At 67.2% G+C, this 230,686-nt stretch carries 199 protein-coding genes, 2 tRNA genes, 2 pseudogenes and 1 riboswitch (2 of these 204 running past the window's edge); of the genes and pseudogenes, 89 read left to right on the plus strand and 114 right to left on the minus strand.

Features of this window, described 5'->3' with window-relative positions; all coding sequences use genetic code 11:
• The 4 genes from ABZX86_RS01075 to ABZX86_RS01090 all read right to left on the minus strand — a co-directional run.
• Positions 1–95, minus strand: the beginning of a protein-coding gene (locus ABZX86_RS01075; RefSeq protein ID WP_355118787.1) for a Uma2 family endonuclease. Its footprint begins 397 nt before the window's first position; the window shows 95 of its 492 coding nt (coding positions 1–95); it begins with the start codon at positions 93–95; the stop codon falls past the left edge of the window.
• Between the two features lie 119 nt (positions 96–214).
• Positions 215–288: transfer RNA gene (locus ABZX86_RS01080), tRNA-Met, on the minus strand.
• Between the two features lie 63 nt (positions 289–351).
• The gene (locus tag ABZX86_RS01085; protein ID WP_355118789.1) at positions 352–822 is read right to left on the minus strand and encodes a nuclear transport factor 2 family protein; all 471 of its coding nucleotides are present in this window, start codon (positions 820–822) and stop codon (positions 352–354) included.
• Between the two features lie 21 nt (positions 823–843).
• On the minus strand, positions 844–1,236 hold the full coding sequence (locus ABZX86_RS01090; protein WP_327141744.1) for a carboxymuconolactone decarboxylase family protein: 393 nt from the start codon (positions 1,234–1,236) through the stop codon (positions 844–846).
• Between the two features lie 98 nt (positions 1,237–1,334).
• Here ABZX86_RS01090 and ABZX86_RS01095 point away from each other — a divergent pair, with 98 nt between their 5' ends.
• Positions 1,335–2,183, plus strand: a complete 849-nt coding sequence (locus ABZX86_RS01095) for a helix-turn-helix transcriptional regulator (RefSeq protein ID WP_355118791.1) — start codon at positions 1,335–1,337, stop codon at positions 2,181–2,183.
• On the opposite strand, the gene ABZX86_RS01100 is transcribed toward ABZX86_RS01095, so the two are convergent.
• The 3 genes from ABZX86_RS01100 to ABZX86_RS01110 form a co-directional block, all read right to left on the minus strand.
• Positions 2,168–2,965 (minus strand): serine/threonine protein phosphatase, encoded by a 798-nt coding sequence (locus ABZX86_RS01100; RefSeq protein WP_355118793.1) that lies wholly within the window; start codon positions 2,963–2,965, stop codon positions 2,168–2,170. The two genes, ABZX86_RS01095 and ABZX86_RS01100, sit on opposite strands and share 16 nt — an antisense overlap.
• Before the next feature lie 128 nt (positions 2,966–3,093).
• On the minus strand, positions 3,094–3,882 hold the full coding sequence (locus ABZX86_RS01105; RefSeq protein WP_355118795.1) for a trans-aconitate 2-methyltransferase: 789 nt from the start codon (positions 3,880–3,882) through the stop codon (positions 3,094–3,096).
• Positions 3,883–3,980: 98 nt separating this feature from the next.
• Positions 3,981–4,054: transfer RNA gene (locus ABZX86_RS01110), tRNA-Met, on the minus strand.
• Positions 4,055–4,598: 544 nt separating this feature from the next.
• Here ABZX86_RS01110 and ABZX86_RS01115 point away from each other — a divergent pair.
• On the plus strand, positions 4,599–5,132 hold the full coding sequence (locus ABZX86_RS01115) for a transglycosylase family protein (RefSeq protein WP_355118797.1): 534 nt from the start codon (positions 4,599–4,601) through the stop codon (positions 5,130–5,132).
• Between the two features lie 125 nt (positions 5,133–5,257).
• On the opposite strand, the gene ABZX86_RS01120 is transcribed toward ABZX86_RS01115, so the two are convergent.
• Both ABZX86_RS01120 and ABZX86_RS01125 read right to left on the minus strand, forming a co-directional pair.
• Positions 5,258–6,112, minus strand: a complete 855-nt coding sequence (locus ABZX86_RS01120; RefSeq protein ID WP_355118799.1) for an SDR family oxidoreductase — start codon at positions 6,110–6,112, stop codon at positions 5,258–5,260.
• Between the two features lie 14 nt (positions 6,113–6,126).
• Positions 6,127–6,252 carry a hypothetical protein gene (locus ABZX86_RS01125; protein ID WP_355118801.1) on the minus strand — a complete coding sequence of 42 codons (126 nt, stop codon included), beginning with the start codon at positions 6,250–6,252 and terminating at the stop codon, positions 6,127–6,129.
• Between ABZX86_RS01125 and ABZX86_RS01130 the strand changes: the two genes are divergently transcribed.
• Positions 6,251–7,222, plus strand: coding sequence for an AsnC family transcriptional regulator (locus tag ABZX86_RS01130; RefSeq protein ID WP_355118802.1), 972 nt, complete (start codon positions 6,251–6,253; stop codon positions 7,220–7,222). The two genes, ABZX86_RS01125 and ABZX86_RS01130, sit on opposite strands and share 2 nt — an antisense overlap.
• Positions 7,223–7,308: 86 nt before the next feature.
• On the opposite strand, the gene ABZX86_RS01135 is transcribed toward ABZX86_RS01130, so the two are convergent.
• Positions 7,309–10,308, minus strand: coding sequence for a UPF0182 family protein (locus ABZX86_RS01135; RefSeq protein WP_355118804.1), 3,000 nt, complete (start codon positions 10,306–10,308; stop codon positions 7,309–7,311).
• A 177-nt stretch (positions 10,309–10,485) separates the two neighbouring features.
• Here ABZX86_RS01135 and ABZX86_RS01140 point away from each other — a divergent pair, with 177 nt between their 5' ends.
• On the plus strand, positions 10,486–11,088 hold the full coding sequence (locus tag ABZX86_RS01140; protein WP_327141752.1) for a PPA1309 family protein: 603 nt from the start codon (positions 10,486–10,488) through the stop codon (positions 11,086–11,088).
• A 109-nt stretch (positions 11,089–11,197) separates the two neighbouring features.
• On the opposite strand, the gene ABZX86_RS01145 is transcribed toward ABZX86_RS01140, so the two are convergent.
• The gene (locus ABZX86_RS01145; RefSeq protein WP_355118806.1) at positions 11,198–12,223 is read right to left on the minus strand and encodes a PDZ domain-containing protein; all 1,026 of its coding nucleotides are present in this window, start codon (positions 12,221–12,223) and stop codon (positions 11,198–11,200) included.
• An 85-nt stretch (positions 12,224–12,308) separates the two neighbouring features.
• Here ABZX86_RS01145 and ABZX86_RS01150 point away from each other — a divergent pair, with 85 nt between their 5' ends.
• The 3 genes from ABZX86_RS01150 (at position 12,309) to ABZX86_RS01160 (ending at position 16,364) form a co-directional block, all read left to right on the plus strand.
• Positions 12,309–13,742 (plus strand): zinc-dependent metalloprotease, encoded by a 1,434-nt coding sequence (locus ABZX86_RS01150; protein WP_355118808.1) that lies wholly within the window; start codon positions 12,309–12,311, stop codon positions 13,740–13,742.
• 259 nt (positions 13,743–14,001) lie between these two features.
• Positions 14,002–14,934, plus strand: coding sequence for a TOMM precursor leader peptide-binding protein (locus tag ABZX86_RS01155; RefSeq protein WP_355118810.1), 933 nt, complete (start codon positions 14,002–14,004; stop codon positions 14,932–14,934).
• Positions 14,935–14,978: 44 nt separating this feature from the next.
• Complete coding sequence (locus tag ABZX86_RS01160; protein ID WP_355119780.1) at positions 14,979–16,364, plus strand: AarF/UbiB family protein; 1,386 nt, start codon at positions 14,979–14,981, stop codon at positions 16,362–16,364.
• A 134-nt stretch (positions 16,365–16,498) separates the two neighbouring features.
• Here ABZX86_RS01160 and ABZX86_RS01165 read toward each other — a convergent pair whose 3' ends face one another.
• The 3 genes from ABZX86_RS01165 to ABZX86_RS01175 form a co-directional block, all read right to left on the minus strand.
• On the minus strand, positions 16,499–16,786 hold the full coding sequence (locus ABZX86_RS01165; RefSeq protein WP_297612622.1) for a WhiB family transcriptional regulator: 288 nt from the start codon (positions 16,784–16,786) through the stop codon (positions 16,499–16,501).
• Between the two features lie 177 nt (positions 16,787–16,963).
• Positions 16,964–17,371 carry a hypothetical protein gene (locus ABZX86_RS01170; protein ID WP_355118812.1) on the minus strand — a complete coding sequence of 136 codons (408 nt, stop codon included), beginning with the start codon at positions 17,369–17,371 and terminating at the stop codon, positions 16,964–16,966.
• A 162-nt stretch (positions 17,372–17,533) separates the two neighbouring features.
• Positions 17,534–19,684, minus strand: coding sequence for an ATP-dependent DNA helicase UvrD2 (locus ABZX86_RS01175; RefSeq protein ID WP_355119782.1), 2,151 nt, complete (start codon positions 19,682–19,684; stop codon positions 17,534–17,536).
• 105 nt (positions 19,685–19,789) lie between these two features.
• Between ABZX86_RS01175 and ABZX86_RS01180 the strand changes: the two genes are divergently transcribed.
• Entirely contained in the window at positions 19,790–21,043 is a 1,254-nt protein-coding gene (locus ABZX86_RS01180) for a low temperature requirement protein A (RefSeq protein WP_355118813.1), read from the plus strand.
• A gap of 34 nt (positions 21,044–21,077) precedes the next feature.
• On the opposite strand, the gene ABZX86_RS01185 is transcribed toward ABZX86_RS01180, so the two are convergent.
• The 3 genes from ABZX86_RS01185 to ABZX86_RS01195 are packed head-to-tail and all read right to left on the minus strand — an operon-like array spanning position 21,078 to position 22,395.
• Complete coding sequence (locus tag ABZX86_RS01185; RefSeq protein ID WP_355118815.1) at positions 21,078–21,560, minus strand: MarR family winged helix-turn-helix transcriptional regulator; 483 nt, start codon at positions 21,558–21,560, stop codon at positions 21,078–21,080.
• Positions 21,557–21,979, minus strand: coding sequence for an EVE domain-containing protein (locus ABZX86_RS01190; RefSeq protein ID WP_355118817.1), 423 nt, complete (start codon positions 21,977–21,979; stop codon positions 21,557–21,559). The genes ABZX86_RS01185 and ABZX86_RS01190 overlap by 4 nt, the downstream gene beginning before the upstream one ends.
• Positions 21,976–22,395 (minus strand): hypothetical protein, encoded by a 420-nt coding sequence (locus ABZX86_RS01195; RefSeq protein ID WP_355118819.1) that lies wholly within the window; start codon positions 22,393–22,395, stop codon positions 21,976–21,978. Before ABZX86_RS01195 ends, ABZX86_RS01190 begins: the two co-directional genes overlap by 4 nt.
• Positions 22,396–22,494: 99 nt before the next feature.
• On the opposite strand from ABZX86_RS01195, the gene ABZX86_RS01200 reads away from it, so the two are divergent.
• Complete coding sequence (locus tag ABZX86_RS01200; RefSeq protein ID WP_355118821.1) at positions 22,495–22,746, plus strand: mycoredoxin; 252 nt, start codon at positions 22,495–22,497, stop codon at positions 22,744–22,746.
• 57 nt (positions 22,747–22,803) lie between these two features.
• Here ABZX86_RS01200 and nudC read toward each other — a convergent pair whose 3' ends face one another.
• The 4 genes from nudC to ABZX86_RS01220 all read right to left on the minus strand — a co-directional run bounded on the left by nudC (position 22,804) and on the right by ABZX86_RS01220 (position 32,563).
• Complete coding sequence (nudC, locus tag ABZX86_RS01205) at positions 22,804–23,712, minus strand: NAD(+) diphosphatase (protein ID WP_355118823.1); 909 nt, start codon at positions 23,710–23,712, stop codon at positions 22,804–22,806.
• A 46-nt stretch (positions 23,713–23,758) separates the two neighbouring features.
• On the minus strand, positions 23,759–24,826 hold the full coding sequence (locus tag ABZX86_RS01210) for a potassium channel family protein (protein ID WP_355118825.1): 1,068 nt from the start codon (positions 24,824–24,826) through the stop codon (positions 23,759–23,761).
• Positions 24,827–24,917: 91 nt separating this feature from the next.
• A complete protein-coding gene (locus tag ABZX86_RS01215) occupies positions 24,918–28,775 on the minus strand; it encodes an ATP-dependent DNA helicase (protein ID WP_355118827.1) in 3,858 nt (1,285 codons plus the stop codon).
• Positions 28,772–32,563 carry an ATP-dependent DNA helicase gene (locus ABZX86_RS01220; protein WP_355119784.1) on the minus strand — a complete coding sequence of 1,264 codons (3,792 nt, stop codon included), beginning with the start codon at positions 32,561–32,563 and terminating at the stop codon, positions 28,772–28,774. Before ABZX86_RS01220 ends, ABZX86_RS01215 begins: the two co-directional genes overlap by 4 nt.
• A 143-nt stretch (positions 32,564–32,706) precedes the next feature.
• Between ABZX86_RS01220 and ABZX86_RS01225 the strand changes: the two genes are divergently transcribed.
• The 3 genes from ABZX86_RS01225 to ABZX86_RS01235 all read left to right on the plus strand — a co-directional run bounded on the left by ABZX86_RS01225 (position 32,707) and on the right by ABZX86_RS01235 (position 34,645).
• Positions 32,707–33,492 carry an alpha/beta fold hydrolase gene (locus ABZX86_RS01225; RefSeq protein ID WP_355118829.1) on the plus strand — a complete coding sequence of 262 codons (786 nt, stop codon included), beginning with the start codon at positions 32,707–32,709 and terminating at the stop codon, positions 33,490–33,492.
• A 25-nt stretch (positions 33,493–33,517) separates the two neighbouring features.
• Positions 33,518–33,823: an MGMT family protein gene (locus tag ABZX86_RS01230; protein WP_355118831.1), complete on the plus strand. Its 306-nt coding sequence runs from the start codon at positions 33,518–33,520 to the stop codon at positions 33,821–33,823.
• 81 nt (positions 33,824–33,904) lie between these two features.
• Positions 33,905–34,645, plus strand: coding sequence for a VOC family protein (locus ABZX86_RS01235; protein WP_355118833.1), 741 nt, complete (start codon positions 33,905–33,907; stop codon positions 34,643–34,645).
• Positions 34,646–34,678: 33 nt separating this feature from the next.
• Here the strand turns inward: ABZX86_RS01235 and ABZX86_RS01240 are convergent, their stop codons facing one another.
• Together ABZX86_RS01240 and ABZX86_RS01245 are read right to left on the minus strand one after the other, a co-directional pair.
• Positions 34,679–34,933, minus strand: a complete 255-nt coding sequence (locus ABZX86_RS01240; RefSeq protein ID WP_327146693.1) for a WhiB family transcriptional regulator — start codon at positions 34,931–34,933, stop codon at positions 34,679–34,681.
• A 91-nt stretch (positions 34,934–35,024) separates the two neighbouring features.
• A complete protein-coding gene (locus ABZX86_RS01245) occupies positions 35,025–35,447 on the minus strand; it encodes a hypothetical protein (RefSeq protein WP_355118834.1) in 423 nt (140 codons plus the stop codon).
• Between the two features lie 222 nt (positions 35,448–35,669).
• Here ABZX86_RS01245 and ABZX86_RS01250 point away from each other — a divergent pair, with 222 nt between their 5' ends.
• Positions 35,670–36,551, plus strand: coding sequence for an alpha/beta hydrolase (locus ABZX86_RS01250; protein ID WP_355118836.1), 882 nt, complete (start codon positions 35,670–35,672; stop codon positions 36,549–36,551).
• 18 nt (positions 36,552–36,569) lie between these two features.
• Here the strand turns inward: ABZX86_RS01250 and ABZX86_RS01255 are convergent, their stop codons facing one another.
• Positions 36,570–37,400 carry a helix-turn-helix domain-containing protein gene (locus tag ABZX86_RS01255; RefSeq protein ID WP_355118838.1) on the minus strand — a complete coding sequence of 277 codons (831 nt, stop codon included), beginning with the start codon at positions 37,398–37,400 and terminating at the stop codon, positions 36,570–36,572.
• A gap of 350 nt (positions 37,401–37,750) precedes the next feature.
• On the opposite strand from ABZX86_RS01255, the gene ABZX86_RS01260 reads away from it, so the two are divergent.
• The gene (locus ABZX86_RS01260; protein ID WP_355119786.1) at positions 37,751–39,499 is read left to right on the plus strand and encodes an NTP transferase domain-containing protein; all 1,749 of its coding nucleotides are present in this window, start codon (positions 37,751–37,753) and stop codon (positions 39,497–39,499) included.
• Positions 39,500–39,759: 260 nt separating this feature from the next.
• Here the strand turns inward: ABZX86_RS01260 and ABZX86_RS01265 are convergent, their stop codons facing one another.
• The 5 genes from ABZX86_RS01265 to ABZX86_RS01285 form a co-directional block, all read right to left on the minus strand.
• Positions 39,760–40,545, minus strand: a complete 786-nt coding sequence (locus tag ABZX86_RS01265) for a helix-turn-helix transcriptional regulator (RefSeq protein ID WP_355118840.1) — start codon at positions 40,543–40,545, stop codon at positions 39,760–39,762.
• Positions 40,546–40,699: 154 nt separating this feature from the next.
• On the minus strand, positions 40,700–42,466 hold the full coding sequence (locus tag ABZX86_RS01270; protein ID WP_355118842.1) for an ABC transporter ATP-binding protein: 1,767 nt from the start codon (positions 42,464–42,466) through the stop codon (positions 40,700–40,702).
• Positions 42,463–43,368 carry an ABC transporter permease gene (locus tag ABZX86_RS01275; RefSeq protein WP_355118844.1) on the minus strand — a complete coding sequence of 302 codons (906 nt, stop codon included), beginning with the start codon at positions 43,366–43,368 and terminating at the stop codon, positions 42,463–42,465. Before ABZX86_RS01275 ends, ABZX86_RS01270 begins: the two co-directional genes overlap by 4 nt.
• Entirely contained in the window at positions 43,365–44,324 is a 960-nt protein-coding gene (locus ABZX86_RS01280) for an ABC transporter permease (protein ID WP_327141773.1), read from the minus strand. Before ABZX86_RS01280 ends, ABZX86_RS01275 begins: the two co-directional genes overlap by 4 nt.
• Positions 44,321–45,910 (minus strand): ABC transporter substrate-binding protein, encoded by a 1,590-nt coding sequence (locus ABZX86_RS01285; protein WP_355118846.1) that lies wholly within the window; start codon positions 45,908–45,910, stop codon positions 44,321–44,323. The genes ABZX86_RS01280 and ABZX86_RS01285 overlap by 4 nt, the downstream gene beginning before the upstream one ends.
• Before the next feature lie 279 nt (positions 45,911–46,189).
• Here ABZX86_RS01285 and ABZX86_RS01290 point away from each other — a divergent pair, with 279 nt between their 5' ends.
• Entirely contained in the window at positions 46,190–48,502 is a 2,313-nt protein-coding gene (locus tag ABZX86_RS01290) for an arylsulfatase (RefSeq protein ID WP_355118848.1), read from the plus strand.
• Positions 48,503–48,731: 229 nt separating this feature from the next.
• Here ABZX86_RS01290 and ABZX86_RS01295 read toward each other — a convergent pair whose 3' ends face one another.
• On the minus strand, positions 48,732–49,472 hold the full coding sequence (locus ABZX86_RS01295; RefSeq protein ID WP_355118850.1) for a TetR/AcrR family transcriptional regulator: 741 nt from the start codon (positions 49,470–49,472) through the stop codon (positions 48,732–48,734).
• 45 nt (positions 49,473–49,517) lie between these two features.
• Here ABZX86_RS01295 and ABZX86_RS01300 point away from each other — a divergent pair, with 45 nt between their 5' ends.
• Positions 49,518–51,104, plus strand: coding sequence for an FAD-dependent oxidoreductase (locus ABZX86_RS01300; RefSeq protein ID WP_355118852.1), 1,587 nt, complete (start codon positions 49,518–49,520; stop codon positions 51,102–51,104).
• On the opposite strand, the gene ABZX86_RS01305 is transcribed toward ABZX86_RS01300, so the two are convergent.
• Positions 51,025–51,471 carry a YdeI/OmpD-associated family protein gene (locus ABZX86_RS01305; protein ID WP_355118854.1) on the minus strand — a complete coding sequence of 149 codons (447 nt, stop codon included), beginning with the start codon at positions 51,469–51,471 and terminating at the stop codon, positions 51,025–51,027. The two genes, ABZX86_RS01300 and ABZX86_RS01305, sit on opposite strands and share 80 nt — an antisense overlap.
• A 211-nt stretch (positions 51,472–51,682) precedes the next feature.
• Between ABZX86_RS01305 and ABZX86_RS01310 the strand changes: the two genes are divergently transcribed.
• Positions 51,683–51,877: a hypothetical protein gene (locus ABZX86_RS01310; RefSeq protein ID WP_327141779.1), complete on the plus strand. Its 195-nt coding sequence runs from the start codon at positions 51,683–51,685 to the stop codon at positions 51,875–51,877.
• A 68-nt stretch (positions 51,878–51,945) separates the two neighbouring features.
• Here ABZX86_RS01310 and ABZX86_RS01315 read toward each other — a convergent pair whose 3' ends face one another.
• Genes ABZX86_RS01315 through ABZX86_RS01325 form a run of 3 tightly spaced genes read right to left on the minus strand, consistent with a single transcriptional unit; the run spans position 51,946 to position 56,149 of the window.
• A complete protein-coding gene (locus tag ABZX86_RS01315) occupies positions 51,946–52,725 on the minus strand; it encodes an SDR family NAD(P)-dependent oxidoreductase (protein WP_355118855.1) in 780 nt (259 codons plus the stop codon).
• A 14-nt stretch (positions 52,726–52,739) separates the two neighbouring features.
• A complete protein-coding gene (locus ABZX86_RS01320; protein WP_355118857.1) occupies positions 52,740–54,485 on the minus strand; it encodes a hypothetical protein in 1,746 nt (581 codons plus the stop codon).
• 5 nt (positions 54,486–54,490) lie between these two features.
• On the minus strand, positions 54,491–56,149 hold the full coding sequence (locus ABZX86_RS01325) for a class I adenylate-forming enzyme family protein (RefSeq protein ID WP_355118859.1): 1,659 nt from the start codon (positions 56,147–56,149) through the stop codon (positions 54,491–54,493).
• A gap of 90 nt (positions 56,150–56,239) precedes the next feature.
• Here ABZX86_RS01325 and ABZX86_RS01330 point away from each other — a divergent pair, with 90 nt between their 5' ends.
• Entirely contained in the window at positions 56,240–57,391 is a 1,152-nt protein-coding gene (locus tag ABZX86_RS01330) for a transposase (RefSeq protein WP_355118861.1), read from the plus strand.
• A 41-nt stretch (positions 57,392–57,432) separates the two neighbouring features.
• On the opposite strand, the gene ABZX86_RS01335 is transcribed toward ABZX86_RS01330, so the two are convergent.
• Both ABZX86_RS01335 and ABZX86_RS01340 read right to left on the minus strand, forming a co-directional pair.
• Positions 57,433–58,584 (minus strand): serine hydrolase domain-containing protein, encoded by a 1,152-nt coding sequence (locus tag ABZX86_RS01335; RefSeq protein WP_355118863.1) that lies wholly within the window; start codon positions 58,582–58,584, stop codon positions 57,433–57,435.
• Positions 58,585–58,600: 16 nt separating this feature from the next.
• Positions 58,601–59,968: an NAD(P)-binding domain-containing protein gene (locus ABZX86_RS01340; protein ID WP_355118865.1), complete on the minus strand. Its 1,368-nt coding sequence runs from the start codon at positions 59,966–59,968 to the stop codon at positions 58,601–58,603.
• Positions 59,969–60,173: 205 nt separating this feature from the next.
• Between ABZX86_RS01340 and ABZX86_RS01345 the strand changes: the two genes are divergently transcribed.
• A complete protein-coding gene (locus tag ABZX86_RS01345) occupies positions 60,174–60,827 on the plus strand; it encodes a TetR/AcrR family transcriptional regulator (protein WP_355118866.1) in 654 nt (217 codons plus the stop codon).
• A gap of 58 nt (positions 60,828–60,885) precedes the next feature.
• Here ABZX86_RS01345 and ABZX86_RS01350 read toward each other — a convergent pair whose 3' ends face one another.
• From ABZX86_RS01350 to ABZX86_RS01385, 8 genes and pseudogenes are all read right to left on the minus strand, one after another.
• A complete protein-coding gene (locus tag ABZX86_RS01350) occupies positions 60,886–61,296 on the minus strand; it encodes a nuclear transport factor 2 family protein (RefSeq protein WP_355118868.1) in 411 nt (136 codons plus the stop codon).
• Positions 61,297–61,380: 84 nt separating this feature from the next.
• Entirely contained in the window at positions 61,381–61,602 is a 222-nt protein-coding gene (locus ABZX86_RS01355) for a hypothetical protein (RefSeq protein WP_297612875.1), read from the minus strand.
• 91 nt (positions 61,603–61,693) lie between these two features.
• The gene (locus tag ABZX86_RS01360; RefSeq protein WP_355119788.1) at positions 61,694–62,578 is read right to left on the minus strand and encodes a CbiX/SirB N-terminal domain-containing protein; all 885 of its coding nucleotides are present in this window, start codon (positions 62,576–62,578) and stop codon (positions 61,694–61,696) included.
• A 380-nt stretch (positions 62,579–62,958) separates the two neighbouring features.
• Positions 62,959–64,104, minus strand: a pseudogene (locus ABZX86_RS01365) (uroporphyrinogen-III synthase); the annotation flags it as partial.
• Complete coding sequence (gene nirD, locus ABZX86_RS01370) at positions 64,101–64,535, minus strand: nitrite reductase small subunit NirD (protein WP_355118870.1); 435 nt, start codon at positions 64,533–64,535, stop codon at positions 64,101–64,103. The gene nirD and the pseudogene ABZX86_RS01365, both read right to left, overlap by 4 nt.
• Before the next feature lie 57 nt (positions 64,536–64,592).
• Positions 64,593–67,127, minus strand: a complete 2,535-nt coding sequence (gene nirB, locus ABZX86_RS01375) for a nitrite reductase large subunit NirB (RefSeq protein WP_355118872.1) — start codon at positions 67,125–67,127, stop codon at positions 64,593–64,595.
• 26 nt (positions 67,128–67,153) lie between these two features.
• Positions 67,154–68,611, minus strand: coding sequence for an MFS transporter (locus ABZX86_RS01380; RefSeq protein ID WP_355119790.1), 1,458 nt, complete (start codon positions 68,609–68,611; stop codon positions 67,154–67,156).
• A 162-nt stretch (positions 68,612–68,773) separates the two neighbouring features.
• Positions 68,774–69,925 carry an MFS transporter gene (locus ABZX86_RS01385; RefSeq protein WP_355119792.1) on the minus strand — a complete coding sequence of 384 codons (1,152 nt, stop codon included), beginning with the start codon at positions 69,923–69,925 and terminating at the stop codon, positions 68,774–68,776.
• Positions 69,926–70,143: 218 nt separating this feature from the next.
• Here ABZX86_RS01385 and ABZX86_RS01390 point away from each other — a divergent pair, with 218 nt between their 5' ends.
• On the plus strand, positions 70,144–70,815 hold the full coding sequence (locus ABZX86_RS01390) for an FCD domain-containing protein (RefSeq protein WP_355118874.1): 672 nt from the start codon (positions 70,144–70,146) through the stop codon (positions 70,813–70,815).
• A 191-nt stretch (positions 70,816–71,006) separates the two neighbouring features.
• A complete protein-coding gene (locus tag ABZX86_RS01395; protein WP_355118876.1) occupies positions 71,007–72,473 on the plus strand; it encodes an MFS transporter in 1,467 nt (488 codons plus the stop codon).
• A gap of 69 nt (positions 72,474–72,542) precedes the next feature.
• Here the strand turns inward: ABZX86_RS01395 and ABZX86_RS01400 are convergent, their stop codons facing one another.
• The 3 genes from ABZX86_RS01400 to ABZX86_RS01410 all read right to left on the minus strand — a co-directional run bounded on the left by ABZX86_RS01400 (position 72,543) and on the right by ABZX86_RS01410 (position 76,077).
• The gene (locus tag ABZX86_RS01400; RefSeq protein ID WP_327146696.1) at positions 72,543–73,397 is read right to left on the minus strand and encodes a TIGR02569 family protein; all 855 of its coding nucleotides are present in this window, start codon (positions 73,395–73,397) and stop codon (positions 72,543–72,545) included.
• Positions 73,398–73,555: 158 nt separating this feature from the next.
• Complete coding sequence (moeZ, locus tag ABZX86_RS01405; protein WP_327141794.1) at positions 73,556–74,743, minus strand: adenylyltransferase/sulfurtransferase MoeZ; 1,188 nt, start codon at positions 74,741–74,743, stop codon at positions 73,556–73,558.
• A gap of 143 nt (positions 74,744–74,886) precedes the next feature.
• A complete protein-coding gene (locus tag ABZX86_RS01410; RefSeq protein ID WP_355118879.1) occupies positions 74,887–76,077 on the minus strand; it encodes a DUF3152 domain-containing protein in 1,191 nt (396 codons plus the stop codon).
• 296 nt (positions 76,078–76,373) lie between these two features.
• On the opposite strand from ABZX86_RS01410, the gene ABZX86_RS01415 reads away from it, so the two are divergent.
• Both ABZX86_RS01415 and ABZX86_RS01420 read left to right on the plus strand, forming a co-directional pair.
• Positions 76,374–77,039 (plus strand): TetR/AcrR family transcriptional regulator, encoded by a 666-nt coding sequence (locus tag ABZX86_RS01415; protein ID WP_297612854.1) that lies wholly within the window; start codon positions 76,374–76,376, stop codon positions 77,037–77,039.
• Between the two features lie 147 nt (positions 77,040–77,186).
• The gene (locus tag ABZX86_RS01420; RefSeq protein ID WP_327141798.1) at positions 77,187–77,414 is read left to right on the plus strand and encodes a DUF3107 domain-containing protein; all 228 of its coding nucleotides are present in this window, start codon (positions 77,187–77,189) and stop codon (positions 77,412–77,414) included.
• Positions 77,415–77,477: 63 nt separating this feature from the next.
• Here the strand turns inward: ABZX86_RS01420 and ABZX86_RS01425 are convergent, their stop codons facing one another.
• Entirely contained in the window at positions 77,478–78,179 is a 702-nt protein-coding gene (locus ABZX86_RS01425) for a ferritin-like fold-containing protein (protein WP_355118882.1), read from the minus strand.
• Between the two features lie 178 nt (positions 78,180–78,357).
• Between ABZX86_RS01425 and ABZX86_RS01430 the strand changes: the two genes are divergently transcribed.
• Positions 78,358–79,503, plus strand: a complete 1,146-nt coding sequence (locus ABZX86_RS01430) for an SGNH/GDSL hydrolase family protein (protein ID WP_355118884.1) — start codon at positions 78,358–78,360, stop codon at positions 79,501–79,503.
• Positions 79,504–79,555: 52 nt separating this feature from the next.
• Here the strand turns inward: ABZX86_RS01430 and ABZX86_RS01435 are convergent, their stop codons facing one another.
• Positions 79,556–80,626 (minus strand): alpha/beta fold hydrolase, encoded by a 1,071-nt coding sequence (locus ABZX86_RS01435; protein ID WP_355118886.1) that lies wholly within the window; start codon positions 80,624–80,626, stop codon positions 79,556–79,558.
• Between the two features lie 513 nt (positions 80,627–81,139).
• On the opposite strand from ABZX86_RS01435, the pseudogene ABZX86_RS01440 reads away from it, so the two are divergent.
• The 4 genes and pseudogenes from ABZX86_RS01440 to ABZX86_RS01455 all read left to right on the plus strand — a co-directional run.
• A pseudogene (locus ABZX86_RS01440) lies at positions 81,140–82,621 on the plus strand (DEAD/DEAH box helicase); the annotation flags it as partial.
• A gap of 2,316 nt (positions 82,622–84,937) precedes the next feature.
• Positions 84,938–86,161 (plus strand): hypothetical protein, encoded by a 1,224-nt coding sequence (locus ABZX86_RS01445; RefSeq protein ID WP_355118888.1) that lies wholly within the window; start codon positions 84,938–84,940, stop codon positions 86,159–86,161.
• A gap of 96 nt (positions 86,162–86,257) precedes the next feature.
• A complete protein-coding gene (locus ABZX86_RS01450) occupies positions 86,258–86,866 on the plus strand; it encodes an acid phosphatase (RefSeq protein WP_355118890.1) in 609 nt (202 codons plus the stop codon).
• Entirely contained in the window at positions 86,863–87,348 is a 486-nt protein-coding gene (locus ABZX86_RS01455) for a GNAT family N-acetyltransferase (RefSeq protein WP_355118892.1), read from the plus strand. Before ABZX86_RS01450 ends, ABZX86_RS01455 begins: the two co-directional genes overlap by 4 nt.
• An 89-nt stretch (positions 87,349–87,437) precedes the next feature.
• On the opposite strand, the gene ABZX86_RS01460 is transcribed toward ABZX86_RS01455, so the two are convergent.
• Complete coding sequence (locus ABZX86_RS01460; protein ID WP_355118894.1) at positions 87,438–87,875, minus strand: hypothetical protein; 438 nt, start codon at positions 87,873–87,875, stop codon at positions 87,438–87,440.
• Between the two features lie 96 nt (positions 87,876–87,971).
• Here ABZX86_RS01460 and ABZX86_RS01465 point away from each other — a divergent pair, with 96 nt between their 5' ends.
• On the plus strand, positions 87,972–88,910 hold the full coding sequence (locus ABZX86_RS01465; protein ID WP_355118896.1) for a diacylglycerol kinase family protein: 939 nt from the start codon (positions 87,972–87,974) through the stop codon (positions 88,908–88,910).
• A gap of 259 nt (positions 88,911–89,169) precedes the next feature.
• Positions 89,170–89,424 carry a WhiB family transcriptional regulator gene (locus ABZX86_RS01470; RefSeq protein WP_067659745.1) on the plus strand — a complete coding sequence of 85 codons (255 nt, stop codon included), beginning with the start codon at positions 89,170–89,172 and terminating at the stop codon, positions 89,422–89,424.
• A gap of 209 nt (positions 89,425–89,633) precedes the next feature.
• Here ABZX86_RS01470 and ABZX86_RS01475 read toward each other — a convergent pair whose 3' ends face one another.
• From ABZX86_RS01475 to ABZX86_RS01490, 4 genes are all read right to left on the minus strand, one after another.
• Entirely contained in the window at positions 89,634–91,148 is a 1,515-nt protein-coding gene (locus ABZX86_RS01475; RefSeq protein ID WP_355118898.1) for a histidine kinase N-terminal domain-containing protein, read from the minus strand.
• A gap of 124 nt (positions 91,149–91,272) precedes the next feature.
• Positions 91,273–91,488, minus strand: a complete 216-nt coding sequence (locus ABZX86_RS01480) for a biotin/lipoyl-binding carrier protein (protein WP_355118900.1) — start codon at positions 91,486–91,488, stop codon at positions 91,273–91,275.
• Between the two features lie 243 nt (positions 91,489–91,731).
• The gene (rsrA, locus tag ABZX86_RS01485; RefSeq protein ID WP_327146697.1) at positions 91,732–91,995 is read right to left on the minus strand and encodes a mycothiol system anti-sigma-R factor; all 264 of its coding nucleotides are present in this window, start codon (positions 91,993–91,995) and stop codon (positions 91,732–91,734) included.
• A gap of 8 nt (positions 91,996–92,003) precedes the next feature.
• The gene (locus ABZX86_RS01490; RefSeq protein WP_355118902.1) at positions 92,004–92,828 is read right to left on the minus strand and encodes a sigma-70 family RNA polymerase sigma factor; all 825 of its coding nucleotides are present in this window, start codon (positions 92,826–92,828) and stop codon (positions 92,004–92,006) included.
• Between the two features lie 155 nt (positions 92,829–92,983).
• On the opposite strand from ABZX86_RS01490, the gene ybaK reads away from it, so the two are divergent.
• From ybaK to ABZX86_RS01510, 4 genes are all read left to right on the plus strand, one after another.
• Positions 92,984–93,475, plus strand: a complete 492-nt coding sequence (ybaK, locus tag ABZX86_RS01495) for a Cys-tRNA(Pro) deacylase (protein ID WP_355118904.1) — start codon at positions 92,984–92,986, stop codon at positions 93,473–93,475.
• Positions 93,476–93,584: 109 nt separating this feature from the next.
• Positions 93,585–94,136, plus strand: a complete 552-nt coding sequence (locus ABZX86_RS01500; protein ID WP_355118906.1) for a MarR family transcriptional regulator — start codon at positions 93,585–93,587, stop codon at positions 94,134–94,136.
• A 56-nt stretch (positions 94,137–94,192) separates the two neighbouring features.
• Entirely contained in the window at positions 94,193–95,821 is a 1,629-nt protein-coding gene (locus ABZX86_RS01505) for an MDR family MFS transporter (protein ID WP_327146698.1), read from the plus strand.
• Between the two features lie 160 nt (positions 95,822–95,981).
• A complete protein-coding gene (locus tag ABZX86_RS01510; protein ID WP_355118908.1) occupies positions 95,982–96,302 on the plus strand; it encodes a hypothetical protein in 321 nt (106 codons plus the stop codon).
• Between the two features lie 22 nt (positions 96,303–96,324).
• On the opposite strand, the gene ABZX86_RS01515 is transcribed toward ABZX86_RS01510, so the two are convergent.
• Positions 96,325–97,101, minus strand: a complete 777-nt coding sequence (locus ABZX86_RS01515) for an SOS response-associated peptidase (RefSeq protein ID WP_355119795.1) — start codon at positions 97,099–97,101, stop codon at positions 96,325–96,327.
• Between the two features lie 147 nt (positions 97,102–97,248).
• Between ABZX86_RS01515 and ABZX86_RS01520 the strand changes: the two genes are divergently transcribed.
• Positions 97,249–98,757, plus strand: coding sequence for an aldehyde dehydrogenase family protein (locus tag ABZX86_RS01520; RefSeq protein ID WP_355118910.1), 1,509 nt, complete (start codon positions 97,249–97,251; stop codon positions 98,755–98,757).
• Between the two features lie 177 nt (positions 98,758–98,934).
• Here the strand turns inward: ABZX86_RS01520 and ABZX86_RS01525 are convergent, their stop codons facing one another.
• A complete protein-coding gene (locus ABZX86_RS01525; protein ID WP_355118912.1) occupies positions 98,935–99,234 on the minus strand; it encodes a hypothetical protein in 300 nt (99 codons plus the stop codon).
• A 162-nt stretch (positions 99,235–99,396) separates the two neighbouring features.
• On the opposite strand from ABZX86_RS01525, the gene aroA reads away from it, so the two are divergent.
• The 5 genes from aroA (at position 99,397) to ABZX86_RS01550 (ending at position 103,134) form a co-directional block, all read left to right on the plus strand.
• Complete coding sequence (gene aroA, locus ABZX86_RS01530) at positions 99,397–100,680, plus strand: 3-phosphoshikimate 1-carboxyvinyltransferase (protein ID WP_355118914.1); 1,284 nt, start codon at positions 99,397–99,399, stop codon at positions 100,678–100,680.
• Positions 100,641–101,690 (plus strand): ribosome small subunit-dependent GTPase A, encoded by a 1,050-nt coding sequence (gene rsgA / locus ABZX86_RS01535; RefSeq protein ID WP_355118916.1) that lies wholly within the window; start codon positions 100,641–100,643, stop codon positions 101,688–101,690. The genes aroA and rsgA overlap by 40 nt, the downstream gene beginning before the upstream one ends.
• Before the next feature lie 75 nt (positions 101,691–101,765).
• Positions 101,766–102,227, plus strand: a complete 462-nt coding sequence (locus ABZX86_RS01540; RefSeq protein WP_355118918.1) for a YbaB/EbfC family nucleoid-associated protein — start codon at positions 101,766–101,768, stop codon at positions 102,225–102,227.
• A gap of 2 nt (positions 102,228–102,229) precedes the next feature.
• Positions 102,230–102,760, plus strand: a complete 531-nt coding sequence (locus ABZX86_RS01545; RefSeq protein ID WP_355118920.1) for a nitroreductase family deazaflavin-dependent oxidoreductase — start codon at positions 102,230–102,232, stop codon at positions 102,758–102,760.
• Positions 102,761–102,816: 56 nt separating this feature from the next.
• Positions 102,817–103,134 carry a hypothetical protein gene (locus ABZX86_RS01550; protein ID WP_355118922.1) on the plus strand — a complete coding sequence of 106 codons (318 nt, stop codon included), beginning with the start codon at positions 102,817–102,819 and terminating at the stop codon, positions 103,132–103,134.
• Between the two features lie 4 nt (positions 103,135–103,138).
• Here ABZX86_RS01550 and ABZX86_RS01555 read toward each other — a convergent pair whose 3' ends face one another.
• Positions 103,139–105,793 (minus strand): AAA family ATPase, encoded by a 2,655-nt coding sequence (locus ABZX86_RS01555; RefSeq protein ID WP_355118924.1) that lies wholly within the window; start codon positions 105,791–105,793, stop codon positions 103,139–103,141.
• A gap of 466 nt (positions 105,794–106,259) precedes the next feature.
• Here ABZX86_RS01555 and ABZX86_RS01560 point away from each other — a divergent pair, with 466 nt between their 5' ends.
• On the plus strand, positions 106,260–106,484 hold the full coding sequence (locus ABZX86_RS01560; protein ID WP_327141820.1) for a hypothetical protein: 225 nt from the start codon (positions 106,260–106,262) through the stop codon (positions 106,482–106,484).
• A gap of 264 nt (positions 106,485–106,748) precedes the next feature.
• On the opposite strand, the gene secA is transcribed toward ABZX86_RS01560, so the two are convergent.
• Entirely contained in the window at positions 106,749–109,574 is a 2,826-nt protein-coding gene (gene secA / locus ABZX86_RS01565; RefSeq protein WP_355118927.1) for a preprotein translocase subunit SecA, read from the minus strand.
• A 434-nt stretch (positions 109,575–110,008) separates the two neighbouring features.
• On the opposite strand from secA, the gene ABZX86_RS01570 reads away from it, so the two are divergent.
• The 6 genes from ABZX86_RS01570 (at position 110,009) to bluB (ending at position 117,071) form a co-directional block, all read left to right on the plus strand.
• Positions 110,009–111,424: a wax ester/triacylglycerol synthase family O-acyltransferase gene (locus tag ABZX86_RS01570; RefSeq protein ID WP_355118929.1), complete on the plus strand. Its 1,416-nt coding sequence runs from the start codon at positions 110,009–110,011 to the stop codon at positions 111,422–111,424.
• A 52-nt stretch (positions 111,425–111,476) separates the two neighbouring features.
• Positions 111,477–111,995, plus strand: a complete 519-nt coding sequence (locus tag ABZX86_RS01575) for a hypothetical protein (protein WP_355119797.1) — start codon at positions 111,477–111,479, stop codon at positions 111,993–111,995.
• A 235-nt stretch (positions 111,996–112,230) separates the two neighbouring features.
• On the plus strand, positions 112,231–113,391 hold the full coding sequence (locus ABZX86_RS01580) for a ferredoxin reductase (protein ID WP_355118930.1): 1,161 nt from the start codon (positions 112,231–112,233) through the stop codon (positions 113,389–113,391).
• Between the two features lie 144 nt (positions 113,392–113,535).
• A complete protein-coding gene (locus ABZX86_RS01585; RefSeq protein ID WP_355118932.1) occupies positions 113,536–114,945 on the plus strand; it encodes a fatty acid desaturase in 1,410 nt (469 codons plus the stop codon).
• A 95-nt stretch (positions 114,946–115,040) separates the two neighbouring features.
• Complete coding sequence (locus ABZX86_RS01590) at positions 115,041–116,288, plus strand: acyl-CoA desaturase (RefSeq protein ID WP_355118934.1); 1,248 nt, start codon at positions 115,041–115,043, stop codon at positions 116,286–116,288.
• Positions 116,289–116,444: 156 nt separating this feature from the next.
• Entirely contained in the window at positions 116,445–117,071 is a 627-nt protein-coding gene (gene bluB / locus ABZX86_RS01595) for a 5,6-dimethylbenzimidazole synthase (protein WP_355119799.1), read from the plus strand.
• Between the two features lie 79 nt (positions 117,072–117,150).
• On the opposite strand, the gene ABZX86_RS01600 is transcribed toward bluB, so the two are convergent.
• The 8 genes from ABZX86_RS01600 to ABZX86_RS01635 all read right to left on the minus strand — a co-directional run bounded on the left by ABZX86_RS01600 (position 117,151) and on the right by ABZX86_RS01635 (position 126,679).
• A complete protein-coding gene (locus ABZX86_RS01600; RefSeq protein ID WP_355118936.1) occupies positions 117,151–117,813 on the minus strand; it encodes a hypothetical protein in 663 nt (220 codons plus the stop codon).
• 274 nt (positions 117,814–118,087) lie between these two features.
• Entirely contained in the window at positions 118,088–119,380 is a 1,293-nt protein-coding gene (locus ABZX86_RS01605) for an acetyl-CoA C-acyltransferase (protein WP_355118938.1), read from the minus strand.
• Between the two features lie 245 nt (positions 119,381–119,625).
• Positions 119,626–120,309 (minus strand): ribosome-associated translation inhibitor RaiA, encoded by a 684-nt coding sequence (gene raiA / locus ABZX86_RS01610; RefSeq protein ID WP_355119801.1) that lies wholly within the window; start codon positions 120,307–120,309, stop codon positions 119,626–119,628.
• A 229-nt stretch (positions 120,310–120,538) separates the two neighbouring features.
• On the minus strand, positions 120,539–121,183 hold the full coding sequence (locus tag ABZX86_RS01615; protein ID WP_355118940.1) for a ComF family protein: 645 nt from the start codon (positions 121,181–121,183) through the stop codon (positions 120,539–120,541).
• Positions 121,184–121,198: 15 nt separating this feature from the next.
• A complete protein-coding gene (lpqB, locus tag ABZX86_RS01620) occupies positions 121,199–123,109 on the minus strand; it encodes an MtrAB system accessory lipoprotein LpqB (protein ID WP_355118942.1) in 1,911 nt (636 codons plus the stop codon).
• 161 nt (positions 123,110–123,270) lie between these two features.
• Complete coding sequence (mtrB, locus tag ABZX86_RS01625; protein ID WP_355118944.1) at positions 123,271–125,235, minus strand: MtrAB system histidine kinase MtrB; 1,965 nt, start codon at positions 125,233–125,235, stop codon at positions 123,271–123,273.
• Between the two features lie 41 nt (positions 125,236–125,276).
• Positions 125,277–125,954 (minus strand): MtrAB system response regulator MtrA, encoded by a 678-nt coding sequence (mtrA, locus tag ABZX86_RS01630; protein ID WP_029931579.1) that lies wholly within the window; start codon positions 125,952–125,954, stop codon positions 125,277–125,279.
• A gap of 77 nt (positions 125,955–126,031) precedes the next feature.
• Complete coding sequence (locus tag ABZX86_RS01635) at positions 126,032–126,679, minus strand: dTMP kinase (RefSeq protein WP_355118946.1); 648 nt, start codon at positions 126,677–126,679, stop codon at positions 126,032–126,034.
• A gap of 85 nt (positions 126,680–126,764) precedes the next feature.
• Between ABZX86_RS01635 and ABZX86_RS01640 the strand changes: the two genes are divergently transcribed.
• The 4 genes from ABZX86_RS01640 (at position 126,765) to ABZX86_RS01655 (ending at position 129,153) form a co-directional block, all read left to right on the plus strand.
• Complete coding sequence (locus tag ABZX86_RS01640) at positions 126,765–127,898, plus strand: glycerophosphodiester phosphodiesterase (RefSeq protein ID WP_355118948.1); 1,134 nt, start codon at positions 126,765–126,767, stop codon at positions 127,896–127,898.
• A gap of 61 nt (positions 127,899–127,959) precedes the next feature.
• A complete protein-coding gene (locus tag ABZX86_RS01645) occupies positions 127,960–128,232 on the plus strand; it encodes a hypothetical protein (RefSeq protein WP_355118950.1) in 273 nt (90 codons plus the stop codon).
• A gap of 211 nt (positions 128,233–128,443) precedes the next feature.
• The gene (locus tag ABZX86_RS01650; RefSeq protein ID WP_355118952.1) at positions 128,444–128,713 is read left to right on the plus strand and encodes a hypothetical protein; all 270 of its coding nucleotides are present in this window, start codon (positions 128,444–128,446) and stop codon (positions 128,711–128,713) included.
• Positions 128,714–128,826: 113 nt separating this feature from the next.
• Positions 128,827–129,153 (plus strand): hypothetical protein, encoded by a 327-nt coding sequence (locus ABZX86_RS01655; RefSeq protein WP_355118954.1) that lies wholly within the window; start codon positions 128,827–128,829, stop codon positions 129,151–129,153.
• 106 nt (positions 129,154–129,259) lie between these two features.
• Here ABZX86_RS01655 and ahcY read toward each other — a convergent pair whose 3' ends face one another.
• The 4 genes from ahcY to ABZX86_RS01675 all read right to left on the minus strand — a co-directional run bounded on the left by ahcY (position 129,260) and on the right by ABZX86_RS01675 (position 134,538).
• Positions 129,260–130,735: an adenosylhomocysteinase gene (gene ahcY / locus ABZX86_RS01660; RefSeq protein ID WP_355118956.1), complete on the minus strand. Its 1,476-nt coding sequence runs from the start codon at positions 130,733–130,735 to the stop codon at positions 129,260–129,262.
• A 123-nt stretch (positions 130,736–130,858) separates the two neighbouring features.
• The gene (locus ABZX86_RS01665; RefSeq protein WP_355118958.1) at positions 130,859–131,953 is read right to left on the minus strand and encodes an alkane 1-monooxygenase; all 1,095 of its coding nucleotides are present in this window, start codon (positions 131,951–131,953) and stop codon (positions 130,859–130,861) included.
• A gap of 260 nt (positions 131,954–132,213) precedes the next feature.
• Positions 132,214–132,906: a response regulator gene (locus tag ABZX86_RS01670; RefSeq protein WP_355118960.1), complete on the minus strand. Its 693-nt coding sequence runs from the start codon at positions 132,904–132,906 to the stop codon at positions 132,214–132,216.
• 6 nt (positions 132,907–132,912) lie between these two features.
• Positions 132,913–134,538 carry a sensor histidine kinase gene (locus ABZX86_RS01675; protein WP_355118962.1) on the minus strand — a complete coding sequence of 542 codons (1,626 nt, stop codon included), beginning with the start codon at positions 134,536–134,538 and terminating at the stop codon, positions 132,913–132,915.
• Between the two features lie 233 nt (positions 134,539–134,771).
• Here ABZX86_RS01675 and ABZX86_RS01680 point away from each other — a divergent pair, with 233 nt between their 5' ends.
• Positions 134,772–136,172, plus strand: a complete 1,401-nt coding sequence (locus ABZX86_RS01680; protein ID WP_355118964.1) for a cation:dicarboxylase symporter family transporter — start codon at positions 134,772–134,774, stop codon at positions 136,170–136,172.
• 87 nt (positions 136,173–136,259) lie between these two features.
• Here ABZX86_RS01680 and ABZX86_RS01685 read toward each other — a convergent pair whose 3' ends face one another.
• From ABZX86_RS01685 to cofD, 4 genes are all read right to left on the minus strand, one after another.
• On the minus strand, positions 136,260–136,715 hold the full coding sequence (locus ABZX86_RS01685) for a 6,7-dimethyl-8-ribityllumazine synthase (RefSeq protein WP_355118966.1): 456 nt from the start codon (positions 136,713–136,715) through the stop codon (positions 136,260–136,262).
• 79 nt (positions 136,716–136,794) lie between these two features.
• Positions 136,795–136,959: riboswitch (FMN riboswitch) on the minus strand.
• A 78-nt stretch (positions 136,960–137,037) separates the two neighbouring features.
• Positions 137,038–137,556: an NUDIX domain-containing protein gene (locus ABZX86_RS01690; protein ID WP_355118968.1), complete on the minus strand. Its 519-nt coding sequence runs from the start codon at positions 137,554–137,556 to the stop codon at positions 137,038–137,040.
• The gene (locus ABZX86_RS01695; protein ID WP_355118970.1) at positions 137,553–138,917 is read right to left on the minus strand and encodes a coenzyme F420-0:L-glutamate ligase; all 1,365 of its coding nucleotides are present in this window, start codon (positions 138,915–138,917) and stop codon (positions 137,553–137,555) included. Before ABZX86_RS01695 ends, ABZX86_RS01690 begins: the two co-directional genes overlap by 4 nt.
• Positions 138,918–138,934: 17 nt before the next feature.
• Positions 138,935–139,894 (minus strand): 2-phospho-L-lactate transferase, encoded by a 960-nt coding sequence (cofD, locus tag ABZX86_RS01700; RefSeq protein WP_327146704.1) that lies wholly within the window; start codon positions 139,892–139,894, stop codon positions 138,935–138,937.
• Positions 139,895–140,526: 632 nt separating this feature from the next.
• Between cofD and ABZX86_RS01705 the strand changes: the two genes are divergently transcribed.
• Positions 140,527–140,754: a WhiB family transcriptional regulator gene (locus ABZX86_RS01705; protein WP_297616836.1), complete on the plus strand. Its 228-nt coding sequence runs from the start codon at positions 140,527–140,529 to the stop codon at positions 140,752–140,754.
• A 31-nt stretch (positions 140,755–140,785) separates the two neighbouring features.
• On the opposite strand, the gene ABZX86_RS01710 is transcribed toward ABZX86_RS01705, so the two are convergent.
• Positions 140,786–141,268: a metallopeptidase family protein gene (locus tag ABZX86_RS01710; RefSeq protein ID WP_297616778.1), complete on the minus strand. Its 483-nt coding sequence runs from the start codon at positions 141,266–141,268 to the stop codon at positions 140,786–140,788.
• Between the two features lie 144 nt (positions 141,269–141,412).
• Between ABZX86_RS01710 and ABZX86_RS01715 the strand changes: the two genes are divergently transcribed.
• The 5 genes from ABZX86_RS01715 to ABZX86_RS01735 all read left to right on the plus strand — a co-directional run bounded on the left by ABZX86_RS01715 (position 141,413) and on the right by ABZX86_RS01735 (position 146,729).
• Positions 141,413–141,802, plus strand: coding sequence for a DUF3499 domain-containing protein (locus ABZX86_RS01715; RefSeq protein WP_297616775.1), 390 nt, complete (start codon positions 141,413–141,415; stop codon positions 141,800–141,802).
• 72 nt (positions 141,803–141,874) lie between these two features.
• A complete protein-coding gene (locus ABZX86_RS01720) occupies positions 141,875–143,251 on the plus strand; it encodes a phosphomannomutase/phosphoglucomutase (RefSeq protein ID WP_355118972.1) in 1,377 nt (458 codons plus the stop codon).
• Positions 143,252–143,324: 73 nt separating this feature from the next.
• Entirely contained in the window at positions 143,325–144,500 is a 1,176-nt protein-coding gene (locus ABZX86_RS01725; protein WP_355118974.1) for a tobH protein, read from the plus strand.
• Entirely contained in the window at positions 144,500–145,735 is a 1,236-nt protein-coding gene (manA, locus tag ABZX86_RS01730; RefSeq protein WP_355118976.1) for a mannose-6-phosphate isomerase, class I, read from the plus strand. The genes ABZX86_RS01725 and manA overlap by 1 nt, the downstream gene beginning before the upstream one ends.
• A gap of 73 nt (positions 145,736–145,808) precedes the next feature.
• Complete coding sequence (locus ABZX86_RS01735; RefSeq protein ID WP_355118978.1) at positions 145,809–146,729, plus strand: cation diffusion facilitator family transporter; 921 nt, start codon at positions 145,809–145,811, stop codon at positions 146,727–146,729.
• 15 nt (positions 146,730–146,744) lie between these two features.
• Here the strand turns inward: ABZX86_RS01735 and ABZX86_RS01740 are convergent, their stop codons facing one another.
• From ABZX86_RS01740 to ABZX86_RS01755, 4 genes are all read right to left on the minus strand, one after another.
• On the minus strand, positions 146,745–147,143 hold the full coding sequence (locus tag ABZX86_RS01740; RefSeq protein WP_355118980.1) for a type II toxin-antitoxin system VapC family toxin: 399 nt from the start codon (positions 147,141–147,143) through the stop codon (positions 146,745–146,747).
• Positions 147,115–147,360: a type II toxin-antitoxin system Phd/YefM family antitoxin gene (locus tag ABZX86_RS01745; protein WP_297616757.1), complete on the minus strand. Its 246-nt coding sequence runs from the start codon at positions 147,358–147,360 to the stop codon at positions 147,115–147,117. The genes ABZX86_RS01740 and ABZX86_RS01745 overlap by 29 nt, the downstream gene beginning before the upstream one ends.
• Positions 147,361–147,383: 23 nt before the next feature.
• Positions 147,384–148,859 carry an NAD(P)/FAD-dependent oxidoreductase gene (locus ABZX86_RS01750; protein ID WP_355118983.1) on the minus strand — a complete coding sequence of 492 codons (1,476 nt, stop codon included), beginning with the start codon at positions 148,857–148,859 and terminating at the stop codon, positions 147,384–147,386.
• 75 nt (positions 148,860–148,934) lie between these two features.
• Positions 148,935–149,507 carry a TetR/AcrR family transcriptional regulator gene (locus ABZX86_RS01755; RefSeq protein WP_355118985.1) on the minus strand — a complete coding sequence of 191 codons (573 nt, stop codon included), beginning with the start codon at positions 149,505–149,507 and terminating at the stop codon, positions 148,935–148,937.
• A 92-nt stretch (positions 149,508–149,599) separates the two neighbouring features.
• Between ABZX86_RS01755 and ABZX86_RS01760 the strand changes: the two genes are divergently transcribed.
• Positions 149,600–150,028, plus strand: coding sequence for a DUF4267 domain-containing protein (locus ABZX86_RS01760; protein ID WP_355118987.1), 429 nt, complete (start codon positions 149,600–149,602; stop codon positions 150,026–150,028).
• 54 nt (positions 150,029–150,082) lie between these two features.
• A complete protein-coding gene (locus ABZX86_RS01765; RefSeq protein WP_327141853.1) occupies positions 150,083–150,298 on the plus strand; it encodes a DUF4287 domain-containing protein in 216 nt (71 codons plus the stop codon).
• Positions 150,299–150,302: 4 nt separating this feature from the next.
• On the opposite strand, the gene ABZX86_RS01770 is transcribed toward ABZX86_RS01765, so the two are convergent.
• From ABZX86_RS01770 to rfbD, 4 genes are all read right to left on the minus strand, one after another.
• Positions 150,303–151,244, minus strand: a complete 942-nt coding sequence (locus tag ABZX86_RS01770) for an alpha/beta hydrolase (RefSeq protein WP_355118990.1) — start codon at positions 151,242–151,244, stop codon at positions 150,303–150,305.
• Between the two features lie 139 nt (positions 151,245–151,383).
• Positions 151,384–152,475: an NDP-sugar synthase gene (locus ABZX86_RS01775; protein WP_355118992.1), complete on the minus strand. Its 1,092-nt coding sequence runs from the start codon at positions 152,473–152,475 to the stop codon at positions 151,384–151,386.
• A 22-nt stretch (positions 152,476–152,497) separates the two neighbouring features.
• Entirely contained in the window at positions 152,498–153,415 is a 918-nt protein-coding gene (locus tag ABZX86_RS01780; RefSeq protein WP_355118993.1) for a glycosyltransferase family 2 protein, read from the minus strand.
• A gap of 11 nt (positions 153,416–153,426) precedes the next feature.
• Positions 153,427–154,335, minus strand: coding sequence for a dTDP-4-dehydrorhamnose reductase (gene rfbD / locus ABZX86_RS01785; protein ID WP_355118995.1), 909 nt, complete (start codon positions 154,333–154,335; stop codon positions 153,427–153,429).
• A 350-nt stretch (positions 154,336–154,685) separates the two neighbouring features.
• Between rfbD and ABZX86_RS01790 the strand changes: the two genes are divergently transcribed.
• From ABZX86_RS01790 to ABZX86_RS01800, 3 genes are all read left to right on the plus strand, one after another.
• On the plus strand, positions 154,686–156,053 hold the full coding sequence (locus ABZX86_RS01790; protein ID WP_355119804.1) for an LCP family protein: 1,368 nt from the start codon (positions 154,686–154,688) through the stop codon (positions 156,051–156,053).
• The gene (locus ABZX86_RS01795; RefSeq protein ID WP_355118997.1) at positions 156,041–156,757 is read left to right on the plus strand and encodes a TIGR03089 family protein; all 717 of its coding nucleotides are present in this window, start codon (positions 156,041–156,043) and stop codon (positions 156,755–156,757) included. Before ABZX86_RS01790 ends, ABZX86_RS01795 begins: the two co-directional genes overlap by 13 nt.
• A 98-nt stretch (positions 156,758–156,855) precedes the next feature.
• Positions 156,856–158,154: a cytochrome P450 gene (locus tag ABZX86_RS01800; protein WP_355118999.1), complete on the plus strand. Its 1,299-nt coding sequence runs from the start codon at positions 156,856–156,858 to the stop codon at positions 158,152–158,154.
• Positions 158,155–158,241: 87 nt separating this feature from the next.
• Here ABZX86_RS01800 and ABZX86_RS01805 read toward each other — a convergent pair whose 3' ends face one another.
• Entirely contained in the window at positions 158,242–159,753 is a 1,512-nt protein-coding gene (locus ABZX86_RS01805) for a carboxylesterase/lipase family protein (protein WP_355119806.1), read from the minus strand.
• A 184-nt stretch (positions 159,754–159,937) separates the two neighbouring features.
• On the opposite strand from ABZX86_RS01805, the gene ABZX86_RS01810 reads away from it, so the two are divergent.
• On the plus strand, positions 159,938–160,165 hold the full coding sequence (locus tag ABZX86_RS01810) for a zinc ribbon domain-containing protein (RefSeq protein ID WP_355119001.1): 228 nt from the start codon (positions 159,938–159,940) through the stop codon (positions 160,163–160,165).
• 25 nt (positions 160,166–160,190) lie between these two features.
• Here the strand turns inward: ABZX86_RS01810 and ABZX86_RS01815 are convergent, their stop codons facing one another.
• Positions 160,191–160,499 (minus strand): SelT/SelW/SelH family protein, encoded by a 309-nt coding sequence (locus tag ABZX86_RS01815; RefSeq protein ID WP_355119003.1) that lies wholly within the window; start codon positions 160,497–160,499, stop codon positions 160,191–160,193.
• Positions 160,500–160,699: 200 nt separating this feature from the next.
• On the opposite strand from ABZX86_RS01815, the gene ABZX86_RS01820 reads away from it, so the two are divergent.
• The 5 genes from ABZX86_RS01820 (at position 160,700) to ABZX86_RS01840 (ending at position 169,598) form a co-directional block, all read left to right on the plus strand.
• Entirely contained in the window at positions 160,700–163,585 is a 2,886-nt protein-coding gene (locus ABZX86_RS01820; RefSeq protein WP_355119005.1) for an SWIM zinc finger family protein, read from the plus strand.
• Positions 163,582–164,682 carry an AAA family ATPase gene (locus ABZX86_RS01825; protein ID WP_355119007.1) on the plus strand — a complete coding sequence of 367 codons (1,101 nt, stop codon included), beginning with the start codon at positions 163,582–163,584 and terminating at the stop codon, positions 164,680–164,682. The genes ABZX86_RS01820 and ABZX86_RS01825 overlap by 4 nt, the downstream gene beginning before the upstream one ends.
• The gene (locus ABZX86_RS01830; protein ID WP_355119009.1) at positions 164,682–166,880 is read left to right on the plus strand and encodes a DUF5682 family protein; all 2,199 of its coding nucleotides are present in this window, start codon (positions 164,682–164,684) and stop codon (positions 166,878–166,880) included. The genes ABZX86_RS01825 and ABZX86_RS01830 overlap by 1 nt, the downstream gene beginning before the upstream one ends.
• Before the next feature lie 178 nt (positions 166,881–167,058).
• Complete coding sequence (locus tag ABZX86_RS01835; protein ID WP_355119011.1) at positions 167,059–168,243, plus strand: VWA domain-containing protein; 1,185 nt, start codon at positions 167,059–167,061, stop codon at positions 168,241–168,243.
• A gap of 86 nt (positions 168,244–168,329) precedes the next feature.
• Positions 168,330–169,598, plus strand: a complete 1,269-nt coding sequence (locus ABZX86_RS01840) for a protein kinase (RefSeq protein WP_355119013.1) — start codon at positions 168,330–168,332, stop codon at positions 169,596–169,598.
• A gap of 80 nt (positions 169,599–169,678) precedes the next feature.
• Here the strand turns inward: ABZX86_RS01840 and ABZX86_RS01845 are convergent, their stop codons facing one another.
• The 4 genes from ABZX86_RS01845 to ABZX86_RS01860 form a co-directional block, all read right to left on the minus strand.
• Complete coding sequence (locus tag ABZX86_RS01845) at positions 169,679–172,204, minus strand: FtsX-like permease family protein (protein WP_355119015.1); 2,526 nt, start codon at positions 172,202–172,204, stop codon at positions 169,679–169,681.
• The gene (locus tag ABZX86_RS01850) at positions 172,204–172,977 is read right to left on the minus strand and encodes an ABC transporter ATP-binding protein (protein ID WP_355119017.1); all 774 of its coding nucleotides are present in this window, start codon (positions 172,975–172,977) and stop codon (positions 172,204–172,206) included. The genes ABZX86_RS01845 and ABZX86_RS01850 overlap by 1 nt, the downstream gene beginning before the upstream one ends.
• A gap of 98 nt (positions 172,978–173,075) precedes the next feature.
• Complete coding sequence (locus tag ABZX86_RS01855) at positions 173,076–174,611, minus strand: protein kinase (RefSeq protein WP_355119018.1); 1,536 nt, start codon at positions 174,609–174,611, stop codon at positions 173,076–173,078.
• Positions 174,612–174,677: 66 nt separating this feature from the next.
• Positions 174,678–176,645, minus strand: a complete 1,968-nt coding sequence (locus ABZX86_RS01860; RefSeq protein WP_355119020.1) for a protein kinase — start codon at positions 176,643–176,645, stop codon at positions 174,678–174,680.
• A gap of 206 nt (positions 176,646–176,851) precedes the next feature.
• Between ABZX86_RS01860 and ABZX86_RS01865 the strand changes: the two genes are divergently transcribed.
• From ABZX86_RS01865 to ABZX86_RS01880, 4 genes are all read left to right on the plus strand, one after another.
• The gene (locus ABZX86_RS01865; RefSeq protein WP_355119022.1) at positions 176,852–177,622 is read left to right on the plus strand and encodes a deoxyribonuclease IV; all 771 of its coding nucleotides are present in this window, start codon (positions 176,852–176,854) and stop codon (positions 177,620–177,622) included.
• 141 nt (positions 177,623–177,763) lie between these two features.
• Positions 177,764–178,696, plus strand: coding sequence for a TauD/TfdA family dioxygenase (locus ABZX86_RS01870; RefSeq protein ID WP_355119024.1), 933 nt, complete (start codon positions 177,764–177,766; stop codon positions 178,694–178,696).
• A gap of 338 nt (positions 178,697–179,034) precedes the next feature.
• The gene (locus tag ABZX86_RS01875) at positions 179,035–180,246 is read left to right on the plus strand and encodes a CoA transferase (protein WP_355119026.1); all 1,212 of its coding nucleotides are present in this window, start codon (positions 179,035–179,037) and stop codon (positions 180,244–180,246) included.
• Complete coding sequence (locus ABZX86_RS01880) at positions 180,246–181,178, plus strand: hydroxymethylglutaryl-CoA lyase (protein ID WP_355119028.1); 933 nt, start codon at positions 180,246–180,248, stop codon at positions 181,176–181,178. Before ABZX86_RS01875 ends, ABZX86_RS01880 begins: the two co-directional genes overlap by 1 nt.
• Positions 181,179–181,181: 3 nt before the next feature.
• On the opposite strand, the gene ABZX86_RS01885 is transcribed toward ABZX86_RS01880, so the two are convergent.
• Positions 181,182–181,436, minus strand: coding sequence for a hypothetical protein (locus tag ABZX86_RS01885; protein ID WP_355119030.1), 255 nt, complete (start codon positions 181,434–181,436; stop codon positions 181,182–181,184).
• Positions 181,437–181,737: 301 nt separating this feature from the next.
• Here ABZX86_RS01885 and ABZX86_RS01890 point away from each other — a divergent pair, with 301 nt between their 5' ends.
• Positions 181,738–182,256, plus strand: coding sequence for a hypothetical protein (locus ABZX86_RS01890; RefSeq protein ID WP_355119032.1), 519 nt, complete (start codon positions 181,738–181,740; stop codon positions 182,254–182,256).
• A 359-nt stretch (positions 182,257–182,615) separates the two neighbouring features.
• Here the strand turns inward: ABZX86_RS01890 and ABZX86_RS01895 are convergent, their stop codons facing one another.
• Together ABZX86_RS01895 and ABZX86_RS01900 are read right to left on the minus strand one after the other, a co-directional pair.
• Entirely contained in the window at positions 182,616–183,743 is a 1,128-nt protein-coding gene (locus ABZX86_RS01895; RefSeq protein WP_355119034.1) for an acyl-CoA dehydrogenase, read from the minus strand.
• 9 nt (positions 183,744–183,752) lie between these two features.
• Positions 183,753–184,922 carry an acyl-CoA dehydrogenase family protein gene (locus tag ABZX86_RS01900; protein ID WP_355119036.1) on the minus strand — a complete coding sequence of 390 codons (1,170 nt, stop codon included), beginning with the start codon at positions 184,920–184,922 and terminating at the stop codon, positions 183,753–183,755.
• Positions 184,923–185,142: 220 nt separating this feature from the next.
• Between ABZX86_RS01900 and ABZX86_RS01905 the strand changes: the two genes are divergently transcribed.
• The gene (locus ABZX86_RS01905) at positions 185,143–186,000 is read left to right on the plus strand and encodes a hypothetical protein (RefSeq protein ID WP_355119038.1); all 858 of its coding nucleotides are present in this window, start codon (positions 185,143–185,145) and stop codon (positions 185,998–186,000) included.
• 152 nt (positions 186,001–186,152) lie between these two features.
• Here ABZX86_RS01905 and ABZX86_RS01910 read toward each other — a convergent pair whose 3' ends face one another.
• On the minus strand, positions 186,153–187,964 hold the full coding sequence (locus ABZX86_RS01910; RefSeq protein WP_355119040.1) for a DEAD/DEAH box helicase: 1,812 nt from the start codon (positions 187,962–187,964) through the stop codon (positions 186,153–186,155).
• A 254-nt stretch (positions 187,965–188,218) separates the two neighbouring features.
• On the opposite strand from ABZX86_RS01910, the gene ABZX86_RS01915 reads away from it, so the two are divergent.
• Complete coding sequence (locus ABZX86_RS01915) at positions 188,219–189,040, plus strand: carbon-nitrogen hydrolase family protein (RefSeq protein ID WP_355119808.1); 822 nt, start codon at positions 188,219–188,221, stop codon at positions 189,038–189,040.
• Between the two features lie 229 nt (positions 189,041–189,269).
• Complete coding sequence (locus tag ABZX86_RS01920; RefSeq protein ID WP_355119042.1) at positions 189,270–189,911, plus strand: phosphoribosyltransferase family protein; 642 nt, start codon at positions 189,270–189,272, stop codon at positions 189,909–189,911.
• Positions 189,912–189,992: 81 nt separating this feature from the next.
• Here ABZX86_RS01920 and ABZX86_RS01925 read toward each other — a convergent pair whose 3' ends face one another.
• The gene (locus tag ABZX86_RS01925; protein ID WP_355119044.1) at positions 189,993–190,520 is read right to left on the minus strand and encodes a gamma carbonic anhydrase family protein; all 528 of its coding nucleotides are present in this window, start codon (positions 190,518–190,520) and stop codon (positions 189,993–189,995) included.
• A gap of 67 nt (positions 190,521–190,587) precedes the next feature.
• On the minus strand, positions 190,588–191,388 hold the full coding sequence (locus ABZX86_RS01930) for an alpha/beta hydrolase (protein ID WP_355119046.1): 801 nt from the start codon (positions 191,386–191,388) through the stop codon (positions 190,588–190,590).
• Between the two features lie 673 nt (positions 191,389–192,061).
• On the opposite strand from ABZX86_RS01930, the gene ABZX86_RS01935 reads away from it, so the two are divergent.
• Complete coding sequence (locus ABZX86_RS01935) at positions 192,062–195,463, plus strand: AAA domain-containing protein (protein ID WP_355119047.1); 3,402 nt, start codon at positions 192,062–192,064, stop codon at positions 195,461–195,463.
• Positions 195,464–195,575: 112 nt separating this feature from the next.
• Here the strand turns inward: ABZX86_RS01935 and ABZX86_RS01940 are convergent, their stop codons facing one another.
• On the minus strand, positions 195,576–196,751 hold the full coding sequence (locus ABZX86_RS01940) for an alanine racemase (protein ID WP_355119049.1): 1,176 nt from the start codon (positions 196,749–196,751) through the stop codon (positions 195,576–195,578).
• 91 nt (positions 196,752–196,842) lie between these two features.
• Positions 196,843–197,325, minus strand: coding sequence for a TetR family transcriptional regulator (locus ABZX86_RS01945; protein WP_355119051.1), 483 nt, complete (start codon positions 197,323–197,325; stop codon positions 196,843–196,845).
• Between the two features lie 431 nt (positions 197,326–197,756).
• Between ABZX86_RS01945 and ABZX86_RS01950 the strand changes: the two genes are divergently transcribed.
• Positions 197,757–198,491, plus strand: coding sequence for a tyrosine-protein phosphatase (locus ABZX86_RS01950; protein WP_355119053.1), 735 nt, complete (start codon positions 197,757–197,759; stop codon positions 198,489–198,491).
• A gap of 152 nt (positions 198,492–198,643) precedes the next feature.
• On the opposite strand, the gene ABZX86_RS01955 is transcribed toward ABZX86_RS01950, so the two are convergent.
• A complete protein-coding gene (locus tag ABZX86_RS01955) occupies positions 198,644–199,882 on the minus strand; it encodes an AMP-binding protein (RefSeq protein WP_355119055.1) in 1,239 nt (412 codons plus the stop codon).
• Between the two features lie 134 nt (positions 199,883–200,016).
• Positions 200,017–200,811: an enoyl-CoA hydratase/isomerase family protein gene (locus tag ABZX86_RS01960; protein WP_355119057.1), complete on the minus strand. Its 795-nt coding sequence runs from the start codon at positions 200,809–200,811 to the stop codon at positions 200,017–200,019.
• A gap of 105 nt (positions 200,812–200,916) precedes the next feature.
• Here ABZX86_RS01960 and ABZX86_RS01965 point away from each other — a divergent pair, with 105 nt between their 5' ends.
• Complete coding sequence (locus ABZX86_RS01965) at positions 200,917–201,942, plus strand: glutathione S-transferase C-terminal domain-containing protein (protein WP_355119059.1); 1,026 nt, start codon at positions 200,917–200,919, stop codon at positions 201,940–201,942.
• A 138-nt stretch (positions 201,943–202,080) separates the two neighbouring features.
• Here the strand turns inward: ABZX86_RS01965 and ABZX86_RS01970 are convergent, their stop codons facing one another.
• Positions 202,081–202,500: a VOC family protein gene (locus ABZX86_RS01970; RefSeq protein ID WP_355119061.1), complete on the minus strand. Its 420-nt coding sequence runs from the start codon at positions 202,498–202,500 to the stop codon at positions 202,081–202,083.
• 4 nt (positions 202,501–202,504) lie between these two features.
• The gene (locus ABZX86_RS01975; RefSeq protein ID WP_355119063.1) at positions 202,505–203,344 is read right to left on the minus strand and encodes a helix-turn-helix domain-containing protein; all 840 of its coding nucleotides are present in this window, start codon (positions 203,342–203,344) and stop codon (positions 202,505–202,507) included.
• Positions 203,345–203,609: 265 nt separating this feature from the next.
• On the opposite strand from ABZX86_RS01975, the gene ABZX86_RS01980 reads away from it, so the two are divergent.
• The 3 genes from ABZX86_RS01980 to ABZX86_RS01990 all read left to right on the plus strand — a co-directional run bounded on the left by ABZX86_RS01980 (position 203,610) and on the right by ABZX86_RS01990 (position 206,369).
• Positions 203,610–204,329 carry a hypothetical protein gene (locus tag ABZX86_RS01980; protein ID WP_355119065.1) on the plus strand — a complete coding sequence of 240 codons (720 nt, stop codon included), beginning with the start codon at positions 203,610–203,612 and terminating at the stop codon, positions 204,327–204,329.
• Entirely contained in the window at positions 204,326–205,270 is a 945-nt protein-coding gene (locus tag ABZX86_RS01985) for an ABC transporter ATP-binding protein (protein WP_355119067.1), read from the plus strand. Before ABZX86_RS01980 ends, ABZX86_RS01985 begins: the two co-directional genes overlap by 4 nt.
• A gap of 304 nt (positions 205,271–205,574) precedes the next feature.
• Positions 205,575–206,369 (plus strand): ABC transporter permease, encoded by a 795-nt coding sequence (locus ABZX86_RS01990; protein ID WP_355119069.1) that lies wholly within the window; start codon positions 205,575–205,577, stop codon positions 206,367–206,369.
• Positions 206,370–206,434: 65 nt separating this feature from the next.
• On the opposite strand, the gene ABZX86_RS01995 is transcribed toward ABZX86_RS01990, so the two are convergent.
• Positions 206,435–206,974, minus strand: a complete 540-nt coding sequence (locus ABZX86_RS01995) for a VOC family protein (RefSeq protein WP_355119071.1) — start codon at positions 206,972–206,974, stop codon at positions 206,435–206,437.
• Positions 206,975–207,136: 162 nt separating this feature from the next.
• Here ABZX86_RS01995 and ABZX86_RS02000 point away from each other — a divergent pair, with 162 nt between their 5' ends.
• The 3 genes from ABZX86_RS02000 (at position 207,137) to ABZX86_RS02010 (ending at position 215,845) form a co-directional block, all read left to right on the plus strand.
• On the plus strand, positions 207,137–211,132 hold the full coding sequence (locus ABZX86_RS02000; protein WP_355119073.1) for an ABC transporter ATP-binding protein: 3,996 nt from the start codon (positions 207,137–207,139) through the stop codon (positions 211,130–211,132).
• A gap of 114 nt (positions 211,133–211,246) precedes the next feature.
• Complete coding sequence (locus tag ABZX86_RS02005) at positions 211,247–215,020, plus strand: multifunctional oxoglutarate decarboxylase/oxoglutarate dehydrogenase thiamine pyrophosphate-binding subunit/dihydrolipoyllysine-residue succinyltransferase subunit (protein ID WP_355119075.1); 3,774 nt, start codon at positions 211,247–211,249, stop codon at positions 215,018–215,020.
• 270 nt (positions 215,021–215,290) lie between these two features.
• Positions 215,291–215,845, plus strand: coding sequence for a hypothetical protein (locus tag ABZX86_RS02010; RefSeq protein ID WP_355119077.1), 555 nt, complete (start codon positions 215,291–215,293; stop codon positions 215,843–215,845).
• A gap of 45 nt (positions 215,846–215,890) precedes the next feature.
• On the opposite strand, the gene ABZX86_RS02015 is transcribed toward ABZX86_RS02010, so the two are convergent.
• Positions 215,891–217,039 carry a serine hydrolase domain-containing protein gene (locus ABZX86_RS02015; protein ID WP_355119079.1) on the minus strand — a complete coding sequence of 383 codons (1,149 nt, stop codon included), beginning with the start codon at positions 217,037–217,039 and terminating at the stop codon, positions 215,891–215,893.
• Between the two features lie 258 nt (positions 217,040–217,297).
• Here ABZX86_RS02015 and ABZX86_RS02020 point away from each other — a divergent pair, with 258 nt between their 5' ends.
• Both ABZX86_RS02020 and ABZX86_RS02025 read left to right on the plus strand, forming a co-directional pair.
• A complete protein-coding gene (locus ABZX86_RS02020) occupies positions 217,298–217,990 on the plus strand; it encodes a PadR family transcriptional regulator (RefSeq protein WP_355119081.1) in 693 nt (230 codons plus the stop codon).
• 28 nt (positions 217,991–218,018) lie between these two features.
• Positions 218,019–219,494 (plus strand): DHA2 family efflux MFS transporter permease subunit, encoded by a 1,476-nt coding sequence (locus tag ABZX86_RS02025; protein ID WP_355119083.1) that lies wholly within the window; start codon positions 218,019–218,021, stop codon positions 219,492–219,494.
• 73 nt (positions 219,495–219,567) lie between these two features.
• Here the strand turns inward: ABZX86_RS02025 and ABZX86_RS02030 are convergent, their stop codons facing one another.
• The 7 genes from ABZX86_RS02030 to ABZX86_RS02060 form a co-directional block, all read right to left on the minus strand.
• Positions 219,568–220,188 (minus strand): Uma2 family endonuclease, encoded by a 621-nt coding sequence (locus ABZX86_RS02030; RefSeq protein WP_355119085.1) that lies wholly within the window; start codon positions 220,186–220,188, stop codon positions 219,568–219,570.
• A gap of 112 nt (positions 220,189–220,300) precedes the next feature.
• Positions 220,301–222,046 carry a molybdopterin-dependent oxidoreductase gene (locus ABZX86_RS02035; RefSeq protein ID WP_355119087.1) on the minus strand — a complete coding sequence of 582 codons (1,746 nt, stop codon included), beginning with the start codon at positions 222,044–222,046 and terminating at the stop codon, positions 220,301–220,303.
• 150 nt (positions 222,047–222,196) lie between these two features.
• Positions 222,197–222,358, minus strand: coding sequence for a hypothetical protein (locus tag ABZX86_RS02040; RefSeq protein WP_355119088.1), 162 nt, complete (start codon positions 222,356–222,358; stop codon positions 222,197–222,199).
• Between the two features lie 57 nt (positions 222,359–222,415).
• Positions 222,416–224,209 carry a long-chain fatty acid--CoA ligase gene (locus ABZX86_RS02045; RefSeq protein ID WP_355119090.1) on the minus strand — a complete coding sequence of 598 codons (1,794 nt, stop codon included), beginning with the start codon at positions 224,207–224,209 and terminating at the stop codon, positions 222,416–222,418.
• A gap of 125 nt (positions 224,210–224,334) precedes the next feature.
• Complete coding sequence (locus ABZX86_RS02050) at positions 224,335–225,249, minus strand: alpha/beta hydrolase (protein ID WP_355119092.1); 915 nt, start codon at positions 225,247–225,249, stop codon at positions 224,335–224,337.
• Positions 225,250–225,258: 9 nt separating this feature from the next.
• Positions 225,259–226,089, minus strand: a complete 831-nt coding sequence (locus ABZX86_RS02055) for an SDR family oxidoreductase (RefSeq protein ID WP_355119094.1) — start codon at positions 226,087–226,089, stop codon at positions 225,259–225,261.
• Between the two features lie 97 nt (positions 226,090–226,186).
• Positions 226,187–227,686, minus strand: a complete 1,500-nt coding sequence (locus ABZX86_RS02060; RefSeq protein WP_355119096.1) for an NAD(P)/FAD-dependent oxidoreductase — start codon at positions 227,684–227,686, stop codon at positions 226,187–226,189.
• A gap of 69 nt (positions 227,687–227,755) precedes the next feature.
• Here ABZX86_RS02060 and ABZX86_RS02065 point away from each other — a divergent pair, with 69 nt between their 5' ends.
• Positions 227,756–228,397: a TetR/AcrR family transcriptional regulator gene (locus ABZX86_RS02065; RefSeq protein WP_355119098.1), complete on the plus strand. Its 642-nt coding sequence runs from the start codon at positions 227,756–227,758 to the stop codon at positions 228,395–228,397.
• Here the strand turns inward: ABZX86_RS02065 and ABZX86_RS02070 are convergent.
• From ABZX86_RS02070 to ABZX86_RS02085, 4 genes are all read right to left on the minus strand, one after another.
• Positions 228,309–228,656 (minus strand): hypothetical protein, encoded by a 348-nt coding sequence (locus tag ABZX86_RS02070; protein ID WP_355119100.1) that lies wholly within the window; start codon positions 228,654–228,656, stop codon positions 228,309–228,311. The genes ABZX86_RS02065 and ABZX86_RS02070 overlap by 89 nt on opposite strands.
• Positions 228,605–228,772, minus strand: a complete 168-nt coding sequence (locus ABZX86_RS02075; RefSeq protein ID WP_355119880.1) for a hypothetical protein — start codon at positions 228,770–228,772, stop codon at positions 228,605–228,607. Before ABZX86_RS02075 ends, ABZX86_RS02070 begins: the two co-directional genes overlap by 52 nt.
• A 102-nt stretch (positions 228,773–228,874) precedes the next feature.
• Positions 228,875–229,642 (minus strand): Crp/Fnr family transcriptional regulator, encoded by a 768-nt coding sequence (locus tag ABZX86_RS02080; protein WP_355119102.1) that lies wholly within the window; start codon positions 229,640–229,642, stop codon positions 228,875–228,877.
• Positions 229,643–229,840: 198 nt separating this feature from the next.
• On the minus strand, positions 229,841–230,686 hold the 3' portion of the coding sequence (locus ABZX86_RS02085; RefSeq protein ID WP_355119104.1) for a glycine betaine ABC transporter substrate-binding protein. It continues 111 nt past the right edge of the window; only the last 846 of its 957 coding nucleotides appear in the window; the start codon falls outside the window, past its right edge — the gene reads right to left on this strand; its stop codon occupies positions 229,841–229,843.

Genomic DNA, 230,686 nt, shown 5'->3' on the forward strand with positions numbered 1-230,686 from the left:
GACACGACGATCACTTCGCCTTTCGCATCTGCACGAAATCCTTCCGGCACGTCCATACCAGCTGCCACTTCTACTAGCTGGTGATGCAGGCTCATCGACGCTCCTACTCTCCGTCCGTTACGACCATGGTAACGACCGAACCCTACTAACTACCGATATCACATCCAACGCAGAACGGCCTTGGAACCAGTGGTTCCAAGGCCGTTCTGCGTAGTAGCGGGGACAGGATTTGAACCTGCGACCTCTGGGTTATGAGCCCAGCGAGCTACCGAGCTGCTCCACCCCGCGTCGGTGTGAGGATGACGTTACCTCGGGGTAGGGGGAAACTCCAAAACGCGGGGCGGGAGGGGGTCAGGCGGCTTGGGGGCGGATGCCGCCGGAGGCCAGGGTGAGGACGTCTTTGTTGCCGTCGGACCAGGTGGGGGTCATGGCGATGTCGTTGATGCGCCAGGCGCTGTCGATGCGGGTCAGACCGAAGCGGTAGGTGCCGCCGAGGGTCCAGCGTGGGGAGCCGAGGGGGTTGGCCAGGATGTGGACGGCTTGGAAGACGGCGGTGAGGACGGCGGTGTCGCCGTCGACGGTCACCAGGTGGTTGCCGAGCAGGTGCTGGGTGGTGTCGAAGGCGCCGAGCAGGCGAGACCAGTCGGCGTGGATCTGGGCGGGGGTGGCGTGTGACGGATCGCCGCCCCAGATGGCGGTGTAGTCGAGGCGGACCTCCTCCGCGAAAACAGTCGTGAAGGCGTCCCAGTCGCGAATGTCGATGTACCACATCATGGCGGTGGCGGTATCGATCACGTCGGCGCGGTCCTGTGCGGAAGTCATTGTGTTCTCCTGTGATTCGGGTTAGGTGACGGGAAGCAGGTTGTGGTCGGCGAAGATTCGGCGGGCGACGCCCATGGCGGCGAGTACGCGCGGGAATCCGGCGTACGGCAGCGCCTGGATGACGGCCTCGACGAGTTCAGTGGAGGTCAGTCCGGTGTTGAGGGCGGTGGTGAAGTGGGCTTCCAATTGCGGTTCGGTGGCGCCGAGGCCGATGAGGACACCGAGGATGACCAGTTCCCGCCGTCCGGCGTCGAGTCCGGGACGCGCATTGATATCGCCGTAGGCGAATTCGACGGCGAACCGGTGCAGGTCTGGCGCTATATCGGCCAGTGCGTCGTACACCCGCTGCCGGGCGGCGGTCGGGCCGCCGAGCTCGGCCAGCCGGGCCGCGCCTCTGTCGTACCGTTCGTTCATGGGTATGAGATTGCCTGCCGTGCAACGGCCTACCCAGACCTCCGTTGTTCCAGGTACTCCCAGGGCCAGGCTCGCGATTCTCGGGCAAACTGGACGGCATGGCAGAACGCAATCCGCTGGGGGAATTCCTCCAATCCCGCCGGGCCCGGATCAGTCCCGAAGAGGTCGGACTGCGGGCCGGTGCGTCCGGGCGGACGCGGCGGCGGGTCGCTGGGCTGCGGCGTGAGGAGCTCGCTCAGCTGGCGGGGATCAGTGTCGAGTACTACCAGCGGCTCGAACAGGGCCGGGCCAATCACCCCTCCGACGAGGTGCTGGACTCCCTCGCCGAGGTGCTGCGCCTCGACGACACCGAGCGCGGGTATCTGCGCAGGCTCGCCAACCCGCCGCGGGTCCGGGACCGCCGCAGCGCGCCCACCGCCGTCCGGCCGCAATTGCGGCGCATGCTCGACCTCGTCGACAAGGTGCCCGCGGTGATCATTACCGATCGTTTCGATGTGCTCGCGGCCAATCTGCTGGCCGAGCGATTGTTCGCGCCGATCTCGAATGCCTTGCACGACAACGGAAATCTCGCCAGGGAACTTTTCCTCGACCCGGCCGCCCGCGAATTCTATGTGGAATGGGAGGACGTGGCCGCCGCCACCGTCGCCGCCTTGCGATTGACTGCGGGCAGCCACCCCGAAGACACGGAGTTGACCGCGCTAATCGATGAATTATCCACCGGCAGCACAGCATTCGCCGAACTCTGGGCCGAGGGCGATGTGGCCGTGCGCACATACGGCGCGAAGAACTTCCGGCATCCGGCCGTCGGCGTGCTGACGCTCAACTACGAGAATCTGGAACTGCCCGGCGATCTGCGGCAACGACTGGTCACCCTCAGCCCGGACGCCGCGACCGCGACCGAGGCGGCCCTGCAGGTGCTGGCTTCCGAGACCTACATCAGCCGCTGAATCACCGGCGGCACGCCGGGCAGCGGACGGGCATCCACGACCAGTGCCGTGGTGTTGTCGCGGCCACCGCCGTCGAGGGCGGTCTGCACCAGCGCCGTCGCGGCCTGGCTCGCCGAACCCTCCTCGGCGAGAAGGGATTTGATGTCCGCCATTTCGAGGCGCTTGCCCACGCCGTCGGAGCAGAGCAGCAGTCGCCCGGAGCTGGTGCCGGTGACCGCGTGGCCGATATCCTCCGGCCGCACGGTCCGCGCGGAAGTGGTGACCAGATGGCCCATTCCGGGCATCGGCACATGTCCGCGGGCCCGGAAGTATTCGGCCACAGTGTGATCGGTGGTGAGCAGATGCAGTACCCGGCCGTTCCACCGGTAGGCGCGACAATCACCCACCCAGGCGATATCGCACGGCCCGTCCGGCTGCCCGTCGGCAGGCAGCACTGCGACGACGAGCACGCTGTCGGCGGCCGCGTCCGGCAGTTCGCGCAGCAATTCCGCCTGCGCCGCAAGGATTCCGGCGCGCGCACCCTGTGTCACGGCCACCCGGGCCGCCACCCGCGCGACGATCCGCGCCGCCCGAGCGGCCGCGAGATGATCTCCCACCCCGTCCGCCACGACAAACGCGGCGCGCCCGGTCTGGCGGTCGGTAACGGTGGCAACCGCGTCCGCGTTGATATTACGTAGGCCGATCCGGCTCACCGCCGCTCCCGCGACGGTGACGAATCGAACCTCTTCGTCAGGATGGGCGGGCACTGCGGCAGATCCGATCTCGAGGGCTGCGGTGTGCATGGCCCGACCTCCTGGGACTCGGCCTAAGGGGGTGCTGCCAACCAGCACTCCTCTATTCAACGGCCGAAACCCGTGTACTACTCCTGAATCACCTGTGCGATTGCTGTGTTTACCTGCGTCGATAACGATCAGATCGCGGTCTGGGCGACCACGAAGATGCGGCGGAACGGCAGCCAGGTGCTGCCGTCGGCCTGCTCCGGGTAGGCGGTGCGCAACAGCGGGGCCAGCTCACTCCGGAATTCCTGCCACCCCGCATCGTCGAGGACGTCACGCACGGGGGTCAGCGCGGTCCCGGTGACCCACTCCAGAACCGGGTCCGCGCCGGTGAGTCGCTGCAGGTAGGTGGTCTCCCAGGCATCGACCGTGCAGCCCGCCGCGGCCAGCAGCCGGGCATAGCCCTCCGGATCGAGGACGGCGCGCGGCTCCAAAAGGTTTGCCGGAGCCAGCTTTTCGCGCCACCGCGGCCGCGCCGCGAGGGTGCGGATGGCGAGATGGGAAGGCGCGTCGAAGTTTCCGGGCACCTGGAAGGCCAGCCACGCCCCGGCGGGCAGGTCGCGCGCCCAGGCGGACAGCAGCTCCTGATGGCCGGGCACCCACTGCAGCACGGCATTCGACACCACCACATCGGTATCCGCTCCGGGCCGCCAGTCGCGTACATCGCCGAGCACGGCATCGATCCCCCGCGCCCGCGCGGCCGCCACCATCTCCGGGGACGAATCCGAGGCCTCCAGGGCGGCCTCCGGCCAGCGCTCCGCGAGCGACACGGTGAGATTGCCGGGCCCGCAGCCCAGATCCACCACGCGGCGCGGCTTCTCGGCGCGCACCCGGGTCACCAGATCGAAGAACGGCCGCGCCCGATGATCATCGAAGGCCAGATACTGCTGCGGATCCCACATGGCTGCTCCATCCCTGGTCACACCAACCGAGCCTGCATATCGCACTGCCAACGGTAATCGGGCGGCCACAGATACAGCGAAGGCCCTCGAAGAAGTTCTTCGAGGGCCTTCGCTGTTAGTAGCGGGGACAGGATTTGAACCTGCGACCTCTGGGTTATGAGCCCAGCGAGCTACCGAGCTGCTCCACCCCGCGTCGGTGAACACAACATTACACACGGCTCTGCGTGAGTGCCAAATCGGCTGGTCAGAAGCGGTTCGGCGGGTTACGAAGTCGATCATGGAGCGAGTCGCGGCGGAGGTGCCGACCGTCCGGACGGTGCGGAAGCGGAGGTTTGGGGGTGAAAATCCTCCGCCTCACAACCGTTTCTCCGCGCGTCCCCCGGTTTCGGGGCCCGAAAACGTGACCGACCCCACAATTTGTGCGTGACTTAAATCACATCACGGGCATATAACAGACCGATCGGGATATCGAAATGCAGCATAGCCAACCTGCATGAACGACGTTTTACCGGTTATTCGCTTCATGCAATTCCGAAGTTATCAAGAGTTACCAAGACGTGATCTGCCGAGATTTCCTCGTTACCGTCGTACTCGGCCCGGATCAAACCTGAGATGGGCACCGAACCGAACCGCTGCACGCCGGAGACCCTGTCCCGCGGTTAGGTACCCAGAGCCCCTGGGGACAGGGACACGGCACAGCAACTCGCCGGGTCGGTAGGCGCAGGGAGGGACAAACGATGAAACAGAACCGGAAGATCAACTCCCGCACCATCGGCCTGCTGGCCGTCACAGGCGCAATTGTTGCCGTCCCGTTCGGCTTCTCCGCAACCGCCTCCGCGGCCGGTCACGACTGGGACGGCGTTGCCCAGTGCGAGAGCGGCGGCAACTGGGGAATCGCCACCGGCAACGGCTACTACGGCGGCCTGCAGTTCACGCAGAGCACCTGGGCCGCCAATGGCGGCACCGGCTCGCCCAGCAGTGCCAGCAAGGCAGAGCAGGTCCGCGTGGCCGAGAACGTGCTCGCCACCCAGGGCGCCGGCGCCTGGCCGGTCTGCGGCAAGTACCTGCGCAGCGGCTACTCCGAGCCCGAGCCCGAGGCCGCCCCGGAGGCTATCGCTCCCGCCCCCGCGCCGCTCCCCAACGACCGCCAGGCCGCGATCGATCAGGCCAAGAGCGTCGCCGGTGGCCTCGCTCAGCAGTTCGGCGTTCAGGACCAGTTCAACCAGGTCCTGGATCAGAACTCCGCGCTGATCGAGTCCTGGGGTCGCTGAAATCCCTTCCCCATCTCGGAAGTAGCGAAATGCGCTGCCGTCCATGCTGACGGCAGCGCATTTCTCTGTAGACACAACCCGTTGGCATGATACGCCGACTGCCGCTGTGCGACACAGGTTTTCACCTATCCGGTGACAAACTCTGCCCGGTGCGCGGTCGCCCACTCCGCGAAGCTGCGCGGCGGACGGCCGGTGACCTCCTCGACCGAGGAGTGGACCACCGAGGTGAACGACTCCAAAGCCGTTGCGCGCAAAGACATTATGGCGTCGGCCATATCGGGAGCCACCCCGAAGCCGAGCAGCGCGGTATGCGCCTCGGCGGCCGAGATCTCCTCATAGCGCAGCGGACGGCCGAGCACCTGCGCGAGGATGCCGGTCTGCTCCCCCGGCGCCAGCGCCTGCGGGCCGCTGAGCGTGTAAACCTTTCCGGCATGGCCGGTTTCGGTCAGCGCCGCCACGGCGACGGCGGCAATGTCCTCGGGATCGACCACGGCGATGCGGCCCTGCCCGTACGGGGCGCGGACGGTATCGACGGCCCGGATGCCCGGGGCCCAGTGCAGCGCATTGGACATGAATCCCAACGGGCGCACCATGGTCCAGTCGATGCCGCTCGCGCGCACCGCCTGCTCACCGGCGCGGTGCCAGACCGGAATCGGGTCCGTGGCGGCAGCGTCACCGGCTCGCCCGGAGGAAAGCTTCACCAGGTGGCGGACGCCGGCGCGGGTCGCGGCGGTGGCGACATTGGCGTCGTGCACCGGGATTTCGGGTCCGGCCGACAGCAGGAAGACGCTGTCCACCCCGTCCAGCGCGGCGGCGAGACTCTCCGGCGCACCCAGATCACCGCGCACGACGTCGATATCGGCGGGCAGGTTCGCGGTCTCCGGCCGCCGCACGAGCGCGCGCACCGGCGTGCCCAGTACACGCAGCCGGTCGATGACGGCACGCCCGACGGTGCCGGTGGCTCCGGTTACGAGAATCATCGGATACTCCCAGTTCAGATTGGTCGCGGATCTGCACCGCGCTGGAACCAGCCTGTGCCGTGACGCGAGATGAATCCATCCACAGGCTTCGGATTGCGGCCATTTTCCATTTGCAGCACCCGTGCGATGATTTCTTCCATGCTGGACGAGGTGGACCGCGGCTTGATCCATGCCCTGCACATCGACGGGCGGGCGCCGTTCAATCGCATCGGCGAAGTGCTGGGCGTCTCCACCCAGACCGTCGCGCGCCGCTATCGCGGCCTGCGCGAGGAGTTCGGGCTGCGGGTGGTCGGGCGGCCCGATCCGGGACACACCGGCACCACCCAGTGGCTGGTCCGGCTCACCACCACGCCCTCGGCGAGCGGGCAGCTCGCCCGGGCGCTGGCGCAGCGCACCGACACCACCTGGGTCATGCTCACCTCCGGCGGCACGGAGGTCTTCCTGATTGTCGACGGCCCCGGATTCGACGCGCCCGCACTGCTTTTGCACGATCTGCCGCGTACATCGGCGATCACCGGTATCTCCGCGCACTATGTACTGCACACCTATCTCGGCGGGCCGACCGCGTGGCCCGGTCGCCTCGCCGTGCTCGATCCCGAACAGCAGCGAAAACTGCGGCCGCACGAGGAGCACACCACCCGGCGCGCTGAATCAGCCACGGATGACCTGCTTTTCGCTGCCCTGCGCACCGACGGGCGCGCCGGGCTGGCACAGCTGGCCGAGGCCACCGGATTGTCGCAATCCACTGTGGCGCGGCACATTTCGGGACTACGGGCCGAGGGTGCGCTCTACTTCGATGTGGATGTCGACGACCGGGTCTTCGGTGTCACCACCCGGGCCATGCTGTGGGCCTCGGTCGCGCCCGGCAAGCTCGACGGGGTCGCCGAAGCCCTTGCGCGGCATGAGGAACTGGCGTTCGTGGCCGCGACCACGGGCAGCACCAACCTCATCGCCGAGGCACTCTGCCCCGACCCGGCGAGTCTGCACACCTATCTCACGAAGAAGCTGGGCGCCTTCGACGCGATCCGCACGCTGGAGACCACCCCGGTCCTGGCGACGGTGAAATCCACATCGCAGCCGCCGCTGTTGCGATCCCGGCCGGCGCGATAGCACAGGGTCGCGACGGCAAAAGGCGCTGCCGTCCGGTGGACGGCAGCGCCTTTCATTGTGCAGCAGGGCTTTTCAAGCCCGGAGGATTACGGTCCCGCCGTCTGGTAGGCGTTCACGGCCGTCTGCAGATTCTCCAATGCCTTGCCCAGGGAGCCCAGGTCGCCCGACTTCTGGGCGTCCTGCACCGCCTTGAGCGCATCGTTGAGCTGCTTGACCGCGGCATCCTTACCCGTCGAGCCCGTCGGCGGCGCGACCGTGCCCTGGTTCGGTGGAGCGACCGTCTGATTCGGCGGCGCCACAGTCTGATTCGGCTGATCGGTGGCGGCACTGCCGGTGCCGGGCAGGACCTGCTCCAGCGCCTCCTTGACCGTCGAGCCGTAACCGACCTTGTCGCGATAACTCGCCAGCACCTTCACCAGCTGCGGGAAGGACGGTGCGTTGGTGCCGCCGGTATTTCGTTCCAGATACCACGGCTCCACATAGAGGATGCCGCCGTCACCGACCGGCAGGGTCAGCAGATTGCCGTATTTGATCTTGTTGACATTGCCACCGGTCAGCAGGTTCCGGTCGCGTGAGACTTGATCATTGGTCGTCATCGACGTCTGGGTCTGACCCGGGCCAGGCGTCTGTGAATCCGGGGGTAACTTCAGCACCGTCAACTTGCCGTAGTTGTCCGGATCCGAATGCGCCTGGATATAGGCGGACAGGAAGTTCCGTTTGTAGCCCACCATGACGCTGGTCAGACTGAACTCGGGTTTACCCGTCTTGGGGTCGCCCACCAGCACGTAGTACGGCGGTTGATGCGCACCGCTGGCCGCGCCCTCCTGCGTCGGATCATTGGGCACCGACCAGAAGGCGTTGTTGGTGAAGAACTCTCGCGGATCGTCCACGTGATACGTCGCGAGCATCTCGCGCTGCACCTTGAACAGATCCTCCGGATAGCGGAAGTGCGCCCGCAGTTCGGGACTGATGGCACTCTCCGGCTTCACGGTATTCGGGAACACACCGCTCCACGCCTTCAGCACCGGATCGGTCTTGTCGAACTGGTACAGCGTGACGGTGCCGTCGTAGGCATCGACGGTCGCCTTCACCGAATTACGGATGTAGGAGACCTCCTTACGCGGCAGCAGCCGGCCGGTGGTCTGGTCGATGCTGTCCTCCACCACGCCGTCCAGCGAGGTGCGCTGGGCGTACGGGTAGTTGTCCAGCGTGGTGTAACCGTCCACGATCCAGAGCATGCGGCCGTTGACCACGGCCGGGTACGCATCGCCGTCGGTGGTCAGCCACGGCGCCACCTGCTGGACGCGATCGCGCGGATTGCGATTGAAGATGATCTTCGAATCCGAGCCGATCGCACCCGAGAACAGAATGTTCCGCTCGGCGTACTTGGCCGCGAACGCGAATCGGTTGAACCAGTTGCCGATCGACACACCGCCCGCACCGGAGTAGGTGTACTGATCGGTGGGAGTGTCGTACTCCCGCGGCGCCTGGTTGTTGCCACCGACGATGGCGTAGTCCGCATCGGTCTTGGAGATCAGCTCGCCGTAGTAGATGCGCGGCTGGTCGAGCTTGATGGCTTCCTTGTCCTTCGGCGTGAACAGGTCGCTCACCGTCGACAGATCACCCAGATTGAAGGTCGGATAGCCGTAGCCGCCACCGGAATCACTGCCGGCCGCCGCCTGCGCCGCCGCGGTGTCCTTGGGCGGAGCCACATTCACCTGGTTGGCCGGCGACGCCACGAAACCATTACCGTGCGTGTAGACGGTGTGCTTGTTGATCCAGTCGGTCTGGTTGCCGGACAGGTTCTGCGGCTGCAGCTCTCGGGCCGCCACAATGTAATCGCCCATCTGACCATTGATGGTGTAGCGGTCGATATCGAGCGGATCCGGGAAGCCGTAGAAGTTCTGCAGCTGCTGATTACGCTGGATGAAGGTCTGCGTCAACAGGTTCGGATCCAGCAGCCGGATATTCTTGATCGTCGCCTGATCGGCGGGGACCATGAGCGGCTGCTTGGTCACCGGGTCGGTGGTGGCCTCGCCCTTGTAGTCCTGGTACTCCACCTTGTCCGGTGTGAGTCCGTACGCATCACGGGTGGCCGCGATATTGCGCTGGATATACGCGCTCTCCTTGGTGGCCGCGTTCGGGCGCACCGAGAACTGCTCCACCAGCAGCGGCCAGACCGCGCCGACCAGCACCGAGGACAGCACCAGCAGCGCCGCCGCCATGGCCGGAATCCGCAAGTCGCGCAACACCACTCCGGCGAAGAACGCGAGCGCGCAAATCACCGCGATGGACAGCAGGATCAGTTTGGCGGGCAGCACCGCATTGATATCGGTGTAGGAACCACCGCTGAAGGTCGGCTCCTTACGGGTGCTCGACAGCAGCGCGTACCGGTCGAACCAGTAGGCAATCGCCTTGAGCAGCACGAAGAGTCCCGCCAGCACCGCCAGCTGGATGCGCGCCGCCGAACTCAGCGTGCCTTCGCGACCGGCCAGCCGCAGACCGCCGAACACGTAGTGCGTCACCAGATTCGCGAAGAACGCGATCACCACGGCGACGAACAGCCAGTTCAGCACCATGCGATAGAACGGCAGATCGAAGGCATAGAAGCCGACGTCGATATGGAACTGCGGATCCTTGATACCGAACGAGCCGCCGTGCAGGAACAGCTGCACCGTCACCCAGCTCGACTGCGCCACCAGACCCGACAGCACACCGATCACCAGCGGAATCCCGATGCCGAACAGGCGGAGCCGGCCCATCACGGTGGTGCGATAGCGCGCGATCGGATCGCCGGGTCCGGACACCGGCACGAACACCGGACGCGACCGGTACGCCAGTAGTAGCGACACCCAGATGATCACGCCGACCACGAGGGCGACCACCAGGAAAAGAACAACTCGGGTCAACAGCACCCGAGTGAAAACACCACGGAAACCGACCTCTCCGAACCACAACCAGTTCGTATAGGCGTCGGTGAGCCGAGGCCCGACCAATAACAAGGCAGCCAATACCAGCGCTGTCACCAGCAGTATTCGGCTGCGGCGTGACAGCGAAGGTAAGCCTGTCGGGGGGCGCATGCCCACGATGCCACTCTCCCAGGGTCTGGCAGGCCCGCGCCGGAAATACCGGTCGGTACACCGCAGTCCGATGATGCGAGTTGGTCCCGGGGGACCGTTCGCGCCCCACTCTACGTAAATCGCCCCCGTTCCCGCCCAACACCCGCACTCGAGACTCTCGGAAGCCGATGCGAGGATTGTCTAGTGAACCCTGAGCAGTGGGCCGCATCCGCCCTGTACCGGTGCATCCGTGAAGTCGCCGAGTACGCCGACGGCGAAGGCTGGGACCGTCCGCCGCAGATGTTCGCGCTGGTACCGACCGTCGACCTGGTAGCCGCCGAACCTTCGCTACTGGATCAGGTCGACTCCGAGGACGCCCTGACTCCCATTGCGCAGGAGCCGTTCCCGGAGGACATCAACGGTGACCATCCGCGCGCGCTCGACGAATTTCTCGCCACCACCAGCTGGCCGTCGGCCGTCGAAGGCTGTGTTCTGGTGCAGCAGATCGTGGTGCTGCCGCCGGATGCCGAGCAGACCCTCGACGATGCCATCGCGCCGTTGCTCGCCGATCCCGACGCCGCCGACTCGGCCGGGCGCCAGGCCGCGGTGACACACCCGGAGCGTCGCGACGCGCGCCTGTTCGTCGGCGTGCTCCGCGACGGCACCTCGCTGTCGCTGCTGCAGGTGCGGCCCGCCGAACACGAGGAAGACCCGTTCGGCGACCTCGAGTTGCGCACCGCGCCGAACCTCGCGCCGAACCTGGTCGAGGCCGTGCGGCAGACGCTCGACAACGAGCCGGACGACTGACGGCACACGCGGAACGACATCGCGCCCGCTGCCATCAGGCAGCGGGCGCGACTCTTGTTTCCGGACGGCTGTGTCCGGCCGCAGCTGTATCTCGCTGCGGCCCGGACGTCTAGCTGCAGCTGGGGACGTCCTTGCCGGCATTGAGGTCGTCCAGGGATTGCACTGCGGCGGCGAGGTTTTCGACCTTGACCAGGCGCAGGCCGTCGGGGGTGCGCTGGGCGGCCTCACCGCAGTTGGCGGCGGGGACCAGGAAGGTCTGCGCGCCGGCCTCGCGGGCGGCGATCATCTTGTACTGGATGCCGCCGATCGGGCCGACCTTGCCGTCGGGGTCGATGGTGCCGGTGCCCGCGATGAACTTGCCGCCGCTCAACTCGCCGGGCGTGAGCTTGTCGATGAGGGCGAGGGTGAACATGAGTCCCGCGGACGGACCGCCGATCTCGGCGAGGTTGAAGTCGGCTTCGAGCGTGCCGGCGGCGTACTCGCCCGGCGTGATGCCGAGGTAGCCCTTGCTGGAATCGTCCGGACGCGCACCGAGGGTGATCTCGGCGGTCTGCTCGGCCCCGTCGCGGCGGAACACCACCGGAATCGCACTGCCGGGCTTGGCGCCCGATACCGCCGACACCACATCCTGGGAGTTCGCGATCGGCTTACCGGCGACACTCACCAATTCATCACCCTTGCGCAGGACATCCTTGGCCGGACCGTCCTCGGTGACCGCGCGCAAACGCACCACCGTCGGCATCTTCAAGAAATGCAATGCGGCCAATTCGGCATTGTCTTCGGAGTCCTTGAAGTCCTGCTGATTGCTTTTGTCTATCTCGTCACGCGACACCCCGGGCGGATACACCTCGGCACGCGGAACCAGACCGTGCTGACCATCCACCCAGAGGCCGAACGCCTCGAAGATATTCAGCTGGTCGCGAACGGAGACCGTCGTCATATTCAGATTGCCGGTGGTCGGGTCCAGGGGTGCGCCACGCACCTCTACCACCTCTTTTCCATTCACCTCGCCCAGCGTATTGAAGGTCGGACCAGGTCCGAGCGCCACAAACGGGACGGTGACAACGCTGCCTGCGATCCCGAGCGCCAGAATCGGGATCAAGGCAGCGAGCAGGGTGAATATCCGACGGTTCACGCGGCCAAGGGTACTGGTGATGCACTCGAATGCCGCGCTCCGCTCTGCGGTTCGCCCCATCCGCGGCTCCAGTACCGTAGTAGGTATGAGTGACATTCCGTTCGGATTCTCGAATCGTGACGACGACCCGGAGCGCAAGCCCGGTGACGAGTCCAGCGGTTCTGGTGCGAACAACCCGTTCGGATTCGGTGGTCCGGGCGGCGGCGGATTCGATCCCTCGCAACTGGGGCAGATGCTGAGTCAGCTGGGTCAGATGTTCACCAGCATGAGTCAGCCGGGCGGCCAATCGGGTCCGGTCAATTACGACCTCGCCAAGCGCCTGGCCCGGCAGCAGCTCGGTTCGAGCGTCACGCCCGTCACCGACGGCGCCCAGCGCGCCGTCACCGATGCCGCGCACCTCGCCGAACTGTGGCTCGATCCGGTGACCACGCTGCCCGCGGGCGCCACCAAGACCGTCGCCTGGACCGCCAACGACTGGATCGAGGAGACGCTGCCCACCTGGAAGCGGCTCTGCGATCCGGTGGCCGAACAGGTTTCCGGCATGTGGACCGCGACCCTGCCCGAGGAGGCCAAGGAATTCGCGGCGCCCATGATGGGCATGCTCGGCCAGATGGGCGGGCTCGCCTTCGGTTCGCAGCTGGGCTCGGCCCTGGGCCAGCTCGCCAAGGAGGTGCTGACCTCCACAGATATCGGCCTGCCGCTCGGTCCCGCGGGCACCGCGGCGCTGTTGCCCACGGCCATCGCCGAATTCAGCGCCGGGCTGGAGCAGCCGGAGAGCGAGATCCTGGTCTATCTCGCCGCGCGCGAGGCCGCGCATCAGCGGCTGTTCGCCCATGTGCCGTGGTTGCGGCAGCAGGTGCTGGGCGCGGTCGAGGACTACGCACGCGGTATCAAGATGGACTTCTCGGCCATCGAGCAGGCCGCGGCGGGGCTCGATCCCATGACGCTGGCACAGGATCCGTCGAAGCTGGAGGAGCTGCTGGCGCAGGGCACCTTCGAACCGCAGACCACGCCCGAACAGCAGGCCGCGCTCGATCGCCTGGAGACCCTGCTCGCGCTCATCGAGGGCTGGGTGGAGACCGTGGTGACCGATGCGGTCGGCGATCGGCTGCCCGGTGCGGGCGCGCTCGCCGAAACGCTGCGCCGCCGACGGGCGACCGGTGGACCGGCGGAGCAGACCTTCGCGACCCTGGTCGGGCTGGAATTGCGGCCGCGCAAGGTGCGCGAGGCGGCCACGCTGTGGCGGCGACTGACCACCGATGCCGGGGTCGAGAAGCGCGACGGGATCTGGGCGCATCCGGATCTGCTGCCGGACTCCTCCGATCTGGACGCGCCGGCCGGGTTCATCGATACCGTGCTGGGCGGCGGGACAACGGCTTTCGACGATCCGATGGCGCAGCTGGCCGAGACCGAGGCGCGCGAGCGCGCGGCCAAGGAGTCGATGGACAAGGCCGACAGCGATCGGGCCGAATCGGGCGATAAGCCGGATGAGGACGAGGGCGACAAACCCGCCTCCTGAGCACCTTCGTCATTCCGGCGTGCTTGTGACCGGAATCCACTGAGGCCGTTCAAGTACTGCCGGCGTGGTCCCGGCCAAGAGCGTGCCGGGATGACGGGCGACGTGATCACGCACTGTGCGCACCGCGTGTGCAATCCCGGTTAAGCGACTTGTGGATAACCCGTGAAAGCGCTGGTGGTTAAGCGTTTTCACGGGTTGTTTCGTTTTCGGGGGCGCGCAGACTGCTGTTATGACGACGCTGCCACGTACACACGGGCCGATGCTGCATCCGCGAATCGCGGTGCTGCGGCGGTGTAATGGGCTGGTGCAGCTGGGCTGGGATCCCGGGCGTGCCGTGGTGCTGCGGCCGCCGGGCCCCGCGGAGGCCGTGCCCGCGCTGCTGCGGCTGCTGGACGGGGTGCGCACCCGGTCCGAGATCCTTTCGCACGCCGGGGAATTGGGGTTCGACGCCGGGACCACCCGGACCCTGCTGGACGAGATGGCCACCGCCGGGCTGTTGGCCCGGGAGGGCACCGGCTCGCGCTTGCGCACTGTGCGGGTGCACGGCCGCGGGCCACTGTCGGACGCGCTGATCGACGGTCTGCGGCGAATCGGCTTGCGGCCCAGTCATTCCGCTCCCGGCCACGCCGCCACGCAGCGCACCGTGGCCGCCACACAGCGCGCCGCGCATCCCGATCTGGTGGTGCTCGCCGATGCGCTGGTGCCCGATCCGGCGCTGGTCGCCGAGCTCATGCGACGCCGCATTCCGCATCTGCAGGTGCGCATTCGGGACGGGCGCGGTGTGATCGGCCCGCTGGTGCTGCCCGGCGCCACCAGCTGCCTGCGCTGCGCCGATCTGCACCGCTGTGATCATGATCCGGACTGGCCGCACCTGTGTGCCCAGCTGCTGGGCCGCGTGGGTCACCTCTCCCCCGCCGGCATCGCGGCTACGGCGGCCTTGGCCCTCGGCGAGGTCGAGACCATTGCGTACGGCCGCGACGATCAGGCGCCCGCCACCCTGAACTCGACGCTGGAAGTGGATCTGGACTCACACCACCTCGAGTTCCGGCCCTGGTCGGTACATCCGCACTGCGGTTGCACCGATGCCGCCGACGATGGCCAGGAAGCTGCCGGTACACCTCTCGCAACCGAAATACCCTCCGCCGACGCTGATCCCGTGGCGCCGGGCAATAGCCGGGAGGAGTTGCTGTGACGGATCCCACTCACGCCCTGGACCCGCGATTACAGCTGATTCCCATGGCGAACCGTCTGGGACATCGGCATGATGGGAGCGTGTCAGAGATTGTGAGCAAGCGCTCTTCCCGCAATGCCAAGTTGGCGAAGATTCCACTCGGCATCGCAGGGCGGGCAGCCGTGGGATTCGGCCGCAAACTGGCCGGGGGCGATAAGCAGGAAATCAATGCGGAACTCAACCAGAAGGCCGCCGAACAACTGTTCGCGGTCCTGGGTGAGCTCAAGGGTGGGGCGATGAAATTCGGGCAGGCGCTGTCCGTGTTCGAAGCGGCCGTGCCCGAAGAGTTCGGCGAGCATTACCGCGAAGCCCTCACCAAGTTGCAGTCAGCGGCCCCGCCCATGCCGACCGCCGCCGTCCACCGACAACTCGACCAGCAGCTCGGAACCGGCTGGCGGCAACGCTTCCGGGAATTCGACGACAATCCCACCGCCTCGGCCAGTATCGGACAGGTGCACAAGGCCGAATGGTCCGACGGCCGCATTGTGGCGGTGAAGGTGCAGTACCCGGGCGCCGACGAGGCCCTGCGCGCCGACCTCAAGACGCTCAATCGCATGGCCGGCATGATGGGCGCGATCATTCCCGGCGCCGATGTGAAGCCGATCCTGGCCGAAATCAGCGAGCGCACCGAGGAAGAACTCGACTATCGCATCGAGGGCGGGCATCAGCGCCAGTTCGCCAAGGCCTTCGAGGGCCATCCGCGCTTCCTGGTGCCGAAGGTGGTGGCCAGCGCCCCCAAGGTGATCGTCACCGAGTGGCTCGAGAATGCCACCCCGGTCTCCAAGGTCATCTCGCACGGTATGGAGGATCCGGCGGGCACGCTGGAGCAGCGCAATAGCGTCGCCGCACTGATGGGTGAATTCCATTTCTCCTCACCGGCGATCGCGGGGCTGCTGCATGCCGATCCGCACCCCGGCAATTTCATGGTGATGCCGGACGGCCGCCTCGCCGTCATCGACTACGGCGCCTGCGCACCGCTGCCCAATGGTTTCCCGCCCATTCTGGGTCAGATGGTGGCGCTGGCCGTCGAGGAGCGCTTCGACGAACTGACCGAGCTGATGACCACCAATGGCTGGGTCATTCCGGGAAAGACGGTGAGCCATCAGGAGATCCAGGATTACCTGCGCCCCTTCACCGACCCCATCAAGACCGAGACCTTCCACTTCACCCGCAAGTGGATGCAGCGCGTGGCCGGCAAGGCCACCGATCTCACCAATCAAGACATGATGAAAACCGCTCGCGCCCTGCAACTTCCGGCCGAGTACGTGATGATCTTCCGGGTGCTCGGCGGGTCCATCGGCATCTGCGCCCAGCTCGATGCCGAACTGCCCTTCATGAAGCTCATGCAGGATTGGGTCCCCGGCTACAAGGAATACCGCACCGCAAGCTGAAATACCGCGCCGCACAGCGGCTTCCAGCTGCACCCGCACCTAGATGCCGCGTGCTCCCCAGACGCAAAACGACCCGCTTACAAAGAAGTAAGCGGGTCGTATGCGTTCTTTTTCACCCCCGGCCGTCAGGCCTGTCATGCCACCGCGACCTTGCGCGGGCGACCACGCGGGCGCTTGCGGGCAATGACCGCACCCTGGTCGAAGATCTCGCCGCCCCACACTCCCCAGGGCTCGGCGCGATCGATGGCGGCGGACAGGCAGCCCTGCCGGATCGGGCAGCTGGCGCAGAGCACCTTCGCCTCTTCCAGCTGGGCGGGGTTCTCGGCGAACCAGAGATCGGGATTACCGTCTCGACAAGGCAGGGTCATGGTGACGCCCCGGCGGATACGGGGGGTCGAGGCCACGTTGTTGCGGCATGTCACGCGGTCACGGATAACCGTGGTGGACACGTCGTTCTCCTTCAGCTCGTGCAGCGGTCGTCTTGTGGAAGACGTTGCGTTGTATTTCGCGAAACCGGTGCCGTGGCTGGTGCCGATAAAACTATGGCCACGGTTTCGCTCTGAGGCGATCCGTGGCCAGAAGGTCCGGGGAGTGGTCCCCTACCCGAGTCGACTTCGGTGTCGACTCCTGATCACGGTCGCTGGGTGGATATCGCGGAGGCGGGCTGCCCGCAGATCGGCCGGGTTGATTCCCGATTCGACCGCGTGCGTGCCGGGAGCCGCTGCTGCGACTACCGGGTGCCAGCCACCGCTGGGCTTGTCCTGCTTCATGACGATCGTCTGTGCCGCTTGGGTTTCGGTTGCAAAACCCTGAAGACCAAGATCGCCATTACGGCCGGACAGACGAATCCCCTGCATAGCGAGGATCCCCCGGGAGGCCGACAGGACGGAGACGACGGGAGTCGTCACCAAATAGCCGGTGCTACCGGTAGCGGTGATGTTCACGATGCCGTTCATGTTCTTGTTGCCTCCCGTCCTGCGCTCGTAGCCGATAGATGTCGCATGCACGCGGGGATGTCCTCCCGGGTGCATGCGAACCACATTAGGTACATATACGGATGCACACAACTTATTTTTGACCAGCAGTTTTGCGGGCTTGCGCGCCTCTCGCGGACTCTCGTGCCCGCTGCCTGGTGGCAGCGGGCACGGCTGGGCGCAAAGCCGCAGTACTCAGCTGTTGTTGCGGGCTCGAATGATGGCCAGGACGTCCGCGCCGTAGGTCTGCAGCTTCTTGGCGCCGATGCCGGGGATGGAGACCAGGGCGCCGTCGTCGGCGGGGCGCTGTTCGGCGATGGCGGTGAGGGTTGTATCGCTGAAGACGACGAAGTGCGGCAGCGAGAGCTCGTCGGCCTTCTCCTTGCGCCAATCCTTGAGGGCGGTGAGGAGTTCCGGGTCGATATCCGCGGGGCAGCGGGAGCAGCGGCCGAGCATGGTCGCCTGGGTATTGAGCAGCGGACGGCCGCAGACCCGGCAGGTCGGGTGCACGCGCTTGGGGCCCCGGCGATCGGTGGTGTGCTGGGCGATGCGGGAGGCCGGTGAATCATCGGGGACCAGGCCGTTGAGGAAGCGGGAGCGGCGACGGACCTTGCGACCGCCCTCCGAACGTGCCAGCGCCCAGGACAATTGGAGATGTACGCGGGCACGGGTGACACCGACGTAGAGCAGGCGGCGCTCCTCTTCGAGCGCGGCCTCATCGGAAACCGTTCCGTCCGAACCGAGTACGTGCTGGATCGGCAGGGTGCCGTCGGCGAGGCCGACCAGGAAGACGGCGTCCCACTCCAGCCCCTTGGCGGCGTGCAGCGAGGCCAGGGTGACGCCCTGCACGGTCGGTGGGTGGCGGGCCTCGGCGCGGGCGGCGAGCTCGCGCAGCAGGGCGGGCAGATCCAGTTCGGGTTCGTGGCCGGCCAGCTCCTCGGTGAGCGCCACCAGCGCCACCAGCGCGGACCAGCGTTCGCGGGCCTGGACACCGACGGGTTCCTCATTGGTGAGGCCGAGGCGGGCCAGGACGGCACGCACGAGGGTGACGAGCTCCGCGCCGCGGGCATCGGGCAGATCGTCGCGGGCGCCGGCCTTGCGCAGCTCCTGGACGGCCTGCCGCACATCGGGGCGATTGAAGAAGCCTTCACCGCCGCGCACCTGATACGGAATGCCCGCCTCGGTGAGCGCCTGCTCGTACGCCTCGGACTGGGCATTGATGCGGTAGAGAATCGCGATCTCGGAAGCCGGGGTGCCCTTCTCCAGCAGGGCGGCAATGGCTTTCGCGGCGGCGGCGGCCTCGGCGGGCTCATCGTCGTATTCGGCGAAGCCCGGTTCGGGGCCCTCGGGCCGCTGGCCGATCAATTGCAGCCGGGTTCCGGCAATACGACCCCGCGCGGCGCCGATCACCCGATTGGCCAGCGAGACGACCTGCGGGGTGGAGCGGTAGTCGCGTTCCAGGCGGATGACGGTGGCATCGGGGAAGCGGCGGGAGAAGTCCAGCAGGAAGGCGGGGCTGGCGCCGGTGAAGGAGTAGATGGTCTGGTTGGCGTCGCCGACCACGGTCAGATCGTCGCGCTCGCCGAGCCAGGCGTCGAGCACACGCTGCTGCAGCGGTGTGACGTCCTGATATTCGTCGACGACGAAGCTGCGGTAGCGGCCGCGGAACTCCTCGGCGACCGAGGCGTAATCCTCGAGCGCGGCGGCGGTGTGCAGCAGCAGATCGTCGAAGTCCAGCAGGATGCCGTCCGAGGTGGCCTTGGCCGATTCGTAGCCGGCGTAGACGGCCGCGACCTTCGACGCCTCGAAGGGGGCGTCGCGTTGCAGCCGCGCGACCGCGGCGGCGTAATCCTCCGGTGCGATGAGTGAGCCCTTGGCCCATTCGATTTCACCGGTCAGATCGCGCAGGGTTTCGGTATCGGTGCCCAGCCCGGCCCGGCCCGCGGCCTGGGCCACCACCGGGAACTTGCGGTCGAGCAGCTTCCACGGCACATCGCCGACCACCTGCGGCCAGAAGTAGCGCAGCTGCCGCAGCGCCGCCGCGTGGAAGGTGCGGGCCTGCACCTGCCCGGCCTCACCGCCCAGCCCGAGCGCCCGCAGCCGATTGCGCAGCTCCCCCGCGGCCCGGGCTGTGAAGGTCACCGCCAGCACCTGATCGGCGCGCACATGCCCGGCGGACACCAGATGCGCGATGCGATGGGTGATGGTCCGGGTCTTGCCCGTACCCGCTCCCGCCAGCACGCATACCGGCCCGCGCGGTGCGCGCACCGCGGCCGCCTGCTCGGCATCGAGTTCGTCGAGCCGGAGTTTGGCCTGCTGGGCTGAGGCGGCAGTCACGCGCACCATCATGACAGTGCCCTCCGACAGCCCGCCCGCCCGTCGCCCTCCGACAGCCTGATCTCGGCGCGCGGCCTACGGGCGAGCGGGGGCATCTCGGGTTAGCGTGCCCGCGTGGCGAATAACGCACCCGCTGAGGGCACGACGCATGATCGGCATGCGACCTGGATGGAATTGTTCTTCGATCTGGTCGCGGTAGCGGGGATCAGTGAGCTCACGCATCTGCTGCATCGTGGGCCCTCGCTCGGCGAGCTGGCGCTGTATTTGATTCTGTACCTGGCGTTTTGGACAGCGTGGGCCTGCATCACGCTGTACAGCGATGTCGCTCGTGATCACACGCATCAGGGGTTGATGCTCGCGGCCATGCTGGGGCTCGGCCTGATGGCGGCGGCGGTGTCGGGGGTGCCGGATCGGCATTCGACCACGTTCGCGGCGGTGTATGTGGTGCTGCGGGTGTTCACGGCGCAGATCTGGGGGCGCGGGCGGATCGTGGTCGACTGGCCGGTCGCGCAGCTGACCCTCGGGGTACTGCCGTGGATCGTCTCGCTGTGGGTGGGCGAACCGGGGAAATACTGGTGGTGGGCGGCGGGGCTCACGATCGACCTGTACCTGATGTTCGCCGTCAGCGGAGAGCGCATGCTGGCCGAGGCGCAGCAGAAGCTCGATTGGCGGCTGAGCAGGTCCCACCGCTTCGACGGTATCGAGGTACCGAAAATCAAAGCGGTGCATGCCGATCCGGAGCATTTCGGGGAACGGCTCGGGCTGTACGTGATCATCGTGCTGGGCGAGGGCGTCATCGCGGTGATCGACGCCGTCGGCTCGGAGGCCTGGACGGCACGGGTGCTCGTGCTGGGTTTCGGGTCGTTCACGATTCTCGCGGGGTTGTGGGCGCTGACCCTCATGTTCGGCGCGATTCCCCGCTTGATGAGTGGTGCGGATACGACCGGAAACGTCCCGTGGCAGCACATAATGGCAACGCACTGCGGGGTCACCGGTGCGATCGCCACGATCGCAGCGGGTCTGGGCATGACCATCGCGCATGCGGGCAGCCACGTGACGACGGGCATCGGGTGGGTGCTGTGCGGTGGCGGCGCAGCATATTTCGTCATTACGGGTGTGAGCGGACTGCGCAGTGGCGCCGATTGGCACTCCATCCTGGGCTATCCACTCCCCTGTGCGCTGATCGCGGTGGTGCTGGGAATTTTCGCGGTGCACATCGGGCCGATCGGACTGGTGTACGGCGTGCTGGCGCTGGTCGTCTGGTCACTGCTGTGGCAGACCTACACCGACGGGAAGTGGCGGACGGGGACCGGTCCCGACCGTCCGCATCGCCCGTCGCGCGGTGAATCCGGCCCGGCTGCGGCCTGAAGACGCACCGCCCCTTGCGATTCCGTCCTGATACTCAGCCGCGGTCGCGGAGCCGGCGCAGAGCGACGGTGAAGTCGGGGGTGGTCTTCCCCAGGGGTGCGAAGAAGTCGCGGTCGCAGGATTCGACCGCGACGATCGCCCGATTCACCAGGGCCACACCGGTTTCCGTCGGCACCAGGGATTTGGCGCGGCGGTCGTGCGGATGGTCGCGGCGTTCGATCAGGCCCTTGTTCTCCAGGACGCGCAGCACCTGCGAGGTCATCATGGGGTCGGTCGCGGCCTGCGCGGCCAGATCGCGCTGCATGACCGGCTCACCGCCGGCATGGCCGGTGAGCCAGGTCAGTGCGGCCAGCAGCACGAACTGGACGTGCGTCAGATCGAAGGGGTCCAGTGCCGCCCGCTGGGCGGCCTGCCAGCGGTTGGTCACCTGCCAGAGCAAGAAGCCCGGACTTTCCTCGGCGCCGAAATCGGAGCGCAGCAACTGCTCGGGTTCACTGTTCTCACCGGGCGCCGTCACTCGCCGACCATAGCGCGGGAGATGGCGGCGAAATCGTGGGCGGTCAGTTCGACCAGGCCGCGCCGCAGCACGATCCCCCAGTTGGGGGTGCCGGTCAGGTCGAGTTCGCCGCGGAGCCGGTCGATGGGCACCTCGGCGGCGGCCTTGTCGTAGTTGACCGCCCGCCGCCAGGGGCGGAAGCAACCGCCCTGATCTTCGGCCTGCCAGACGGGCTGGTCGTCGATGACGCCGAGGGCGGTGAAGGCCTTGATCGGCTCGCCCTCGCGCATACCGGTCCGGGGTGAGTAGTAGACGAATCCGTCCCCGGGCTGCATTCGTTCCACCGGGGCGCGTTTGCCGTGATTGACCTGTGCGATACCGAGTTCCACACCGCGCCGCACGTGATCGCGGGAGACGACGGCGAGCCAGTACTTACTCATGCCCGCACCGCCTCGGCGGCGACGACCAGCGCGTTCAGGTCGGGCTGAGCGGATTTGGCGAGATCGGCGCCCATGATCTTGGTCCAGAACCAGCGCAGCGGGCCGTCGATGCTGACGGTGACCGAAACGGTGGTGCGCTCGCCGGTGGTGACCTTGTGGGCGAAGGTGAGGCGGCCGCCGATGAGCTTGGAGACATCGACGAATTCGGTATCGGTGAGCTTCTCGACGATGAACGGAACCTTGGGTCCGCCCTTGGGCTTGAGGGTGCCGGTGGCGCCTTGGACGAACGGGCCGTCGAGCCGCACCCATTCGGTGTCCTGGTTCCATTCGGACCAGGTGGCCATATCGCCCCACTTCTCGAAGAAGGCGGCGGGGGCGGCGGTTGAAGTGGCGGTGGCAGTTGCGATCGTGTTCATGGATTTAGTATGCGCGCATACTAAATCCATGTCAACCCCCGGTAGCGCTCACGTTCGGGCCGAGGGAACACGATCACCGGGGGACGTGTTGCACAGTCCGTGACTGCAACGGACCTGACCATGTACTCGACCACCTGGTGTGGCTACTGCCGACGCCTCCGGACCCAGCTCGACGAGGCCGGCATCACCTATACGGTGATCGATATCGAAGAGAATCCGGCTGCCGCCGAGTTCGTGGGCAGCGTCAACAATGGGAACCACGTGGTGCCGACCATCAAGTACAGCGATGGTTCGACCGCCACCAACCCCAGCCTCAAGCAGGTCAAGCAGGCCCTCGCCGGCATCAGCTGAGCCGCAGCGAAAAAGAGCCGCACATCCGAGGGGTGTGCGGCTTCTTCTCGTCCCGGATCAGCCTGCGGCAGCCCAGGATTCGACGATGGTGCGGGCAATGGAGATCGAGCCCGGCAGCAGCAGGCGGGCATCGGTCTTCGCGCCGCCCCAGGCGCCGGCCGCGAGCGCCTCGCGGACCTCGGCGCGGGTGAACCAGTGCGCCTCGACGATCTCGCCGTCGTGGAAGGTCACCGGCTGCTCCGGATCGGCGACGGCGGAAAAGCCGAGCATGAGCGAGCGCGGGAACGGCCAGGGCTGGCTGCCCAGATAGGTGATATCGCGGACGTCGACGCCGACCTCCTCGCGCAGTTCGCGCTCGACACAGCGTTCCAGCGATTCACCGGCCTCCACGAAACCGGCCAGCAGCGAGAACAGGCCCTCGGGCCAGGTGTGCTGACGGCCGAGCAGGACGCGGTCGGCGCCGTCGTGAATGAGGCAGATGATGGCCGGGTCGATGCGCGGGAACTCTTCGTGGCCGGATTCACTGGTGCGCGACCAGCCGCCATTGGTGATCGTGGTGGGGGTGCCGTCGCCGGCGCTGAAGTGCGCCTTGTCATGCCAGTTCAGCAGGGCGATGGCGGTGGAGAGCAGGCCGGTGCCGAAATCGTCGAGCTCCAGGGTGGCGCCGTACGCGCGCAGGTCCGAGAGCGAGCCCTCGATGGTGTTGTCGCGCACCGCCCACAGGTGCAGGTCGCCGTCCACACCCAGGAAGACGGCGTCGGGGGCCGGTTCGGCGGCGAGGGTGGTGGTCGATTCCAGCACGACCGTATTGCCCTCGACGCGGACCTGGCCGCGTTTGTTCATCCGTAGCAGCTTGGCCTGCGGCCAGCCCTCTTTCAGTGCTTGCTCATCGGCGCGAAGGTGTTCCGCCCGATCGAGAGTGGTACGGGAAAGAATCGGGACCGCATTCAGCTGGAACTCAGGCACGGTGTCTATCTTGCCCTTCGCCGTACCCGGAACTGGTTCGGGGCGCTCAGGATTGGACGCGGCGCAGGTAGAGGAGTTTGTCGCCGGTTTCGAGGGCATCGGTTTCCGGATCGCCGACACGGATGAGGACGCCCGCCCGGACCACGCCGAGGACGATATCGCGGAGGTGGCGGGGTGAACCGCCGATCTCCTCGGGATCGACCTCTCGCTCGGAGATGGCGAAACCGGCTTCGGGGGTGAGCAGGTCCTCAATCATCTCCACAACGCTCGGGGTGGTGGTCGCGATGCCGAGCAGCCGGCCCGCGGTCTCGGAGGAGACCACCACCGAGTCGGCGCCGGATTGCCGCAGCAGATGGGTGTTCTCGGCCTCGCGGACGGCGGCGGAGATGCGCGCCTTGGGGTTGATCTCGCGGGCGGTGAGAGTCACCAGCACGGCGGTGTCGTCGCGATTGGCCGCGACCACCACCGCGGACGCACGCGCGACGCCCGCCAGGTGCAGTACATCGGACCTGGTGGCCGAGCCGAGCACCGTCACCAGTCCGGCATTGGCGGCGGCCTCGAGCACCACGGGATCGGTATCGACGACCACGATATTGGAGGCCTGCACGCCGTCGCCGAGCATGGCGTCGATCGCGGTGCGGCCCTTGGTGCCGTAGCCGACGACCACGGTGTGATTACGCACGCTGTGCCTCCATCGCTGAATCTTGAAAGCCTGCCGGGATCGTTCGGTGAGTACGGCCAGCGTGGTGCCGACCAGAACGATGAGGAAGAGGATCCGCAGCGGGGTGACCACGAGAATATTGATGAGCCGCGCGGTGGGGGTGACCGGTGTGATGTCGCCGTAGCCGGTGGTCGACAGCGTGACCGTCGCGTAGTAGGCGGAGTCCAGCAGCGACATGCGCTCGCGGGCATTGTCGTGATAGCCGTCGCGGCCGAAGTACACCACCGCGGTGGCGACGGCCAGCAGCAGCACCGCCATACCCAGTCGGCGCACCAACGCCTGCCAGGGGCTGGCCTGCGCGGTCGGGACTCGCAGAATGCCGACCAGCGCGAAATCCGGGCGGTCGGTGAGATGCGCCAAACCCCTCGAAGAATCACCGAACACGCGAATCACCAGCCATTTCGGGGACGTCTTCCTGCGGCACAGGTCCGGAGCGTACCTGCCTGCCGTCCACAACGGTGTGTCGGTCGCGGGCGCGTCGCGACTACCGAATCAGGTCCGGGGGCAGGGATTCCGGATCCGGCGGGGGCTCGAAGTCGGGCGGGGATTCGACCTGCGGGCGTGCGGGGGTGCTCGCCTCGAACGGGAATTCCGGCGGGAAGTTCTCCTCCGGCGGCGGTTCCGGATCGGGGGGCCGCGACGAATCCGGCTGGCGTCGAAGCGAATCGACGTCCACGTGCGGGAGCGCCTCCGAGTCGGCGCCGCGGCGGCCGGGTGCGCTGCGCGGTTTCGCGGCGGGCTCAGGTTCGGCGACAACGCGCCTCGGAGCCGCGGTGGTAATGAGATTCGCGAGCTCCTCGGGGCCCGCGAGGTGCTCGGGGGCGATGGTGCGGAGGGTGCGGACATAGTGGAACGCGGCGGTGGTGCGGGCGAGTACGTCGGCTTCGGGGGCGCCGGTGCGGGCGGCCTCGAGGCGGGCCCAGGCGAGGCGGTAGACGGCGAGCTGGATGGCGACCGAATCCTCCTCGGCGGCAGTGGGTTCGCCGCCGGTCTTCCAGTCGACGACGATCCAGGTGTCGTCGGGCTGCCGGAAGACGGCATCCATGCGGCCGCGAATCACGGTGCCGGCCAGTGAGGTTTCGAAGGAGACCTCGACCTCGACCGGATTGCGGTCGGCCCACTCGGAGGCGAGGAAGGCCTCCTGCAGGCGGACGAGTTCGGCGTCATTGTCGGAGGTATCGGCCGCACCCGGCAGTTCGTCGAAGCCGAGCAACCGGCCCGCACCGAACCAGCGTTGCAGCCAGGCGTGGAAGGCGGTGCCGCGGCGGGTGAACGGACTCGGCGGGTACGGCAGCGGACGGCGCAGGCGGGCAGCGAGTTTCGCGGGATCGGCGCGCAGGTCCACCAGAGAGGTGGCGGCGAGTTGGCCGGGGAGTTCGACCTCGCGGATCGCCTGATCGGCGGCCAGGTGCTCGGCGATCAGGGCATCGACATCCGAGGCCCAGCCCTCGGGGTCGTCGAGGTCGTCGTCCGAATCCGCTGTGACGCTGTCGAGTTCGGCTGCATTGTCGAACTCATCGGATTCGGTCAGCCCGAAGTCGAATTCGATCTGCTCGGGCCGGGATTCGACGTGCAGCGCGGTGAGGGCCGTCTTGACCAGTGCCGCACCCTCTTCCACCGATTCCCGGCGGGCGCCGAGCGGGTCGCGGGGCCAGGAGGCGGTGAGCGGGTTATCGGTGAAGGGGTTGGCGGTATCGGGCAGGGGCGGATCGTCCCAGCGGTCGATGCGCACACCTCGGGAGAGCGCGGAGCCGGGGACTTCGGTGGCCTGCTTCAGTTCCAGCAGGAAGTCGGAGGGGCCCTTGGGTTTTGCGCCCGTCTCCGCCCAGTGGTGGGCCGAGACGAAGAGCGCGCGCTCCGTGCGGGTGAGGGCCACGTAGAAGAGGCGGCGGTCTTCGTCCAGGCGGCGGCGGCCGAGGGCCTTCTTGTGCGATTCGAGAGCGCGTTCCAGATCGGCGCGATCGTAGATATCGTCGAGGCTCAGGACGGGGACGCCATCGCCCGCGCCCTCCGATTGCCGGTCACCGCGCAGGTGGGTGGGGAGTTCGGCGAGTGCGCCCATCCAGGTGGTGGTGCCGGTGCCCGAGGGGAAGGTGCCGTCCACCACGTGCGGGACGGCCACCACCTCCCACTCCAGGCCCTTGGCGGCGTGCACGGTGAGCACCTGCACCCGATCGTGCGCCACCTCGACTTCGCCGGGCTCCAGACCGTTCTCGACTTCCTCTGCGGCGGAGAGGAAGTCGAGCAGACCGCTGAGGGAGGAGCGGTGATCGGCGGAGTATCCGGCGACCACATCGGCGAAGGCGTCGAGATGTTCGCGCCCGGCCGCGGCGACGGCGCGCCGGGCCTGGGTCTCCACGCCGACGCCGATGGTGCGCTCCACGTCGGCGACCAATTCGGCGAGGGGTTGTCCGCCGCGCTCACGCAGCGCGCCGAGCTCTTGGCCGAGCACCGCGATGCGCGCATAGCCGGTCGCCGAATACTGTTCTGCCGCACCGGGATCGGCGATGGCATCGCCGAGTCCCGCGCGTTCGGCGGGCTCCGGGGCGACTTCCCGCAGGGCCGCGTCCAGCCCGGCCGTATCGGTGATATCCGCCGATTGGCCGGGCGGTCGGCGAATGGAGAGTTCGCGGGCGCGGCGGGACAGTGCGGCGATATCGGCGACGCCGATGCGCCAGCGGGCACCGGTGAGAATGCGCATGGCCGCGCCACCGGCGGCGGGATCGGCGATCAGGCGCAGTGTCGCAACGATATCCGCGACCTCGGGGGTGTGCAGCAGCCCGCCCAGGCCGACGATCTCCACCGGCAGACCCTGCTCGCGCAGGGCTTCCGCCAGCGGTGCGGCATCGGCATTGCGCCGCACCAGCACCGCCGAGGTGGGCGGTTCCGATCCGGCGTCCGCCGCCGCCTCCCATTCGGCCTTGATCCGCTCGGCCACCCAAACCCGTTCATCCGCAACGGTATCCGTGAGCGCCAGAGCCACCAGCCCCGGCGTCGCGCCCGGTCGCGGCCGCAGCGCGTCCACGGTGACACCACCGCCCGCGGCCGCCGCGATTCGCAATGGATCCGCCACCAGATTCGCCAGATCCAATGCCTCCGGCGGATTTCGCCAGCTGGTCATGAGCGGCAGGATCGGCGCGGGAACCCCTGGCGCACTGGGGAAGTCGGTAGCGAAGCGCGGCAGATTGGCCGCCGACGCGCCACGCCAGCCGTAGATCGACTGCATAGGGTCGCCGACGGCCGTCACCGCGAGTGGTCCCGGCTGGACTTCGGTGCGTTGTCCGGCGAACGCCTCACCCGCCACCCCTCCCGCGCGCGGGGGAACCGCGGCTTCGTCAGCGGCAGCTCGATTCGACTGCGCCGCTTGGTCCCCGGCTGACGCCGATCGCTGCTCGCGTATTGCCTCGCCCTCGGAGTCGGCAGGAGGTGCGGTGTGCACGCCGCCGAAGAGGGCGGACAGCAGGATGCGCTGGGAGTGACCCGTGTCCTGGTATTCGTCGAGGAGGACGAGGCGGAAGCGGGTGCGTTCGGCGACGCTGACCTCGGCGTGCAGGGCGGCGAGCCGTGCGGCGAGGGACATTTGGGCGCCGAAGTCCAAGGCGCCGCGGCGGCGCAGTTCCTCCGCGAGACGCTCGACCAGCGGGAGCAGGGAGACGCGTTCGTGCTGGGTGTCGACGAGATCGGTGAGAGTCTTCTTGGGGCCGCCCTTCTGGCGTGGGCCAGCGGGGAGCGTGTAGATCCGCCGCTCCAATTCCACATGGGCGGTGGCCAATTGGCGGGGTTCCACCAGATGTTCGGCGAGTTGACCGGAGAGGGCCAGCACCGCTTCGGTGACCGAGACGGGGCTGCGGTCGGTCTCGAGGTCGCCGTCCCAGGTGGAGACGACGCGATAGGCCAGCTGCCAGAGTTGGGTCTGGGTGAGCAGGGTGGCGGTGGGTTCGACGGGCAGCAGCAGGCCGTACTCGGTGAGCAGGCGGCCCGCGTAGGAGTGATAGGTGCTGATCTCCGGTTCGGAGCCGGTGAGCAGACCGCGCAGCCGGCCGGTGGGGTCGATATCGCGCAGCAGCGGTGCGCCCGCCAATCGGGACAGCCGGGTGCGGATACGAGTTGTCAACTGCTGGGCGGCTTTTCGGGTGAAGGTGAGGCCCAGTACCTGTTCGGGTTCGACCAGGCCGTTGGCGACCATCCAGACCACCCGCGCCGCCATGGTCTCGGTTTTTCCCGCACCCGCACCGGCGACCACCAGGGTCGGTCCGGTCGGGGCCTCGATGACCGCGGCCTGTTCGTCGGTGGGGGGCGGCAGGCCCAGCGCATCGGCGAGTTGACGAGCAGTGATGCTCACTCGTCGGTCACCTGGCGTCCGGTGTCCTGGACCGGGCAGCTGCCCGCGACCTTGCAGTGGCGGCAGCCCTCATTGCGCATGGCCAGATAGCTGGGACCGGTCGAGGAAGCCGCGGCATCGTGGATCACGCCGCGCCACAGCTCGATTCCGCCGTCGTCGAGGGCGGGCTGCATGCGTTCGGTGGCCGCACCGTCCCGGGCGCTGGATTTGGCCACGTAGACCAGGCGAGCGCCGCCGGGTTCGCCGTCGCCGAGTGCGCCCGCGGCCGCCGCGACCTGATAGGTGGCCAGCTGCGCGTGTTCCTCGGCCGCCTGCTTGGTGATCGGCGTCTTGCCGGTCTTCACATCGACGATGACGAAGCGGCCCATGGCATCTCGTTCGAGGCGGTCCATGCGCCCGCTGATCCGCACCGGGAGTTCGCCGGGTGTGCGGGCGGGCAGGATGCAGTCCACCGGCACCTCGACGCCGATGGAGGTGAGTTCGTCGCGAGTATTGCGCAGCCAGGCCAGGAAGGTGTCGACCATGGTTTCGGTGCGGCGCAATTCGGCTCGGGAGTACCAGTTCTCGCCGTCGCGCGCGGTGGGATCGACCTTTTTCCAGGCCTTGACCAGCGCGACTTTGACCTGGGCCTCGGTGACCTGACCGGCGAGCGCCTGCACCAGCGTGTGCACAAGATTGCCCTTGAGGGCGTGCGGATTCTCGCCGTCGCTGCCGCCGTGGCGTTCCAGCGCCCAGCGCAGCGGGCAGGTCTTGAGCTGCTCCACCGTGGAGGGCGAGAGCGCGACCGAACCGTCCTCGCTGTTCCAGAGCGGACTTTCGGAGGAGAGTTCGGCGGTGCCGTACCAGTCGTCCGGGTGCGCACCGCGTACCCCGGTCCGGGCCAGCCTGGCCAGCTGGCGGGCGGCACGGGAGCGGCGCTCCGGGGTGGTCTCGGGATCACATGCGGCACTGCGCAATTCGGCGATCAGTGTATGCATGGCGAGGGCGCGGCCGGGATCGACCGGCGGCGGGATGCGGCCGGGTTGCCCGTCGGCCGCATCGGCGTCGAGTTCGGCGAGGAAGCGGGAGGGCACCAGATCCTGGTCGCCGGTGACGGATTCGACCGCCGTCACCAGCAGGGAACGGCGCGCCCGGCTGCACGCCACCAGCAGCAGTCGCCGCTCCTCGGCGAGCAGTGGGGCGGCGCGGCTCACCTTCTCGCCCGTATCCCCCACTCCGGCAAGCAGATCCACCAGATCCTCGACACCGAGCAGGGTGCCGCGCGGGCGCAGATTGGGCCAGATGCCCTCCTGCACCGCGGCGACGGTGACGGTATCCCACTCCCGGCCCGCGGCGGCGTGCGCACTGCAGATGGTCACCGCTTCGCCCGGATCGGTATGCGGCGCATTGTCCTGCGGAATCACCTGCTGCTCCAGGTATTCCACAAAACCCTCGATCGTGGCATGCGGCAGCCGGTCCACATACGCCGCGGCCGCCTCGAACAACCCGACGACCGCATCGAGATCGCGGTCGGCCTGCAGACCGACCGCTCCCCCGCGCTCGGACTGCCCGACCCAGCGCCGCTCCAGGGACGACCCGGTCCACAACCCCCACAGCGTGTCCTCCAGCCCGCCCCCGTCCCCGCGCACCGTCCGCGCCCGCCCCAGCGCCTTCAGCACCCGCCGCAACGGTGCGGCCTCCACCTCGGTGAGCCGCTCGAGCAGCACCCGATTCCCCGCCCCCACCAACAGATCTCGCAGAATCTCGGCCGACGACCGATCCAGATCCGCGAAGCGATCAGCACCCGCACCATCGCCGTCGAGATCCGCGGCGGAACGGCCGGTACTGCTGCGCGCCTCGCCTCCCGCTGTAGTGGCGACCGGCGTTGGCACGGCGGCACCGGAGTCCGCGGCAGGTTCGATGCGACCGGAGCCGCCGTCACCGGCGGGCGAGCCGGTGGCCGCCACCGAGTCGTTCGGTGCGCTCACCGAGGACGAGCCGTCGCTGTCGGTGGCGTCCGCTACCTTCGAATCCATGGTCGTATAGCGCTTGCTCGCAAGGTAATCAGCGGATCGGGTGGGCTCGTCGCCGTCACGATCCTCCGGCGCGCGGTCGGGGTAGCCGAGTTCGAGGACGGTGCGGCGGATGCCGCGACGGAGGCGGCGCAGGCTGATCTGGTCGGCGCCGCCGAGGGGGCCGGCGAGGAGGTCGAGGGCGTCGTCGGCGGTGAAGGGGATGGGGCGGGGGTGGCGGACGCGGGTGGGGTCGCCGGCGGTGACGGCGCGCAGGGCGAGCAGGGCCCAGGCGGCGCCGCGGCGGCGGGCGAGCGGGACGTCGGCAGGGGGCTGACGGACGGGCACACCGGCGGCCAGCAGGGCGCGGCGCAGGGGGGCCAGGGACAGCGGGACCGAGCGGACGATGACGGCCATATTCGACCAGGGGACGCCGTGGGTGAGGTGGGCGCGGCGGAGGTGGTCGGCGATGAGGGCGGCCTCCTTGGCCGGGGTGGTGAGCACCTGCACGCGCGCCTCACCCTCGAATGGCGCATCGTCCCAGAGGATCTCGTCATCGGACCGCACATCCCACTCGGCCGTGCCGTCCCGGCCGAGTGGCGCGATCACACCCGCCCGGTCTGCCTGAACCGTCGCGCCGACCTGACCGTTCGATGCGTCGGTATCCGGTGGGGCGACATCGCGCAGGAAATCCGCGGCGTCCCGGGCTCCGGGGCGGATGCGGTGGCGGCCGGCGCCCGGGAGGCGGGAGGTGATGCGGGAGACGACCTCCTGGATGCTGGTGGCGGATCGGTGGTTGTGGCGCAGGATGATTCGGCGGTCGGCGGGGGCGTCGGGGTCCGCGGCGAAGCGGGCGTCGGCGCCGCGGAAGGTGAAGACGGACTGGTCGGGGTCGGCGGCGATCACCGTGGTGGCCGCACCGCTGCCGATGGCTCGAACGAGTTGGGCCGCAAGGGGATCCAGGTGCTGGGCATCGTCGACGAGGACGGTGCGCAGCCGATCGCGCTCGACGGCCAGCAGTTCGGCGTCGATCAGCAGGGCGTCGAGGGCCGCGCCGACGAGTTCGGCGGCATCGAGGGCGGGCGCGCTGGCCTCCGGTACGTCCATGCCGACCGACCAGCGCAGCAGCATGATCTGCTCGTAGCGTTCGTGGAACCGCCCGGCGGCGATCCATTCCGGATGCCCGTGCTGATGGCCGAGCCGGATGAGGTCCTCGGGCCCGAGTCCACGTTCGGTGGCGCGCAGCATGAGATCCCGCAACTGCTCAGCGAATCCAGCGGCCGGCAGTGCGGGATGCAAGCGCTCCGGCCAGTCCGGCGCCTCGTCGGCGAGTTCGCCGCGCAACATTTCCCGAATGACAATGTCCTGCTCGGAACCGGTAAGCAGGCGTGGAGGCGGATTGCCGTGAGTGGCCGACACGGTGCGCAGGAGACCGAAGGCATAGGAGTGCAGGGTGCGCACCAATGGGCCGCGAGAGGCACCTGGTACCCCACCCAGCAATGGATCGGCCTCGGCAATTCGGACAGTAATGGCATTGCGCACCGCGGTGGCGGCCCGTTTCGAATAGGTGAGCACCAGCACCGATTCCGGATCCGCCCCGGCCAGAATGCGTTCGGCCGCGATATCGACCAGGAGTGCGGTCTTGCCCGCGCCCGGACCGCCGAGCACCTGCCACGGCCGCCAGCCGGGATCGATGCCGGGGTCGTCGAACAGCGGCCGGAGGGCGGCATCCCACTCCCGGAGGTGGGAGGCTGCCTCGGCACGGCGCACCAATTGCACCGAGCTATCCGATCGCATCACGTCGGCTATTTCAACAGACCGCCCCGACACGTTCCGTTTGCCATGTGTTGGCCGTGCCGCCGGTCACAGCGGGCACGCCCGCTGCGGAGCTGCGGCGCGGTCCGCCGGCGGGTGGAGCCCCGCGCCGGCGAGGCAGCAGAATGGTCGGGGTGCCCGATCTTCATATTCATCATTTCGGTCCTTCGACCGGCCCGGTTGTGCTGGCGCTGCACGGCTTGACCGGGCACGGTAAACGCTGGCAGGCGCTGGCTGAGCAGCAGCTGCCCGATGTGCGGATTATTGCGCCGGATCTGCGGGGACACGGGAGGTCGACCGGCGTGCCGCCGTGGGATTTCGAAACGATCGTCGCGGACCTGGTGGCGGCGCTGGCGGCACGGACCAGCGAACCGGTGGTGGTGCTCGGGCATTCGTTCGGCGCGGCGGCCGCCGTGCATCTGGCGCATCGGCATCCCGAACTGGTGCGCGCGCTGGTCCTGCTGGATCCGGCGATCGGCCTGGCCCCGGAGCTCATGCTGCGGATCGCGGATTCCAATCTGGCGCACCCGGATTACGCGAGCCTGGACAACGCCCGGTTCGACAAGCTGGAGACCGCCTGGGCGGATGTGGACCCGCGGGTGCTCGAGGCCGAGCTGGCCGAGCATCTGGTGCCCACCGCGGACGGCCGGCTGGCCTGGCGCACGACCCTGCCCGCGATCATTTCGTACTGGGGTCAGCTGGCCCGCGATTTTGTGCTGCCGCCGCCGGAGCTGCGCACGATCCTGGTGCAGGCGATGAAGGTGCAGCCGCCCTTCGTGACCCCGGCCTTCCGCGCGGCGCTCACGGCGCAGCTGGGCGACCGGCTGACCGTGCACGAATTCGACTGCGACCACATGGTGGCGCAGGAACTGCCCGCCGACACCGCCGGTCTCGTCCGCGCCGTGCTCTGAAACGCCACCCCCGAGGAGCCCGCCCATGCCCACCTCCGATGCCGAAGTCGAGCGAGTCCGTGAGCTGGTGGCGGCCATTCCGCCCGGCCGGGTCGCCACCTACGGCGATATCGCCGCCGCCGCGGGTCTGTCCACGCCCCGCACCGTCGGCTGGATCATGCGCACCGATTCCGCGGATCTGCCGTGGCATCGGGTATTGCGCGCAAATGGCACGCCCGCACCACATTTGGCGCACCGGCAATTGGGTCAACTCGCCGCGGAGGGCTGCCCGGTTCTCGGCGATCGGGTGGACCTGCGGCGCGCCCGGTTTCATTTCGACTCGCCGGACTGACCGCCGACCTGGGCCGACAGGCGGATTCGGTTCCGCGAAACCCGGTACGCGGCACCCCGGGCGGCGGCTACCGTGGAAACCATGTCCACCCGTCTGGCCTGCGTGGTGTTCGATGCCGTCGAGCCCAGGAGCGTCTCCCGCTTCTGGGCCGAACTGCTGGGCTGGGAGGTGGCACTCGATCGTCCCGACGGGGTCGATGTCGCCGCATCCGACCCGGACGGGCTGGATGTGGCGCTGACCTTCCTCCCCGCCCGCCGGTCCAAGGCGGCGAAGAACCGCATCCACCTGGACCTGTCCAGCCGATCGCTGGATCATCAACGCGTACAGGTGGATCGGGCGCTATCCCTGGGTGCGCGCCGGATCGATATCGGGCAGGGCGCGGTGCCGTGGGCGGTGCTGGCCGATCCGGAAGGCAATGAATTCTGCGTGCTCGAGCCGCGTGAGCACTATGTGGATACCGGTTCGGTGGCGGCGATCGTGGTGGATACCGAGAATCCGCTGCGCCTGGCACAGTTCTGGTCGAAGGCCGCGGGCTGGCCCGTCACGCACGACAGTGCCCGCTATGCGGGAATCCGTTCGGCCACGGGTCAGGGTCCGTGGCTGGAATTCCTCCGCACACCCGAAGCGCTCGGCGAGCGCAGTCGCCTTCATCTGGATCTCATCGCTTTCCCCAGCGATGACCCCGTGGAAGAAGCCGCCCGACTACAAGCCGCGGGCGCGTTTCCGATCAGTCCCGAATCTCCCCCGGCCAATGCACCGGCGGTGGTGCTGGCGGATCCGGAAACCAACGAATTCTGTCTGCTGCAAGCAGCATCCGGCTGATTACGGTCCCCCGCTGATACCCACTGCGCGGTATCAGGCCGCCCCGCGTTCGTACCGGCGCCGTTCCCGCGGCGACATTCCGCCCCAGATGCCGAAACGCTGATCATGCGTCAGCGCATAATCCAGGCATTCGCGCCGCACCTCACAGGATGAGCAGACTCGTTTGGCCTCGCGTGTGGAACCGCCCTTGTCCGGAAAGAACGCCTCCGGATCGGTCTGAGTGCACAGGGCCTGCTGATGCCAGGACCCCGGTTCGGATTCGTCGCGGTGCGTGATGGTTTCGAACATCGCATCGAAATTGGTGAAAAGCATTTTCACGTCGTTCACCCTCTTCATAAACGGATTGATTCTGAATACACAAGACCCGAAAACTGACGGGTCAGCAGTCGCCGCTGACCGCGGCCAGGCGGGCCTGCTCACCGGTGAGGAAGATGCGGCGCGCGTGCACCGCGGCCGGCGCCGACGACCAGGGCGCGAGGGCCGTGGTGAACATGAGTTCGCACCACGAAAGCGCCGGGGCGTCGCCGAGCGAGAGCGTATTGAGCAGTGACAATTCGGTATCGGAATCGTTCCAGGCGGCGAAGAGCCAGGTGCCGTCCAACCGGGCCAGAAATTCCTCGGCGTCCTCCGGCACTCCGAGGGGTGCGTCGACGGCAAGATGAACGACCGCGGTAATGGCATGGCGCATACGAGCATCCAGGCCCACTCCGTCGTGCAGCAGCAAACCCTCGAGCGAATCGCGAAGTACCGCCCCATGATCGGTCCGGAAGTCGCGGCGAGCGGCAGTAGTGACGTCGAACATTATTTTCCTCCCTGTCGAATAAGCGCTTGTCCCAAAAGCGCCATCGCCTGATTTAAAAGGCCGAACGGTCGACTTGTCCAGTTTTAAGGACATCTGGGGCAAACCCCTAGCAGTACTGACACTGGCCAGTGTTGGTACCCGTCGGGAACAGCACCGAAGGGTGCCCGGCACCACGTGGGCAAACATTAGCCCGATACGGGTTTCGCCCTTTACGGTCTGACCATGCCTTATGTGCAATCAGGTGCGGCCACAGTTCATTTCGTCACCAGCGACATCGCTGGACCGACACTTCTCCTCATCCATGGATTTCTCATGGACGAATCGATGTTCGAACCGATGCGCGAACCTCTGGCAGCTGCCGGGATCAATCTCGTAACGATTGATGCGCGATGCCACGGGCGCACTCAGTCACCGGATGGCGAACAGTTCACCTACTGGGATATGGCGGCCGACGCACTGGCGGTTATGGATGAATTGGGGATTCGAAAAGCAGTCATAGGCGGTATGAGTCAGGGCGGATTCACCGCACTGCGACTGGCACTGCTGGCGCCCGAGCGGGTGCGCGGATTGGCGCTCATCGATACCGAGGCAGGGGACTGCAGCCCGGCCGAACTCGCCTTCTACCACGCCTTTTTCGAACGCTGGTGCAGTTCGGAACCGATGGCGCCGCTGGTCGCGGAATTGGCGCCGCAGCTGATCGGCGGCAGCGATCCGCGCCTGTGGCGGGCCTGGACCAGCCGCTGGTACTCCTCCGATCGGCAGTCCATCCTCCCGGCCGCGCGCTGCCTGATGGAGCGGCGTTCGGTACTGCACCGGCTATCGGAAATCACCGCGCCGACACTGGTGATCCGGGGCAGCCACGACGGCACCAGCACCGCGCAGAAATCCGATGCGCTGGCCGCCGGACTCGCGAATGCCGATGGGGTGGTGACCATTCCGGGCGCCGGGCACGGCGCCGCGTGGACACATCCGGAAGTGGTGGCGCCCCTCCTGATTCGACTGGTGCGGCGGGCTACGGCGCGCCACGAGAACAACCTGACGCACACGCCGGCGCATCCGTGGTTGCAGGGGCGTTCCACACCCGGAATTCACGCCGCACGATGACCGAAATTCGATCCCGGCCTAATCCTCCGTGCCGTTGCGCAGATGGCCGGGATCGAGCAGCACCCCAGTATCCGAACACCAGGTCGGAATACCGAGGAAGATCTGGATCTGGCTGGGATATGCCGCGCAGAAGACGCTGAAGAGCTGCACCGCGATTGCGCGGCAGCGGCCAGTGGGGACATCGTTCAGATGCATGATGGCGCGCGGACGGCCATATGCGGCAATGCCTTCGTCCCATAATTCGCGAAAAAGTCCGAAACGTCCGAGTTCGGCGAGAAATCCGGCGGACCAGCCGGTGTCACCGGAGCTGGCAATGAGTCCGCGCAGCCAATGCACGGTCACCCGGACCTCCTCCTCCCACTCCAGCATGACCTCGCGGGAGAGCTCGTTGCCCAGCAGCCAGCGCAGAATATTCACATCCTGCTCGAGCCCCGGGAAGGCTTGGGAGTAACTGCTGTTGCAGGCCAGCACATTCCAGCGGGTGTCCACATACGCGGCGAGATTGGGTTCGTGCAGTTCGAGCGCGCGGCGCATGTCATCGGTGATTTCACCGCGCAGTTGCTGCACCGTGGGAAAATCGCTGACGCCGAGGCCGGCCAGATCGAGCAGATGCCGGCGTTCCACCACCGACAGCGGGTCTATTCGGTCCAGATATCGGACCAGTGCGTCGACCACCTCGCGGGTGGGATGGCCGCGGTCGCCCTTCTCCAAATGACTGATGTAGCTGGCGCTGACTCCGGCGTTGAAGGCGAGTCTTTCGCGTGATACCCCCCTGGCGTCGCGGAGCTTGCGCAGCAGGAGACCGAATGTCGGCGGTTTCAGCTCTTCGAAGTCTCTATCAGTTTTCACGCCCAGCACCACGCCGTTCCCTCTCCACAAACATTCAGCAAACCAACCTTCATCAGTCCGGTACCCACCTGTTCCGGAGAGCGGGACCCGCTGTAACGCCTGCCGTGAACTGTGACGAATCCGCTGGAACGCCCGCAGCTCTGGCTCCGGATACTGCCATATGCGATTGTTCAGAAGTTCAAAACATGATCATTTCTACTATGTGTCGTGGTGCATCGCACAACTTCGCATACATGAGCAATTGCTTAGCAAGCAGTGGATTCGGCATGCTGGAGACCACGTTCGCGGCCTCGAATCAGCCAGCCACTACGATCTTCAACCATGATCACCATCGCGCCCGTCTTCGCCTCGTGACGACCGTCGACGCGATTGTGCTGGCCGGTGGACGGGCCAGCCGGATGGGTGGCGCCGACAAGCCCGCAATAGTGGTCGGCGGCCGATCAATGCTGGATGCGGCGATTTCCGCGGTCGCCGCGTGCGCGCGCACAGTCGTCGTCGGACCGCATCGGCCCGAGCTGCCGCCGGAAATCCTTCAGGCACAGGAGGTACCGGCCGGGGCCGGTCCGGTGGCCGCGATCGCGGCCGGACTCGCAAGGCTGCGGGACGGCGAATTTCCGGCCGAACGCATTGTGGTGCTGGCCGCGGACATGCCATTTATCACAGTTGCGGCCATCGACGAACTACTCATGCACGCAAGAGAATCCGGCGTTGACGCGGTATTCGCCGCGGATGCTTCGGGCCGGCCGCAATATTTGGTCGGGGTCTGGCGGCGCTCCGCTCTGATCGCGGCGCTGAATCAGCTTGATTCCCCGGTCAATCGGCCGATGAAGGCACTCGTACCGACCGACACCGCCCTCGTGCCTGTGGCCGGGGTCGACGATTGCGATACACCCGGCGATGTACAGCACGCCCGAGCGACTGCGAGTCGCTCCGCCACGCCGCTGTCCCTCGCGGAGGCGCGGGATGCGCTGCGGTGGAATATCTCCCGAATTCCGGTGCGGCGGGTGCCGGTGCCCGGCGCCCGGGGTGCGGCGCTGGCCGAGCCGTTGTGTGCGGCCGAGGCACTGCCGCGTTTCGATGTATCCGCCATGGACGGGTACGCGGTGCGCGGCCCCGGCCCGTGGCAGGTGCGCCGCGATATCGGCTTCGCGGGCGGACAGCGGCCGGCGGGTCTGCAGGACGGCGAGGCGGTGCGCATTGCCACCGGTGCGCACGTGCCCGACGGCACCGGCTCGGTGGTGCGGGACGAATTCGTGCGGGTGGCGGACGACGGGCGACTATATCGCCTGGCGGACACTCCGATTCGTGATGATGTGCGCCACCGCGGCGAGGACTGGAATCCCGGCGACGAGGTCGCCCCGGCGGGCGCGCCGGTGACCGCCGCACTGATCTCGGTGGCCGCCAGCGCCGAGGTGACGACCGCCGCGGTGCGCGGACCGGTGCGAGCGCGAATCGTCATGACCGGCGACGAGATTCGCAGCGAGGGCCCGCTGCATCTGGGCCAGACCAGGGATTCCATCGGCCCGGTGCTGCCGGATCTGCTCGCCTGGCACGGTATCGGCACGGTGGATCGAGTGCACCTGCGCGACACCGAGAATGCCTTCGACGAGGTGTTCGCCGCCGCCGGTGCGTGCGATCTGCTCATTATCGTCGGCGCCACCGGTGGCGGGGCCGCCGATCAACTCCGCGCCGCGCTGGACCGGGCCGATGCCCGCATGCTGCTGCGCCGGCTGCGGCTACGCCCCGGCGGTTCCACAGTCGCCGCCCAATTGGCTTCCGGCCCGGTGATTCTCGGGCTCCCGGGCAATCCGTACGCGGCCGTGGCGACGCTGCTGGCGCTCATTACCGCCGTCGTGGAGGGGCTCACCGGCAGCGCTTCCGCACGCGTGCAGCGGGGGCCGCTGGCGAATGCGGGCGAAATCTCCGGCACCGCACCGCGAATCGTCCCGGCGCGGATGCGTGCGGAGGGCGGCTGGATCGGTGACGCGCACATTCGCACGGCGCATCTGGCGGGGCTGCTCGACCGCGACGGTCTGGTCATCGTGCCGGCGGATGCTCTCGACGGCGCGCTTGTCGAATTCATCCCGCTCCCCCGCTGACGGGATTGCCCGGCGGCTTTGCCGGAGTGCTCTACTCCCGCGACGACTGGATTGATTGGTGCGCTTGCCAATCCGCTACGAGTTCACCGATGCGCGACAGGTTCACGGACGTGCTGTCGAGTTCACCGGTGCGCTGTAAGTTCACCGGTGCGCTGTAAGTTCATCGTCCGCTGTGAGTTCACCGATGCGCTGTAAGTTCGTCGGTGCGCTGTAAGTTCACCGATGCGCTGTCAGTTCACCGGTGCGGTACTCGGGGATTGTCAGCCGCCCAGTCCGAGAATGGCCAGTAGATGGCCGGGATAGGCGCCGCTGTCCAGGCGGCCGGTTTGCGCGAAGACCCGGCGGCGCAGCCCGGTGACCGGGTTCCGCAGATCCAGCGTCCACACATGCGGGGCGAAGGCGACGCCGCCTTCGGACCAGGCCTGCCGGAATTTCGGGAATTGGCCGAGTTCCTGGATGAGATCGGTGAATCCGGCGACATTGCCGGAGCGGCCGATCAATCCGCGCATCCACCGGACGGCCTGGCGCACATCGGCATCCCAATTCACCATGACCCGGGCCGCCAGCTCATTGCTGAAGAACCAGCGGAGCATATTGCCGTCCTCGATGAGACCGGGGAAGGCATCCGCCCAACTGTCGTTCCAGGCCAGCACATTGGCGCGCGTGTCGATATACGCGGCCAGGTTCGGGCGGTGCATGGTGAGCACGCGCAGCAGTTCCGGGGTGAGGGCGCCGCGCAGTTCGTCCACGGTCGGAGCGGTTTCCGCGGTGCCGAGCCCGGCCAGATCGGTGAGCTGGCGGCGGTCGGCGGCGGTCAGCGGGTCGAGGCGATCCAGATAGCGGGTGAGCGCCTCGACCACCTCGCGGGTCGGGTTCCCGCGATCGCCTTTCTCCAAATGCGTTATGTAGCTGGCACTCACGCCCGCATTGAATGCCAGTCGTTCGCGGGAAACACCGCGACCGTCACGTAAACGGCGCAGCAGATTTCCGAAAGTGGGCGCCTCGAGCTCCCTGGAATCACGTCCGCATGCCGCATCGGCGACCACCGCAGTCCTCCTTCGACTTGCCCGGCGCGCGGCGTCGAGAGTAGGACGCCGCCGGGTATTCCCCCTTCCGGTGGATGCTTGCACAAATCGTCCGAATGGCAGGTACAGCGAACTATCCCTGTTTGTATATGTCACCGATCCTGTTCGGAATTCCTCACGCCCCCAGTGCGAGTGGCGCCGGGTCCGCCGCCGATTCACGACTGCGCGCCTGCTCCGGATCGGGTGCGGGAACGGCTTCCAGCAGCCGGCGGGTGTAATCCTCGCGGGGATTACCGAAAACATCTGCGACCGGCCCGGTTTCGATCACATTCCCCGCTCGCAACACCACTACGCGATCGGCGATCTGATTGACCACCGCGAGATCGTGACTGATGAACAGGCAGGCGAATCCATATTCTTCGCGCAGATCGGTGAAAAGGTCCAGTACCTGTGCCTGAACCGAGACATCGAGGGCGCTGGTGGGCTCGTCCGCCACCAGCAGCCGGGGCGCGAGCGCGAGTGCCCGGGCCAGTGCGACCCGCTGCCGCTGACCGCCGGAGAGTTCACCGGGGCGGCGGGTGGCGTAATCGCGCGGCAGCCGAACCGATTCCAGCAGATCGCCGACCCGGGCCCGCAGCAGGGCGCCCGAGGCGACCCGGTGCACCAGCAGCGGCTCGCCGATGGCGTCCTCCAGGCTGCGGCGCGGGTTCAGCGAGGCCGTGACGTCCTGATGCACCAGGGCGACATTCTTGCGCAGACCGCGCAGATCACGCGTGGACAGGCCGCGCAGCGAGATGCCCTGCAGCACCACCTCACCGGTGGTGGCGGGCACCAGGCCGAGGGCGGCGCGGCCGAGCGTGCTCTTACCGGAGCCGGATTCACCCACCAGCCCGATCACCTCCCGCGGCGCGACGGTGAGCGATACCCCGTGCAGTGCGCGGAACTGCTTGCGCTGACTGCGATACACCACCGACAGATCCGAGATACGCAGCACCGGTTCGCGTTCCGGAGCCGCCTCGGGCCTGGTGGCCGCGGTGACCTCGGCGAGTACGGGTTCACTGACCGTGACGACGGCCTCGGACACCGCATCCGGGGTTTCCTCCGCTTCCGGAGCGGGCAGGTGCAGCACGGTCGTTGCCGAATCCGCCGTGGGGGGCGGGAGTGTCGGGACCGCCGCGAGCAGGGTCCGGGTGTAGTCCTCGCGCGGATCGGCGAAAAGCTCGCGGACGGGCCGCGTTTCGACGATCTCGCCCGCGCGCATGACCACCACCCGGTCGGCGATGGCCGCGACCACGCCGAGATTGTGGGTGATGAAGAGAATGGCGGTGCCGGTGCGGCGCTGCAGGTCTCGCAGCAGATCCAGAATCTCGGCCTGGACGGTCACATCGAGTGCGGTGGTGGGCTCATCGGCAATGAGCAGATCCGGTTCGCCCGAGAGCGCCAGCGCGATGACGACCCGCTGCTTCTGGCCGCCGGAGAGCTGATGCGGATACCAGTCGATGCGCTTGCCGGGTTCGGGGATATCGACCAGGGCCAGCAGCTCGACGGCGCGAGTTCGCGCCTCGGCCTTGCTGATCGAGCGGTGCGCGCGCAGCGCCTGGGCGATCTGGGTGCCCACCTTCTGCACCGGATTGAGCGCGGTCTGCGGCTCCTGGAACACCATGGCGGCCCGGGTGCCGCGCAGCGCCCGCAATTCATCGTCGGGAGTGCCGATGATTTCGGTGTCGCCCAGGCGGATCGAGCCCGCGGCCTGCGCGCCGTCGGGCAGCAGGCCCAGCACCGCGCGGGCGGTGAGTGATTTACCGGAGCCGGATTCGCCGACCAGCGCGACGGTTTCGCCGCGCCCGACCCGCACATCGACGCCGTTCACCACGGTACGGGCGCCGAAGCGCACCACCAGATCCCGGATATCCAGCAGCGGCTGCCCCTCGTGCTCGCTCATCCGATCCTCCGTGCGCGGCCCAGTGCCTGGGCGATCAACAGGAATCCGAGCGTGAGACCGGAGACCACCAGTAGCGGTCCGATCGCATACGCCGGATTGGCGTCCAGATTGCGAATGGACTCCGAGATGAGCGATCCCAGTGAGGGATCCGGCGGGCGCACGCCGATGCCGATGAAGCTCATGGCGCCCTCGATGAAGACCGCGAGCGACAGCGACAGCGCCAATTGCACCGAGAGCGGTTCGATCACATTGGGCAGCACGTGTTTACGCAGCGTCCACCAGGTGCCCGCACCGATCACCTCGGCGGCCTCCACGAACGGCTGTTCCCGCACCGCCAGGATGGCGGTGCGAATCTGCCTGCCGAATATGGGGATTTCGGCGGCCACGATGACCACGATGACCGCCTGCACGCCGGGCCCGGTGACCGCGGTCAGCGCGATGGCGAAGATCAGCGCCGGGAAGGCCAGGATCAGGTCGAATACCCGCTGGGTGATGACATCGGCAATGGTGTTGACGCTGGCCAGCAGTCCGGTCAGGGCGCCGGCGAGCGCGCCGAGCGGTACGGCGGTGAAGGCGATGAACAGATCGATGCGGACGCCGAACAGCACCCGGGAGAACACATCCCGATTCACGCTGTCGGTGCCCAGCCAGTGCTCGGAGCTCGGGCCGAGCAGGTTCGCGCCCGGAATCTGGGTCAGCGGATCGTATTTCGTCAATGCTCCGGCGGCCAGGCCGGCGATCGCGATGACGGCGACCAGCACCACGCCCGCCAGACCCTGCCCCCTACGCAGGGCCTGCAGCGGCGACCGGGACGAATTCGGCACGCGGTCAGCGGTTTCGACCGCCTCCGCGCTCGCGGTCACGGCCGGATCGGCGCCGGGCAGGGTGCTGAGATCGCTCATGATCGGCCTCCGATGCGGATGCGGGGATCGAGATACGCGTGCACCACATCGGTGGCCAGCTGAATGACCACGAACACCGCCACCGAGAACAGCAGCAGTGCCTGCACCACCGGGTAGTCCCGGCGATTGATGCCCTGCTCGATGAGCTGGCCGATGCCCGGCCAGGCGAAGGCCGCCTCGACCAGCACCGCACCGCCCAGCACCTGACCGGTTTGAATGCCGAGCACGGTCAGCAGGGTGGGCAGCGCATTGCGCAGCGCACCGCGGGTGACGATCTGCCGATGCGAAATCCCCAGTGCCCGAGCGGTCAATACATAGGGCTGGCGCATTTCGGTGCGCAGCGCCTCGGTGAGGAAGCGAGTGAGCGCGGCGGTCACCGGCAGTGCCAGGCAGATCGACGGCAGCAGCAGGTACTGCACGGTGATATCCGGTTGTGCGAAGAACCCGTCCGGCGGAATGCCGCCCGCGGGCAGGATCGGAATCGCGACGGCGAATACCAGCACCAGCAGCACCGCGGTGACGTACGGCGGCACGGCGATGGCGACCGTATTGGCCGCCGCGACAAGGCTGTTCAGCCAGCGCCTGTTCCACAGCACCGCGGCGACGCTCACCGCCAGGCTCACGCTGACAGCCAGCAGCAGCGCGAAGGCAGCGAGCACCAGGGTATTGGTGAGCCCGCGACCGACCAGATCGGAGATCTGCCCGCCGATGATGTAGGACCGGCCCAGATCACCGGTGAAGACGCCGTGCAGCCAGCTCAGGTACTGGGCGGGCATGGACCGGTCCAGGCCGAGTTGATGCCGGATGCTCGCGATGGTGTCCGGGCCGGCGTCGGGCCCGGCCAGGATCATGGCCGGATCGCCGGGCACCAGCCGCAGCAGCAGGAAGATCAGGACGGAGGCGCCGAAGAGCACCGCTACGGCGGAGGGGACCCGGCGCAGCAGATAGCCGGTCATGCCAGGAAGGTGTCCGTGAGGGCGAGCTCACGGCGCTTGGTCCAGTTGACGGCGTGCAGGTTCTTGGAGGTGGTCCCCTGGGCGAACCGGACGCCGATCTCGATGAGCCACAGCCCGTCCAGCAGCTGATCGCTCAGTACGCCGTAGGCGCGCTGCGCATCGGGACCGGTGCCCTGCGGCAGCTGCCAGGCCGCATCGGCCGCCGCCACATAGGCGGGCGATTCGAAGTGCGAGGTGTTCTTGCGCGCATTGAAGGGATAGGCGCTGGCGGTCAGCGTGGAGGGCGTGAACTGCGCCCACGAGTGGTCGGTCACCCACAGGCCCGGAAACTGCCCGCCGATCAGCTGTTTCACGAAGGTGGCGTTATCGGTCGGCACGAGTTCGGTCTCGATGCCGATCTCGGCGAGATTGGCCTGCACGATCTGCGCGGTGGCCTCGTAGGTCGCATAACCGGCGGTGAAGGCCAGCGGCAGCTTCGGCGGCTTGGGCAGCTCCGACAGCACCTGCTTGGCCTTGGTCAGATCACGTTTGAAGCGGGTGTTGCGGGTGTCGTCGAAGGCGGGAGAGGTCTTGGGCCACGGGAGATTCAGCGCGTAACCGGCGCCGCGGAACACCTCGTTGATAATGCGATCGCGATCGATGGCGTAGGCGATGGCCTGGCGCAGCTTCACATCGGCGAGCGCCGGATTCGCCACATTCACGCCGACGTACATCTGCACTTCCGCGCCCTCGTACGTGACCACGCGATAACCGTCGGTCTTGCCCAGGTTCTCGTTGTCGCGGTAGGTGATGCCGTCCGCGAAGTGGATCTGGCCGGTCTTGAGCGCGTTGAGCTGTGCGTTGTTATCGGAGATGATGCTGAGTTCGACCCGGTCCAGGTACGGGCGGTCCGGCACCCAGTAGTTCGGGTTCTTCTCGAATACCAACTGCTGGTTGGGGATTCGCTGTACGAAGCGGAAGGGTCCGGTGCCGATGATCTTGTCGGCGGTGGCCAGCTGATCGATGGATTCGCTGTCCAGGATGGGCACGGTGTCGAGCAGGTCGAAGATATTGCCCAGCGGCTGCGCGAAGGTCAGCGTGATCTGGTGCGGGTCGGTGGTGTCGAAGCCGGTAATGGCCGCGGCGGTGCTCTTCAGCTGCGCCGACCACTTCGGATCGGCATAGGTGCGCAGCGAGAATTCGACATCCTTCGAGGTGAAGGCCCGACCGCTGTGGAACTTCACATCATCGCGCAGCACCAGCGCGATGGAGCGGCCGTCCGGTGCGAGGGTCCACGACTTGGCCAGCAGCGGCTGCGGATCGAGCTTGTCGTGCGGGTAGCGCACCAGGGATTCGAAGACCAGGCCGACCACATACGGGGTGGTGCCGGTATTGGTGAGGATATTGGCCGGAACCAGATCCACCAGCACGCCGTACTTCAGCGTCCCGCCCTTGACCGGCTGCGCGTTGTCGTCACCGCCGCCCTTCGACTGGTTCACCGCCGACGAGCAGGCCGCCAGGACGCCGCCGCCGAAAATGGCGAGGGCGGCGACGCCCGTATTGCGCAGAAAATGACGACGATCGAGTCCGCCGGGGGACGAATTCATCTGGAAATCCTCGAGATACATGGCCGCAGCGGGCGGCGGGGTGCGGTGGACGCACCTGTGGGGACGTGAGAAATAAGGAATTACGCGCGGGCCGGCGCGTCAGGCACTAGCGACGACAGCCCTGCACCCGCGAGGTCCGGAAAATTCCGGTGCGGGGCGCGCAGAGGTGACCGATGTGCATGCGGCGACGCTAACAGCCGGTAAGCACGCGATCAGCGGTTGTGCGCAGCGTGCGTGAAACCCTGGTCAGCAGAGCGGGTGCCGACCTTTGCTGAAAGAATGCCTGCTCCCTCTCATGCCCGCGGATACGAGAACTTCGGCGGCGATATCGGCCGCACCACCGCCGATTCGACCCCCGAATGGCTCTACCCGCCGACCGCCCCGGACGGTGCGCCCAATATTATCGTGGTGCTGGTCGACGACATGGGCTTCAGCGATATCGGCCCGTTCGGTTCCGAGATCGATACCCCGACGCTGGATCGTATTGCCGCGAACGGATTGCGGCTCACCAATTTTCACACCACACCGCTGTGCTCGCCGTCGCGAGCCGCGCTGCTGACGGGCGTGAATTCGCACCGCGCCGGATTCGGCTTCGTGGCCAATGCCGATCCCGGCTATCCGGGGCTGCGGCTGGAGCTTGCCGATGATGTGCTGACCCTGCCGGAAATTCTGCGCGCCAATGGCTATGCCACCTATGCGGTCGGCAAATGGCATCTGGTGCGCGATGCCACGCTGCATCCGGGCTCGCATCGCGATTCCTGGCCGACGCAGCGCGGATTCGACCGCTACTACGGGTCTTTGGAGGGAATGAACTCCTTCTACCATCCGAATCAGCTGATCTCCGACAGCTCCGCGGTGGATGTGGAGGAATACCCGGAGGGCTACTACCTCACCGACGATTACACCGATCGGGCCGTCGGATATCTCAAGGAGTTGCGCGCGCACGACGCCGACAAGCCCTTCTTCCTGTATTTCGCGCATACCGCCATGCACGGGCCGTTGCAGGCGAAGCCCGATGATCTGGCCAAGTATCGCGGAAAGTACAAAGAGGGCTGGGATCGGTTGCGGCAGAGCCGATTCGCCTCGCAGCTCGCGCAGGGCTTGTTTCCCGAGGGCACACAGCAGAAGCCGCGCAATACCGAGCCGGGTTATGAAGCGCAGGAGTGGGATTCGCTGACGCTCGAACAGCAGTCACGCTTCGAGCGGTATATGGAGGTGTACGCGGGCATGGTCGACAGTATCGATCAGAGCCTGGGGCGGGTGGTCGAAACGCTGGAGCAGCTCGGCGAACTCGACAACACCATTATCGTTTTCACCTCCGACAACGGCGGCACCGCCGAGGGCGGGCCGGAGGGCACCCGCTCCTACTTCGCACAGTTCGCGCAGGTGGACGAGCCGGACTGGGAACGCGATGTGCCGCACGATGAGGAGCTCATCGGGTCGGCGAAGCTGGGCGTGCACTATCCGCGCGGCTGGGGGCAGGCCTCCAATACGCCGTTCCGCTTCTACAAGGGGCAGACCTTCGCGGGCGGTGTGCGGGTCCCGTTCCTGCTGTCCTGGCCGAAGGGGCTGCCGCGCACCGAGGGCGACAGCGGCATTCGGCAGGAGTACACCTACATCACCGATCTGACCCCGACACTGCTGGAGCTTGCCGGGCTGGAGCGGCCGACCGTGCGTAATGGCCTGCCCGCGAAGGATTTCGACGGTATTTCGGCGGCCGAGGTGCTGCGGGATCAGCAGGCGATCTCCCGGCATATCGAGCAGTACTCGGAGATGACCGGGCACCGTGGCTTCTATCGCGACGGGTGGAAGCTGCTCGCACTGCACGAGCCCGCGCGCGGCATCGACGATCCGCAGTGGCAGCTGTTCGACGTGCGCACCGATCCGACCGAACTGCACGATCTTTCGGAGCGATTCCCGGAGAAGGTGGCCGAACTGTCCGCGGCCTGGGACGAAGCCGCTTGGCACAATACGGTTTTCCCGCTTGTCACCCGGAAGGATCTGGCACACCGCCGGCCGGAGGAGGCCCGGCTCACCGAGCGCGTGCGGATTCTGCCCGGCACGCCCACGCTGGAGCGCTACCGCTCCCAGCGCCTGATTGCGTACCGCGACTTCACTATTGCCGTGGAACTGGCGGACTATCGCCCGGGTGATGAAGGCGTCCTCGTTGCCCACGGTGATCCTCAGGGCGGCTATCTGCTCTACGTCGAGGACGGTCATCTGCACTTCGGCTACAACGGCTACGGCCGGTACACCACCGTCGACGCGGGTCCCATTCCCGAAGGCAGCCAGCACTTCACCGTGTCCGCCATCGTCCGCCCGCACCTGCGCTGGGACTTCACCGTCGGCATCAACGGCGTCCGCGCCGCCCACCTCCCCGACCAGGTCCAACTGGTCGGCATGGCGCCCTGGACCGGCATCTCCATCGGCCTCGACGCCCGCGGCCCCGTCGACTGGAACCTGCGCGACCGCCGCGGCGTCTTCCGCTACACCGGCCCGCTGCGCGCCGTCACCTACAGCCCCGGCGCCATCGGCGTCCCCGAAGACACCCAGCGCGCCCTCGATTCGGAAGCGGAACTCATCGCCGAATAACCACCGCCGTCTCCACCACACAGCCCGTCTCCGATCGCACATCAGGTGTCGAAGCCGCACAGCGCCGATATGCGTTGCGCGACAAGGACACGGGCTGTCTCGGCCGCACAGCCCTCCTCCCACCACGCAGTCCGTGTCTGATCGCGCAGCCCATGTCGAAGCCGCGTCGAAGCCGCACAGCGCCGATATGCGTTGCGCCGCAACGACACGGGCTGTGTTGCTGGCGGGGTCAGGCGGGGAGGTTCAGGCGGGTGGTGATGCCGTCGAGGAGGCAGGTGAGGGTCCAGGCGACGGGGTCGGTGGGGTCGGTGGGGTCGGTCAGGGTTCTGGACTCGAGCCAGCGGGTGAAGGCGGGGTGACGGTCGGCGGCGAGAATGGGCTGTAGGAGGGGGGCGGCGGCTTCGGCCAGTTGGTGGTCGGTGAGCAGGCCGGTGCGGGTGCGCATGCGCTGTTCTTCGGCCATTTGCAGGGCGGTGCCGATGAGGTGGCCGTCGATGGCGGTGGTGATGCGGGTCATGTCGTCGGCGGTGATACCGAGCGGTTCGAGCAGCGCGAAGCGGAAATCGAAGTAGCGCAGGGCATTCGGGCCCAGCGGGGGGCGGGTGTGGACCAGGTGGCCGAACCACAGGTGGCGCCCGATGACGGTCCAGGTGTCCAGGGACAGCTGTTCCAGCGCGGCCCGCCAGGGGACGGAAGGCGCTGCCGGTAGCGGGATTTCGCCGTAGACGGCATCGATCATGAGGTCGACCAAGCCGTCTTTGCTGCCGACGTAGCGATAGAGGGACATGGGGGTCGACGCGCCCACCGCGGTCGCCACCCGGCGCATGGTGAGGGCGGCCGCACCCTCGGCATCGGCGATGGTCAGCGCGGCGCGCAGGATATCGGCGCGGCTCAGCGTGGTGGTGGGGCGGCCCGGGGGTTCGGGCAGCGACCAGATCAGCGGGCCGGGTGCGGTGGTTTCTTCCTTCATGTCACCTCCTTGCGGGAAATTCAATCATTCGTGTACAACGTACACATGATGTACGACGTACACGAACAACGAGTACTGGTGGTCGGCGGCGGATTGGCAGGGTTGTGCGCGGCGCTGTTCCTGCGCCGGCACGGAGTCGAGGTGACGCTCGTGGAGCGGCGCACCACAACCTCACCGCAGCCCAAGGCGCGCCGCATCAATATCCGGACCATGGAGTTGTTCCGGCAGCTCGGCATTGCCGACGAGGTGCTCGAGGCGGCCCGCGATCTGGCGAGTTACCAGTTCATGGCGGCCGGGCCGACCCTCGCCGAGGCCGAGCGACTGCCGTTCACGCTGCCCGGCGGTCTCCCGGACTGGGATGCCATCACACCCGCGACGGCCTGTCTGTGCGCACAGGATCTCCTCGAACCGGTACTGCGCGATAGGGCCGAGGCCCGCGGCGCCGAGGTGCGATTCGGGGTGGAGCTCATCGACTTCCACGACGGCGACACCGGTGTCGAGGCCACCCTGCGCACCGCCGACGGCACGGTGCAGCGGCTGCACGCCGACTATCTGATCGCCGCCGACGGGTCCGGCAGCCCGATCCGGGAGCGGCTGGGCATTTCCCGCAGCGGTCGCGGCACCCTGGGCCGGGCGGTGAACGTCTATTTCCGCGCCGAACTGGCGGAGCTGGTGCGCGGGCGGGAGTTCAACCTCTGCCAGATCGAGAACAGCAGCGCGCCAGGCGCTTTCGCCTCGATAGACGGCTCCTCGCGATGGATATTCTCCAGCGCGACAGGCTTGGATCGCGCCGCCGATGAGTGGCCGGACGTCCTGCGCACCGCCATCGGCGATCCGACCGCCGAGATCGAGATAATGAGCGTAATGCCCTGGGAGCCAGGCATGTTCGTCGCCGACACCTATCGCCGCGACCATATCTTCCTGGCCGGAGATGCCGCCCATGTCATGCCGCCGTTCGCCGCGGCGGGCGCGAACACCGGCATCGAGGACGCCCACAATCTCGCCTGGAAGCTGGCCCATGTGCTGCACGGCAGCGCGGACCCGGCACTGCTGGACACCTACCAGTCCGAACGCCACCCGGTCGGATGGTTCATCGCCGATCAATCGAGTATTCGGACCACCGATCTGCGCACCATGAATCGCGAGTCCACCGATGCCACCCCGCTGGCCGATCCCCTCGCCTTGATACTCGGAAACCGCTATCCCACAGGCGCATTCGTTGACGATGGCAGCGCGCACACCATGGATCACCTCGATATCACAGGGCAGCCGGGAACCCGGCTACCGCATGCGTATCTCACACCCGGCCGATCGACCCTCGATCTGATCGGCATCGACTTCGCGCTCCTCATCGGCCCCTCCGGAGCAGGTTGGCGCACAGCCGCAGCCGGCACGCCGAGCGTGAGCGTGCATGACATCCCCGAGACTTATTGCAAGACAGTCGATCTCACACCCGAGGGCGCCCTGCTGGTGCGCCCCGATCAGATAGTCGCCTGGCGGGCGCCGCAGCTGCCCGCCGATCCCGCAGGCGCACTGCGCACCGCCCTCGCACTCAGCCTCGGCCGGGCCGCACATCCTCGACAGCCTTGGCGATCCGGCGAGCCCGCGTCTCCGGCCGCTTCGCCTCGCTGACGGCCTTGATGTGCTCGCGGCGGCGTGTATAGGACAGCGCGTCGAACGCCCCGCGCGCATCCGCGTCCGCCAGGGCCGCGGCGAGGTCATCGGGCACCTCGATCGTGCGCTCGGCGGTATCGCGCTGCACGGTGACGGTCACCGTATCGCCTGGCCCCTTCCCCAGATCGGCCCGAATGGACTTCAGCACGCCCAGACACGGGCCGTCACCCATGGACATGATCGACCCCGTGTACGGAATGCCGTCGAAGGTGACCTGCACGGGGATGCGGCCGCCACCACCGAGCGCGTCGAGGATCGTGGCGGGAACGGGGATATACGCGCCGCCCCCTTCGGCGGCGTGAATCGAGCCCTCGAATCGATGCATGCGACCACCGTATTCGAGCGATCCGAAAAAAGAGCACGGACCCGGACACACCTCGGGCCTGGGAATTCTCCGCAGTTCCGGCTCGCCGAGCGCCGCCGCACCCCCCATTTCATTTCTATAACCATCCGCACCCCGTAAGGTGAGGCGTATAGGCGGAGTTGACCCGAGTCATTCGGATACGGCAACCCGACGCAGCCCCGGGAAGTTTTCTATGACCTCGGCACGACAGACGATCCTGGTAGAAGAGCAGAGCGAATTCGGCGCCGCACGCGCCGCCGAAAAGGCCGCGACGATCAAGCAGAACGCCATGGCCACCCGCACAGTCGCAGGTCACGCCCTCGACGTAGCCGACTGCGAATACCTGCTGCAAATGCTCGGCCTGGATGCTGGCAGCAAAGAGGAATAGCCCCACCCGCACGACCGGCCGGCCATCAGCTGTTGCTGATGACCGGCGTTTTATGCGGTGAGCGGCGGTCAGCCGGCGAGCTTGGCCAGGTTGGGGAAGTTGCTGATCTCCCAGCCGCCGTCCACCACCAGTTCGGTGCCCGTGATGTACGAGGCGTCGTCGCTGGCCAGGAACAGGCAGGGGGCTGCGATCTGTTCCGCAGTAGCGGCGGCGCCCATGGGGATGCGGTCCAGGAACATCTGCTTGGCCGGTTCGTAGCCCATGACGGCTGCGGTCAGGGGGGTGTCGACCAGGCCGGGCAGGACCGAGTTCACGCGGATGCGGTGCTGCGCCAGCTCGAGGGCGGCGTTCTTGCTGAACATGACCACACCCGCCTTGCCGGTGGAGTACGGGCTGCCGCCGGGCATCGGGACCCGGCCGTCCAGCGACGAGACATTGACGATGGCGCCCCCGCCGCTGTCGCGCATCAGGCGGGCCTCGTGTTTGGTGCAGAGGAAGACGCTCTTCTGCACCAGGTCGATGGTGAAGTCCCAATCGGCCTCCGCGAGATCGGTCACGGCGCCGATGCGGGAGCCGCCCGCCACATTGAAGGCCACCTCGAGCCGGCCGAAACGCGTTGCGGCGACCTCGATTCCGGCCGCGACCTGAGCCTCCACCGTCACATCCGCCACCACCGGCACGAAGGCGTCGCCGAGTTCGGCGGCCTTCTTCTGCAATCCGGCCTCGTCGATATCGAGACCGACCACATTCGCGCCCTCGGCGATCAGCGCCTCGGCGATGGCCGCGGCGATACCCGAGGCCGCGCCCGTCACCACGGCGGTCTTGCCGCCGAATCTGCCTGTGCTCATTATGAACTCCTCTTTCAGCGTCGACCGGCGCGCAGGAACTGCCCGGTGCGCTCTTTGCCGAGAGCCGGGGATTTGTCACCCAGGCCGAATACGTATTCACCGTTCACCAGGACGGCGGTAATGGTGTCGTCATTGCGATTGACCATGCGGGAGAGATTGTCGAACTCCGGAATCGGGTTCTCCGCGTAGGCATCCAGGCTCTCGTCGAGATGCGACGGATCCAGCACGACCACATCGGCGCGGTCACCCACGCGCAGGTGCCCGGCATCGAGGTCGTACCAGTCGGCCAGTTCACCGGTGACGCGGTGCACGGCATGCTCCACGCTCATGAACGGCCGCCCGTCCTGCTGCGCGCGATGCACGCGCTTCAGCAGTCGCAGCCCGAAGTTGTAGAAGGCCATATTGCGCAGGTGCGCACCGGCATCCGAGAAGCCCAGTTGCACACTGGGATCGGCGGCCAGTTTGTCCAGCACCTCGGGCCGGTGATTGGAGATGGTGGTGCGCCAGCGCACCTTCGGCCCGTACTCCACCACCAGGTCCAGGAAGGCGTCCACCGGATGCACACCGCCGCGATCCACGCCGACCTGACCGAAGGTCTTGCCGATCACGCTCGCATCGGGGCATTCGGTGATCTCGGCATCGAAGAAGTCCCGATGCCAGACCCGCGGGCCCCACTTCTTGTCGTAGTCCTTGCGGAAGGTGCGCCGGTAGCCCTCGTCCGCCAGCAGCGCGCGCCGCTGCTCCAGCTGGTTCGACAGGTGCAGAGCCGCCGCGCCGGAACCGAATTCCTCGAACACCGGCAGATCGATGCCGTCGGAGTACACCTCGAACGGCACCGGCAGATGCTGCCAGCGGAAGTCGCCGCCGAGCCGGTTGAGCACCTTGCCGATGAGCGGGAAGATCTGCACCACACCGGGAATCGCCTTGATATCGGCGGCCGAGAGCAGGCTGACCTTCAAATTCGGGCGGAAGATGCCGAGGCTGCTGGCGGCCATGGCGACCAGACTCTGCGGCCGGGCCACATCCGGACCGCCCTGCAGCGTCCGCTTGCGGTCGCGCAGAATGCGATTGAGCCGGCGGCGCTCCCTGGGCTTGGCGTAGGTGGAAGGCAGGGTGCGCGAACGGCACACCTCACCGTCGAGCTTGTCGAAGAGCAGCTGCTGCGAGGACATGCCGACGAAGCCGGCGTCCAGAGCCTCACTGAGCTTGTGCTCCATGGCCTTCAGCTCGGATTCGGTGGGAACCACATCCGGGCGGGTGGCGCGTTCCAGCCCCATCTGCGCGGCGCGAATATCCGAATGCCCGATGAAGGCCGCGAGATTCGCGCCCAGCGGCAGTGATTCCAGTGCGGCCACATAGCTGTGTGCACTGTTCCACGTCTTCAGACCGTCGATCGCCGCCACCACATGCTTGCGCGGAATCGCCTCCACCCGGCCGAACAGATCGCCCGCATCGGTACCGCCCACATGCACGGTGGAGAGCGAGCAGGAGCCCAGCAGAATGGTGGTGACGCCGTGCCGCAGCGATTCCGACAGCGTCGGATCCAGCAGCACCTCCACGTCGTAGTGGGTGTGGATATCGAGCATGCCCGGCAGGACCCACTGTCCGGCGGCGTCGATCACTCGCGCGCAATCGGTTTCGTCGAGCGCGTCGGTGGTGACGGTCGCGATCCGGCCGTCCCGAATGCCGATATTGCGAATGGCCGAGGGCGCTCCGGTGCCGTCGAACCAGCGCCCGCCCTTGATGATGGTCTCGTACACGGTCTTCACTCTCCGAGGGACAGGTCGCGGCGCAGCACCTTGCCGGTCGCATTGCGCGGCAGCGCATCAGCGGTGATGAGCCAGCGGGCGGGCACCTTGAAATAGGCCAGCCGCTGCGCCACATGGTCGCGCAGCTCGTCCTCGGTGACCGAATCCGGGTCCGCGACAACAACAATGGCCGCGACCTCCTGACCGAGGTCCTCGTGCGGAACTCCGATGATGGCCGATTCCTGGACCAGCGGATGCGCGTCGAGCGCGTTCTCGATCTCGGTCGGGTACACGTTCTCACCGCCGCGCAGAATGAGATCCGAACGGCGACCGGCCATTTGCAGCACACCGGCGGAGACGAAGCCGAAGTCGCCGGTGCGCAACCAGCGGTTCGCATCGATCGAGGCGGCGGTGGCGGCCTCGTCGTTCCAGTAGCCGAGCATGACGTACGGACTGCGAATGCAGATCTCGCCCTCCACCCCGTCGGGCACGACATTGCCCTCCGGATCCCGGATTTCGACGGCGACCGCAATGATGGGACGCCCCACCGCTTCCGGATTGGCCAGCAGATCCGCCGGCGCCGCGATGGTGGCGGCGGTACCGCTCTCCGTGCAGCCGTAGCTGGTGGTCAAGGCCACCTGCGCCACCGGGAGCCGCTCGCGCAACCGCTGCTGCAGTGCGGGCGAGGACGGCGCGGCATTGAGCGAGAAGCCCGACAGCGAGGACAGGTCGTATTTGGTGAGATCGGCGTCGAGCAGGCGGCTGGCCATGGTCGGCACCGCACCCCAGTTGGTGATGCGCTCGGATTCGATGAGCCCCAGGATCTTGTCGGCGTCGAAGCCGCCGGACGGGAAGATCACCGCATCACCGGTGTTCAGGCGCGGCACCGCGAGATTGTGCAGGCTCGCGATATGGAACAGCGGTGAGGTGGTGAGGAAGCGGCGGCTGGTCGGCGAACCGTCCCACGGCAGCCCGCGGAAGCCCGCCATCAGCGCATCGGTGAAACGGTGGTAATCCGCGACCGCCACCATGTTCCGGTGCGAATGCACCACGCCCTTGGGACGTCCGGTGGTGCCGCTGGTGTACAGGATGCACGCCGGATCATCCTCTGCCACAACCGTTACCGGGTACTCCCCCGCGTATTCCGCCACCAGGGCGGGCAGGTCCTGCTCCATGGTGAGGACCGGCACCCGCGCGCCCGCCTCGGCCAGCGCCTGTGCCCGCTTGGCATCGGCGATCACGACCACCGGCTCGGTGTGCTCGAGACCGTAGGCGATCTCCAGCGGCGCCCACCAGGCGTTGTAGCCGACCGGGATGGCGCCCAGCCGCTGCGCCGCCCAGAAGGTCAGCACCCACTCGGGGGTATTGGCGGCCAGAATGCCGATGCGGTCACCCTTGCCGATGCCGTAACGCTGCTGCAGCGCCGCCGCCAGCGCGCCCGCCGCCTCGTAATGCTCGGCGAAGGTCATGTGCTTATCGGCACTGACCAGGTAGTCGCGGTCGCCGAGGTCGCGGGAGGCCTCCAGCAGCTCCAGCAGGGAGCGGCGGCGATTGCGGAAGACCGGGATCTGCGCGCCCAGCACCTCCTCCATCGTCATCTCGAATGGCCCGCCTGGCCCGGTGAGACCGGCGGCGACCTGCGCGGCCAGCGCCTGGAGATCAACGGCTTTCGTCATCAGGTGTTTGGCGCGGATACCCCTCGTTCGCGAGGAGAGGAAGCGCCTTCCTCCGTTCTGTGTCGGTGGTCGCGGCTAGAGTTTTCCGCTGTGGATGAGGTCGTGCGGTACAGCTTTCGCTTGCGGCCCGGCCGCACAGCGGAGTCTGTTCTGCTGGCCGAGTGGCATCGCTGCCGGTACCTGTGGAACGAGGCTGTCAATCAGCACAAGGCGGGGAACAAGCCGACCTTCGGCAAGCTCAGCAAGCTTCTGACCAAGGCACGCTCGTGCAGCGCATGGTTGCGGGAGGGCTCGCAGGTCGTGCAGCAGCAGACGCTGCGAACCTACGCACAAGCGCTCGGACACTCGTTCACCGTCAAGGGACGGGGGCGGCCGAAGTTCAAGCCGCGCAAGACGACCCAGGTGTCGTTGGAGTACACGTGCCGCGGATTCAGCATCAAAGACGGACGTCTGGTGCTGGCGAAAGGTGTCCGTATCCCGGTGGTGTGGTCGCGGGAGTTGCCGTCTGAACCGACCAGTGTTCGGGTGACCCAGGATTCGCTCGGCGGCTGGCACGCCTCGTTCGTCGTCCGCCGCACGTTTGAACCCGCCGCCACTGCTGTGGACGGTATCGGCATCGACTGGGGAGTGAGTGTCACCGCCACCTCGACCGATCCCGCGTTCGATCTGCCGTATCTGGGGCATCGCAAACGCTGCGCGGCGGAACTGGCTCGGGAGCAACGCAAGATGGCCCGACGGCGCGTCAAACGCGGCCCACAGTCGCGCGGGTACAAACGGGCCGCGCGCACTGCGGCGAAGCTTCACAAGAAGGCCGCCAGGCAAACCCACCACGATTCGCTGGTGTGGGCGAAAAGTGTTGTCGACAACCATGAGTTGATCGCGGTGGAGGATTTCAAGCCGACGTTTCTGGCGAAGTCCACGATGGCGCGCAAAGCCGCGGATGCGGCGATCGGTGCGGCGAAGCGGGAGTTGATCGAGCGTGGCGTGCGGGCTGGCCGGAGGGTGGTGTTGGTGCAGCCCGCCTATACGAGCATGACGTGTTCGAGTTGTTTCGCGAGAGCCAAGCAGCAACTTGCACTCGGAGAACGAACCTTCCGATGCCACCGCTGCGGATTTACCGCCGACCGCGATCGGAACGCTGCCAGAGTGATTCTGGCTGTGGCAGAGCGCGGCCACACACGTGTCGACGATGTAAGACAATCGGATCACCTCCCTCGGGCGGATGGTTCGGATGCGGTCTGAGCGTGAAATCCCCTGCTTTCAGGCCGGGGAAGCGTTAAGAATCAAATCCTCGAATCTCGTACCGCTGCGAAGGCTGCCTTCAGATAGGCGTCGGCGCGATCGGAGCCGATCAGGCCGGGCGCCATTCGGTTCATGGTGTAGGCGAAGGTGACCCGGTGATCCAGGTCGTTCACGACCATGGATCCGCCCAGTCCGCCCCACCAGCACACCCGGCCGTCCGGAACCTGCGGAGCCGTCTCCGGCTTCGGCAGACCGTAGCCGATGCCGAAGCGCAGCGGAAGCAGGATGGCCAGATCGACGCCGTCGATCTGCTGATCGAAAATCAGATCGATCGTCTTCTCCGACAGGAACTTCCGGCCGCTCAACTCCCCGCCATTGCTGATGAGCGACTGCACGCGGGCCACCGAGCGGGCATTGCCGTGGCCGTTCATGCCGCCGAGCTCCGCCTGCCGCCACCCGGGAGTGGCGCACATGTCGAAGTCCAGCAGCGGCTGGAACAGCGTCTTGAACATGACGCTGTCCTGCGGCAGCAGCGACTGATCGAACTCCGGATACTCGGGCGGAACGATGGTGGCGATGCGATCGAAATGCTCTGCGCCGGTGCCGATATGGAAATCGGCGCCGAGCGGACCGGCCAGCTCCTCGGCGAAGAAACGGCCCAGCGTGCGGCCGTCGATCCGGCGGATGAGCTCGCCGACCAGATGCCCGTAGTTGAGCGCGTGATATCCCGACGCCGTACCCGGCTCCCACCAGGGCTCCTGCTGCGCCAAGCGGGCCGTCGAGGACTCGAGCTCGTAGATATCGGGAATCTCGATCGGCGCTTCCCAGCCGGAAACCCCGGAGGTGTGCGAAAGCAGATGCCGCACTTCGATATCGGCCTTGCCATTGGCCGCGAACTCCGGCCAGTAGTGCGCGACCTTCTGGTAGACGTCCAGCTCACCACGATCGACCAGCAGCAGCGCGCTCAGCGCCGTCATGGTCTTGGTGATGGAGAAGCTGTTCACCAGGGTGTCCGCGCGCCAGCGTGTGGTCCGCTCCGGATCGGCGTAACCGCCCCAGAGATCGACCACCGGATCGCCGTTCACCGTCACACAGAGTGCGCCGCCGAGTTCGGCCCCGGACTCCACCTGTTCGGTGAAAGCCGCACGGACCGCGGCGAATTCATCGGCACAGAATCCAGCCACATTGCTCATTCCGGTCCGCCCCCTCTCAGACTCTGGCCGAGGCGCGCGCCGGCACCGGCAGTGCGTGCCCGCGATCGGCGGCCCGCTTGGCTCCGCGCGCCATTTCGCGCTGCAGATCGCGGACGTACGGCTCGAATTCGATCTGGATGGTGTGCCGCGGCGAGTCGTAATACGTCCCGCTGCGCAGTGCTTCCGCCGCGGCCATGGTCTCGCGCATCTCCGCCGGGGACGGCAGGGCGTAATTGCCGGACAGGTAGGCCGCGACCAGCTTCGACTGCTGCTCGGCGAAGTTCACCAGGGTCGGCATGGGCTGCGCGAGACCCATATAGAACAGATTGTCCACACCCGGCTTGATCATCTGCCGATACAGCGGGAGCATATTGCGCGCATCGGGCAGCAGCGCCGGGTCGGAGAAGAACGGGAAGCTGATGTGATAGCCGGTGGCGCACACCACCACATCCACCTCCTCGACGCTGCCGTCGGCGAAGTGCACATTCTTGCCCTCGAGGCGGGTGATGGCGGGCTTGAACACCACGTCACCGCAACCGGCCCGGTGCAGGAATTCCTCGCTCGCCGACGGATGCGCCTCGAACGGAAGGTGATCCGGCTTCGGGAGGCCGTAATCCTCCATGAAGCCGCGATTCTTGACCACGAAGCGCTGTTTGAGCTTGAGCCCCAGCTTCTTCGGCATCCAGGAGGGCATGGAGGCCTTGTCGCCGACCTTGCCGTTCACGTACTTCGGCAGCACCCACACGCCACGGCGGGCGGAGAGGAAGAATTTCGAGGCGATGAACTTCTGCGACAGTTCGGAGGCGATATCCAGCCCCGAATTGCCCATGCCGACAACCACAACGCGCTTGCCGCGCATATCGATCGGATCGAACGGATCGTTGTAGGCGTGCGAATGCATGAGCACACCGTCGAATTCGCCCGGGTAGTCCGGCATCCGCGGGTCCCAGTGGTGACCGTTGCAGACCAGCAGGGCGTCATAGGTTTCGGTGCGACCGGTATCGGTGGTGATCTCCCACAGACCCTGGGCGTCGCGCTCGGCCGAGATCACCTTGGTGTTCAGGATGATTCGATCGCCGATGCCGAAGTGCTCGACATAGTCCTTGAAGTACTGGTGCAGTTGCGTGTGGTGCGGGAAGTCCGGCCACTCGTCGGGGGCCGGGAAGTCCTCGAACGCCAGGCGGAACTTCGAGGTGTCGATGTGCAGGCTCTGATAGCAGGCCGACATGCCGTTCGGGTTCTTGAAGTACCAATTGCCGCCCACCTGATCGGAGGCTTCGTAGCAATCGAAGGGGATGCCGTATTCGGCGAGGCGCTTTGCGGTGGTGATGCCGGACGGGCCGGCGCCGATGACGCACACCCTGGGCAACTCACGGGTTTCCAATTCACTCTCCTGCTTCGGCGGTGGGTCACATTGCCCGGCCGGACGTGATGTGACACACACGCTAGCAGTCGCTAGACACCGTGTCTAGTGAATGAACAAACGTCTATCATCGAGGCGGAAGCTCCAGACAGACGTAGACTCGACCATCGGAAAAGGCCGCCGTACGGGCGCCTTTCACGCACCCGAACCAAGGCGGCCAGCACCCATGCAGACCGAATCGGCCACAGATCCCGCTCAGCCCGCAGCGGTGACCACCCGGCGCACCTCCCTGCGCGACGAACAGAAACGACTCACCCGCAGCCGTCTGATCGACGCCGCCAAGGGACTGTTCACCACCCAGGGATACGCACCGGTACGGGTGGACGACATCGCCGCGGCGGTCGGTTGCAGCCGCGCGACCTTCTATCTGCATTTCACCGGCAAACCCGATGTGCTGCGCGCCATCGCCGAACAGGGGGCGCTGCCGAGCGTCCAGTACTTCTACGAAGACCTCGATCATGTGCTCGACACCGGCTCGCGCGAGGAGTTCGCCGCCTGGATGCGGCGGTCCATCGACTGGTTCCAGGAGTACAAGGATCTGCTGCCCGCCTGGGACGAGGCGACGGCGCTGGAACCGGAGTTCCGGGAGGTGGCGCGCGAGGGCATTCTCGCGGTGCCGAATGTGATGACCTCGTACCTGTCACGCTGGCCGGACGATCAGCAGGACGAGGCGCGGCTGCGGATAGAGCTGCTGGTGGCGCAGCTGGAGCGGTTCTTCACGCGCTGGGCCATGCAGGGGACGATCGATGTGTCCGCCGATCAGGCCGCGACCGTGCTGACCGATATCTGGTTCCCGGCGCTGCAAACGCCCGGCGCCTGAACCGATTTCGGCGAGCCGGGCAAATTTCCGGCGGACTCGGTTCGGCTTTCCGGCGGACTCAGTCCGGCGCGAATGTGGTGCGCGCTTGTTTCAATTCCCAGAAGGCGCGCAATGCCACGATTTTCCCGGCCGAGTTCACGCGATAGGTGAAGACTCCGTCGACCTCGACGATGCGGCCGGCACGCGCACTGCGAATGGTGCCGACGAAGGCGACCTCATTGCCGCAGGCATAGGAATCGGCGAGGCGGAAGTCGATGCTGCTGTCGGCAATCGCCATATCCCAGAATGCCGCTATGGCCTCGGGACCGGCATGGCCGTCCCCCACCGGGTCGTACGGAGAGATACCGATCGGGTCTTCCACCCGGGCCTCGGGCGCGAACAAGGCCAGCCACTCGGCCTTGCGCCTGCCGCGCACCGCGGCCTGCGAGGCGAGACCGGCACGGCGAGCGGGATGTTCGGCATCGAGCATGCCGCCATCCTCGGCTCGCCGTGGACGGCGGTCACCCATCAATTCCGGTCAGTGGGCACCGGCGGAATTGCGCAGTGCAGGGATCTAGTGCGCGGCCGCGGAACCCGTCCAGCCGAAGCCGGTGCCGGGCGCGGCCGGATCATTGGCGTTGACCTGCTGGCTGCATGCTTCGTCCGAGAGGCCGGAAGCCTTGCACGCGGTCCACGGGTCGTACAGACCGGAGACGGCCGATGCGGTGGATGCGGTGGCGAAAGACCCTGCGGCACAGGCGACAATCAGACCGGCGGTGACGACAAGCTTCTTCAACAGAAAACCCTCCGAGCGCAATGGAATTTGATTTGCACATTGCCACGGCAATGCGGAAACCACCAAACACTCGGCAATTTCGGCGATTCGGTCAGGCGACGTGAACGGCCGCAAGAGTATCAGCGGCGGTGCGATAGCGATCCACCAGCAAACGAACAATGGCGGGATGCACGCCGATCGGTTCGGCCACCCCGTCCGCACCCGCCGCATGCAGCCGCTCGTGGAACAACCCGTGCGCCAGCAGGTACGAGGCGATGAATACCCGCCGCGCACCCGCCGCACGCGCCTGGGCCACCACCTCCGGAACCCGGGGCTCACCGGTGGCGATATATGCCGACCGGACCGGCGCCGCGATCTGCTCGGCGAGCAGCCCCGCCGCGCGCTGTACATCTTTCAGCGCCCGCGCATCCGACGAACCGGCGGCTGCGAACACCACCGCATCACCCGGTCGCCACCCCGCCGCCCGCAACCGCATGCGCATGACCGCCGCCAGCGCCGGATCCGGACCCATCGCACGGGTGACCGCGACCGCCGCATGGGCACTCGCGGCCACCTCTCGCGGCACATCCTGATACACGTGGTACCCCGAAGCCAGGAAGGCCGGAACCACCACGGCGGGAACAGCTTCCACATCGCGCAGCACTTCGGCCGGCGAAGGCCCGAGCACATCCACGAACGCCGTACGCACCTGCGGCACATCAGCCGCAGCCGTGCCGCTACCCGTCACTGCCCCCGCACCGGACACCACGCCCGGCGCGCGGACAGCACGCAACGATGCCGATGCGGCCCCGAACGCGGCACCGGCACCTGTCTCCGAGTGCGACTCGCTCACGAAATCCATTGCGCCGCAGCCGAAACCGGGCACACCCGCACCCAACTCCCGAGCAACAGCCTCAGCCAGCGCCGCAATCATCTCCACACCACGCGCGCTCCTGGTGCCGTGCGCGACCAGCACCAGCGCCGGGCTACTCACCAGACCTCCGCAACAGGCGCAGGCCGAGTAGCCCGCACCGGCGCACCGGAACCGGTCACCGGCAGCTGAGCACCGCCATGCGGCACAGTCGCCGGCCGCGCGGGAAATTCCTGGCTGGCACCAGCACGCGCCGGGGTGTGCTCGGCACGGGCCGCGCCCGCGGGAGCGGGCGGGTATGCCGGGCGACCACCGGAAGCGGACCCCGCAGCGGGATCTGCCGGAGTGTGGGGCGCGAGGGCAGGGCGAGTGGATCCACTGAGCGGCGGGTCCGAGGGCCGGACGGTGGAGGGGTAGCGGGAGGGGATGTCCTGGCGGGTGCCGAGGGTGGAGGTGCGGGCCGGGAATTGCTGGCGCACAGGGGGGCTCAGGGTGACCGGGTTGGGGTTGTCGTTGCATTCGGCCGGATCGAGGGCCAGGCGGTAGCCGCGTTTCACGACGGTTTGAATGGCTTTGGGGCTGCCCAGGCCGGCGCGGAGGCGGGCGATGGCGGTTTCTACGGCGTGGGTGTCGTCGCCACCGCCGGGGAGGGCGGCGAGCAGGGCTTCGCGGGAGACGACGCGGCCGGGCTGGCGGGCCAGGGAACGCATGAGGGCCATGGGGGCGGGGGCCAGCTGGCGCACCTCGCCGTCCACGACGACGCAACTGCCGCGGACGCTCAGAATGTGGCCTGCGGCTTGAATTCTATTGGCGCGGCGGGGAAGTTCCTCGGCCACATGGCGGGCCAGGGCGCCCAGGCGGGCGCGGGCGGGCATGGTGGTGGCCACGCCGAGCTCTTCCAGGGGTGCGGCAGTGATGGGGCCGACGCAGGCCGGGAGCACTCGGCCGCGCAGAGCATGCAGTACCGCCTCGAGCAGACCTGTTTCCTTGGCGCGCATGAGAAGTGAGGCCACGGCGGGGGCGCTGGTGAAGGTGACACAGTCGATGCCGGCGGTCACGATGGCCTCGATCATGCGGTCCATCGGCGTGCGATCCTGCGGCGGCGTCCAGCGGTAGACCGGTACCGGCACCACATCGGCTCCGGCACAGCGCAATACCTCGCAGAAGTCCGGCACCGGCTCCCACTCGGTGGTGGCGCCGTGCAGCTGCACGGCGATCCGCACGCCCTCGACCCCCTCGGCGAGCAGATGATCGAGCACCTCCGCGGAGGACTCCGAGGCGGGCGACCATTCCTCGCGCAGTTCCGCGGCGCGAATCGCGCCCTTGGCCTTCGGGCCGCGGGCCAGCATGCGGGTGGAAGCCAAAGTGGCGCGCAGGTTTTCGGCCAGACCCCAGCCCTCGGCCGCCTCCATCCAGCCCCGGAAACCGATACCGGTGGTGGCGACGGTGATCTGCGGCGGTTCGGCCACCAGCTGGCGCGTCACCCGCTCCAGTTCATTGTCGTCGGCCAGCGGAATGATCCGAATGGCCGGAGCCATCACGATATTCGCGCCGCGACGGGTGAGCAGCGTACCGAGCTCATCGGCCCGCCGCGCCGCCGTGATGCCCACGGTGAAACCGGCGAGCGGAGTGCCCGCGTCGGGCTCGGTCATGCCGTACCGCCGTCGAGAGATCCAGGGCCGCCATCGAAAGACCCCGGGCCCGGCACGAACATCATGGGTTCATTGGCCAGCGAGACCACTCCGTCGACAACCTGCACCGAATAGACCGGCAGCGAGATGCCCTCATCGTCCAGGCAACTACCGTCGAGCAGCGAGAAACTCTGCTTGAGCAGCGGCGACGCCACCACCGGCACACCACCGCGATCACCGACGATGCCGCGCGACATCACCGCGGCCCGGCCGAACGGGTCGATATTGCCGACGGCGTACAGCGTGCCGTCCGCGGTCAGGAACAGGGCCGCCTGGCGGCCGCCCTTCAGCAGCACCGCCACGCCGCGGCCGGGAATCAAGTAATCCAGTCGGCAAGCTCGGGTCCAGCCACTGAGGCTGGTCACGGTGCCGGGTGTGTCGATCACGGTCATCGGTACTCTCCTCCGAACGCCCTCACCTATTGGTACCGACGTCCTGTTTCCGTGCGGTTAAGCGGTCATTTCCGGCAGGTCCGGAATTCCCAGCAGGACGGGCACCTTGCGCTCGCCGCTGTCGTCGAAGCCGATGGTCGGATCGGACTCCTCCGGCGCATTGACGAAAGTGACGAAGCGCGAGAGCTTCTCCTCGTCGTCGAGCACGGCCGCCCATTCGTCCCGGTAGCCCGCGACATGGCGTTCCATCGCCGCTTCCAGATCCTCGGCAATGCCCAGGCTGTCCTCGCAGACCACCTGCTTGACGTAGTCGATACCGCCCTCGAGGGCCTCCTGCCAGGGCGCGGTGCGCTGCAGGCGATCCGCGGTGCGGATGTAGAACATCAGGTAGCGGTCGATGTAGCGGATGAGCGTCTCGTCATCGAGCTCGCCGGCCAGCAGCACCGCATGCTTCGGGGTGAGACCGCCATTGCCGCCGACGTAGAGGTTCCAGCCGTTCTCGGTGGCGATGACGCCGACATCCTTGCCGCGCGCCTCCGCGCACTCGCGGGCGCAACCGGAAACGCCCAGCTTCAGCTTGTGCGGGGAGCGCAGGCCACGGTAGCGCTTCTCCAGCAGCACCGCCATGCCGACCGAATCCTGCTGGCCGTAGCGGCACCAGGTGGAACCGACGCAGCTCTTCACGGTGCGCAGCGATTTGCCGTACGCGTGGCCGGATTCCATGCCCACCTCGACCAGGCGCTTCCAGATCAGCGGCAGCTGCTCCACCCGCGCACCGAACAGGTCGATGCGCTGACCGCCGGTGACCTTCACGTACAGGCCGAAATCCTTGGCGACCTGACCGATGGTGATGAGCTGATCGGCCGTGACCTCACCGCCGGGCATACGCGGCACCACCGAATAGGTGCCGTTCTTCTGCAGATTCGCCAGGAAGTGGTCATTGGTGTCCTGCAGCGACGCCTGCTCGCCGTCGAGAATGTGATCGCTGGAGGTCGAGGCCAGAATGGAGGCGACGGTCGGCTTGCAGATATCGCAGCCGGATCCGGTGCCGTACTTGGCGATCAGCGCCGAGAAGGTGCGCACCCCCGTGGACTGGACGATGTGGAACAGCTCGGCCCGCGACTGCGTGAAGTGCTCGCACAGCGCCTTCGACTGCGCCACGCCCGACTGCTCCAGCAGCTTCTTGAGCATGGGAACACAACCGCCGCAGGAGGTTCCGGCATTGGTGCAGCTCTTGACGGCCGGCACATCGCAGGCGCCCGCGGCGATCGCGCCGCAGATGGCGCCCTTGGTCACATTGTTGCAGGAGCAGATCTGCGCATCATCGGGCAGTGCGTCCGCGCCCAATTCCGCACCGGCCGGAGAGATGAGCGCGGCGGGTTCGGCCGGGAGCGGGCGGCCCACCAGCGGGCGCAGCGCCGAGTACTGGGCGGCATCGCCGACCAGAATGCCACCGAGCAGCGTCTTGGCATCATCGGAGACAACAAGTTTCGCGTAGGTGCCCTTGGCGGCATCGTGCAGCACCACCGAGAGCGCGCCCTCGGTCTTGGCATGCGCGTCACCGAAGCTGGCCACGTCCACACCGAGCAGCTTGAGCTTGGTGGACATATCCGCACCCGGGAATTCGCCTGCGCCGCCGAGCAATCGGTCCGCGACGACCTCGGCGGTGCTGTAACCCGGTGCGACCAGGCCGTAGCAGACGCCCTCCACCGCAGCGACCTCACCGATGGCGTAGATGCTCGGATCGGAGGTCCGCAGCCCGAGATCGGTGATGACACCGCCGCGCGGCCCGACCTCCAGCCCGGCCTCCCGGGCGATCTCGTCGCGCGGGCGCACACCGGCGGCGAAAACTACCATGGCCGTGCGCAATTCGGTGCCGTCCGAGAGGGTGACGTTCAATCGCTCGGAAAGCGGTGCATCCGTGATGGTTTCGATGGTCGAGGTGCCGACGCCGGTGTGCACGTGCAGACCCAATTCGGTGACCAGCTGCGCCAGGATCGCGCCGCCGCCCTCATCGATCTGAGCGGGCATGAGCCAGTTGTTGTACTCGACGACGTGCGGGGTCATCCCCAGCAGGCGCAGTGCGTTGGCGGCCTCCAGGCCGAGCAGACCACCGCCGACCACCACGCCGACCGCACCCGGACCGGCCGCCTCGGCGGTGGCGCGAATGCCGTCGAGGTCCGCGAGCGTGCGGTAGACGAAGCATTCGGGGGTGTCGTGGCCCGGCACCGGCGGCACCCAGGCGTACGAACCGGTGGCGAGAACCAGTGCGTCGTAACCGATTACGTCGCCGGTCGAGGTGGTGACCTTGCGTGCGGCCTTGTCGATGCTGTCGGCGCGCACACCCAGGCGCACCTGCACCTGTGCGTCGCCCTCGTAGCCATTGCCCGGCAGCGCGAGCGCGGACGTCTCCCAGAGGCCCACGTAGGACGAGAGACCGACGCGGTCGTAGGCGGCGAGCGGCTCCTCGCTCAGCACGATGACCTGCCAGGCATTCGCCTCGTCACGGGAGCGCAGCGCCTCCACGAAACGGTGCCCCACCATGCCGTGGCCGACGACAACCGCTGTCTTGTGTCCGACTGTATGCGTCATGACAGTCCTTTCGAGAAGTGTGCGGGTCAGACCCGGGCCGGCGTACTGGACGGGGAATCGGTCTCTGCCGCTTCGGCTTCCAGCACCAGCGCCTCGGGACCGACCACCACGGCGGCGGGCGCCGAGCTGCGCGGGCGCCGCAGGAAGACCATCCAGCAGACCGCCCCGCAGAGCACGTAGAAGGCCATGAACACCCAGAAGGCGGTGGTGGCGGACTGGGTGGAGGCGTAGGAGGAGCGCAGCACCAGGTTGATGCCGACGCCGCCCAGCGCACCGACGGCGCCGACGAAACCGATGAGCGCACCGGAGCTGTTCTGCGCCCAGGCCGCCCGGGTCGCCGAATCACCGGGCAGGCTACGGGATTTCGCCGCGAACACCGACGGGATGAGCTTGGTGACCGCGCCGTTGCCGAAACCGGAGATGAGGAACAGTGCGGTGAATCCGACGATCAGCGCCACCAGCACACCGCCCTTCGGACTGCCCGTGCCGTCACCCGCGGTGCTGGCCACGGCCACCACCGCGGCCGCCACCGTCATGGCGGCGAAGGTGTACAGCGTGACCTTGCCGCCGCCGATGCGGTCGGCCCACTTACCGCCGTACGGCCGGGCCAGCGAACCGAGCAGCGGTCCGATGAAAGCGATCTGCGCGGCATGCAGCGCGGCGGCAGCGGCACTCGCGCCGCCGGCTTTGAAGCTGATCTGCAGCACCTGGCCGAAGGCGAAGCTGTAGCCGATGAACGAACCGAAGGTGCCGATGTACAGGAAGGCGATGGCCCAGGACTGCGGCACCCGCAGCGATTTGACCATGTAGGACAGGTCGGCCTTCTGATTCTTGACATTGTCCATGTTCAGGGCCGCGCCGAGCGCCGCGACCACGATCAGCGCGAGGTACACCAGGCAGACCGCCGAGGCATTGCCGTACGCGCTGCCGAGGGTCGCGATGACCACCAGGCCGACCACCTGAACGGCGGGCACCCCGATATTGCCGCCGCCCGCGTTCATACCCAGCGCCCAGCCCTTGAGCCGCTGCGGATAGAACACATTGATATTCGCCATCGACGAGGAGAAATTGCCGCCGCCCAGACCCGCGAAGGCCGCGATGATCAGGAACGTCGTATACGAGGTGCCGGGCTTGTTGATGAAGTACAGGGTCAGCAGCACCGGCACCAGCAGCGCCAGCGCGCTCACAATGGTCCAGTTGCGACCGCCGAACTTCGCGGTGGCGACGGTGTACGGAATCCGCATGATGCCGCCGACCAGGGTGGGCACCGCGCCCAGGAAGAATTTGCCCGCCGTATCGATATGAAAGACGGCCGTGGGCATGAACAGCACCATGACCGACCAGATCGACCACACCGAGAATCCGACATGCTCGGCGAAGACCGACCAGATCAGATTGCGGCGCGCGATGGTCTTACCACCGGACTCCCAGGCATCGACATCCTCGGCGTCCCAGTGCTCGATATCGCGATTGCGCGTCAGCATCTTCACGGCCCTCCTGAAATCTGAATGACCTCAAGGTAGGAAACCGGTATTGCCGTCATGCTTGCGCGCAATGACCGTCAAATCAACGGTTGCTCACGTTTGCCCGAACCGTTCGGTGAGGCGGTGAGAGAGCTCACCGTCCCCCAATTGCGGCTGTGCGAATTATGCCCAGGTGTCTTCGAGCATGCGCGGCTTGCAGGCCAGCCAGGCGCCCGCGAGCAGCACCAGCACCGCGACCACCAGCAGCGCGAACGGCGCCAGCCAGCCGCCGGTCATCGAATGCAGCGCGCCGAAGAGCACCGGACCCAGGCAGGCCACGGCATAGCCGACGCCCTGGGTGAAGCCCGACAGTGCGGCCGAACCGGCGGAGGTGCGGGTGCGCAGATTGATCAGGGTCAGCGCCATCGGGAAGGTCGACGGACCCAGGCCCAGCAGCAGCACCCACACCAGCGGCGCGGCCATCGGGGCGATCAACAGCCCGGCGAAGCCCGCGAAGAAGAAACCGGCACAGGCGATGACCACCGGGAACGGATTCGCCATGCGGCCCACCACAATCGGTGCGCTGAGCGCCGCGACCAAGCCGATGAGCGCGAAGATGCCGACCATGCTGCCGCCGAAGGAGGCGCTCGCACCGGCGTCGGAGAAGATCTTCGGCATCCAGGTGAACATGGAGTAAGTGATCAGCGAGGTCATGCCGAACATCAGGGCCATGCCCCAGGCCAGCGAGGACTTCCACACCCGGCCGGTGGATTCGACTGCGTCGGCGGGCATTTCGGTGCTGTCCGCGCGGGCGTGATCGCGGCGGATGCGCAGGACGCCCAGCCACGGCAGCATGGCGATGAGCGGCAGAATCGCCCACAGCCCCAGCGAGATCCGCCAGCCGTGCGCCTGCGCGATCGGCACCGCCACCAGGGCGGGGACCACCGTGCCCAGCTGCACCATGACGATGTAGACCGAGCTCAGCAGCGCCAGGCGATCGGAGAAGTACCGCTTGACCAGCGGCGGGATCACCACATTGCCGATGCCCATACCGGTCAGCGCCAGCGCCGAGAACACCAGCAGCTCCCAGGTGTCGGGGACCACCGCGCGAATCGCGGACCCGGCGGCGGTCATGCCCATGGCGACCAGCGCCGTGGTCTCCAGGCCCAGCCGCCGGGAAAGAATGGGGGTGAGCAGCCCGGCCGCGGCGAACATGGCGGTCGGGATCATGCCGAAGACGCCGACGACCGCGGTCCCGTACCCGATATCCGTGCCGATCCGGTCGGCCAGCGGAGTGAATGCGGTGACCGCGATGCGGAGCGTGAGCGCGGACATGATGATCGCGGCGAGGACGAGCAGCCGCCCCTCGACGAGGGAGCGCTTGCGGATCACCCGATCGGCGACGAGCTCCCGCGGTTGGGCAGCAGAACGGCCCCCGGCGGGGGCCGTCTCGTCGTGCAGCGTCTCGGCACTCAGCGTCACAGTCACCACGAAATCATAGGATGACCCGATGATGTGATGCAACGAATGTGAGGCACGGTACGCTGACTCCCGTGCAACCAGTCCGACGCACCAGCCTCATCGCCCAGGTCACCGAGCAGCTGCGTGCCGAAATCCGTTCCGGCCGTTGGTCCGTCGGCTCGCGTATCCCCACCGAGCCGGAGCTGACCGAACTCACCGGCACCGGCCGCAATACCGTCCGCGAGGCCGTCCAGGCGCTCGTGCACGCGGGCATGCTCGAGCGCAGGCAGGGTTCCGGGACCTATGTGATCTCCACCTCAACGCTCGGCGGCACCCTCGCCGAGTACTTCGCCGACGCCCAGCAGCGCGACATCCTCGAATTGCGGCAGGCCCTGGACACCACCGCCGCCGCCCTCGCCGCCCAGCGCCGCGACGCCGGCGATATCGCCGACCTCGAACGACTACTCGAGGATCGCCGCGCGACCTGGGACGACAATTTCGACGCCGCCATCGAGGCGGATGTGCAGCTGCACCGCGCCATCGTGGTCGCCAGCCACAATGCGGTGTACCTCGAGTTCTACGACTCGCTGCTGCCGATCATCGAGGCCGTCATCCGCTCCCGCTCCGAAAAGGCGGGCGCGGCCTACCATGACGAACACGCCGAACTGGTGCGCGCCGTCATCGACGGCGACCCGGAAGGCGCTGCGCGCGCGGCCAATTGCTTCCTCAGCTCACTGATCGCCGAATTTCCGGACGCACGATAAATCCTGCGGGTAACCGGAAGGTCACCGCAGGCGGCACCGGAAGGTGAGCCGGAATTACCTCTTTCGTCACCGAAAAACCCCTGTGCGTAACCAGTGCTTCGTACGGTGAACGCGACCGCAGGGACCTTCTCCCGGAACACATTCCGGGAGAACCGATGAGGGCGGTCGGTAGTGCGAGAGGAACACTGCAGATGGCAACGGTAGAGGCGCCGGAGTCCACTTTCCGATATCAGCAACGAGGCCGGTGGATCGATCACTGGGAGCCGGACAATAATGAATTCTGGGAGAACGGCGGACAACAAACCGCTCGCAAGAATCTGATCTTCTCGGTATTCGCAGAAAATCTCGGGTTCAGCATCTGGGTGCTGTGGGCCAGCGTCGTCACGGTGATGGGCTCGGCCGGATTCGACTTCCTCGCCGGACTCGGCAAGGGCAATCCCACCGCCGTGAGCAATGCGCTGCTGCTCACCTCCATGCCGACGCTTGTCGGTGCGGCACTGCGCATTCCGTACACCTTCGCCATCCCGCGCTTCGGCGGCCGCGCGTTCACGATCTTCAGCGCGGGCATGCTGCTGATCCCGACCCTCGGGCTGGTCTGGTTCATCAATGAGCCGCACACGCCCATGTGGGTGTTCGTGGTGCTGGCCGCGCTCGCCGGTGTCGGCGGCGGCAATTTCTCCTCGTCGATGGCGAATATCAACTTCTTTTACCCCGAGGGTAAGAAGGGCACCGCCCTGGGCATCAATGCCGCGGGCGGCAATCTCGGTGTGGCGCAGACACAGCTGTTCGTACCGCTGATCATCACCCTGGGCACGCAGATCATGGCCAAGGACGCGGGCGGTTACCGGTTCGGCATCACGCTGTCGGTGCTGGTGTGGATTCCGTTCATCCTCATCGCCATGGTCGGCGCGCTGCGGTACATGGACTCGCTCTCCGGCGCGAAATCCGATGGGACGTCGTACAAGCTGGCGCTCGTCAACCCGCACACCTGGGTAATGGCGGTGCTCTACGTCGGCACCTTCGGATCGTTCATCGGCTACTCCTTCGCCTTCCCGACGCTGCTCAAATCCAATTTCCCGGATCTGGCCAAGATCGGCTGGATGGGGACGCTCGGCAATCTCGCCTTCCTGGGCGCGCTTGTCGGGTCCATGAGCCGGCCGTTCGGCGGCTGGGTCTCCGACAAACTCAGCGGCGCGAAGATCACCCTCTACGTCTTCGCCGGAATGGCGGTCGCGACCCTGCTCATCATGGCGTCGCTGTCGGCGAAAAGCTTTCCGCTGTTCCTGATTTCGTTCCTGCTACTGTTCGCGCTCTCCGGGGTCGGCAATGGTTCGACCTATCGGATGATTCCGATGATCTTCACCGCGGAGGCTCGTCGCCGGGCCGCGGAGACCGGGCAGGACATCAGCGCCGCGCTGACCTCGGCCAAACGGCAGGCGGGTGCGGCCATCGGCGTCATCGGGGCGGTCGGGGCCGCGGGCGGCTGGGTGCTGCAGCAAGCCCTGCGGCTCTCGGGCCTGCACTACGGCAATATGAATCCCGCCTTCTGGGGCTACGTTGTCGCGTATCTCGCCATGGGCGGGCTGACCTGGTGGTTCTACCTGCGCTCGTCCTTCGCCACCAGCCGCGCACCGTCGCTGGCGCACGCCAACGTGTAGCACTTCACCCGAAAATGACTGTCGCGCCGAGCAATTCGCTCGGCGCGACAGTCGTTTCAGCGGATTCGCCTACAGCAGCAGGCGGATTCGATCAGCGGTGCGGCCCAGACCCGGGAAGGCCTCCGGCGTCGACCGGGGGTGCAGCGCATGTACCGCGAGGCGGAACATGACCGCGCGCACCAGCATTTGCGGCCATTCGGGCAGACTCCCCCAGCGCTCCAGCAGTCCGTCGTCGGCGCCGCCCCAGGACAGGGCGTCGACCACGATCACCGCTGCGGCCCAGGGGGCGGGCCGCCAGTACGGGGTGATGTCGGTGAGACCGGGTGCGAGCCCGCCGCCGGCGAAGAGCACGGTGCCGAAGAGATCGCCGTGCACCAGTTGCGGCGGTGTCGCCACCGGCTTGCGCAGGGTCGAGAGCTGAGTGATCAGGTGCAGGCTGCGGTCACCATCGGGTGAGGTGGCAGGCAACATGCCGCCGACCTTGAGGCTGCGCAGCGGCACCGCCTCCCAGGCGGCGCGATCGGCCGCGGCGAAGACATCCACATCGACCCACGGTGCGACCGGCGCCTGCGCCAGGAAGCGCGGGCGCTCCAGCTGCTGCGTCACCTTGTGCAGTCGCAGCGACAGCGACACCACCTCGTCGTGCCGCGGCTCGGGCACGCCGTCCAGGTAAGTGTCACCGCGCCAGCCGGAGACGACATATCGCCCATCGGTGGCTCGCACGGGCCGGGCCAGGCGTAGCCCGTCCACCCTTAATGTCTCGCGCACCTTCGCCGACCAGGCGGCACGCGCATGATCGGTCACCGGGCTCAGCACCACATCGCCGCACCGCCAGCCGCCGTCCCAGTTCCCCAGCGGAACCGGCGCGACTTCGCGCAACCCGAAGGTTGAGCGCACGTGCTCGGGAGGTTCCACAGCAGTCATGGTCACGCGCGTACGCTACCGCCGCAACACATACCGAATCGGATGCCGCGCCGGAAACCGGCCGGTCCGAAACTGCGGTGTGCCACACCGGTTGCGAAGGGTCTCGCAGTGCCCGTGTCCTTCGGACACGGGCAATCGATCAGCGCACATGCGCCCGGTCAGTAGACCGGGAGGGAGGGGTCTACCTGGTTGGCCCAGGCGATGATGCCGCCTTGGAGGTGGGTGGCGTCGGAGAAGCCCGCGTTCTTGAGTGCGGCAAGGGCTTCCGCGGAACGGATACCGGTCTTGCAGTGCAGCACGATCGGGCGGTTCTGCGGGAGTTCGGCCAGGGCCTCACCGGTGAGGATGCGGTCCTTGGGGATGAGCGTCGCGCCCTCGATGCGGACGATGTCCCATTCGACGGGCTCGCGCACGTCGATGATGGCCACATCCTTGCCCGCGTCGAGCATGTCCTTGAGCTCGCGGGCGGTGATGGTGGAACCGATGGCCGCCAGCTGCCCCTCTTCGGACACCACGCCGCAGAAGGCGTCGTAGTCGATGAGTTCGGTGATCGGCTGCCGTTCGGGATCGCGGCGCAGCTTGATGGTCCGGTAGGTCATATCGAGTGCGTCGTAGACCATGAGCCGGCCCAGCAGCGGGTCACCGATACCGGTGAGCAGCTTGATCGCCTCGGTCACCATGATCGAGCCGATGGACGCGCACAGCACGCCCAGCACGCCGCCCTCGGCGCAGGACGGGACCATGCCCGGCGGCGGCGCTTCCGGGTACAGATCGCGGTAGTTGAGGCCGCGACCGTCGGGGGCGTCCTCCCAGAACACCGAGACCTGGCCCTCGAACCGGTAGATCGAACCCCATACATAGGGCTTGTGCGCGAGTACCGCGGCGTCGTTGACCAGGTAGCGGGTGGCGAAATTGTCGGTGCCGTCCACGATCAGGTCGTACTGCTCGAACAGCTCGATGGCGTTCTCGGGCTCGAGGCGAATCTTGTGCAACCGCACGGTGATTCCGGAATTGATCTCCAGAATCGAATCCCGCGCGCTGTCGGCCTTGGACCGGCCGATATCGGATTCGCCGTGAATGATCTGCCGCTGCAGATTGGAGGCGTCCACCTCGTCGAATTCGACGATGCCGAGCGTGCCCACACCGGCGGCCGCCAGATACAGCAGGGCCGGGGAACCGAGGCCACCGGCGCCGATGACCAGTACCCGGGCATTCTTCAAACGTTTCTGACCGTCCACCCCGAGATCCGGAATGATCAGATGACGGCTGTAGCGGGCGACCTCGTCCTTGGTCAGCTCCGCGGCCGGCTCCACCAGGGGCGGCAGGGACTGATGCGATGCTGTCACGCTTGCGGACTCCTCAATCGAATTCGCCGACTACTCGCGGCCACACGTGCAACACCGAGGACCGGACCGTTCTTCCCAGCCTAGGTCGCACCACCCGAGCCGATCCGCCCGGCCCAGCCTGCCGCCGCGCCGGCGGCCCCGGCCTAACCGCGCGGGTAGGGCCAGGGGTTGAAGCGGCACTTCTTGCCGTCCATGGGCACGACGCCGGCCGGGTCCAGGGTGGCGATGTCGTTGTTGCGGGTGCCGAAGGTCTGCTGCATCATCACCGGGGCCAGGCCGCCGTCGGTCTCGCAGGGCTGATGTTCGTGGTAGCCGATCGCGTGGCCGACCTCGTGGTTGATCTGGTACTGCCGGTACGAGCCGACGTCACCCTCGAAGGCCAGTGCGCCGCGGACCCAGCGCACCTCCGAGAGCACCACGCGGCCGAGATCGGTGTTGTAGCAGGAGGAGTCGATGGGGATTTCGAATCCGCAGGCCTTGCGCGTGGTGTCGCGCGAGGTGAGCGAGATGCGGAAATCCGGAGTGCCGTTGTCGATGCGGCGGAAGCCGAAGCGCGAATCATGGGTCCAGCTCTTGGGATTCGACAGCGTGGCATCGACCATATGGCCGATCGCGTCGTCACCTCCGAGGCTCGAGGTGTCCACACCGTCCTCGATCTCCACGGTGTAGGAGAAGACGTGCTCGGATCCGGTGCCCACCTGACCGGTGTTGCCGGGCACCACATGCCAAGCGCCCGTACCGGTATCGGTGTACGGGCCGCCGCCGGGCACCGCGCCGGTGGGCAGATCGGCGGCGAACTTGCCGTCGCCCTTGGGCGCACCGCCGATGATTCCGGCGGGTTTGTCGGTGTGATCGCTCAGCCGGCCGAAGCCGGGCAGATCGGCGACGCTGTCCGGGCCGCTGCGGAAGGCGTCCACCGCCACCAGCACCGTGATCGCCAGCAGCACCGGCAGCGCGTAGGCGCGCCAGCCGTAGGTGGAGACGAAGCGGCCGAGGCCGCTCTGCTTCTTGCCCTCGCGGTCCGGGCGCTCGCGGGTGCGGGCATCATCGGGCGTCGAGGTCGGATCCCAGCTGGCCCGCAGCGGTTCGTGCGGAAGCGGCAGGCGGTCGCCGATGGTCGCCGGAAGTCCGGACGGCGCGGGCTGCCCGGACTGCGGTGCGTCGCTCGCGTCGTACAGACCGAGCGGATCGTAAATCGGGCCGGTCGGTCTGCCTTTTCGTTTCGATGCACTCTTCGAGCCACCGGAAACCGCTGGGCGTGGCGCACCGGCTGCTACGGGTCGGCGTGAATCGCGCCCGCCGGAGTATCTGCCCCCATCGTCGGTCACGCTCATCAGACTCTCACAGAGCGTGCGGACACGGTCGGGTGCCGTCGCGCAGACAGCGACGGATCTCACAAATCGGGACAAGTGCTTCCCATTTGTGACCGGGCTCGCATAATCAACCCAGCACGCGCATCGGCCGCAACAACGGTCATCACCGCGCGTATCGACAAATATCCGGTGCGGATCGCCAACATCCAGCACACCAATATTCGGAACCTGGATCAGCGCGGACCCCTCGAGCGAGTATCGTTCGGGGGATACCCGGTGACATCCTTTCCGCCGGTAATCGACTGGGAGATCGGAAAATGACTGACCTCGTGGACCGGATGACCGCTCACCGCACGTCATCCGAGGCTACGGCGCCGACAAAGCGCGGCACCCGACTGCCCCGCGAGGCCCGTCGCGCACAGTTGCTGGCCGCTGCGGGTGAGGTTTTCGTCCTCCGCGGCTACCACGCCGCCGGTATGGACGAGATCTCGCAGTGTGCAGGCGTCAGCAAACCCGTGCTGTACCAGCACTTCTCGAGCAAACTCGAGCTGTATCTGGCCGTGCTGCAGAACTATGTCGACGCCCTCGTGTCGAGCGTGCGCCAGGCGCTGCGCTCCACCACCGAAAACCGGTTCCGCGTCCGCGCGGCCGTGCAGGCGTACTTCGACTTCGTCGATCACGAAACCCAGGGCTTCCGACTGGTATTCGAATCGGACCTCACCAATGAGCCGCAGGTGCAGCGGCGGGTGGAGCAGGCCACCGAAGCGTGTGTGGACGCGGTCTTCGACCTCGTCGCCCACGACTCCGGCCTGGACCCGTACCGCGCCCGCGTACTCGCGGTCGGCCTGGTGGGCGCCAGCCAGTTCAGTGCCCGCTACTGGCTGGAGGCCGATCGGCCGATCCCCAAGGACGAGGCCGTGGACACCACGGTCGCGCTCTGCTGGGGTGGTCTCTCGCATATCCCGCTGCACCCGATCGACTGAGCAGGCCCACAAGTAGTTCGCAGGGCACGCGGAGTAGTTCGCAGGGCACACGTTCGCTCAGAGCGCAGGGCGGTCTCTGCCGCGCCCCCGTGCGGCTGCACTAGCCTTGGCGTGGACAGCACAGGACTCTAGGTTCGGAGGTTGGCCGTGGAGGTCAAGATCGGTATTTCGGATAGCCCACGTGAGCTGATCATCAATAGCTCGCAGACGCCCGCCGAGGTGGAGGCACTGGTTTCCGGTGCGCTGCAGGGCGAGAGCGGCGTCGTGGCGCTGACCGACGAGAAGGGCCGCAAGTTCCTGATCCAGGCCAACAAGGTCGCGTATGTCGAGATCGGTGCTGCGGCCGCCGGCCGGGTCGGCTTCGCCGCCGTCTGACGAGCACAAAGCAATTGCCCCGCTGATATTCTCAGCGGGGCATTTCTTTTCGCGGGGAGCGGGCTAGCCCAGGCCCAGGACGCGCATGCGCTCGGCGTGGCTGTCCTGCATGTGCTCGAAGAGCACGGCGATACCGTTCAGATCACCGGTCGCGGTGAGCACCAGTTCGGTCAGCTCGTCACGTTGCGCCATGACGTACTGCGCCTGGGTGATCGCCTCACCGAGCAGGCGGCGACCCCACAGCGTGAGCCGGTCGCGCTCGGAGCGATTCTGCTCGACCGCGGTGCGCACCTCTTCGATGACGAATTCCGAATCGCTGGTCTCGGCCAGCACATCACGCACCACATCGGCGACCTCGGGAGCCAGGGCGCCGGCGATCTCGGTATAGAAGTCGGCGGCGATACCGTCACCGACATAGAACTTGACCATCGACTCCAACCAGGTGGAGGGGTCGGTGGAGGCGTGATAGGCGTCCAGCGCGCGGACGAACGGGGCCATGGCGTCGAATACCTCGGCGCCGCGGGCGGCGAGTGCCCGTTCGAGCGTCTCGAAATGGCCCATTTCATTGGCGGCCATCTTGGCGACGGCGACCTTGCCGCGCAGCGAGGGCGAAAGTTTCGCCTCTTCGGCCAGACGATAGAAGGCGGAGATCTCACCGTAGGCGAGAACCGCGAAAAGGTCGGTGACTCCGGGGTGACTGGCGGCGACCCGGTCGTCGGCCGATTCCGACGCGGCGCCCAGCGCAGTAGACGAGTTTGCTCCCATGGCCACCACCCTAGTCCGCGATCCTGAACGCCAATCACCCATCGGCGAGACATTGTGCGGCGTACCCTCAAAATGTTCGTAAGTGCTTGCGCCACTTGCAATTTCATGATCATACCGGACCTGTGCCGGCTCGGCGCCCGGGGTTACCGGTACGAAACCCTCCGGTGGGGAGAACTCCATGCCAACCGCAATTCAAAATCTGATCGTCCTGGGCGACAGCCTCTCGGATATCGGCATCAAACGCGAAGCGCCCAGCGGAATGTTCGCCCGCGCAGCGGGCATGATGCGCACCAATGAGGTCGGCCGCTATAGCGACGGCAAGAACTGGGCCGATTTCCTGGTCGAATGGATGGGCGGCGAATCGCTCATCCGCGAGGACAGGAACAGGACCGAGGAGGCGACCGCGCCGCATCGGACACTGAGCGACAGCTCGGCGGTACTGGGCACCCACACCGGAAATCTCGCGCCGGTGCGCTATGCCAACTATGCGGAGGGCGGCGCCATCGCGGCCTCGGATTGGAAACCGAAGGCCGGAGCGCTCGGATATCTGAAAGATCAAGTCGCCGCATACATCAAGGCGCGCCGGGCGCTGATGGCCCCCACCAAGGCGGTCATGGCCGGCACCGCGCAGGACCAATTCACCGGGCCGACGCTGCACATCATCTGGATCGGGCTCAATGACCTCATCACCGCGGAGCGGCCGGTTCCGGACAATCTGTCCGGCCGGGTGGACAAACCCGGCACCGGCGTCGGGCCGCTGATCGAGGAGATCTACCAGTTGGTCAATTCCATCCCGAACTCGTTCCCGACGAATCCCGGCAACGAGCACTTCATTCTCATCGACCTGCCCAGCCCCCTGGTGTCGGTGCGCTTCCAGGACAAGGCCGCCGACAAGGGCGATGCCGCGGTGGAGAAGGCGGTGAAGAACGTCGCCAAATTCAACGACGCCCTCGGCTATCTGGCGACGCACTGGCCACCGCCCGGTCCCGGCCCCCACGATGGACCCGGCGCGACGCCCGGCAATATCTCGCTGGTGCGCATGTCCGATTGGATGCAGGTCGTCGCGGACGGTGCGACCACCTTCCAGCTCACCCCGCTGGCACAGGAGCACGGGCCGGTGCCCTATCTCGGCATGCGCGATGCCACTCCCGCGGCCCTGCGCCGCGCCCTCACCACCAGCGATCTCGCCCACCCCACGCAGGCGGTGTACGAACTCATCGCCCGGCAGATCACCGATGTGCTGGTCGCCAACTACACGCTCGGGAAATTGAACCGCCAGTCCTGGCCCGAAAAGCGGCCGTTCCCAACGGTTCCCGGGATCTGAGACAACCGCCTCAGCGGGGTTTCAGGGCTGGCCCCCGAAACCCCACACCTCGCTAAGCGAGGTCGCGCAAGAACTTGTCCAGATAAGTCCAGGTGGTGTCGCGGGCCGAGAGGAGGCCGAGGTGGGAGCCGGGTGCGGTCTCGTAGCGCACCTGCGGTGATCCGGTCAGCGTCGTCAGGCCGTGCTCCACCGCCGCGGCCGGGGTGATCACATCGGTCGGCCCGCCGACCAGCAGCACCGGCACGGTGACATCGGCGAGGGCGATGGTGCGATCACCGAAATGCACTACGCCCTTGCCGATGTCGTTGTTCAACATGAACCGGCCCCACAGCTGGTTGTAGAACCGGCCCGGATATCCGGGCAGCGAATTCTGGAACCGGTCGATGGTCTCCATCCGCGCCAGCGTCGCGGTGTCGGCCAGATTGCTCGCAATGAAGAAGGGGCGCTTGAGTTCTCGGTCCCACGCGGTGGCGCGGTAGGCGATGCGGGTCAGCTGCGCGGAGACGCCGCCGGTGGCGCGAATGGCGGCGGTGGCGGTGCGGCCGCCGTCCAGCCGGGCCAGCGCGCGCAGCTCCCGCACGCCCACCATGTGGTCGTAGCTCAGCGGAGCGCCGATCGCGGTGATGGAGCGGATGGGCAGCGTCGGATCCGCCGCGGCGGTCAGCAGCGCCAGGACGCCGCCGATGGACCAGCCCACCAGATCGACCGCGCGGCCGCCGCGATCGGCGGATACCTGACGGATGGACTCCGGCAGGATGTCGTCGACCCAGTCCTCGAAGCCCATGCGGCGGTCCTCGAAGGTGATATCGCCGTAATCGACCAGGTAGGTGGCCCGGCCGGTATCGCGCAGGAAGCGCGCCATGCTCTGGTCGGGGCGCAGATCGAAGCAGAAGGCGGGTGCGGCCAGCGGCGGCACCAGCAGTACGGCAGGATCATCGGCGCCGGCCGGGCCGTCCGCGTCCAGACCGTCGTAGCGGCGCAACTCGCGATGCGGTGCGACCGATACCACCGTCGACGGGGTGGGTTCGGGGTCACCGATGCCGGTGCCGAAGGTCAGGGCCCACGCATTGCGCGCGGCGGTGCTCACGGTGTCTGCCAGGCTCACCCGCACAACTTCGCACATGCTGCTACAGCTTGTAACACCTATGTGAGCAATCCAACTGTCGACCAGGCGGGGTATGCTCGGCCTGCGGGCCAATTGCGGTGCGGCGCAATCCTTAACGCGGGTGCGAAGTTCTGCTGCGGGCGGCGGCGATATGCCGCAATCGCGCCTACCAGCGATATACCGCTGCGCAATTGCGGTGGCGGAAAAAGGGGCGAAGACCGTATCACGCTACAATCTCCGCAGACAACGGAAATTTTCGCTCGAACGAGTTTGCCGGATACACCGTGAACCGGTGCTCGGGCGGCCGTAGTCCACGGAAAATGTGCGCGCACTCCGATCCGCAACAGTGTCCGCCGCGCAGGTCGATGCCAGTCCGAATCACACCGGATGGGTATCCCGCAGCGGCGACAGAAACCCGGATCAAGTGGTCGTCGCGGACCGACCGGTCCGCCCCACCTCGTGCGCGCGAGACGCGATAAAACGAGGAAGGCACGAACCCTGAGCAAGATCACCGTAGAGCAGGAGCCGGGCGTGGCTGACACGCTACTGACGGCGGAGCTCGACGAAACCCACACTGCCCCCACCTTCGCCGAACTGGGTGTCAACCCGCAGATCGTGCGCGCGCTGAGTGAAATGGGCATCGACCGCACCTTCGCCATCCAGGAACTCACCCTGCCGCTCGCGCTGGCCGGTGAGGACCTCATCGGTCAGGCCCGTACCGGCATGGGCAAGACCTTCGGCTTCGGCGTGCCGCTGCTGCACCGCATCGGCTCCGGGACCTCGGGCACCATTCCGCTCGACGGCACCCCGCGCGCGCTGATCATCGTGCCGACGCGTGAGCTGTGCATGCAGGTCACCTCCGATCTGGAGAACGCCAGCAAGTACGCCACGTCGCCGGACGGCACCCCGCTGCGGGTGACCTCCATCTACGGCGGCCGCCCGTACGACACCCAGATCGCCGCGCTGCGCGCCGGCGTCGATGTGGTCGTCGGCACCCCGGGACGACTGCTGGATCTGGCCGAACAGCAGCATCTGATTCTGGGCAAGGTCCAGGTCCTGGTGCTGGACGAGGCCGACGAAATGCTCGACCTGGGCTTCCTGCCCGATATCGAGCGCATTCTCAATATGGTTCCGGACCAGCGGCAGACCATGCTGTTCTCGGCCACCATGCCGGGGCCGATCATCACCCTGGCGCGCACGTTCCTCAACCGGCCCACGCACATTCGGGCCGAGGAGCCGCACGACTCGACGATCACCGACCGCATCACGCAGTTCGCCTACCGGGCGCACGCGCTCGACAAGAGTGAGCTCGTCGCGCGCATCCTGCAGGCCGAAACCCGCGGCGCCACCATGATTTTCGCCCGCACCAAGCGCACCGCGCAGAAGGTGGCCGACGATCTGGCCGAGCGCGGCTTCTCGGTCGGCGCGGTGCACGGCGACCTCGGGCAGATCGCCCGCGAGAAGGCGCTCAAGAAGTTCCGCGAGGGCAAGATCGACGTGCTCGTCGCCACCGATGTCGCCGCGCGCGGTATCGATATCGACGATGTCACGCACGTGATCAACTACCAGTGCCCCGAGGACGAGAAGACCTACGTGCACCGCATCGGCCGTACCGGCCGCGCGGGACGCAGCGGTGTGGCCGTCACCTTCGTCGACTGGGACGAGCTCAAGCGCTGGGCCTCCATCGACCAGGCGCTCAAGCTCAGCATGCCCGAGCCGGTGGAGACGTACTCCAGCTCCAAGCACCTGTTCGAGGAACTCGGCATTCCCGCCGGCACCACCGGCATCGTGCGCAAGCGCCCGGTCGTGCGAGAAGAGGACGCCGTGGTCGTGGAGCGCGAGAGCCGCGCACCGCGCAACCGCAATCGCAAGCGCACCCGGGGGGCGCGTGCCGGCGAGCCCGGCTTCGAGGTCAATAGCAGCGAGGCTGATTCGACTGCGTCCGAAGGCAATTCGGGCAATGCCGAGGGTGCCTCGGAGCGGCCGGGCCGTCGTCGCCGCCGTCGCGGACGCGGTGGCGCGGACAATGCCGCCGTGGCCGGTAACGGCGTCGTGACCGTCGCCGGAAACGGTGCGGCCCCGGCCGATGCCGCCCAGGCAGTCGCCGATTCCGGTCATGCAGTCGCAGATTCCGCCGCAGTCGCCAATGGCGCTGAGGCAGTTGCTGATTCCGGCGAGTCGGTCACCCATGCGGCTCCGGCTTCGGACACCGACGCACCGAGGACCGAGGGCCGCCGCAGGCGCAATCGGCGCGGACGTGGACGCGGCCAGGCCGACAGCAACGGCTCGAGCAGCCATGCCGAGGTTTCGGACCATGCCGTCGCAGATTCCGGCAGCGCGGTTTCGGACCGCACCGCCGAGGTCCCGGCAGCCGCTGTCACCGAATCCAACAGCACGGCAATCGCTTTCAGCGATGCCGAGCAGAGCCAGGCATCTGTCGACGACTCCGCCGAGCCCGCCGCCCGCTCCACTCGCAGCCGTACCCGCCGCCGGGGCTCGGACGAGACCGCGAACACGACGGGCAGCACCAACGGTTCGGTACACGCGACCGCCGACTCGGTGACCACCGCCGTTCCGGCCGTCACCAACGCTGTGGCCGAGGCCGCACCGGAGGCACCCGCCACCAACGGTTCGCCCATCGCAACCGAGGGCACTTCGGAACCCACGAAGCGCACTCGCACCCGGCGCACCAAGGCGACGACCGAAACCGGCAACGGCTCGGCCGATGTGACCGCTGAAGTGGCTGCGCCTGCTGTCAGCTCCCCCGCTGCGGCCGACGTGACCGCTGAGGTGGCTGCTCCGGTGCAGCGCGCGGGCCGACGCCGGGCCAGTCGCCCGGCACTCGCCCCCGGCGATGTGGTTACCGATACCGCTGCTGCCGCAACCGGTTCCGCCGATGCGGCTGTCACGACGGAAGCCGTGAGCGAGCCGGTCAAGACCACGGGTCGGCGACGCGCCAGCCGCCCGGCTCAGGCTCCCAGCGAGGCTGTGACCGGATCCGCCGCTGCCGCAAGCAGTTCCGTGGAACCCGCCGCCGCAGTCGCTGCCGCTGCCCCGGCCAAGGGTCGCCGCCGTGCGACCTCGGCTCCGGCCGCTGCGGTCGACGGATCAGCCGCTGCGACAAACGGTTCCGTCGAACCCGTCGCGGTGGTCGCTACCGGTGAATCCGCTCCCGCCAAGGGTCGCCGCCGGGCGACGTCGGCTCCGGTCGCTGAATCCGCTGCTGCGGCACAGGGTTCCGGCGAGCTCGGGACTGCCGCTGTCGCAGAGGGTGCGCCCAAGCGCACTCGCCAGCGCGCCAAGGCAACTGCCGAGTCTGTCGCCGACCCGAGTCCTGTTACGGCCGAACCCGCGAAGCGGGCTGGTCGTACCAAGGCTGCCGCTGCGGCCGAGGTTTCCGAAACCGTTGCGGTCGAGCCTGCCAAGGCCACCACGCGCAAGAAGGCCGGCAAAGCCGTCGCCGAGGTTGTTGCGGCGGAGCCGGTGAAGGCTGCAGGAGGCAAGAAGGCAGGCAAGGCTGCGGCAGAGGTCGTGAGCGAAGCCGTGGCTGCCGAGCCGGTGAAGACCGCCGGGCGCAAGCGGGCCACCAAGGCGGATGTTGTCGCTCAGGCGGATATCGTCGGCGAAGCTGCTGTCGCGCCTGCCAAGGCCGCCGGAGGTAAGAAGGCCGGGAAGGCCGCGGGGAATGCCGTGGCCGAGGTCGTTGCCGCCGAGCCGGTGAAGGCTGCCGGGCGTAAGAAGGCCGGGAAGACTGCTGTGGCGGATGCGGGCACTCAGGTGGCTTCCACCGCCGAAGCCGTTGCGGCCGAGCCGAAGGCGACCGCGCGGAAGCGTGCGAGCAAGGCTGCCGCCGTCGTGGCCGAGCCTGTCGACGCTGTTGCCGCCGCGCCTGCCAAGGCTGCCGGTGGCAAGAAGGCCGGGAAGGCCGCGGGCGATACCGCAGCCGTTGCGGCGGAGCCGGTGAAGGCGAGCGCTCGGAAGAAGAGCGGCAAGGCAGCTCCGGTTGCCGAAGTTGCGGTCGAGGCCGAACCGGTCAAGGCGAGTGCACGCAAGAAGGCCGGTAAGGCTGCCGAGGCTGCCGCCGAGGCGGAGGCTGCCAAGGCTCCGGCGCGGAAGCGTGCGACTCGCAAGGTCGCCACGGCGGATGTCGAGGCGGTGCACGCGGTGGCCGATTCGGCTGCGGCGGGTAACGGCTCGGGCGACGGTGAGACCGCTGCCAAGCGGCCGCGGCGGCGCAAGGCCGAGGTGAACGGCGAATCCTCCGGGGCCGCAACCGACACCGCTGTCGCCGCCTCGGCGTAGCGGCACGAATCGGCTAGTCTCGCTGTCGTGCTCGCACCAGAGCGGCGAACGCGCGCCGATATTCTGACCGCTGTCGCGATCGTCGCCCTGGTGGCGATCGCGACAGCGGTGGTCGGCTGGCGCAGCGATGTGCGCCACAGCACATCGGTGACCACAGACCGGACCCTCTCCGCACCACCCACTCCCGAGCAGCTCCCCAAGGGCGTGCGCGAGCTGTGGCATGCGCCGGATGCGGCGACCGCCCGCGCGATCGCCGTGGGCGGGGTCGCGGTCACCGCCGACGGCGGTGATGTGATCGGCCGCGATCCGCAGACCGGGCAGCAGGTGTGGAAGTACCACCGCGATATGCCGCTGTGCGCCATGGAATCTCAGTTCGGCACGGTCATCGCCACCTATCGGGACGATCGCGGCTGCAGCCAGACCACCATGCTCAATGCGGAGACCGGCGCCCGGCTCGCCGCCCGGTCCAGCTATATGGACGAGTCAATCAAGCTGTCCGTGGACGGCACCTACGCCCTGGCGCAGGGCAGCGACCGGCTCGAGATGTGGCGCTCGGATCTGGTGCGCACCCTCGAATACGGCAAGGTCGACGCCCCGGTCAATCCCCGCACGCAACCGCGCACCGGCTGCACCCTGCTCTCGGCGTCCTCGGCGCCGAGCCGCCTCGCGGTCCTGGAGCGCTGCCCCAATGACGGTGCGGACCGGCTCACCATTCTCAATCCCGCACCGAAGGACTCCACCACCCCCGAGGAGTACGGCTCACACGTACTGACCGAGCCCGGCGGCGCGGTCGACGGTGCGCGCGTACTTGCGGTGTCCGACAGCCGAATCGCGCTCTACCTGCCCGGAACAGGCGCCACCGCACCGCAATTGGCGATCTACGATGTGTCGGGTAATTCCATTGCCACGCACCAGCTTTCCGCGCCGCTGTCGGACAAGGCTTTGATCAGCCATCTGAGTTCCGCGTTCTTCATCTATACCGGCGAGAATCTGATCGCGCTGAATGCCACCACATTCGATCCGCTGTGGGGTGTGCAGCACGTACTCGGCACTCCCACACTCCTTTCCGGCCAGCTCCTGGTTCCGGTTCCGGACGGCCTGGCCGCGCTGGATCCCACCACCGGTGCGCAGACGAACCGGATCTCGGTGCAGCGCAGCGATTATCACAATGAACCCATTTCGCTGGCCGCCGTCGGTCCGACCATTCTCGAACAGCGCGGCACCGAGCTCTACGCGCTCGGCGTCGGATAGCCGCATACCGCCGACTGCTCCCGGCGCAGACGCCGCCGCGCCCCTTATCCGTGCGCCGGTGCCGGAGTCGCGAGGATTGTCAGGCATGATCGACTCGTGTCCGCACACGATTTTCGGCTGATATTGCTACGACATGGCGAAACCGAGTGGTCGGCTTCGCGCCAGCACACGGGGCGCACCGATATTCCGCTGACGCCCAACGGGGAGGAACAGGCCCTCGCTGCCGGGAAATTGCTGGCCGGTCTGGATCTGCGCGATCCACTGGTATTCAGCAGCCCGCGCCAACGTGCCACCCGCACCGCCGAATTGGCCGGTTTGACCGGGGTGCACATCGACAATGATCTGGCCGAATGGGACTACGGCGAATACGAGGGCCTGACCACGCTGGAGATCCAGAAAATGGCGCCCGGCTGGACCATCTGGACCGGCGTCACCCCCGAGGGCGAGGACGCCGGACAGGTGCGCACACGCGCGGATCGGGTGCTGGCCTCGGTGCTGCCGGAGCTCGCGAATCGCGATGTGGTGCTGGTCGGGCACGGGCACTTCTCGCGGGTGCTGATCGCCCGCTGGGCGGAATTCGACGTGATCGAGGGCCGCAGGTTCTTCCTGTCCACGGCCGCGATCACCGTGCTCGGCTACGACTACCAGGCGCGAACTGTGCTCGCGCACAACCTGACCGCACAGTTGGAAGGACCTCGGAGATGATTCGCCGCGCCACCCCCGCCGATATCCCCGCGCTGGTGGAGCTCGTCTACGACCTCGCCGACTACGAGAAGCTGCGCGAGGAGTGCACCCTCACCGCCGAGCAGCTCGAGACCGCCCTGTTCGGCCCGAACCCGGCCGTCTTCGCACACGTCGCCGAGGGCCCGGGCGAGATGGGTGTGGCCGGCTGCGCCATCTGGTTCCTGAACTACAGCACCTGGACCGGCGTGCACGGCATCTACCTGGAGGATTTGTTCGTCAAGCCGGAGACGCGCGGGCTCGGACTCGGCCGCGATCTGCTCGCCGCGCTGGCCCGCGAGGCCGTCGAACAGGGCTACAGCCGGGTCGATTGGTCGGTGCTGGACTGGAATACGCCGTCCATCGACTTCTACAAGGCCCTCGGCGCGGTGCCCCAGGACGAGTGGACCGGGTTCCGCCTGGCGGGCAACGCGCTGAGCCGCCTGGCCGCGCACGCCGACGACTGACCCGATCCGGAACTCGGCCAGGCTCGAGCGTCCGCAAGCCCGCTACGGAGCGTTCAGCACGCTTTACGCACCGTTCCCGGACGCTCGACCTACTCGGCGGGAAGGTCGTACCCGGCGGCCATCCACCGATTGGACGCGGGCGCGAACAACAGCACCAGCCCGGCGATGGCGACCGCGGCGAACGGAACCGCGAGATCGAAGCGGTCCGAGGTGACCATGAACCAGGAGACGCCGAGCAGCAGCAGCTGCGTGATCACCGCGATGGCCCGGCCCCAGCGACGACCGCGCCACAGCCCCAGACCCGCCGCCAGCACCGCACCGCCGACGATCACCGCGTATCCCGCGGTGAGATAGCTGTTCTTGGCACTGTGCGCCGACCCGGTCACACCCATCACCGCGAAGACGATCCCCGAGATCACAGCGGCCGCACCCTGCACGGCCACCAGCACACCCGCCGCCCGGACCGTCGTCGGCGCCACCTCGGTTGTCGGCGCCACGTTCTGCTCGCCGGAGTTCTGCTCAGCCACGCGCCCAGCCTACGACCGTGCGTCGTGGTCGTTTCGATTGCCGCCCGCGGTGACTCGGAGCGGTATCCCGGCGCAATGCTCAGTAGGCTCTCCGGGGTGCGAACGCTGCTGATCGTGAATCCGAATGCCACCTCGACCACTCCGGCGACTCGCGATCTGCTCGCTCACGCACTGGAAAGTCGCACGCAGCTGACTGTTGTGCACACCGAACGGCGGGGGCACGCGGCCGAGCTGGCGAGCTGGGCCGCGGACACTCGGATGGACCTGATCGTGGTGCACGGCGGGGACGGCACGGTGAACGAGACCATCAACGGGTTCCTGCCGCTGCCCGATGCGCCGCAGCGCGAATGGCTGCCGCGGCTGGGCATCATTCCGGGCGGTTCGGCGAATGTGTTCGCGCGCTCGCTCGGCATCGAACAGGACCCGGTGACCGCCACCAATCAGCTCATCGATCTGCTGGCGGCAGAGACGGATCGGCGCATCGGGCTCGGCCTCGCCGACGACCGCTGGTTCACCTTCAGCGCCGGTGTGGGCCTGGACGCCGATGTGTGCGAGGCCATCGATGCCAAGCGCGCCAACGGGAAAGCTGCTACCCCCGCACGTTATCTGCGCACCACGGTGCGGCAGTTCTTCAAGGCCGCGCGCAGTCTTCCCCAGGTGCGCTTGGAGATTCCGGGTCACGAACCGGTCACGGATGTGCACTACGCATTCGTGACCAACACCAGCCCGTGGACCTATCTGGACAACACGCCGGTCCGGACCAACCCGGCGACCACCTTCGAATCCGGTCTCGGGGTGTTTGCCATGCGCACCATGGGGATCGTGCCCACCCTGCTGATTGCCCGCCAGTTGCTGGCAACGGATGGAAACCCCAAGGGCCACAAATTATTTCGCGAAGATGACGTGCCCTCGGTACGCGTCGTGGCCACCGAACCCCTCGGGCTGCAAATCGATGGCGACTTCATTGGTCGGCGCAACATGGTGAATTTCACAGCCGCAACGGATATCCTCGATGTGGTCGCGCCGAAGCCCTAGACGGCTCGACACACCTGAGAAACCTTGCGGTTGCGCTGCGAAAACCCGCACGACCGAGTACAAATGGTTCGGCAGGCCCGCCTTGCAGGGGCCTTACAGCGTGAGCTTCCCCACGGTGCACTAGGTATCTATTGACATCTACGGTGTTCGTGAAAGCATTCACAAGCAACCGTGCGGAAACATTCGAGACGCACAAGTGAACGGACCACAAACCCGAGGGGCAGAGCCATGCGGCACGCCCTAGCAAAGGAGCAGAGGAATGGACTGGCGCCACAATGCCATCTGTCGCGACGAGGACCCTGAGCTGTTTTTCCCGGTGGGTAACAGTGGTCCTGCGCTCGCGCAGATTGCTGATGCCAAGCTGGTCTGCGCTCGCTGCCCCGTCACCGCCGATTGCCTGTCCTGGGCCCTGAAGTCCGGACAGGACGCTGGCGTGTGGGGTGGGATGAGCGAAGACGAACGTCGTGCACTGAAGCGTCGCAACGCTCGAACGCGTACCCGCACCGTCGTCTAATCAGCTAGACGACTGGCGCTACGGCCGATCAGCCTTACGGCCATAGCGCAATTCAGCCCGGCACCGCATGGTGCCGGGCTTATGTGTGTAAAAAGAGACTCTGTGTTCGCTATTACAATTCCCACTCAACGAGATTCGCTATACCAGGAATGGCGTGAGGGCCCCACCGGAATGGTGAGACCCTCACAGTAATCGCAGGTGCGCTGTTATCAGCGGGCCGAACGCCGGCCCAGGGGGACGCGCAGGACCGCGTCGGTGCCGATGTCGGCGCCGGGGTGCAGGCCGATGGAGCCGCCGAGTTCGGCGGTGACCAAGGTGCGGACAATTTGCAGGCCCAGGCGGTCCGAGGCTTCCAGACTGAAACCGTCGGGCAGGCCGCGGCCGTCATCGCTGATGATCACGTCCAGCCAGCGGGCGGAGCGCTCGGAACGGATGGTGACCGTACCGTTCTCGCCCGCGTCGAAGGCGTGCTCGATGGCGTTCTGCACCAATTCGGTGAGCACCATGACCAGGGGGGTTGCACGTTCGGCGGAGAAGACCCCCAGCGAGCCGGCGCGGCGGACCTTGATGCGCGCGGTGTGCACCGTGGCCACATCGGCCATTATCGGCAGCAGGCGGTCGACCACCTCGTCGAGATCGACCTCCTCGTCGACCGACATGGACAGCATTTCGTGAACCGACGCAATGGAAGTCACGCGGCGGACCGATTCGGTGAGCGCCAGTCTGGCCTCTTCGTTCTCGGTGCGGCGGGCCTGCAACCGCAGCAGCGCGGCGACCGTCTGCAGGTTGTTCTTCACCCGGTGGTGGATCTCACGAATCGTCGCGTCCTTGGACAGCAGCGCGCGATCGCGCCGCTTCACCTCGGTGACATCGCGGACCAGCACCGCAGCCCCGCCGAGATTGCCGTTCGGGCGCAGCACCAGGGTGCGCAGCAGGACCGTCGCCCCGCGCGCCTCGACTTCCATTCGGCGCCCGGCCTTTCCGGCCAGGGCGGCCTGGATATCGCCGACCACCTCCTGCGCGTCGAACGGATCGGTGATCAGCGATCGGGTGGTGAGCGCCAGATCCTGTCCGACCAGATCGTTCTGTAATCCCATGCGGTGGTAGGCCGAAAGCGCGTTCGGGCTGGCGTAGACCACGATGCCGTCGGTGTCCAGGCGGATGAAACCGTCACCGGCCCTTGGGCTGGAGTGCGAACCGGTGCGATCCTCCAGCGTCGGCCAGGTGCCGTCATTGACCATCTGGCACAGGTCGTCGGAGGCCGCCATGTACGCGATCTCCAAGCTGGAGCGCATCTTTCGGCGCTGCACATCGGTATCGCGACCGAGAATGGCGATCACATCGTCACCGACCCGTACCGGAATCGCCTCGCGAATCGCGTGCACCGGCTGCGGGTGATAGACGCCGGAGACCTCCGAATCGGTGTCCACCCGCACGATGTCATTCGATTGCAGGGCCTCGAAGATCTGCGGGTGCATCTCCTTGGTCGCCAGCGACCCGACCAGATCCTCCGGGTGCACGGTGGGGGCGGTGGTGGGGCGGGCCTGTGCGACGCACACCACTTCGGCGCCGTCGGCTATCGGGCCGGTCCCCACCCAGAGCAGCAAATCCGCGAAGGAGAGGTCGGCAAGCAATTGCCAATCCCCCACCACGCGTTGAAGATGATCGACGGCGGCACCCGGTAGGTCGGTGTGCTCAGCCAGTAGATCGCTCAGTGTCGACATTCAGCCACGCTCCTCTGATCCCAACTCGGGAGTATGTTCCCACGCCGAGGTAAGGATTCGTGCCGCGCGGTGAGGCGCGGGAGGAGAGTCGGCGCTGCCGACGCGAATCAGCCGATACTGCCGGTCAGTTGATGACGGCGATCAGGTCGTCCTTCTGGATGACATCGCCGGGCTTGACGTTGATGGAGGCGACGGTGCCCTCGGCCTCGGCCACGACCGGGATCTCCATCTTCATCGACTCGAGGATCACCAGGGTGTCGCCCTCCTTCACCTGATCGCCCACATTCGCGACGATCTGGTAGACGGTGGACACCATCTCCGCGAGCACTTCCTCGGCCATGAGGCTCCTTGTTTCCGTTGACCCGTATCCGATGAAGGTACAGACAACCACACATGAAAGAATGCCATGAACAGAAGGGAGACTACCCATGGGTAAGCGTGGCCGTAAGAAGCGCAGCCGGAAGAAGAACGCAGCCAACCACGGCAAGCGTCCGAACGCCTGAGCTGAAGAACCTAGCTCCAAAAGCACTGAGCGGCATCACTTCTGAAGAAGTGTGCCGCTCATGCTTTTTCTGGGGAGCTGTTACTTGGGCTCGATCCGGGTCTCCACCTGGGTGAAGGTTGTCCGGATTTCCATGGTGAGACGGGCGCGCAGGGAGTCGGGGGCGCGCTCGCCGCCGCATTTGCGGTTGAGCAGAGATTTCAGCTTCTCCTCGAGGCCGTAGGCCTCGATGCAGGGCGAGCAGCGGTTGATGTGCTCTTGGAGACGGGCCTTGATGGTCTCGTCGCATTCGTTGTCCAGGAGCAGCCACACGTCGGCGAGCACCGCCGTGCAGTCCATGTCCATCTCGTCGCTCACTGGGTGACCTCCTGACGCGTATCGCTGCCCCGGTTGAATCCGCGTTCCCGGGCCACGTCGGCGAGCAGGCCCTTGAGCTGCTTACGGCCGCGGTGCAGGCGGGACATGACGGTTCCGATGGGGGTTCCCATGATCTCGGCGATTTCCTTGTAGGGGAAGCCCTCCACGTCGGCGTAATACACCGCCATCCGGAATTCCTCCGGTAGCTCCTGTAGAGCCCGCTTGATGTCGTCGTCGGGCAGCGCCTCGAGCGCCTCCATCTCGGCCGAGCGCAAACCCTGCGAGGTGTGCTCGGCGGTGGCGGCCAGCTGCCAGTCGCTGATCTCGTCGGTCGGATACTGCGCGGGCTGGCGCTGCTTCTTCCGATACGAGTTGATGTAGGTATTGGTGAGGATGCGGTACAGCCAGGCCCGCAGATTGGTGCCCTCGCGGAAGGAGCGGAAGCCCTGGTACGCCTTGGCGAAGGTCTCCTGGACCAGATCCTCGGCATCGGCCGGGTTGCGGGTCATGCGCAGGGCCGCGCCGTAGAGCTGATCGAGCAGCGGCAGTGCGTCGCGCTCGAATCGGCGGGTCAGTTCCTGGGGGGTCTCCGTGCTGCGCGCACGTTCCGTGCCGTCGTCCGTGCCGTTGTCGCCGGCCTGGATGGTCTCGGCAGTATCCGAGTCGTCATCGGGCAGGCGAACGACCATGTCGTCGTCGCTCGTCACGTTGTTCCCTTCGATCGCCGTAGCAATTGAATCTACCGCGAGCGGGGTGAGCGCCGGGAAACCGGCAGGGTGCAGCACCAGGCGCACCGGTCGTTCCTCGACCAGAACGGTCACCGACTCCTCCTTCGTGATGGGATACAACGCGCAACCGCAGGCTGTTCGGCTTTCGCGTAACGCGTATGGCGTGCAACAGGCCGAATGGTCGCCGTGTTCCCAGGGCGGGTGAAAACCGGTGTCTTGACAGGTGCGGCGCTGTTTAGGGTGGGCGCATGGCAGCTTCGACCCCGGCGATCAAGACACTGGTGCAGGCGAAGGTGGAGCATCGGGTGCACGCCTATCCGCACGATCCGCGCAGTGACTCCTACGGTGCGGAGGCCGTCGCGGCGCTCGCGGCGGAGCTCGGGGTGAGTGCGGAGCAGATCTTCAAGACGCTGGTGATCGAGCTCGGTTCGGGCGCGCTCGCGGTGGCGGTGCTGCCGGTTCCGGCCAAGCTTTCGCTCAAGGCGGCGGCCGCGGCGCTCGGCGAGGGCAAGGCCGTGATGGCCGACAAGGCGAAGGCCGAACGCACGACCGGCTATGTGCTGGGCGGGATTTCACCGCTCGGGCAGAAGAAGCGGCTGCCGACCGTCCTCGACGAATCCGCACTGGAGTTCGACCGGGTGCTGTGCAGCGCGGGTAAGCGCGGGCTGGAGATCGAGCTCGCGCCGGCCGAGCTGGTACGGCTGACCAGCGCCGTCACCGCCGCGGTCGCAGTGAGCTGAGACACCACCCGGAAAAATAACTTGCCAAGGAACAACTATCTCCACATACTTGCTGAGTACAACTAGTTGATTGCTACAAGCAGTTGTTTGATGCAAGGAGGTGGACCACGTGACCGATGACCAGGCGCAACCCAGTTGCCCCGTCACCGACGACCTGGCCGACACCGTCGCCACCCAGATCATTCGTTTGAACCGATTGCGGGACCGCGCCAATGCGCAGATCGCCGCCGCCACCGACGGCGAGGTCGAACCCGCCGCGTTCGCCATCCTCTTCAAGCTGATCCACAACGGGCCGATGCGTTCCGGAGCCCTCGCCGAGGCGCTCTACTCGGATGCCTCGACCATCAGCCGGCAGGCCGCGAACCTGGTGAAACGCGGGTTCATCGAACGCCGCGCCGATCCCGCCGACGGCCGGGTCAGCGTGCTGGCCGTCACCGCCGAGGGGCGCGAGGTGGCCGCCGAGATCCGGCTACGGCGCAATGAGACGCTGCGCGACATCATGGCCGACTGGACCCCCGGCGAACAGGATTCGTTCGTCACCCTGCTGAGCAGGTTCGTCGACGGCTACGAGCACGCCCGCAGTCTCAAGATGGCTGCCCTCTACCCCAAGGGCGCATCCAAGATTCTTCCGAAAATCGAGTCCCCAGAGAGTAATTCGTGACCACTACAGCAGAAGTGGAACCGCAGTCCACCGCAGGTTTCACCCACAAACAAATCATGGTCGTGCTCAGCGGCCTGCTGCTCGGCATGCTGCTCGGCGCGCTCGACCAGACCATCGTGTCCACGTCGATCCGCACCATTGCCGATGACCTGCAGGGCTATTCGATGCAGGCGTGGGTCACCACCGCGTACCTGATCACCGCGACCCTCTCCACTCCCCTGTACGGCAAGCTCTCGGATATGTACGGCCGCAAGCCGTTCTATCTGGCGGCCATCTCGATCTTCGTGGCCGGTTCGCTGCTGTGCGCCTTCGCCTCGTCGATGTACGAGCTTGCCGCCTTCCGGGCCTTCCAGGGTCTGGGCGCGGGCGGTCTGATGTCGCTGGCGCTGACCATTCTCGGCGATATGGTCGGGCCGCGGGAGCGGGCGCGCTACCAGGGTTACTTCCTGGCCGTGTTCGGTACCTCCAGCGTGGCCGGCCCGGTTCTGGGCGGCATCATCTCCGGTCAGAACGAGATCCTGGGGATCACCGGCTGGCGCTGGGTGTTCCTGGTGAACGTGCCGCTGGGCATCATCGCGCTGGCCGTCGTGTCCCGCGTGCTGAAGCTGCCCAAGGTGCAGCGCTCCAAGGCCACCGTCGACTGGTTCGGCGTGCTCACCATGGCCATCGGACTGGTGCCGCTGCTGGTGGTCGCGGAACAGGGCCGCATCTGGGGCTGGAGCAGCACGAACTCCATCATCTGCTACGTGATCGGCGCCCTGGGCCTGATCGGATTCATCGCGGTGCAGGCCAAACTCGGTGATGCCGCGCTGATTCCGCTGCGCATGTTCAAGAACTCGACCTTCGCACTCGGCGTGGCCATCTCGATCGTGGTGGGCTCGGCCATGTTCGGCGGTATGACCATGCTGCCGCAGTACCTGCAGGTGGTGCGCGGCTCCAGTCCGACGCTCGCCGGTATGCAGATGCTGCCGCTGGTGGTCGGCATGATGGCGGCCTCGATCTTCGCCGGTCAGACCATCTCTCGCACCGGGCGGTACAAGATCTTCCCGCCGCTGGGCGCGGGTCTGCTGGTGCTCGGCCTGTTCATGCTGCACTTCATCGGCGCGGACACACCGCTGTACGTGGCCATGCTGTTCATGCTGATCGTCGGCCTGGGCCTGGGCAATCTGATGCAGCCGCTGACGCTGGCGATTCAGAACGCACTGCCGCCGCAGGATATGGGCGTGTCCACCGCGGCCGCGACCTTCTTCCGGCAGATCGGCGGCACGCTGGGTGTGGCGGTGTTCCTGTCGATCATGTTCTCGCAGATCGGGCCGAACATCAGCACCGAATTGCAGTCCGCCGCAACCACATCGTCGTACCAGCAGGCGATCGCGGAAGGTATGCAGAGCAGCAATCCGGCCGATCAGGCGCTGGCCAACGGTCTGGCCCATCACGATTCGGCCGCCGCGGCGAAGGTGCTCGACGACAGCTCGATCATCCAGAAGGTGAATCCGACGCTGGCGCATCCGCTCAAGGTCGGCTTCGCCAATGCCATGGACACCGTGTTCCTGGTGGCGGCCGCGGTCGCACTCATCGCGCTGATCCTGGTGATGTTCTGGAAGGAAGTGCCGCTGCGCACCTCCGGCGGTATCCAGGCCCGGCAGGAGAAGATCGAAGAGGCCGCCGCAGCAGCGATCGGCTAGCAATATGGGCACCTGACCAGTGCTCTTGACACGCACAGGGTGGGCCGCGATCCCCGGATCGCGGCCCATTCTGTGCGTTACTTGTCTCAGTAGGTTTTGTCTTGTTTGTACGTTTCCCCCTCTCGCCAGGTTCGCCCGACCCGAGGATGTGATGCGTTTTATGTCTCCCCATCAGCGAATTCGAACCAGCGTCGTAGCCGTTTCCGGCGTACTGCTCGTAGCGCTGGCATCCGGCCCGCTGACCGTGGCCACCGCGACGGCCGCCCCCATCGTCGTCGCGCCGCAGAATCCGAACTACCCGCTCGGGCCCGATCCGGCGGCGCCCGGGGCGCCCGGGCAGCAAGCGCCGCAGAAGGACGAGAAGCCCGAAAAGGCCGGAAAGCTCGGTGGCACCATGACGACGAAGATCATCGATCTGGCCACCGGAGCGTTCAAATGCGGGCTGAATATCGCCCTGCCGTCGGTGAAATGCGATCTCTAGCAGATTGATTCGTGCGAGCCGGTCAGATCAGGCTGATCTGACCGGCTTGTTCGTCCACGGTGTCCAAAAGTTCCGGACCGTTGTTGCGGACGCTGTTGACCAGCAGGGGCACCGGGCGGATGAGGATGTCCGAAACATCCTCGGGGCGCGGGGTTTCCAGCAGTTCCTCCGGGGCCGGATGGTCCGGATCGAGCCAGGCGTCCCAGTGCGCGCGGGACATGGGCAGGGGCATGCGGTCGTGCACCTTCGTCAGATCGCCGACCGCGTCGGTGGTCAGAATGGTGCAGGACAGCAGCGGTTTCGCCTCGTCACCCAGGCTGCGGTCGCGCCAGACCGACCAGAGACCGGCCATGTACAGGCGCTCACCATCGGCCCTGGACATGAAGAACGGCTGTTTGACGGCCTTGCCGGACCCGCCCGGTTCGGTCACCCACTCGTACCAGCCGTCCATCGGGACCAGACAGCGGCGCTTCTTCACCGCGTCCCGGAAGGACGCGGTGGTGGCGGCCTTGTCGGCGCGGGCATTGAACAGCGGTTTGCCCTTGGCCGGGATGCCGGGTTCGGCGGCCTTGCTCCAGGGCGGGATCAGACCCCAGCGCATGGCCCGGATACGCAGGGTCGCCGGGTCCTGCGGGTGGTCACGGTCGTGCCGCTCCACCACCGTGAGCACCTGATTCGTCGGCGCCACGTTGTAGTTGGGGTCGAAGCCCTTGCCGGTGTCGGCACTCGTCTCGTCGAGAGCGTCGAGTTCGACGGCCAGCGTGGCGGGATTCGTCGTTGTCGCGTACCTACCGCACATGCTGACCATGCTGCCACCGGACACCGACGGATTCGAGTCTTCCCACACCTTTGAAACAGTCGCGAGTAAAGTGAGGGCAATTGACTTCACTTGGAACGTATGAGACGTTCGTCGCATCACACTCTCGTAAAGGGATCGCTGCCAATCATGTCTGTTACCGACACCGCCCCGATCGATCAGGACGCCGTGCTGACCTCCGTCAACCCCGCCACCGGCGAGGTCCTCGCCACTTACAAGATCGATGACGAGGCCGCGGTGCACGCCGCCGTCGCCAAGGCCCGCACCGCCGCCGCCACCTGGGGTGCGCTGAGCTACGCCGAGCGCAAGCGGCATCTGCTGCGCTGGAACAGCACGCTGGTCGCCAAGTCCGACGAACTCTGCGCGCTCATCCACGCCGAGAACGGCAAGCCGCTCGACGACGCCTACCTCGAGCTCATGCTGGTGCTCGAGCACATCAAGTGGGCGGCCTCCAATGCCGAGAAGGTGCTCAAGCCCAAGAAGGTCGCACCGGGCGCGCTCATGTCGAACTTCTCCGCACATGTGGAGCAGCGCCCGCTGGGCGTGGTCGGCATCATCGGCCCGTGGAACTACCCGATCTACACCCCCAACGGTTCCATTGCCTACGCGCTGGCCGCCGGTAATACGGTCGTGTTCAAGCCGAGCGAATTCTCCACGGGCATCGGCAATTTCGTCGCCGCCGCCTTCGCCGAGGCGAATCCGGATCTGCCGGACGGGGTCTTCGTCGCCATCAACGGCTTCGGCGCCACCGGCGCGGCGCTGGTGCGCGCGGGCGTGAACAAGCTGGCCTTCACCGGATCCACCGCGACCGGTAAGAAGATCATGGCCTCCGCGGCCGATTCGCTCACCCCGGTACTGCTGGAGTGCGGCGGCAAGGATGCGGTGATCGTGGCCGCCGACGCCGATATCAAGGCCGCGGCCGACGCCGTCGCCTGGGGCGCCACCTCCAATTCCGGGCAGACCTGCGCCGGCGTGGAGCGGGTGTACGTCGACAAGTCGATCGCCGAACCGTTCATCGCCGAGGTCAAGCGGATTCTCACCGATATCAAGCCGGGCTCGGACGACAAGGCCTCCTACGGGCCGATGACCATGCCCAGCCAGATCGATATCGTGCGGCGGCACATCGAGGACGCGCTGAAGAACGGCGGCAAGGCCGTGCTCGGCGGGCCCGAATCCATCAAGGGCCCGTTCATCGAGCCGGTCATCCTGGTCGACACCGACGAATCCTCGGATGCGGTGTGCGAGGAGACCTTCGGGCCGACCGTCACCATTCGCACCGTCAACGGCATCGACGAAGCGGTGGAGCTGACCAATAAGAGCAAGTACGGCCTGGGGTCGGCGGTGTACTCGGCCAAGCACGGGCTGGAGATCGCGCGCCGCCTGAATGTCGGCTGCACATCGGTGAATTCGGTGCTCAGCTACGCCGCCATCTCCGGACTGCCGTTCGGCGGCGTCGGCGATTCCGGCATCGGGCGCATCCACGGTGCGCCGGGGCTGCTGGAATTCTCGCGGCCGCATTCGATCGCGGTGCAGCGCTTCACGATTCCGGGTATGGCATTGCTGTCGTACTCGCGGACCGACAGCACCATGAAGCTGCTGCGCAAGATCGTGCCGTTCCTGCACGGGCGCAATAAGTAGAGAGTTCCCACTCCGGAGGGTGGAAGGTGTTTCAGGTGCTTCGCCCCTGAAAACCCCGAACCGAAGCGCGGCGGCACTCAGTACCTTCGCCCCTGAAACCCTGAATCGCAGTGCGGCTTCGCGCTCGAAACGGCTTCCGATGCCGGTTTCCCTTGCGGGGAGCCGGCATTCGGCGTTTCAAGGAGTCGGCGGCAGGGCCGGGGGGACGAAGAATTCTTCGAGTGGGGTGGGGCCGGTGTAGCGGCGGCAGTTGCAGCTCGCCCACTCCTTGAGGCCGTGGCCGTTCTTGCGGAAGGTTTCGCCGTGGCAGCGGCTGCTCTCGCGCTCGTGCACGGCGAGGTCGTGGCCGCAGCCGCAGAGGGCGGTGGCCGCTGCGAGTTGCTTGGGCTGCTTATTGGCGCGGGAACCGAAGCGGCCGAGCACCCAGCCGCCGCCGACCAGTGCGGCGCCGAGCGTGAGGCTGATGGGATCGATCACCCGGCCAGTATACGTACTCATATACGTATATGGCTAGTCTGACGGGCAATCCAGGGTCCGGAACCACCGGTACGACGGGAAAATCGCGGAAATCCCGGGCCCGCACCGGACGAAAGGGGCGGGGAGCCCCGCAGGACGTCGATCGTTTGGGAAGATGGACCTGTGACTTTCTGGCCCGCGCCCCATGTCCGAACTCCCGTGCACGCGACCGTGACCCTGCCCGGGTCCAAATCCATTACCAACCGGGCGCTGATCCTCGCCGCACTGGCGGATCGGCCGTCCACCCTCACCGGTGCGCTGCGCAGCCGCGACACCAACCTCATGATCGACGCGCTACGGGCCATGGGCGTGGGCATCGAGGGTGATGCCGACACTCTCACCGTCACCCCGCCCGAGGAGTTCACCAGCGCCATGGTGGACTGCGGGCTCGCGGGCACCATCATGCGCTTCCTGCCGTCGGTCGCCGCCCTGGCCACCGGTGATGTCGCCTTCGACGGCGACGAGCAGGCCCGGGTGCGGCCGCTGAACACCATCCTGGACGCACTGCGCAGCCTCGGCGTCGATATCGACGGTGACGCACTGCCTTTCGTGGTGCACGGGACGGGCAAACTGCGCGGCGGGCCGGTCACCATCGACGCCTCCGGATCGTCACAGTTCGTGTCCGGGCTGCTGCTGTCGGCGGCGCGGTTCGAACAGGGCGTCACCGTGAATCACGATGGGGCGCGGCTGCCTTCGATGCCGCACATCGAGATGACCGTGCAGATGCTGCGCCAGGCCGATGTGCAGGTGGAGGCCCCCGCCGATCCGCGCAAGGCGCAGACCTGGACGGTATCGCCCGGGCCGATCCGCGCCGTGGACTGGGAGGTGGAGCCGGATCTGTCCAATGCCACCCCGTTCCTGGCGGCGGCGGCCGTCACCGGCGGCACCGTGACCATTCCGCACTGGCCGCGCTACACCACGCAGCCGGGCGATGTGATCCGCGAGATCCTGGTGCGCATGGGCGCGGAATGCCGCAGCTTCGAGAATGTGCTCACCGTGCACGGACCGCAGCGCCTGGCCGGCATCGATATCGACCTGCACGATGTGGGTGAACTGACCCCGACCGTCGCAGCCCTTGCGGCCCTTGCGGATTCGCCGTCCCGGCTGCGCGGTATCGCACACCTGCGCGGGCACGAAACCGATCGGCTCGCGGCGCTGGCCGCCGAGATCAACCGGCTCGGCGGCAATGTCACCGAGACCGAGGACGGGCTGATCATCACGCCGGCGCCGCTGTCGGGCGGGCAGTGGCACTCCTACGCCGATCACCGCATGGCCACCGCCGGAGCGATTATCGGTCTCGTGGTGCCCGGCGTGGAGATCGAGGACATCGGCACCACCGCCAAGACGCTCCCGAATTTCGTTGGGCTGTGGGAAGACATGCTCAGCGAATCGGAGGCAGGCAACTGAAGCGCCGCGAGTACGACGAGTCCGACGTCCGGATCCGTCCGGGCAAGACCTCGCGTCCCCGCACCAAAACCCGTCCGCAGCATCTGGATGCGGAAGCCGCCATGGTCGTCTCGGTCGACCGGGGCCGGTGGGGTTGTGTTCTCGACGACGATCCGGAACACCGGATCGTCGCCATGCGCGCCCGAGAATTGGGCCGCACCCCGATCGTGGTCGGCGATCAGGTGGATCTGGTCGGCGATCTGTCCGGGAAGCCGGACAGCCTGGCGCGCATCGTCCGGGTCGCGGAACGGCGAACGGTCCTGCGCCGCACCGCCGATGACACCGATCCGTTCGAGCGCATCGTCGTCGCGAATGCCGGGCAGCTGTTCATCGTGGTCGCCCTGGCCGATCCGCCGCCGCGCACCGGTTTCGTGGAGCGCGCCATGGTGGCCGCGTATGTCGGTGGGCTGCAACCGATTCTGTGCCTGACCAAACATGACCTCGCCGCGGAATCCGAATTCGCCGCCACCTTCGAGGATTTGGACCTCACCATTGTGTACGGCGGCGTCGACGATCCGCTCGAACCGGTGCTGGAACTGTTGAACGGCCGCCTCACCGCCCTCATCGGACACTCCGGTGTGGGCAAGTCGACGTTGGTGAATCGCCTTGTCCCCGACGCAGATCGGGCCGTCGGCGTGGTATCCGGGGTGGGCAAGGGGCGGCACACCTCCACCCAGTCCGTGGCCCTGCCCCTGGTGGAGGGTGGCTGGGTGGTGGACACCCCCGGCGTCCGCTCCTTCGGGCTGGCGCACATCACGCCCGACGATGTCATCGGCGCCTTCTCCGATCTCGCCGACGCCATCGAGGACTGCCCGCGCGGCTGCACCCATCTCGGCCCGCCCGCGGATCCCGAATGCGCCCTCGACACTCTGCCGGGTAAGGAAGCCCGGGTGGCGGCGATTCGGTTGCTACTCAATGCCCTCAATACCAACGACCCCTGGTTCAAGGGCGGCCAGACCACCACCATCTGAGTTCGGCCGCAGCCCACATCTCTCAGCCCCCATCTCTCGCAGCCCACTGAAATTCCCCACCCCCTAGGGAGTTCCATGATCTCGAGCAATGCCGATATCGCACTGACAGAACTGATGCTGCACGCCGCGCACATCGGGCAGCAGGTGACCCGGATCAGAGGGCAGGGTGCGGCGGCGCAGGGGCAGGTGCGCGCCGAGGTCGATGCCGACGGCACGCTCACCGGGCTGTCCATCGACGATGCGCTGCAGGGCACGGCGATGCGGGAGCTCGCGCGCCTGGTGGTGGAGGCGCAGCAGGCGGCGTGCGCCCAGGCCGGCGCGAGCGCCGCCGCGCTGCGGCGCACCTTCACCGACAATCCCTATGCCGCTTCACTGCTGCACCAGAGTGCGGCGGCGGGAATGCGCGCCGCACAGTCGAAACCCCCACGCGCACAGCGCCCCTATGCGACCGAGTCCTACGATGAACCGCTGCCACCGGGCACGGTCGGGCCCAGCGACTGGCGGGACGACTGGGATCTCCCGCAGCGGGCCTGGTGAGCATGCGACAGCGTCGAACGCGGCCGGTCCGGCGGGGCGGCGAGCACGCCCGCTGGAATCCGCTGCCCGCGCTCGGGCGGGCCATTGCCGCACGCCCGATCGTCATGCGCATGTCACCGGCGATCCTCGCGCTCGACCGGACCATCCGGCGAATCACCCGAGGGCGCAAGGGCGTTCTCGATATCGCCGGACTGCCCTCCCTGGAGCTGACCGTGGTCGGCCGCCGCACCGGCCTGCCGCGCACCGTATCCCTGCTGTACGTCCCCTACCCGGACGACCGGAAACGGTTCCTGCTCATCGGATCCAATTGGGGACGGCCGGAACACCCCGCGTGGTCGGCGAACCTGAAGGCCGCCGAGCACGCGGAACTGCACGTCGACGGTGAACGTTTCACCGTGGCGGTGCGGTGGCTCACCGGAGCCGACCGGGAAAACGCCTGGGACCGCGCCGTCACGTTCTGGCGCGGCTACGCCATGGAGCAGCGCCTGGCGGGGGACCGGAAGTTCCGGCTGTTCGAACTGACCAGGATCTGAGCGGCATCCGGCCGTAGGGAGTGCGGGGGTTTGCGAGCGTGGTTTAGCCTGCCGAAGTGGAAGACCATGAGCGGAGCGAGTACTCGCCGCTCCTCGATGAGGATTTGGGGCCGGGCGCACCGGTGACACCCGAGGTGCGGATCGGCCGCAATGACGACAGCCGGGAGTTGCCCGGATGCGTGCGCTGCGGGAGGCCCGCCGCCCTGTATCTGCGCGCGGTGTGGCTTTCGGCGCGCGCCGTGCTCGGCGGTGACATCGATGTCGACAAGCTCATTCGGGTGGACTCGTGCGGAAGCTGCGCCGGCAGCGTAGCGGGGATGATCCTCGTCAACTCGGATCCACGCTACTGGGGCGAATCGATGCGGCTGGACTGACGGCTCAGTGCTGCCGGCTGATGCGCAGGCCGTTGTCGAAGTCGATATCGGCGAGTTCGGCTCTGCCGCCGAGGCCGAGCTTGCCGAAGGTCCGGGACAGGTGATGCCCGACGGTGCGCGGGCTGACGAACAGTTCGACGCCGATCTCGCGATTGGTCAGGCCCTGCGCGGCCAGGCGGGCGACGCGCAACTCCTGCGCCGTCAGCACCGAACCGGGCCCCGTCCCGGGTGTCAGCGTGGGCGCGCGGCCGGTGAGATCGAGTTCCTGCTGCGCGCTCACGATCCACGGTACGGCGCCCATGCGCTCGAAAGACTCCAGGGCGGTACGCAATTGCTCGGCGGCATCACCGCGCCGCCGGGCCCGGCGCAACCACTTGCCGTAGAGCAGCCGGGTGCGGGCGTGGTTCAGATCGTGCCGCGTGCGGCGCACCGCCAGCGCACGGCGGAAGTAGTGGTCGGCCCGCTCGTCCTCGCTCAGCAGCGCCCGGCAGGTGTAGGCCGCGGACATCGCCCAGTCGGCGCGGGAGCGAATGGCCCAGGCGCGGATCGTCTCGTAGTACTCCGCCGCTTCGCCGACCCGGCCGATCCGGCAGGCGGCCTCGACCATATCGGGGGCGGCGAGCCGGGCATACGTCGGATGCCGGGCATCGTGCCCGGGCTGCGCCAGCGCCCGCAGCCGCAGATAGGCCGTCTCCGGATCACCGTTGCTCAGGGCGTCGAAGCCGAGATGCCAATAGGACGAGGCGATGAGCGCATGCGCCCGATGCGGGCGGGCGAGCGCCAGCGCGCGCTCGATGCTGTCCCCGACAATATCGGAATCACCGCGCAGCGCAGCGATTTTCGCATTGAGGTTCCAGCAGTGCGCGAGCACATTGTCGGTGCCGACAGATCGGGCCAGCTCGAACGCGTCGGCCAGCGTCGCCTCCGCGGCGGGCAGGCGGCCGTTCGCGAACTGCACGATCGCCAATTGCGGCAGCATGAAAACCGCGGCCGCGCGGGCGCCGGCATTCCGCAGCTGCGTGGTCGCCCGGGTGAAGGGCTCGAGCGCCCGATCCGCCAGCCCCCAGAGCAGAACCAGTGGCGCGGGCGGCAATTGACAGATGCTCAGCGAGGGACCGGGCCCGAAATCGGCCGTATCGAAATGCATCGGCATCGACACGGCGTCATCGTGACCGGCGGCCCAGCGCGCCTGCGCGGCCAGCGCCCGCAACTCGGCGGCGGTCCGGTCATCGACCACCGCGGCATCGTGCAGCAGCATCGCATTGGCCCGATCCGGTTCGCCCGCAACAAATTCCAGGAGTCCGGCCAGTCCCCCGCCGGCAATGGCGGCCCGCTCGGTACCGATCCGCTCGACGGCCCGATCCAGCAGCCGGCGCGCCGACTCGATATCCCCGCCCGCCCAGGCCAATCGAGCGGCGGCCGCCATGCGCGCACCGGCATCGAGGGGATCGGGCGTGATCGCGGCGGCCCGGCGCAGCATGGCGGCGGCCGCGAGCGATCCGTCGCGGGTGTGCTCGGCGCGCTCGGTCAGGATCGCCGCCAGCTGTTCGTCCGCCGGATCCGTCGCGGCCGCCTGGTGCCAGGCACGCTGATCGATATCCTCGGGTCCGGCCAGCACCGCCGCCAGAGCCAGATGCGCCGACCGGCGCTGCGCCGGGGTCGCGGCGTCGTACACGGCCATGCACAGCAGGCGATTACGCATTTCGACACGGCCGTCGCCGACCACCAGCAGTCCCGCCGATTCCACCTGCTCCCAGGCGCTCGCCAGATGCGCACCGCCGAGGTGCGCACCGCCGGTGTGCCAGAGCGTGGCCGCCGCGGCCAGCACCACGCGGAGCACGCCGCGGTCCTCCGCCGCCACCAACCGCAGCAGCGTCCGCACCGCATCGGGCAGTGCGGCGATCCGGTCGCGATAGGCGGCGGCCAGTCGCGGGCCCAGCGTCACGGGCCCGGCCGCGATACCCGCGAATTCCTCCGCCTGGACCGGCAATTCACGCAGGGCCAGCGGATTGCCGCCCGCCACCCGCAGCACCCGCGCCGTCCGCAATGCTCCGAGCACACCCCAGCGCTGTTCGAGCAGCCGGCGGGCGGCGGCATCGGACAGTCCGCCGACCCGCAGCGTGGGCAGCCGGTCCCAGCCGGACTGCGCGGGATCACCGGACAGGGCGCACAGCAGCACCACCGGTGTGGTGATCAGCCGTCGCATCGCGAACTGCAGGGCCCGGGTGGTCGCGGCATCCACCAGATGCGCGTCACCGACAACGAGCAGGACCGGCTGTTCCCCGGCCAGCGCCGCGAACAATGTGACCAGCGCGGCGCCGACGAGGAATCCGTCGACGGGATCGCTGCGGCTCTCGAACGCCTGCGCCAGCGCCTCGGCCTGCGGGGCCGGCAGTGCGGTCAGGCGATCGGACAGCGGCAGCAGCAGTTCGTGCAGCGCCGCGAAATTCAGCTCCGATTCGGCGGGGTCGCCCTCACAGCCGTGTACGCGAAAATCCGCCGCCTCGGCGATGGTGTCCCGCAGTAGTGCCGATTTACCCACACCCGGTTCCCCGTGCAACACAATGGCCGAACCGCGACCGGAGCGAGCCATCGCGAGCATTCGGCCCAATTGGACCTGTTCGTGTTCTCGCCCGTAGAGCCCCTCGATCTCGCGCACAATGCACATTACATCAGCTAACAGACCGCAACCAAATCGCGAATCAGGGCGTGCCGACTATCACCGGGCAATCACACATCAATAACAGACCGACTGGGAAAGCATGACCGATACGGTGACCGATTCAACGGCCGATGTCACCGATGCCCGTGCTGACTAGCATCCCCACCAGTAGTAAGAGCGGCCGAGTCGGGGCGGCTCCTACAGGAGGGGCAGCAGTCACGCGCGGGAGCAGGGGAACACCCGTCACTCGCCGATAGTCCATCGGCATCATCACGAATACGCATTCGATCGATGCCACGCGCACCTATTGCGCGGGGCGAATTTCTGCTGCGCTCAATTCGAATTATCAAATCCCAGCAAATGCTTGAAACACTAATTGATTTGCCGTCCCAGAACACCGCGTGATAAGTATTCCGAGTCAGCGAATTTCACCGCTGACTTTGTTTCATCACAAGGAGAATCAATGCGCAAGATGCGTGTGCTGGGTGTCGCCGTTGCCGCCACCGGTCTGCTGTTCGCCGGTACCGGTATCGCGATGGCCGATACCACCACCCCGCCGGCCACCACCGACCCGGCGACCCCGACCTCGCCGACCGGTTCGGCCTCCGGCTCCGCCAACCTGGTCACCGGCCTGGTGAAGCTGCTGACCAGCGGCAGCGGCACCACCACGCCGCCGGCCGCCCAGTAGGCAACACTCGCTTCGGTCCTGCGGGGCGGACAGCTCGGGAAGATGCCAGGAAGGGGTTGGCATCATTTCAGCCATGGGAACCGAAGCGCCCCCGGTGATTTCACCGGGGTGTGAATGACAGCGGTCCAACTCGGACTGTGCAGGGCTTCCAGCTGGCGCTGGGGAAACGAAGACGCCCCGGGTGATATCACCCGGGGCGTCTTCTTGCTGTATCGAGCCGGACACCGGAGCCGCGGTCCTATCCGGACCGCGGCAGTACCGGAATCAGCGGCGGCGCTTGGACTTCGGCGCCTTGTCCTGCTTGGACTGGCCGCGAGCGGCCTCGCGACGCTCGCGGCGGGTGCCGGAATCGCCGTTGCCGTACTCGTCCTCATCGCTGTGGGCGACCGCACGGCCGTCCTCATCGGGACCCGAGTAGCTCAGCGCCCGGGGCGCCGAATCGCCGATGCCCTTGGCGCGCAGCGCCGCCGGCGCACCATTGGCGGCCGGGACGGCCTCCTCGGTGGGCAGCGGGCGATTGCCGACGGGCGACTGCAGGCCCGCACCGACCGAAACCCCGGCGGGCTGCGGCTGCTGCACCTCGACCTGCAGGTTGAACAGGAAGCCGACCGACTCCTCCTTCAGGCCCTCCAGCATGGCGGCGAACATGTCGAAGCCCTCGCGCTGGTACTCGACCAGCGGGTCGCGCTGGGCCATGGCACGCAGGCCGATGCCCTCCTTGAGGTAATCCATCTCGTAGAGGTGCTCACGCCACTTGCGGTCCAGCACCGACAGCAGGATCTGGCGTTCCAGATTGCGCATGCTGCCTTCGCCCGCGAGCGAATCGATCTCGTTCTCGCGGTTCTCGTAGGAGCTGTGCGCATCCTCCAGAACGGCCTCGAGCAGATCCTCGCGGGAAAGCTCGCCGACGTCGCCGCCCGCGGTCTCGCCGGTCAGCTCCTTGTAATCGATGCCGATGGGGTACAGCGTCTTCAACGCGGACCACAGCTTGGCGAGATCCCAGTCCTCCACATAGCCCTCGGCGGTGGCGCCGTTGACATAGGCGGTGATCACATCGGTGATCATCTCCTGGACCTGACCCTCCATATCCTCACCGTTGAGGATGCGGGCACGCTCGGCATAGATGACCGTGCGCTGCTGGTTCATGACCTCGTCGTACTTGAGGACGTTCTTGCGGATCTCGAAGTTCTGCTGCTCGACCTGGGTCTGCGCGGACTTGATCGCACGCGAGACCATCTTGGCCTCGATCGGCACATCGTCGGGCAGGTTCAGGCGGGTCATGATCGACTCGAGGGCCGCGCCGTTGAAGCGCCGCATGAGCTCATCACCCAGCGACAGGTAGAAGCGGGACTCGCCCGGGTCACCCTGACGGCCGGAACGACCGCGCAGCTGATTGTCGATACGCCGCGACTCGTGCCGCTCGGTGCCGAGCACGTACAGGCCGCCGGCCTCGATCACCGTCTCGGCGTCTTCGGCGGTCTGCTCCTTGACGCGCTCGAGCGCGGGCAGCCAGGCCGCCTCGTACTCCGCGGGAGTCTCGACCGGGTCCAGGCCCTGACGGCGCAGCAGGATGTCGGCGATGATGTCGGCATTGCCGCCGAGCACGATATCGGTACCACGACCGGCCATATTGGTGGCGACGGTGACCGCGCCGGGCCGACCGGCCTCGGCGATGATCTGCGCTTCCTGCTCGTGGAACTTGGCGTTCAGCACCGAATGCGGGATACCGCGCTTGGTCAGCTGCTTGGACAGGTACTCCGAGCGCTCGACCGAGGTGGTGCCGATCAGCACCGGCTGGCCCTTCTCGTGCCGCTCGGAGATATCGTCGGCGACCGCGGAGTACTTGGCTTCTTCGGTCTTGTAGATGAGGTCGGACTGGTCGACGCGGACCATTTCCCGGTTGGTCGGGATCGGCACCACGCCCAGGCCGTAGGTCTGGTGCAGCTCGGCCGCCTCGGTCTCGGCGGTACCGGTCATACCGGACAGCTTGTCGTAGAGCCGGAAGTAGTTCTGCAGCGTGATGGTCGCCAGCGTCTGGTTCTCCGGCTGGATCTCCACGCCCTCTTTGGCCTCGATGGCCTGGTGCATGCCCTCGTTGTAGCGGCGCCCCACCAGGATTCGGCCGGTGAACTCGTCGACGATGATGACCTCACCGTCGCGGACGATGTAGTCCTTGTCCTTGTTGTACAACTCCTTGGCCTTGATGGAGTTGTTCAGGTAACTGACCAGGGGCGAGTTCGCGGCCTCGTACAGGTTGTCGATGCCGAGCTGATCCTCGACGAATTCGACGCCCGCCTCGTGCACGCCGATGGTGCGCTTCTTGATATCGACCTCGTAGTGCAGGTCCTTCTTCAGCAGCGGGGAGATGCGCGCGAACTCCGCGTACCACTTCGAGGAGGCGTCCGCCGGGCCCGAGATGATGAGCGGGGTGCGGGCCTCGTCGATGAGGATCGAGTCGACCTCGTCGACGATGGCGAAGCTGTGCCCGCGCTGCACCAGATCATCCAGCGAGTGGGTCATATTGTCGCGCAGGTAGTCGAAGCCGAACTCGTTGTTCGTGCCGTAGGTGATATCCGCGTGGTACGCCACCTTGCGCTGGGCCGGGGTCATACCGCCGAGGATCACGTCGACCTCGAGGCCGAGGAAGCGGTGCACCCGGCCCATCCACTCGGAGTCGCGCTTGGCGAGGTAGTCGTTGACCGTGACCACGTGCACGCCCTCGCCGCCGATGGCATTGAGGTAGGCGGGCAGCACACAGGTCAGGGTCTTGCCCTCACCGGTCTTCATCTCGGACACATTGCCGATGTGCAGGGCGGCGCCACCCATGATCTGCACCTTGTAGTGCTTCTGGTTGAGCACACGCCAGGACGCTTCCCGGGCGGTCGCGAAGGCCTCGAGGAGCAGCTCGTCGAGGGATTCCCCGTCGGCGTAGCGCTCCCGCAACTCACCGGTCTTGGCTTGCAACTCGGAGTCGGACAGCGCCGTGAACTCCTCGTCCAGGGCGATGACTTCATCCGCCAGGTTCGCAAGGCGCTTGACCGTGCGACCTTCACCAATCCGTAGCAACCTCGAAAGCGACAGCGCAGGCACGGGTCTTTTCAGTCCTCTGGTCGGTGGTCTTCGGTACGCCCCCCTAGGCGGGAAAGCAGTGCGCGTAGGACGCGCGCACTGCCATGGTAATGCGCGTATCTGAGTAGGGGCCGTGTGGACGTGCCCCAAACTGCCGGGGCCGCGGGGCCGCCGGAGCGATGAGAAGGCAAATAACCACCGATTGCTTTGTCGCGGAACTTGTTTCGGGAGGCTGGCGTACGATGTACGAAGGCCAGGGGTGCGGAGGCTTGCGCCCACATCCCGGCCGGGGGCCGTCGACGGCGACGCGAGCACACGGGCAGTGGCGCCCGGATCGTTCCCCCAGGTCATCGGATTGCGATAGCTTGCCACTCAACCGGCGCGCGCCGCCGATGTCTCGGCGGGGGGGACACCATTGCGGACGCAGGCAGGGATTTCAGGGAGTAGCGGGCAGCGTGATCACGAGACTGACGCCGCAGGACACAGCGTTCTACCGGCTCGAATCGAGCAGCAACCCGATGCATATCGGTTCCCTCGCCATTCTGCGCAATTCGGTTCCGTCCGGAAATTCCGGCCATCCGCCGCTCGATTACGACGGTCTGGTGTCGCTGGTGGAATCGCGTTTGCCGATGGTTCCGCTCTATCGGCGCAAAGTACGCGAAATCCCGTTCACGCTGGGCCGCCCGGTGTGGGTGGACGATGCGCATTTCGACATCACCTATCACGTCCGCCGGTCCGCGCTGCCGGAACCGGGCACCGACGAACAGCTGCTGGACCTGGTCGCGCGGCTGGCCTCGCGCCCGCTCGACCCCACCCGGCCGCTGTGGGAGATGTACCTCGTCGAGGGCCTCTCACAGGGCCGTTCGGCGCTGTTCACCAAAACGCATTCGGCGCTGGTGGACGGTGATTCCGCCCTGGAAATCGGACATGTGATCCTGGACACCTCGCCCGCGCCCCGCGAGGTCGCCGACGATGCCTGGATCGCGCATCGCGAACCCCCCGATCTGGAACTGCTCATCGGCGCGGTGCTGCACCTGGCCACCCAGCCGCGCGAGGCCCTCGAGGTCATGCGCCATCACGGCGCCGAGGCGTTCGCGGTGGTCGACGCCACCGGCAAGGCCGTGCAGAAGATGGTGTCCATGCTGCGGACGGCGGCGCTGGGCGCACCGGACAGCCCGCTGAACACCCGCACCTCGCGCAATCGCCGGGTGGAGGTGGTGCGCACCGATCTGGAGGACTACCGCAAGATCCGCAAGCGGTTCGACTGCTCCACCAATGACGTCATCCTCGCCGTGGTCACCGGCGCGCTGCGCAATTGGCTGCTCTCACGCGGGCAGGTGCTCACCGAGGCCGATGCGCTGCGAGCGGTCGTGCCCATGTCGGTGTACGCGGACGGGGCAGCGGCGAAACCGGCGGGCGAGGTCACCTCACTACTGGTGGATCTGCCGGTGGGCGAACCGAATCCGGTGATCAGGCTCTCGCACATAAAGCACGCCACCGAGGCGCACTCCCGGCATCAGCTGGGCGTGCAGGCCCGGACGCTCGTGCATATGGCCGGTTTCGCTCCGGCGAGCCTGCATGCCATGAGCGTGCGGTCGGCGAGTACTTTTGCAGAGCACACGTTCAATCTGGTGATCACCAACGCGCCGGGTCCGCAGCAGCCCATGTACATCGGCGGCGCGCGGATGCTGGAGATGTACCCGGTGTCGCCACTGCTGCGCTTTCAGGCTTTGAGTATCGGGCTCACCTCCTATGACGGGCGGGTCTTCTACGGACTCACCGCCGACCGCGACGCAATGGCCGATATCGCGGTGCTGACCGCTTCGGTGCACGAGTCGATGGAGGAGATGCTCGGTGCCTGCGTCCAGTGAGTCGTCCGGCGTGTCGAAGAAACTGCGGGTGTACGTACCGGCCACCGTGCCGATGCTGCGGGACCTGGTCGCGGACCGGGAGATCCGGGTCATCAATGACACCGCTTTCGCGGTGACTCCGGCGCTGCGCGAGGCGTACGCCTCCGGCGACGACGACGAACTGGCCGAGGTCGCCATGGGCGAAGCCGCCCGCGCCTCGTTGCGACTGCTGGCCGAGGATCAGGCCGCGGCCGACAATGACGGCGACTCGGCCGACGATTCCGATGCCACGCCCGCGCGCGGTCCCGTCTTCCGGCGCGCGGTCATCGCCGCCGATGTGGACGATGCCACGCTCCGGCCCGATCTGGACGATGCCGTGGTGCGGCTGTCGAGCGCCATTCCGTACGACCGCATCGCCTCGGTGCATGTGGATCTGGCGGAGGCCGAACCCGAGGTCGCCAAGGCGGTGGATGTCATCGATGCCGCCGATATGGGCGATCCGGATGCCGAATTCGTGCTCGGCGATGCCGAGGACCACCAATTGGCCTGGTACGCGGCACAGGAACTGCCCTTCCTGCTGGACCTGCTGTAACCCGCCGGAGCTCCCCGCCGAAAACATGCTCTGATGACGGATTGTTGTCGCCGACGGCACCGTAACCTACGATGCCGTAACCTTGCTGTGACACCGTGCGACGAGCAACGACGGCAAGCCGCACGACGCGAGCACCGGGCAGCGACGAAGCTGCGCCACGGAGCCTGTGACCCCTCGCGGGTCGCGCATGAACACCCTGCGCCACGAGCGCACGACGAACAGGAACGTCCGGAAAATGGCATCGAAGACTGGGGGATTCTCCGTGCGGGGACTCCGGGAATGGCTGGAGGCGCCCGTCGCCGAAGGCGCGACCGCGGGACGCACCAAGCTGAACGCCCTGCGCGGCGCGGCGGCGCGGATCACCACTCCCCTGCTGCCGGACGATTATCTGCACCTGGTGAATCCGCTGTGGTCGGCGCGCGAACTGCGCGGCCGGATCGTGGCGGTGCGCAAGGAGACCTCGGATTCGGTCACGCTGGTGATCAAGCCGGGCTGGGGTTTCGACTTCAAATTCTCCCCGGGGCAGTACATCGGCATCGGCGTACTGGTCGAGGGCCGCTGGCACTGGCGGTCGTATTCGCTGACCTGCCCGCCGGATTGGACCGATCCCGAACACAAGGCCAAGCGGCTCATCTCCATTGCGGTGAAGGCCATGCCGGAGGGTTTCCTCTCCAGCCATCTGGTCAACGGCGTCGCGGTGGGCAGTGTGGTGCGCCTGGCCGCACCGCAGGGCGGCTTCGTCCTCCCCGAGCCGCCGCCGGCGAAGGTGCTGTTCCTGACCGCGGGTTCGGGCATCACCCCGGTAATGGCCATGCTGCGCACCATGGACCGGCGCGGTGTGGTCCCGGATGTGGTGCATGTGCACTCCTCGCGCACCGCCGATGACGTCATGTTCGGCAATGAACTGCGCGAATTGCACGACAGGCACCCGAGTTTCACCGCCGATCTGCACTTCACCGGCGAGCACGGCAAGTTCGCACTGGCCGCTCTGGACGAGCGGGTGCCGGACTGGCGCGAGCGCGACACCTGGGCCTGCGGCCCGATCGGCATGCTCGACGAGATCGAAAAGCATTGGGCGGCGGCCGGAATCCCGGATCAGCTGCATGTGGAGCGCTTCGAGATCGAGCGCTCGGCCACCGGCGAGGGCGGCACCGTCACCTTCGCGCGCGCGGGCCGCAGCCTCGAGGTCGACGGGGCCACCACGCTGTTGCAGGCCGGCGAAAGTGCGGGCGTGCAGATGCCTTTCGGCTGCCGAATGGGCATTTGCCAGACCTGTGTGGTCACCGTCACAGAGGGTCACGTACGCGATCTTCGCAACGGCAATGAGCGCCGTGCGGGCGACAAAGTGCAGACCTGTATCTCGGCGGCGGCGGGCGATTGCACGCTCGATGTATGAAGCGCGTATGAACAACGAATCGTGCGGCCCCCTGTTTCCGAAGAGCCGCTACCCTCGATAGCAGTCGAGCCTGACCGCGGCCCCGATCGGGGCCGCGAATCCGCCACTGTGGCGTGAAGGCGTTCAACCACGGAAGGATCGCCGGTGGCAATCACCGACATCAAGGCGTTCGCCCATCTCACCGAGGCGGATATCGAGACCCTGGGTCAGGAGCTCGACACCATTCGACGCGACGTGGAGCTGTCCCTCGGGGAACGCGACGCGAAGTACATCCGCCGCGTCATCCGCGCCCAGCGGGTGCTGGAGGCGGCGGGGCGCGCCACGCTGTTCGGCAGCCGCAATCGCTGGGCCTGGCTCGCGGGCACCGGCCTGCTCTCGGTCGCCAAGATCATCGAGAATATGGAGCTCGGGCACAACATCAGCCACGGGCAATGGGATTGGATGAACGATCCGGAGATCCACTCCACCAGTTGGGAGTGGGATATGACGGGTGCGTCGTCCCAGTGGAAGCGGGCGCACAACTACTCGCACCACACCTATACCAACATCCTCGATATGGACGAGGATCTGGGCTTCGGCATTCTGCGCATGACGCGCGACGAAGAATGGAAGCCCATCAATCTGGCGCAGCCGTTCGCGAATCTGGTGCTGGCGGCCCTGTTCGAGTGGGGCATCGCGCTGCACGATCTCGATGCCGCCAAGAGCCAGCTGGGAATTCCGAAGGACCAGTGGTTCTCCGCGCCGACCAAGGATTTCCTGCGCAAGGCGGGCAAGCAGGTCGTCAAGGATTTCGTGATCTATCCGGCGCTCACCGGTCCGGCGTGGAAGTCGACGCTGAAGGCGAATGCCTCCGCCAACCTGATTCGCAATCTGTGGGCGTACGCGGTCATCTTCTGCGGCCACTTCCCGGACGGCGCACAGAAATTCACCGAAGAGCAGTTCGAGAACGAGACGCAGGGCGAGTGGTACCTGCGGCAGATGCTGGGCAGCGCCAATTTCGAGGCGGGCCCGGCCATGGCGCTGATGAGCGGCAATCTCAGCTTCCAGATCGAGCATCACCTGTTTCCGGACCTTCCGAGCAATCGGTACGCCCAGGTATCGGTGAAGGTGAAGGAGCTGTGCGATAAGTACGACCTGCCGTACACCACCGGATCGATCGGTAAGCAATACCTGTTGGCGTTCCGCACGATTCACAAGCTGGCCCTGCCGGATCAATTCCTGAAGCGCACCTCCGACGATGCGCCGGAGACCTCGTCCGAACGTAAGTTCGCGGGCGTCACGCTGCCCGCCATGCCGTCGCTGCCGGCCGGTAGTGAATGGCTGGCCGAGCACAATTGGGCGGGCGTGGACCCGGTGACGGGTGAGCGGCGCGGGCTGCGTTCGGCGCTGCAGGAGGCGAAGGTGGCGCTCAAGGAGAAGGCGCTGCACGAGAAGGCCGTGCTGCGTGAGGCCAAGGCCTCGCTCCAGGAAAAGGCAAGGCAGGAAAAGGATTTGCTGCAGACGAAGGCGGGCCGCGAGCGTCGGCTGTCGCGCATTCTGCGGCGCAGTCGCTAGCAGATGCACATGTCGAACGCAATGCGGCGTTCGACACGTTACGGATTCAACTGTTGGAAACCTACGGAGCCGTAACCTTCGGTACAGTAACCTGCATGGCGATCTCGGATGTCAAGGAATACGCACACCTCACCCCGGAGGATGTCGAGGCTATCGGCGCGGAGCTGGATGCCATCCGCCGCGAAATCGAATCTTCCCGGGGTGACAGCGATGCCCGCTACATCCGAAATGTGATTCGTTTACAGCGCGGCCTCGAAATCACCGGCCGCGGAGCGCTTTTCTTCAGCCTGTTCCCGCCCGCCTGGTTCGCGGGCGCGGCACTGCTCGGCACGGCCAAGATCATCGAGAATATGGAGATCGGCCACAACGTCATGCACGGGCAGTGGGACTGGATGAATGATCCGGAAATCCACTCCACCCAGTGGGAATGGGATAACGCCGGCCCGTCCGAGCACTGGAAGATCACGCACAACTTCCTGCACCACAAGTACACCAATGTGCTCGGTATGGACGACGATATCGGCTACGGCCTGCTGCGCGTCACCCGCGATCAGCGCTGGAGCCCGTTCTACCTCGGCCAGCCGCTGTACAACCTGCTGCTGCAGAGCTTCTTCGAATACGGCGTCGCCATCCAGCATTTGGAGCTCGGCAAGATCGCCAAGAAGAAGTGGGCCAAGGACAGCCCCGAATGGAAGCAGTTCGAAGCCGACCGCACCCTGGTGCTCAAGAAGATCGGTAAGCAGGCGGGCAAGGATTACCTGCTGTTCCCACTGCTCACCGGTCCGGCCTTCTTCGGCACGCTGACCGCGAACCTGACCGCGAATGTGATCCGCAATGTGTGGACCAATGCGATCATCTTCTGCGGCCATTTCCCCGACGGCGCCGAGAAGTTCACCAAGGGCGATGTGCTCAATGAAACCCAGGGCGAGTGGTACCTGCGGCAGATGCTGGGCAGCGCCAATATCTCCGGCGGCAAGCTGCTGCACTTCATGAGCGGCAATCTCAGCCACCAGATCGAGCACCACCTGTTCCCGGATCTGCCGTCCAACCGGCTGAAGGACATCGCGGTGCGGGTGCGGGCCATGTGCGACAAGTACGACCTGCCGTACACCACCGGTTCGCTGCCGGTGCAGTACTTCAAGTCCTGGCGCACCATCATGAAGCTGTCGCTGCCGAACAAGTACCTGAGCCGCAGCACCGACGACGCTCCGGAAACCAAGTCGGAGAAGGTCTTCGGCGGCCAGGCCAGCATCGATCCGGCCACCGGCGCCCGCCGCGGCCTGCGCACCGCCCTCAAGGAGGGCCGTCGCCGCATCACCCGCCAGCCCGCCCTCGTCGGCTGAGCCACTGAACCACCCGAAGCGCCCCCGCTGAATTCAGCGGGGGCGCTTCGGCGTACCGGGCGGCATCTATTGGGCGGGCTGCCAGGTAGGGCCGCGGCGGGGCCTGGTTCACTGGACGCCGTGTGTGCTGAAGGTCCGATCGCCCCTGATGAATGTCTGAGCGTCTACGACGCCATCCGCCTGCGCCGCGATGTGCGCGCGGAGTTCACCGGAGAGGTCGTGGACGACACCACGCTGTTGCGCATTCTCGATGCCGCGCATCGGGCGCCCAGCGTCGGCAATTCGATGCCGTGGGATTTCATCGTCATTCGTGATCCGGCCATGCTGTCGAAGTTCGCCGATCATGTCGCCGGCAAGCGCCGCGAATTCCAGGAGGCGCTGCCTTCGGACCGCTCCGAGACCTTCAACCCGATCAAGATCGAGGGCATTACCGAATCCGGCACCGGGATCGTGGTCACCCACAATCAGGCGCGCGGCGGCACCCATGTGCTGGGCCGCGCGACGGTTCCCGAAACCGGCATCTACTCCACCATTCTGGCGATCCAGAATCTCTGGCTGGCCGCCACCGCCGAGGGCGTGGGCGTCGGCTGGGTGAGCTTCTATGACACCCCGGTCCTCGCCGATCTGCTCGACCTCCCCGACCACATCAAACCGGTCGCCTGGCTCTGTGTCGGCCCCGTCGACGAATTCCAGCAGATCCCCGATCTGGAACGCTTCGGCTGGCGCACCCGCCGCCCCCTCGAATCCGCCGTCCACTGGGAGCGCTTCACCCCTTCCGAATGACCGAAACCCCCGCGCCTGCAATGGCATTCGGGGGTTTCGAGCGCGCGGCCGCGTGATCTCCACGCGCGGTGGCCGAGAATCAGTGCGCGCCTGCGGCATAGGCCGAGCCCGCGCCCGCCGCCGCGCCGATGCCCGCGCCGATCGCCGCGCCACCCGCTGCGCCGATCGCGACGGGGATGGCTTCACCGGCGGCGAAGCCGAGTGCGCCACCCGTCACCGTGCCGACGGGGACGCCCGCGGCCTCACCGAGGGCCGCACCGACACCAGCGCCGGCGGCCACTCCCGCGGTACCACCGGCAATGGCTCCGGCGACCACCCCGGCGGGACCTGCGGGCAGACCCGCGATGCCACCGACGACTGCGCCGGGGAGTGCTCCCGCAACACCACCGACGACCACGCCCGCCGCCGGGCCGACAACGGCTCCGGCTGCCGCCCCGACGGGTGCGCCGATCGCGGCGCCGACCACACCGGTCGGGAGTCCGACAACTCCACCGGCGACGCCGCCCGCGACCGCGCCGACACCGGCGCCGATGAGCGCGCCGGTCCCGGCGGCGGCGCCCATGCTGCTCAAAGTCTGGACCGGGATGCCGGTCGTGGGATCACGCGGAATGTCGCTGACCGCGGCGGCGGGTTGCGGCTGGTCGACGGTCGCGGCACTCGCGGTGCCGGCGCCCGCGAGGATCACGCCGGCGGCGACGGGAAGAGCGATGGCACTGGTGTAGAGAGCCTTGCGGATACGCACGTGAATCAATCCTTCATCTCCGGCGATGGCCGTTCGCCCGCGGAAGGCAAGCCATCTGGTCAATTGTTCAGTTTCATCTCAGAAACTATTGAAATACCGCTTGACCAGCCATGATGTGGACCACAAAGACTCCCGACTCACCGATTCGGAAAATTGCGTCACGCAACACAATCCGCATGAAAGTGACCCGGGGCACGGTGCCCCGGATCAGATATCGAAAAGCCCGCCGCATGCTGATTCGCATGCGGCGGGCCGGAAGAAACTGGGTAGGGGCCTAGACGCGCTCGAGAACCGCGGAGGCGCCGATGCCGCCCGCGGCGCAGATGCCGAGCAGGGCGGTGGATTTGCCGGAGCGCGCGAGTTCATTGGCCATGGTGGTGACCATGCGCGCGCCGGTCGCGCCGAAGGGGTGGCCGAGGGAGACCGAGCCGCCGTGCACATTCAAAGTGGCGGGGTCGATTTCGCCTACGGCGGTATCCCGGTCGAGGCGGGTCTTGGCCCATTCGTCGCTGGCCAGGGCCGAGACGACGGACAGGGTCTGGGCGGCGAAAGCCTCGTGGATATCGACGAAATCGATGTCGGCCAAGGACAATCCGGCCTTGTCGAGGGCGCGGGGCATGGAGATGGCGGGGCCGATGAGAACCTGGTCGCGCGGGTCGACGCTGACAAAACTCCAGGAGCGGAAGGCCGCCAGGGGTTCGAAGCCGAGGGCGCGGGCCTTCTCCTCGCTCATGAGCAGGACCGCCGAGCCGCCGTCGGTGAGCGGGCTGGCATTGCCGGCGGTGACGGTGCCGCCCTTGGCGAAAACCGGTGCGAGCGTGGACAGTTTCCCGACGCTGGTGCCGGGCCGCACCAGGCCGTCACGATCGACGACCTTGCCCTCGGGGGTGGTCACCGAGAGCACTTCGCTGTCGAACCGCCCGGATTCGATGGCCGCGGCGGCACGGTGATGCGAGCGGGCCGCGAACTCATCCTGTGCGGCACGCGAAATACCGTGGATGCGCGCCATTTTCTCGGCGGACTCACCCATGACCTCGCCGGTGGTCCGCTCCTCGATCTTCGGACGGCGCGGCACCAGATCGATGAACGGCGCCAATTGCGCTGCGGCCGAGAGGTAGTCCTTCGCCTTCGGCTTACCCAGCGCCAGCGGCGCGGCGGCGTGCACGATCTTCTGCGGCAGCTTCACCTCGGCATTGCTGGTGGAGTCGCTGCCTCCGGCGATCATGATGTCGTATTCGCCGCGCTCGATGGCCGCGACGGCGGAGGTGATGGCCTGCAAACCGGACGCGCAGGCGCGAGTGACGGTGTAACCCTCACAGCCCGGGTCCAATTGGAGATCCAGCGCGATCTCACGCGCGATATTCGGTGCGCCACTGGGGAGAATCACCCCGCCCCACACAATGGCCTGCACCTCCCCCTTCGGCAATCCGGTCCGCTCGAGCAGCCCGCGCACAGCCGTATCGGCGAGGTCGATGGAATCCATTCGCGTGTAGTCACCGAACGCCCGGACGAACGGCGTCCGCACACCGGACACGATGACAGCACGGCGAGCACCCTTGGTAGCCACGCTAGACCGCCTCCCCGAAACTTTGGCGGGCCACTGAGAGCCCCGAAACCTGCGTTGCCGACCGGCGGTCGCCGACCTGGCCGAGTTCTGGGGGTACCCCAGGAGTTACCCGAATACTCACGAAATCAGTTGTATCTGATACGAGATGTAACAGCAAGCGACCTACGGCCACCGCCGCCATGACACAGGGCGACCGGGGCTCTGGTAAAGCCCCGGTCGAGAGGATGTTCTAGCGAATAGCCACTTTATGCGAGACGGATGATGCCGTAGTCGAAGGCGTGGCGACGGTAGACGACCGACGGTCGGTCGGTCTCCTTGTCCTGGAACAGGAAGAAATCGTGACCGACGAGCTCCATCTGGTAGAGGGCGTCATCGATCGTCATGGGGATGGCGGGATGGGTCTTGGTGCGGACGACATGACCAGGTCCGGCGGTTTCGCCGTCCTGCTCCTCGGCCGCGTGGTCATGTGCGCCGGACGACCCGTTCGGTGACATGAACAGCGAATCGTCGATCAGGCCGGCCGTCGCTTCGGACACCGAGATCGGTGTCTTGTCCCCATGATGTACGCGACGACGGTCCTTGAGCCGGCGTAACCGGCTCTCCAGCCGCTCCACCGCCAGCTCCAAGGCGGCGTAGAAGCTGTCCGCGCAGGCTTCGGCCCGGACGACCGGACCCTTGCCGCGAGCGGTGATCTCGATCCGCTGGCAGTTCTTGCGTTGACGACGGTTGCGTTCGTGCGTGAGTTCCACGTCGAACAGATAGATGGTGGGATCGAAGCGCTCCAGGCGAGAAAGCTTCTCCGACACGTGGTTTCGGAAATGTTCTGGAACGCCACCCTCGCCGAGGGTTCGTCCCTTGACCACGATTTCCGCCGCCTGGCCGAGCACGGTGGATTGATCGTCGGGGATGAATTCATCATCCAGCAGCACCGAGGTGTCTGCAGACTTCGCTGAAGGTCGTGAAGAAGTCGTCACGCGTACCTCCCGGATCTGGCCGCACAAACCGCTCGTGCGGCGGGATTGAAACGTGTGCCGATCGAAGAGATCGCTCGGCACTGATGTCCGAGGCGCCACCTCCAAACTCTTAGTCCGGGTGTCTGGAAACCGACGCTAATACGCCAGCGACCTGTCCGCCAGTGTTCACGCAAATTTCGAAGAATCAAGCGTGGCACGTAACCAGCGCGGCACGAACCGTCACTCGGGCACCGCGTAGCGCACGCACCGATTCGCACACCGTCGCCCCCGTGGTCAACACGTCATCAATAAGGACTACCTCGGCATTTGCCGGAAACAGGGCGGGTTCCGGGCAGCCCGGGGCCACGATGATCCGGCCGTGCAGATTGTGCTGGCGGTCGCTCCTGCTCAGACCCACCGAATCGCGCACACCAGGGCGCATGGCCAGTATTCGAACCAGCCGGCAATCGGGCAGCCAACTCGCCGCGATGTGCGCGGCACGCACCACCGGATCACCGCCGCGACGTCGCGCCGCCACTCTACGGCTGGGTGCGGGAACCAGAATCAGCGGCCGCGTGCCGTCCCGCAAATGATCCAGCCCCCTGGCCAGGGCCACCCCTATCGAGGGCGCCAGATCGGCGCGTCGCTGTTCCTTGGCGGCCAGCACCGCGCGCCGCGGCGCGCCCCGGTAGGGCGCGAGCGCCCAGCACGGCACCCCGGGATCGGCGCGCGGGCGCAGCCGGATCGGCGGACCGGACAGCGCATCGGCACAGTCGGCACACCAGCTGGTTCCGCTCACTCCGCATCCGCCGCAGACGCGCGGCAGGATCAGGTCCAGCAGCTCCCCCATCGATCCAGTGTGCGCCTAGCCCGGCAGCACCGGCACCGCATTGCTCCCGAGACCGGGAACTTCGCGCCAGTAGTATTCGCCGCCTTCGGGATTGCGGGTCAGTTCCAGGACCGCGCGGGAGTCGGCGATGTACTCGTGGTCCGGCGAAACGCTGACGACCCGGACCGGCGGAGTGAGGTTCTGCGTGCTCTGCGGCTGGAAGCCGGAGCCGTCCACCAGGACGCCCGCGACGGGGTCCACATTGCCCTCTCGCGTGACAATGACACGCTCATCGCTCTGCCAGTCCACCGACACCGCGGCGGTGCTCAGACCGACCGCCAGGGGCAGTGGCGAGCTCAGCGAGAACTTGCCGCTGCCACCGGCCTGCGGGGCCACGACCACCACGTACACCTTGCCGTTGGCGATCAGCGCCGCCCGCGCTCCGGACGGTGAGATGCGCAGTTCGGTGATCGGCCCGCGCGGCGGCTGGGCGGAGTTCGAACTCGAATTGGCCGCCGCCGCCTGCAATTCGGAGATGTCCACATCCTGCACCGACACATTGCCGGTGCTGCGGTCGTGCACCGCCCGGATCACCCGGTCCCCGTCGACCACCGCCCACGCGGAGGTGCCGTCGGCGGGCCAGGACGGGCGGGTGAAGGTGCCGCCGGTGGCGACCGGGAAGCCCTGGCCGTCATAGGTGCCGATGATGAGCGTGCGCTCCGGCTCCGGTGCGGGACGGCCCGAGTTGGCGACCGCGGCGACCAGTTGCCCGTCCGGCGACAGCGCCACCGACTGCAGGGTGTGGGTGCTGCCGAAGAAGCCCGGGGCCGCGGTGATGCCGCTGTCGGTGACGGCCACCAGTGAGCCGTCGCGCACCGCGTGCAGTCCGGCCTTGTTCTGCGCGATGGCATCCGGGCTCATGGCTTCCACGTCGGACCGGTTCCAGCCGGTGGCGGCGTAGCGGTCGTCGAGCGGTTTGCCGTCGGCCAGCAGCATGTACGGTCCGAGGATTTCGGCGCCGGCGAGGGTGAGCACCACCTGGGTTGCCAAGAGCTCCTTGGCCTTCGGATCCAGTGCGGACGCTCCCGCGAAGTCGATCTGGACGCCGCCCGCGCCGACGCCGACATTGTCGGTCTCGCCATTGGCCTTGGTGATCGGCCCGCGCAGGGTCACCCCGCCGGAGAGCGGATTGCGCACCGCGGAGGCCAGCGCCTGCTGGGTGCCCTCGCCGAGCAGGCCCAGTAGTCGTTGCGACAGTTGATCTTTGCGCGCGGAGATCCAGCGCAGATCGGGGACCATGGCCATACCGGCCAGGTTGGGGAAGAACAGCGAATACCGCTTGTAGGACTTGGCGAACGCGGTCTGTTCGATGAGGACGCCGGCCGGCAGATCGTCGACCCGCCATTCACCGTCGACCTTCACCATTTCGACCTTGTTCTCCAGGGTGCCGTCGCTGGCGCGATAGGCGCCGTCGGCGGCGAGCTCGCCGATCTTGCGAGCCCGGATCACGTAGGTGGCGGTATCGGAGGTGCGCGATTCCCGCAGCGTGTCCGGGCGATCGACGATGGTGGTGCCCGCCGCGTCGTCCCAGCGCACATTGGCGGCGGGCGAAAGGTACTGCCGCGCGGTCTGATGCCGGTTGGTCGGATCGGAGGTCGCCTGCAGAAAATCGCGCAGCAGCTGATCCGGTTCACGACCCGAAATGGGCGGCGTCGGACCGGAACTACTGGGCTGATGGTCCAGCGTGCCCAATGCCTGCGGCGCCGACGAATCCGGAAGATTCGCACATGCGGTGAGGCCCACCAGACAGCCGAGTACCACGATCGCCCGGGCCAGCAGTCCCGCCCCTCCGCGCCTTTTGCCGGACGCCGGGCGCGGCGAGACCGCCGTCGCGGACCGGCGGTTGGGAATCGGGCCCAGCCGTGAGGTGGCTGGGGAGTTACCCACATCTCGCGAAATCAGTGGGTACTTTTCCGCCTCTCCGAACCTTTTGCCGGACGCCGGGCGCGGCGAGACCGCCGTCGCGGACCGGCGGTTCGGAATCGGGCCCAGTCGTGAGGCGGCTGGGGAGTTACCCACATCTCGCGAAATCAGTGGGTTCCGTTTCCTCACGACCCTCCGTCCCGTGAATCGGTGCGCGCGGTGTGATCGGGATCTTCGGGATTCTCGGAATCCGGTGCGCTGGGCTCGGATTCGGCGGGCTGCGGATCCACGGTCGCCGGCTTGTGACGGCCGGTGGGGGGATCCGCGACCGCGAGCTCGTACTCCGGCACGCCTGCGGGCGGATCCGCCACGGCCAGTTCGTACTCCGTGACTCCGGCAGGCGGGTCCGCGACGGCCAGTTCGTACTCCGTGACGCCCGCGGGCGGGTCTGCGACGGCGAGTTCGTAGTCCGTCACCGCGGCAGGGGGTTCCGCGACGGCGAGTTCGTATTCGGCGGGGAGGGGATCGATTTCGGGCGTGCCGGAGTCGACGGTGCCGATATCGAGGGCGAGCTGTTCGGCGGTGATGCCGCCGCGAGTCTTGGGCGGTTCCAAGGGCAGTGGGCTCTGGCCGAGTTTGCGGGTGCGCACCAGCGGCAGGGTCAGCCGGAAGCTGGCGCCGACGCCGATCTCGCCCCAGGCCTCGAGTTTGCCCTCGTGCAGGTTCGCGTCCTCGACGCTGATGGACAGGCCCAAACCCGTTCCGCCGCTGCGCCGCATGCGCGAGGGGTCCGAACGCCAGAACCGGTTGAAGACCAGTTTCTCTTCACCGGGCCGCAGGCCCACACCCTGATCGCGCACGATGATGGCGACGGCATTGGCGTCGGTGTCGCCGCGCATGCGCATGAGGACCGGCTTGCCCTCGCTGTGGTCGATGGCATTGGCGAGCAGATTGCGCAGCACCCGCTCGACGCGGCGCGGATCCACCTCGGCGACAAGGGGTTCCTCGGGCATATCGACAACCAGCTCGACGCCCGACTCCTTGGCCAGATGGCGCACGGTGGATACGGCCGCCCGCGCGCACATACGCACATCGAGCGATTCCACCTGCAGCTCGGCCACACCCGCGTCGTGGCGGCTGATCTCGAGCAGATCGTTGAGCAGTCCCTCGAAGCGGTCGAGTTCGTTCACCAGCAGTTCGGCCGAGCGCGCCAGCGCCGGATCCAGGTCGTCGCTGGAACCGTGGATGAGATCGGCGGCCATGCGGACGGTGGTCAGTGGCGTGCGCAGCTCATGGCTGACGTCGGAGGTGAAGCGGCGCTGCAGATTTCCGAACTCTTCGAGTTGGGTGATCTGGTTGGACAGAGATTCGGCCATCTCATTGAACGACATGGCCAGCCTGGCCATGTCGTCCTCACCGCGCACGAGCATGCGCTCTTTGAGTCGTCCGTCGGCGAAGCGCGAGGCGATGCGCGCCGCGGATCGAATGGGCAGCACCACCTGTCGTGTCACCAGGGCGGTGATGGCGGCGAGCAGCACCAGCAGCACGATGCCGCCGATGAGCATGGTGCCGCGCATAAGTCCCAGCGAGCGTTGCTCATTGGTGAGCGGGAAGATCAGATAGATCTCGAGCGTGGGTATGTCGGCGGCGGGGCTGCCGATGATCAGCGCCGAGCCGCGATAGCCGTCCGGATCGGACACCGTCGCGAACTGGTAGCTGACCTGGCGCTCCTGCACGAAATGCCGCAGCTCCGGCGGGATTTCCTGGATCGGCCCGGCATTGAGCTCGGATTGGGAGTCGCCGACCATGGCCAGCGCGGAGTCGTAACTGCCCGCGGCGCCGCCGGATTGGGAGCCGCCGCCCCCGGCCAGGGCGCGGCGGGCATCCTCCAGTCGAGCCAGCTGGGTGCTGGAGTCGTGCACGCCCGTCAAGGTGGCCTGCACCGTATTACGGGCACGGCCCATCTCCTCGACGGCCGCATTGATCTTCGCGTCCAGGAGCCTGTCGGTGATCTGCGATGTGAGCACGACTCCGAGAATCGTGATCACGATCAACGACAGGGTCAGGGTGGACACGACAACGCGCAGTTGCAGAGAACCACGCCAGACGTGGCCCAGTCGCTCACCTACGGTGCGAAACCAGGCCACCATCACTGCCAGCGACCGCTGAAGGCGGTTTCTGGAGCCAGCGATCACGGCGGTCCGGCCTTGTAACCCACCCCGCGCACGGTGAGCACGATCTCCGGGTTCTCGGGATCCTTCTCCACCTTGGCGCGCAACCGCTGTACGTGCACATTGACCAGGCGGGTATCGGCGGCATGCCGGTAGCCCCAGACCTGTTCGAGGAGCACCTCACGGGTGAACACCTGGCGCGGCTTGCGAGCAAGTGCGACCAGCAGATCGAATTCCAGTGGAGTCAGCGAGATCTGCTGACCGCCGCGGGTCACCTTGTGCGCAGGCACGTCGATGACGATGTCCGCGATGGACAGCAGTTCCTGTGGCTCTTCCTCGGTGCGGCGCAGGCGGGCCCGCACACGAGCAACGAGTTCTTTCGGCTTGAACGGCTTGACGATGTAATCGTCGGCGCCAGACTCCAACCCCAGGACGACGTCGACCGTATCGGTCTTCGCCGTCAGCATTACGATGGGCACTCCCGAATCGGCTCGCAGCACCCGGCAGACATCGATACCGTTCATGCCGGGCAGCATGAGATCCAGCAACACGAGATCCGGGCGCAGCTCCCGGACCGCGGTCAGCGCCTGCGTGCCGTCACCGACGACGTGAGGGTCGAATCCCTCACCCCGCAAGACGATCGTGAGCATCTCAGCGAGAGCCATATCGTCGTCGACGACCAGAATCTTGGGCTTCATAAGACTATGTTGTCACCTCTCCGGCTCCAATCAGGCCGCCACGCCAACACTCGTGACCTGTCGGCGCACATCCAACCCTATCCAGCAACGTATTCCGCGAGCCGCGCGGCAAGTGTTGCCGGATCGTCATCGCTCCGATGTACCCACCACGGTCCGTGCCAGTTGATTTCGGCTAGCTCACGGTAGACGGTTCCGGTGCGGCTTTGCAGACCGCCGTCTTTTTCGTAGGCATCGAGTGCGCGAGACGAATCCGATTCGCCGCGCAGCCGGGCGCGTTCCGCTGCCACAGCAACTGGGACATCCAGGAGAATCTGCACATTTGGGGCAGGCAGTTCGAAGCGGGCGAACTCCAATTCGGCTATCCAGGCCACGATTTCGCCGTGCGCATCCTGATGCACCCGGGCCGCGGAGTAGGCGGCATTGGAGGCGACGTAGCGGTCCAATAGCACGATGTCGTTGTCCGCCAGCAATTTCGAGAGTTCGTCGCGGGCATCGGCCCGATCCAGTGCGAACAGCAGCGCCATGGCATTCACCGAGGCGGCCACATCGCCGTGCCCGCCGCGCAGCGCCTCGGCGGCCAGATCCGCGTGCACGGAGACGCCGTAGCGCGGGAAGGCCAGGGTGGCGATGCGCAGGCCGCGGGCGCGCAGATCGGCGACGACGGCATCGGTCAGCGTGCGTTTACCCGCACCGTCGAGCCCTTCTACCGGAATCAGCGCACCCATGGTCGCGAGAGTACCGAATGCCCGCGGGTGCGGGCTCGGCCGGTGAGTGCGGCGCCACTCAATTCGCCCAATTCGCATTAACCGAATGATTGCTATGCTCCGCGCCATGACCTTCTTCGCACCGAGTTCGAAGCACGTCAGAAGGACTATCGCGGTCGTGGGAGTGGCGATTGCCGCCCTCGGATCGACGGCCTGCAGCAGTAATTCCGATACCGGTACCGGCGACTCCACCTCGACGAGCGCGGGCCCGCATGCCGATGTGAAGCGCGCCTTCGATCTGCAGGCCCATCGCGGCGGCCGCGGATTGACCGCCGAGGAATCGCTGCCCGGATTCGCCAAGTCCATCGAACTGGGCGTTTCCACCCTCGAACTCGATATCGTGCTGACCGCGGACAAGGTCCCGCTCGTCTGGCACGACCCGAAGATCCTGCCGGAGAAGTGCGCCGACACCGCCCCCGCATTCCCGGACGATCCGCAGTATCCGTATGTCGGCAAGGTGGTCCACGATCTGACCTTCGATCAGGTGCACACCCTCGACTGCGGTAAGAAGCTGACGGATTTCCCTGACGCCCAGCCACTTCCGGGCAACAAGATCGCCGGATTGCCCCAGGTCTTCGATCTGGTCAAGCGCTATCCGGGCGCATTCGGCACGCTGCGCTACAACATCGAGACCAAGATCGAGGCCGAACATCCCGAACAGTCCGCCGCCCCTGCGGAATTCGTCGACGTCATCCTCGGCGCGATCAGCGATGCCGGCGCCACCGACAAGGTCGAGATCCAGAGTTTCGACTGGAGCAGCCTGCCCCTGGTGCGGGCCGCGAACCCCGGCATTCCGACCGTGGCCCTCTACGACGACACCACCTTCACGCCCGGCAGCAAGTGGCTCGGCCCAGTCCGCTACGAGGACCATCCCGATGATCCGCTGGCGGCGATCAAAGCCCTGGGTGCGAATATCTCCTCCCCCAGCTTTCTCACCCCGTCGGACAGCAAATCCCAGCCCGGCGACCCCGGCTTCCGGCTGACCGCGACCGACGCCTATGTCACCCGCGCACACGCGCTGGGCATCAAGGTCATCCCGTGGACGGTCAACGACCAGCAGGCCATCGCCCAGGTTCTCGATCAGGGCGTGGACGGCATCATCACCGACTATCCGGACCGGGCACGCGCAGTGATGCAGGAGAAGGGTTATCCGCTGCCGCCGGCATTCCACGAAAACTGAAACACACACTCTTCATCCCTTGTAGGGTCCGACGCACTGTCACCTGCAAGGAGCACACCTGATGAAAAACCCCCTCGCCCACGCTATCCCGCGCGCAGCCATCGGCGCCTTCGCCATCACCGCCGCGATCGCCGCGGCCGGCACCGCCACCGCCGCCCCGGTCACCGTGGACCCCGCCGCCCCCGTCGCCTCCCCCGCCGACTCCGGCTCCGGCGGCTCGGGTTCCAGCAATGTCGGCGGCACCGGATCGAGCGCGAGCGAGCTGATCAATGCCGGCCTGTGCACCCTGCAGGGCGGCAAGTGGATCCCCCTGATCGACATCTGCCTCAAGTAACCCCCTAGCGGTACGCCCCACCGCCACTCCGGCCGCCGATCGCACACCGCGCTCGGCGGCCGTTGCTGTGCCGAGAGATTCGGTGCGGACGCGTGCGCGGCACGGCCTTTCCGGGTGTGAATGCCCGCAAAACTGGGGCCCACAATTTGACTCAGACACACTTCACAAATAGGTACAGTGCGACGGAACACTCCCCCCGCAAGGAGCAGACATGTCGAAAACCACTGTCACACAACATCTCTCCCGAATAGCCCTCGCCGGATTCGCGCTCGCGACACTGTCCGCCGGTACGGCACAGGCCGCACCACTCCCCTTCCAGACCGCCGCGCCCGCAGCCACTGTCGCGGACACAACCGGTTCCGGCAACTCCGCCGCCTCCGGCTCCAGCGGCATAGCCGCCGGTTCCAGCGGCATAGCAAGATGCATACTGGGCAGTTTTTTCCCCGGATGGTGCGACGCACGGAGTACACCCATCCCGTAGTCCGATAGCGGTACGCCCCACCGCTGGCCGCGAAATTGGTGGCGCAATTTGAAGTACTTGCGCCTCACAAAACTGTACAGTGCGACGCACCACTCCCCCTGCAAGGAGAGCACATGTCGAAAACCACTGTCACACAGTATTTCTCCCGAATAGCCATCGCCGGGTTCGCCCTCGCCGCACTGTCCGCCGGAACCGCGCAAGCCGCGCCGCTCGCCCTCCAGCCGGCCGAGCCCGCAGCCCCCATCGCGACCACCACCGATCCCGGCACCGGGTCTTCCTCCGGATCACTCAGCCTCGGCCCGGCCGTACCCGCCCAGGTCGCCGGGCAACTCAGGATGATCACCGTCTGCCCGGGTGTGGCCCTGCCCGCCACGGGCTCCCTCGGTGCGATACCGGGCAGCGCCGGGACCAATCCCTGTCCCGGACTCCCCCGCCCGTAACAGCCGAGCGGGCACGCAGCGGCTCCAGTCGGGAACTGCGGCAAAAGGATCGGCCGGTCACCCAGTGGGTGACCGGCCGATCTTTATGTCCTACAGGCGGATCCGCTCAGTAGCGGTAGTGCTCGGGCTTGTACGGGCCCTCGACGTCCACGCCGAGGTACTCGGCCTGGTCCTTGGTGAGCTTGGTGAGGGTGCCGCCCAGGGCCTCGACGTGGATCTTGGCGACCTTCTCGTCCAGGTGCTTGGGGAGGCGGTAGACCTCGTTGTCGTACTCTTCCGGCTTGGTCCACAGCTCGAGCTGCGCGATGACCTGGTTGGAGAAGGAGTTGGACATGACGAACGAGGGGTGGCCGGTGGCATTGCCCAGGTTCAGCAGGCGGCCCTCGGACAGCACGATGATGCTGCGACCCGAATCCGGGAACGTCCACAGATCGACCTGCGGCTTGATGTTCAGGCGGTGCGCGCCCGAACGCTCGAGCGCAGCCATATCGATCTCATTGTCGAAGTGGCCGATATTGCCGAGGATGGCCTGACCCTTCATCGCCTTCATGTGCTCGAGGGTGATGATGTCCTTGTTGCCGGTCGAGGTGACCACGATGTCGGCATCGCCGATGGCCTGCTCGACGGTCACCACGTCGAAGCCGTCCATGAGCGCCTGCAGCGCATTGATCGGGTCGATCTCGGTGACCTGGACGCGCGCGCCCTGGCCCTTGAGCGATTCGGCGCAGCCCTTGCCGACGTCGCCGTAACCACAGATCAGCACCTTCTTGCCGCCGATGAGCACATCGGTGCCACGGTTGATGCCGTCGACCAGCGAGTGCCGGGTGCCGTACTTGTTGTCGAACTTGGACTTGGTGACCGAGTCGTTGACATTGATGGCCGGGAAGGGCAGCTCACCCGCGGCGGCGAACTGGTACAGCCGCAGCACACCGGTGGTGGTCTCCTCGGTGACGCCCTTGATGCTGTCGGCGACGACGCTCCACTTGGCCTTGTCGGCTTCGAGGCTGGCGCGCAACAGGTTCAGGAACACCTTGTACTCGGCCGAGTGGGTCTCGTCCTCGGGCGGCACGACGCCGGCCTTCTCGAACTGGGCGCCGCGCAGCACCAGCATGGTGGCGTCACCGCCGTCGTCGAGAATCATGTTCGCGGGCTCGCCGGGCCAGGTGAGCATCTGCTCGGCGGCCCACCAGTACTCCTCGAGGGTCTCGCCCTTCCACGCGAACACCGGGATGCCCTTGGGCTCGTCCTCGGTGCCGTTCGGGCCCACCACGATGGCCGCGGCGGCGTGGTCCTGGGTGGAGAAGATATTGCAGGAGGCCCAGCGGACCTCCGCGCCGAGAGACACCAGGGTCTCGATCAGGACGGCGGTCTGCACGGTCATGTGCAGCGAGCCGGAGATGCGCGCACCGCGCAGCGGCTGCACGTCGTCGTACTCGCGACGCAGTGCCATCAGGCCCGGCATCTCGTGCTCGGCGAGCCGAATCTCCTTGCGGCCGAACTCGGCCAGCGAGAGGTCCGCCACCTTGTAGTCGATCCCGTTGCGGACGTCGGGGGTCATCATGCTGGTCACTGCGGTCGTCATCTGCCTCTCGTGCCTCTCCTGGTCGGCCTGTCTTCCGCAAGCAAGGCTAGTCGGTGCCGCGCGGAGGCGACACCGCGACGGCAGCCTCGCACCCCCTCGGTGCGAGAGCCGGGGGGTTGCCGCTCAGGCGGCGGCCGCCATCCCGTCGCCGTGCTGGGCCAGGATGCGGTCGCGTTTGCGCGGCTGGATATTGGCGCGGCTGATATCGCCGCTGTAGTGCGTCAGCAGCCGCTGATCCATCACGTAGCGCCACAGCGGCGGAAACAGCGCCAGCAGAATCATGGTGGCATAACCGGCCGGGAGCTGCGGCGATTCCTGAGTGGAGCGCAGAGTCTGGTACCTGCGTCCAGGATTTGCGTGGTGGTCGCTGTGCCGCTGCAGATGGAACAGGAAAATATTGGTGACCAGGCGGTCGCTGTTCCAGCTGTCGCTCGGCGAGCACCGCGCCCACTTGCCATTGGGCCGCCGGCGCCGCAGCAGTCCGTAGTGCTCGACATAGTTGACCGTCTCCAGCAGCGCGGCGCCGATCACGGCCTGCAGCAGCAGATACGGCAGGATTCGCCAGCCGAACCCACCGACCAGCGCGCCGAAGAGCACCACCGTCATGGCCCAGGCCTGCAGCACATGATTGTGGATGCTCCACCAGCCCTGCCCTTTTCGGCGCAGCCGGTCCCGCTCGAGCCCGATAGCCGAACGGAAGCCACCGAGCACGCTGCGCGGCAGGAATTCCCACAGCGTTTCGCCCATGCGGGCACTGGCCGGATCCTCCGGGGTGGCGACACGAACGTGATGGCCGCGATTGTGCTCCACGAAGAAATGGCCGTACGCCGACTGCGCGAGAGCCACTTTCGACAGCCACCGCTCCATATGCTCGACCCGGTGCCCGAGCTCGTGCGCGGCATTGATACCGATTCCGCTGACAAACCCGAGAGTTGCTGCGAGCCCGAGCTTGTCGATGACCGACAGGTCGGTACCGGCCCACATGACGGCCGCGATATACAGGCCGATCAGCTGCACCGGAAGGAACAGATAGGTGCACCACCGGTAGTACCGGTCGTTGGAGAGTAGTTCGTAATCCTCATCCTTCGGATTGGTGCCGTCTTCCCCGACGACCCAGTCCAGGACGGGTATGACAATGAGAACAATGATCGGTCCGATCCACCAGAACACCTCGAAGCGGGTCCAGTAGACCAGCTGCGACGGCAACAATGCACTCATCGGGGCGATGAGCCCCAACACCCACAGGTGACGTTTGGGATCCGGCGAACCCGACCGTTTGCCGACCAATTGCAAGTTTGCCCCGCTAATTAGATACCTCAGAACTTCGCAGGTAGATATGTACAGACTCTATCCCCGTTACAACAGCGGTTCGTCGCCAAAGGTGGCAACTGTTACACCATGAACAGAGGCCGAACAGGCATCTATCCATGTGATGGCCGTCACCGCACATCTCTGGCAAACCGGTGGTGAATCGGAACTCAGTGCAACCACAAATAACGCACCTGCGGTCGCCCGGTGCGACCGTAGTCCGTTCGCCGCCGCACCACGCCGTCTTCGGCGAGACGCTCCAGGTATCGCCACGCGGTAACCCGCGAAACGCCGACGACGCGCCCGACCTCTCCGGCGGACACGCCCTGGGATGCCGCGCGCACCGCACGCGAAACCTCCTCCATCGTCTGTGGCGCAATACCTTTCGGCGAGGTAGCCCGTTGATCGGGAGTCCGCAGCATGCCGAAGGCGCGGTCGATCTCCTGCTGCGAGATGGCCGCCTCGCCCGCCGGCAGCGCCGTCCGATATTCGAGATAGCGCTCGAGCTTCTCGCGGAATGCCGAAAAGGTGAACGGCTTCAGCAGATACAGCACCACTCCGTGCGCGACGGCGGCGCGGACCATGGCCAGATCGCGCGCGGACGTCACGGCGATGACATCCGGGCGCGGGCGCAGTCCGGCTAAAGCCGCTGCGACCGCAAGACCGCTCATATCCGGTAAACCGATATCCATCAGAACGAGGTCTACGGAGTCGTTATCTTTCTGTGACCTCGCGGCGGCGGCGAGCGCGTCCCGCCCGGTGTGCGCGACGCCCGCCACCTCGAAACCGGGCAGTCGGTCCACGTAGGAGCGGTGCGCCTCGGCGATTGCCGGATCATCCTCCACGATCAGGACTCTGATCACCGGTACCTACCCATCACCCGAACCCGCATCCGCACCCTCGTCCCGCCGCGCCCCGACCGGACACGGAAAGCGCACGATAACAGCCGCTTCGGGCTCCCGGCTCGCCCGCAGCTCCCCGCCGTACCGGGCTACCAGCCGCCGCACCAGCGCCAAACCCAGGCCGTGATGGTCGGTCTTGGTGGAATAGCCACGCTCGGTCGCCCGGCTGAACAACTCCTCGGACATGCCCGGACCACTGTCCGTGACCCGGACATACAGCTCGGCGTCATCGCGGCGGACGGTGACCTCCACCCAGGCGTCCTCGTCCCGCCCGACAGCATCGAGCGCGTTGTCGACGAGATTGCCGAGCAGGGTGACCATTTCGTGCGCGGTGAGCGGATCGGTGGAATCGAGCAGGGTGTCACCGGTGACGGTGAGCTCCACACCGAATTCGGCCGCCTGCTCCACCTTGCCCAGCAGCAGCGCGACCACGGCCGGTTCGGCGACCGCACCGGCCAGCCGGTCGATGAGCGCCTGCGACAGTTCCAGCTCCGCGGTGGCGAAGGCGACCGCCTCCCGGGACCGGCCCAGCTCCACCATGGTGATCACGGCGTGCAGGCGATTGGCGGCCTCGTGCGCCTGGGCGCGCAGGGCTTCGGCGAAACCGCGCACCGAATTCAATTCGCCCAGTACGTCCCGTAATTCGGTGTGGTCGCGGAGCGTGAGCACGGTGCCCATCCGGCGGCCGCCGTGTTCGACCAGATCCTGATTGACCACCAGCACCCGCTCCGGCGTCACATGCATCTCATCGCGCACAACCTCCGGCCCGAGCCGTTGCAATGAGATGGGCAGATCGGTCCGCAGCACCGGGCCGTCCGGCAGCTGCAGCAGCCGCCGCGCCTCGTCATTGACGACCTCGGCGCGCTCACCCGATTTATCGAAGACCAGCAGGCCCTCGTGCACGGAGTGCAGCACGGCATCGTGATGCTCGTACAGCGTGCGCATTTCGGCCGGAGCCAGACCCAGGGTCTGGCGCAACAGCCTGCGGCGCAACAGCAGTGCGCCCAGCAGCGCCAACACCAGTCCGGCGGCGGCCACCATCAGAATGGCCGGTAGCTGCGCGCGCACCTGGGCGCCGATGTGCACGCGGGTGATGCCCGCCGAGACCAGCGCGACAATGTGGCCGTCGCCGTCCCGGACCGGAGTCACCGAGCGAATGGACGGGCCCAGCGTGCCGGCGAAGGTCTCGGTGAAGGTCTCCCCCGCCAGCGCGCGATCGATGGTGCCGCTGAACGGTTTCCCGATGCGGTCCGGATCGGTGTGCGTATAGCGGGTGCGGTCGGGGGCCATGACCACGATGAAATCGACGCCGGTGCTCCGGCGAATGCTCTCGGTCACCGGTTGCAGCAGCGCCGTCGGATCGGGACTGCGCACCGCGGTCAGGGTCGCGGGCGAGCGGGCGAGGGCCACCGCGATATCGATGACCTGCGCCCGGGTGGCGTCGTCCTGAGCATGCCGGGTCTGCAGCACCACCAGCGCGGTGCCGACCCCGATGACCACCGCCAGCACCGCCAATTGCACGGCGAACACCTGCCCGGCGACCGAGCGCCCGCGCCGGATCCGCGCCCCGCGCTCCGTTCTACGACCGATCACTGCGCCTCCGTGCCGTGAACAAAACTTACGCAACAGTGACCGGCGTCACTGCCCGGGCACATCATTCTTCACGAACCGGCGTGAGCGGGTTCACACCGACTGACCGTTCGTCACCCCGGCGCGCTTCGGCTCGTCATCCCGGCGCGCTTTCGGCCGGGATCCACACTCGCGACACGGCCACCCATTTCGGTGGATCCCGGCCAAGAGCTTGCCGGGATGACGGAGAGGCTTCAATGAGTACAGCGACAAGAACACCGAGCGCCCGCCGCGACCGCACCCACTGGTTGTACCTGGCCGTCATCCTCGCGGTGCTGGCCGGCATTCTGGTCGGCTGGCTCGCACCGGGTTTCGGCAGATCGGTGGGCGAGCTCGGCACCCTGTTCGTGAATCTGATCAAGATGATGATCTCGCCGGTCATCTTCTGCACCATCGTGCTCGGCATCGGATCGGTGCGCGCGGCGGCCCGGGTCGGCAAGATCGGCGGCATGGCGATCGGGTACTTCCTGATCATGTCGACGGTGGCGCTGGCCATCGGCCTGGTGGTCGGCAATCTGCTGCATCCGGGCAGCGGGCTCGATATCGCCGCACACGCCAAGGAGTCCGTCCAGTACGCGAAGGATGCGCAAAGCGCCGGTGGCACCTGGACTTTCGTCAAGGACATCGTCCCGACCACGCTGGTCTCGGCGCTGACCGGCGGCAAGGTATTGCAGACGCTGTTCGTGGCGCTGCTGGTCGGCTTCGGCATCCAGGCCATGGGCAGCACCGGTGAACCCCTGCTGCGCGGTGTGGCACTGCTGCAGAAGCTGGTGTTCCGCATCCTGACCATGATCCTGTGGCTGGCGCCGATCGGCGCATTCGGCGCCATCGCGAATGTGGTGGCGCGCACCGGACTCGACGCGGTGAAACAGCTCGCACTGCTCATGGTCGCGTTCTATCTCACCTGCGCGGTCTTCGTCTTCGGCATCCTCGGCGTACTGCTGCGCACGGTCGCCGGAGTGTCCATCTTCAAGCTGGTGCGGTACCTGGCCCGCGAATACCTGCTGATCGTGGCGACCTCGTCCTCGGAGTCCGCGCTGCCGCGGCTCATCGCCAAGATGGAGCATCTGGGCGTGGAGCGCACCACGGTGGGAGTTGTTGTGCCGACCGGATATTCGTTCAATCTGGACGGCACCGCCATCTACCTGACCATGGCCACCCTGTTCGTCGCGGACGCCATGCACAAACCGCTGTCCTGGACCGAACAGCTGGGTCTGCTGGTCTTCATGATCGTGGCGTCCAAGGGCGCGGCCGGTGTCACCGGTGCGGGCCTGGCCACGCTCGCCGGCGGGCTGCAGAGCCATCGCCCCGAACTGCTCGACGGCGTCGGCCTGATCGTCGGCATCGACCGCTTCATGTCGGAAGCCCGTGCGGTGACCAACTTCTCGGGCAATGCGGTGGCCACGGTGCTCATCGGGACGTGGACCAAGACCATCGAACCGGCCCGGATGCGCGCCGTGCTCGACCGGCAGCTGCCGTTCGACGAAACCGCCATGGTGGACGACCATCCGGCAACCGCGGGAACCGAAACCCCTACCGCCGCAACGACTGCCGACCCCACCGCCGCACCGGTCGAGAAGACCCCGGTTCCGGCCTGAGCCACCTGAATCCGGACCCGCTGCGACGTAATGCCCTTGCGCCGCAGCGGGTCCGCTGCTGTCGGCGCGGTACCGCGCCGATGCCGATCAGCGCAGTACCGCGCCGATGCTCAGGGTGGCGGCAATGGCATTGGCCAGCTCCGCGCCCTTCACTTCGAAGTGCCGGGAGTAGTAGGTGAGATGTTCGGCGTGCTCGTGGAAGTGGTGCGGGGTGAGCACCGCGGAGAACACCGGCACATCGGTGTCGAGTTGCACCCGCATGAGCGCGTCCACCACCGTCGAGGCCACGAAGTCGTGGCGGTAGATGCCGCCGTCGACCACGAGGGCGCAGGCGGCGATCGCGGCGTACTCGCCACTGGCCGCCAAACGCTTGGCCTGCAAGGGGATTTCGAAGGCGCCGGGCACTTCGATCACATCGACATCCGGATATCCGTGCTCGGCGAGACCGGCGCGGCAGGCGGCCACGGACTTGTTCACGATCTCCGCGTGCCAGCGCGCGGCGACCACGGCGATCCGACCGGCCGTCGAATTGATGGGTGACATGACTATCTCCTGTTCGCGTTGTCACCCAGGGCATGACGACGCGAACGCGCCGACCCGCGCGAGCGGAGCGGCGGAACCGTCGCGTTCTCTTTCATCCGGACTGTGACCGTCGGCTCCGGATTCACACCGGATCTGCTGACCCGAGCGGTCCGTGAACCGCTCGGCGCTCGCGGGCTCGTGCGTACCGGATAGGCCGGACGCCATGACCGCCGGTGGGGATTTCCACCCCGCCCTGAGAACGTCTTACGAATCGGACTCTAGGCGTTCGGCGGGGTGGAATCAATGTGAGCCGGCCCCGATATCCGGTGACCGGTCACCGCAGTCAGCGCAGCAGCACGTCCGCGTCGGCGGGCAATCCGCCCACCGGCCACCAGCGCAGATCGGTGGATTCCGAACTGCGCACGGGGACCGCGTCTTTCGGCGCCTTGATCTTGAACAGCAGATCCAGGTGCCGGGTCGGGACGCCCAGCGAGCAGGTGATCGGATGCGCCTGCGCGCCGTACAGCCCGGGCTCGAGGGTCAGGTCCGCGATCCCCGATTCCTCGGTGGCCTCCCGGAACGCGGCGGCCGCCACCGACTCGTCGGACTCCTCGCAGTGCCCGCCCAGCTGGATCCAGCGACCCACCCGCGGATGCAGCGTCAGCAGCACCTCGGACTCGTCGTGCGAGAGCACGATGGCCGAGGCGGTGATATGCCCCGGCGCATGCTCACGCAGGCAACCGCGCGGCGCGGACCCCAGGAACGCGAGCATGGCCTCCCGCAGCGACTGATCCGGACCCGCTGCCGGAGACCAGGTTTCGAGCAACTCCTGCGCCGACGCGTGCAACGACTCCGCACTCACAGCTCCACCAGTCCGAGGCCCGGCTCGCGTGCCTCGCGGGGTGCGAGTGGCTCGAGTGGGTGACCGATCGCGATGGCGCCCAAGGGATTCCAGTCCTGCGGCAGGCCCAGCACCTCGCGGGTGATCTCGGGGGCGAAGATGGTGGAGCCGATCCAGCAGCTGCCCACCCCCTTGGTGGCGAGCGAGACCAGCAGGCCCTGCACGGCCGCACCGACCGCGACATTGAACATGGTGGATTCATTGGCGCGGCGGCGGGCGTCCGGATAGTCGTGTGCGCCGTCGGGCACACAGAACGGGATGATCACCTCGGGTGCGTCGAACAGGATGCGGCCGCGGCCGACCCGCTTGTCCGCACGCTCCTGCGACAGACCATCGGCGGACAGATCCGCATGCCACTTCTCGGCCATGGCCTCGAGCAGCTGATTCCGCAGGCCGCGCTCGCGCAACCAGACGAACCGGACTGGACGGGTGTGATGCGGGGCCGGCGCGGTGAGCGCCTCGCCCACGGCAGCCCGGATGACGCCGGGATCCACCGGGGTCTCCGCGAATTGCCGCACCGAGCGGCGCATCAGCAGCGCCTGACCACGGCCGAGCTCGATGGCCTCCTCGGTGCCCAGCCAGAACAGATCGTCGACCCCGCGGCGCGGCAGATCCGCCGCGGAGGACCCGTCGTCGGCGTACTCCAGCCCGCGCACCACCGCGACCGGCACCGCGCCGAGCTTGCCCTTCACCAGATCCGCGGCGGCCGCCAGCTCATCGGCGATCGCGACGAGGGTGACGTGCAGCTCATTGCCCTGCCCGTCGATCGCGCCGTCATAGTCGTGCAGCACCCGCAGCCCGGAAGAGCCGATGGCGGCGTCGATCTGGCCGTTGCGCCAGGCGCGCCCCATGGTGTCGGTGATGACCACGGCCACCTGCACGCCGAGGCGTTCGGCCAGCGCCGCGCGCAGGGCCTTCGCACTGGCATCGGGATCGACCGGCAGCAGCACCAATTCGCCCTGCTCGACATTCGACCCGTCCACCCCGGAGGCGGCCTGCACAATGCCGAGCCGGCTCTCGGTGATGAGGGTGCGGTTCTTGCGCGCCAGCACCCGCACGGCCTCCTGCAGCACCAGCTCGCGCCGGGCCGCGTCCCGCGCTTCCGGATCGGCCGGGGCCGCGACGATGCGCCCCTCCACCTTGGACACGATCTTGCTGGTCACCACCAGCACATCGCCGTCCTGCAACCAGGGCGCCTGTGCCGCAATGTGTTCGGCGATATCGTCACCGGGCCGGAATTCCGGCAGGCCGAGGATCGGCCGAATGCTCAGCTCGCCGCCCGCGGCGTGATCGGGCCGCGAGGCGTTCGGTTCGGTACTCACGAATTCACTCCCAGCACTCAAGGTTTCACGCCGGCGATGTCCAGGGCCTCCCGCACCATTTCGGCGGTGGCGGCGGGATCGGACATGAGCAGGGGCACACTGCGGACCTCGACGCCGGGGACGTCGGCGGTATCGGTGCTGTGCACCAGCCACCCGTCCAGAATGCCGGTGGCACTGCGCGCGCCGTAGTAGTTGCCGACCGCTTCGGCGGTGGTCTCCACACCGATGACGGAGAGGCATTCATCGGCCATGCCGCGCAACGGCTTTCCACCGACCACCGGGGACAGGCCGATCACCCTGGCGTCGGTGGTGCGCAGCGCACTGCGAATTCCGGGCACCGCGAGGATGGATCCGACGCTCACAACGGGGTTGGAAGGGGCCAGCAGAACAGCGTCCGCGGCCGCTATGATTTCGGTCACACCGGGGGCGGGTTTTGCTTGGTCTGCCCCAATAGTCACGAATCCATGGGTCTCAACGTTCGCCCGGTAGCGCACCCACCACTCTTGAAAATGGATCGCGCGACGTTCGCCAGGGTTCTCCGGGTCCGCGATAACGACGTGTGTTTCAGACCTGTCGTCGGTGGCGGGCAGCAGCTTCACACCGGGTTGCCACCGGTTGCAGAGAGCCTCGGTCACCGCCGAAAGGGGGTAACCCTGACGCAACATTTCGGTACGAATCAGGTGGGTGGCGATATCGCGATCACCCAGGCCGAACCAATCGGGCTGAGCGTTGTATTTCGCCAGCTCCTCCTTGGCGTTCCAGGTCTCGTTCGCATGGCCCCAGCCGCGTTCGGTATCGATGCCGCCACCCAGCGTGTACATGCAGGTGTCCAAATCCGGGCAGATCCGTAGGCCGTGCATCCAGACGTCGTCGCCGACGTTCACAATGGCCGTTACTTCGGCGCCGGGGACCAGTTCGCGCACGCCCTGCAGGAACCGCGCGCCGCCCACTCCGCCGACCAATACCGCGATCCGCAGACCGGTGCCGGGGGCGGTGTCCGCTTGTTCTCGAGTCACATCCGCACAGCCTATGCGTTTCGGGTGCGAATTTGCCTCACTAGATATTTGCTGTGAATTTGCTGTTTGATCTGCGGATACCTTGCCGAAGCGGGTCGCAGATGGTAACGGAATAGCCTCGGCAGCTTGACCACCACCGCGCCCGGCGTGTCTAATCACAGGCATGTCATTCCGGGTCCGCGCGAGAGCTCAAGGCGCGGACGGCTTTTCGAACATGTGTTCGCATCATCGGAGTGGCGAACAGCTCGGGGATGGCCGCGGGACTACGTCGCGGTGTTGGGCCGTCGGTGGGATCGGTTCCGACGGATTAATCATTCTGCGCTAACACACAGTGAGGAGGCGGAGCGATGGCCGATGAGCTGGCCCCGTCGAATTTTCCAGGCGGTGTATCGCAAACCGATTCCACAGCTGGCGCAGCTCCTGATTTCTGCGCCGACACATGGAACGGACTCGAGGGGGGTGAACCGATGACGATACGGCCGGGGGGCGGACAGTGGGCGCGGGCGCAATACCAGCCCGAACCACCACGCCTGAGCCTGATCGTCACGGGCACTGATGAAGCGTTCGACAGTTTTTCACGCGGCGGTCGCGCGATGACCGAAGCCGAGCAGTGGCAAGAACGGGCGCTCTGCGCTCAGACCGATCCGGAGGCGTTCTTCCCCGAGAAGGGCGGCTCCACCCGCGAGGCCAAGCGCATCTGCATGGGCTGCGAAGTCCGCGACGAATGCCTCGACTACGCCCTCGCCAACGATGAGCGCTTCGGCATCTGGGGCGGCCTCAGCGAACGCGAGCGCCGTCGCCTCAAGCGCGGCATCATCTGAGAGCGCGGAATCCTTTGCCCCGAGGGGTGTTTCACTCCTCGGGCTCGGGGTCGATCACATCCGGGTCGACTCCGAGGTAGGTGGCGATCTGCTGAACGAGAACTTCGCGCAGCAGGTCCACCAGATCGTCCGGATCACCGGCCCGCAGTTCCAGCGGTTTGCGGAACAGCACCACGCGGGCCCGGGTCGCCTGGCCGTAACGGTCCACCCCTGCCGGGATGAGGCGCGACAGGGGCACCGGGCCGTCGGCGACGACCTCGTCCGGCCAGGTCACCGAATCCGGGTGCAGCGGACGAATTTTCGGCACATCGTCCACCGCGATATCCAGCTTGGTGAGCTGATCGTGCCAGCGGCTCTCCAGGGGCGCGAAGGCCTCCAGCACCAACCGGTCGAACTGCTGGCCGCGGGTGCGGCGGGCAGGCACCGTCGGCGGCAGCATCGGCCCGCGCACACCCCGCCCGCGACGGATGACCGACCGCGCGGTGGGCGGTCGCCTCTTACGTGAACGGGTCATGACACGAATCTAGCTCCAATCGATCGGTCGGCCTGCGTCGGCGCGTGTCGCGACTGGAGCGTTGACGGTCCGGATCCGGGTGAGGACCGCCACGTTGAGCGTGTCTGTCCCCGTCGGAGCGCCCGGAGGGTTACCCTGCATGGCGTGATTCCCATGCGTCGTTGCTGCCGTCCAGGTTGCAAGAATCCGGCTGTTGCGACGCTCACCTATGTGTACTCGGACTCGATGGCGGTGGTCGGACCGCTCGTCACCGTCGCCGAACCGCACTCCTGGGATCTGTGCGAAACGCACGCCTCCCGGATCACCGCGCCGAAGGGGTGGGAACTCGTCAAGCACGAGGGCGGGTTTTCCAGCAGCACCCCCGACGACGACGATCTGACCGCACTGGCCGAGGCCGTCCGCGAAGCCGGATTACGCCGCCGCACACCGGAACCTGATCCGCGCGGCTACTCCGACTATCCGCCCTCCCAGCAGCGCCCCAATCGCACCGGCAGACGCGGTCACCTACGTGTCCTACCCGATCCGCCGAACTAGCGCAGCAAAGCTCCGGACATGCGCGGCAACACCGAATTCACCTTGCAGGACACAGCTACTAGTGTGTTCGGCATGACAGAGCCACGCTCCGCCGAGTCCGTAAATGCAGTCATCAAGGCATATGACGTCCGCGGGGTGGTCGGCGAACAAATCGACGCGGCATTCGTCGCGGATGTGGCCTCCGCCTTCGCCCGGCTGATGCGCGCCGAGGGTGCGAAGCAGGTCGTGATCGGCCACGATATGCGCGACTCCTCCCCTGAACTGGCCGCCGCCTTCGCCGAGGGCGTGCTCGCGCAGGGCCTCGATGTGGTCCAGATCGGCCTCGCGTCCACCGACGGGCTGTACTTCGCCTCCGGCCATCTCGAATGCCCTGGCGCCATGTTCACCGCCTCGCACAATCCCGCGAAGTACAACGGCATCAAGATGTGCCGGGCCAAGGCGCTGCCGGTCGGCCAGGACACCGGGCTGCGCACCATCGCCGACGAGGTCATCGCCGGCGTCCCGGCCTACGACGGCCCGCGCGGCACCGCCACCGAACAGGATCTGCTCGCCGCCTATGCGGCCTATCTGCACAAGCTCGTCGATCTGAGCGATTCGCGCCCGCTGCGCATCGCCGTGGACGCGGGCAACGGCATGGGCGGCTTCACGGTGCCCGCCGTGCTGGGCACGCTGCCGCAGTACATCATCGAGCCGCTGTACTTCGAGCTCGACGGCAATTTCCCCAATCACGAAGCCAATCCCCTGGATCCGAAGAATCTGGTCGATCTGCAGGACTACGTCCGCAAGACCGGCGCCGATATCGGCCTGGCCTTCGACGGCGATGCCGACCGGTGCTTCGTGGTGGACGAGAAGGGCGCTCCGGTGTCGCCGTCCGCCATCACCGGTCTGGTCGCCGAGCGCGAACTGATCAAGGAGCCGGGCGCGACCATCATCCACAATCTGATCACCTCGCATGCGGTGCCGGAGCTGGTCGCCCAGCTCGGCGGCAATGCGGTGCGCACCCGGGTCGGTCACTCGTTCATCAAGCAGCAGATGGCCTCCACCGGCGCGATCTTCGGTGGCGAGCATTCCGCGCACTACTACTTCCGGGACTTCTGGGGCGCCGATTCCGGCATGCTGGCCGCCCTGCACGTGCTGGCCGTACTCGGCGCCAAGGACCGGCCGATGTCCGAACTCGCGTCCGCGTATGCAACGTATGCGGCCTCCGGAGAGATCAACTCCACAGTGGCTGATGCGAAGGAGCGGACCATGGCGGTGCTCGAAGCGTTCGGCGCGCGGGCCCAGTCGGTGGACCGGCTGGACGGCGTGACCGTGCAACTGCCCGACGGCGCCTGGTTCAATCTGCGTGCCTCCAATACCGAACCGCTGCTGCGGCTCAACGTCGAAGCACGATCGCAGGACGAAGTAGACCAACTCGTCACCGAGATCCTGAGCATCGTCCGCGCCTGACTGGAATAGTGGAATCACAGAGCTTGGATTCACCAGCGTCTGGTGACCCGATGAGGGGAGGTGGCAACGCCCGATGATCGCTGGGACACCTGTACTCGACCTCGATGACGTCGCCTCGCTGGAAGCGGCCGATGCCGGGGGGACCTTGCGCAGCGCCGCATCCGGCGGCGCGCTGGTACGCGCGACCGCCGCGGCATTGGCCGAAAACGCGCTGACCCGGCTGACGGATCTAAGACCGCGCAGCCTGGTCATGCTCTCCGGCAGCGGGCGCGCCGCCCGCGCCGCCGCACTGCTGGTGGCCGCCCTCGGGGATCGGACGAGTATGCCGCTGGTGGCGGTCACCTCGATTCCGCCCTGGGTCGGCCCGTTGGATGTGGTGCTCGTCGCGGGCGATGACGCTGGTGATCCGCGCCTGGCCGAGGCCATCGATTTCGCGGTGCGCCGGGGTGCGGAGGTCGTGGTCGCCGCGCCCGACGAGGGACCGCTGCGCGCCGCCGCCGCGGGCCGCGCGACCATGCTGCCACCGCGGGTCCGGGTGCTCGACCACAATCGGCTGCTGCGCTATCTGGCCGTCGGCATCGCGGTGGTGGCCGCGGTCGACCCCGCTCGCACCGGGCCGCTGCTCCCGGAATTGGACGCGCTCGCCGATCTGCTCGATGCCGAGGCGCTGCGGGACGGTCCGCAGCACGAGGCGTTCCACAATCCGGCCAAGACCCTCGCCACCCGTATGCAGCAGCGCAAGCGCATGGTGCTGTCGGGCGATTCGCCCGCCGCCGCGATTCTCGCCGAACACGGCTCCGAAGTGCTGCTGGCCGCCGCCGGGCAGATCACCGCCGCTGCCAACCTTGCGGAAACCGTTGCGGCGCATGGTCGACTGGTGGAAGCTGCAGGCGTGTCCGTACCCGGTTTCGATCCGCTCTTCCATGACGAGCAATTGGACGGCCCGGCCCCGGTGGAGCAGGTGCGGATCTTCGTACTGAGCGCCGACCAGGACCAGGTGGCCGCACGGCGCCGACTGGCGGTCTTCGGCTCCGACGCCGGGCTGGTCGATGTCGACCTGGTGAACGTGGATGCGGAAGCCGCCGCCGTGCATGCGCTCGAAGCCGGTCAGCCGGTGCCGCCCGCGCGCGGTGGTGAGCTGGAACAGCTTGCGGTGCTGTCGCTTCGGCTGGAGATGTCGGCCGCGTATCTGCGACTACTCTCGCGTCCGGCCTCGACCCAGGGACGCTATGACGGGGGACGTTACTAGTGCACGAACTCGTTGGTGCGCTGCGCTCCTACGCCTGGGGCTCGCGCACCGCGCTAGCTCAGCTGTGCGGACGACCGGTTCCTTCCGCGCATCCGGAGGCCGAACTCTGGTTCGGCGCGCACCCCGCCGATCCCGCACAGGTGCGGATCAACGGGCACAGTCAATCGCTGCTGGAGGTGGTCAGCGCCGACCCGCAGCGCGAACTCGGTTCGGTCGCGGGCGAATTCGACGGCCGGCTGCCGTTCCTGCTGAAGATCCTCGCCGCCGAGGAACCGCTGTCGCTGCAGGCGCACCCCAGTCTCGAACAGGCGCGCAACGGTTTCCAGCGCGAGAACCACGCCGGCATCTCCCTCGACTCCCCCATGCGCAACTACCGGGACGAGAACCACAAACCCGAACTCGTGGTGGCGCTGGACCGGTTCGAAGCCCTCGCGGGCTTCCGCGATCCGATGCGCACCGTGCGGCTGCTGCGGGCGCTGGAGGTGCCGGAGCTGGAGCCGTATGCGGGACTGCTGGCCGCACAACCGGATTCGGCCGGGCTGCGCACCCTGTTCACCACCTGGATCGCACTGCCGCAGGCCAGCCTGAGCATGCTGCTGCCCAAGGTGCTGGACGGCTGCGTGCACTACCTGTCCGAACGCGATGCCGGTGCCAATGGTTCGCGCCGGGAATTCACCGCCGAGGTGCGGACCCTGCTGGAACTGGCGGAGGCCTATCCCGGTGATGCCGGAACCCTTGCCGCCCTGCTGCTGAACCGGATCACCCTGGAGCCCGGTGAGGCCCTGTTCCTGGCCGCCGGAAACCTGCACGCGTATCTGCGCGGCGTCGGCGTGGAGATCATGGCCAATTCCGACAATGTGCTGCGCGGCGGGCTCACGCCCAAGCACGTGGATGTGCCGGAACTGCTGCGGGTGCTGGATTTCGAACCCCTGGATCTGCCGATCATCGAGCCGGAGCTGCTGGGTGAGGGTGTTTTCCAGTACCACACGCCCGCACCCGAATTCGCGCTCAGCCGCTATGAGCTGACACCCGGGTCGGAGCCGATTCCGGTGCCGCGCTCCGGGCCCGGCATCGTGCTGTGCACGCACGGCACGGTGCTGCTGTTCCTGGGCGGGCAGAAGCTGCGGGTCGAATGCGGCCATGCAGCCTGGATTTCCGCGGCCGACGGCGATATTCGCGCGCAGGCCATCGGGGATGCGGCGCAACTGTTCTGCGCGACGGTCGACGAGGACTGAACTCCGTCTGGGTAGGCTGTCCCACCAAGCACGTTTTACGACAAAACGGACAACGGTTCGGAGGGACGGCACATTGTCAGCGGGTGGCGGTAAGAAGGCGATCCTGGCGGCGCTCAGCGCCAATGCCGGTATAGCGGTGGCGAAGTTCATCGGCGCGGCCATTACCGGATCGGCGTCCATGCTGGCCGAGGCCGTGCACTCGGTGGCGGACACCTCCAATCAGGGTCTGCTGCTGCTGGGTCAGCGCCGGGCCGCACAGCAGGCCGACCAGCTGCACCCGTTCGGCTACGGCCGCAATCGCTACTTCTACTCGTTCGTCGTCGCGCTGGTGATCTTCGCGCTCGGCTCGGTGTACGCGATCTACGAGGGCATCCACAAGATCGAGCATCCGGAGAAGCTGACCAACCCGTGGGTGGCGGTCGGCATTCTCGGTGTCGCCATCCTGCTGGAGGGCTACAGCTTCACCACCGCCATGCGAGAGTCCAAGCCGCTCAAGGGCGATGCGAGCTGGTGGCGGTTCATCCGCAACTCCCGCAATCCGGAGCTGCCGGTAGTGCTGCTGGAGGACTCCGGCGCACTCATCGGCCTGATCTTCGCCTTCGTCGCCATCAGCCTGACCGAGCTCACCGGCGAACCGGTGTGGGACGGCATCGGCACCCTGGCCATCGGCATCCTGCTCGGCGTCATCGCCGTCATCCTGATCATCGAGATGCAGAGCCTGCTCATCGGTGAGGGCGCCACCCCGGAAGAGGATCGCGCCATTCGCGCCCAGCTCGTCGATGATCAGCGCATCGACAGTCTCATCCATCTGCGCACCCAGTATCTCGGCCCCGAGGAGATGCTGGTGGCCGCCAAGATCGCCATCGTCCCCGGGCTGGAGATCGCCGATATCGCGGCCGCCATCGATGATGCGGAAGCGCGTGTGCGCGCGGCGGTTCCGGCCGCCCGCGTCATCTACCTGGAGCCGGACCTCTACCGCACCCAGCCGGCCTAGGCCCAGCCGAGTCGATCACTGGGTGGAATCGACGACGAAGCTTCGATTCAGACCGAGCAGCACACGGTCCGCGGTGAGCAATCGCAGCATCTCGACCTGTGCCTGCGCGATGATCAGTCGATCGAATGGGTCGTGCCGCACAAGTTCTGGAAATTCGCGAATCCCCTCGGCGTGCTCGCCGGTGACGTCGAGAACGGCCAGGCCCTGTGTACCGATTAACTCGGTGAAGTCGGCCGGGATCTTCAGTTTGCCGAGCATCGCTTTGATGGTCAGCTCCCAAATCGTCGCCGCGGAGACGTACACCTCGGTAGCCGAACTGATCATTCGCCGGGCATGCTCGCCCAGCCGCGGATTGTCGTCGAGCAACCACAGTGCCGTCTGACTATCAAGCAGAAGCATCGGCATCATCCCCATAGAACATCCGCTGAATGTCGGGATCGATGCCGAATGCGCTGTCGTCGTACGCTAATTGGCCCTTGAGACCGCCGAAGGTGACCGGCGTCCCCCCATGTGGAACCAGATCGGCGATGGGCTTGCCCGCCTTGGAAATCACAATGCGTTCCCCCTTTGCCACACGTTCGAGAAGCCGGGATAGGTGTGTCTTGGCCTCATGAATATTTACCTGTGTCATCACCCAAGGATAGTGGACTAAGTCTAGTCCAGTCCACTGCCACCCGGGTGCGATCCGAGCAGTTCCAGCGGGTCGGTGTGGACGCCGAATTCGCGGCGCAGGGCGTGGCGGGCGGCGTAGTAGCCGTTCATGCCGTGCACGCCGGGGCCGGGCGGGGTGGCGGAGGAGCAGAGGTAGACGCCGGGGATCGGGGTGCGGTACGGGTTCCAGCGCGCGGCGGGGCGGAAGACGGTCTGGCGCAGGGTCATTGCGCCGGCGGAGATATCGCCGCCGATGTAGTTGGCATTGTGCGCGGGCATGGTGGCGGCGGTCTGCACATGGGTGGCGAGGACGAGGTCGCGGAAGCCGGGGGCGAAACGTTCCACCTGCGCCGTGATCGCCTCGGTCATATCCCGGGTGGAACCGTTCGGGACGTGCGCGTAGGTGTAGAAGCTGTGCTGCCCGGCGGGCGCCCGGGTGGGGTCGACCACGCCGGGTTGAATGGCGAGCACGTACGGACGATCCGCGTGTTGTCCTGCGGCCACGGCCTTTTCGGCGGCGACCGCCTCGGCGCGGGCGCCGACCAGATGCAGGGTCCCCGCCCGCTCACAACCGCGCGCCTGCCACGGCACCGGCCCGGAGAGCGCGAAATCGACCTTGCAGGCCGCACCGCCGTAGCGGAAGTTCCCCAGCGTCCGGGAGTATCGGCCCGGCAGGCGGTCGGCGGCGATGCGCTGTAGTTCGGCGGGCGCCAGATCGAGCAGAACGGCTCGCACATCACCGAATTCGTCGATGGAATCGATGCGATGCCCGGTGCTGATGCGTCCGCCGTGCCGGCGCAGATCGGCGGCGAGCGCATCGCTGATGGCCTGACTGCCGCCTTTCGGGACAGGCCAGCCGCGCACATGCGCGAGCGTGCCGAGCAGCATGGCGACCCCGGCGCCCGGAATCCCGCGCGGTGGCCGAATGGCATGTGCCGCAATGCCGGTCAGCAGCGCCGGTGCGAGCTCCTCGCGAAAACGCAGATTCCACAGCGGTGTCGACTGTTCGGCGAGGCGGCGGGCGAAGCGCACCCCCACCATCGGGTCGAGCGGTGGGTGCCGCAGATCCGACATTCCGAGGGCGACCAGACCTTCCCAGTCCCGCACCAGCGGTCCGAAGAGCCGCCGCCAGGATCCGCCGTCGCGACCGAGCCCGGCCGCGGTCTGCTCGAGATCACGCCACGCCAGTCCGGCCCGCCCGCCGTCGAGCGGATGCGCATAGGAGACCTGCGGGGCAAGCAGTTCCACCCCGTGCGCGGCCAGATCGAAGGCGCGGAAGAACGGTGACGCCACCGCCATCGGATGCGCACCCGCGCACAGATCGTGCCGGAACCCCGGCAGCGTGACCTCCGCGGTCCGGCAGCCGCCGCCGATCGCGTCCGAGGCCTCGTAGACCTGCACCTCGAGCCCCGCCCGGGCCAGGATCACCGCCGCCGCAAGCCCATTGGGCCCCGATCCGACCACCACCGCGTCAGCCATATTCACAGCCTAGGCGCGGCCGGCGAGCGCCGGCCCGATCGTGACGAAGCCCGCGCCGATCAGTCCACCCGGGGCTCAGTGCACCCACTGGGCAATGAGAACGTCCAGACGCTGACTACGAAAGTCCGGCCGCAGCCGGCCGCCTCGATCCAGTGTGGCCAGACCGTGCAGGGCGCTCCAGGCGACCTCGGTGAAGGTTTCGACATCGTGCGGTGCGGCGAAGGGGGCGAAGGTCAGGGCCAGTTCCTTGAAGGCGTCCTTGAGCGGCTGCCCGGCCTCGTCACCGAATTTCAGATTGGTGCGCAGCAGGAACATGGCGTCGTAGAGCGCGGCATTGTCGCGGGCGAAGGCGAGATAGCCCTCGGCGACCGCGGTCAGGGCTTCCTCCGGCGTGGCGGCGGCTTCTCGGACCGCCCTGGTCGCCACCGCGAATTCGCCGATCCCCTGTTCGGCGACCGCGGTGACAATGGCGTCCTTGCCGGAGAAGTGGCCGTAGAGCACGGGCTGGCTGTACTCGATGGCGTCGGCCAGGCGGCGAATGGTGACCGCGTCCCAGCCTTCGGTTTCGGCCAGTTGGCGGGCGGCATCGATGATCCGCTGATGGCGTTCGGCGCGGTCGCGTTCCTTGCGTGTCTGGATGGCGCTCATAAACAAAACTCTAGCATCGCTAGACAAACTACCCACGCATAATCTAGCGTTGTGCACATCAGTTAGCAGCGCTAGATTTTGGAGCACAGACCATGACCGTGAACCGCATCGCCACCGCCCTGTCCCTCATCGGCGCGGCCTTCATCCTCTACATCGGCATCAGCTACCTCCTCACGCCGCAGACCATCGCCACCGGCTTCGGCCTCCCGGAATGGCCGCACGGCGATGCCGCGGCGTTCATGAATCTCAAGGGCATTCGCGATACCGTCTCCGGCATCCTCATCCTCGCCCTGCTGGCCGCCCGCCAGCGCTTCGCCCTGGGCATCACCATGCTGGTCATGGCTCTCACCCCGATCGGCGACATGATCACCGTGCTGAGCCACCACGGTTCCACCGCAACCGCTTTCGGCGTGCACGGCCTCACCGCCGCACTGGTACTGCTCACCGGAGTCCTGCTGCTCCGCGAGCGTCACACCACCACCCTCACGGCGGCGAGTGTGAGCCCCGTCACGGTGGGATGAATTCGGCGAACCGAGATCGTCTACTCCGATAACCGCACACGAAGGAGCGACACCATGGCGACCACGCCCCACGGCCCGGCCTCGTACTTCCCCTCCATCGAAGCGAAGTACGGCCGCCCCGTCGAAGAATGGTTCGCCCTGCTCCGCGCGACCGGAAGCGCCTCCAACAAAGACCTGGTGAATCTGCTGAAGACCGAGCACAACATGGGTCACGGCCACGCCAACGCCCTGGTTCAGTATCACCTGAACCCGGAGAAGTGGGCCGTCTGAACGATCAGTCCAGCAGACTCGCGAGGAAGCCGATCCGAACCGCCAGCGCCCGCCGGGCCGCTGGCGTTTTCGCGCCCACCGCGTCGTAGTTGTGCGGCAGTCCCGGCCAAAGGTGCGCTTCCACATGGGTTCCCGCCGCCACCAACCGGCGCGCGTAGTCGAGGGCTTCGTCGCGGAAGATATCGAGGTCACCGACCTCGATGAAAGCTCTTGGTAACTCGGCCAATTCGGCCGCCCGCGCCGGGGCCGCGTACGCGGGGACCGCATCGGTGCCCGCGAGATCACCGAGCCGGGCGCGCCACGCGGTGCGATTGAACTCGTAGGTCCAGGTGCTGAAGGGCGCAATCGCCGGATCGGACACGGTATTCCGATCGTCCAGCATCGGGCAGATCAGCATTTGCAGGGCCAGCGCGGGCCCGCTGCGATCCCGCGCCAGCAGTGCGACACCCGCGGCGATACCGCCACCGGCACAGTCGCCCCCGATCCCGATCTGCTCGGGATCGATGCCCAATTCGCCGGCGTGCGCGGCCAACCAGCCCAGCACGGCATAGGTGTCCTGCACGTCCGCCGGATGCGGATGCTCGGGCGCGAGCCGATAGTCGACGGCCACGATCTGAATTCCGGCCTCCGCCGCGTAGTACCGGCACAGCCGGTCGTACCCGTCGAGCGTCCCGGAAATCCCGCCGCCCCCATGCACATACAGCAGCGCCCCCGTCGACACCTCGCCCGCACCGCGGTACACCCGCACCGCAATCTCGTAGCCATCCTCGGCGACCACCGTGCGCTCCAGCACGGTGATCTCCGCCCCGTCCGGTGTGACCACCCCATGCGTCAACCCGTTGATCATGGCCCGTATCTGCAGATATTCCCCCGCATCCACGGCCGGCGACCTGGTCGCCCATCCCTTGACCGCCGCTGCGACTTCCGGATCAGGCCACAATGTCATGACCCCAGTGTTATCACCGCAACACTCCAGACAACATCCGCCCCACCCTTTACGGCGCGCCGCCCACCGGACGGAGGTGGCTCGCCATACGTGAATCGGCCGCCCTCTGTTGAGAGCGGCCGATTCACGGTGTGCTGCTTTATACGTCGGTGGAGAAGCGGATGCCGCCGTCGGGGATGTCCACGCCTGGCCAGACCCGGGCGCCGCGCAGCAGCTCACAGCGTGCACCGATGCTGGCGCCGTCGCCGATCACGCCGTCGCGCACGAGGGCGCGGGGACCGATGCGGGCGCCGAAGCCGACGATCGAACGTTCCACGGTGGCACCGGCTTCCACGCGCGCGCCGTCGAAAAGGATGGCGCCGTCGAGGCGAGCGCCCGCCCCGACCTCGGCGCCGCGGCCGACCACGGTGCCGCCGATGAGCAGCGCGCCGGGAGCCACACCCGCACTGGGGTGCACGAGGGATTCGCCGCGCTGCCCGTGCAGCGCGGGCGAGGGGGCGATGCCGCGCACGAGATCGGCGGAGCCGCGGACGAAGTCCTCGGGGGTGCCCATATCGCGCCAGTACGCGGTATCCACGTGGCCCTGGATGTGCGCGCCCTCGGTGAGCAGCGCCGGGAAGACCTCGCGTTCCACCGAGACCGGGCGGCCCGCCGGAATCTTCTCGATGTATTCGCGGCGGAAGACGTAGCAACCGGCATTGATCTGATCGGTCGGCGGATCCTGGGTCTTCTCCAGGAACGCGGTGACCCGGCCGGTCTCGTCGGTGGGCACGCAGCCGAAGGCCCGCGGATCGCCGACCCGCACCAGGTGCAGGGTGACGTCGGCATTGCTGGCGTGATGGGTTTCCAGCACACCGTTGAGATCGGTGCCGCCGAGCACATCGCCGTTGAACACCATGACGGTGTCGGCCCGCAGTTTCGGCAGCACATTGCGAATACCGCCGCCGGTGCCCAGCGCCTCGGTCTCGGTCACGTACTCGAGGTCGAGCCCGAGCTCGGAACCGTCACCGAAGTGATCCTCGAACACCTCCGCCTTGTAGGAGGTGCCGAGGACGACGTGCGTGATGCCGGCCGCGGCGATGCGGGCCAGCAGATGCTGCAGGAACGGCAGACCGGCCGTCGGCAACATCGGTTTGGGAGCGGACAGGGTCAGTGGCCGCAGGCGGGTGCCCTGGCCTCCGACCAGGATTACCGCATCCGTCGACCCGGCAGTACTGCCGCTGTTCGCCATTCTCTCCCCTGTTGTCGGGTGGTCAGTTGGTCGCGCCCGCGTTCTCGGCGTGCAGAGCATCGCGTTCGCGCAGTGCGGATCGAACCGCAAGCCTGCAGCGGATCGCAAGTCCGGCCTTCAGCGCGACCCGCAGCGGAGCCTGCCACCAGTGTGGATGCCGATCTGCCTGGAACCGGTAGGCGCTGGCGTGGTGGGCCGGCAGCATGGTCTCCGGATGGCGTCCGGCGGCATGTCCCTTGGCGTGCGTGACCTCCGCGGACGGCACGAAAACATTGTGCCAGCCCGCCTTGCCCATGCGATCACCGAAGTCCACATCCTCCATGTACATGAAGTATCGGGAGTCGAATCCGTCGATGGCGTCGAAGGCGGCGCGGCGTACCAGCAGGCAGGAACCCGACAGCCAGCCGACGGTGCGCTCGGAGATCTGCTCGTTCTCCTGCCGGTACCGCCGGGTCCAGGGGTTGCCGGGCCAGACCGTGCCGAGGATGGCGTGCCCGGCGCCGTCGGCCAGGCCGGGCACCGAACGCGCGGACGGGTAGAGGCTGCCGTCCGGTTCCAGCACCTTGGGGCCCAGGGCGCCGGCGCGGGGCCAGCGACGGGCGGCGGCCAGCAGTTCATCTATCGAATCGGTACCCCAGCGGATATCGGGGTTGACGATGATGATGAATTCGATGTCCGGGTCGATTTCGGTGACAGCGCGATTGATGGCGCCGCCGTAGCCGATATTGCCGCCGGTGCGCAGCAGCCGGACATTGGCGTTGGCTTCGGCGACCAGCTCCGGCACGCCGTCCACCGAGCCGTTGTCGGCGAGGATGACCTGCGGCTTCTCGCCGGTCGCGGTGGCTAGCGTGCTGATGAAGTGTTCGAGGTGTTCACCGGGCGAGTAGGTCACCGTGACGACGGCCAGTGACGGTCGTCCGACAGAATCCGAGGGGCTCACGGGCGCTCAGCCTAGTCGGAGATGGAAGTGAGTGCGTCGTCCAGCGCCCGCTCCCATTCCCGCAGGGGGCTGAGCCCGGCCGATACCCACGTTTTGCCCGAAAGGACCGAATATGCCGGGCGCGGAGCGGGTCTCGGGAAATCCGCGGTGCCGCAGGGCAGTACACGCTCCGGATCGGCGCCGAGGCCGGCGAATACGGCACGCGCCAGCTCGAACCAGCTGGCCTGTCCGGCATTGGTGGCGTGCAGAATTCGCGGGATCGCGCGCCGCCCCGCCGCATCCGGGGAGTCCGGCCGCGTCGAATCCGGCAGCCGCCCAGCCAGCTCCAGCAGCCCCGCGGCCAGATCCGGTGCGTACGTGGGCGATCCGATCTGGTCCGCGACCACCGTGACGGTGTCCCGTTCGCGCTCGAGCCTGCGCATGGTCGCGACGAAGTCGGAACCCTCGCCGGTGTAGACCCAGGCGGTGCGGACGATCCGCGAATCCGGAGCGAGATCGAGTACGGCCTGCTCGCCAGCTAATTTGGAGCGACCGTAAACGGTGGTGGGACCGGCGAGATCGTTCGGCTCGTACGGACGGTCGGCAGTGCCCGGAAAAATGTAATCGGTGGAGACGTGCACCAGGTCCGCGCCGATCGCGGCGCAGACCGCGGCGAGCACGGCAGGACCACTCGCATTCACCGCGAATGCCGCATCCACGTCGGTCTCGGCCTGATCCACCGCGGTGTAGGCCGCGCAGTTGAGCACCACATCACCCGGATTCAGTACGGCGCGAACCGCTTCCAGATCGGTGATGTCGAGCTCATCGCGGCCGTAGCCGCGGGCGCCGGGCGCCAGGCGCAGCAGCGCCCGGCCCAACTGTCCCCGCGCACCCGTCACCACGAGCCGCTCGGAGACGGGATCCAGGGAGGCAGAAGTCACGGCGGTCAGTGTGGCATGCCGGACAGTGGTCCCGCACCTCCGTCTCCACCTGCGGTAATGCCCTGCCCACCGGCAATGCGGCACGACTCACTGAGTGTCGGCTACACGGACATGTCCGGCCGCGCGTCTAGCCTGCCTATGGGGGTATTCCAACGACGCCACCCCGATTGCGGGGTGTGGTCGGCCGAACACTGGAGAGGAAGCAGGGGTTGCCGGACAGCACGAGAGCATCCGCACCGCTATCTTCGCGCCGCCCAGCGGCGCGGGGGTCGTGGGCGGCGCGGCACCGCGCGAATCCGCTGCGCGCGTTCGCGGCCGCGGCGGCGGCGCTGGTGCTGGTGGTGACCGGGATGGGCTGGCACAGCGTGGATCAGCTGGTGTCGAGCATCGAGCGGATCAGCGATCTGGGCCTGGGTGGGGGCTCGGACGGCGCGGTGGACATTCTCATGGTCGGCATCGACGCCCGCACCGACGCGCACGGCAATCCGCTCTCCGCGGATGAGCGAGCCATGCTGCACGCGGGTGATGAGGTGGGCCTCAATACCGACACCATCGTCTTGATCCGGGTGCCCAACAATGGCCAATCGGCAACGGCCATCTCGATTCCCCGCGATTCCTATGTGGACATTCCCGGCCTGGGCATGGGCAAGATCAACTCCGCCTTCGGTGTCACGAAGTTCACCGAGCAGCAGAAGCTCATCGACAAGGGCGTCGATCCCGCCGAGGCGGAGACCCGCTCCACCCTCGCCGGACGGCAGGCGCTGATCAAGGCGGTCGCCAACCTGACCGGTATCACCGTCGATCACTACGCCGAGGTCGGTCTGCTCGGTTTCGTCCTGCTCACCGATGCCGTCGGCGGAGTCGATGTCTGCCTGAACGCTCCTGTGTACGAGCCGATGTCCGGCGCCGACTTCCCGGCGGGACCGCAGAAGCTCAATGGCCCGGAGGCTTTGAGCTTCGTGCGCCAGCGGCACGAACTGCCGCGCGGCGATCTCGATCGCATCGTGCGCCAGCAGGTGTACATGGCGCAGCTGGTGCATCAGGTGCTCAGCGCCAAGGTGCTCACCAATCCCGGCCGGCTGAAGGATCTCAGTGATGCGGTGGGCCGCACCATCGTGCTCGACGACGGCTGGGATGTGCTGTCGTTCCTGCACGAGCTGCAGGACCTGTCCGCGGGGCAGGTGAAGTTCGAGACCGTTCCGGTCAAGGATCTGAACGGCTGGACCGAGAACGGCGAATCGGTGGTGCGCGTCGATCCGGTCGCGGTGCAGAAGTATGTCGCCAAGACCATCGACGGTGATCCGCCGGAGACGACGGGCGGTGTCGATCCGTCGACTGTCACCGTCGATCTCTACAACGCCAGCGGTACCGGCGGGCTGGCCGGGCAGGTCGGGCAGGCGCTGGCGGGCAAGGGTTTCCACACCGGCACGGTGGACAATTGGATCGGCGGGCCGGTGCAGAGCAGCCGGGTGCTGGCGGGCAGCAGCAGCGATGCGAACGCGCGCGCGGTGGCCGGGGTGCTGGGCGGACTCCCGGTCATCAAGCAGGACGGTATGGCGGAGGGGGCGGTTCGGGTGGTGCTGGCCGGTGACTACGCTGGTCCCGGTTCGGCGACCGGCGGCCAGCTGGACTTCACGAGCACCTCGAGCACCATGACGCCGGTCCCGCCGGCTCCACCCATCGATGCCGGTAAGAACGGACCGAAATGCGTGAACTGACCGAGACCCTCACCGAAGCGGTACTCGACCCCATCCTCGCCCGCGATCCCGCGGGCCCGCGCATCACCTATTACGACGACGCCACCGGCGCCCGGATCGAGCTCTCGGGGCTGACGCTGACCAACTGGGCGGCCAAGACCGCCAATATGATTCGCGACGAATTCGGCCTCTCCCGCGGTTCACGGGTGGCGGTGCTGCTGCCCGCGCACTGGCAGACCGCCGCGGTCCTGCTCGGCTGCTGGTGGGCCGGTGTCGAGGTGGTGCTGCACGCGGACCCGGATGCCGAGCTGGCGCTGGTGACCGCCGATCGCATCGACGAGGCGGGCGATATTCCGGAGGTGGCCGCGCTGTCCCTGGATCCGATGGGCCTGCCGGTCCGCGAGTTGCCGATCGGCGTCACCGATTACGCGACCGCGGTGCGGGTGCACGGTGATCAGTTCCGCCCGAGCGGCATCGGCTGCGCACTGGACGGAATGTCGGTGTCGGAGGTGTTCGAGGAGGCGCGGAAGTCGGCCTCCCGCCAGGGTTTCACCGCCGAGGACCGGGTGCTGTCGAGTGCGTCGTGGGAAACCCCGGCCGAATTGATCGACGGACTGGTCGCCGTATTGGCCTCGGGCGCATCGTTGGTGCAGGTCGCCCACCCTGACCCGGCCACCCGCGAGCGCCGCATCGCCTCGGAAAAAGTGACCGCCCAGCGTTCCTGACTCCTGCCACGGTAGGAGGTGTAGTTCCCCCTTCGGGACCTTTTTCACCACAGCGGATTTCCGTACGGTGGAACTACCCGACGACAAGGGAGTCAGCGATGATGAGCCCGCGGTACTGGTTTCGATGGATTGTGGAGCAGGCGACGCCGCGGTATGTGATACGCGTGCAGGCCCGGCGCGGTGATCCGTTCGCGCGACTGGTCGGCAGCGCCGACGGGCTACGGGATCCGTACCCGTACCTCGAGGAGCTGCGGGGGCGCGGACGGCTGGTGCGCAGTCCGATCGCCTGGGCCACCGCGGACTACGAGCTGAGCCGGGCCATTCTGCGGGACAATCGGTTCGGCATCTTCGGCGCACAGGGCTTCGAGATGCCGTCGGCGGCGCGGCGGCGAATCGACGCGGCGCCGCTGCCGGCGAATCCGGTGCAGCCGCCGTCCATGCTGGTGCTCGATCCGCCGGAGCACACCCGCATGCGCAAATCGGTCTCGGCGGCGTTCACCCCGCGGGCCATCGGCCGATTGCGCGATCGGGTGGAATCGGTGACCGCCGAATTGCTCGAGGCGCTGCCCGCCGACGGTTCCGCCGATCTGATCGAGAACTACGCCGCGCAGGTGCCGATCGCCATCATCGCCGAAATGCTGGGCTTCCCACGCGAATCCAGTGCGCAGTTCCTGCAGTGGGGTGATGCGGCGAGCCCGCTGCTGGACTTCGGCATCTCCTGGCGCACCTGGCGGCATGCCGCGACCGCCATGTTCGATATGGACGAATATTTGGATCGGCACCTCGCCCAGCTGCGCAAGGAACCGGGCGATGACATCCTGAGCAGTCTTGTCACCGCGGGCGATCTCGACAACGAGGAGCTCAAGGCCACCGCGAGCCTGCTCATGGGCGCTGGCTTCGAGACCACCGTGAACCTCATCGGCAATGGTGTGGTGCAACTGCTGGCGCATCCGGAACAACTGGCACGGCTGCGCGCGGAACCGGAGCTGTGGCCGCAAGCGGTCGAGGAGGTACTGCGCTTCGACGCACCGGTGCAGATCACCGCGCGCACCGCCCTGTGCGATATCGAGATCGCCGGCGTCACCCTGCGCAAGGGCAGCGTGGTCGTCACCTCGCTGGCGGGCGCCAACCGTGATCCCAAGATGTTCGAGAATCCGGATCGCTTCGATATCACGCGCCCGAATGCCAAGGACCACTTGAGCTTTTCCAGCGGTATCCACACCTGCCTGGGCGCGAGCCTGGCACGCATGGAAGCCACCTACGCGCTGCGCGCGCTCTTCGACCGCTTCCCGGAAATGTCACTGGCGGGCGCCCCGGAGCGGCGGCCGCTGTTCACCCTGCACGGCTATTCGCGTATGCCCGCGAATCTCGGGAAGCGGGCGACCGCAGCGGTCTGAGCAGCGGGGCACCTGGATCCACTGCACAGCAGCGGGATTCACTGCGGCGGTGCGGGATCCACCGCGGCAGTGGATCCCGTACCGCTCTCAGTAGAAGCCGACGACCTGGTCGCCCCAGACCGAATTGCGGTCACGGTCAGGGTCATCGACGATGCGGTCGGCATTGTCGATGACCAGCGTATTGCGCGTGGCCGCCGTATAGGGCGGCCAGTGCTTGGATCCGTCCAGCGCCGCGGGCACCCCGTGCGCGCCGAATGCCGTCCAGCGCCGGATCATTCGGCCCGAGACCTCCTGCGCGACCTTGCGCCCGCCGAGCCAGAACGTCGGATCGTGTTCGAAGGAACCGAAATTGCCGAAGACATAGGGCAGTTCGGTGGCATGACCGGCGCCCACCCGGGCCGCCTTCAACATCGGGGTGGCGTGGTCGAAGCGGTACACCCAGGTCGGTGAATGCGCGGAGTGCGCCTCCGCCACCCAGCGCGCGGGCATGCGGAAGGCGGCATCGGTCGACATGGTCAGCGCCCCGCGCGGGGTGCTGACGGTATAGGCGGAGGCGATCTCGGCTATCCGCTCCGGCGACAGTCCGGGATGCTCGGCGGCCACCCCGAACAGCATGGCGTTCACCGCCTCGGGCGTGACCGGCATGATGGGCGAGCGAAAGAGCCGGAACATCGACGCCTCGTCCTTATTGGTGCCGATGATCAACGGCACCCGGTGCGAGCGGCCCTGCTGGAAACGTTCGGACGGATAACCGGGCAGCACCTCGCCGTCCACCACCGGCACCGCGGCCAGGCGGCCCGGCTCCTTGGACGGCACCTCGTCGAAGAGAATGCCCGCCGCGCTGACGATCTGCTCGATGGGCAGGTGCAGCAGTTCGACGGCCCGCTCCGGCGGCAATTCCAGCAGCTCGAGGTAGCGCCGGGCCACCCCGGCGGCCCGCTCCGGCCCGAAAACCGTAGTGGCGGGCGGTGATTGGGCAATGGCCCGATGGAACAGCCCGGCCGAGAGCGGTGAGGTCAGCAGCGCGGTCACGCAGCCCGCGCCGGAGGATTCGCCGAAGAGGGTCACACTGCCCGGATCGCCGCCGAAGGCCGCGATATTGTCGCGCACCCACTCCAGGGCGAGGATCTGATCGCGCAGGCCCAGATTGGTGGTGAACTCCGAGCCCAGCGCGGACAGGTCCAGGAAGCCGAGCGCGCCCAGCCGGTAGTTCACGCTGACCACGATCAGATCGCCGACCTCGGCCAGCCGGTGCCCGTCGTAGATGGCCTGCGCCGCGGTGCCCAGGCAGAACGCACCGCCGTGCAGCCACACCATGACCGGCCGGGGTTCCTCGCTGGGGGTGGCCGGCGCCCACACATTGAGCCAGAGACAGTCCTCGCCCATATGCAGTCCGGAATCCACCGGTACGAAGCCCGCGCTCTGCGGTGCGATATCGCCGAATTCGAGGCAATCGCGCACCCCCTCCCAGCGTTCGGCCGGTTGCGGAGGCCGGAACCGGTTCGGACCGGCCGTGCTCGCGGCGTACGGAACACCGCGCCAGACGTCGATCGAGCCCTGCCGGCGACCACGGACATCGCCGTATTCGGTGCGTGCGATCGGCTGGGTGCCCTCGTCCGGCAATGTGTCGAATACCTGAGTGCTCACAGGCCCACCTCCTCGTACTCCGTAAATCGAGGGTACTGGGTGCGGCGATACAGGCGGCGGTACCCGTGATCATGCGCGGCGTCGCAGGGTCGCGCGCGGCGTCGCAGGTCCGGGGCGGGTGGTCTACCCTGGGCCGGTGCCGAGCTATGCGTACCGTTGCCGCAGTTGCGGCGATACCTTCGAGATGTCCCGCCCGATGGCGCAGGCGGCGGATCCGGCCGACTGCCCGCAGGGGCACGCGGACACCGTCAAATTGCTGACCACGTTCGGAACCGTGAGCCGCGGTGGGGGCGGTGGCGCGCCGAGCGCACCGGCCGTGCCGTCGGGTGGCGGCGGTTGCTGTGGCGGCGGGGGCTGCTGCTGATTCCCGCCGATTCGGACCGGCTGAACTAGTCGGTCGATTCGGGCTGCGGCTGCGCCTGCTCCGAACTCTTGTCCGAGTGGCCCAGCGAGCGTTCTGGGGCGACCCGGTCCCGCACGCGCTGCTTGAGCACGGGGATTTCGGGAAAACCACCGTCCGCCTTGCGATCCCAGATCTGCTCGCCGTCCACGGTGATACGGAAGACGCCACCCTCACCGGGGATCAGCGCCACCTCGGACAGGTCGGTCGCGAAGGTGGTCAGCAACTCCTGAGCCATCCAGCTCGCACGCAGCAGCCAGCGGCACTGGGTGCAGTATTCGATCGCCACACGGGACATACCCGGCACCCTACCGTGATCGTGCACGGGCATCGGCGGGCAGCCATTCACCCGGGCCGAATTCAGTATCCATACAGCGAATTCCACAGTGCTGCCGGGTTTTTCGCATTCGGTAACAGCCACGTCCCGGCAAATCGCTTCCTCTCGTACTTGTCGGTGCCCTGCGATAGAAATAGGGGGAACGAACGAAGGGGGCATTGATGACCACCGCCTGGACCGCCGAGCAGATCGCGGCGCTGGCTCCGGATGCCGCATCGCTCACCGCCGCACGCAAGCTGCGCGGCAAGTGGAGCGGTGGCGGGCAGCACGACACGGCACTGTGGGGACTGTGCCAGGGCAGTGGCAGCCGCCCGTATCAGACCGTCATCGACATCTCAGGTCCCGCATACAAATGCTCGTGCCCGAGTCGTAAATTCCCGTGCAAACACGCGTTGTCGCTATTGCTTTCCTGGTCCGCGGGCGAAATCGCCGCTACCGACACCATTGCCGATTTCGCGGGTGAATGGCTGGCCGGTCGTGCCGCTCGGGAGGCGAAGAAGTCCGCACCCGAATCGAATTCGCCACGCTCCGGTAAATCCGCCACGGCCGATCAGCGCCAGGCCCGTGTCACCGCCGGTCTCGCCGATCTCGATATCTGGCTGACCGATCAGGTCCGCACCGGCCTGGCCCAGGCCGATCGCTCACTGACCGCCTTCGAAACCGTGGCGGCCCGCATGGTCGATGCCCAGGCGTCCGGCGTGGCCACCACGCTGCGCCAGCTGCCCCGTGCGGCGGCCCGCTCCGAATGGCCCCGGCTCCTGCTGCGTGAATACGCCCGCCTGCACCTGCTCGCCACCGCGCACCGCCGCCTCGAAACCCTCTCCCCCGCACTGCAAGCCAGCGTCCGCACCCACATCGGCTACCCCACCCCGGTGGAAGTTGTCCGCGCCGAACCAGCTGTCCGCGACCACTGGATGGTCGTAGGCCAGCGCACCACCACCGAAGACGGCCTCTACACCCGCCGAGTCTGGTTGCGCGGCCGCACCTCCGCCCGCTGGGCCGTGCTCGTGGACCACCACTACGGCAGCCCCAGCTTCCCCCAGGACACCCCCCTCCCCGGCTTCCAAGTCGACGCCGACATCCACTACTACCCCGCGTCCACCCCCCTCCGCGCCCTCTGGGGCCCCCGCCACGCCTACCCCGAACCCTTCACCACCATCCCGCGATCGGGCGGTATTGCCGGTGCGCTGGAGGAGCAGGCGCGGGCCGTGGGGGCGGATCCGTTTTTGCGGGCTTGGCCGGTGGTGTTGGCGGAGGTGGTGCCGGTACGGGACGAAAGTGGCTGGTATCTGGCGGAAGCCGATTCGACGGCGGTGCCGATTGCGGTTGCGGACGGGGAGCCGTGGCGGCTGTTGGGATTGTCGGGTGGGCATCCGGTGACAGTGGTCGGTGAGTGGACTGCCGATGGGCTGGTGCCGGTTGCGGCGCTGCTGGACGGGGACGTGGTGGACATCGGTGTGGCGGAGGGGACCACATACGGTGTGCCGAGCGGGTCGGCGCAGTCCGATACGGGGAGCACGGGACTGGTGTCGGCCGCGCTGGTCGGGACGGCTCGGCGGGCGGTGGATCGGGCCGGGCTGGCCGTTCCGGTGGCCGCGGCGGCCGCGCGACTGGGGGGTGATCCGGCGGCCGATCTGCTCGAAACCGTTGCGCTGCAGGATTGTTTCGCACGTGGCGGGGTCGGCACCGGGTCGGTGGAATTGCCCGGGGTCGCGGAGGACGATGCGCGCTCCCGGTTGCCGGTGGCGGCCGCGGCGCGGCTGGCGGAACTGCTCGCCGATAATTCACCATTCCTGGACGAATGGCTCGCGGTGGCCGGGAAACGGGACTTCCGCGCGCCGGACGCGCTGGCGAGCATACTGCTCGAGCGCGCGAAAGGGCTTGCGGCACATCGGGAACCGCTGCTGCGGCTGGCCGGTGCGCGGGGACGCTGGCTCGCCGCCCAGCATCCGGGCTGGCGCACGCTGGTGCGGGCCGCGGTGGAGGACGAGTCGGTGTGGTCGCACGGCCGCACCGCGGAGCGGCGAATGTGGCTGGTGCAGTTGCGCCGTCGCGATCCGGCGGCCGCCCTGGCGGCGCTCACCGGTTCGTGGGGCACCGAATCCGGGCCCGGCAAATCGGAGCTGCTGGCGGTGCTCGCCGATGGACTCTCGCTCGCGGATGAGGCGCTGCTCGAATCCGCGCTGGACGATCGCCGGGCCGAGGTGCGGCGCACGGCGGCGGATCTGCTGGGCCGACTGCCCGATTCGGCCTTCGCGCAGCGCATGGCCGAGCGCGCAGGCGCCTGGTTGACCTTCGGTAGGCGGCTGCGGCGTCCGGAGCTCACCACCACGGGTCCGGGTGTACTCGACGATGCTGCTCGCCGCGACGGCATCGGAGACGCCTTCGGCTACACCGCCTATTCCGCCACCGCCTATCGCGCCGACGGCGCACCCGATCTGGCCGCCGAATGGCTGCACCGCGTGGTGGCCGCCACCCCGCTGCGGCACTGGGAGCGGGTCCTCGGCCCGCCCGAACAGGCGGTGCGCACGGCCATGACCGAGACCATGCGCGGCGCCATGTTCGCGGGCTGGTCGGATGCCGCACTGGCACACCGGGATTCGACCTGGGCGCAGGCACTGTTCGCGGCCTTCGCCGCACAGGAGGCGGGCGAGTCCGACAGCGAGAAGCTGCGCGAACTCTTCGCCCTGCAACCGCTCGACGATCAGATCCGGCATCTGCGCCGGCTGGACAGCAGCTGGCTCGCCGAAATCGAATCCCTGCTGCGTGCCATGCCGGCGCCCTGGCCCGGCCCGCTGGCCGAACACGTGCTGCGCCTGCTGCTGGACCGTGCGCAGCTCTGCGCCGACCGCCCGGGCGCGCCCAGCCTGGTCCCGGGTTCCTACCGCACCCTGTTCCGCGCCGCCTCCTCGCACTTCCCGGTGACCGCCGCCGACATGGTGACCGGTATCGCCCGCAAATGCGGAGATCCGTACTGGGAGCAGGCCTTCGACCAACTCGCCCACGACCTCATTCACCGTAAGACAATGCTCGAGGAGCTGATGTGAGCACCATTCAGGAGCAGGACGTCCTGCTGCGCCCGCACGCCGAACAGGCCTTCGCCGATGAACTGGCCGCACTGGCCAAAACCGATGATCGCCCGCGCCCGCCCTCCTGGCAGCTCTCGCCCTGGGCCGTGGTCACCTATCTGCTGGGTGGCACCCTGTCCGACGGCACCGTGATCAGCCCCAAATATGTGGGCCCGCGCCGCCTCATGGAGGTCGCGGTCGCCACCCTCGCCACCGATCGGGCGCTGCTGCTGCTCGGGGTGCCCGGCACCGCGAAAACCTGGGTGTCCGAACACCTTGCGGCCGCGGTGTCCGGTAAGTCGACACTGCTGGTGCAGGGCACCTCCGGCACCGCGGAGGAGGCCATCCGCTACGGCTGGAACTACGCGCGCCTGCTGGCCGAGGGTCCGAGCGAGGCCGCCCTGGTGCCCTCGCCGATCATGACCGCCATGCGCGCCGGTTCCATCGCCCGGCTGGAGGAGCTCACCCGCATTCCCTCGGATGTGCAGGATGCGCTCATCACCGTGCTCTCGGAGAAGACGCTGCCCGTCCCGGAGCTGGGTACGGAAGTGCAGGCGGCCAAGGGTTTCAATGTGATCGCCACCGCCAACGACCGTGACCGCGGCGTCAACGAACTCTCCTCCGCGCTGCGGCGGCGCTTCAATACCGTGATCCTGCCGCTGCCCGCCGGTGAGGACGAAGAGGTCTCCATCGTCACCCGCCGGGTCGAACAACTCGGTGTCGCACTGGAATTGCCCGCCGTGCCCGCCGCCGCCGCCGAAGAGGTGCGGCGCGTGGTGCGGGTCTTCCGCGAACTGCGCTCGGGTATGACCGCGGACGGCCGCACCAAGCTGAAGTCGCCGTCCGGCACGCTCTCCACGGCCGAGGCGATCTCGGTGATCACCAATGGCCTGGCCCTGGCCGCGCACTTCGGTGACGGCGTGCTCCGGCCCTCCGATATCGCGGGTGCGGTGCTGGGCGCGATCATCAAGGATCCGGTCGCCGATGCCGTGGTGTGGACCGAATACCTGGAAGCCGTGGTGCGCCAGCGTCCCGACTGGGCCGACTTCTACCGGGCCTGCCGCGAGGTGAGCTGATGACCACCGTGTCCACCACCGTGACGGCGGAGACCCGGATCTTCGGCATTCGCCACCACGGCCCCGGTTCCGCGCGTTCCCTGCGCCTGGCCCTCGAAAAGTTCTCTCCCGACGCCATTCTCATCGAAGGACCGGCGGATGCCGATCCGCTGCTCGGTTATATCGCCGCCGAGGGTATGGAACCTCCGGTCGCCCTGCTCGGCTATCAGCCGGATGAGCCCGCCAAGGCCGCGCTGTGGCCCTTCGCGGTGTTCTCGCCGGAGTGGCAGGCCATGCGGTACGGCTCCGAAAACGACGTGTCCGTGGGCTTTTTCGACCTGCCCGCCGCCATGACGCTCGCTCTCGACGACGAGCCCGGTGATCGCGGCGATCCACTGTCGGATCTCGCCGAGGCCGGCGGTTACGACGATGCCGAGCGCTGGTGGGATGCGATTGTCGAATCCTCCTCGGACGCCGATATTTTCGATGCGGTGAACGAGGCCATGACGGCCCTGCGCGAAACCGCCGAGATCGACGAGCACACGCTGCGCCGGGAGGCGCATATGCGGCAGGTCATGCGAAAGGTGCTGAAGGACGGCGCACAGCGGCTCGCCATCGTCTGCGGCGCGTGGCACGGCCCGGCCCTGTCCGGCAAGCTCGGCCCGGCCGTCGCGGATGCGCGGATCCTGAAGGGGCTGCCCAAGGGCAGAGCGACGCTGACCTGGGTGCCGTGGACGCATTCGCGCCTGTCGACGGCCTCCGGATACGGCGCGGGCATTACCTCGCCGGGCTGGTACCACCACCTGTTCACCCAGACCGAGCAGCCGATCGCGCGCTGGCTCACCAGGGTGGCGGGCATGCTGCGCCGGCACGATCTGCCGGTGTCGAGTGCGCACATCATCGAATCGGTGCGGCTGGCAGAGGCTCTCGCGACCCTGCGCGGGCGTCCGCTCGCGGGCCTGTCCGAGGTGACCGAGGCGACGCGGGCGGTGCTGTGCGACGGTGACGAGACCCTGCTGCGACTGGTCAGCACCGAAATGGTGGTCGGCGAGGCGCTGGGCGCGGTGCCGGAGGGTACGCCAACGGTCCCGCTCGAAGCCGATCTGCGCGCCCAGGCGAAGACCCTGCGCCTGAAGCAGCAGGCTCTGGAGCGCACGGTGGATCTGGACCTGCGCACCGAGAACGGGATGGCGAAATCCCGGCTGCTGCACCGGCTCCGGCTGCTCGGCATCGGCTGGGGCCGGCTCACCGACAGCCAGGTACGCAATACCGGCACGTTCCGGGAGACCTGGACCCTGCGGTGGCGGCCGGAGCTGGCCATCGCGGTGGTGGAGGCGGCGCGCTGGGGCACCACCCTGCGCATTGCCGCCGAGGCCAAGATCCTCGATGCGGTGGCCGCACCGGATGCCACCGTGGGCACGGTCTCGGCGGCGCTGGAGTCGGCGCTGCTGGCCGCTCTCGGCGGGGCCACCGAGGGCCTGATCATCCGCCTGGAATCGGTTGCGGCACTGGACCATGACGTCACGCATCTGCTGGCCGCGCTACCGGGCCTGCTGCGCACCCTGCGCTACGGCGATGTGCGCGGCACCGATACCGACGCCCTGACCCGGGTGGCCGACGGCCTGCTGGTGCGCGTATGCGCCGGTCTACCCAGTGCCGTCACCGGGCTGGACGGTGATGCCGCCGCCGAGCTGCGCGCCCTCATCGATGCGGTGCACCTGGCACTCTCCGCGCGTGATAGCGAATGGGCCACCGGCACTTGGCTTTCCGCCCTGCGCGCCATCGCCGATCGTGACGATGTCAACGGCGCCCTGGTGGGCCGCGCGGTCCGGCTGCTCTGCGACGCCGAACTCATCGACGCCGCCGAATCGGCCCGCCGACTATCGGCCGCACTCTCGGTGGGCCACAGCGCAATCGACAAGGCGGCCTGGATCGACGGCTTCCTGGGCGGCCGCGGCCTCCTGCTCGTCCACGACCGAAACATGCTGAGCCTCATCGACACCTGGCTCTGCGACCTCGACGAAGACCAATTCACAGCCACCCTCCCCCTCCTGCGCCGCACCTTCGGCGCCTTCGATACCGGCGAACGCCAAGCCATCGGCCAGGCCGTCCGCCACGGCGCACCCACCACCTCGAGCACAACCACCACCGAATACGACCTCACACGCGGCGAACTCGCCCTCACCGCCGCGGCCGAAATCCTCGGTGTAGCCGGATGATCCGGCCGAGGAGTAACAACCACCCCCGTCATTCCCGCGTACTTTCGGCGGGAACCCACCGGAATCAACTGAGCCACCGCGGATCCCGGCCGAAAGCATGCCGGGATGACGAGGGTGGTCCCGCCGGAGAGGGACCGGCCGAAGGTGCATACGGCTCGCGAGATTTGGGAGGAATGGCATGAGCGAGGTAGATGCCGCACAGAGTTCGAACGAAGCACAGTCGCGGCGTTGGCGATTGGTGCTGGGTGGTGCTGCCGAGGCCGGGTTGGGCGGGCTCGGGGGCGCTGAGGATGCGGCCATGGATCGGGCATTGGGGGCGCTGTATGACGCCGATGCCCGGGGTGGGGCGAGTGGGCGGCGCAGCGGCGGGCTCGGGGGTTCCGCGCCGCAGGTGGCGCGGTGGCTGGGTGATATCCGGCGGTATTTCCCCTCGACCGTGGTGGAGGTGATGCAGCGGGATGCGGTGGACCGGCTGAATCTGACCGAATTGCTGTTGGAGCCCGAGCTTTTGGAGGCGGTGGAGCCGGATGTGCATCTGGTCGGCACGCTGCTGAGCCTGAATCGGGTGATGCCCGAGACCACCAAGGCCACCGCACGCATGGTGGTGGGGAAGGTGGTGCGGGAGATCGAGCGGCGGCTGGCCGCGCAGACCATTGCGGCGGTCGGCGGCGCGCTGAATCGGGCGGCCCGGGTATCGCGGCCCAAGCTGCGGGATATCGACTGGGACCGCACCATTCGCAAGAATCTGGCCAATTATCTACCGGAGCACCGCACGGTGGTCCCGGAACGCCTGGTCGGCTACGGCCGTAAGGCGCAGGCGGTGCGCCGCGATGTGGTGCTGGCCATCGACCAATCCGGATCCATGGCCTCGAGCGTGGTCTACGCCTCGGTATTCGGCGCGGTGCTGGCTTCCATGCGCTCGCTGAAAACCTCACTCGTAGTGTTCGACACCGCCGTCGTGGATCTCACCGACAAGCTGGCCGATCCGGTGGATGTCCTGTTCGGCACCCAGCTCGGCGGCGGCACCGATATCAATCGCGCCATCGCCTATTCGCAATCGCTCATCACCCGCCCCGAGGCCAGCCTCTTCGTCCTGATCTCCGACCTCTACGAGGGCGGCGTCCGCGCCGAAATGCTCCGCCGCATCCGCACCATGAAGGAGTCCGGCGTCCAGGTAGTCGTCCTCCTGGCCCTCTCCGACGAGGGCGCCCCCGCCTACGACCACGACAACGCCGCCGCCCTCACCGCCCTCGGCGTCCCCGCCTTCGCCTGCACCCCCGACCGCTTCCCCGACCTACTGGCCGTAGCCCTCGACCGCGGCGACGTCCAAGCCTGGGCCAACCTCAACGCGGGCAAGCCGTAACCCCTGAACCCGCCGGAGCGGAGCGGGGGCAGATTGAACAGAGCTAAGCTAACCAGCGATCTGTCTCGTGGAACGGGGGCCCGACTTTGCGCACCGGTGATGTATTCGCGGGGTTCGTCGTCGAACGCGAGCTCGGCCGCGGCGGTATGGGGTCGGTGTATCTGGCCCGGCATCCTCGCCTGCCGCGCAAGACCGCGCTGAAGCTGCTGAATCAGGAGATGTTCAGCGATACCGAGATCCGCGCCCGGTTCATCCGGGAGGCGGATCTGGTGGCGCAGCTCGATCATCCGAATATCGTCACGGTCTACGACCGCGGCACCGAGGACGAGCAGCTGTGGATCTCCATGCAGTTCGTGGACGGTGTGAACGCCTCCACCGTCAAGGCGGGCACGCTGCCGCCGCTGCGCGCCGCGCAGATCATTTCCGAGACCGCCAAGGCCCTCGACTACGCGCACGGGCGCGGCGTGCTGCACCGGGATGTGAAGCCGGCGAATATCCTGCTGGCCCGGTCCTCGAGCAAGGCCGGGGGCGGGGAGCGGGTCTATCTCACCGATTTCGGCATTGCCCGGCTGCGGGACGATACCGGCCATCTGACCCAGACCGGCACGGTGACCGCGACCCTGGCCTACGCCTCCCCCGAGCAGCTGACCGGCTCGGTCATCGACGGCCGCTCCGATCAGTACGCGCTGGCCTGCACGCTGTTCCAATTGCTCACCGGCGTGGTGCCGTTCGAGGGCACCAGCCCGGCCGCGGTGATTCGCGGCCATCTGCAGCTGCCGCCGCCCGCGGCGAGCCCACTGCGCACGGAGCTACCCCGGACCATCGACCCGGTGCTCGCGCGGGCCCTGTCCAAGCGCCCGCAGGACCGCTACCGCTCCTGCGCCGAATTCGCCGCCGCCGTCGAGCAGGCCCTGCGCCCGGTCGTGCCCCCGCGCCCGCCGACCCCGGCGCATCCGCAGCCGATTGTCGTCGCGCCCAGGCAGCCGACCCCGGCCCGCCCGCAACCGGTGATTCCGACCCCGGCCACCCCGCGCCCGCAGGTGGGGCCGCTCTCCGGACCGGCGTACCAGAATCCGGTATCGGGTCCGGCGTACCAGAATCCCGTCCAGAACTCCGGTCCGGCATATCAGAATCAGGCGCCCGCCTATCAGAATCCGGCCCCGGTGTACCAGAATCCGTCCAGCGGCCCGGCCTACGTCCATCAGTCGACGAATTATTCGTCCGGTCCGGTGCAGCAGCCGACATACTCTGCGCCAGAAGGCAGTTCGTTCCCGGTCGGCTGGATGATCGCGGGTGTCACCGCGATTCTGCTGATCGTCATCGTGGTGGTCGTCACCATCCTGTACTACCGCTGACGTTCCCCGACAATAGGATTCGGCCGGTCACCCCGAGGTGACCGGCCGAATCCTTTCCTACCCAGCGACTTCCGCCACGCCTACATATCGGCGATGGCCGCCAGCGGTGGCGTCCGCGCGGCGCGGATGGCGGGCCACAGCGCCGCGAGCACACCGACCACGGCGGAGCTGACCATCATGATCACGATCTGTCCCCACGGCACCGCGATCTGCTGCAGGCCGAGATCCCGTAGCGTGCGCAGGAATCCGGCGCCGAGCCCGAGCCCGAGCACCACGCCGATCACCGCACCGAAGATCGCTATCAGCATGGATTCCAGATAGATGGTGCGCCGCACCTGTGGTCGCTGCATACCGACCGCACGCAGCATGCCGATCTCCCGGCGGCGTTCCACCACCGACAGCGCCAGCGTATTGACGATGCCGAGAATCGCGATCACCACCGCCAGCGCCAGCAGCCCGTACAGGATGGCCAGCATGGTGTTGATCTGCTTGCCCTGCGCACCCTTGAAATCATTGCGGTCCTGCACCTGAACCACGGCCCACTGATCGACGGCCTTCTCCAGGTTGGACCGCATGACCGACAGGTCCGCTCCCGGCTGCGCGGTGATCAGCACAATGAAATTGGTGCGGAAGCTGACCGGCATGACCTGGTCGTACAGCGCCATCGGCGCCACCATGGTGCCGAGCAGCTGGGTGTCCTTGTAGATGCCCTCGACGACAACCTGGTACTTCTTGTTGTCGAGACTGGTCACATCGACGGTCTGGCCGGCGTGCCAATTATGGTCGCCCGCTTCGGTTTCCGACACCATGATGCCGTTGTCGCCGAGCTGGTCGGTGCCCTGCTTCAGGTCGTAGCCGAGCACCTTGTTCAGCGGCCCCTCGGGCACGGTGCCGAGCAGCTGATCACTGCCGACCTTGAGCGCCACACCGTGGAACTGCACCACATCCTGCACGCCCGGAATCGCTTGCACCGCAGGCCCGGCCGCCAGCGGAACGCCGACCAGACTGTTGGCCGGTCCCTGCAGAATGAAGTCGGCCTTGACGCCCTTGTCCACCAGATCACTGATGCTGGCCTTGGACGAGGACCCGAGCATGCCGATGGCGGTCACCAGCATGAGCCCGAGGGTGAGCGCGAAGGCGGTGGCCGCGGTGCGGCGCGGATTGCGCAGCGCATTGTTGCGCGCCATCACGCCGACCGGACCGAAGGGCCGCACCAGCACCGCGAGCACCCGCACCACCGGCTGCGAGAGCGCCGGGGAGGCCAGCAGCACCGCGAAAATCAGTGCCAGCGCGCCGATTCCGACGGTGAGGGCGGCATTGCCGCCGGCATTGCGCGATCCGAGATAGACCAGGATCGCACCGGCCACGCCCAGCACCGCACCGCTGATGGCGCGCACCCGGCTGGACTCGGTTCCCGAACCGAGTTCGGCGCGCATGGCCTCGACCGGCGGAATGGTCGCCGCGCGGCGGGCGGGTGCGTAGGCGCTGAACACGGTCACCAGCGTGCCGACGCCGAGCGCCACCAGGACGGTGCGCGGCTGCAGCGACATCGTTCCGGTCGGCAGGCCCAGGTTGAAGGCATTGAGCAGTGCGGAGAGCCCGAGGGCCAGCCCCACTCCGGCCGCGAGACCCAGTGCGCTGCCGAGCAATCCGATGATCAGGGCCTCACCGACCACGGAGCGGCCGACCTGCTGGCGGCTCGCGCCGATCGCCCGCAGCAGCGCCAGCTCCCGCAGGCGCTGCGCGACCAGCATGGAGAAGGTGTTGTAGATGATGAAGGTGCCGACGATCAGCGCGATGGCGCCGAAGGCGAGCAGGAAGTAATTGATGAACTTGAGCGCGTCGCCGATCTGCTTCTTCATATCGGCACGGACCTGATCGCCGTCCTGCACCTTGTAATCGGGGAAGACCTTGGCGATCTGATCGCGCAGCGCATCCGGCTGCACACCGGATTTGGCGGCGATATCGACGAACGCGACATGCTCACCGTCGGTGAACAATTCCTTGGCCTGCGCATCGTCGAAGTACAGATTGATGAATCCGCCGGTATTGCCCGGCAGATCGTAGATGCCCGACACCGTGACGTCGATATTGCCCTTGGACGGGACCAGCACCTTGGTCTGATCGCCGACGTGCAGGCCCGCGAGATCGGCGCCGCCCCGGTTGATGGAGATCTCGCCGTCCTTGGTGGGCGGTCCACCGGCACTGTACTTGTCGGGCGCGGCGACGGATTTGTCCGGCGGCAGATACGAGGTGCCGGAAGTCGGTGCGCCGCCGGTCTGTACGGCCTTACCGTCCTTGAGCAGCACCACCGGCCCGTTCACGCCGGGAGCGACCGCGCGCACATCGTTCATGCCCGCGATCTTGTCGACCGTCTCGTTCGGAATGCCCAGGGACTGCCGCTCTTTCGGGCTCACCCGGACATCGACGCCCTTGGCCTGATTGGCGAAGATATCGTCGAAGGTGTGCTGCAGGCTGTCGGTGAAGACGAAAGACCCTGCGATGAAGGCGGTTCCGAGCACCACCGACAGCAGGGTGAGCACCAGCCGCACCTTGTGCGCGGCGAGGTTGCGCAAGGCAACCTTGCGCATGGGACTTCCGGACATCAGACGGTCTCCAGCGACTTCATCTTGTCGAGCACGGAATCGGCGGTGGGCGAACGCAATTCGTCGACCAGGCGACCGTCGGCGAGGAAGACCACCCGATCGGCATAGGACGCGGCGCGCGGATCGTGCGTCACGATCACCACGGTCTGCCCGAATTCGTCGACGGCCGCGCGCAGAATCGACAGCACCTCACCGGAAGATCTGGAGTCCAGGTTGCCGGTCGGCTCGTCACCGAAGATAATGTCCGGCTTGCCTGCCAGCGCCCGCGCGCACGCGACGCGCTGCTGCTGGCCGCCGGAGAGTTCACTGGGCCGGTGCGTGAGGCGGTCGTTCAGGCCGAGCCGCTTGAGCACGGTCGAGAGCCACTCCTCATCGGCCTTGCGGCCCGCGATATCGAGCGGCAGCGTGATGTTCTCCAGCGCCGTGAGGGTCGGCACGAGATTGAAGGCCTGGAAGACGAATCCGATCCGGTCGCGGCGCAGCTGGGTCATGCCCTTGTCGGACAGCTCGGTGAGATTGGTATCGCCGATGTGCACCGCGCCCGCGGTGGCCTCGTCCAAACCGGCGAGGCAGTGCATGAGGGTGGACTTGCCGGAGCCCGACGGCCCCATGATGGCGGTGAACTCGCCCCTCTTGAACTCGGCCGTCACCCCGTCTAGAGCTCGAACCTGGGTGTCGCCCGAGCCGTAGATCTTCACCAGATCGGTCGCGCGGGCGGCGACCGTGTCAGCGCCCGCGTCGAGGCCGACGGTATCGGAGACATTCGAAGTCATGACGTCCAGTGTGTCGAGCTTCCGCGCCGGACGCCATCCGGGATCGCCCGGAGAGCCGCACCCTCATGGATTCCTTAGATCATCCTGAGGGCTGATGATCACCGCATAGGTGCGACCTCACCGGTGGGCACCGGTGCGGAAGTGGTCGGATCTTCGGTCGGGTCATAGGTCTGCTCATCGGTCACGCCGGGCGCGGGCAGGTGGGTGGTGATCACCGCGGGCGGCGCCGAGGGCAGCTGCCGATTGACGTAGGCGATGCAGCCGGCGACCGCGACCACCGGGACCACCACGAGCAAGACCAGACCCAGCAAGCAGCCGCGAAGCTTCGACCTGCGCTTACGCGGTTTGGCCGCCGGCTTACCGCTGAACACCGTGCGCGCTCCCGGCGGCTTCCCGCCGCGCACCGGCCCACCCGGCACGGTCAGCCCCCGGGTGGGCGTCACCGATGCACCGCTCGGAAACTGCCTGGCCGCAGGCTGACCCGTGAACGGCGCGGACATGGCCGCCGTCCGGGGCGGCGTCATCCCTCCGGCGTACGGGGTCTGCCCGCCCACCGCCTGACCGTAGTGGAGCGCGGGGTTCACCGTGTGTGAGCCCGACCCGGCCACCGGCTGACCGGAGACAGGCGCACCCGATCCGTGCCGGGGCGCGAATTGCCTTGCCGGCGAGCCGGGTACCTCCCCGGGCTGGGGCGCTCCCGACCAGCCCTGACCAGCCGGTGACTGGGCCGCGAATTGGCCGCGGCCCGATCCGTTTCCGGCGGGAACCGCATTCGGCGGGAGTTGCCGGGTGGGCGCGTAACCGGCCGGACTGGTGAGCGCCTGCTGCGCCGCGACTGCGAAGGCGGTGCAGGAAGCGAAGCGATCCGAAGGTTCCTTGGCCATGGCGCGGGCCATGACCGCGTCCAGGGCCTGGGGTAGCCCCGGGCGCAGCTGGCTGACCAGGGGCGGCGGCTGGTTGAGATGCCCCTGCATGATCGCGACCGGATGTTCGGCGGCGAACGGAATATCGCCCGTGAGCAGGCGAAACAGCGTGCAGGCCAGGGAGTACTGGTCACAGCGGTGATCGAGCGGCTTGCCGATCAGCTGTTCCGGGGCCGCATAGGCGAGCGTGGCCGTGAAGGAACCGGTCTGGGTGAGCCTGGTGGAGTCCTCGCGCAGGCGGGCAATGCCGAAGTCCGCCAGGAAGACCCGCTCCTCGCCCTCATCGCGTTCGAGCAGGATATTGGCGGGCTTCACATCCCGGTGCAGCACACCCTTGCGGTGCGCGAAATCCAGCGCCTTGGCGGTATCGGCGATGATCCGAATCGCCTGCTGCGGCGGCAATTCCGCGGAATTGAGGGTCGAGGCGTCCACACCGTCGATATAGCGCATGGAGATCCACAGCCGGTCGCCCTCGATGCCGCGGTCGTAGATCGGGACGATGTGCGGATGCTCGAGCCGCGTGATCAGATCGGCCTCGCGCTCGAAGCGCGCGCGAACCTCGTTGTCGCCGAACAGTTCCCGGTTCAGCAGCTTCAGCGCGGTCCGCCGCGGCAACCGCGGATGCTGGGCCAGGTACACCGACCCCATCCCGCCACGACCGAGCTCCCGTTCGATCAGGTAACCCGCGAACGTCTCTCCGCTGCGCAGCACCGAGTCCCTTTCCGCCGATTACCCGGACCGGACCCTAACGCGCGCGCAGCGGACCGGACAAGCCCGTCAGTTCAAAGGTGCGGAGCGCCACCAGGTCAGTAGGGCGTCCATGGTGCCCGCCACACCGTCGGTGTACATGAGGTACTGGGTGCGGTTGTTGTCGCCGGTGAAGACGGTGACCATGCGCGGGCGGGAACCGGTGAACTGGTAGTTGGTGTAGGTCTTGCCGCCGCTGGCATCGGAGGATGTCTTATCCGGCTTCAGGCCGCTGACCACCGATTTCACCTTGTCCGCCGACGAGTACGCGTAGATCCGGTAGAACGGATCGTCATTGTTCCCGCCGCCGAAGCAGCGCCACTGCGCCGCCCAATCACCGAAATCGGGTTCGCCGTCGGACTTGTCCGGCGGGCTCTTCGGATCGGCCACCCAGCAGTTCGCACCGTTGTAGCCCGTATCACCGGTGGCGGTGGCCGGGACCAGACGCGGGAACTGGGCGCTGATGCCGGCCACATCGGCGGAGGTACCGGACGAACTGCCGGAGGAGGCGGGGGTGGACGCGTGGGCCGAGGTGGAAGCGTAGGCGGAGGTGGTCGGCGCCTTCGCGGTGGTGGTCGTGCCACCGGCCTTGTCGCTGCCGCCGCTGAGCGCGACCAGCACCACGACGGCCGCGATGGCGAGCACCACAACGCCGATGATCGCGCCGATGATCAGTCCGGTATTGGACTTCTTCGGCGGCTGCGAGTGTGGCGGGCCGATCGGCGGGCGCATATTCGGAGGCGGCCCGACCGGATTGGCATGGTTGCCGGACTGATTCGCGTAGTTGCCGGACTGATTTGCGTAATTACCCGAGGGGTTGGCGTAATTGCCCGACTGATTCGTGTAGTTGTACGTCGGCGGGCCGGTGTACTGATTCGTCGGCCGGGCGCCGGAGTTGTACAGCTGCTGCGGCGGCGGTGTGGCCGTATTCACCTGTGCCGAATACTGATTCGGCGTCACCGTCGGCGCCGAACCCGAGATGTTCGGCCGCGGGCCGCCCGTCTGCATCGGCACGCCGGAGGGCTGCATATGCCCGCCGGAGGTCTGCGTCGGCGCACCGTTCATGAACCCACCGGCCGGCTGCGCGATCGTCGGGCTCGCACCCATGACCGGCTGCGGCGGCGCGGTGCGCGGATTCACCAGCGGCATGGCCGGAGCGCTGGGCGCGGTCAGCGCGCGCCGGGCGGCGGCGGCGAAATCGGCGCAGCTGGGGAAGCGGTCCTCCGGGCGCTTGGCCATGGCCTTGGCCATCACCAGATCCAGCGAATGCGGCAGACCGGGCCGCAGCCCGCTCAGCGGCGGCGGCGGTTGCTGCAGATGACCCTGGATGACGGCGGCCGGATTGGTCGCCGAGAACGGACCGGACCCGGTCAGCAGCCAGAACAGGGTGCAGGCCAGCGAATACTGGTCGGAGCTGCCGTCCAGCGGGGAACCGGTGAGCTGTTCCGGCGAGGCGTAGGCCAGGGTCGCGGTGAAGGTGCCGGTCTGGGTGAGGTTCTGGCCGTGATCATCACGCAGGCGCGCGATGCCGAAGTCGGTGAGGTAGACCCGCTCGCCCTTACCGCCGGTGGATCGCGCCAGCAGAATGTTCGCCGGCTTCACATCGCGGTGCAGCACCTCATTGCGGTGCGCGTAGTCCAGCGCGTCCCCGGTCTCGGCGACGATCTGCACGGCCCGCTCCGGCGGCAGCGTCTGCGGAGTCACCCCGGAGGCGTCGACGCCGTCGACGTACTGCATGGAGATCCACAGCTGACCGTCTTCGAGCCCGCGGTCGTAGACGGTGACGATATTGTGGTGATCGAGCTGGGCGACCAGATCGGCCTCGCGCTCGAAACGCGCGCGAACCTCCTTGTCGAACACCATCTCCCGGTTCAGCAGCTTGAGCGCCGTGAGCCGGGGCAGACGGGGATGCTTGGCCAGATATACCGAGCCCATTCCCCCGCGCCCCAGCTGCCGCTCGATAATGTAGCCCGCGAAGACATCCCCGTTGGACAGCATGATCCGCTCCCACTTCCTACCTCGCGCGCCGGGACCCACCAGCGCGTGACGTACCGCAATCGATCGGCGTGATCGTGCTCGGGCCGATCCGGAAATCACCGAAACCATAGCGCAATCGAGTTCTACTGAACTATCTCCGCGGCGCGCGGTAGCGCAACAGAGGTGAGCACAATCTCTTGTCGGGGGGCGGCGATACGCTGGCTGCCATGCGCATAGGAGCACACGTCCGGCTCGACAGCGATCCCATCGGTTTCGGGGAGAAGCTGGGCGCCGACGTCATCCAGATGTTCGTGGTCGATCCGCAGAGTTGGGACAAACCCCAGCCGCACCCCCGGGCCGAGGAGATCAAGGCCAGTCCCATCGATCTGGTGGTGCACTCCTCGTACCAGATCAATGTGGCCAGCCTGAACAACCGGCTGCGCATGCCCTCACGCAATGCGGTGGCACAGCAGGCGAAGGCCGCGGCCGAGCTGGGCGCATTCGGGCTGGTGGTGCACGGCGGGCATGTCCGCTCCGATGCGGAGACCATCGACGGAATCCTCAACTGGCGCAAGCTCTTCGAGCGCCAGCAGGACAAGGGCGGTTTCGCGGTGCCGATTCTGATCGAGAACACCGCGGGCGGAAATCACGCCATGGCACGGCATTTCGACGATATCGGGCGGCTGTGGGACGCCGTCGGCGATTTCGGGGCCGGGTTCTGCCTGGACACCTGCCATGCCTGGGCGGGCGGTGAGGAACTGCTCGGCATTGTGGATCGGATCAAGGCCATTACCGGGCGCATCGATCTGGTGCATCTGAACTCCTCGCGCGACACCTTCGATTCGGGCGCGGACCGGCATGCGAATCTGGCCGACGGCACCATCGATCCGCAATTGCTGGTCGAGGTGTGCAAGGCGGTGGATGCGCCGATCATTCTGGAGACCCCCGCCGACGGCGTGGCCGAGGACCTGGCCTTCCTGCGCGAGCAGGTGGGTTAGCCCGAATGCGGCGGCCGGGTCCGGCATAACTCTGCGGTTAGGCGGGGTAACGGCTTTCGATCCGGCTGCGCGTAAACCTGTTTCGGCGACGGGGCCGGTGGTGTGCTCGAACGAAGCAATCGTTCGAGCGAAAGGCCCAGTATGTCCGTCGATTACGCCACCACCGCCACCGTGGTGAAGCTCGGCAGCAAGATCGGTGCGCGCATCGACGGCGTCCGTCTCGGAGGCGAGCTGGATTCCGAGACCGTGCAGGTCATTCAGGATGCGCTGCACCAGCACAAGGTCATCTTCTTCCGCGGCCAGGAACATCTGACCGAGGACGGCCAGCACGAGTTCGCGCAGCTGCTGGGCGCGCCCACCACCCCGCACCCGACCGTCACCTCGAAGGGCGTCAAGTCACTGCCCATCGATTCCGAGTACGGCCGCGCCAATAGCTGGCACACCGATGTCACCTTCGTGGACCGCATTCCGAAGGCGTCCATCCTGCGCGCGGTGCACCTGCCCGCCTACGGCGGCTCCACCACCTGGGCCTCCACCGTCGCCGCCTACGAATCGCTGCCCGCGCCGCTCAAGGCGCTGGTCGAGAACCTGCGCGCCCGGCACACCAATGCCTACGACTACGCCGCCGACCGCAGCGATTCGCACGCACCCAATGATCAGGGCAAGGCCTACCGCGCCGAATTCGAGTCCACCTACTACGAGACCGAGCACCCGGTGGTGCGCGTACACCCCGTCACCGGCGAGCGCGCCCTGCTGCTCGGCCACTTCGTCAAGAACTTCGCCGGCCTCACCGCCGCCGAATCCCAGGCCCTCTTCCAGCTCCTGCAGGCCCGAGTCACCAAGCTGGAGAACACCACCCGCTGGAACTGGCAACTCGGCGACGTAGCCATCTGGGACAACCGCGCCACCCAGCACTACGCCATCGACGACTACGACAGCCAGCACCGCCGCCTGACCCGCATCACCCTGGCCGGCGACATCCCCGTCGACATCCACGGCAACCCGAGCACCATCATCACCGGCAATGCCGAGCACTACTCCATCGTCGAAAAGGTCGCCCCCCGCGCCGCCTGACAAAACCCCTTCCGGCCGGTGCGACAGACACCCTCAACATCTCGACTGTCGCACCGGCCTTTTCGCGCAAATCAGACCTCGACCTCCCACCCGCTGCGCAGGTAAGCCGGGCACAGCTCCCGACGTGCCCGGGGCTGCGCGCTTTCCTTCGGTCACCCATCACTGGTCCGCTTTGACCGATTCCGTCAGCGCCCAGCCGGTCGATAGGCAACGGCGCGCGTGGCTTCACGTGCCGCACACGGAATCTCATGCTGCTTCGTGCGCGCCGGGCCAGTTCGTGCGCGGCGGTGGGGTGCGCGGGCGGGGAGCGGGGTCCGTGGTGGGGCAGAATTGCGGGTATGGAGATTCGGCCGCTCGATGGGGTGCGGGTTCTGGAGTTGGGGAATTATGTCGCCGCGCCTACGGCGGGGCGGATTCTCGGGGACTTCGGGGCGGAGGTCATCAAGGTCGAGCGGCCGAAAACTGGGGATGAGCTGCGGAATTGGCGGCTGTACGGCGGGGATACGTCCATGCTGTACCGGACGGTGAATCGGAACAAGAAGTCGATCGTGCTGGATCTGCGGACCGAGGCGGGGCGCGCGATCGTGCTGGATCTCGTCAAGCAGTGCGATGTGCTGCTGGAGAACTTCCGGCCGGGAATGCTGGAGAAGTGGGGGCTCGGGCCGGAGGCGCTGAACGCGGCGAATCCGGATCTGGTGATCACCCGCATCTCCGCGTACGGGCAGACCGGCCCGCTGTCGCAGCGTCCCGGATTCGCGGCGGTGGCCGAGGCGGTCGGCGGGCTGCGTGAACTCGTGGGGGATCCGGATCGGCCGCCGGTGCGGGTCGGCGTCTCCATCGGGGATTCCATCGCGGGTATCTACGCGGCCTTCGGAACGGTCATGGCGCTGTTCCAGCGCGAGCGCGCCACCGATCGAGTTCCCTTGGACCAGCGCATTATCGATGTGGCGCTGAACGAGTCGATCCTGTCTGTCATGGAATCGCTGGTTCCGGACTATCTCGCGTACGGCATCAATCGCGAGCGGGTCGGCGGGCGCATGGAGGGCATCGCCCCCAGCAACGCGTACCCGTGCAGTGACGGCAACAGCATTATTATCGGCGGCAATGGTGATGCCATCTTCCAGCGCTATATGCAGGTGATCGAACGGCCCGATCTGGCGGCCGACCCCGAGCTGCAAGACAATGCGGGCCGCTGGCGCAATCGCGATCGGCTGGATGCCGATATCGCCGACTGGACGCGGCTGCGCACCCGGGACGAGGCGCTGCAATTGCTGGAGGCCGCCGCCATCCCGTGCGGGCCCATCTACACCGCCGCCGATATCGTCGCCGACGAGCAGTACCTGGCGCGCAATATGATTCAGCACTTCCCGGTCGATGTGGGTGAGCCCGAGCCCAAACAGGTCGGCTTCACCGGCATCGTCCCGGTGATCGGCGGCCGGTCGCTGCCCATCCGCAATGTCGGCCCCGATCTGGGCGAGCACACCCACGAGGTGCTCTCCGGCCTGCTCGGCATGTCCGGCATCGACATCGACGCACTGGAGGGCCTGTGATGGCGGCGATTCTGCGAGACGTGACCCTGCGCGACGGGCTGCAGCTGACGGGCAAGGTATTGCCGACCGAGCGCAAGGTCGAGATCGTGCGGGAACTGCTGGCGCTGGGGGTGCCGGAGCTGGAGATCGGCTCCATGGCGCGGCCGGATCTGGTGCCGCCCATGGCCAATACGCTCGAACTGGTGGCCGCGCTGACTCCCGAGGAGCTGCGGCACTGCTGGGTGTGGGTGGCCACCCCGCGTCATGTGGAGAAGGCCGCGGCGGCGGGCGTGCGGAATTTCCAGTACTGCTTCTCGGTATCGGATGCGCACAACAAGGCCAATATCGGCCGCACCACCGAGGACAGCCTGGCCGCCATGCCCGCGGCCATCGGTTTCGCGCAGGCGGTGGGCGGGCGCATTCAGCTCTGCCTGGCAACAGCTTTCACCTGCCCGTTCGAGGGGCCGATCGATCCGCAGCGGGTGCTGGCCATCGCGCGCGATCCGCGCACCGAGGGCGCCGCCGATATCGTGCTGGCCGACACCCTCGGCCAGGCGCATCCGGGTCAGGTATCAGCGCTGGTGACAGCCGTTGTGGCCGCAGGCCGCTGGGGCACGGCGGAGCACCGGATCGTCTTCCATGGTCACGACACCTGGGGCATGGGCGTGGCGAATTCGCTGGCCGCGCTGACCGCCGGTGCGAATGTGGTCGACGGGTCGCTCGGCGGATTGGGCGGTTGTCCGTTCGCCCCCGGCGCGTCCGGAAATACCTCCAGTGAGGATCTGCTGTTCGCCACTCGCCCGGAATGGTTCACACCGGATGTACTGGCCACATTGGTACCGATTTCCGAACGCCTGCTGGCCGAACTCGGGGAACCGAATCGGTCGCGCACAGTCGAGGGCAGCCGCTCCGAAGCAGCCGCTTTCGAATGGGTTATTCGCAGGAGGCCCTGAGGCTCAGCGATTGTCGTGGGACATACCGTCCGCGCGCAGCTTGAGCAGAATCAGGCCCGCCGTGCAGGCGAGGATCAAACCGGCGACCGCGATTTCGACACGTAGACCAGCGATCCCGAGGACGGCACCGGTGACTCCGCCCAGGAAGATCAACCAGGCGACAGTGCGGGCCAGAATTGCCGACGACCGCAGCGACTGCGTCGCCGGCTCCCCGGACTGCGCGACGGCGCGCAGTGGGGATGTCGAGAATGCACCCATCATCCACTCCTCGATGACGCCCACCGAGTTCGGCGAACAACAGCGCGTCTCTCGGCAAATTTCGGGCGTCTCACGTGTAACTTTGGACACACATTACGGCTCGGCAACAAAATGTCCACGCGACACGTGCGCTCAACACGCGCACTTTACTGATTCGATATCTGAATTACTGCTGTTTGAGATGTAGTTGTGCCTTGCGGAATCGGCTGTGCCGCTCCAGATCCAACCGGCCGCCCGCCTGGCCCCGCGCCCCCACCTCCGTTAGGGTGAGCCCACTCGAGACGAAACAGGAGTGCCCTTAATGGACGGCAGCAACGCCGGCGCGGACAAGCGCGGCGACACTCCGCGGCGGCGGATACCCGCCCCCGTGGCCGGTGCCGCAGCCGCCGTCGGTGCGGTGTCGCTCGGCCTGGTACTGATCGGCGCGTGCGGCCTGGGCAACCAGGACGTGTACGTCGCGCCCCCCGCGTTGAACGCGGATCTGCAAGCCGCACCGGAGACTTCGCAATCCGGCACCACCACTCCCGTGGTGATCATCCCGCCCTCCCCCACCTGGCGGGTGGCCACTGAACAGTCCCCCCGGCACTCCGCCCCGCCGTCCGTGACCACCGACCCGGACGATCCGGGCGCCGACCCGTCGGCCCCCAGCACCTCCCGCACCACGACCACCCGGTCCACGACCACCACCACGCGCCGGACCACGACCACCACCGAACCCGCCGCTCCCACAACGGAACCCACGCGGGCCACCACCGAACCCGCCATCGCGGCCGTGCCCACCACCGACCGCCCGGACGACCAGGCCTCCGGCGGCCAGTAGCGGAATCACCCCGTCACCCTGGCGCGGTCACACCCTCACCCGTCACCCCGGCGCGGTCACCCCGTCATCCCGGCGCGCTTTTGGCCGGGATCCACCAGACCTGTTGGCACGCTTCCGGTGTGGATCCCTGCCAGAAACATGCCGGGATGACGGGGGCACCACCTACGCGACGGAGGCAGCACCCACGCTGACGGGGGCAGTACTCGCACTGACGAGGGCAGCACTCGCACTGACGAGGGCAGCACTCGCACTGACGAGGGCAGCACCTACGCGACGGGAGCAGTACTCGCGCCCACGCGCGGAAACAGTTCGCGCCCCACCCCAGAGCTGGGGCGGGGCGCGAAAGGTGTTGGTAAGGCTCAGAACTCGACGAGGGTGTAGTCGGCTACGCGGGCGGTGAGCACGCGCAGGTGTTCCAGATCGCCGCCCAGGGTGCGGGCGATGGCGGTGAGGCGGGCAACGTAGTGGCTCACCGGGTACTCGGTGGTGATACCGATACCGCCGTGCATCTGGATCGCCTCCTGGCCGATATGGCGGGCCGACCGGCCGACCTGCAACCGGGCGCGGGCGGCGACCACCGGATCGGTGACATCGTCCACCAGCGCGGCACTGGCGTACAGGCTCATACTGCGCGCCAGTTCCAGGGAGACATACATATTCGCCGCACGCTGGCTGAGGGTCTGGAACTTCGACAGCGTGACGCCGAACTGCTTGCGGGTCTTCAGATATTCGGTGGTGAGGCGCAGCGCCTCCTCCATCGCGCCGAGCGATTCGGCACAGAGCGCGGCCTGCGCCTGCGCGGTCACCACGGCAACGGCGGCCGCGGCGTCGGCATTCTCGCCGAGCAGTTCCGCAGCGGCGGAGGTCAATTCGACCTGCGCGCCGCGGCGGCCGTCGAAGGTGCGGAACGGCTTGCGCACCACACCTTCCGCATCGGCCGCGACCAGGAAGAGTCCGAGCCCGCCGCCGGGCAGCTGCGCGCTGACCACGAACTCGTCGGCGCAATCACCGTGCGGGACCGGATTCTTCACACCGGTCAGCGCGTAACCGCCGCCCTGCGGAACCGCCGTGGTGGCGAGTTCCGCTGCGGGCCAGCGGTTTCCGGGCTCCTCGTTCGCGAAGGCCAGCAGCTTGGTGCCGGCCACCAGCTCGGGCAGCACCCGCTGCTTCTGCGCGGCGGTGCCGGCGGCCACGATCAGCCCGCCCGGCACCAGTACGGCATCCAGAATCGGTTCGGGCGCCAGGCGGCGGCCGACCTCCTCCAGTACGACCATGACCTCCACGGGCCCGGCGCCGACGCCGCCGTCCTCCTCGCTGAAGGCCAGTCCCAGCACGCCGAGTTCGGCGAGCTGATTCCAGACATCGCGATTCCAGCCGAGTTCGGTATCGGTGACCTTCAGCCGGGTCTCCGGGTCGTAGGCACGGCCGAGCAGATCGCGGACCGTGTCCCGCAGCATGACCTGTTCATCGGTGAGTTCGAAATCCATGGCGGCAGCTCACAATCCGAGGATGGTGGAGGCGATGATGGTGCGCTGCACCTCGCTCGAGCCTCCGTAAATGGTGGTCTTGCGGTAGTTCAGATAGGCGGGGCCACTGCGCTGCGCCCAATCCGGCGAGGCGATGTCCTCGGCCTGCACCGGCAGGGCGTCCGGACCCGCGACGTCCAGCAGCAGTTCGGTGGCGGCCTGCTGCAGCTCCGAACCCTTCAGCTTCAGCACCGAGGAGGCCGGATTCGGCTTACCGTCGTTCGGCTGCGACACCACCCGCGCGAGGGTGAGCTCCAGTGCCAGCAGCTCGTTCTCCAGCTCCGCGATGCGCGCCGCGAACACCGGATCCTCCAGCAGCGTGCCCGCGCCCGACCTGGTCTGCGCCGCATACTCTTTCGCCACACCGAGCTTGACCTTGGTGCGACCGACACCGGTGATACCGGTGCGCTCGTTGCCGAGCAGGAACTTGGCGTAGGTCCAGCCCATGTTCTCCTCGCCGACCAGCTGATCGGCGGGCACCCGGACGTTCTCGAAGAAGACCTCGTTGACCTCGTGATGCCCGTCGATGAGCTTGATCGGGCGCACGGTCACACCGGGCGACTTCACATCGAAGAGCAGCATCGAGATGCCGGCCTGCTTCTTGACGGTCGGATCGGTGCGCACCAGGCAGAAGATCCAGTCGGCGTACTGCGCCAGCGTGGTCCAGATCTTCTGGCCGTTGACGATGTAGGAGTCACCGTCGCGGACCGCGGTGGTGCGCAGCGAGGCCAGGTCCGAGCCCGCATCCGGCTCGGAAAAGCCCTGGCACCACCAGATGTCGAGATTCGCGGTCGGCGGCAGGAAGCGCGCCTTGAGCTCCTCGGAGCCGAACTGCGCGATCACGGGGCCGATCATCTGCGCATTGAAGGTGAGCGGCTCCACGACGGACGCCAGCTGCATCTCGTCTTCCCAGATGTGCAGCTGCATGGGTGTCCAGTCGCGGCCACCCCACTGGGCGGGCCACTTGGGCGTGGCGTAGCCGTGCGCGTTGAGAATCTGGTGCGTGGTGACGATGTCCTCGCGGGAGAGTTCGCGGCCGTACTTCACGCGGTCGCGGATCTCCGCCGGGATCTCGGTCCGGTAGAACTCGCGCAGTTCGTCCCGGAATTTCACCTCGTCAGGTGACAGGGCAAGTTTCATCGCATCTCCCAGCGTCGCTGTCTTATCGACTCCAAACCTACCCCCCGGTAATACGAGACGTGTCGGCTGGATCACAGTGACGCGCCGCCTCGCCCGACGGCTCACAGCGAGAGCTGGTACGTTGCCGAGAAGATCCGGCGTGCTCGTGCCGCATTTCACGGCGAAAGCAGCAGCCGGACATCGATTCCGGTATCCGAGAGAGTTCGCAGGAGCAGCACGAGTGAACGGCAGGACCCTTTCCCGGCGGGCCGCATCGGCCGCGGCCATCGCCGCCACGGCAGTTCTCGGCGCGACCGGCACGGCCGGCGCCGAGCCCGCCGCATCCCCGATCGATACCGCGATCGCGCATCTCACGGATGCGGCCGGGCCGGATCAAGACGCCCTGGCCGCGGTGAACACCACCGCCAAGGCCGCTGAGCTGATCTCCGCCGCCAAGCTGACCAATATCGCCTTCGCGCCCTTCGGCTATCAGGCGCCCACCCTCGGCTGCGGTTTCAATATGCCGTTCACCATGACGGTCGCCTCGGCCGAATCCGGTGAGTCCGGTCCCGACCGCGGCGTCGCCGGCCCGCCCGGAACACTGCGCTTCCAGGCCACCCCCGGCACCGTCGGCATGCCGCTGGCCTCCGGGCTGAGCGTCGCCTGGCTGAATGTGGCCAATGGCCGCAGCGGCATCAACGCGCTCGACGATCAGACCGATTACAACCTGCCGGCGCTGTCCAAGACCATCGACTCCGGACCGGGCACCGTCATCGCCTCGCTGTGGGGCAGCGTCGACTACCCCGGCTCGCGCTGCGTGGTACTGCCCACCGTGGGCCTGTTCACCGTCGCCGACCTGCCCAAGGATCCGCCGGCGGCGAGCGTGCCGACCACGCAGCCGAATGCGGTAGCGCCGCAACCCGGTGCGGCGGCTCCCCAGCCGGGGACCGGCCAGCCCGCGACCACCGCGCCGAGCGCTCCGGCCGCCCAGCCGAATGTGCCCGACGTCCCCGCCGATGTTCCGGCCACACAGCCGAATCCCCCGGCCACCCAACCCAATTCCCCGGCCGTGGTCGGATCCAGCAGCGATACCAACTGACCTGAAAAACAGACTCGCGCCCAGGCTAGGAAGCCTGGGCGCGAGTGTTCAGCCCGGATCACGCGCCGAGCGCGGCCGGAACACGTTCACGCCCTGATCCACTCACCCGCGCCGGTGCGCAGGTGCGGTGGAAACGGCAGGGCGCGCGGCGATTACGAGCGGGGCTTGCGGCGGGTGGCGTCCGGGCGCTTGAACTCACGGTCCACCGGGCGGCGCGGGGCGCGGCTCATGGCACGCGGTCCGGGCGCACCCGAATCCAGCTGGAGCTGAATGAGCTGGCCGCTGATTCTCGTGCGGCTCAAGGCATTCAGGGTCTCCTGCGAGAGATCGGCAGGCAGCTCGACCAGGCTGTGGTCGGGGCGAATGCTGATATGACCGAAGTCGCTGCGGCGCAGGCCACCCTCATTGGCAATGGCGCCCACGATCGCGCCGGGAGCCACCTTGTGGCGCTTACCGACCTCGATGCGATAGGTGACCAGCTCCGCGCCGGTATTGCGGTGCAGGCTGGGCCCGCCCTCACGGGGACGGCGCTCACGCGGCTCGCGATCGTTGAACGAACGCTCACCACGCTCGGCCCGCTCGCGGCGCGGGGCCGGCTCCGGATCGGGCTCCATGAAGAAGTTGTTGCCGTCGTACGAGCCGATCGCCAGCGCGGCCGCGATATCCACCAGCGGGATATTGTGCTCGCGCTCGTAATCCTCGATCAGCTTGCGGAACAGCGGCAGGTTCGACGAGGCGAGATTCTCGGTGATGGTGTCACCGAACTTCGTGACACGCTGCGCGTTCACGTCGTCCACACTCGGCAGCTGCATCTCGGTGATCGGCTGGCGGGTGGCACGCTCGATCGCGTCCAGTAAACGCCGCTCGCGCGGGGCGACGAACAGCAGCGCCTCACCGGAGCGGCCCGCGCGGCCGGTGCGGCCGATGCGGTGCACATACGACTCGGTGTCGTGCGGAATGTCGTAGTTCACGACATGCGAAATGCGGTCCACGTCCAGGCCGCGCGCGGCGACATCGGTGGCGACCAGAATGTCGATCTGGCCGTTCTTGAGCTGGCCGATGGTGCGCTCACGCTGGGTCTGCGCGATATCGCCATTGATGGCGGCGGCGGAATACCCACGGGCGCGCAGCTTTTCGGCCAATTCCTCGGTCGCCTGCTTGGTGCGCACGAAGATGATGATGGCCTCGAAGGCCTCGACCTCGAGGATGCGGGTCAGCGCGTCCAGCTTGCGCTGGTACGACACCGAGACATACCGCTGACTGATGGTGGGGCTGGTCGAGGTCTTGGTCTTGACCGTGATCTCGACCGGATCGTGCAGGTACTGCTTGGAGATCTTGCGGATCACCGGCGGCATGGTCGCCGAGAACAGCGCGACCTGCTTCGTGTCGGGCGTGTCGCGCAGGATGCGCTCCACGTCCTCCTGGAAGCCCATCTTCAGCATCTCGTCGGCCTCATCGAGGACCAGGTACTGCAGCTCCGTCAGATCGAGGGTGCCGCGCTCCAGGTGGTCGATGACGCGGCCCGGCGTGCCGACCACGACATGCGCGCCACGGCGCAGTCCGGACAGCTGCACGGCATAGTTCTGGCCGCCGTAGATGGGCAGTACGTTCAAACCCGGAATGTGGGTGGCGTACCGGCCGAAGGCCTCCGCGACCTGTATGGCCAGTTCGCGCGTCGGCGCCAGCACCAGCGCCTTGGGCGCCTTGCCGGCCATATTCAGACCCATCAGGATCGGGATGGCGAAGGCGGCGGTCTTACCGGTGCCGGTCTGCGCGAGACCCACCACGTCCTTGCCGGCCAGCAGCGGCGGAATCGTCGCAGCCTGAATAGGCGACGGCGATTCGTAGCCGACATCGGCGATGGCCCGCAATACGCGGTCATCGATACCGAGATCAGCGAAGGACGGGCCGTTCGCGTCCCTCTCGTCGTCAGTGGGAACGCTGTCGGCCGGTGAGGTACTCATTGACCAGGAGTTTACTGCCTTGCCCTGGTCGGTCCGACCATCGGGTGAATAGGCTGGAACTCGTGCAACCGGACAACCCGCCCTCGGCCGTCGCCGCGACCCCTGTTCTTCCGGCATCCGGACTCGGCCGGGCCGAACCCGTCCCGGTCCGCAATTACGTAACCGGCACGGCCGCAACGACAGAACCAGGCAGTTCGGGGGCAACGACGATCACCGTTCACGAACCTGCCGCCGAACCGGAACTCGCCGTCGGCGTGGCGGACGGCGGGGTCGTCGACATCGCTGTCGTACAGTTCTCGCCCGGCACCGACACCGTGGCCAATCTCACGACACTGCGCGAAGAGGTACGGGCCGCGGCGGCGCTCGGGGCCCAGGTGGTGATCGCCCCCGAGTACTCCATGTTCTCGGTGCTGCACCTGGACGAACGCGCCATTCCCGCCGCCGAACCCCTCACCGGGCCGTTCGTGAGCGGATTGCGCGGAATCGCAGCCGAATTCGGGGTGCACCTGGTGGCCGGGGTGATCGAAACGCCCGGTGGCGACCGGCCCGCCGACCGCGTCTACAACACCCTCGTCGCAGCGTCCCCGGATGCCGAATTCGCGGCGGTCTATCGCAAAGTTCATCTCTACGACGCTTTCGCCTCCCGCGAATCCGATGTGGTGCTGTCCGGACCGCTCGACCAATCCCCGACCTTCACGGTCAACGGGGTCGTCTTCGGCATGCAGACCTGCTTCGACCTGCGCTTCCCCGAAGGCATTCGGCGCATCGCGGCTGCCGGAGCGCACGTCCTGCTGCTGCCCGCGCAATGGATTCCGGGCCCCGGCAAGGTCGATCAGTGGACCACCCTGCTGCGCGCCCGGGCCATCGAGAACACCATCTACGTCGCCGCCGCCGACCAGGCCGCGCCCCGCGGGTCCGGCGCCTCCATGGTCATCGCCCCCACCGGCGCCATCCTCGGCGAACTCGGTGACCAGCCCGGCATAGCCACCGCCCGCATCGACCTCGAGCACCTCCACGAAGTCCGCACCACCAACCCCAGCCTCTCGCTCCGCCGCTTCACCATCAGCAGCGAATAGCTTTCCCATCGGCCAGGAACTGAGGCGGCGACCACCCGCACAGTGCCACCACCATTTCCTGATGATCTCGAATCTCTGGCTCGCGCTCGCGGCACGCGGATAAAGGCCGGCTACGGCGGGCCTTGCCCGGCTCACGATCGCGGGTCACCGACCAGCGCGACCCACTATTGAGGTGGCATTTGTCCTGTTCGGCGAGGCGGTGCCGGGGCGCGAACTAGACTGGGCAGCAATGATCTATCCCGATCGGGAGGCTGCAGGGCGGGCGCTGGGTGGGGTGCTCGGGTATCTGCGCGGGGCGGATCCGCTGGTGTTGGGATTACCTCGGGGCGGGGTGCCGGTGGCGGTGGCGATTCGAGAGGTGATCGGCGGGGACCTCGATGTGCTGCTGGTGCGCAAGCTCGGGGTGCCGTGGCAGCCGGAGCTGGCCATGGGGGCCATCGGGGAGGACGGGGTGCGGGTGCTCAATGTCGACGTGGTGCAGCACACCGGTGTCACACCGGAGCAGTTCGCCGATGTCGAAGACCTGGAGCGGGTCGAACTCGAGCGGCGCCGCCAGGTGCTGCGCGCCGAACCGCCCATTCCGCTGAAGGACCGCACCGTGGTCATCGCCGATGACGGCATGGCCACCGGCGCGACCGTAGCCGTCGCCTGCGAAATCGCCCGCATCCACGAGCCACGACACGTGGTGGTCGCGGTCCCCGTCTCCTCCGCCGAAGCGCTGCACCGCATTCGGGCCCTCGCCGACGAAGTCGTCTGCCCCCTCGTCCCCCGCTCCCTGGGCGGAGTCGGCGCCGTCTACCGCGACTTCCACCAACTCACCGACAACGAAGTCGTCCACCTCCTACACCCCACCACCCCACCCCAGGACTGACCGTTCGCCGAGTGGGCTCTCACGGTGGCGACACGCCGCACAACGCCACCACCAGAGCCCGCTCGGCGAAAATAGGCCGCGTCACTGAACTTCGGTGATGCCCCTGCGGTGTCGCTGAGCCAGCTCGGCGTAGTAGGAGGGGTTGATTTTCACCCACATCTCGGCGGGTGTGCCCTCGATGGGGCGCTTGACCTGAGCGGGGGATCCGGCGGCGAGTACGCCGTCCGGGATCTGTGCGCCCGGCGGGACCAGCGAGTGGGCGGCGATCATGGTGCCGCTGCCGATCTTCGCCATATCCAGGACCGTACTGCCGTTGCCCACAATGGATTCCGCGCCGAGCGTCGCACCGTGGAATACCACCGCGTGCGCGATGGTCGAGCCCGCGCCGATCTCGACCGGAACGTCCTCCGGTACGTGAATCACCGCATTGTCCTGCACATTCGCGCGCTCGCGAATAATGATCGGGGCCAGATCCGCACGCAGCACCGCGCCGTACCAGATCGACGCACCCGCCTCGACCCGCACATCCCCGATGAGCGTCGCGGTGGGCGCGATGAACGCCGTCGGATCGACCGTGGGCCGCTTGCCTTCGAATTCGTAGAGTGGCACGCCTGACACCGTAAACGCCCCTCGCCCCGGCGGTTCGAGATCACCGGCCAACACCTGACGCTCGCTGTCAGAGACTCCCCGCCACCGAGCGAACCCAGTCGGCGATATCCGCGGTGACCTCCGCGTGCACCGGCTCGTGCAGCAGATCGTGCCCAGCGTCCTCGTACTCCCGGAACTCGGCGGCCACCCGCCCCGCCCACTCCCGCACCGGCCCCACCGGAGTCCGCCGATCATCCACCCCGTGCACACACAACACCGCAGTCCCCTCCGGCAGAACCGGTTCGCGCCCGCCCTCGATACCGCGGCCCGGCGCAGTCGAAACACTTTTGCCGCGTGCGGGATTCGACGCATCTCCGAGAGCGGTCGATGGCTGCGGGTGCGTACCTCCCACGCTGCGACCGGATCGCGCGACGGTGGCACCGACACTGCGGGGCTCGGTGGCGGCGGCGCCGCGGGCCGACTTCGGAGGTTGGCCTGCGAGAACAGCTTTGGGGGTGCCGCAGAGGATCAGGCCTGCGCAGGGCGGGGTGGGGTCGGCGGTGATTGCCGCCAGAGCGGTGGCCGCACCCAGGGAGTGACCCATGAGAAAGAGCGGGGGCGGAGAGGGGACGAGAGCGAGGAAGGTCAGTGCGTCAGCCGCCAGTTCGGGGAGGCTGCCGGGGCGCTCGGGATCGCCTTCGCTGAGGCCGTGGCCGGACGTGTCGAGGGTCCACAGTTCGATCCCGGCGGGGGCGAGGGCTCGGGCGAACCGGTGATAGTGGCCGCTGTGCTGGCCGGTCCCGGGCAGCAGCACGAGGGTCGCCGCCGGGCGATCGAGCGACCAGCGGCGGTAGTGCAGCCGCCCGCGGGCGCCCTCGAAATACGGCATCCGGCGATTATCGCAAGCCCCGGAAGACCACGGATCGGCGGAGCGCAACGCAGTTCAGCAACACGGCACGAACGCCGGCGGCGACGGAACGGAGCCAGTTCAGCGCCATCGCACGAGCGGCGGAGCGCAACGCAGTTCAGCGACACCGCACGAACGCCGGCGGCGGCGGAACGGAGCCGGTTCAGCGCCATCGCACGCACGGCGGAGTGCAACGTAGTTCAGCGACACGGCACGAACGCCGGCGGCGGTGGAACGGAGCCGGTTCAGCGCGATCGCACGCGCGGCGGAGTGCAACGTAGTTCGGTGGCGTCACACGAACGCCGGGGCGGTATCTCGAATGTGGTGAATACGCGCAGTGCGATCGGGCGAATCGTCGCGGTGTGCGGCGCGGGCCGGGATTCGGCGGGTGTGTCGACACGCCGGTTCGGGGGTAGGGGGTTCCGGGCTCCGAGCGGGGCGCGCGGGATCGGGGCGGTCGAGTCGTGTTGTGTCCCAACATCGCCCGCAGAGCTGGGGTGACGTGCGGGCGGGGTGGGGTGTGCGGGGGCGGCGCGCGGAGGTGACCTGGCGACACACCTCAGTACAGCGAGTCACTACGCTGTTGCGCGACTCGGCACGCAACGGCGCGCGTCCGGGTCGCGGGTGTCGGCGGAGAGACACAGGAGGGCCGCGATTGATTCTGTTCGGTGATCGTGTCGTGTGCAGCACCGGTGACCTGGTGTCGGCGGCGCGTTGTGAGTTCGCGCTACTGCGCGCGCTCGACGCCGAACTGGGGCTGGTGACGTCGATCGAATACCCGGCGCCCGGTGTACTGGCGCATGCCTGCGATCCGGCGGTGGAGTATCGGCTCGCGGACCTGCGCGATCGGTTCGGCACGGGGGTGGTGCGGGTGCGCGTGCGGGATCGGGCCGATCCGGCGGCGACCACCGCGGCGCTGCACGCCGCGCACGAGCAGACCTTCACCGCCCTGCGCGCGAACGCCGACGCGGTCGCGGGAGCCGTCGCCTTCGACGGCGTCTTCGCCACCCGCTGCGATTTCCTGGTGCGCGACAATGCCCCCGAAACCCACGACTACCTGCCCGCCGCCGTCGCCACCCGGCAGACCCGCCTGCCCGCGCTGCTCACCCTGGCCGCGATCGCGGATGCACTGCGCGACAATGGCTTCCGGCCCGCCACCCATGCCAGGCTGTGGCTGGACGGTATCGCGACCACGCATTCGCTCGCCGATATCGCCGTCGTGCACCGGGCCCGCCGCGACCGCCTGAACCACATTCTGGAAGCCAAACTCGGTGAGCTGCTGCCCGTGCAGTGGGGCGACCGCCGCTTCCTCGCCTGCGGTCACTGCCGAGCCTGTACCGCCGAACTGGAATCGCGCCGCGATCTGCTGCTGGTCGCCGGTATGCGCGCCACCACCCGTGCCCAGCTCCGGGACGCCGGCATCACCACCGTGGACCGCCTGGCCGCCGCCGACGCCACCGTGTCCGGTGTTCCCACACCGGCTTTCACCGCCTTGCGCCGGCAGGCCGAACTCCAGCTGGAGCGCGAGCACACCGGCCACCCCGCGCACACCCTCATCGATGCCGGCGCGCTGGCCGCCCTCCCCCAGCCCAGCCGGGGCGATCTGTTCGTCAGTGTCAGCGCACCCGACCGGATCGAGGTGTGGTCGAACTGGTCCGCAGATGGCGTGCACGCCTTCACCATTCGCGGTGAGTGTACGAGCGCCACCGGCGATGGCGCTGCGGCACAGGATGTCCCGACCTGGGACGACGATGCCGACGCCCTGCTGGACTTCCTCACCGAACGCCAGTGGGAACATCCCGATCTGCGCATCCACCACTACCGCGGCGAATTGCGCCCCCTGCTCAGCGCGATCGGCGAACGCTATCCCGACGGCGAAGACGTAGTGGCAGAACTACTTCCGGCCCTGGTCGACCTCTACCCCATCGTGCGCGCCGCCATGATCGTCGGCGAACGCTCCTACGACGTCCGCCAGCTCCCCCCGAACCGCGCCGCCGGTATGGACACCGTCACCGTGGGCGATCCGGACACGCCGTACGCGAGCTACCTCGAAGGCCGGGCGAACACCCCCGCAGACCACACCGCGCACGGACCGGCCGAGGCGGATACCGGCCCGGCAGCTGTGCTGCGACTGCGGAATTGGCTGGCGGAGCTGGCGCAGGAGCACGGTGTGCAGCCCGCGCGGCGAATGTCGTACGACTACTGGGAGACCGGCCCCGACGAGGTGGAGGCGGCGCTGCGGGAGTTCGCCGACACCGGCTATCGCGATGGGCGGGAACGCACTTCGGCGCAGGTGACGGCGGCGTTCACCGCGGCCGCGCTGGGTTATCACCGGCGGGAGCGGCAGCCGCTGCGGTGGGCACACGATGATCGCCTCGATCACCCGGTCGAGGAGTGGGCGGATGCCGCGGGCGTTCTGGTCGCCGACTGGGGCACGGTGGATACCGGCTGGCACAGCACCGGTCAGCGCCCCATGCGCCGATACCTCACGCTCACCGGCAGACTCGGCACCGGTAATGCGCCGCCGCCGGGCACCCGGGTACTCACGCTCTACGACCGTCCCGTCCCCGGTATGACCGCCATGCCGGGTCGTCGCGCCGCCGCGCACGCCACCGTGCTCGGCTGCTCCCTGGACACCAATTTCGAGGACGTGGTCCGGGTGGTGGAGCTGCTGCCCGAGACCTGTGAGCCCTACGATCAGCTGCCCGCCGCCATCGTGCCCTGCCCGCCCGGCCGGAACGAGCACCTGGAGGAGAACCTCGAGGATATTGCGCACCAGCTGCTGGTGACGCTGCCCGAGGTGCCCGAGACCGCGGTCTTCGACCTGCTCGGCGGCCGCCCGCCACGACTGCGCGAGGGCAAGGCGCTGCCGGAGGTGTTCGGTGACCATGCCGCCGCGGTCACGGCCGCCGTTCTCGAATTGCAGAATTCGTATGTGGCGGTGCAGGGCCCGCCCGGCACCGGCAAGACCGATACCACCGCCCGCGTGGTGGAAAGGCTGGTGACGCGGTATCGGTGGCGGGTCGGGGTGGTCGCGCGCTCGCACCGCGCGGTCGAACACGTACTGGATGCGGTGGTGCAGGCCGGCGTGCTCCCGGAGCTGGTCGCCAAGGCCGATACCCAATCGGTGGCGCCGGAGTGGCTGCCCATCGACGCCTCGAAGTACGGCCGCTTCCTCGACAATGCCGTCAATGGTGGTGTGGTGGGCGGACTTCCGAACGATTTCGCCGATCCGGAACGAATCCCCCGAGACAGCCTGGATCTGCTGGTGATCGCCGATGCCGGGAAATTCCCGCTGGCCGATGCCGTCGCGGTCGCCGTCTGCGCCCGGAACCTGCTGCTGATAGGCGATCCCGCACCGGGCGCCGGGCAGGGCATGCATCCGGCGCCGGTCGACGATTCGGCGCTGGGCCGGCTGGTCGGCGCGCACCGGACCCTGCCCGCCGTCTTCGGCTACTTCCTGGACCGCACCTGGCGCATGCATCCGCGCATGTGCGGCCCGGTCTCGCGGCTGCGCTACGACAATCGCCTGCGCTCCAATGAAACTGTCACGCTGGCAAGGGATCTCGAAGGCATCGCACCCGGCGTGCGCACCGTGACCGTCGAACATCACGGCAACAGCACCGAATCCGCCGAAGAGGCCCGCGAAATCGTCCGCCAGGTCCGCACTCTGCTCGGCCTGCCGTGGCAGACCGGCGCGGTCACCCGGCCCCTGCATCCACACGATATTCTGGTGGTCGCCCCGTATCACGCGCAGGTCGCGCGCATCCGAACGCTATTGTCCCGCGCCAGGATCGAAGACGTTCTGGTCGGCACGGCCGATCATTTCCAGGGACGCGAGGCCGCCGTCGTCCTGGTCTCGATGACCACCTCTGCCCCCAAGGATGCCCCGCACGGTATCGGCACACTGCTCTCGCGGCACTGGCTGACCAGCGCCATCTCCCGCGCCATGTGGTCGGCGGTCATCGTCCGCTCACCGCTGCTCACCGAGTATCTGCCCACGACCACAGCGGAACTCTCCGACCTGGCGGCGGTCCTGCAACTCGACCGCGTATGACCTCGGACACGCACCCCGTCATCCCGGCATGCTTTTGGCCGGGATCTCCTCCAGCACAGTGGATTCCGGCCAAGAACGCGCCGGAATGACGGGGAGGCTTCACGCCAGGCGATCAGCCGAAGTTCTGACCTTCGCCGCGGTAGGTCGGCACTTCGATGCGGGTGCCGTCGGCGTCGACCAGGTTCACCTGATTGAAGCGCTCGCACAGTTCACCGGCCTTGGCGTGCCGGAACCAGACGCGGTCGCCGATGGCGAGCCCTTCGGCTCCGGTGAGCGGAGTCTGCACTTCGCCCGCACCCTCGGTGCCGATCAGGCTCAATCCCTTGGGCCACACCGGTTTCGGCACCCGGGAGGCGCCGGTCGGACCGGAGGCGATATAGCCGCCGGAGAAGACGGTGGCGATGCCCGCGGCGGGGTGGCGCAGCACCGGCATGGCGAAATACATTGCCGGGCGCGGAGCCAGATTGCGATAGCCGTCGAAGAGCGTGGGCAGATAGAGCCCGGAACCGGCGGTCACCTCGGTGACATTCGAATCGGAAATGCTGACCTCGATGGAGCCGGTGCCGCCGCTATTGACGATCTCCAGCTCACCGACCTCATTGCGCACCGCGTCCAGCACCTGCCGGCGGCGCCGCCCGATGTCGAAGGCGGACGCCTTCTTCACCAGTCGCACAGCGGGATTCGTATCCGGCAGCCCGGCGATCTGCGCCTCATAGGTCATCACGCCGACCACACGGAAACCGCGGCGGCGGGCCGTACCGGCCAGCCGCCCGGCCTGTTCGGGCGTGCGGATGGGCGAACGGCGCACACCCAGGTGCAGCGGCCCGATCCGCAGCGAGGCGTCCACGTCGATACACACACGGGGAGAGACCTTTTCGCCGACGGCGGCGCGAATCAGATCGAGTTGATCGACATCGTCGATCATGAGGGTGATGGCATCCAGCAGCACCGGATCGGCGGCCAGCTTGGCCAGCGACCCGCGATCGGTGGTCGGATAACCCAGCAGGATGTCGCGGGCCCCGAGCCCGGCCAGCCAGAGCGCCTCCGCGAGCGAGTAGCCCATGATGCCGGCGAAACCGCCGGACTTGGTCAGGTCGCTGCCGAGGACCTCCTGGAGCACGGCGCGGCAGCGGACGGATTTACTGGCCACCCGCACGGGGACCCCGCGCGCACGGCGAACCAGATCGACGGCATTGGCGCGCAGTGCGGCCAGGTCGAGGGCGGCCAGCGGCGGATCCAGTTCGGCGGTGGCCGCGTGCAGGCCGGAAATCGGCGACGTTTCGGTCACCAGTTCATTCGACCACGAAACTGGTCATGCGTCCAGCAATTGGGCGAACGCACAGGAACTTCGAACACACAGGAACTTCGCACAGGGCCCGTCAGAGGTCGACGGCCTTGGTCGACAGGTAGGACACCAGATCGTCCAGCACAACCAGCGATATCTCGTCATCGCAATCGGCCAGCCAGCGCAACACCATCCCCTGGATGACAGCCACCAGATAGGCGGCGATCGCATCCACCGGCTCCAGCCACTGCGTGCCGGAACGCTTGGAACACATCTCGAGGAACTCGGTGACGTCCGCATCGAGCCCGCGGAACATGGCCGAGGCCTGCAGATCGGGCACACAGACGCCCCCGCCGCCTTCCCAGCGGCGGCGCAGAATGACCAGCGTGGACTCGTAGGCACGAATCTGCCGCTCGGGCGAGGATTTCAACATCGGCCACAGCGCGCTCACGCCCGCATGCAGCAGCACTCGTAACGCGCGACTACCGGTGATATCGAGCGATGCCGCCGCCTTCTCGATGGCCTCTGCCATGGCCGGACGCAATCCGACCTGGACGATTTCTCCACTAGCGCTCAACTACAACTCCCTATAGCGAAAGAACTCACACAACTAGGTTGCGGAGCTCGCTCAACGGGTTTGCAGATCAGCACTGACCCCCGAGCATGACCCGGCGTACCCGTTCAACAGGTATCAACGATACGTCGTTTTCTGGGTGCATGACCAGCTTTGATAGCCGATTTCGTACCGGAAGAATGTTTCGTTACCTAATCGGAACTCGCTCGCGATCGAATAGGGATCGCTGAATTCCCGAAACGCCCCGGTAAATCGGACATTGGAACCGAACGGTATTTTACGGACTTCGGTTCGCTCAAAGATACCGACTGTGCCCGAGCCCACAGGGCCGAACCGCAGGTCGTCTGCGCAACGCGCCGGTCACGACACGGAATTCACGTCCGGTGACCGGCCAGGACACCTCCCGTTCGGACGCCCACCGATAGCCTGTCGGGGTGACTTCAGCGCGGCACGATCCGTTCCTGCTCACCGGCACCTTCAACTTCCGCGATGTGGGCGGGGCCCGCACCACGGCCGGCAACCACATCCGCAGTGGAGTACTGCTGCGCTCGGCCCAGCTCAGCAGGCTCGACGCGGAAGGGCATGCCCGCATGCTCGAACTCGGCGTCACCGATGTGCACGATCTGCGCGGGCACGCCGAAATCGACTACATCGGCCATGACGTACTCCCGGACCAGGTCCGCCTGCATGTGACGCCCTTCGACTCGCACATCGGCGAAACCCCGCCGAACGAAGCCCGCAATCCGGCCACCGCCGGCCTCCACATGGTCGAGGTTTATCGGCTCTTCCCCGCCATGCCCGAGGCGCACACCGCCATCAAGGCCCTGGCCGACTCCGTGCTCACCGGCACCGCGCTCGTGCACTGTGCCGCGGGCAAGGATCGCACCGGCTGGTCCGTCGCCACCCTGCTGCGCGCCGTCGACGTCGTCGAGGAGGACGTCTACGCCGACTACCTGCTCAGCAATGACGCCGTCCCCACCCTGCGCGCCTTCATGGCCATGGAATCGGACGAGGAGATCTCCGACGACCTGCTCGGCGTGCGCGCCGACTACCTCGACACCGCCACCAGCGCCATGAACGATATGTACGGCGACCTGGACGGCTACCTGTCCCACATCGGCATCACCGCCGACCAGCGCACCGCCCTCCGCACCCGCTTCATCGAATGAGCGCCCGCTTCGTCGAATGAGCCACTGAACCAAGACATTTCGGCACTACCCCGGCATCCCGGCATGCGTGTGGCCGGGATCCACGCTCACGGTGCATGCACGGCCGGTATGGATCCCGGCCGAAAGCGCGCCGGGATGACGAAGGCCGGCCGCTAGTCGGCCGGGGCGCGGCGGACGAGGCCGTCCGGGTCGATGCTGACATGGTTGCCGGTGTGGAACCACGGGCCGGTGAAGCGGGACTGGGTGGTTTGCGGGTCGTTCCAGTAGCGGGGGGCGACATTCGGGCCGCGGCAGAGCAATTCGCCGCGGCCGGTGTCGGCGCGGGGGCCCCAGAGGGCGAGTTCGGTTCCGCCGAAGGCGAATCCGAGCACATCGCGGGCGGCGGCGCCGTCATCGCGGGCCAGGCCGATACCGCTGGTCTCGGTGGCGCCCCAGACCGACCACTGGCGGGCCTCGGGGAAGATCTCACGCAGCGTGGCGGCCACCGAATCCGAGGCGGCGGGATCGGCGGCGGCGAGTTCGGCGCGATGCCCGGCGCTGCAGACCTGGCGCACGTGATCCAGGCGCAGACCCGCAAGTTCCGGCAGCAGGCCCGCAAAGATTCTGGGAGTGGCAGAAACCATGTCTATTCGTTCCGCGACAAGGGTTTCCGCGACGGCCGCCCGGTCCGGGACCAGGACCACCGTGCCGCCCACCGCGAAGGTCGGCAGCAGCTGATCCACCACCCCGCTGGCATGCGCCAGCGGCAGCAGCACCAGATTGCGCAGGCCCTCGGTCGGCAGATCCAGCGCGCCGACCACGGATCGAATTGCGGAGAGCAGGTTTTCGTTCGTCAGCTCCACCCCGCGCGGGCCGGTCTCGGCGCCCGGGCTGGTGTAGCAGAGCAGGGCCAGCTCACCGAGAGACGCACCGTCGTCGATGAATGCGGCGCCATCGGGCAGCGCCTCCAGATAACCGGCCGCGCTACCGCCGCCGTCCAGGATGTAATCGGCGGCGGCATCGCGAATCACGCGCTCCGCCACCGCATCCGGGAGCCCGTCGTGCACCAGTACCGGCACCGCGCCGGACAGCAGCGCGCCCAGGAAGGCCTGCACCCAGCGCACCCCCACCGGCATACGTACTGCGACCCGATCGCCGTAACCGATTCCGTGCTCTTGCAATCCTCCTGCTATCCGGGAGGCGGAGTACCAGAGTTCGCGATAGGTGAGGCGGGGGCCGCCGATCTCGACCACCGCCTCCCGGGCGGCGAAGGTATGCACCTGAATGTCCAGCAGCTCGGTGAGCGCCGGAGTCAGGTTCCCGTATCGCAGCACGCCATCGGCGCCGCGAGCAAGAGGGTTGGCGCACCAGGCATTTCGCGAGTGCGGGTATTCGACCAGTAACTGCGACATCCGTCCCTCCGAGCGCCTCGAGCCTGCAGGCACCAGTGACTATATGATGCACATCACATGTTTGGGCGGATTGTCGGCAAACGTAGTCGAGCCGTCACGACCCGGAAACGAATCCCGGCGGTACGGCGAACGGTTCAGCGACCGGTGTAGGTGGCCTTTCCGGGGCCGACCTCGAGGAAGCTCCGCACCGCGTTCTGCAGGTCCTCGGTGGCGAAGAGCTGGCCCGATACCTGCGGCGTCACCGAATCCGCATGCGCCACACCACCGGAACGCCAGGCCTCGATGATCTCCTTGGTCGCGGCGTGCGCACGAGTCGGCCCATCGGCGAGTCGCGCCAGCAGTGCGCGCGCGGCCGTGTCGACGTCCTCGTGCACGGCATTGACCACACCCCAGTCGGCCATGGTCGCCGCGTCGTACAGATCACCGGTCATGACGAATTCGCGGGCGCGACCGGAACCGGCGCGCTCGGCCAGCCGCTGCGGGCCGCCCATGGACGGGGTCAGGCCGACCACCGTCTCCACCAGGCCGAACTTCGCCCGGGGCGCGGCCAGAATGATGTCGCAGGCCAGCGCGATCTCGAAGGCCGCGGTCAGGGTCAGGCCGTGCGCGGCGAAGATGACCGGGCACGGCAGCGACTCCAGCGGATGGATGATGCGCGCGAACAACGTCTGCCACAGGTGCGCGCCCTCCGCCATCGACAGTCCGTCGAACACGTGCACATCCACACCACCGGACACCAGTTTGCCCTCGGCGCGCAGCAGCACCGCGCGCGGCGGCTCGGCGGCCAGCTCCTCGATATCGGCGGCGATCGCCTCGAACAGCGCCTTGTCGAAGAGGTTCAGCGGCGGGTTGGCGATGGTGAGAATCGCGGCCTGCGCACCCCCCTCGGTGACGATGCGTTCCAGGCGGGTGGGCTTCGTGTCGGTCATCAACTGAATGTATGCGCAGTCACTTCCCTGGAACAGACCGGGCTCGCCGCCGACGCGCGCCGCCGGCCACCGTCGCGACGGCATCCGATCTGCGAGACTGGCCGGGTGACCACGTCGAAATCGGAGCCAGGCAGCTACGTCGAACCCGGCGAGTTCAAGCGCGATACGAACTACATCACCACGCGTATCACCGCCGACGGGCGCGACGGATATCCGGTCGAACCCGGACGCTATCGGCTGATCGCGGCGCGCGCCTGCCCCTGGGCCAATCGCACCATCATCGTGCGCCGGCTGCTGGGGCTGGAATCGGCGCTGTCCCTGGGACTGTGCGGGCCCACGCACGATAAGCGCAGCTGGACCTTCGATCTGGATCCCGGTGAGGTGGATCCGGTGCTGGGGATTCACTTCCTGCGCGATGCCTATCTGGCGCGGTATCCCGACTATCCGCGCGGCATCACCGTGCCCGCCGTGGTGGATGTGTCGACCGGGCAGGTCGCCACCAACGACTACGCGCAGATGACCCTCGACTTCTCCACCGAGTGGGCCGAATACCACCGGCCCGGCGCACCCGCGCTGTATCCCGAGGATCTGCGCGAAGAGATCGACGTGGTCAACAAGCGCGTCTACACCGAGGTCAACAATGGCGTCTACCGCTGCGGATTCGCCGGCGACCAGGACGCCTACGACGCCGCCTACGACCGGCTCTTCACCGCCCTGGACTGGCTCACCGAACGACTCTCGACGCAGCGATATCTGGTGGGCGACACCATCACCGAGGCGGATGTGCGGCTGTTCACCACACTGGTCCGCTTCGATCCGGTCTACCACGGCCACTTCAAATGCAATCGGGAGAAGCTCACCGAACTCCCGGTGCTGTGGTCCTACGCCCGCGACCTCTACCAGACACCGGGCTTCGGCGACACGGTCGACTTCACGCAGATCAAGCAGCACTACTACATCGTCCACACGGATATCAACCCCACACAGATCGTCCCCAAGGGCCCCGACCTGGCCAACTGGCTGACCCCGCACGGCCGGGAAGCCCTGGGCGGCAAGCCCTTCGGCGACGGCACCCCGCCCCCGCCGCCACTCCTGACCGAGCGTGTCCCCACCGCACACGCCCCCGGTTGACCCGCGCAGCACCCCACCCCCGCGCGGCACCCCACCCCCGCGCGGCACCCCACCCCCGCGCGGCAGCCCGTCATCCCGGCATGCGTTTGGCCAGGATCCACATCCTCAGCGTCCCAACAGCTTCCGGTACGAGCGGGTTCAGTGCGACTGGGCGCCCCGGTAGGTGCCGAAGCTCCAGTAGACGCCCTCGGGGTCGCGGCAGGTGAAACCACGGGATTCGTAATCGGTTTCGTCGGTGAGGTCCTTGGTGATCTCGGCGCCTGCCGCCTTGGCGCGCGCGTAGACGGTATCCGGATCATCGAGCGCGATGTAGACCGAGCCCGCGCCCGGCGCCTGGCAGGCCAGCGCCATGCCCTCGCGGACGGAACCGAGCATGACGGCGCCCCCACCGGGCCAGGCCAGCTCGGCGTGATCGACGACGTCGCCCTCGCCGTAGCTGGCGGTGGTTTCGAAGCCGAAGGCCTGCTCCAGGAAGGTGATGGCGGCACGGGCGTCGCGGTAGACCAGGGTCGGCCACACAACGGTCGCGGTCTTTACTGAGGATGTCGTATCTGTCATGGGATCAGCCTCCTACCTGGGAGGGCTGTTGGTCTTGGACGAATGGGAACTCCTCGCGTTCCCGCCACACCGACGGCGGCAGACCGGCCAGTTCCCGCCATTCCCGGGCCATATGCGCCTGGTCGTAGTAGCCGCAGAGCGCCGCGGTCTCGGCCAGCGACGGGGGTTCGGGGCGGCGCAGCATGGCATGGGAACGTTCGAAACGGGCGATGCGCGCGACATCCTTCGGGCTGACCCCGAGTTCGGCGGTGAAGCGATTGACGAGATGCCTTCGACTCCAGCCGATTTCGTCGGCGACCGCGGCTACCCGGACCGTGGTTTCGGGACCGGAGAGCAGATCCCAAGCGTGTGTGAGCTCCGGATCCCACGACACCGGCAGCAACTGCCGCAGCAGAATCTCATCCAGCACAGTGAAACGCTCGGGCCAGCCAAGAGCCGACCCGAGCCGCTCGCGCAACTCCCCGGCCCGCGGACCCAGTACGTCCGCCAGATCGACGATCCAAGAACCCAGCGCCGCGGCCGGAGCCCCGAACAAGGCCCGGCAGCCCTGCGGCGTCAAGGCCAGCTGCACGCCGTACTGATAACCGTTGTGCGCGATCACGCACGGGCGAGTGGTCAGCCCGCTGGCCAGCATCTCCCATGTCCCACCTGCCTGGTCCGGATGACAGGAGACCTCCACCTCGATCGGCTCATCGATGGTGATGATCACCGTCAGCACCGAACCGGGCATGCCCACATGCGTTCCCGGCGCAAAGCCACGCAGCAAATAGCCCTCGTAACCGAGGACATACGGGCGCAACCGCGGATCGGGTATCCCGCTCGCGCCTTCCGACACACCGACCACACCTCCACCGTAAGCTCCCCCGCCTCTCCGCGCCTTTTGCCGGCCGTTGGGAGCCCAGCAGTCTCGCACCGGACCGGCGGCGGGGTGCCGATCAGTTCTGGGCGTTCCCCAGGAGTTACCCCGACACTCACCACATCAGTTGTCACGCCGGGAGCTCACACCGCACGCGGGCTGGGTGCGATGTGGAACCGGCATGTCTCGCGGATCGTTGAAGCGGTGCAATAGAGTTTGAAGCGGAGGACCGCGCGAAGTAAGGGGTGTGTCGATGTTCAAGGCCGGGTTCGAGAAGGCGGTCGTCTCGCTCCTCGACAATGGGGCGCAGGTGCAGGGGCCCGCTGTCACGAAATATGTGCAGCGGCTGCGGGACACCCATCCCGGTGAATCCCCCGCCCAGATCGTGACGCGCATCGAGAAGCTCTATCTGAACACCGTGACCAGCAGTGGCACCGCGGTCGGCGCGACCGCCGCGATTCCGGGGGTCGGCACCGCCGCCTCGCTCGCGGCCATGAGCGCCGAGACCGCGTTCTTCCTGGAGGCGTCGGCGGTGTACACGCTCGCCGTCGCGGCCGTGCACGGCGTCGCCCCCGAGGATCGGGAACGCCGCCGCGCCCTGGTGCTGGCGGTGGTACTCGGCGAGACCGGTATGGAGATCGTGCAGAAGAGTGTCGCCGGCTCCGCCAAGAACTGGGGCGGGCTGCTGGCCACCGGCAAGATCCCCGGCATCGGCGCGCTGAACGACACGCTGCTCAAACGATTCCTGACCCGCTTTCTCGCCAAGCGCAGCGCGCTCATGGTCGGCAAGATCATTCCGGCCGGTATCGGCGCGGCCATCGGCGGATTCGGCAATCGCGCGCTGGGCCACCGCCTGGTCGACAACGCCCGCAATGCCTTCGGCGCACCGCCACAGACCTGGCCGCGACCGCTGGTGATCGATGCCGACCCGCTGCCCGCCGTGGAAGCCGCACCCCGGATTCCGAAGCAGTGACCCAGGCCCGACCGCTCGCCTTCGCCGCCGCCGGGCTGAGCAAGACCTTCGATACCTGCACCGCGGTTGACGACGTGAGCTTCGTGGTGCCCGCCGGCAAGGTGGCCGCCCTGGTCGGCCCGCCCGGCGCGGGCAAGACCACCGTGCTGCTCATGCTGCTCGGCCAGCTGACGCCCAGCTCCGGCGCCGCGCGCGTCGGCGGGCCGGGGTCCGGCGCCGGACGCGGACGGCAGTCGGTGGGCGCGGTGCTGTCGCCTCGCGGCCTGCACCCGGCGCGCACCGTGCGCGGGCAATTGCGCGTATTCGCGGCTGCCGCAGGCGCTTCCGCGGCCCGCGTGCACGAACTGCTCGCGCTGACCCGGCTCGATTCGGTGGCGGACGAACGCATCGGAAACCTGCCGGTCGGGGCGCAGACCCGTACCGCGCTGGCCATCGCCCTGCTCGGCAATCCGCCACTGCTGATTCTCGACGACCCCGCCGACGGCCTCGACCCCGGCGAAAGCGCCTGGCTCACCGAATATCTGAACGCGCACACCCGCCGCGGCGGCACCGTGCTGCTGACCTCCCGCACGCTGAGCGCGGCCCTGCCCATCGCCGATGAGCTGATCGTCCTCGATGCCGGCAAGGTCACCTACCAGGGCAGCCCGGCCCGGCTGCGCCGCAGCCACCCGGATCGCCTGCTGGTCAAGGCCTCCAGCCCGATCGCCCTGGCCACCACCCTGGCCGCCCAGGGCTTCACCGACGCCGTCATGCGCCCCGACGGCCGCCTCGCCGTCGCCGAAGCCTCACTGACACAACTCGAATCGGCCGCCGCCACCGCCCGCGTCCAACTCACCGAAATCACCCCCGAACACATCCACCCCGACCAGGTCCTGGCCGCGCTCACCCGCCCGACCACCACCCCCTACCCCGCCCCGGCCATGTACGGAATGCCGCGTTGAGCGCACTCCAGCACAACGCCGGATCACCCGGCGGCGGAACGGCTGTCGTCCGGGCCGGGTCCATGCCGCATGCCCCCGGACAACGGAATGCATTGCGGCACTCCCGGACTCGCGGAGCACTGCCGCTTCGGGCTTCCGCCCCCCTGTGGATCGTTCGAACTGCTCGGCCTCCGGCCGCGACCAGTGGCGGTCGGCAGAGTCCGGCTGATGCGGGGGGAATCTCATATGCCACTCCCATCGCGATTCCTGTCCTGGGCGGCATGAGTACCGCGGCGGCTGATGGTTTACGACGAAAGGACCACCGATGATTCTGACCGCTGTGCCGGATTCCGTGCTGCGGGCGGCGAATTCGGAGGTGCGCAAGGTGACCTCGCTGCGGTCGAGCCGGATGCTCGCCGCAGTGGCGGTCGGGGTCGGGGTGGTGACGTTCGCGGTGCTGGGGATGGTTTTCCAGGAGGCCGATTCCAGCCATAAGCACACGTTCATCGGCGCGGTCGGGCCGGCGGCGGTCGCGGCCGCCGGGGCACTGCTGCTGGCGGTCGTGCTGTCGGCGGTGTTCGGGGCGCTGTCGTCGGGGTCGGAGTATCGGTACGGGACATTGGCGGTGAACGCGCAGTTCACGCCGGACCGGAATCTGCTGCTGGGCTCGAAACTTGCGGTGACAGCCGGGTTTTCGCTGGCGGTCGTGCTGGTGCTGGAGGTGCTCGGCGGGGCTGTGCTGGCACTGTTCGGGCGCGACCGCGTACAGCTCGGCGGTGCGCTGTTCGCCGTTCTGGGCGGCGTGGCGCTGGCCGCCGTGTGCTGGTCCGTGATCGGCGCGGCGCTCGGATTCGTCTTCCGTTCGCCGACACAGGCAATGGCGGCGATGCTCGCGACGGCCGTGCTCGAACCGCTGGTATGGCTGACCGCCCGGGCCGTGGGGTTCGCGGGCTTCGCGACGCTGCTGCCCATTTCGGCCACCGTGGGCACCGTGACCGACGGCAGCTACGCCAAGAGCGACTTCATCGCCCCGACCCCGGCAGCCATTGCGGTACTGATCCTTTGGACCGCGGGCGCGGTCGCGGCCGCGTGGTGGATCCTCACCACCCGCGACCTCTGACCCACTCGACCCGGTCCGCTCTGCTCGACCCAGTCAGCCCTGCCCACTCGGTCAGCCCTGCCCACTCAGTCAGCAGGGCGGTCCGCGAAGAGCCGACGCCAGACCTCGTGATCGGTACGCGGACCGCCGGGGGTATCCGCGCCGTACTTCGCGATCAGGCCGGGTAGGTCCAGCGGGGTGGTGGGCGCGGCCATATTCGTCAGCTCCTCCTCGACCGCGGCATCCGGCACCAGCCAGCACACCTCGAATTCGATGCCGTCCGGATCGGCGGCATAGAGCGCCTTGGTGGAGCCGTGATCGGAGGCCCCGCGCAGCACACCCGCCGTGGTCAGCGCATCACGCATGCGCTGCAATTCGGCGAGCGTATTCACCTCCCAGGCCAGGTGGTACAGCCCGATACGCCCGGTGCGGTGCTCGACGGACGGGTCCGGGGACTGGAACAGGCCCAGATCATGATCATTGGCCGACCCCTCCGCCTGCAGGAACACCGCGCCCGGAAAACCGCCGGGCAGCCGGCGGAAACCCAGTACCTCGCCGTAGAAGGCCGCCGAGCGCTCCACATCGGAGACGAACAGAACAGCATGGTTGAGACGCTGGATCGGCATGAGTGCGGCTCCAATTCGAGTTGTCGTGGTGCCCTCCAGCGGACCATGCCCACACCACCGGGCACAAGCCAACATCCCACTTCGCACCCCGACGCGCGAGATGTGTCGGTGGTCGGGAACAAACTGGGGGGAGGGTCGTCGTTACGGGTTTAGGTGAGCGCGATGAAGGTGGATGAGGCCGGGGTGCAGAAAACAGGGGCGGACCAGGCGAGATCGGCACAGTCGGAGGCAGGCGCCCCCGGCTGGCTGCGACGGCTCTGGGAGCGATGCCGGCAACACCCGTGGTTGCTCGCCGGGATCGGCGCAGCCGTGCTGGTGGGCGCGACAGTGGAGGTCATCGGGCCGCTGCTGGCCAAGCGCGCACTCGACGGAGCCACTGCCGGGAACAGCGGAATCATCACCGCCATGGCCTGGCTGCTGGGCATGGTGGCCGTGGGCCGGTTCCTCGCCTCCTACGGGCGGCGCATGTCGGCCGGGCGGCTCGCCCTCGATGTGCAGCACGAACTGCGCGTGGATCTGCTTGCGGCGCTGCAGCGTTTGGACGGCCGCGGGCAGGACGCACTGCGCACCGGCCAGGTCGTCTCCCGATCGATCAGCGATCTCACCCTCGTACAGGGCCTGATCGCCATGGGACCGTGGTCCGCGGTGGCGGCCCTGCAATTCGTGCTCGCAGCGGGCATCATGCTGTGGCTCTCCCCGCTGCTGGCCCTGACGGCGCTGCTGGTGGTTCCGGCGCTGGCGGTGGTCGTCTACCGGGTACGGCCGCGGCTGTACGCGGCCACCTGGTCGGCGCAGCAGCGTGCCGCCGATGTGGCCCAGCATGTGGAGGAGACCGTCACCGGCGTGCGCGTGGTGAAGGGCTTCGGGCAGGAAGCCCGCATGGTGGATCTGCTGGAGCGGCAGGGCAAACGGCTCTATGCCGAGCGCATGCGCGCCGCCCGCATCGACGCCCGATTCGGGCCGACGCTCTCGGCCATCCCGCAGGCCGGGCTGGTGGCGGTGATCGCGGCGGGCGGTGTGCTGGCCCTGCACGGCGCCATCGGGCTCGGCACCTTCCTTGCCTTCACCGCTTATGTCTCGACCATGACCAATGCCACCCGCACGGTCTCCATGGTGGTGGTGATGGCGCAGCTGACCCGGGCCGCGGCCGAACGCGTGCACCAGGTGATCGACAGCGCGCCCGAACAGACCGATCCCGCGCATCCGGTGGCGCTGCCGGACGGGCCGCTCGGCATCGAAATCTCCGACCTGACCTTCGGATTCGACCCGGATCGCCCCATTCTGGACGATTTCGATCTGACCGTGGCGCCCGGCGAGACGGTCGCCATCATCGGCCCCGCGGGCTCCGGCAAATCCACGCTGTCGCTACTGCTCCCCCGCTTCTACACCCCGGACTCGGGCCGGATCAGCTTGTACGGCAACCACTCCCGAGCCGACGTCGCCGATCTGCGCGCCGCCGATCTGCGGTCGGCGGTGGGCGTGGTCTTCGACGAGGCCTTCCTGCTGTCGGACACCATTGCCGCCAATATCGGCCTCGGCAATCCCGATGCCACCGATGCCGAAATCCGCACGGCCGCAACCCGGGCCGCCGCCGATGATTTCATCGAGGCGCTCCCCCAGGGCTACGACACCGTGGTCGGCGAACGCGGCCTCACCCTCTCCGGCGGCCAGCGCCAGCGCATCGCCCTGGCCCGCGCCCTGCTCGCGAATCCCCGCATCCTCATCCTCGACGATGCGACCTCCGCCGTGGACGCCCTCACCGAGGCCGCCATCTTCGCGGCCCTCCCCACCGACGAGTCCCGCACCACCCTCATCCTGGCCCACCGCGAATCCACCCTCACCCACGCCGACCGCATCATCCGCCTCCCCGGACCCGTAGCGCACGCGAATCCGGCCCAGGATTCGCCCGCAGGCGACAGGTCCGGAACAGTCTCCGGCGCAACACGATTCACCACCGAGGAGAGGTCACCTGCCGGATCGGCGGAAGGCCCGGCAGCAGCCGATGACGAAACCGCCGAAGCGTTTTCCCGCCGCAGGACCGCACCGGGCTCGGACGCAACACCATTCGCGACTCGATCACCGAACGGCCATGCCGTGCAGGGTGAACGGGCCACGACCGTAGACGGGCAGGCCGCGGCGGCGCGACAGGACGGGCCGGACGCACCGGACGGGGGCGGCTCCATCGCGGAGCTGGATCCGGATACGCCGGCGGAGGTTCGGCGGGTGCTCGCGAAGTTGCACGCGGCGACGGAGGAGCCGGGGCTGGACGGGCGGGAGTTGCGGGCGGCCGATCCGGAATTCCGGCTGGGGAAGGCCATGCGGGCGGTGCGGTGGCTCGTGGTGGCGGCGGTGATGCTGCTGGCGGTGGATGCCATGGTGGGCGTGGCATTTCCGTCGATCGTGCGGTATGCGATCGATGGCGGTGTGACCAGGCACGATGGCGGGGCGCTGGTGCGCTCGGCGGTGATCGGGGCGGTGCTGGCCGGGGTGGGATGGCTGGCCGCTTCGACAGCGCTGGTGTGGGGTTCGCGGGCCGGTGAGCGGATTCTGTTCGGGCTGCGGGTGCGCAGTTACGCACATCTGCAGCGGCTCGGGCTGGACTACTACGAGCGCGAACTCTCCGGGCGAATCCTGACCCGCATGACCACCGATATCGACGCCCTCTCCACCTTCCTGCAGACCGGCGTGCCGGATGCGCTGGTGAGCCTGCTCATGCTGGTGGGCATCGCGGTGGCGCTGCTGGTGATCGATGCGCAGCTGGCCCTGGTGGTCTTCCTGTCGCTGCCGCCACTGCTGCTGGCCACCTGGTGGTTCCGGCGCGCCTCCGATGCCGCGTACACCGAATCGCGCGAGCACGCGGCCACTGTCAACGCGGACTTCGCCGAGAATGTGGCGGGACTGCGTGTGGTGCAGGCCAATCGGCACGAGCGGTTCTCCTCCGAGCGCTTCGCGCAGTACTCCGACCGCTACCGGATCAGCCGCATGCGCGCGCAGCGGGCGATCTCGGTGTTCTTCGCCTTCGTCGGCTCGTGGGCCGATATGGCGCTCGCGGTTGTGGTGTTCACCGGCGCGCACGCGGTCGCGAACGGCGCGACCACCCCGGGCACCCTGGTGGCCTTCGTGCTGTACCTGGAGTTGCTGTTCGGCCCGATCAGCCAGCTGTCCCAGCTCTTCGACGGGTACCAGCAGGCCCGAGTCGGGTTGCGGCGCATCGGGGAACTGCTCGCGACGCCGTCCTCGATCGCCGCCGACGCCCCCGATGCGGTCACCATCGCGGACCGGCTGCACGGCGAGGTGGTCTTCGACAATGTGCGTTTCAGCTATCCGGGCACCGATACCCGGGCCCTGGACGGGGTCAGCCTGCGCATTCCGCCGGGCACCAGTCTGGCGCTGGTCGGCGCCACGGGTGCGGGCAAATCGACCATCGTGAAACTCCTGGCCAGGCTCTACGACATGCCCTATGACGGAAATCACGATCATCGGCGCCCGGTCGGACAAGTCGCAATAGCCGATTCGCATGACACTCATCGCAGCGCCGGCGAACACGGTGAAATCCGGGTGGACGGGGTCGATATCCGCGACTACCGGCTCACCGACTACCGATCACGGTTGGGTGTCGTCCCTCAGGAAGCTCACTTATTCACAGGGGACATCGCCAGCAACATTGCATTCGGCAAACCTTTTGCGAAGTCGGCGGAGATCGAGGCCGCGGCCGCAGCAGTCGGCGCGCTGGCGACCATCAACGCTTTACCACTGGGAATGCGGCAACCGGTGGGTGAACGCGGTCGCGGGCTTTCCGCCGGGCAGCGACAGCTGATCGCGCTGGCCCGCGCGGAGCTGGTGCATCCCGATCTGCTGCTGCTCGATGAGGCCACCGCGGTGCTGGATCCGGCCGCCGAGGCATCGGTGCTGGTAGCAAGCGAATCGGTGACTCGCGGGCGGACCGCGATCATTGTCGCGCACCGCCTCGCGACCGCCGCGCAGGCCGATCTGATCGCCGTTGTCGAACACGGCAGAATCGCCGAAATCGGCACTCATGAAGAACTGCTATCAACACGCGGCGGCTACTCCCGCCTGTGGGCTGCGGCGCAGGCTACGGAAGGAATATTCTCAGTCGAGGACGAGTCGTCACAAGGGAGCGTGTCCGCTCGGTGGTAGTCCATGCCCATGGGCTAACCGGGGTGGGCATATCCTCAGAGGGGGCGCATCGGCGCGCATCGAGCCGATTACCCGTGCCGGGCACGTCACAAACGTCGCAGCGCGAAGAACGAAATGAGGCGAACACCTGCTGTGAGCAGCTCAACAGACCAGTTCGGACAGAACCAGTGGCTTGTCGACGAGATGTATCAGAAGTACAAGCAAGACCCGTCGTCGGTCGATGAGAGCTGGCACGAGTTCCTCGCCGATTACACGCCGGAGAAGACCGGCGACACCGGCAACGGCCAGGCGGCCGCGCCCGCCCCGGCTGTCGTAGCAACCCCCCAGGCGGCCCCCGCACCCGCCACCCCCGCCGCCCCGAAGCCCGCTGCCGCCGCGCCCGCCCCGGCACCGGCGCCCGCTCCGGCGCCCGCCGCGGCGCGTGCCCCGCAGACCACTCCAGCTCCGGCCTCCAACGCAGCCCCCACTTCGGGCGCGCCGAAGGCCGCTGCCACGGACGAGACCAAGATCCTGCGCGGATCCGCCGCCACCACTGTCAAGAACATGTCGGCGTCGCTGTCCATCCCGACGGCGACCAGCGTGCGGGCCATCCCCGCCAAGCTGATGATCGACAACCGGCTCGTCATCAACAACCACCTCGCGCGTACCCGCGGTGGCAAGATCTCCTTCACCCACCTGCTCGGCTACGCCATCGTGCAGGGCGTCAAGGCCTTCCCGAACATGAACCGGCACTTCGCCGAAATCGACGGCAAGCCGAATTCGGTGACCCCGGCCCACACCAACCTGGGCCTGGCCATCGATCTGCCCGGCAAGGACGGCAACCGCACGCTGGTTGTCGCGGCCATCAAGAACACCGAGGACATGACCTTCGCGCAGTTCCACACTGCGTACGAGGACATCGTGCGGCGCGCACGCGTCGGCAAGCTCACCGCTGATGACTTCAGCGGTGTCACCATCTCGCTGACCAACCCGGGCACCATCGGCACGAATCACTCTGTGCCGCGGCTGATGCCGGCTCAGGGCGCGATCATCGGCGCGGGCGCCATGGAGTACCCGGCCGAGTTCCAGGGCATGGCCGATGAGCAGCTGGCCGATATCGGCATCGGCAAGCTCATGACGCTGACCTCCACCTACGACCACCGCATCATTCAGGGTGCGGAGTCCGGTGACTTCCTGCGGACCGTGCACAACCTGCTGATCTCGGACGAGTTCTACGACGAGATCTTCCACGGCATGGGTGTCCCCTACGAGCCGGTGCGCTGGCGCAAGGACATCAAGGAACGCGGTATCGACAAGTCGACCCGCGTCCAGGAGATGATCACCGCGTACCGCAACCGCGGTCACCTCATGGCCGATACCGATCCACTGCGGTTGGTGCACGACAAGTTCCGCTCGCATCCGGACCTGGATGTCACCCAGCACGGCCTGACCCTGTGGGATCTGGATCGCGAATTCAATGTCGCGGGCTTCCACGGCCAGGAGCGCATGAAGCTGCGCGATGTGCTGTCCATCCTGCGTGACGCCTACTGCCGCCACGTGGGTGTCGAGTACACCCACATTCTGGATCCCGAACAGCTGCACTGGATTCAGGAGCGCGTCGAGCAGAAGCATGAGAAGCCTTCTGTCGCGGAGCAGAAGTACATCATGTCCCGGCTCAATGCGGCCGAGGCGTTCGAAACCTTCCTTGCCACCAAATACGTCGGTCAGAAGCGCTTCTCGCTCGAGGGCGCCGAATCCGTCATCCCGATGATGGACGGTGTCATCGACCAGTGCGCCGAGTACGCGCTCGACGAGGTCGTCATCGGCATGCCGCACCGCGGCCGCCTGAACGTGCTGGCCAATATCGTCGGCAAGCCCTACTCGAAGATCTTCACCGAGTTCGAGGGCAATATGAACCCGGCCGCCACGCACGGCTCGGGCGATGTGAAGTACCACCTGGGCGCACGCGGCACCTACATCCAGATGTTCGGCGACAACGACATCGAGGTGTCGCTGACCGCCAACCCGTCGCATCTGGAAGCCGTCGATCCGGTGCTCGAGGGTCTGGTTCGCGCCAAGCAGGATCTGCTCACCAAGGAAGATCTGGTCACCAAGGGCGAAGAGGCGCGCAGCTTCTCCGTCGTGCCGCTCATGCTGCACGGTGACGCGGCCTTCGCCGGTCAGGGTGTCGTCGCCGAGACCCTGAACCTGTCGGGTCTGCGCGGCTACCGCACCGGTGGCACCGTGCACATCGTGGTGAACAATCAGATCGGCTTCACCACCGCTCCCGAGTACTCGCGCTCCACCGAATACTCCACGGATATCGCGAAGTTCATCGGCGCGCCGGTGTTCCACGTGAACGGCGACGATCCCGAAGCCTGTGTGTGGGTGGCGAAGCTGGCCGTCGATTACCGCGAGCGGTTCCACCGCGATGTGGTCATCGATATGATCTGCTACCGCCGTCGCGGCCACAACGAGGGCGACGACCCGTCGATGACGCAGCCGGAGATGTACGACGCCATCGACACCAAGCGCTCGGTCCGCAAGGCGTACACCGAAAGCCTCATCGGCCGTGGAGATATCTCCATGAAAGAGGCCGAGGACGCGCTGCGCGACTACCAGGGCCAGTTGGAGCGAATCTTCAACGAGGTGCGCGAGCTGGAGAAGTACGTTCCGGAGCCGTCGGAATCGGTCGAGGACGAGCAGCAGATGCCGACCACCCTGGTCACCGCGGTGGACAAGACCGTGCTGCAGCGCATCGGCGATTCGTTCGTGAACGTGCCCGAGGGCTTCAATGTGCACCAGCGCGTCAAGCCGGTCATGGAGAAGCGCCGCGAAATGGCGTACGAGGGCAAGATCGATTGGGCCATGGCCGAATTGCTCGCCTTCGGTTCGCTGGTCGATGAGGGTAAGGCGGTGCGCCTGACCGGTCAGGATTCGCGTCGCGGCACCTTCTCGCAGCGGCATTCGGTGATCATCGACCGCAAGACCGGTGGCGAGTACACGCCGCTGCACAACATCGGGTCGAAGAATCCGGGCTGGTTCGCGGTGCACGATTCGGCGCTGTCCGAATATGCCGCTGTCGGTTTCGAATACGGCTACTCGCTCGGCAACACCGACGCACTTGTGTTGTGGGAGGCGCAGTTCGGTGACTTCGTCAACGGCGCGCAGACCATCATCGACGAGTTCATCTCCTCCGGTGAGGCCAAGTGGGGCCAGCTGTCCGAGGTCGTGCTGCTACTGCCGCACGGTCACGAGGGCCAGGGTCCGGACCACACCTCCGGTCGTATCGAGCGCTTCCTGCAGCTGTGCGCCGAGGGTTCGATGACGGTGGCGGTTCCCTCCACCCCGTCGAACTACTTCCACCTGCTGCGCCGGCACGCCCTGGACGGCATCCGCCGCCCGATGGTGGTCTTCACCCCGAAGTCCATGCTGCGCAACAAGGCTGTGGTCTCCGAGGTCGAGGACTTCACCGACAACAAGTTCCGCAGCGTGCTCGAGGAGCCCACCTACGAGACCGGTGACGGCGACCGTTCGAAGGTCAAGCGCATCCTGCTGACCTCCGGCAAGATCTACTACGAGCTGGTCGCGGAGAAGAACAAGAACAAGCGCGACGATGTCGCGATCATCCGCACCGAGCAGCTCTACCCGATCCCGAAGTTCCGTCTCAACGAGGCGCTCGAGGGGTACGCCAACGCCACCGATCTGGCGTGGGTCCAGGAGGAGCCGGCCAACCAGGGCGCCTGGCCGTTCTTCGGCCTGAACCTCCCCGAGATCCTCCCGGCCCGCTTCGCCAAGCTCCGCCGCATCTCCCGCCGCGCCATGTCGGCCCCGTCCTCGGGTTCGTCCAAGGTGCACGCGGTGGAACAGGCCGAGATCATCGGGGAGGCGTTCGCACCGACCGCCTGACCTCCCGCTTCGCCCACTGGGCCGGAACTCTCACCAGAGAGTTCCGGCCCAGTGCCGTGCTCGCAACGATTCGCAGCAGTCGTCAACGCCGAGCTCTGAAACGGCTACGCCGGATGGACCACAACCCTTTCCTCACCGAAGCCGAACTCGAACAGCACAGGATCCACGACAGTGAACAGCACCACCCCGAATAACGAAACTCCTTTGGCGCAAACGGTTTCCAATCCAGGCCGACGCACGAGAGGACAGCGGTTCGCAGTGATCGGTGCCGTGGCTGTGCTGATTATCGCTCTCGGCGTCACAGTCGCCATGCTCGTCGCTGTCCGCTCAGATCGGGATCACGCCGTCACCGAGCGGGATCGAGTCGCGGCGGAGCTCACCATCACCAAGGGCGAGCTCACCACCGCTGCGGCCGCCCTCGATGCCGCCCACCAGGTCAACGATCCGGCCGATATGCGGCACGCCGAAGAAGTCGCGACCCAGTACTCGGTCGGCGCCGCCACCTTCGACTACCGCGACCTCGACTCCTGGATACCCCGCCTGAAGGCGAACACAGAACCCCAGCTTGCCACCAAATTCGATACCACCGCCGCCAAGCTTCGACAGATTCTCGTACCGCTGCAATGGGTTTCGAACCCCACCCTCATCACCGCCAAAGTGATGAGGTCCGACGCCGGCAGCTACGTGGTCGACGTCTTCCTCGACACGGCCGCAAGCAACACCCAGAATGCGCAACCCAATCACAGCACGGTCGTCTACGTCGTCACGGTGGACACCGCGGCCGGATGGCAGATCTCCGACGTCACCAGCCCGTCCCTGGGATAGCACCATCACCGGTCCAGATCCCGGCGGAAATCTAAGTGGTGCAGGCTATTTCGAGGTTTCGGTTTCGCACAGGGCGGTGGCGAGGGCGGTGCGGATGTCGGCGTCCTGGGCTGGGGTTTCGCCGGGGTAGAGGTTGATCATCATGGTTGCGGTGCGGCCGTCGGTTGTGGTTGCGCCGAGGGTTTGGAAACCCATGATGCCGCCGTCGTGGCCCCAGTACAGGCCGCCGCAGGGCAGGGGGGTGCTTTGCAGGCCCAGGCCGTAGGCGTCGTCGGAGGAATCGCCGGTGGGGCGGGTTGTCATCATCGCCTGGAGTTCGGGTGGGGGTAGGAGGTGGCCGGTCATGAGGGCGGTGAGGAAGTGGTTCAGGTCGGTGGCGCTGGAGATCATCGAACCGGCGGAACCTGCGATGGACGGATTGAACTCGGTCAGGTCGAGGGGGTCGGCGTTTCCCTGTTTCGCGTAACCCCGCGGATGATCGCCCGGGATGGTCGGTGCGTCGCCGGGAACGGAGGTGTCGTGCAGGCCGAGCGGCGCGATGATGCGCTGTTCCACCGCTTCCCCGTACGGCCGGCCGGTGACCTTCTCGATGAGCATTCCGGCCAGCAGGTAGTTCGTATTGGAGTACGACCAGCCGGTTCCCGGCGGGAACAGCGGCGGGTGGGCGAGTGCCAGCTGCACCAGTTCCAGCGGATCATGGTGTCCGAGTGAATCTTTCAGGATCTGCTCGGGGGTCAGCGAGTCCAGGTAGTCGGGCAGTCCGCTGGTGTGCTGGAGAAGCTGCCGCACCGTGATGCCATGCCCGTCATTGCCGTTGCCCCGAATCGTTCCGGGCAGGTACTGCTCGACCGCGGCGTCGAGTGCCACCCGCTGCTCACCCACGAGTTGCAGCACCACGGTGGATACGAACATCTTGGTCATGCTGCCGATGCGGAACCGGCTGTCGCCGGCCATCGGCGCAAGTGTCCCGATGTTCGCAACACCGCTCGTCAGCACGGTCCGGCCGTGCGTATCGCTCACGTCGAGCAGCGCACCCGGTGCGCCGTCTATGGTGGTCAACCGCTGCAACACATTTCGTACGTCGGTATAGCCGGGCGGGGCCGCGGTATCCGCATGCTCCCCGGTCCCGCACGCACACAGCGCGAGGGCGGCGGTGGCGCACAGCGCGCCGAAAATATAGATGTACCTGCGCATTTCGTCCTCCCGAGGAGTAGCAGGACTGAGCCTAGGAAGCTCCGGCCGGATATCCCTCACCCCTGGGAGCCAGATTGGTACGCCCCCCTGCGGTACCCCGGTACCAGACCGACCCACCCGGAGGTGGCGCCTACTGCGCTGCGCTGATGACTTGCGCTGGGATTGTTCCGGGCCGTATATTCCATGCGGAATATTTGGTGCGGAGGATGTCGGTGGCGGGCGGTAGCGTCGGGTGTCGGCGGAGATCAGGGAGGTCGTATGGCCGGCAAGCAGACGGGTGTAGCGCTGACGCCGTTGGCGATCGCGGTGCTCGCGCTGCTGGAGGAAAAGCCGATGCATCCGTACGAGATGTACCAACTACTCATGGCCCGGCACGAAGACGAGTTGGTGAAGATCAAACCCGGCTCGCTCTACCACACGGTGGCGCGCCTGGCCGAGCAGGAACTGGTGGTCGCGGAGGGCACGGATCGGGCCGGTAACCGGCCGGAACGGACCACCTACCGCATCAATCCGGAGGGGCGCGAGACCTTGCGCACCCGGATCGCGGAAATCCTCCGGCGGCCCGCCAAGGAGTACCCGATCTTTCCGGTCGGTATGGCCGAGGCGCACAATTTGCCAGTGCACGAAGTGATCGCACTACTGCGCGAACGCGTCACCTGGATCGACGGCCAGATCGCCGAATACGAGGCGCTGCGGGACTGGGTCGTATCCCGCAAGGTGCCGCGGCGTTTCTGGATGGTGATCGAGTACGTGCACGTCATGAACATCACCGAAGGTGAATGGTTGCGTCGCATCCTCACCGAACTGGAGAGCGGCGAACTGCCGTGGGACAGCTTCGACGAGGAGACCGGCGAGCGCAACAGCAACTGTGAAGCGCAACTGGGCGCCGGTTGGGGCGCCGGCCTCAGCGAATCGGACTTCGCGGCCGTCCGTAAGGGCATCGTCCCGTGAACACAGACCTCAGATAGGAACCAATCCCATGTCCACTCAACGCAATCCGTGGTTGGCGCTATACGCGCTGGTTGTCGGGTTCTTCATGATCCTGCTGGACATGACCATCGTCGCGGTGGCCAATCCGGCGATCAAGGAGGCCTTCGACGCCGACTACAACAAGGTCATCTGGGTCACCAGCGCCTACCTGCTCGCCTACGCGGTACCGCTGCTGGTGGCCGGGCGACTCGGCGATCGCTTCGGCCCGAAGAACATCTACCTCATCGGCCTGGTCGTCTTCACCGCCGCCTCGCTGTGGTGCGCCGAATCGGGCAGCATCGAGATGCTCATCGCGGCCCGCGCCGTGCAGGGCCTGGGCGCGGCGCTCATGACGCCGCAGACCATGGCCGTCATCACCCGCACCTTCCCGCCGGACAAGCGCGGCGCGGCCATGGGCCTGTGGGGCGGCGTCGCCGGTCTGGCCACGCTCGTCGGTCCCATCCTGGGCGGCGTGCTGGTCGACTGGAAGGGCTGGCAGTGGATCTTCTATGTGAACGTGCCGATCGGCGTCGTGGCGTTCGCGCTGGTGGTCTGGCTGGTGCCCGCACTGGAAACCCATGAGCACAAGTTCGACTTCGTGGGCGTGGCGCTCTCGGGCATCGGCATGTTCCTGCTGGTGTTCGGCATTCAGGAGGGCGGCACCCGCGATTGGGACGCCATCACCTGGCTGATGATCGGCGGCGGGCTGGTCGTGCTCGCGCTGTTCGTGGTCAATCAGGCCCGCAACAGCGATGAGCCGCTGGTGCCGATGAGCCTGTTCAAGGACCGCAACTTCTCGCTGTCGAGCCTGGCCATCGCCTCGATGGGTGCGGCCATCACCGCCACCTTCGTGCCGTTCTACTTCTTCCTGCAGCAGGTGCACGGCATGTCGCCGACCAGGTCCGCTCTGGTGCTGGCGCCGATGGCGATTCTCACCGGCGTGTTCGCGCCGATCATCGGCAAGATCTCGGACCGCATGCCGCCGCGGGTGCTGCCGACCATCGGCTTCGCCGTCTTCGCGGCCAGCATCTTCGGTTTCGCGCTGCTGATGAAGCCGGACACCTCGATCCCGCTGTTCCTGGTCATCGGCGCGGTCGCCGGTATCGCGAATGCCTGCATCTGGGCGCCGCTGGCCACCACCGCCACGCACAACCTGCCGATTCAGCAGGCCGGTGCGGGCGCGGGCGTGTACAACACCACCCGTCAGGTGGGTTCGGTGCTCGGCTCCGCAGCCATCGCGGCTCTGATGTCGTCGCGCCTGGCGGCGCAGCACCTGGGCGGCGGGCCCGCCATGGAGGGCGGCGGCGGTTCGGCCAAGCTCCCGCCGGACATCGCGGACCGGATCAGCACCGCGCTGAGCCAGTCCATGTACCTGCCGGCCTGCATCCTGCTGATCGGTGTGGCGGCGTCCGCGCTGTTCATCGGTCACGGCAAGGCTCCGGGCAAGCCGGCGGCCGCACCCGTCAAGGCGGATGTGGCGGGCTGAATCAGCCTGTGGCACAACGGAGGCCCTCTTCGCAGCTGCGGAGGGGGCCTCTCCCGTCGGTAGCGCGGAGCCGTCAGTAGAGCAGGCCGTAGAGCCGCGTCCAGTCGATGCGAATCTCGATCGGCATGTCCACCAAGGATTCTCCGCCGAGCGGATGCAGCCGGCGATGCGGGCGATAGCGGTCGAGCACCAGTACATGGGTCTGGATGGCGGTCACATGATCGCGATCCAAATACACGAGCCAGTACCAGGGAATGCCCGCCTGCGCGTACTCGGCCTGCTTGTCGGTGGTGTCGACGCGTTCGGTCACCGGCGAGACCACTTCGACGGCGATCTTGACCCGGGCGGCGGGCAGCGGCCCGGAACCCGTTGGCGCGCAGGAGAACATGGCGATATCCGGCCGCCGCAGCGTGAGCCGCGGCGATTCCCACAGCAGCACATCCTGATCTGTGCCGACGTACAGCGGGCCGTCGTTGTAGCGGCTCATATGCGCTTCGGCGCCGGCCTCCATCATGACACCGAGCCGGCGGGCCGCGTTCTCGTGCCGATGCGCCGGCGGTTCGGCGCGCACCACATCACCGTTCACCACTTCTACGAGTCGGCAGAAATCACGGGGTAGTTGATTCCAGACATCGAGGGTGATCGGTTCGGGCTGCAGGTTTTCCGCCCGCGCCCATTCGAGTACTCCGGTCATGCGCGCTCCCTTGGATGGGCGTCGACGGCCGGGCCGATCGTAAACCGCGCGCGCTTTCAACAAGGGCGTTCGGCATTTTCAGCGCTCCAAACACCCCGGCAATTGCGATAATTCAGCCGATTCGGACAGAGATCGAGGGGTAACCGGTCGCACCGTCGGGCACCGGATAGGCCACATCGGAGGTCTGCACCGCACCGCCGCCGTCGGTGGCGCGCGCCCACACGGTGTGCAGACCGGAGGTGGCCTGCCAATCGAACGCCCACTGCCGCCAGGTATCGATCGACGGTTCGGCGGCCAGCCGCGCGGGCTGCCACGCACCATTGTCGATTCGCACCTCGACCGCCTCGATGCCCCGGTGCTGCGCCCACGCCACCCCGGCAACGGTGACCCGGCCCGGTGCGAGCGAACTCGCCGTCGGGGTGTCGATGCGGGCACCGGTCTTGATCGGGCCGTCCTGCGACCAGCCGCGCTTGGTCCAATACGCCTGCGCGCGATCGAATCTCGTGATCTCGATATCGGTCACCCATTTGGTCGCCGAGACATAGCCGTACAGGCCCGGCACCACCAGTCGCACCGGATATCCGTGCGCCGTGGGCAGCGGTTCACCGTTCATGCCCACGGCCAGCAGGGCGTCGCGGCCGTCCATGAGAGCGGCCAGCGGGCTGCCCGCGGTGAAGCCGTCGACGCTGGTGGAGAGCACCATATCCGCATCGGGATGCGGACCCGCCTCGGTGAGCAGCTCGTCCAGCCGATAGCCCAGCCAGCTGGCATTGCCGATGAGATCTCCGCCGACCGGATTGGAGACGCAGGTCAGCGTCACCAGTTTCTCGACGGCCTGCCGGGCGGCGAGATCGGCGTAGGTGAGCCGGATTTCGCGATCCACCATGCCGTGAATGCGCAGTGACCAGCTGTCCTTGCTCACCTGCGGGACCGTCAGCGCGGTATCGATCCGATAGAAGTCGGCATTCGAGGTGAGATAGGGACTCAGACCGGGGATTTTCAGATCCGCCGCCGGATCGACCACGGGCAACGGCCCGGACGGGGACGGCAACTGCACCTCGGCGCGCTCGCTCGACACATTGTGCGAGCGCAGCCCCAGCACGCGCCCCACCACACCGGCGCCGACGCCCGCCGCCGCGGCAATCACTATGCCCCGCACAACCTGTCGCCGCTGTAGCGCCAATTCGAATCCGGAATCGTCGGCAGTCGATCGGCCGGGCCCGCCTGACACGGATCCGCCGGCGGCCACGCTGTCGACAGGTGTGTCATCTGAAATATCGTCCGCCTCAGCGGATTCGCCCACGCCCGGACCGATTCCAGGCGCGCCCGCCATCGGCCTGCCCGGAGCCACCGCCCCACCGGTCACCGGAGTCTTCGTAAGCGATTCCGCCGCAGCCTCTTTCAAGGCAAGTTCCGCCGATGCGGCGGAGAAATCCTCGATACGCCGAATCAGGTTGCGCAGCAGCGCGATACCGGCCCACGCGCCGAGCAGGGAGGGCAGCGCCCAAGTCCAGCTCGCGGCCGGGCGACCCACGGCAGCGAGCAACGACAGCAGCCCGAAGAGCGCGAAGGCGATCGATCCCACCGGCCGCCGCACCCGTTCGGCGAACCCGGCGAGCCCGGCCACCAGCACCGTCACAATGCCCATCGAAATGAACAGCAGCAGTTTGTCATCCGTGCCGACGGTCTCGATCACGCGCTCGCGCACGGTATCCGGCGTATGGTCGATCACCCATGCCCCGACCGCCTGCAGCGGCGTGCTGTCGGGGCTGATCAGCACCGCCACCAGCTCGGCGACGCCCAGGGTCACCCCGGCCGCTGCCACTCCACTAGCTACCCGCAGTCCACGCTCGGCCACAAATCCGACCCTACTGCGCGATCAGGCCGCGGAACCCCCGCGGAAAATGACATTCCGGTGACGGCGCGCGCTGTGGCCAGCGGCACGCCGCGAAAGCCTGTGCGGCCGCTGCTGAGCCGGGGTGTAGTTGATCATCCACGGCACCGAGAACTAATCGGTGACCATGGCGAATGCCTCGGCCGCGCTCTCCACATCGAGGTACATCGCGAACGCCGGGCCGGCGGTGTTCACCTGCTGCCCCGACGGGCCGCGGACGCCCTCAGCAGGTGTCGCCGAGCGGCAGGTCGATGTGCCGAGGCTGTTCTTCGGCAAGCATGACAAAGGGCGCTACCTGCGGAATTATTCTCTGGCAGCGCCCTTTTCCATGGCTCAGGAGTAGATGGCCGCCACGTCGGCCGCGTACTGCTTCATGACCACATTGCGCTTGAGCGAGAGCTTCGGGGTGAGCTCGCCGCCCTCCTGGGTCCAGTCGACCGGCAGGATGCGGATCTTCTTGATCGCCTCGGCATGCGAGACCAGCTTGTTGGTGGCCGCGACGGCCTCGTTGATCTCGCCGACCAGTGCCGGATTCTCGATCAGGTGCTCGATCGAGGTGCCGGCCGGAATGCCGTTGCGTTCCTTCCAGCCCGGCAGCGCTTCGGGATCGAGGGTGATGAGCGCGCCGATGAACGGCTCGCCGTCGCCGACCACCATGACCTGGCTGATCAGCGGGTTCTGTCGCAGCGAATCCTCGAGCATGGTCGGCGAGACGTTCTTGCCGCCGGCGGTGACGAGGATTTCCTTCTTGCGGCCGGTGATGGAGATGAAGCCGTTCTCGTCGATCGCGCCCAGATCGCCGGTCTTGAACCAGCCGTCCTCGGCGAAGGCGTCGGCGCTGGCCTCGGGGTTCTTCCAGTAGCCGGAGAAGACGACCGGCCCGCGGATGAACAGCTCGCCGTCCTCGGCGACCTTGGCGCCGTGGCCGGGCAGCGGGCGGCCGACCGAGCCGACCTTGATGTGCTTGGGGGTGTTCACGCTGACGGCGGCGGTCGACTCGGTCAGACCGTAGCCCTCGTAGATGGTGACGCCCGCGCCGCGGAAGTAGTGGCCCAGGCGCGCGCCCAGCGGACCGCCGCCGGAGACCGCGGAACTGCACTGCCCGCCCATGGCCTCGCGAAGCTTGCTGAAGACCAGCTTGTCGAGCACGGTGTGCTTGAGCTTGAGGACCAGGCCCGGGCCGCCGTTCTGCAGCGATTCGCTGTAGGCGACAGCCACATCGGTGGCGTAGTCGAAGATCTTGCCCTTGCCGCCGTCGTGCGCCTTCTGCTTGGCGCCGTTGAAGACCTTCTCGAACACGCGCGGCACCGAGAGGATGAAGTTCGGCTTGTACTGCCCGAACTGCTCGACCAGCGTGGACCAGTCGGAGCTGTGCGCGACGGTGACGCCGGCATCGAAGGCGGCCAGCGCGACGGCCCGCGCGAAGACGTGAGCCAGCGGCAGGAACAGCAGCGAGCGCTGACCGGGGCGCAGGAATTCGCTCATGGCGGAGCGGTCGGCGGCCGATTCGGCGTACAGGTTGGCATGCGAGAGCATGACGCCCTTGGGCCGTCCGGTGGTGCCGGAGGTGTAGATCAGGGTGGCGGGCGATTCGGCCTTCACCTGGGCGCGGCGCTCGTGGATGACGGAGTCGTCGATATCCGCACCGCGAGCGGTCAGATCACCGATCGCGTCCTTGTCGACCTGCAGAACTTCCTTCAGATCACCGAGTCCGCCTTCGATTTCCGCGATGGTGGCCCGGTGCTTCTCGTTCTGCACAACGGTGATCTTGGTGGCGGAATCGGCGAGGATCCAGCGGACCTGCTCGGCCGAGGAGCTGTCGAAGATGGCGACGGTGCAACCACCGGCGGCCCAGATGGCGAAGTCCAGCACGACCCACTCGTAGGAGGTGGCGGCCATGATGGCGACGCGGTCTCCGAGTTCGACACCGGAGGCGACCAGTCCCTTGGCAACGCCGGTGACGGCCTTCGCGAATTCCGTCGCCGTGACGTCGCTCCAGCCGCCCTTACCGTCCGGAACATTGAAGACGACCAGGTCAGGGGTCTTCTCAGCATGCCGGAACGCACCGTCCGACATATTGGCGTTTTCCGGAATGGTGTAGGTAGCCGGGACTTCGAACTCTCGCATCGTTGCCCTTCCACAGTGAGTTATACCGGCGGGTAATTTACGCCACGCTTACATGTCACACCCGGCAGCCCGCCCGAACAGGTTCTCGTTTGCTGTTCGAACGGGCGCCGCGATCGGTACCGCCTCTATCCTATGGATCGAGTTTGTGCAGGTCGAAGTGCCTGTCGCAAGAACTCGCCGAGTTCGCGGGTAATCGCCGCCGCCGGAGCGACCAGGGATGCCTGCAATTGCGACACATGCCAGAGGCCGTCGGTCTCGGTGAACCGGGTGTCGACACCCGCCGCGCGCAATTTCGCGACCAGCCGCGTGCACTGCTCGTGCAGCAGTTCGGACCTGTCGGCCTGCACATAGGTGGGCGGCAGCCCGTGCAGATCGCCGAGCATCGGCGCGTAGCCGGTGTCGGAACCATCGCCGTTGCCGAGGTAGGCGGCCGCGCAGGCCCGCGACCACGGCTTGTTGATGACCAGATCGCGCGTGCGAACCGGAACCTCGTTGGGATCGCCCCACGGCGCGATGAGACCCAGCGCCGCCGGGGTCATGCCGTGCTTGTCCCGCAGGCGCAGCGCCAGTGCCAGCGAGAGCCCGCCGCCGGCCGAATCACCGGCCACCGCAATGCGTTCCGGCTGGTAGCCGAAGGCGACCAGTTCCAGGAACGCCGCCTCGGCATCGTCGAGCGCGGCCGGGAACGGATGCTCGGGCGCCAGGCGGTAGTCCAATACCTGTATCGGGCAACCGGTTTCGCGCGCCAGATAACCCGCCAGCGGCCGGTGCGTGACGGGTGAGCCGACCGTATAACCGCCGCCGTGCAGGTAGAGCACGGTGGCGGTATCGGTGGCCGGGCCGAGCGTGACCCGCTCGGCGGGCCGCCCGCCCAGCCGGACCCGCTCCACATGGATGCCACGCGGGGCGCCCTGGGCAGGCGCACTCAGATTCATCAGCGCCCGCTGCGCGGCGAACGGCATCCGCTTGTTCAATATCACCCGGAACATCGGATGCAGGACCAGGCGGGCAACGGGTAGGGGCAGTTTCACATCGGGCATATCGAATTCCTAAGGCAGGAAACGCTTCTGAACCACGGCGGAGATGCGCTGGTAGTACGAACCGGTACTGCGCACGAAAAGGTCGAGAAGCTTTGCCTCCCAGCCGATCAGCACCCGGCCGTGGCCACGGGCCACACCCTCGGTAATGGTCTGCGCGGCCATTTCCGGGGTGTGCAGGGCGAGCTGCTTGTCGAACAGGGCGGCCAGGTTCTTCTGGTCCAGGCCCTCGGCGACGGTGGAATTGCGGGCCACCGCGGTCTTGATGCCGCCGGGGTGCACACAGGTCACCTTGACCGGATCGCCGCTGATCAGCATTTCCTGGCGCAGCGCCTCGGTGAAGCCGCGCACCGCGAATTTCGCCGCGTTGTAAGCACTCTGGCCGGGCACCGCGATCAGGCCGAACAGGCTGGAGATGTTCACCACGTGGCCGGAGCCGGATTCGATGAGGTACGGCAGGAATGCCTTGGTGCCGTTGACGACTCCGTAGAAATCGACATCCATGATGCGGTCGATGTCTTTGAAGTCGGTCTTGATCACATCACCGTGGTGCGCGATTCCGGCATTGTTGTAGATCTGGTTGACCTTGCCGAAGTGCTTCTTCACCGCATCGGCGTAGAGCAGGACGGATTCGCGCTCGGCGACGTTCAGGCGATCGGATTTGATCTCGACGCCGAATTTCTCGCAGCGCTTGACGGTCTCGGCGAGACCCTCGGTGTCGATATCCGACAGCGCCAGCTTGGCGCCGCGACGGCCCAGATTCTCCGCGAGGGCGCGGCCGATACCGGATCCGGCGCCGGTGATCACGCAGACCTTGTCCTTGAAGTAAGCATCGTTGCTCACGGGGTTTACCACTTTCGATTGTCTAGGTCCCGCTCCGAATGACGTCGCGGGTGAGTGGGAGGTTTAAGCGACAGGTACTGCGGCCGTGGAGGCTCAGTTAAGAAGACACCGTGTACGCGTCCACATCGAACTTCTCGAGCAGACCACGGAAGCGGAAGGTGAAATCCGGCCACAGTGTGGTGTTGTTGCCGTGCTTGTCGAGGTACCAGGAGGCGCAACCGCCGGTGTTCCACACCGCGCCGGTGAGCTTCTTCTGCAGATCGACGTTGTATTCGTCCTGCACATCCTTGCGGACCTCGACAGTACGCAGGCCCAGCTTGTCGATGGTAGCCACGGCGTCGGCAATGTAGTTGATCTGCGATTCGATCATGTACACCATCGAGGTGTGGCCCAGGCCGACGTTCGGGCCGAGCATGAAGAACATGTTCGGGTAGTTGTTGATGGCCGAACCCTTGTAGCCCTGCTGGCCGATGGCGTCGAAGACCTCCGACATCGTGCGGCCGTCGCGACCGGAAATGGTCTCGTAGGCAGGCGAATCGGTGACATGGAAGCCGGTCGCCACGATGATGGCGTCCACCTCGCGCTCGACGCCGTCCTTGGTGACGACGGAATTGCCGCGAATCTCCTGGATGCCGTCGGTGACCACATCGACATTGTCGCGACCCAGCGCCGGGTAGTACTCGTTCGAGATGAGCATGCGCTTGCATCCGATGCGGAAGTTCGGGGTGACCTTCTTGCGCAGCTCCGGATCCTTGACCTCGATGCGCAGCTTGACGCGCGCGACCGTCTCCAGGATCTTCATGGCGGGCGGGAACTTGGCCAGGCCGACGACCTGGGTCTCGCGCGCGGCGTAGATGGCGGCGCGCGAGAGCGCCTGCACACCCGGAATATATTTGAAGGCAAGCTTTTCCGGCGCCAGGTAGGGGCGGTCCGCGCGCGGCAGCAGCCACGGGGCGGTGCGCTGGTAGAGGTCCAGATGCGCGACCTGCTTGGCGATGCTCGGCACGATCTGGATCGCGGAGGCGCCGGTGCCGATGACGGCGACGCGCTTGCCGGTCAGATCGGCGTCGTGGTCCCAGCGGGCGGAGTGGAAGATCTCGCCCTGGAAGTCGTTGAGGCCCTTGATATCCGGCAGGTTCGGCTCACAGAGCGCGCCGACGGCGGAGATGAGGATCTCGGCGGTGAAGTCGCCCTGGCTGGTCTGGATCTCCCAGCGGGCCGTGTCGTTGTTCCACTGTGCGCCGGTCATATCGCAATTGAAGATGTGCTTGTCGCGCACGTTGTACTTGGCGGCGACGGTCTGAATGTACTTCTGGATCTCCGGCTGCTTGGAGAACGAGCGCGACCAGTCCGGATTGAGCGCGAAGGAGTACGAGTACAGCTGCGACGGCACATCGCAGGCCGCGCCGGGATAGGTGTTGTCCCGCCAGGTGCCGCCGACATCATTACCGCGCTCGAGCACGAGATAGTCGTTGCGACCCTGCTGGCTCAGCCGGATTGCCATGCCCAGGCCCGAGAACCCGCTGCCGACGATGATGATGCGGGAGTGCCGTACGGGACGGTTGCCGACAGCCTTGTCTGTAACCTTGCGACTCATATATCCGAGCGTAGGGTCTTATTGAGTTGGAGTCAACAGTATTGACTCGCGTTCAGTAAGATTGGACCCATGACCAAGGAGCACAGCGTGAGCAAACCGGATTCCGGGGCCAAACGCACACGCCTGAGCCCCGACGAACGTCGCCAGCAGTTGATCACACTGGGCGCCCGCATGCTGCGCGAACGCGCCCTGGAAGACGTCTCCATCAGCGAGATCGCCGAACAGGCCGGCATCTCCCGCGGCCTGCTGTTCCACTACTTCCCCACCAAACAGGACTTCCACCTCGCGATCGTCGCGCACGCCAATGCGCAGCTGCTGGAACGCACCACACCGGACCCGAATCTGGACCCCTTCGACATGCTGCGCGACTCCCTCGAGCGCTATGTCGACTACGTCAGCGAGAACCGCACCTCATACCTGGCCCTCCTGCGCGGACCCGCCAGCGCCAGCCCCGAACTGGTCGCCATGGTCGACGCTCACCGCCAGGCCCAGGTCGACCGCATCCTCTCCGAAGCCCCCCGCCTCGTCGAGAACGCCGACGGCCCACTCCTGGGCCTGGCCGTCCGAGGCTGGATCGCCTTCGTCGAAGAGACCACCCTCACCTGGCTCCGCGAAGCCCCCGTCACCCGCGACGCCCTGGTGGACATGCTCGTAATCTCCCTCCCCGCCCTGGCCCTGAGCCAGGACCCCTCCGCCGCCGCACACCTCTGAGCGGCCGCACCGGCTTATCCACGGCCAGCACCTTTTGCACCAGCCGCGACGCGTCATCGACATTGGTCGCGGCGACAGCGACTTCGCGCCCGCCGCCGGGCCTGATGGTCAGGGTCACCGTGACTCCGGTGCGCCGGGAACGGATGAGGTCGGGCAGCACCCGGACAACGGCGAGCGTCACCCAGCTTCCGACCACCACGGACTCGATCATTCGGGCCTCGCCAGTACTGCTGCGCGGTAAACGTTTTCGAACGGCCACCGCCCGGTCACGGCGGCGGTCATGAGCGCGGCGGCCAGTCGGCTGTGCGCGGCTGTCAGCGTGCGATACAGCCGATCGGCCGGTGCGCACTCGGACGGGGAATCAGGTGTCGACATCGACTACCTCCCGATGGTGTTCCTGGTGGGAAACACCAGAATCGCACGGTAGAAATGCGCGAACGCCTGAAAAATCGTGCCCTGGGCGATCTTTCAGGAGAATTATTCAGGATCCGAGAGTTCCCCAAAGTCTTCCAACCCGGCCCGATCGAGGATGACGATGTGCCGATTGTGCAGGCACACCAGATCCTTGTCGCGCATCATCTGCATTGCCCGCCCGACCGCATGCACGCGCGCGCCGATGAGATTGCCCAGATCCTCGTAGGACAGCTGCACCGTGATTTCCGACGCCTCGATCACCGGCTCACCGCTCCCCCGCACGAGCGTGATCGGCCGGCCGTGCGATTCGACGAACTGCACCAGCAACCGCGCCAGCCTGATGTGCACCTGGCACATCCGGAAGTCCAGCCGCCGCTGATCCGACCAGGCCAGCCGATCAGCGAGGGTCCAGCACAGGGTCGGCCAGCCGTCCTCGTGCCGAGCGAGAAACGCCCGGAACACGGGTCCCGGAATGCAGTGCGCAATGGTCTTCGTGCAGACGGTCGCGGTGGAAGGCCGCGCGGAATGCCGGTCCAGCACAGCCAATTCACCGATCACATCACCGCTGACCCGGATCGCGAGCAGCTCACCGGTGGCCGCGGTGATCTTCACGCAGGCGGAAACCGTGGTATCGCGCGATCTCAGCAGATAGACGGAATCGCCCGGCTTGTCGTTCTCGTCCTTCGCGACCGGGTCCCCCTGCCGCATGAGGACGGTGCCCGGTTCCTTGTAGAAATAGGTTCCGAGACCGAGCAGATCGCGCCTCGAGCCCGGCGACAATCGAGCCATCAGAGTCCCGGCCGGCCACGGCCACTCTTCCAAATTCGTCATCACGTACCAGTTCCCGTTACCAGTGGAAGCTGCCCCCGAACCCTCCACGGTAGACGGACAATCCGGGCATATACCCCGATCCCGCATCACAATCCGGCATGCCGCGCGCGAATCCCGTTGCCGCGCTGTCCGCATCGCTCGGTGAGCCCGGCGGGATACCGGAAAGTCCGTGAGTGCCGACGGTGAGGCCGAACTCGGCTAGAGGGCGTGGGCGTCGAGCCAGTCGCGGGCCAGGCTGGCGGGAACGGCGTGGTTGTCGCGGAACTGGCGGATCATATCGGCGAGGTCGGTGGTGGTGAGTTCGCCTGCTACGTAGTTGAGTTTGCGGAGTTGCGGGTCGGTGAGGGCGCCTTTGCGAATGATCGGGAGGGCGCTGGCGGCGCGGAAGGCGTACGCGGGGTCCGCGAGGGGGGTGAGGTCGGCGCCGCCGTCGGGGAGGTAGGCCGGGGGGCCGGAGAGGACTGCCAGTTGGATTTCTCCGGCGGACAGGGCTTTTCGGAGGTCCTCGGTCGTGGGGAAGGTGACGGGGTGCGCGACGGTACAGCCGTAGGCGGCCTGCAGCGGGGCGAGCACATCGCGTTCCGGGTCCAGGGGTGCGCGCATGGGGTCCAGTGGAATACCGGTGGCTATGCCGATGGTGAGGTCGGCGCAGCGGGGAGCGAGGTCCCGCAGTGAGGACGGGTACTCGTCGACGCGCGTGGTGAGAGCCACCACCGCCGGGCGCAGATCGGTGCCGTCGGCCACATCGCCGACGATCAAGCCCTCGGGCAGCGCGCTGTTCAGCGCCTTGTTGACGTCGTCGGGAAGCCGTGCGGCGGAGGAGGAGTCGAGGGCGCTGAGCAGATCGCCGCTGATGTCTCCGGCCACCGCGGCGGTATTGGCGTCCAGGGCCGCCAGGTAGCCGGGGCGCTGGCCGAGCCCACCTTTGACCGCGGTGCGCGCGCCGGTGCGAGCCAGCGCGCCGGCATAGATCTCGGCGAGCATGCCGGACTGCGCGGAGTCACCGGCACCGACGGTCAGCACCGGTTGGTTGTCACCGGACCC

Source organism: Nocardia sp. NPDC006630 (assembly GCF_040611495.1).
Classification (GTDB): domain Bacteria; phylum Actinomycetota; class Actinomycetes; order Mycobacteriales; family Mycobacteriaceae; genus Nocardia.

What these genes read in the sequence shown, in the direction of transcription:
- ABZX86_RS01575 (WP_355119797.1), top strand. Translation starts at nt 111,477, where the DNA reads ATGCTGCGGGACCTGGTCGCGGACCGGGAGATCCGGGTCATCAATGAC.
- ABZX86_RS01310 (WP_327141779.1), top strand. Translation starts at nt 51,683, where the DNA reads ATGACCTCGGCACGACAGACGATCCTGGTAGAAGAGCAGAGCGAATTC.
- ABZX86_RS01770 (WP_355118990.1), bottom strand. Translation starts at nt 151,244, where the DNA reads ATGACATTGTGGCCTGATCCGGAAGTCGCAGCGGCGGTCAAGGGATGG.
- ABZX86_RS01100 (WP_355118793.1), bottom strand. Translation starts at nt 2,965, where the DNA reads ATGCACACCGCAGCCCTCGAGATCGGATCTGCCGCAGTGCCCGCCCAT.
- ABZX86_RS01505 (WP_327146698.1), top strand. Translation starts at nt 94,193, where the DNA reads ATGGTCGTGCTCAGCGGCCTGCTGCTCGGCATGCTGCTCGGCGCGCTC.
- ABZX86_RS01335 (WP_355118863.1), bottom strand. Translation starts at nt 58,584, where the DNA reads ATGAGCAATGTGGCTGGATTCTGTGCCGATGAATTCGCCGCGGTCCGT.
- ABZX86_RS01705 (WP_297616836.1), top strand. Translation starts at nt 140,527, where the DNA reads ATGACCGAAGCCGAGCAGTGGCAAGAACGGGCGCTCTGCGCTCAGACC.
- ABZX86_RS01910 (WP_355119040.1), bottom strand. Translation starts at nt 187,964, where the DNA reads ATGAGTACCTCACCGGCCGACAGCGTTCCCACTGACGACGAGAGGGAC.
- ABZX86_RS02080 (WP_355119102.1), bottom strand. Translation starts at nt 229,642, where the DNA reads ATGACGAATTTGGAAGAGTGGCCGTGGCCGGCCGGGACTCTGATGGCT.
- ABZX86_RS01650 (WP_355118952.1), top strand. Translation starts at nt 128,444, where the DNA reads ATGTCGAAAACCACTGTCACACAACATCTCTCCCGAATAGCCCTCGCC.
- ABZX86_RS01300 (WP_355118852.1), top strand. Translation starts at nt 49,518, where the DNA reads ATGATGTACGACGTACACGAACAACGAGTACTGGTGGTCGGCGGCGGA.
- ABZX86_RS01410 (WP_355118879.1), bottom strand. Translation starts at nt 76,077, where the DNA reads ATGAGCGTGACCGACGATGGGGGCAGATACTCCGGCGGGCGCGATTCA.
- ABZX86_RS01725 (WP_355118974.1), top strand. Translation starts at nt 143,325, where the DNA reads ATGATCGCTGGGACACCTGTACTCGACCTCGATGACGTCGCCTCGCTG.
- ABZX86_RS02020 (WP_355119081.1), top strand. Translation starts at nt 217,298, where the DNA reads ATGGCCGGCAAGCAGACGGGTGTAGCGCTGACGCCGTTGGCGATCGCG.
- ABZX86_RS01680 (WP_355118964.1), top strand. Translation starts at nt 134,772, where the DNA reads ATGAGTACAGCGACAAGAACACCGAGCGCCCGCCGCGACCGCACCCAC.
- ABZX86_RS01890 (WP_355119032.1), top strand. Translation starts at nt 181,738, where the DNA reads ATGGACGGCAGCAACGCCGGCGCGGACAAGCGCGGCGACACTCCGCGG.
- ABZX86_RS01385 (WP_355119792.1), bottom strand. Translation starts at nt 69,925, where the DNA reads ATGTCCGCGCTCACGCTCCGCATCGCGGTCACCGCATTCACTCCGCTG.
- ABZX86_RS01645 (WP_355118950.1), top strand. Translation starts at nt 127,960, where the DNA reads ATGAAAAACCCCCTCGCCCACGCTATCCCGCGCGCAGCCATCGGCGCC.
- ABZX86_RS01175 (WP_355119782.1), bottom strand. Translation starts at nt 19,684, where the DNA reads ATGGTGCGCGTGACTGCCGCCTCAGCCCAGCAGGCCAAACTCCGGCTC.
- ABZX86_RS01920 (WP_355119042.1), top strand. Translation starts at nt 189,270, where the DNA reads ATGATCTATCCCGATCGGGAGGCTGCAGGGCGGGCGCTGGGTGGGGTG.
- ABZX86_RS01745 (WP_297616757.1), bottom strand. Translation starts at nt 147,360, where the DNA reads ATGACACAGGTAAATATTCATGAGGCCAAGACACACCTATCCCGGCTT.
- ABZX86_RS01325 (WP_355118859.1), bottom strand. Translation starts at nt 56,149, where the DNA reads ATGACGAAAGCCGTTGATCTCCAGGCGCTGGCCGCGCAGGTCGCCGCC.
- nirB (WP_355118872.1), bottom strand. Translation starts at nt 67,127, where the DNA reads ATGACGCATACAGTCGGACACAAGACAGCGGTTGTCGTCGGCCACGGC.
- ABZX86_RS01960 (WP_355119057.1), bottom strand. Translation starts at nt 200,811, where the DNA reads ATGACCGACACGAAGCCCACCCGCCTGGAACGCATCGTCACCGAGGGG.
- ABZX86_RS01240 (WP_327146693.1), bottom strand. Translation starts at nt 34,933, where the DNA reads ATGTTCGAAACCATCACGCACCGCGACGAATCCGAACCGGGGTCCTGG.
- ABZX86_RS01870 (WP_355119024.1), top strand. Translation starts at nt 177,764, where the DNA reads ATGTCCGTCGATTACGCCACCACCGCCACCGTGGTGAAGCTCGGCAGC.
- ABZX86_RS01775 (WP_355118992.1), bottom strand. Translation starts at nt 152,475, where the DNA reads ATGGCGAACAGCGGCAGTACTGCCGGGTCGACGGATGCGGTAATCCTG.
- ABZX86_RS02075 (WP_355119880.1), bottom strand. Translation starts at nt 228,772, where the DNA reads ATGTCGACACCTGATTCCCCGTCCGAGTGCGCACCGGCCGATCGGCTG.
- ABZX86_RS01760 (WP_355118987.1), top strand. Translation starts at nt 149,600, where the DNA reads ATGACCGTGAACCGCATCGCCACCGCCCTGTCCCTCATCGGCGCGGCC.
- ABZX86_RS01290 (WP_355118848.1), top strand. Translation starts at nt 46,190, where the DNA reads ATGCCTGCTCCCTCTCATGCCCGCGGATACGAGAACTTCGGCGGCGAT.
- ABZX86_RS01350 (WP_355118868.1), bottom strand. Translation starts at nt 61,296, where the DNA reads ATGCTCGATGCCGAACATCCCGCTCGCCGTGCCGGTCTCGCCTCGCAG.
- ABZX86_RS01430 (WP_355118884.1), top strand. Translation starts at nt 78,358, where the DNA reads ATGCCAACCGCAATTCAAAATCTGATCGTCCTGGGCGACAGCCTCTCG.
- ABZX86_RS01885 (WP_355119030.1), bottom strand. Translation starts at nt 181,436, where the DNA reads ATGGGTGCATTCTCGACATCCCCACTGCGCGCCGTCGCGCAGTCCGGG.
- ABZX86_RS01270 (WP_355118842.1), bottom strand. Translation starts at nt 42,466, where the DNA reads ATGAGCGAGCACGAGGGGCAGCCGCTGCTGGATATCCGGGATCTGGTG.
- ABZX86_RS02030 (WP_355119085.1), bottom strand. Translation starts at nt 220,188, where the DNA reads ATGACCGGAGTACTCGAATGGGCGCGGGCGGAAAACCTGCAGCCCGAA.
- ABZX86_RS01900 (WP_355119036.1), bottom strand. Translation starts at nt 184,922, where the DNA reads ATGAAACTTGCCCTGTCACCTGACGAGGTGAAATTCCGGGACGAACTG.
- ABZX86_RS01710 (WP_297616778.1), bottom strand. Translation starts at nt 141,268, where the DNA reads ATGACCCGTTCACGTAAGAGGCGACCGCCCACCGCGCGGTCGGTCATC.
- ABZX86_RS01755 (WP_355118985.1), bottom strand. Translation starts at nt 149,507, where the DNA reads ATGAGCGCCATCCAGACACGCAAGGAACGCGACCGCGCCGAACGCCAT.
- ABZX86_RS01750 (WP_355118983.1), bottom strand. Translation starts at nt 148,859, where the DNA reads ATGGCTGACGCGGTGGTGGTCGGATCGGGGCCCAATGGGCTTGCGGCG.
- ABZX86_RS01790 (WP_355119804.1), top strand. Translation starts at nt 154,686, where the DNA reads ATGGGCTGGCACAGCGTGGATCAGCTGGTGTCGAGCATCGAGCGGATC.
- ABZX86_RS01195 (WP_355118819.1), bottom strand. Translation starts at nt 22,395, where the DNA reads ATGAACACGATCGCAACTGCCACCGCCACTTCAACCGCCGCCCCCGCC.
- ABZX86_RS01835 (WP_355119011.1), top strand. Translation starts at nt 167,059, where the DNA reads ATGAGCGAGGTAGATGCCGCACAGAGTTCGAACGAAGCACAGTCGCGG.
- ABZX86_RS01345 (WP_355118866.1), top strand. Translation starts at nt 60,174, where the DNA reads ATGCAGACCGAATCGGCCACAGATCCCGCTCAGCCCGCAGCGGTGACC.
- ahcY (WP_355118956.1), bottom strand. Translation starts at nt 130,735, where the DNA reads ATGACGACCGCAGTGACCAGCATGATGACCCCCGACGTCCGCAACGGG.
- ABZX86_RS01305 (WP_355118854.1), bottom strand. Translation starts at nt 51,471, where the DNA reads ATGCATCGATTCGAGGGCTCGATTCACGCCGCCGAAGGGGGCGGCGCG.
- ABZX86_RS01655 (WP_355118954.1), top strand. Translation starts at nt 128,827, where the DNA reads ATGTCGAAAACCACTGTCACACAGTATTTCTCCCGAATAGCCATCGCC.
- ABZX86_RS01515 (WP_355119795.1), bottom strand. Translation starts at nt 97,101, where the DNA reads ATGTGCGGTAGGTACGCGACAACGACGAATCCCGCCACGCTGGCCGTC.
- ABZX86_RS01130 (WP_355118802.1), top strand. Translation starts at nt 6,251, where the DNA reads ATGCTGGACGAGGTGGACCGCGGCTTGATCCATGCCCTGCACATCGAC.
- ABZX86_RS01085 (WP_355118789.1), bottom strand. Translation starts at nt 822, where the DNA reads ATGACTTCCGCACAGGACCGCGCCGACGTGATCGATACCGCCACCGCC.
- ABZX86_RS02065 (WP_355119098.1), top strand. Translation starts at nt 227,756, where the DNA reads ATGACCAAGGAGCACAGCGTGAGCAAACCGGATTCCGGGGCCAAACGC.
- ABZX86_RS01415 (WP_297612854.1), top strand. Translation starts at nt 76,374, where the DNA reads ATGACTGACCTCGTGGACCGGATGACCGCTCACCGCACGTCATCCGAG.
- ABZX86_RS01545 (WP_355118920.1), top strand. Translation starts at nt 102,230, where the DNA reads ATGCGACAGCGTCGAACGCGGCCGGTCCGGCGGGGCGGCGAGCACGCC.
- ABZX86_RS02005 (WP_355119075.1), top strand. Translation starts at nt 211,247, where the DNA reads ATGAGGCGAACACCTGCTGTGAGCAGCTCAACAGACCAGTTCGGACAG.
- ABZX86_RS01285 (WP_355118846.1), bottom strand. Translation starts at nt 45,910, where the DNA reads ATGAATTCGTCCCCCGGCGGACTCGATCGTCGTCATTTTCTGCGCAAT.
- ABZX86_RS01245 (WP_355118834.1), bottom strand. Translation starts at nt 35,447, where the DNA reads ATGTTCGACGTCACTACTGCCGCTCGCCGCGACTTCCGGACCGATCAT.
- rsrA (WP_327146697.1), bottom strand. Translation starts at nt 91,995, where the DNA reads ATGGACATGGACTGCACGGCGGTGCTCGCCGACGTGTGGCTGCTCCTG.
- ABZX86_RS01895 (WP_355119034.1), bottom strand. Translation starts at nt 183,743, where the DNA reads ATGGATTTCGAACTCACCGATGAACAGGTCATGCTGCGGGACACGGTC.
- ABZX86_RS01220 (WP_355119784.1), bottom strand. Translation starts at nt 32,563, where the DNA reads ATGCGATCGGATAGCTCGGTGCAATTGGTGCGCCGTGCCGAGGCAGCC.
- ABZX86_RS02015 (WP_355119079.1), bottom strand. Translation starts at nt 217,039, where the DNA reads ATGCGCAGGTACATCTATATTTTCGGCGCGCTGTGCGCCACCGCCGCC.
- ABZX86_RS01120 (WP_355118799.1), bottom strand. Translation starts at nt 6,112, where the DNA reads ATGATTCTCGTAACCGGAGCCACCGGCACCGTCGGGCGTGCCGTCATC.
- ABZX86_RS01720 (WP_355118972.1), top strand. Translation starts at nt 141,875, where the DNA reads ATGACAGAGCCACGCTCCGCCGAGTCCGTAAATGCAGTCATCAAGGCA.
- ABZX86_RS01160 (WP_355119780.1), top strand. Translation starts at nt 14,979, where the DNA reads ATGGCGAACCGTCTGGGACATCGGCATGATGGGAGCGTGTCAGAGATT.
- ABZX86_RS01400 (WP_327146696.1), bottom strand. Translation starts at nt 73,397, where the DNA reads ATGACTGCTGTGGAACCTCCCGAGCACGTGCGCTCAACCTTCGGGTTG.
- ABZX86_RS01480 (WP_355118900.1), bottom strand. Translation starts at nt 91,488, where the DNA reads ATGGCCGAGGAAGTGCTCGCGGAGATGGTGTCCACCGTCTACCAGATC.
- ABZX86_RS01970 (WP_355119061.1), bottom strand. Translation starts at nt 202,500, where the DNA reads ATGACAGATACGACATCCTCAGTAAAGACCGCGACCGTTGTGTGGCCG.
- ABZX86_RS01190 (WP_355118817.1), bottom strand. Translation starts at nt 21,979, where the DNA reads ATGAGTAAGTACTGGCTCGCCGTCGTCTCCCGCGATCACGTGCGGCGC.
- ABZX86_RS01125 (WP_355118801.1), bottom strand. Translation starts at nt 6,252, where the DNA reads ATGGAAGAAATCATCGCACGGGTGCTGCAAATGGAAAATGGCCGCAAT.
- ABZX86_RS01865 (WP_355119022.1), top strand. Translation starts at nt 176,852, where the DNA reads ATGCGCATAGGAGCACACGTCCGGCTCGACAGCGATCCCATCGGTTTC.
- ABZX86_RS01955 (WP_355119055.1), bottom strand. Translation starts at nt 199,882, where the DNA reads ATGTCGCAGTTACTGGTCGAATACCCGCACTCGCGAAATGCCTGGTGC.
- ABZX86_RS01150 (WP_355118808.1), top strand. Translation starts at nt 12,309, where the DNA reads ATGAGTGACATTCCGTTCGGATTCTCGAATCGTGACGACGACCCGGAG.
- ABZX86_RS01225 (WP_355118829.1), top strand. Translation starts at nt 32,707, where the DNA reads ATGGTCGGGGTGCCCGATCTTCATATTCATCATTTCGGTCCTTCGACC.
- ABZX86_RS02060 (WP_355119096.1), bottom strand. Translation starts at nt 227,686, where the DNA reads ATGAGTCGCAAGGTTACAGACAAGGCTGTCGGCAACCGTCCCGTACGG.
- mtrA (WP_029931579.1), bottom strand. Translation starts at nt 125,954, where the DNA reads ATGAAGCCCAAGATTCTGGTCGTCGACGACGATATGGCTCTCGCTGAG.
- ABZX86_RS01635 (WP_355118946.1), bottom strand. Translation starts at nt 126,679, where the DNA reads ATGGGTGCGCTGATTCCGGTAGAAGGGCTCGACGGTGCGGGTAAACGC.
- ABZX86_RS01315 (WP_355118855.1), bottom strand. Translation starts at nt 52,725, where the DNA reads ATGAGCACAGGCAGATTCGGCGGCAAGACCGCCGTGGTGACGGGCGCG.
- ABZX86_RS01930 (WP_355119046.1), bottom strand. Translation starts at nt 191,388, where the DNA reads ATGCCGTATTTCGAGGGCGCCCGCGGGCGGCTGCACTACCGCCGCTGG.
- ABZX86_RS01510 (WP_355118908.1), top strand. Translation starts at nt 95,982, where the DNA reads ATGTCTCCCCATCAGCGAATTCGAACCAGCGTCGTAGCCGTTTCCGGC.
- ABZX86_RS01995 (WP_355119071.1), bottom strand. Translation starts at nt 206,974, where the DNA reads ATGCCGATCCAGCGTCTCAACCATGCTGTTCTGTTCGTCTCCGATGTG.
- ABZX86_RS01815 (WP_355119003.1), bottom strand. Translation starts at nt 160,499, where the DNA reads ATGTCCCGTGTGGCGATCGAATACTGCACCCAGTGCCGCTGGCTGCTG.
- ABZX86_RS01380 (WP_355119790.1), bottom strand. Translation starts at nt 68,611, where the DNA reads ATGCTGACGCGCAATCGCGATATCGAGCACTGGGACGCCGAGGATGTC.
- ABZX86_RS01520 (WP_355118910.1), top strand. Translation starts at nt 97,249, where the DNA reads ATGTCTGTTACCGACACCGCCCCGATCGATCAGGACGCCGTGCTGACC.
- ABZX86_RS01560 (WP_327141820.1), top strand. Translation starts at nt 106,260, where the DNA reads ATGCGCAAGATGCGTGTGCTGGGTGTCGCCGTTGCCGCCACCGGTCTG.
- mtrB (WP_355118944.1), bottom strand. Translation starts at nt 125,235, where the DNA reads ATGGTGGCCTGGTTTCGCACCGTAGGTGAGCGACTGGGCCACGTCTGG.
- ABZX86_RS01880 (WP_355119028.1), top strand. Translation starts at nt 180,246, where the DNA reads ATGGCGGCGATTCTGCGAGACGTGACCCTGCGCGACGGGCTGCAGCTG.
- ABZX86_RS01740 (WP_355118980.1), bottom strand. Translation starts at nt 147,143, where the DNA reads ATGGGGATGATGCCGATGCTTCTGCTTGATAGTCAGACGGCACTGTGG.
- ABZX86_RS01685 (WP_355118966.1), bottom strand. Translation starts at nt 136,715, where the DNA reads ATGTCACCCATCAATTCGACGGCCGGTCGGATCGCCGTGGTCGCCGCG.
- ABZX86_RS01765 (WP_327141853.1), top strand. Translation starts at nt 150,083, where the DNA reads ATGGCGACCACGCCCCACGGCCCGGCCTCGTACTTCCCCTCCATCGAA.
- ABZX86_RS02000 (WP_355119073.1), top strand. Translation starts at nt 207,137, where the DNA reads ATGAAGGTGGATGAGGCCGGGGTGCAGAAAACAGGGGCGGACCAGGCG.
- ABZX86_RS01095 (WP_355118791.1), top strand. Translation starts at nt 1,335, where the DNA reads ATGGCAGAACGCAATCCGCTGGGGGAATTCCTCCAATCCCGCCGGGCC.
- ABZX86_RS01455 (WP_355118892.1), top strand. Translation starts at nt 86,863, where the DNA reads ATGATTCGCCGCGCCACCCCCGCCGATATCCCCGCGCTGGTGGAGCTC.
- ABZX86_RS01580 (WP_355118930.1), top strand. Translation starts at nt 112,231, where the DNA reads ATGGCATCGAAGACTGGGGGATTCTCCGTGCGGGGACTCCGGGAATGG.
- ABZX86_RS01590 (WP_355118934.1), top strand. Translation starts at nt 115,041, where the DNA reads ATGGCGATCTCGGATGTCAAGGAATACGCACACCTCACCCCGGAGGAT.
- ABZX86_RS01830 (WP_355119009.1), top strand. Translation starts at nt 164,682, where the DNA reads ATGACCACCGTGTCCACCACCGTGACGGCGGAGACCCGGATCTTCGGC.
- ABZX86_RS01475 (WP_355118898.1), bottom strand. Translation starts at nt 91,148, where the DNA reads ATGTCGACACTGAGCGATCTACTGGCTGAGCACACCGACCTACCGGGT.
- ABZX86_RS01435 (WP_355118886.1), bottom strand. Translation starts at nt 80,626, where the DNA reads ATGTGCGAAGTTGTGCGGGTGAGCCTGGCAGACACCGTGAGCACCGCC.
- ABZX86_RS01990 (WP_355119069.1), top strand. Translation starts at nt 205,575, where the DNA reads ATGATTCTGACCGCTGTGCCGGATTCCGTGCTGCGGGCGGCGAATTCG.
- ABZX86_RS02025 (WP_355119083.1), top strand. Translation starts at nt 218,019, where the DNA reads ATGTCCACTCAACGCAATCCGTGGTTGGCGCTATACGCGCTGGTTGTC.
- ABZX86_RS01280 (WP_327141773.1), bottom strand. Translation starts at nt 44,324, where the DNA reads ATGACCGGCTATCTGCTGCGCCGGGTCCCCTCCGCCGTAGCGGTGCTC.
- ybaK (WP_355118904.1), top strand. Translation starts at nt 92,984, where the DNA reads ATGGCAGCTTCGACCCCGGCGATCAAGACACTGGTGCAGGCGAAGGTG.
- ABZX86_RS01235 (WP_355118833.1), top strand. Translation starts at nt 33,905, where the DNA reads ATGTCCACCCGTCTGGCCTGCGTGGTGTTCGATGCCGTCGAGCCCAGG.
- ABZX86_RS01800 (WP_355118999.1), top strand. Translation starts at nt 156,856, where the DNA reads ATGATGAGCCCGCGGTACTGGTTTCGATGGATTGTGGAGCAGGCGACG.
- ABZX86_RS01665 (WP_355118958.1), bottom strand. Translation starts at nt 131,953, where the DNA reads ATGAGTGCATTGTTGCCGTCGCAGCTGGTCTACTGGACCCGCTTCGAG.
- ABZX86_RS01540 (WP_355118918.1), top strand. Translation starts at nt 101,766, where the DNA reads ATGATCTCGAGCAATGCCGATATCGCACTGACAGAACTGATGCTGCAC.
- ABZX86_RS01115 (WP_355118797.1), top strand. Translation starts at nt 4,599, where the DNA reads ATGAAACAGAACCGGAAGATCAACTCCCGCACCATCGGCCTGCTGGCC.
- ABZX86_RS01090 (WP_327141744.1), bottom strand. Translation starts at nt 1,236, where the DNA reads ATGAACGAACGGTACGACAGAGGCGCGGCCCGGCTGGCCGAGCTCGGC.
- ABZX86_RS01860 (WP_355119020.1), bottom strand. Translation starts at nt 176,645, where the DNA reads ATGCTGTCCAACGGGGATGTCTTCGCGGGCTACATTATCGAGCGGCAG.
- ABZX86_RS01875 (WP_355119026.1), top strand. Translation starts at nt 179,035, where the DNA reads ATGGAGATTCGGCCGCTCGATGGGGTGCGGGTTCTGGAGTTGGGGAAT.
- ABZX86_RS01640 (WP_355118948.1), top strand. Translation starts at nt 126,765, where the DNA reads ATGATTGCTATGCTCCGCGCCATGACCTTCTTCGCACCGAGTTCGAAG.
- ABZX86_RS01470 (WP_067659745.1), top strand. Translation starts at nt 89,170, where the DNA reads ATGGACTGGCGCCACAATGCCATCTGTCGCGACGAGGACCCTGAGCTG.
- ABZX86_RS01295 (WP_355118850.1), bottom strand. Translation starts at nt 49,472, where the DNA reads ATGAAGGAAGAAACCACCGCACCCGGCCCGCTGATCTGGTCGCTGCCC.
- ABZX86_RS02050 (WP_355119092.1), bottom strand. Translation starts at nt 225,249, where the DNA reads ATGCCCGATGTGAAACTGCCCCTACCCGTTGCCCGCCTGGTCCTGCAT.
- ABZX86_RS01250 (WP_355118836.1), top strand. Translation starts at nt 35,670, where the DNA reads ATGCCTTATGTGCAATCAGGTGCGGCCACAGTTCATTTCGTCACCAGC.
- ABZX86_RS01275 (WP_355118844.1), bottom strand. Translation starts at nt 43,368, where the DNA reads ATGAGCGATCTCAGCACCCTGCCCGGCGCCGATCCGGCCGTGACCGCG.
- ABZX86_RS01845 (WP_355119015.1), bottom strand. Translation starts at nt 172,204, where the DNA reads ATGTCCGGAAGTCCCATGCGCAAGGTTGCCTTGCGCAACCTCGCCGCG.
- ABZX86_RS01820 (WP_355119005.1), top strand. Translation starts at nt 160,700, where the DNA reads ATGACCACCGCCTGGACCGCCGAGCAGATCGCGGCGCTGGCTCCGGAT.
- ABZX86_RS01155 (WP_355118810.1), top strand. Translation starts at nt 14,002, where the DNA reads ATGCTGCATCCGCGAATCGCGGTGCTGCGGCGGTGTAATGGGCTGGTG.
- ABZX86_RS01980 (WP_355119065.1), top strand. Translation starts at nt 203,610, where the DNA reads ATGTTCAAGGCCGGGTTCGAGAAGGCGGTCGTCTCGCTCCTCGACAAT.
- nirD (WP_355118870.1), bottom strand. Translation starts at nt 64,535, where the DNA reads ATGACCGTGATCGACACACCCGGCACCGTGACCAGCCTCAGTGGCTGG.
- ABZX86_RS01795 (WP_355118997.1), top strand. Translation starts at nt 156,041, where the DNA reads ATGCGTGAACTGACCGAGACCCTCACCGAAGCGGTACTCGACCCCATC.
- ABZX86_RS01395 (WP_355118876.1), top strand. Translation starts at nt 71,007, where the DNA reads ATGGCAACGGTAGAGGCGCCGGAGTCCACTTTCCGATATCAGCAACGA.
- ABZX86_RS02045 (WP_355119090.1), bottom strand. Translation starts at nt 224,209, where the DNA reads ATGCGAGAGTTCGAAGTCCCGGCTACCTACACCATTCCGGAAAACGCC.
- ABZX86_RS01615 (WP_355118940.1), bottom strand. Translation starts at nt 121,183, where the DNA reads ATGGGGGAGCTGCTGGACCTGATCCTGCCGCGCGTCTGCGGCGGATGC.
- ABZX86_RS01850 (WP_355119017.1), bottom strand. Translation starts at nt 172,977, where the DNA reads ATGACTTCGAATGTCTCCGATACCGTCGGCCTCGACGCGGGCGCTGAC.
- ABZX86_RS01425 (WP_355118882.1), bottom strand. Translation starts at nt 78,179, where the DNA reads ATGGGAGCAAACTCGTCTACTGCGCTGGGCGCCGCGTCGGAATCGGCC.
- ABZX86_RS01230 (WP_355118831.1), top strand. Translation starts at nt 33,518, where the DNA reads ATGCCCACCTCCGATGCCGAAGTCGAGCGAGTCCGTGAGCTGGTGGCG.